General features: G+C 70.0%; 205 protein-coding genes, 6 tRNA genes, 1 rRNA gene, 1 other RNA gene, 2 pseudogenes and 1 riboswitch (1 of these 216 cut by a window edge). Of the genes and pseudogenes, 128 read left to right on the forward strand and 87 right to left on the reverse strand.

Features of this window, described 5'->3' with window-relative positions; translation table 11 throughout:
- The 4 genes from rrf to ACGFY5_RS00020 form a co-directional block, all read left to right on the forward strand.
- Window positions 1-90: ribosomal RNA gene (rrf, locus tag ACGFY5_RS00005) — 5S ribosomal RNA — on the forward strand; the annotation flags it as partial.
- A gap of 137 nt (window positions 91-227) precedes the next feature.
- Window positions 228-689: a hypothetical protein gene (locus ACGFY5_RS00010; RefSeq protein WP_392715592.1), complete on the forward strand. Its 462-nt coding sequence runs from the start codon at window positions 228-230 to the stop codon at window positions 687-689.
- A gap of 21 nt (window positions 690-710) precedes the next feature.
- Window positions 711-1,646 (forward strand): prephenate dehydratase, encoded by a 936-nt coding sequence (gene pheA / locus ACGFY5_RS00015; protein ID WP_392715594.1) that lies wholly within the window; start codon window positions 711-713, stop codon window positions 1,644-1,646.
- A 200-nt stretch (window positions 1,647-1,846) separates the two neighbouring features.
- Window positions 1,847-2,605, forward strand: a complete 759-nt coding sequence (locus ACGFY5_RS00020; RefSeq protein WP_392715596.1) for a hypothetical protein — start codon at window positions 1,847-1,849, stop codon at window positions 2,603-2,605.
- Window positions 2,606-2,715: 110 nt separating this feature from the next.
- Here the strand turns inward: ACGFY5_RS00020 and ACGFY5_RS00025 are convergent, their stop codons facing one another.
- The 4 genes from ACGFY5_RS00025 to ACGFY5_RS00040 form a co-directional block, all read right to left on the reverse strand.
- The gene (locus ACGFY5_RS00025) at window positions 2,716-3,447 is read right to left on the reverse strand and encodes an AIM24 family protein (protein WP_392715598.1); all 732 of its coding nucleotides are present in this window, start codon (window positions 3,445-3,447) and stop codon (window positions 2,716-2,718) included.
- 78 nt (window positions 3,448-3,525) lie between these two features.
- Window positions 3,526-3,861, reverse strand: coding sequence for a metallopeptidase family protein (locus ACGFY5_RS00030; RefSeq protein ID WP_392718566.1), 336 nt, complete (start codon window positions 3,859-3,861; stop codon window positions 3,526-3,528).
- 18 nt (window positions 3,862-3,879) lie between these two features.
- Window positions 3,880-4,566 (reverse strand): DNA alkylation repair protein, encoded by a 687-nt coding sequence (locus ACGFY5_RS00035; RefSeq protein WP_392718568.1) that lies wholly within the window; start codon window positions 4,564-4,566, stop codon window positions 3,880-3,882.
- On the reverse strand, window positions 4,560-5,939 hold the full coding sequence (locus tag ACGFY5_RS00040) for a GuaB1 family IMP dehydrogenase-related protein (RefSeq protein ID WP_392718570.1): 1,380 nt from the start codon (window positions 5,937-5,939) through the stop codon (window positions 4,560-4,562). The genes ACGFY5_RS00035 and ACGFY5_RS00040 overlap by 7 nt, the downstream gene beginning before the upstream one ends.
- A 177-nt stretch (window positions 5,940-6,116) precedes the next feature.
- Here ACGFY5_RS00040 and ACGFY5_RS00045 point away from each other — a divergent pair, with 177 nt between their 5' ends.
- Genes ACGFY5_RS00045 through ACGFY5_RS00060 form a run of 4 tightly spaced genes read left to right on the forward strand, consistent with a single transcriptional unit; the run spans window position 6,117 to window position 9,551 of the window.
- Complete coding sequence (locus tag ACGFY5_RS00045; protein WP_392715600.1) at window positions 6,117-6,641, forward strand: GNAT family N-acetyltransferase; 525 nt, start codon at window positions 6,117-6,119, stop codon at window positions 6,639-6,641.
- Window positions 6,638-7,912 carry a serine--tRNA ligase gene (gene serS, locus ACGFY5_RS00050; protein ID WP_392715602.1) on the forward strand — a complete coding sequence of 425 codons (1,275 nt, stop codon included), beginning with the start codon at window positions 6,638-6,640 and terminating at the stop codon, window positions 7,910-7,912. Before ACGFY5_RS00045 ends, serS begins: the two co-directional genes overlap by 4 nt.
- Window positions 7,909-8,721, forward strand: a complete 813-nt coding sequence (locus ACGFY5_RS00055; RefSeq protein ID WP_392715604.1) for an HAD family hydrolase — start codon at window positions 7,909-7,911, stop codon at window positions 8,719-8,721. Before serS ends, ACGFY5_RS00055 begins: the two co-directional genes overlap by 4 nt.
- 32 nt (window positions 8,722-8,753) lie before the next feature.
- On the forward strand, window positions 8,754-9,551 hold the full coding sequence (locus ACGFY5_RS00060) for an HAD hydrolase family protein (RefSeq protein ID WP_392715606.1): 798 nt from the start codon (window positions 8,754-8,756) through the stop codon (window positions 9,549-9,551).
- 4 nt (window positions 9,552-9,555) lie between these two features.
- On the opposite strand, the gene ACGFY5_RS00065 is transcribed toward ACGFY5_RS00060, so the two are convergent.
- From ACGFY5_RS00065 to ACGFY5_RS00075, 3 genes are all read right to left on the reverse strand, one after another.
- A complete protein-coding gene (locus ACGFY5_RS00065) occupies window positions 9,556-10,491 on the reverse strand; it encodes an AEC family transporter (RefSeq protein WP_392715608.1) in 936 nt (311 codons plus the stop codon).
- A 2-nt stretch (window positions 10,492-10,493) separates the two neighbouring features.
- Window positions 10,494-13,502 (reverse strand): protein kinase, encoded by a 3,009-nt coding sequence (locus ACGFY5_RS00070; protein WP_392715610.1) that lies wholly within the window; start codon window positions 13,500-13,502, stop codon window positions 10,494-10,496.
- A gap of 100 nt (window positions 13,503-13,602) precedes the next feature.
- Window positions 13,603-14,082: a PPOX class F420-dependent oxidoreductase gene (locus ACGFY5_RS00075; protein ID WP_392715612.1), complete on the reverse strand. Its 480-nt coding sequence runs from the start codon at window positions 14,080-14,082 to the stop codon at window positions 13,603-13,605.
- A gap of 77 nt (window positions 14,083-14,159) precedes the next feature.
- Between ACGFY5_RS00075 and ACGFY5_RS00080 the strand changes: the two genes are divergently transcribed.
- Window positions 14,160-14,972: an HAD family hydrolase gene (locus ACGFY5_RS00080; protein ID WP_392715614.1), complete on the forward strand. Its 813-nt coding sequence runs from the start codon at window positions 14,160-14,162 to the stop codon at window positions 14,970-14,972.
- Between the two features lies 1 nt (window position 14,973).
- On the opposite strand, the gene ACGFY5_RS00085 is transcribed toward ACGFY5_RS00080, so the two are convergent.
- The gene (locus ACGFY5_RS00085; protein ID WP_392715616.1) at window positions 14,974-15,537 is read right to left on the reverse strand and encodes a bacterial proteasome activator family protein; all 564 of its coding nucleotides are present in this window, start codon (window positions 15,535-15,537) and stop codon (window positions 14,974-14,976) included.
- Window positions 15,538-15,622: 85 nt separating this feature from the next.
- On the opposite strand from ACGFY5_RS00085, the gene ACGFY5_RS00090 reads away from it, so the two are divergent.
- The gene (locus ACGFY5_RS00090) at window positions 15,623-16,522 is read left to right on the forward strand and encodes a GNAT family N-acetyltransferase (protein WP_392715618.1); all 900 of its coding nucleotides are present in this window, start codon (window positions 15,623-15,625) and stop codon (window positions 16,520-16,522) included.
- A 52-nt stretch (window positions 16,523-16,574) separates the two neighbouring features.
- Here ACGFY5_RS00090 and ACGFY5_RS00095 read toward each other — a convergent pair whose 3' ends face one another.
- On the reverse strand, window positions 16,575-17,549 hold the full coding sequence (locus tag ACGFY5_RS00095; RefSeq protein WP_392715620.1) for an NAD(P)H-quinone oxidoreductase: 975 nt from the start codon (window positions 17,547-17,549) through the stop codon (window positions 16,575-16,577).
- Between the two features lie 722 nt (window positions 17,550-18,271).
- Between ACGFY5_RS00095 and ACGFY5_RS00100 the strand changes: the two genes are divergently transcribed.
- The gene (locus ACGFY5_RS00100; RefSeq protein WP_392715622.1) at window positions 18,272-20,002 is read left to right on the forward strand and encodes a DEAD/DEAH box helicase; all 1,731 of its coding nucleotides are present in this window, start codon (window positions 18,272-18,274) and stop codon (window positions 20,000-20,002) included.
- Window positions 20,003-20,124: 122 nt separating this feature from the next.
- Window positions 20,125-21,267: a hypothetical protein gene (locus ACGFY5_RS00105; protein WP_392715624.1), complete on the forward strand. Its 1,143-nt coding sequence runs from the start codon at window positions 20,125-20,127 to the stop codon at window positions 21,265-21,267.
- Window position 21,268: 1 nt separating this feature from the next.
- On the opposite strand, the gene ACGFY5_RS00110 is transcribed toward ACGFY5_RS00105, so the two are convergent.
- Window positions 21,269-22,066, reverse strand: coding sequence for a TIGR03943 family putative permease subunit (locus tag ACGFY5_RS00110; RefSeq protein ID WP_392715626.1), 798 nt, complete (start codon window positions 22,064-22,066; stop codon window positions 21,269-21,271).
- Window positions 22,066-23,079 carry a permease gene (locus tag ACGFY5_RS00115; RefSeq protein ID WP_392715629.1) on the reverse strand — a complete coding sequence of 338 codons (1,014 nt, stop codon included), beginning with the start codon at window positions 23,077-23,079 and terminating at the stop codon, window positions 22,066-22,068. The genes ACGFY5_RS00110 and ACGFY5_RS00115 overlap by 1 nt, the downstream gene beginning before the upstream one ends.
- Before the next feature lie 75 nt (window positions 23,080-23,154).
- On the opposite strand from ACGFY5_RS00115, the gene ACGFY5_RS00120 reads away from it, so the two are divergent.
- A complete protein-coding gene (locus ACGFY5_RS00120) occupies window positions 23,155-23,673 on the forward strand; it encodes a VOC family protein (RefSeq protein WP_392715631.1) in 519 nt (172 codons plus the stop codon).
- Here ACGFY5_RS00120 and ACGFY5_RS00125 read toward each other — a convergent pair.
- The gene (locus ACGFY5_RS00125; RefSeq protein ID WP_392715633.1) at window positions 23,605-25,866 is read right to left on the reverse strand and encodes a putative bifunctional diguanylate cyclase/phosphodiesterase; all 2,262 of its coding nucleotides are present in this window, start codon (window positions 25,864-25,866) and stop codon (window positions 23,605-23,607) included. The genes ACGFY5_RS00120 and ACGFY5_RS00125 overlap by 69 nt on opposite strands.
- 215 nt (window positions 25,867-26,081) lie before the next feature.
- On the opposite strand from ACGFY5_RS00125, the gene ACGFY5_RS00130 reads away from it, so the two are divergent.
- Window positions 26,082-26,699 carry a hypothetical protein gene (locus tag ACGFY5_RS00130; RefSeq protein ID WP_392715635.1) on the forward strand — a complete coding sequence of 206 codons (618 nt, stop codon included), beginning with the start codon at window positions 26,082-26,084 and terminating at the stop codon, window positions 26,697-26,699.
- Here ACGFY5_RS00130 and ACGFY5_RS00135 read toward each other — a convergent pair whose 3' ends face one another.
- Complete coding sequence (locus tag ACGFY5_RS00135; protein ID WP_392715637.1) at window positions 26,700-27,536, reverse strand: SGNH/GDSL hydrolase family protein; 837 nt, start codon at window positions 27,534-27,536, stop codon at window positions 26,700-26,702.
- Window positions 27,537-27,598: 62 nt separating this feature from the next.
- Window positions 27,599-30,466, reverse strand: a complete 2,868-nt coding sequence (locus tag ACGFY5_RS00140; RefSeq protein WP_392718572.1) for an FAD-binding and (Fe-S)-binding domain-containing protein — start codon at window positions 30,464-30,466, stop codon at window positions 27,599-27,601.
- Window positions 30,467-30,608: 142 nt separating this feature from the next.
- Between ACGFY5_RS00140 and ACGFY5_RS00145 the strand changes: the two genes are divergently transcribed.
- Window positions 30,609-32,276 carry a protein kinase gene (locus tag ACGFY5_RS00145; RefSeq protein ID WP_392718574.1) on the forward strand — a complete coding sequence of 556 codons (1,668 nt, stop codon included), beginning with the start codon at window positions 30,609-30,611 and terminating at the stop codon, window positions 32,274-32,276.
- 134 nt (window positions 32,277-32,410) lie between these two features.
- Window positions 32,411-34,390 (forward strand): protein kinase, encoded by a 1,980-nt coding sequence (locus tag ACGFY5_RS00150; RefSeq protein WP_392715639.1) that lies wholly within the window; start codon window positions 32,411-32,413, stop codon window positions 34,388-34,390.
- Here ACGFY5_RS00150 and ACGFY5_RS00155 read toward each other — a convergent pair.
- Together ACGFY5_RS00155 and ACGFY5_RS00160 are read right to left on the reverse strand one after the other, a co-directional pair.
- Window positions 34,387-35,403, reverse strand: a complete 1,017-nt coding sequence (locus ACGFY5_RS00155) for an alpha/beta fold hydrolase (protein WP_392715641.1) — start codon at window positions 35,401-35,403, stop codon at window positions 34,387-34,389. The genes ACGFY5_RS00150 and ACGFY5_RS00155 overlap by 4 nt on opposite strands.
- Before the next feature lie 96 nt (window positions 35,404-35,499).
- Window positions 35,500-35,676 carry a hypothetical protein gene (locus tag ACGFY5_RS00160; RefSeq protein ID WP_392715643.1) on the reverse strand — a complete coding sequence of 59 codons (177 nt, stop codon included), beginning with the start codon at window positions 35,674-35,676 and terminating at the stop codon, window positions 35,500-35,502.
- 244 nt (window positions 35,677-35,920) lie between these two features.
- Here ACGFY5_RS00160 and ACGFY5_RS00165 point away from each other — a divergent pair.
- The 7 genes from ACGFY5_RS00165 (at window position 35,921) to ACGFY5_RS00195 (ending at window position 42,321) form a co-directional block, all read left to right on the forward strand.
- Window positions 35,921-36,009 (forward strand) — tRNA-Ser (locus tag ACGFY5_RS00165).
- Between the two features lie 17 nt (window positions 36,010-36,026).
- On the forward strand, window positions 36,027-36,353 hold the full coding sequence (locus ACGFY5_RS00170; RefSeq protein WP_392715645.1) for a hypothetical protein: 327 nt from the start codon (window positions 36,027-36,029) through the stop codon (window positions 36,351-36,353).
- A 35-nt stretch (window positions 36,354-36,388) separates the two neighbouring features.
- Entirely contained in the window at window positions 36,389-37,021 is a 633-nt protein-coding gene (locus ACGFY5_RS00175; protein ID WP_392715647.1) for an MBL fold metallo-hydrolase, read from the forward strand.
- Window positions 37,021-38,061: a Gfo/Idh/MocA family oxidoreductase gene (locus ACGFY5_RS00180; RefSeq protein WP_392715649.1), complete on the forward strand. Its 1,041-nt coding sequence runs from the start codon at window positions 37,021-37,023 to the stop codon at window positions 38,059-38,061. The genes ACGFY5_RS00175 and ACGFY5_RS00180 overlap by 1 nt, the downstream gene beginning before the upstream one ends.
- Before the next feature lie 236 nt (window positions 38,062-38,297).
- Complete coding sequence (locus ACGFY5_RS00185) at window positions 38,298-39,473, forward strand: acyl-CoA dehydrogenase family protein (RefSeq protein ID WP_392715651.1); 1,176 nt, start codon at window positions 38,298-38,300, stop codon at window positions 39,471-39,473.
- Window positions 39,474-39,524: 51 nt separating this feature from the next.
- Window positions 39,525-41,441: a putative bifunctional diguanylate cyclase/phosphodiesterase gene (locus ACGFY5_RS00190; protein ID WP_392715653.1), complete on the forward strand. Its 1,917-nt coding sequence runs from the start codon at window positions 39,525-39,527 to the stop codon at window positions 41,439-41,441.
- A 91-nt stretch (window positions 41,442-41,532) separates the two neighbouring features.
- The gene (locus ACGFY5_RS00195; protein WP_392715655.1) at window positions 41,533-42,321 is read left to right on the forward strand and encodes a MerR family transcriptional regulator; all 789 of its coding nucleotides are present in this window, start codon (window positions 41,533-41,535) and stop codon (window positions 42,319-42,321) included.
- Window positions 42,322-42,479: 158 nt separating this feature from the next.
- On the opposite strand, the gene ACGFY5_RS00200 is transcribed toward ACGFY5_RS00195, so the two are convergent.
- On the reverse strand, window positions 42,480-43,733 hold the full coding sequence (locus ACGFY5_RS00200) for an ATP-binding protein (protein WP_392715657.1): 1,254 nt from the start codon (window positions 43,731-43,733) through the stop codon (window positions 42,480-42,482).
- Between the two features lie 72 nt (window positions 43,734-43,805).
- Complete coding sequence (locus ACGFY5_RS00205; protein ID WP_392715659.1) at window positions 43,806-44,375, reverse strand: hypothetical protein; 570 nt, start codon at window positions 44,373-44,375, stop codon at window positions 43,806-43,808.
- Window positions 44,376-44,500: 125 nt separating this feature from the next.
- On the opposite strand from ACGFY5_RS00205, the gene ACGFY5_RS00210 reads away from it, so the two are divergent.
- From ACGFY5_RS00210 to ACGFY5_RS00220, 3 genes are all read left to right on the forward strand, one after another.
- Window positions 44,501-45,037, forward strand: coding sequence for a YbhB/YbcL family Raf kinase inhibitor-like protein (locus ACGFY5_RS00210; RefSeq protein WP_392715661.1), 537 nt, complete (start codon window positions 44,501-44,503; stop codon window positions 45,035-45,037).
- A 248-nt stretch (window positions 45,038-45,285) separates the two neighbouring features.
- A complete protein-coding gene (locus ACGFY5_RS00215; RefSeq protein WP_392715663.1) occupies window positions 45,286-46,068 on the forward strand; it encodes a DeoR/GlpR family DNA-binding transcription regulator in 783 nt (260 codons plus the stop codon).
- 50 nt (window positions 46,069-46,118) lie between these two features.
- Complete coding sequence (locus ACGFY5_RS00220) at window positions 46,119-49,118, forward strand: S8 family serine peptidase (protein WP_392715665.1); 3,000 nt, start codon at window positions 46,119-46,121, stop codon at window positions 49,116-49,118.
- Here ACGFY5_RS00220 and ACGFY5_RS00225 read toward each other — a convergent pair.
- Both ACGFY5_RS00225 and ACGFY5_RS00230 read right to left on the reverse strand, forming a co-directional pair.
- A complete protein-coding gene (locus tag ACGFY5_RS00225; RefSeq protein WP_392715667.1) occupies window positions 49,093-50,736 on the reverse strand; it encodes a GTPase in 1,644 nt (547 codons plus the stop codon). The genes ACGFY5_RS00220 and ACGFY5_RS00225 overlap by 26 nt on opposite strands.
- A complete protein-coding gene (locus ACGFY5_RS00230; RefSeq protein ID WP_392715669.1) occupies window positions 50,733-52,445 on the reverse strand; it encodes an ABC transporter in 1,713 nt (570 codons plus the stop codon). The genes ACGFY5_RS00225 and ACGFY5_RS00230 overlap by 4 nt, the downstream gene beginning before the upstream one ends.
- Before the next feature lie 65 nt (window positions 52,446-52,510).
- A riboswitch (TPP riboswitch) is annotated at window positions 52,511-52,625 on the forward strand.
- A 46-nt stretch (window positions 52,626-52,671) separates the two neighbouring features.
- Between ACGFY5_RS00230 and ACGFY5_RS00235 the strand changes: the two genes are divergently transcribed.
- From ACGFY5_RS00235 to ACGFY5_RS00250, 4 genes are read left to right on the forward strand one after another with little or no spacing between them, the layout of a single operon-like run.
- A complete protein-coding gene (locus ACGFY5_RS00235; RefSeq protein ID WP_392715671.1) occupies window positions 52,672-53,730 on the forward strand; it encodes a thiamine ABC transporter substrate binding subunit in 1,059 nt (352 codons plus the stop codon).
- On the forward strand, window positions 53,706-55,334 hold the full coding sequence (locus ACGFY5_RS00240; protein ID WP_392715673.1) for an ABC transporter permease: 1,629 nt from the start codon (window positions 53,706-53,708) through the stop codon (window positions 55,332-55,334). Before ACGFY5_RS00235 ends, ACGFY5_RS00240 begins: the two co-directional genes overlap by 25 nt.
- Window positions 55,331-56,332: an ABC transporter ATP-binding protein gene (locus tag ACGFY5_RS00245; RefSeq protein WP_392715675.1), complete on the forward strand. Its 1,002-nt coding sequence runs from the start codon at window positions 55,331-55,333 to the stop codon at window positions 56,330-56,332. The genes ACGFY5_RS00240 and ACGFY5_RS00245 overlap by 4 nt, the downstream gene beginning before the upstream one ends.
- A gap of 56 nt (window positions 56,333-56,388) precedes the next feature.
- Window positions 56,389-56,751, forward strand: coding sequence for a hypothetical protein (locus ACGFY5_RS00250; RefSeq protein WP_392715677.1), 363 nt, complete (start codon window positions 56,389-56,391; stop codon window positions 56,749-56,751).
- Window positions 56,752-56,808: 57 nt separating this feature from the next.
- On the opposite strand, the gene ACGFY5_RS00255 is transcribed toward ACGFY5_RS00250, so the two are convergent.
- Together ACGFY5_RS00255 and ACGFY5_RS00260 are read right to left on the reverse strand one after the other, a co-directional pair.
- The gene (locus ACGFY5_RS00255) at window positions 56,809-58,554 is read right to left on the reverse strand and encodes an enoyl-CoA hydratase-related protein (RefSeq protein WP_392715679.1); all 1,746 of its coding nucleotides are present in this window, start codon (window positions 58,552-58,554) and stop codon (window positions 56,809-56,811) included.
- An 89-nt stretch (window positions 58,555-58,643) separates the two neighbouring features.
- A complete protein-coding gene (locus tag ACGFY5_RS00260) occupies window positions 58,644-58,901 on the reverse strand; it encodes a UBP-type zinc finger domain-containing protein (protein WP_344652168.1) in 258 nt (85 codons plus the stop codon).
- Window positions 58,902-58,947: 46 nt separating this feature from the next.
- Here ACGFY5_RS00260 and ACGFY5_RS00265 point away from each other — a divergent pair, with 46 nt between their 5' ends.
- Window positions 58,948-60,675, forward strand: a complete 1,728-nt coding sequence (locus ACGFY5_RS00265) for a Na+/H+ antiporter (protein WP_392715681.1) — start codon at window positions 58,948-58,950, stop codon at window positions 60,673-60,675.
- Between the two features lie 107 nt (window positions 60,676-60,782).
- Here the strand turns inward: ACGFY5_RS00265 and ACGFY5_RS00270 are convergent, their stop codons facing one another.
- Window positions 60,783-61,784: an EcsC family protein gene (locus ACGFY5_RS00270; RefSeq protein ID WP_392715684.1), complete on the reverse strand. Its 1,002-nt coding sequence runs from the start codon at window positions 61,782-61,784 to the stop codon at window positions 60,783-60,785.
- A gap of 133 nt (window positions 61,785-61,917) precedes the next feature.
- Between ACGFY5_RS00270 and ACGFY5_RS00275 the strand changes: the two genes are divergently transcribed.
- Window positions 61,918-62,008 (forward strand) — tRNA-Ser (locus ACGFY5_RS00275).
- Here the strand turns inward: ACGFY5_RS00275 and ACGFY5_RS00280 are convergent.
- Complete coding sequence (locus ACGFY5_RS00280; RefSeq protein WP_392715686.1) at window positions 61,999-63,249, reverse strand: MFS transporter; 1,251 nt, start codon at window positions 63,247-63,249, stop codon at window positions 61,999-62,001. The two genes, ACGFY5_RS00275 and ACGFY5_RS00280, sit on opposite strands and share 10 nt — an antisense overlap.
- Before the next feature lie 39 nt (window positions 63,250-63,288).
- Here ACGFY5_RS00280 and ACGFY5_RS00285 point away from each other — a divergent pair, with 39 nt between their 5' ends.
- Window positions 63,289-63,894, forward strand: a complete 606-nt coding sequence (locus tag ACGFY5_RS00285) for a CGNR zinc finger domain-containing protein (protein WP_392715688.1) — start codon at window positions 63,289-63,291, stop codon at window positions 63,892-63,894.
- Between the two features lie 7 nt (window positions 63,895-63,901).
- Here ACGFY5_RS00285 and ACGFY5_RS00290 read toward each other — a convergent pair whose 3' ends face one another.
- On the reverse strand, window positions 63,902-64,534 hold the full coding sequence (locus tag ACGFY5_RS00290) for a LysE family translocator (protein ID WP_392715690.1): 633 nt from the start codon (window positions 64,532-64,534) through the stop codon (window positions 63,902-63,904).
- Between the two features lie 105 nt (window positions 64,535-64,639).
- On the opposite strand from ACGFY5_RS00290, the gene ACGFY5_RS00295 reads away from it, so the two are divergent.
- A tRNA-Arg gene (locus ACGFY5_RS00295) sits at window positions 64,640-64,712 on the forward strand.
- Here ACGFY5_RS00295 and ACGFY5_RS00300 read toward each other — a convergent pair.
- Window positions 64,678-65,346 (reverse strand): TetR/AcrR family transcriptional regulator, encoded by a 669-nt coding sequence (locus ACGFY5_RS00300; RefSeq protein ID WP_392715692.1) that lies wholly within the window; start codon window positions 65,344-65,346, stop codon window positions 64,678-64,680. The genes ACGFY5_RS00295 and ACGFY5_RS00300 overlap by 35 nt on opposite strands.
- A 66-nt stretch (window positions 65,347-65,412) precedes the next feature.
- Here ACGFY5_RS00300 and ACGFY5_RS00305 point away from each other — a divergent pair, with 66 nt between their 5' ends.
- A complete protein-coding gene (locus ACGFY5_RS00305) occupies window positions 65,413-66,834 on the forward strand; it encodes an MDR family MFS transporter (protein ID WP_392715694.1) in 1,422 nt (473 codons plus the stop codon).
- Here ACGFY5_RS00305 and ACGFY5_RS00310 read toward each other — a convergent pair.
- The 6 genes from ACGFY5_RS00310 to ACGFY5_RS00335 form a co-directional block, all read right to left on the reverse strand.
- A complete protein-coding gene (locus tag ACGFY5_RS00310; protein ID WP_392715698.1) occupies window positions 66,729-67,550 on the reverse strand; it encodes a sigma-70 family RNA polymerase sigma factor in 822 nt (273 codons plus the stop codon). The genes ACGFY5_RS00305 and ACGFY5_RS00310 overlap by 106 nt on opposite strands.
- Window positions 67,537-68,304 carry an alpha/beta hydrolase fold domain-containing protein gene (locus ACGFY5_RS00315; protein WP_392715700.1) on the reverse strand — a complete coding sequence of 256 codons (768 nt, stop codon included), beginning with the start codon at window positions 68,302-68,304 and terminating at the stop codon, window positions 67,537-67,539. The genes ACGFY5_RS00310 and ACGFY5_RS00315 overlap by 14 nt, the downstream gene beginning before the upstream one ends.
- A 24-nt stretch (window positions 68,305-68,328) precedes the next feature.
- A complete protein-coding gene (locus ACGFY5_RS00320; RefSeq protein ID WP_392715702.1) occupies window positions 68,329-68,523 on the reverse strand; it encodes a hypothetical protein in 195 nt (64 codons plus the stop codon).
- An 87-nt stretch (window positions 68,524-68,610) separates the two neighbouring features.
- A complete protein-coding gene (mug, locus tag ACGFY5_RS00325; protein WP_392718576.1) occupies window positions 68,611-69,138 on the reverse strand; it encodes a G/U mismatch-specific DNA glycosylase in 528 nt (175 codons plus the stop codon).
- A 223-nt stretch (window positions 69,139-69,361) separates the two neighbouring features.
- The gene (locus tag ACGFY5_RS00330) at window positions 69,362-70,219 is read right to left on the reverse strand and encodes an NAD(P)-dependent oxidoreductase (RefSeq protein WP_392715704.1); all 858 of its coding nucleotides are present in this window, start codon (window positions 70,217-70,219) and stop codon (window positions 69,362-69,364) included.
- Between the two features lie 10 nt (window positions 70,220-70,229).
- Window positions 70,230-71,465, reverse strand: coding sequence for a hypothetical protein (locus ACGFY5_RS00335; protein ID WP_392715706.1), 1,236 nt, complete (start codon window positions 71,463-71,465; stop codon window positions 70,230-70,232).
- Window positions 71,466-71,701: 236 nt separating this feature from the next.
- Here ACGFY5_RS00335 and hrpA point away from each other — a divergent pair, with 236 nt between their 5' ends.
- The 3 genes from hrpA to trxA are packed head-to-tail and all read left to right on the forward strand — an operon-like array spanning window position 71,702 to window position 76,758.
- Window positions 71,702-75,967 carry an ATP-dependent RNA helicase HrpA gene (gene hrpA, locus ACGFY5_RS00340; protein ID WP_392715709.1) on the forward strand — a complete coding sequence of 1,422 codons (4,266 nt, stop codon included), beginning with the start codon at window positions 71,702-71,704 and terminating at the stop codon, window positions 75,965-75,967.
- A 54-nt stretch (window positions 75,968-76,021) separates the two neighbouring features.
- Window positions 76,022-76,417 carry a MerR family transcriptional regulator gene (locus ACGFY5_RS00345; protein ID WP_392715711.1) on the forward strand — a complete coding sequence of 132 codons (396 nt, stop codon included), beginning with the start codon at window positions 76,022-76,024 and terminating at the stop codon, window positions 76,415-76,417.
- 26 nt (window positions 76,418-76,443) lie between these two features.
- The gene (gene trxA, locus ACGFY5_RS00350; RefSeq protein WP_392715713.1) at window positions 76,444-76,758 is read left to right on the forward strand and encodes a thioredoxin; all 315 of its coding nucleotides are present in this window, start codon (window positions 76,444-76,446) and stop codon (window positions 76,756-76,758) included.
- A gap of 45 nt (window positions 76,759-76,803) precedes the next feature.
- Here the strand turns inward: trxA and ACGFY5_RS00355 are convergent, their stop codons facing one another.
- From ACGFY5_RS00355 to ACGFY5_RS00365, 3 genes and pseudogenes are all read right to left on the reverse strand, one after another.
- A complete protein-coding gene (locus ACGFY5_RS00355) occupies window positions 76,804-76,998 on the reverse strand; it encodes a DUF397 domain-containing protein (RefSeq protein ID WP_392715715.1) in 195 nt (64 codons plus the stop codon).
- 89 nt (window positions 76,999-77,087) lie between these two features.
- Complete coding sequence (locus ACGFY5_RS00360; protein WP_392718578.1) at window positions 77,088-77,729, reverse strand: DUF5753 domain-containing protein; 642 nt, start codon at window positions 77,727-77,729, stop codon at window positions 77,088-77,090.
- A 12-nt stretch (window positions 77,730-77,741) separates the two neighbouring features.
- Window positions 77,742-78,032: pseudogene (locus ACGFY5_RS00365) on the reverse strand (helix-turn-helix domain-containing protein); the annotation flags it as partial.
- 522 nt (window positions 78,033-78,554) lie between these two features.
- On the opposite strand from ACGFY5_RS00365, the gene ACGFY5_RS00370 reads away from it, so the two are divergent.
- From ACGFY5_RS00370 to ACGFY5_RS00380, 3 genes are all read left to right on the forward strand, one after another.
- Window positions 78,555-79,262: a hypothetical protein gene (locus ACGFY5_RS00370; protein ID WP_392715717.1), complete on the forward strand. Its 708-nt coding sequence runs from the start codon at window positions 78,555-78,557 to the stop codon at window positions 79,260-79,262.
- An 854-nt stretch (window positions 79,263-80,116) separates the two neighbouring features.
- Window positions 80,117-80,761 (forward strand): bifunctional DNA primase/polymerase, encoded by a 645-nt coding sequence (locus ACGFY5_RS00375; RefSeq protein ID WP_392715719.1) that lies wholly within the window; start codon window positions 80,117-80,119, stop codon window positions 80,759-80,761.
- Window positions 80,758-81,936: a globin domain-containing protein gene (locus tag ACGFY5_RS00380; RefSeq protein WP_392715721.1), complete on the forward strand. Its 1,179-nt coding sequence runs from the start codon at window positions 80,758-80,760 to the stop codon at window positions 81,934-81,936. The genes ACGFY5_RS00375 and ACGFY5_RS00380 overlap by 4 nt, the downstream gene beginning before the upstream one ends.
- 51 nt (window positions 81,937-81,987) lie before the next feature.
- Here the strand turns inward: ACGFY5_RS00380 and ACGFY5_RS00385 are convergent, their stop codons facing one another.
- Window positions 81,988-83,457: a multicopper oxidase family protein gene (locus ACGFY5_RS00385; RefSeq protein ID WP_392718580.1), complete on the reverse strand. Its 1,470-nt coding sequence runs from the start codon at window positions 83,455-83,457 to the stop codon at window positions 81,988-81,990.
- A 23-nt stretch (window positions 83,458-83,480) separates the two neighbouring features.
- A complete protein-coding gene (locus ACGFY5_RS00390; RefSeq protein ID WP_392715723.1) occupies window positions 83,481-83,864 on the reverse strand; it encodes a hypothetical protein in 384 nt (127 codons plus the stop codon).
- Between the two features lie 125 nt (window positions 83,865-83,989).
- Between ACGFY5_RS00390 and ACGFY5_RS00395 the strand changes: the two genes are divergently transcribed.
- Together ACGFY5_RS00395 and ACGFY5_RS00400 are read left to right on the forward strand one after the other, a co-directional pair.
- Window positions 83,990-84,277, forward strand: a complete 288-nt coding sequence (locus ACGFY5_RS00395) for a PadR family transcriptional regulator (RefSeq protein ID WP_392718581.1) — start codon at window positions 83,990-83,992, stop codon at window positions 84,275-84,277.
- A complete protein-coding gene (locus ACGFY5_RS00400; protein WP_392715725.1) occupies window positions 84,274-84,939 on the forward strand; it encodes a permease prefix domain 1-containing protein in 666 nt (221 codons plus the stop codon). Before ACGFY5_RS00395 ends, ACGFY5_RS00400 begins: the two co-directional genes overlap by 4 nt.
- Here the strand turns inward: ACGFY5_RS00400 and ACGFY5_RS00405 are convergent.
- On the reverse strand, window positions 84,905-85,402 hold the full coding sequence (locus ACGFY5_RS00405) for an adenylyltransferase/cytidyltransferase family protein (RefSeq protein WP_392715727.1): 498 nt from the start codon (window positions 85,400-85,402) through the stop codon (window positions 84,905-84,907). The genes ACGFY5_RS00400 and ACGFY5_RS00405 overlap by 35 nt on opposite strands.
- A gap of 242 nt (window positions 85,403-85,644) precedes the next feature.
- A complete protein-coding gene (locus ACGFY5_RS00410; RefSeq protein WP_392715729.1) occupies window positions 85,645-86,070 on the reverse strand; it encodes an STAS domain-containing protein in 426 nt (141 codons plus the stop codon).
- Between the two features lie 70 nt (window positions 86,071-86,140).
- On the opposite strand from ACGFY5_RS00410, the gene ACGFY5_RS00415 reads away from it, so the two are divergent.
- Window positions 86,141-87,490 (forward strand): PP2C family protein-serine/threonine phosphatase, encoded by a 1,350-nt coding sequence (locus tag ACGFY5_RS00415; RefSeq protein ID WP_392715731.1) that lies wholly within the window; start codon window positions 86,141-86,143, stop codon window positions 87,488-87,490.
- Window positions 87,491-87,558: 68 nt separating this feature from the next.
- Complete coding sequence (locus ACGFY5_RS00420; RefSeq protein WP_392715733.1) at window positions 87,559-88,569, forward strand: B12-binding domain-containing protein; 1,011 nt, start codon at window positions 87,559-87,561, stop codon at window positions 88,567-88,569.
- A 267-nt stretch (window positions 88,570-88,836) separates the two neighbouring features.
- On the opposite strand, the gene ACGFY5_RS00425 is transcribed toward ACGFY5_RS00420, so the two are convergent.
- Window positions 88,837-89,403 carry a GNAT family N-acetyltransferase gene (locus ACGFY5_RS00425; RefSeq protein WP_392715735.1) on the reverse strand — a complete coding sequence of 189 codons (567 nt, stop codon included), beginning with the start codon at window positions 89,401-89,403 and terminating at the stop codon, window positions 88,837-88,839.
- Window positions 89,404-89,545: 142 nt separating this feature from the next.
- On the reverse strand, window positions 89,546-90,862 hold the full coding sequence (locus ACGFY5_RS00430; RefSeq protein ID WP_392715737.1) for a helix-turn-helix domain-containing protein: 1,317 nt from the start codon (window positions 90,860-90,862) through the stop codon (window positions 89,546-89,548).
- Between the two features lie 671 nt (window positions 90,863-91,533).
- Here ACGFY5_RS00430 and ACGFY5_RS00435 point away from each other — a divergent pair.
- From ACGFY5_RS00435 to ACGFY5_RS00445, 3 genes are all read left to right on the forward strand, one after another.
- The gene (locus tag ACGFY5_RS00435; protein ID WP_392715739.1) at window positions 91,534-91,953 is read left to right on the forward strand and encodes a hypothetical protein; all 420 of its coding nucleotides are present in this window, start codon (window positions 91,534-91,536) and stop codon (window positions 91,951-91,953) included.
- A gap of 160 nt (window positions 91,954-92,113) precedes the next feature.
- Window positions 92,114-93,115 (forward strand): S-methyl-5-thioribose-1-phosphate isomerase, encoded by a 1,002-nt coding sequence (gene mtnA / locus ACGFY5_RS00440; RefSeq protein WP_392718583.1) that lies wholly within the window; start codon window positions 92,114-92,116, stop codon window positions 93,113-93,115.
- On the forward strand, window positions 93,112-94,089 hold the full coding sequence (locus ACGFY5_RS00445; RefSeq protein WP_392715741.1) for a thiamine pyrophosphate-dependent enzyme: 978 nt from the start codon (window positions 93,112-93,114) through the stop codon (window positions 94,087-94,089). The genes mtnA and ACGFY5_RS00445 overlap by 4 nt, the downstream gene beginning before the upstream one ends.
- Before the next feature lie 55 nt (window positions 94,090-94,144).
- Here ACGFY5_RS00445 and ACGFY5_RS00450 read toward each other — a convergent pair whose 3' ends face one another.
- Entirely contained in the window at window positions 94,145-95,134 is a 990-nt protein-coding gene (locus tag ACGFY5_RS00450; protein WP_392715743.1) for a prephenate dehydrogenase, read from the reverse strand.
- A gap of 245 nt (window positions 95,135-95,379) precedes the next feature.
- On the opposite strand from ACGFY5_RS00450, the gene ACGFY5_RS00455 reads away from it, so the two are divergent.
- Window positions 95,380-96,567: a hypothetical protein gene (locus tag ACGFY5_RS00455; protein ID WP_392715745.1), complete on the forward strand. Its 1,188-nt coding sequence runs from the start codon at window positions 95,380-95,382 to the stop codon at window positions 96,565-96,567.
- Here the strand turns inward: ACGFY5_RS00455 and ACGFY5_RS00460 are convergent.
- On the reverse strand, window positions 96,487-97,041 hold the full coding sequence (locus ACGFY5_RS00460; protein WP_392715747.1) for a hypothetical protein: 555 nt from the start codon (window positions 97,039-97,041) through the stop codon (window positions 96,487-96,489). The two genes, ACGFY5_RS00455 and ACGFY5_RS00460, sit on opposite strands and share 81 nt — an antisense overlap.
- Before the next feature lie 62 nt (window positions 97,042-97,103).
- Here ACGFY5_RS00460 and ACGFY5_RS00465 point away from each other — a divergent pair, with 62 nt between their 5' ends.
- Window positions 97,104-97,502 (forward strand): hypothetical protein, encoded by a 399-nt coding sequence (locus ACGFY5_RS00465; RefSeq protein WP_392715749.1) that lies wholly within the window; start codon window positions 97,104-97,106, stop codon window positions 97,500-97,502.
- Window positions 97,503-97,556: 54 nt separating this feature from the next.
- Here ACGFY5_RS00465 and gndA read toward each other — a convergent pair whose 3' ends face one another.
- The gene (gene gndA, locus ACGFY5_RS00470) at window positions 97,557-98,996 is read right to left on the reverse strand and encodes an NADP-dependent phosphogluconate dehydrogenase (protein WP_392715751.1); all 1,440 of its coding nucleotides are present in this window, start codon (window positions 98,994-98,996) and stop codon (window positions 97,557-97,559) included.
- A gap of 167 nt (window positions 98,997-99,163) precedes the next feature.
- Here gndA and ACGFY5_RS00475 point away from each other — a divergent pair, with 167 nt between their 5' ends.
- The 4 genes from ACGFY5_RS00475 to ACGFY5_RS00490 all read left to right on the forward strand — a co-directional run bounded on the left by ACGFY5_RS00475 (window position 99,164) and on the right by ACGFY5_RS00490 (window position 100,525).
- Complete coding sequence (locus tag ACGFY5_RS00475) at window positions 99,164-99,346, forward strand: hypothetical protein (protein WP_392715753.1); 183 nt, start codon at window positions 99,164-99,166, stop codon at window positions 99,344-99,346.
- 74 nt (window positions 99,347-99,420) lie between these two features.
- Window positions 99,421-99,906, forward strand: coding sequence for a tRNA adenosine deaminase-associated protein (locus tag ACGFY5_RS00480; protein WP_392715755.1), 486 nt, complete (start codon window positions 99,421-99,423; stop codon window positions 99,904-99,906).
- Window positions 99,907-99,950: 44 nt separating this feature from the next.
- A complete protein-coding gene (locus ACGFY5_RS00485) occupies window positions 99,951-100,382 on the forward strand; it encodes a nucleoside deaminase (protein WP_392715757.1) in 432 nt (143 codons plus the stop codon).
- A 53-nt stretch (window positions 100,383-100,435) separates the two neighbouring features.
- Window positions 100,436-100,525 (forward strand) — tRNA-Ser (locus tag ACGFY5_RS00490).
- On the opposite strand, the gene ACGFY5_RS00495 is transcribed toward ACGFY5_RS00490, so the two are convergent.
- Complete coding sequence (locus ACGFY5_RS00495; protein ID WP_392715759.1) at window positions 100,504-101,415, reverse strand: carbohydrate kinase family protein; 912 nt, start codon at window positions 101,413-101,415, stop codon at window positions 100,504-100,506. The genes ACGFY5_RS00490 and ACGFY5_RS00495 overlap by 22 nt on opposite strands.
- Window positions 101,416-101,594: 179 nt before the next feature.
- On the opposite strand from ACGFY5_RS00495, the gene ACGFY5_RS00500 reads away from it, so the two are divergent.
- The 3 genes from ACGFY5_RS00500 to ACGFY5_RS00510 all read left to right on the forward strand — a co-directional run bounded on the left by ACGFY5_RS00500 (window position 101,595) and on the right by ACGFY5_RS00510 (window position 104,591).
- Window positions 101,595-102,401, forward strand: a complete 807-nt coding sequence (locus tag ACGFY5_RS00500) for a GntR family transcriptional regulator (RefSeq protein ID WP_392715761.1) — start codon at window positions 101,595-101,597, stop codon at window positions 102,399-102,401.
- Between the two features lie 138 nt (window positions 102,402-102,539).
- Window positions 102,540-104,153, forward strand: coding sequence for an alpha/beta hydrolase (locus tag ACGFY5_RS00505; RefSeq protein ID WP_392715763.1), 1,614 nt, complete (start codon window positions 102,540-102,542; stop codon window positions 104,151-104,153).
- A 66-nt stretch (window positions 104,154-104,219) separates the two neighbouring features.
- Window positions 104,220-104,591: a VOC family protein gene (locus tag ACGFY5_RS00510; RefSeq protein ID WP_392715765.1), complete on the forward strand. Its 372-nt coding sequence runs from the start codon at window positions 104,220-104,222 to the stop codon at window positions 104,589-104,591.
- Between the two features lie 43 nt (window positions 104,592-104,634).
- Here ACGFY5_RS00510 and ACGFY5_RS00515 read toward each other — a convergent pair whose 3' ends face one another.
- Entirely contained in the window at window positions 104,635-105,711 is a 1,077-nt protein-coding gene (locus tag ACGFY5_RS00515; protein WP_392715767.1) for a hypothetical protein, read from the reverse strand.
- 129 nt (window positions 105,712-105,840) lie between these two features.
- Between ACGFY5_RS00515 and ACGFY5_RS00520 the strand changes: the two genes are divergently transcribed.
- The 4 genes from ACGFY5_RS00520 (at window position 105,841) to ACGFY5_RS00535 (ending at window position 109,008) form a co-directional block, all read left to right on the forward strand.
- The gene (locus tag ACGFY5_RS00520; protein ID WP_392715769.1) at window positions 105,841-106,887 is read left to right on the forward strand and encodes an ABC transporter substrate-binding protein; all 1,047 of its coding nucleotides are present in this window, start codon (window positions 105,841-105,843) and stop codon (window positions 106,885-106,887) included.
- On the forward strand, window positions 106,884-107,621 hold the full coding sequence (locus ACGFY5_RS00525) for an ABC transporter ATP-binding protein (RefSeq protein ID WP_392715771.1): 738 nt from the start codon (window positions 106,884-106,886) through the stop codon (window positions 107,619-107,621). The genes ACGFY5_RS00520 and ACGFY5_RS00525 overlap by 4 nt, the downstream gene beginning before the upstream one ends.
- Window positions 107,611-108,468, forward strand: a complete 858-nt coding sequence (locus ACGFY5_RS00530; protein ID WP_392715773.1) for an ABC transporter permease — start codon at window positions 107,611-107,613, stop codon at window positions 108,466-108,468. Before ACGFY5_RS00525 ends, ACGFY5_RS00530 begins: the two co-directional genes overlap by 11 nt.
- 84 nt (window positions 108,469-108,552) lie before the next feature.
- The gene (locus ACGFY5_RS00535; protein WP_035847628.1) at window positions 108,553-109,008 is read left to right on the forward strand and encodes an Rrf2 family transcriptional regulator; all 456 of its coding nucleotides are present in this window, start codon (window positions 108,553-108,555) and stop codon (window positions 109,006-109,008) included.
- On the opposite strand, the gene ACGFY5_RS00540 is transcribed toward ACGFY5_RS00535, so the two are convergent.
- Together ACGFY5_RS00540 and ACGFY5_RS00545 are read right to left on the reverse strand one after the other, a co-directional pair.
- Window positions 109,005-109,169 carry a hypothetical protein gene (locus tag ACGFY5_RS00540; protein WP_392715775.1) on the reverse strand — a complete coding sequence of 55 codons (165 nt, stop codon included), beginning with the start codon at window positions 109,167-109,169 and terminating at the stop codon, window positions 109,005-109,007. The genes ACGFY5_RS00535 and ACGFY5_RS00540 overlap by 4 nt on opposite strands.
- 320 nt (window positions 109,170-109,489) lie before the next feature.
- Window positions 109,490-109,577, reverse strand: a tRNA-Ser gene (locus tag ACGFY5_RS00545).
- A gap of 192 nt (window positions 109,578-109,769) precedes the next feature.
- Here ACGFY5_RS00545 and ACGFY5_RS00550 point away from each other — a divergent pair.
- The 11 genes from ACGFY5_RS00550 to ACGFY5_RS00600 all read left to right on the forward strand — a co-directional run bounded on the left by ACGFY5_RS00550 (window position 109,770) and on the right by ACGFY5_RS00600 (window position 120,922).
- Window positions 109,770-110,831, forward strand: coding sequence for a chitinase (locus tag ACGFY5_RS00550; protein WP_392715777.1), 1,062 nt, complete (start codon window positions 109,770-109,772; stop codon window positions 110,829-110,831).
- Window positions 110,832-110,873: 42 nt separating this feature from the next.
- An RNA gene (ffs, locus tag ACGFY5_RS00555) (signal recognition particle sRNA small type) lies at window positions 110,874-110,970 on the forward strand.
- Window positions 110,971-110,999: 29 nt separating this feature from the next.
- Entirely contained in the window at window positions 111,000-113,390 is a 2,391-nt protein-coding gene (locus ACGFY5_RS00560) for a DNA polymerase III subunit gamma and tau (protein WP_392715779.1), read from the forward strand.
- Window positions 113,391-113,458: 68 nt separating this feature from the next.
- On the forward strand, window positions 113,459-113,791 hold the full coding sequence (locus ACGFY5_RS00565) for a YbaB/EbfC family nucleoid-associated protein (protein WP_392715781.1): 333 nt from the start codon (window positions 113,459-113,461) through the stop codon (window positions 113,789-113,791).
- 9 nt (window positions 113,792-113,800) lie between these two features.
- Window positions 113,801-114,400, forward strand: a complete 600-nt coding sequence (gene recR / locus ACGFY5_RS00570; protein ID WP_392715783.1) for a recombination mediator RecR — start codon at window positions 113,801-113,803, stop codon at window positions 114,398-114,400.
- A 100-nt stretch (window positions 114,401-114,500) separates the two neighbouring features.
- Window positions 114,501-115,058, forward strand: coding sequence for a Uma2 family endonuclease (locus ACGFY5_RS00575; RefSeq protein ID WP_392715785.1), 558 nt, complete (start codon window positions 114,501-114,503; stop codon window positions 115,056-115,058).
- Window positions 115,059-115,147: 89 nt separating this feature from the next.
- Window positions 115,148-116,824, forward strand: coding sequence for an ABC transporter substrate-binding protein (locus ACGFY5_RS00580; RefSeq protein WP_392715787.1), 1,677 nt, complete (start codon window positions 115,148-115,150; stop codon window positions 116,822-116,824).
- Window positions 116,825-116,897: 73 nt separating this feature from the next.
- Window positions 116,898-117,902 carry an ABC transporter permease gene (locus ACGFY5_RS00585; RefSeq protein ID WP_392715789.1) on the forward strand — a complete coding sequence of 335 codons (1,005 nt, stop codon included), beginning with the start codon at window positions 116,898-116,900 and terminating at the stop codon, window positions 117,900-117,902.
- Complete coding sequence (locus ACGFY5_RS00590) at window positions 117,899-118,816, forward strand: ABC transporter permease (protein ID WP_392715791.1); 918 nt, start codon at window positions 117,899-117,901, stop codon at window positions 118,814-118,816. Before ACGFY5_RS00585 ends, ACGFY5_RS00590 begins: the two co-directional genes overlap by 4 nt.
- Window positions 118,817-118,820: 4 nt before the next feature.
- Window positions 118,821-119,822: an ABC transporter ATP-binding protein gene (locus tag ACGFY5_RS00595; protein ID WP_392715793.1), complete on the forward strand. Its 1,002-nt coding sequence runs from the start codon at window positions 118,821-118,823 to the stop codon at window positions 119,820-119,822.
- Window positions 119,819-120,922: an ABC transporter ATP-binding protein gene (locus ACGFY5_RS00600; protein ID WP_392715795.1), complete on the forward strand. Its 1,104-nt coding sequence runs from the start codon at window positions 119,819-119,821 to the stop codon at window positions 120,920-120,922. The genes ACGFY5_RS00595 and ACGFY5_RS00600 overlap by 4 nt, the downstream gene beginning before the upstream one ends.
- A gap of 50 nt (window positions 120,923-120,972) precedes the next feature.
- Here ACGFY5_RS00600 and ACGFY5_RS00605 read toward each other — a convergent pair whose 3' ends face one another.
- Genes ACGFY5_RS00605 through ACGFY5_RS00625 form a run of 5 tightly spaced genes read right to left on the reverse strand, consistent with a single transcriptional unit; the run spans window position 120,973 to window position 124,828 of the window.
- On the reverse strand, window positions 120,973-121,833 hold the full coding sequence (locus tag ACGFY5_RS00605; protein ID WP_392715797.1) for an ABC transporter ATP-binding protein: 861 nt from the start codon (window positions 121,831-121,833) through the stop codon (window positions 120,973-120,975).
- Window positions 121,834-121,849: 16 nt separating this feature from the next.
- Entirely contained in the window at window positions 121,850-122,668 is an 819-nt protein-coding gene (locus tag ACGFY5_RS00610; RefSeq protein WP_392715799.1) for an ABC transporter permease, read from the reverse strand.
- On the reverse strand, window positions 122,665-123,360 hold the full coding sequence (locus ACGFY5_RS00615; RefSeq protein ID WP_392715801.1) for a hypothetical protein: 696 nt from the start codon (window positions 123,358-123,360) through the stop codon (window positions 122,665-122,667). The genes ACGFY5_RS00610 and ACGFY5_RS00615 overlap by 4 nt, the downstream gene beginning before the upstream one ends.
- Complete coding sequence (locus ACGFY5_RS00620) at window positions 123,357-124,292, reverse strand: zf-HC2 domain-containing protein (RefSeq protein WP_392715803.1); 936 nt, start codon at window positions 124,290-124,292, stop codon at window positions 123,357-123,359. Before ACGFY5_RS00620 ends, ACGFY5_RS00615 begins: the two co-directional genes overlap by 4 nt.
- Complete coding sequence (locus ACGFY5_RS00625; protein WP_392715805.1) at window positions 124,289-124,828, reverse strand: RNA polymerase sigma factor; 540 nt, start codon at window positions 124,826-124,828, stop codon at window positions 124,289-124,291. Before ACGFY5_RS00625 ends, ACGFY5_RS00620 begins: the two co-directional genes overlap by 4 nt.
- A 107-nt stretch (window positions 124,829-124,935) precedes the next feature.
- Between ACGFY5_RS00625 and ACGFY5_RS00630 the strand changes: the two genes are divergently transcribed.
- The 3 genes from ACGFY5_RS00630 to ACGFY5_RS00640 are packed head-to-tail and all read left to right on the forward strand — an operon-like array spanning window position 124,936 to window position 127,992.
- Window positions 124,936-126,873, forward strand: coding sequence for an acyl-CoA dehydrogenase (locus ACGFY5_RS00630; RefSeq protein WP_392715807.1), 1,938 nt, complete (start codon window positions 124,936-124,938; stop codon window positions 126,871-126,873).
- 13 nt (window positions 126,874-126,886) lie between these two features.
- Window positions 126,887-127,516 carry a class II aldolase/adducin family protein gene (locus tag ACGFY5_RS00635; RefSeq protein ID WP_392715809.1) on the forward strand — a complete coding sequence of 210 codons (630 nt, stop codon included), beginning with the start codon at window positions 126,887-126,889 and terminating at the stop codon, window positions 127,514-127,516.
- Complete coding sequence (locus tag ACGFY5_RS00640) at window positions 127,513-127,992, forward strand: GNAT family N-acetyltransferase (protein WP_392715811.1); 480 nt, start codon at window positions 127,513-127,515, stop codon at window positions 127,990-127,992. Before ACGFY5_RS00635 ends, ACGFY5_RS00640 begins: the two co-directional genes overlap by 4 nt.
- Here ACGFY5_RS00640 and leuA read toward each other — a convergent pair.
- From leuA to ACGFY5_RS00665, 5 genes are all read right to left on the reverse strand, one after another.
- Window positions 127,989-129,692 carry a 2-isopropylmalate synthase gene (gene leuA / locus ACGFY5_RS00645; RefSeq protein WP_392715813.1) on the reverse strand — a complete coding sequence of 568 codons (1,704 nt, stop codon included), beginning with the start codon at window positions 129,690-129,692 and terminating at the stop codon, window positions 127,989-127,991. The two genes, ACGFY5_RS00640 and leuA, sit on opposite strands and share 4 nt — an antisense overlap.
- A 185-nt stretch (window positions 129,693-129,877) precedes the next feature.
- Window positions 129,878-130,495: an ATP/GTP-binding protein gene (locus ACGFY5_RS00650; protein WP_035847694.1), complete on the reverse strand. Its 618-nt coding sequence runs from the start codon at window positions 130,493-130,495 to the stop codon at window positions 129,878-129,880.
- On the reverse strand, window positions 130,476-130,835 hold the full coding sequence (locus tag ACGFY5_RS00655; protein ID WP_035847696.1) for a DUF742 domain-containing protein: 360 nt from the start codon (window positions 130,833-130,835) through the stop codon (window positions 130,476-130,478). Before ACGFY5_RS00655 ends, ACGFY5_RS00650 begins: the two co-directional genes overlap by 20 nt.
- A gap of 23 nt (window positions 130,836-130,858) precedes the next feature.
- A complete protein-coding gene (locus ACGFY5_RS00660) occupies window positions 130,859-131,281 on the reverse strand; it encodes a roadblock/LC7 domain-containing protein (protein ID WP_035847699.1) in 423 nt (140 codons plus the stop codon).
- The gene (locus ACGFY5_RS00665; RefSeq protein ID WP_392715816.1) at window positions 131,278-135,201 is read right to left on the reverse strand and encodes a nitrate- and nitrite sensing domain-containing protein; all 3,924 of its coding nucleotides are present in this window, start codon (window positions 135,199-135,201) and stop codon (window positions 131,278-131,280) included. The genes ACGFY5_RS00660 and ACGFY5_RS00665 overlap by 4 nt, the downstream gene beginning before the upstream one ends.
- 554 nt (window positions 135,202-135,755) lie before the next feature.
- Between ACGFY5_RS00665 and ACGFY5_RS00670 the strand changes: the two genes are divergently transcribed.
- Together ACGFY5_RS00670 and ACGFY5_RS00675 are read left to right on the forward strand one after the other, a co-directional pair.
- Window positions 135,756-137,021, forward strand: coding sequence for an aspartate kinase (locus tag ACGFY5_RS00670; protein WP_392715818.1), 1,266 nt, complete (start codon window positions 135,756-135,758; stop codon window positions 137,019-137,021).
- Window positions 137,018-138,079, forward strand: a complete 1,062-nt coding sequence (locus ACGFY5_RS00675) for an aspartate-semialdehyde dehydrogenase (protein ID WP_392715820.1) — start codon at window positions 137,018-137,020, stop codon at window positions 138,077-138,079. The genes ACGFY5_RS00670 and ACGFY5_RS00675 overlap by 4 nt, the downstream gene beginning before the upstream one ends.
- Here the strand turns inward: ACGFY5_RS00675 and ACGFY5_RS00680 are convergent.
- Together ACGFY5_RS00680 and ACGFY5_RS00685 are read right to left on the reverse strand one after the other, a co-directional pair.
- Complete coding sequence (locus ACGFY5_RS00680; RefSeq protein ID WP_392715822.1) at window positions 138,076-139,227, reverse strand: DUF6114 domain-containing protein; 1,152 nt, start codon at window positions 139,225-139,227, stop codon at window positions 138,076-138,078. The genes ACGFY5_RS00675 and ACGFY5_RS00680 overlap by 4 nt on opposite strands.
- Complete coding sequence (locus tag ACGFY5_RS00685; protein ID WP_392715824.1) at window positions 139,218-139,808, reverse strand: DUF6230 family protein; 591 nt, start codon at window positions 139,806-139,808, stop codon at window positions 139,218-139,220. The genes ACGFY5_RS00680 and ACGFY5_RS00685 overlap by 10 nt, the downstream gene beginning before the upstream one ends.
- A gap of 136 nt (window positions 139,809-139,944) precedes the next feature.
- Here ACGFY5_RS00685 and ACGFY5_RS00690 point away from each other — a divergent pair, with 136 nt between their 5' ends.
- Together ACGFY5_RS00690 and ACGFY5_RS00695 are read left to right on the forward strand one after the other, a co-directional pair.
- The gene (locus ACGFY5_RS00690) at window positions 139,945-140,472 is read left to right on the forward strand and encodes a cysteine hydrolase family protein (protein WP_392715826.1); all 528 of its coding nucleotides are present in this window, start codon (window positions 139,945-139,947) and stop codon (window positions 140,470-140,472) included.
- Between the two features lie 145 nt (window positions 140,473-140,617).
- On the forward strand, window positions 140,618-140,794 hold the full coding sequence (locus ACGFY5_RS00695) for a hypothetical protein (protein WP_392715828.1): 177 nt from the start codon (window positions 140,618-140,620) through the stop codon (window positions 140,792-140,794).
- A gap of 57 nt (window positions 140,795-140,851) precedes the next feature.
- On the opposite strand, the gene ACGFY5_RS00700 is transcribed toward ACGFY5_RS00695, so the two are convergent.
- Window positions 140,852-141,346: a hypothetical protein gene (locus ACGFY5_RS00700; RefSeq protein ID WP_392715830.1), complete on the reverse strand. Its 495-nt coding sequence runs from the start codon at window positions 141,344-141,346 to the stop codon at window positions 140,852-140,854.
- A gap of 655 nt (window positions 141,347-142,001) precedes the next feature.
- Between ACGFY5_RS00700 and ACGFY5_RS00705 the strand changes: the two genes are divergently transcribed.
- On the forward strand, window positions 142,002-143,114 hold the full coding sequence (locus ACGFY5_RS00705) for a helix-turn-helix transcriptional regulator (protein ID WP_392715832.1): 1,113 nt from the start codon (window positions 142,002-142,004) through the stop codon (window positions 143,112-143,114).
- Window positions 143,111-144,409: a hypothetical protein gene (locus ACGFY5_RS00710; RefSeq protein ID WP_392715834.1), complete on the forward strand. Its 1,299-nt coding sequence runs from the start codon at window positions 143,111-143,113 to the stop codon at window positions 144,407-144,409. The genes ACGFY5_RS00705 and ACGFY5_RS00710 overlap by 4 nt, the downstream gene beginning before the upstream one ends.
- Here ACGFY5_RS00710 and ACGFY5_RS00715 read toward each other — a convergent pair.
- Window positions 144,406-144,765, reverse strand: coding sequence for a nuclear transport factor 2 family protein (locus tag ACGFY5_RS00715; protein ID WP_392715836.1), 360 nt, complete (start codon window positions 144,763-144,765; stop codon window positions 144,406-144,408). The two genes, ACGFY5_RS00710 and ACGFY5_RS00715, sit on opposite strands and share 4 nt — an antisense overlap.
- Before the next feature lie 163 nt (window positions 144,766-144,928).
- On the opposite strand from ACGFY5_RS00715, the gene ACGFY5_RS00720 reads away from it, so the two are divergent.
- Both ACGFY5_RS00720 and ACGFY5_RS00725 read left to right on the forward strand, forming a co-directional pair.
- Window positions 144,929-146,176: a S1 family peptidase gene (locus ACGFY5_RS00720; protein WP_392715837.1), complete on the forward strand. Its 1,248-nt coding sequence runs from the start codon at window positions 144,929-144,931 to the stop codon at window positions 146,174-146,176.
- Between the two features lie 11 nt (window positions 146,177-146,187).
- Window positions 146,188-146,964, forward strand: coding sequence for a helix-turn-helix domain-containing protein (locus ACGFY5_RS00725; RefSeq protein WP_392715838.1), 777 nt, complete (start codon window positions 146,188-146,190; stop codon window positions 146,962-146,964).
- On the opposite strand, the gene ACGFY5_RS00730 is transcribed toward ACGFY5_RS00725, so the two are convergent.
- From ACGFY5_RS00730 to ACGFY5_RS00740, 3 genes are read right to left on the reverse strand one after another with little or no spacing between them, the layout of a single operon-like run.
- A complete protein-coding gene (locus ACGFY5_RS00730; protein ID WP_392715840.1) occupies window positions 146,936-148,141 on the reverse strand; it encodes a CynX/NimT family MFS transporter in 1,206 nt (401 codons plus the stop codon). The two genes, ACGFY5_RS00725 and ACGFY5_RS00730, sit on opposite strands and share 29 nt — an antisense overlap.
- 15 nt (window positions 148,142-148,156) lie before the next feature.
- Window positions 148,157-148,462 (reverse strand): AzlD domain-containing protein, encoded by a 306-nt coding sequence (locus ACGFY5_RS00735; RefSeq protein WP_392715842.1) that lies wholly within the window; start codon window positions 148,460-148,462, stop codon window positions 148,157-148,159.
- On the reverse strand, window positions 148,456-149,166 hold the full coding sequence (locus ACGFY5_RS00740; protein ID WP_392715844.1) for an AzlC family ABC transporter permease: 711 nt from the start codon (window positions 149,164-149,166) through the stop codon (window positions 148,456-148,458). Before ACGFY5_RS00740 ends, ACGFY5_RS00735 begins: the two co-directional genes overlap by 7 nt.
- A gap of 68 nt (window positions 149,167-149,234) precedes the next feature.
- Here ACGFY5_RS00740 and ACGFY5_RS00745 point away from each other — a divergent pair, with 68 nt between their 5' ends.
- Window positions 149,235-149,801 carry a helix-turn-helix domain-containing protein gene (locus tag ACGFY5_RS00745; RefSeq protein WP_392715846.1) on the forward strand — a complete coding sequence of 189 codons (567 nt, stop codon included), beginning with the start codon at window positions 149,235-149,237 and terminating at the stop codon, window positions 149,799-149,801.
- Complete coding sequence (locus ACGFY5_RS00750; protein WP_392715848.1) at window positions 149,798-150,538, forward strand: sulfite exporter TauE/SafE family protein; 741 nt, start codon at window positions 149,798-149,800, stop codon at window positions 150,536-150,538. Before ACGFY5_RS00745 ends, ACGFY5_RS00750 begins: the two co-directional genes overlap by 4 nt.
- Here ACGFY5_RS00750 and ACGFY5_RS00755 read toward each other — a convergent pair.
- A complete protein-coding gene (locus ACGFY5_RS00755; protein WP_392715849.1) occupies window positions 150,529-151,248 on the reverse strand; it encodes a hypothetical protein in 720 nt (239 codons plus the stop codon). The two genes, ACGFY5_RS00750 and ACGFY5_RS00755, sit on opposite strands and share 10 nt — an antisense overlap.
- Window positions 151,249-151,345: 97 nt before the next feature.
- Here ACGFY5_RS00755 and ACGFY5_RS00760 point away from each other — a divergent pair, with 97 nt between their 5' ends.
- Complete coding sequence (locus tag ACGFY5_RS00760; RefSeq protein ID WP_392715850.1) at window positions 151,346-152,392, forward strand: hypothetical protein; 1,047 nt, start codon at window positions 151,346-151,348, stop codon at window positions 152,390-152,392.
- A 49-nt stretch (window positions 152,393-152,441) separates the two neighbouring features.
- On the opposite strand, the gene ACGFY5_RS00765 is transcribed toward ACGFY5_RS00760, so the two are convergent.
- Window positions 152,442-152,573 carry a hypothetical protein gene (locus ACGFY5_RS00765; protein WP_392715852.1) on the reverse strand — a complete coding sequence of 44 codons (132 nt, stop codon included), beginning with the start codon at window positions 152,571-152,573 and terminating at the stop codon, window positions 152,442-152,444.
- Window positions 152,574-152,582: 9 nt separating this feature from the next.
- Window positions 152,583-153,149, reverse strand: coding sequence for a TetR/AcrR family transcriptional regulator (locus ACGFY5_RS00770; RefSeq protein ID WP_392715854.1), 567 nt, complete (start codon window positions 153,147-153,149; stop codon window positions 152,583-152,585).
- Window positions 153,150-153,167: 18 nt separating this feature from the next.
- Between ACGFY5_RS00770 and ACGFY5_RS00775 the strand changes: the two genes are divergently transcribed.
- From ACGFY5_RS00775 to ACGFY5_RS00785, 3 genes are read left to right on the forward strand one after another with little or no spacing between them, the layout of a single operon-like run.
- Window positions 153,168-154,718, forward strand: a complete 1,551-nt coding sequence (locus ACGFY5_RS00775; protein WP_392715856.1) for an AMP-binding protein — start codon at window positions 153,168-153,170, stop codon at window positions 154,716-154,718.
- Window positions 154,715-157,750 (forward strand): carboxyl transferase domain-containing protein, encoded by a 3,036-nt coding sequence (locus tag ACGFY5_RS00780; RefSeq protein WP_392715858.1) that lies wholly within the window; start codon window positions 154,715-154,717, stop codon window positions 157,748-157,750. Before ACGFY5_RS00775 ends, ACGFY5_RS00780 begins: the two co-directional genes overlap by 4 nt.
- 47 nt (window positions 157,751-157,797) lie before the next feature.
- A complete protein-coding gene (locus tag ACGFY5_RS00785) occupies window positions 157,798-158,808 on the forward strand; it encodes a hypothetical protein (protein WP_392715860.1) in 1,011 nt (336 codons plus the stop codon).
- A gap of 67 nt (window positions 158,809-158,875) precedes the next feature.
- Here ACGFY5_RS00785 and ACGFY5_RS00790 read toward each other — a convergent pair.
- Both ACGFY5_RS00790 and ACGFY5_RS00795 read right to left on the reverse strand, forming a co-directional pair.
- A tRNA-Pro gene (locus tag ACGFY5_RS00790) sits at window positions 158,876-158,952 on the reverse strand.
- 17 nt (window positions 158,953-158,969) lie between these two features.
- Window positions 158,970-159,905 carry a metallophosphoesterase gene (locus tag ACGFY5_RS00795; protein ID WP_392715862.1) on the reverse strand — a complete coding sequence of 312 codons (936 nt, stop codon included), beginning with the start codon at window positions 159,903-159,905 and terminating at the stop codon, window positions 158,970-158,972.
- 65 nt (window positions 159,906-159,970) lie between these two features.
- Here ACGFY5_RS00795 and ACGFY5_RS00800 point away from each other — a divergent pair, with 65 nt between their 5' ends.
- Window positions 159,971-160,438, forward strand: a complete 468-nt coding sequence (locus tag ACGFY5_RS00800; RefSeq protein ID WP_392715864.1) for a GatB/YqeY domain-containing protein — start codon at window positions 159,971-159,973, stop codon at window positions 160,436-160,438.
- 39 nt (window positions 160,439-160,477) lie between these two features.
- On the opposite strand, the gene ACGFY5_RS00805 is transcribed toward ACGFY5_RS00800, so the two are convergent.
- The gene (locus ACGFY5_RS00805; protein ID WP_392715865.1) at window positions 160,478-162,889 is read right to left on the reverse strand and encodes a penicillin-binding protein; all 2,412 of its coding nucleotides are present in this window, start codon (window positions 162,887-162,889) and stop codon (window positions 160,478-160,480) included.
- A gap of 287 nt (window positions 162,890-163,176) precedes the next feature.
- On the opposite strand from ACGFY5_RS00805, the gene ACGFY5_RS00810 reads away from it, so the two are divergent.
- The gene (locus ACGFY5_RS00810; protein ID WP_392715867.1) at window positions 163,177-163,467 is read left to right on the forward strand and encodes a WhiB family transcriptional regulator; all 291 of its coding nucleotides are present in this window, start codon (window positions 163,177-163,179) and stop codon (window positions 163,465-163,467) included.
- Here the strand turns inward: ACGFY5_RS00810 and ACGFY5_RS00815 are convergent.
- Both ACGFY5_RS00815 and ACGFY5_RS00820 read right to left on the reverse strand, forming a co-directional pair.
- On the reverse strand, window positions 163,450-164,562 hold the full coding sequence (locus tag ACGFY5_RS00815; RefSeq protein WP_392715869.1) for an ArsA family ATPase: 1,113 nt from the start codon (window positions 164,560-164,562) through the stop codon (window positions 163,450-163,452). The two genes, ACGFY5_RS00810 and ACGFY5_RS00815, sit on opposite strands and share 18 nt — an antisense overlap.
- Entirely contained in the window at window positions 164,559-165,530 is a 972-nt protein-coding gene (locus ACGFY5_RS00820; protein ID WP_392715871.1) for an ArsA-related P-loop ATPase, read from the reverse strand. Before ACGFY5_RS00820 ends, ACGFY5_RS00815 begins: the two co-directional genes overlap by 4 nt.
- Window positions 165,531-165,607: 77 nt before the next feature.
- Here ACGFY5_RS00820 and ACGFY5_RS00825 point away from each other — a divergent pair, with 77 nt between their 5' ends.
- Both ACGFY5_RS00825 and ACGFY5_RS00830 read left to right on the forward strand, forming a co-directional pair.
- Window positions 165,608-165,760 carry a hypothetical protein gene (locus ACGFY5_RS00825; RefSeq protein ID WP_392715873.1) on the forward strand — a complete coding sequence of 51 codons (153 nt, stop codon included), beginning with the start codon at window positions 165,608-165,610 and terminating at the stop codon, window positions 165,758-165,760.
- Window positions 165,757-166,215, forward strand: coding sequence for a RidA family protein (locus tag ACGFY5_RS00830; protein WP_392715875.1), 459 nt, complete (start codon window positions 165,757-165,759; stop codon window positions 166,213-166,215). The genes ACGFY5_RS00825 and ACGFY5_RS00830 overlap by 4 nt, the downstream gene beginning before the upstream one ends.
- A gap of 1 nt (window position 166,216) precedes the next feature.
- Here the strand turns inward: ACGFY5_RS00830 and ACGFY5_RS00835 are convergent, their stop codons facing one another.
- Window positions 166,217-167,026 (reverse strand): MerR family transcriptional regulator, encoded by an 810-nt coding sequence (locus ACGFY5_RS00835; protein ID WP_392715877.1) that lies wholly within the window; start codon window positions 167,024-167,026, stop codon window positions 166,217-166,219.
- Between the two features lie 54 nt (window positions 167,027-167,080).
- Between ACGFY5_RS00835 and ACGFY5_RS00840 the strand changes: the two genes are divergently transcribed.
- Genes ACGFY5_RS00840 through ACGFY5_RS00855 form a run of 4 tightly spaced genes read left to right on the forward strand, consistent with a single transcriptional unit; the run spans window position 167,081 to window position 174,074 of the window.
- Entirely contained in the window at window positions 167,081-167,938 is an 858-nt protein-coding gene (locus tag ACGFY5_RS00840; protein WP_392715879.1) for an NUDIX hydrolase, read from the forward strand.
- Window positions 167,935-168,690: an MBL fold metallo-hydrolase gene (locus tag ACGFY5_RS00845; RefSeq protein WP_392715881.1), complete on the forward strand. Its 756-nt coding sequence runs from the start codon at window positions 167,935-167,937 to the stop codon at window positions 168,688-168,690. The genes ACGFY5_RS00840 and ACGFY5_RS00845 overlap by 4 nt, the downstream gene beginning before the upstream one ends.
- Window positions 168,687-172,190 (forward strand): AAA family ATPase, encoded by a 3,504-nt coding sequence (locus tag ACGFY5_RS00850; RefSeq protein ID WP_392715883.1) that lies wholly within the window; start codon window positions 168,687-168,689, stop codon window positions 172,188-172,190. Before ACGFY5_RS00845 ends, ACGFY5_RS00850 begins: the two co-directional genes overlap by 4 nt.
- A gap of 24 nt (window positions 172,191-172,214) precedes the next feature.
- On the forward strand, window positions 172,215-174,074 hold the full coding sequence (locus tag ACGFY5_RS00855; RefSeq protein WP_392715885.1) for a protein kinase: 1,860 nt from the start codon (window positions 172,215-172,217) through the stop codon (window positions 174,072-174,074).
- A gap of 124 nt (window positions 174,075-174,198) precedes the next feature.
- On the opposite strand, the gene ACGFY5_RS00860 is transcribed toward ACGFY5_RS00855, so the two are convergent.
- On the reverse strand, window positions 174,199-174,873 hold the full coding sequence (locus ACGFY5_RS00860) for a Crp/Fnr family transcriptional regulator (protein WP_035847775.1): 675 nt from the start codon (window positions 174,871-174,873) through the stop codon (window positions 174,199-174,201).
- 262 nt (window positions 174,874-175,135) lie between these two features.
- Between ACGFY5_RS00860 and ACGFY5_RS00865 the strand changes: the two genes are divergently transcribed.
- The 8 genes from ACGFY5_RS00865 to ACGFY5_RS00900 all read left to right on the forward strand — a co-directional run bounded on the left by ACGFY5_RS00865 (window position 175,136) and on the right by ACGFY5_RS00900 (window position 181,086).
- Window positions 175,136-176,074 (forward strand): serine/threonine-protein kinase, encoded by a 939-nt coding sequence (locus ACGFY5_RS00865; protein ID WP_392715887.1) that lies wholly within the window; start codon window positions 175,136-175,138, stop codon window positions 176,072-176,074.
- Window positions 176,075-176,135: 61 nt separating this feature from the next.
- Window positions 176,136-176,816, forward strand: a complete 681-nt coding sequence (nth, locus tag ACGFY5_RS00870; RefSeq protein WP_392718585.1) for an endonuclease III — start codon at window positions 176,136-176,138, stop codon at window positions 176,814-176,816.
- Window positions 176,813-177,394: a TlpA family protein disulfide reductase gene (locus ACGFY5_RS00875; protein ID WP_392715889.1), complete on the forward strand. Its 582-nt coding sequence runs from the start codon at window positions 176,813-176,815 to the stop codon at window positions 177,392-177,394. The genes nth and ACGFY5_RS00875 overlap by 4 nt, the downstream gene beginning before the upstream one ends.
- A gap of 123 nt (window positions 177,395-177,517) precedes the next feature.
- Window positions 177,518-178,231: an NUDIX hydrolase gene (locus tag ACGFY5_RS00880; protein ID WP_392718587.1), complete on the forward strand. Its 714-nt coding sequence runs from the start codon at window positions 177,518-177,520 to the stop codon at window positions 178,229-178,231.
- Window positions 178,232-178,283: 52 nt separating this feature from the next.
- Window positions 178,284-178,700: a cupredoxin domain-containing protein gene (locus tag ACGFY5_RS00885; protein WP_392715890.1), complete on the forward strand. Its 417-nt coding sequence runs from the start codon at window positions 178,284-178,286 to the stop codon at window positions 178,698-178,700.
- Window positions 178,701-178,755: 55 nt separating this feature from the next.
- Window positions 178,756-179,937: a MarP family serine protease gene (locus tag ACGFY5_RS00890; protein ID WP_392715891.1), complete on the forward strand. Its 1,182-nt coding sequence runs from the start codon at window positions 178,756-178,758 to the stop codon at window positions 179,935-179,937.
- Window positions 179,930-180,679 (forward strand): SseB family protein, encoded by a 750-nt coding sequence (locus ACGFY5_RS00895; RefSeq protein ID WP_392715892.1) that lies wholly within the window; start codon window positions 179,930-179,932, stop codon window positions 180,677-180,679. The genes ACGFY5_RS00890 and ACGFY5_RS00895 overlap by 8 nt, the downstream gene beginning before the upstream one ends.
- Window positions 180,676-181,086, forward strand: a complete 411-nt coding sequence (locus ACGFY5_RS00900) for a hypothetical protein (RefSeq protein ID WP_392715893.1) — start codon at window positions 180,676-180,678, stop codon at window positions 181,084-181,086. Before ACGFY5_RS00895 ends, ACGFY5_RS00900 begins: the two co-directional genes overlap by 4 nt.
- On the opposite strand, the gene ACGFY5_RS00905 is transcribed toward ACGFY5_RS00900, so the two are convergent.
- From ACGFY5_RS00905 to eccCa, 5 genes are all read right to left on the reverse strand, one after another.
- Window positions 181,037-181,720 (reverse strand): hypothetical protein, encoded by a 684-nt coding sequence (locus ACGFY5_RS00905; protein ID WP_392715895.1) that lies wholly within the window; start codon window positions 181,718-181,720, stop codon window positions 181,037-181,039. The genes ACGFY5_RS00900 and ACGFY5_RS00905 overlap by 50 nt on opposite strands.
- Entirely contained in the window at window positions 181,717-183,372 is a 1,656-nt protein-coding gene (locus ACGFY5_RS00910) for a type VII secretion protein EccE (protein ID WP_392715896.1), read from the reverse strand. The genes ACGFY5_RS00905 and ACGFY5_RS00910 overlap by 4 nt, the downstream gene beginning before the upstream one ends.
- Before the next feature lie 37 nt (window positions 183,373-183,409).
- Window positions 183,410-185,113: a hypothetical protein gene (locus ACGFY5_RS00915; protein ID WP_392715897.1), complete on the reverse strand. Its 1,704-nt coding sequence runs from the start codon at window positions 185,111-185,113 to the stop codon at window positions 183,410-183,412.
- Between the two features lie 12 nt (window positions 185,114-185,125).
- The gene (locus ACGFY5_RS00920) at window positions 185,126-185,707 is read right to left on the reverse strand and encodes a hypothetical protein (protein ID WP_392715899.1); all 582 of its coding nucleotides are present in this window, start codon (window positions 185,705-185,707) and stop codon (window positions 185,126-185,128) included.
- A 76-nt stretch (window positions 185,708-185,783) separates the two neighbouring features.
- Complete coding sequence (gene eccCa, locus ACGFY5_RS00925) at window positions 185,784-189,731, reverse strand: type VII secretion protein EccCa (RefSeq protein ID WP_392715901.1); 3,948 nt, start codon at window positions 189,729-189,731, stop codon at window positions 185,784-185,786.
- 98 nt (window positions 189,732-189,829) lie between these two features.
- Here eccCa and eccD point away from each other — a divergent pair, with 98 nt between their 5' ends.
- Complete coding sequence (eccD, locus tag ACGFY5_RS00930; protein ID WP_392715903.1) at window positions 189,830-191,194, forward strand: type VII secretion integral membrane protein EccD; 1,365 nt, start codon at window positions 189,830-189,832, stop codon at window positions 191,192-191,194.
- Here the strand turns inward: eccD and ACGFY5_RS00935 are convergent.
- Entirely contained in the window at window positions 191,126-192,016 is an 891-nt protein-coding gene (locus ACGFY5_RS00935; protein ID WP_392715905.1) for an SUKH-3 domain-containing protein, read from the reverse strand. The genes eccD and ACGFY5_RS00935 overlap by 69 nt on opposite strands.
- 82 nt (window positions 192,017-192,098) lie before the next feature.
- Here ACGFY5_RS00935 and ACGFY5_RS00940 point away from each other — a divergent pair.
- The 9 genes and pseudogenes from ACGFY5_RS00940 to ACGFY5_RS00980 form a co-directional block, all read left to right on the forward strand.
- Window positions 192,099-192,284, forward strand: a pseudogene (locus ACGFY5_RS00940) (type VII secretion protein EccB); the annotation flags it as partial.
- 155 nt (window positions 192,285-192,439) lie between these two features.
- Window positions 192,440-192,763 (forward strand): WXG100 family type VII secretion target, encoded by a 324-nt coding sequence (locus ACGFY5_RS00945; RefSeq protein WP_392715907.1) that lies wholly within the window; start codon window positions 192,440-192,442, stop codon window positions 192,761-192,763.
- Between the two features lie 13 nt (window positions 192,764-192,776).
- Window positions 192,777-193,082, forward strand: coding sequence for a WXG100 family type VII secretion target (locus ACGFY5_RS00950; protein ID WP_392715909.1), 306 nt, complete (start codon window positions 192,777-192,779; stop codon window positions 193,080-193,082).
- A gap of 33 nt (window positions 193,083-193,115) precedes the next feature.
- Window positions 193,116-193,607: a YbaB/EbfC family nucleoid-associated protein gene (locus ACGFY5_RS00955; RefSeq protein WP_392715911.1), complete on the forward strand. Its 492-nt coding sequence runs from the start codon at window positions 193,116-193,118 to the stop codon at window positions 193,605-193,607.
- A complete protein-coding gene (locus ACGFY5_RS00960) occupies window positions 193,604-193,975 on the forward strand; it encodes a hypothetical protein (RefSeq protein WP_392715913.1) in 372 nt (123 codons plus the stop codon). Before ACGFY5_RS00955 ends, ACGFY5_RS00960 begins: the two co-directional genes overlap by 4 nt.
- A 48-nt stretch (window positions 193,976-194,023) precedes the next feature.
- Window positions 194,024-203,743, forward strand: coding sequence for a toxin glutamine deamidase domain-containing protein (locus ACGFY5_RS00965; protein WP_392715915.1), 9,720 nt, complete (start codon window positions 194,024-194,026; stop codon window positions 203,741-203,743).
- Between the two features lie 69 nt (window positions 203,744-203,812).
- Window positions 203,813-206,110: a toxin glutamine deamidase domain-containing protein gene (locus tag ACGFY5_RS00970; RefSeq protein ID WP_392715917.1), complete on the forward strand. Its 2,298-nt coding sequence runs from the start codon at window positions 203,813-203,815 to the stop codon at window positions 206,108-206,110.
- A complete protein-coding gene (locus ACGFY5_RS00975; RefSeq protein ID WP_392715919.1) occupies window positions 206,107-206,781 on the forward strand; it encodes a YwqJ-related putative deaminase in 675 nt (224 codons plus the stop codon). The genes ACGFY5_RS00970 and ACGFY5_RS00975 overlap by 4 nt, the downstream gene beginning before the upstream one ends.
- Window positions 206,778-207,260 (forward strand): SUKH-3 domain-containing protein, encoded by a 483-nt coding sequence (locus ACGFY5_RS00980; protein WP_392715921.1) that lies wholly within the window; start codon window positions 206,778-206,780, stop codon window positions 207,258-207,260. Before ACGFY5_RS00975 ends, ACGFY5_RS00980 begins: the two co-directional genes overlap by 4 nt.
- Here ACGFY5_RS00980 and ACGFY5_RS00985 read toward each other — a convergent pair.
- Window positions 207,238-208,845 carry a right-handed parallel beta-helix repeat-containing protein gene (locus tag ACGFY5_RS00985; protein ID WP_392715923.1) on the reverse strand — a complete coding sequence of 536 codons (1,608 nt, stop codon included), beginning with the start codon at window positions 208,843-208,845 and terminating at the stop codon, window positions 207,238-207,240. The genes ACGFY5_RS00980 and ACGFY5_RS00985 overlap by 23 nt on opposite strands.
- Window positions 208,846-208,905: 60 nt before the next feature.
- Between ACGFY5_RS00985 and ACGFY5_RS00990 the strand changes: the two genes are divergently transcribed.
- The 4 genes from ACGFY5_RS00990 to ACGFY5_RS01005 all read left to right on the forward strand — a co-directional run bounded on the left by ACGFY5_RS00990 (window position 208,906) and on the right by ACGFY5_RS01005 (window position 211,139).
- Window positions 208,906-209,304, forward strand: coding sequence for a YwqJ-related putative deaminase (locus ACGFY5_RS00990; protein WP_392715925.1), 399 nt, complete (start codon window positions 208,906-208,908; stop codon window positions 209,302-209,304).
- Window positions 209,301-209,783: an SUKH-3 domain-containing protein gene (locus ACGFY5_RS00995; protein ID WP_392715927.1), complete on the forward strand. Its 483-nt coding sequence runs from the start codon at window positions 209,301-209,303 to the stop codon at window positions 209,781-209,783. The genes ACGFY5_RS00990 and ACGFY5_RS00995 overlap by 4 nt, the downstream gene beginning before the upstream one ends.
- Window positions 209,780-210,517 carry a histidine phosphatase family protein gene (locus ACGFY5_RS01000; RefSeq protein ID WP_392715929.1) on the forward strand — a complete coding sequence of 246 codons (738 nt, stop codon included), beginning with the start codon at window positions 209,780-209,782 and terminating at the stop codon, window positions 210,515-210,517. Before ACGFY5_RS00995 ends, ACGFY5_RS01000 begins: the two co-directional genes overlap by 4 nt.
- 61 nt (window positions 210,518-210,578) lie before the next feature.
- Window positions 210,579-211,139 (forward strand): hypothetical protein, encoded by a 561-nt coding sequence (locus ACGFY5_RS01005; RefSeq protein WP_392715931.1) that lies wholly within the window; start codon window positions 210,579-210,581, stop codon window positions 211,137-211,139.
- Between the two features lie 11 nt (window positions 211,140-211,150).
- On the opposite strand, the gene mycP is transcribed toward ACGFY5_RS01005, so the two are convergent.
- Window positions 211,151-212,371 carry a type VII secretion-associated serine protease mycosin gene (mycP, locus tag ACGFY5_RS01010; protein WP_392715933.1) on the reverse strand — a complete coding sequence of 407 codons (1,221 nt, stop codon included), beginning with the start codon at window positions 212,369-212,371 and terminating at the stop codon, window positions 211,151-211,153.
- A gap of 347 nt (window positions 212,372-212,718) precedes the next feature.
- Here mycP and idi point away from each other — a divergent pair, with 347 nt between their 5' ends.
- Window positions 212,719-213,288 (forward strand): isopentenyl-diphosphate Delta-isomerase, encoded by a 570-nt coding sequence (gene idi / locus ACGFY5_RS01015; protein WP_392715935.1) that lies wholly within the window; start codon window positions 212,719-212,721, stop codon window positions 213,286-213,288.
- On the opposite strand, the gene ACGFY5_RS01020 is transcribed toward idi, so the two are convergent.
- Complete coding sequence (locus ACGFY5_RS01020; RefSeq protein ID WP_392715937.1) at window positions 213,251-214,174, reverse strand: alpha/beta fold hydrolase; 924 nt, start codon at window positions 214,172-214,174, stop codon at window positions 213,251-213,253. The two genes, idi and ACGFY5_RS01020, sit on opposite strands and share 38 nt — an antisense overlap.
- 121 nt (window positions 214,175-214,295) lie before the next feature.
- Between ACGFY5_RS01020 and ACGFY5_RS01025 the strand changes: the two genes are divergently transcribed.
- Window positions 214,296-215,282 (forward strand): hypothetical protein, encoded by a 987-nt coding sequence (locus tag ACGFY5_RS01025; RefSeq protein ID WP_392715939.1) that lies wholly within the window; start codon window positions 214,296-214,298, stop codon window positions 215,280-215,282.
- Window positions 215,283-215,318: 36 nt separating this feature from the next.
- On the opposite strand, the gene acs is transcribed toward ACGFY5_RS01025, so the two are convergent.
- A complete protein-coding gene (gene acs, locus ACGFY5_RS01030) occupies window positions 215,319-217,283 on the reverse strand; it encodes an acetate--CoA ligase (protein ID WP_392715941.1) in 1,965 nt (654 codons plus the stop codon).
- Between the two features lie 139 nt (window positions 217,284-217,422).
- Between acs and ACGFY5_RS01035 the strand changes: the two genes are divergently transcribed.
- Window positions 217,423-218,157, forward strand: coding sequence for an oxidoreductase (locus tag ACGFY5_RS01035; RefSeq protein ID WP_392715943.1), 735 nt, complete (start codon window positions 217,423-217,425; stop codon window positions 218,155-218,157).
- Here ACGFY5_RS01035 and ACGFY5_RS01040 read toward each other — a convergent pair.
- Window positions 218,154-218,969 carry a hypothetical protein gene (locus ACGFY5_RS01040; RefSeq protein ID WP_392715945.1) on the reverse strand — a complete coding sequence of 272 codons (816 nt, stop codon included), beginning with the start codon at window positions 218,967-218,969 and terminating at the stop codon, window positions 218,154-218,156. The genes ACGFY5_RS01035 and ACGFY5_RS01040 overlap by 4 nt on opposite strands.
- Before the next feature lie 313 nt (window positions 218,970-219,282).
- A complete protein-coding gene (locus tag ACGFY5_RS01045; protein ID WP_392715947.1) occupies window positions 219,283-220,212 on the reverse strand; it encodes an HAD family hydrolase in 930 nt (309 codons plus the stop codon).
- A 587-nt stretch (window positions 220,213-220,799) separates the two neighbouring features.
- Between ACGFY5_RS01045 and ssd the strand changes: the two genes are divergently transcribed.
- The 6 genes from ssd to ACGFY5_RS01075 form a co-directional block, all read left to right on the forward strand.
- Window positions 220,800-221,876 (forward strand): septum site-determining protein Ssd, encoded by a 1,077-nt coding sequence (ssd, locus tag ACGFY5_RS01050; RefSeq protein WP_392718589.1) that lies wholly within the window; start codon window positions 220,800-220,802, stop codon window positions 221,874-221,876.
- Window positions 221,873-223,033 carry a TadA family conjugal transfer-associated ATPase gene (locus tag ACGFY5_RS01055; RefSeq protein ID WP_392715949.1) on the forward strand — a complete coding sequence of 387 codons (1,161 nt, stop codon included), beginning with the start codon at window positions 221,873-221,875 and terminating at the stop codon, window positions 223,031-223,033. Before ssd ends, ACGFY5_RS01055 begins: the two co-directional genes overlap by 4 nt.
- On the forward strand, window positions 223,030-223,911 hold the full coding sequence (locus ACGFY5_RS01060; protein ID WP_392715951.1) for a hypothetical protein: 882 nt from the start codon (window positions 223,030-223,032) through the stop codon (window positions 223,909-223,911). The genes ACGFY5_RS01055 and ACGFY5_RS01060 overlap by 4 nt, the downstream gene beginning before the upstream one ends.
- A complete protein-coding gene (locus ACGFY5_RS01065) occupies window positions 223,908-224,783 on the forward strand; it encodes a type II secretion system F family protein (protein WP_392715954.1) in 876 nt (291 codons plus the stop codon). The genes ACGFY5_RS01060 and ACGFY5_RS01065 overlap by 4 nt, the downstream gene beginning before the upstream one ends.
- 74 nt (window positions 224,784-224,857) lie before the next feature.
- On the forward strand, window positions 224,858-225,061 hold the full coding sequence (locus ACGFY5_RS01070; RefSeq protein WP_392715956.1) for a DUF4244 domain-containing protein: 204 nt from the start codon (window positions 224,858-224,860) through the stop codon (window positions 225,059-225,061).
- A gap of 11 nt (window positions 225,062-225,072) precedes the next feature.
- Window positions 225,073-225,391 carry the 5' portion of a TadE family type IV pilus minor pilin gene (locus ACGFY5_RS01075; RefSeq protein WP_392715958.1) on the forward strand. The gene runs 2 nt beyond the window's last position, so 319 of the gene's 321 nt are visible here — the first part of the coding sequence; the start codon lies at window positions 225,073-225,075; its stop codon straddles the right edge of the window (only 1 of its three bases is visible, at window position 225,391).

The raw sequence follows: 225,391 nt of genomic DNA on the forward strand, positions 1-225,391 counted from the left end.
CCCGGTCCCATTCCGAACCCGGAAGCTAAGCTCCTCAGCGCCGATGGTACTGCACTGGTGATGGTGTGGGAGAGTAGGACGCCGCCGGACTTTTCGTACAAGAGGGCCGCTGCCATTAGGCAGCGGCCCTCTTGCTTTGTGTCACTATTGCTTACGCATCCTGTAATGGCGTCTACTCTGGTGGTAGGCGATAGGTGCTGGCAATTGCGGGAGGAGGCCAGGCTCACATGGCCCACATCGACATGTCCGTGGCCGCCGGCGAGGTCACCTCTGATGTCGTCCCTACGTTACGACTCGTCGATGCCACCAGACTCTTGGAAAATTGGCTGCACACCGTCAGCGAAGCTGAAGAGCCCTGCCTGCTCCTCGACCGGGACGGCGTGGTGCTCGCAGCATCGTCCAGCTGCCACGGCGCCCTCGGGTTGGCGTCGCATCAGGGGGCTCTGGTCGGTAAGGGTCTTCTCGAAGACGTGGTCGAGCTCATCGACTTCAGTGCCTCCCGTGTCCGGCTCCGCCCGGACGAGGTGGAGCGCATTCCACCGTTGTTCGCTCTCTCCACCGGCGCTCTCGCCCGCGGCCTTCTGCGCGTGCGCTCCGGTAACAGCACCTGGACGCTCGATGCGATTTCGACGCCGATTCGGGTCGGTGGCGCCGTACTCGGCTCGCTGACGTTTTTTCATCGCGTCTGACGTCGCGGATAGGCTTCGGGCATGTCTGCTGTGCTCAACCGATATGCCTATCTGGGGCCGGCCGGTACCTTCACTGAGCAGGCGCTGCGCACGGTCCCCGAGACGGCTGGCGCCGAGCTGCTCCCGATGGTGACCGTTCCGGAGGCCCTGCAGTCCGTCCGGGACGGTTCCGCGGATGCGGCGTTGGTTCCGCTGGAGAACTCCGTGGAGGGGGCGGTCCCTCCCACGCTCGACGGACTGGCCGGTGGCGATCGGCTGATGATCAGGCGGGAAGTACTGCTGCCGGTCACGTTCAACCTCTACGCGTCCGCCGGCGCTGACCTCGCCACACTGAAGACCGTCGCGTCGCACCCCCACGGCCTCGCGCAGTGCCAGGGATGGCTACGGCGTCACGTACCGCAGGCGGAGTTGGTGACTGCCCCCTCCACGTCCGATGCGGCTGAAGGTGTCGTCCGTGGTGACTGGGACGCCGCGGTGTGTGCTCCAGTCGCCGGGCAGCGCAACCAGCTGGCGGAGTTGGCGGTGAACGTCGGCGACAACGCCGCGGCCGTCACCCGCTTCGTCCTCGTGACGCGTCCCTCGCAGCCGCCGACGCCCACCGGTGCCGACGTCACCTCGCTGGTGGCGTTCATCGCGCACGACCGCACCGGGGCGCTCCTGGAGGTGCTCACGGAGTTCGCAGTCCGCGGTATCAACCTCACCCGGATCGAGTCGCGTCCGACCAAGGAGCGCATCGGGCGGTACTGCTTCTTCCTCGACTGCGACGGGCACATCGAAGACGCCCGGGTCGGCGAGGCGCTGATGGGCCTGCGACGCGTCTGCGCGGACGTTCGATTCCTCGGCTCGTACCCGCGAGCCGGCGCCGATCACGAGGGCGACGGCCGGGCCGAACCCTCGGACGACGACTTCACGGATGCTGCAGCGTGGCTGGAGCGGGTTCGCTCAGGCGGCGCCTGACGACGTTTCCGCGCCTTCAACTGCGGAAAGAAATGAAACATGCCCGGCCGGGCGGGGCTGAGTCGCCCGGCCGGGCACACCAAAGGTGACAAACTAGGCTACGGCTCCCCTCGTACCCCAGCGTTTCCCTCTCTGGTGTGGTTAGGCTAACCTAACGGCATGACAAGGTCCAGAGGGTGTTTCGATGTGAGGGCTGAGCGATGACGCTTCCTCCGTCGATCGCGCCCCGGCGCGCAGCCGACCTGCTGGCCGACCCAGGTGCTCTCCGTACGTGGATCACCCGCTACGGCGAGTACCACGGCAGCACCCGATTCCCGGTCGCCTCCGCTCTCGCGTTCAAGGCCTACACCTGGGCGCTGATCGAGGTAGCGGTCGGCCGTTGGGTCACCGAGCGGCGCGTGGTTGACGTTTCGTCGGCGTGCGTCAGCATGCGCACGGAGCTGGCGGACGAGCCGCGCCTAGAGTTCCGCTCGCTGCACTACACGGTGCTGTCGGACGATCCCATGGCCGGACAGTCCGGCGTAGCGGTCGTGGCGACCGAGCAGGAGCTGCTCGAGGTGCTGCGGTGCACGCTGGTCGAGAACCACCTGGCGCCTGCGGTCGAAGCGTTCCGCGCATTGCGCGGTGGAGGCCCGCGGCCCCTGTGGGGCACCGTGGCCCAGTCGATCGGGTATCCGGCGGCCACCGCGGACCCGACGTTCCTCCCCGACCGCGCTGCGACTGTTCACCGGCTGCTGTCGATCCTCCCGGAGGGGGCCGCCCAGCTCGTCGAGATCGCCGAGCTCGACGAGGGCCAGGGGTGGCGTCCGCTGCTACTGCGCCGTACCTGCTGTTACGCGTACACGCTGCCGGCCTACGGCCAGCCGTGTCTCACCTGCTGCCTGCTCGACGACGCCGGCCGCGACGCGGTCGCCGCCGAGGACCAGGTCTCCTGGCGCCGCTGCGACAGCTGCGGCTGACCGACCAGCTCGCCGGCCCCGTGCTGGGGGCCGGCGAGCCAGTGCTAGCCCTTATCGGGCAGACGGCCTGCCCGATGAGGCGCGCGGCGGGCCCGGCGACGGACGCTTGGCTAGCTGAAGAGGCTGCCGAGGCCGCCCTGCTGTTGCTGCTGACCGCCACCGCCGGCGCCCAGGCCGGCCGGCTGCTCGGACGGCTGGACGACGACAAAGCCCTGGCCGGCGAAGCTCATCGTGAACGCCTCACCGGTGGTGCGGCCGATCAGCGTGCCGAGGCCGAGCTGGTCGGCGCGGTGGTAGCCGGTCTGCAGCCCCGCGGACCAGCACACCGCCGCCTGCGGGTCGGCGTAGGTCGGCTGGTCGACCCGGAGGACGACCGGCGTGCCCTTGCACGTCACAGCGATCCGGCCCTGGCCGGAGAAGACCGTGTTGAACGCGCCCTGCGCCGAAAACATGCCAGCGCCCTGGACCATCTTGATGTCCCATTGCAGGGTGGGCTCGAATGCGAGCACGTTCGCGCCGTTGATCGTCAGACCGTCGTGCGGGCCCTCGAGGTCGATGAGGTAGATGTCCGACGCGTTGTCCGCGAGGAAGACATCACCCTGGCCGACGGCCTTCATCAGCGGCACACCTTCACCGGTGAGCTTCTGCTTCAGGAACTTGCCAAGGCCCCCCGAGCCCTGGGCCTGGAACTGGACGTTTCCCTGGTAGGCGACCATCGAGCCGACCCGGGCGAAGATCTCGCCGCGGAGCTCCACTTTCAGAAGCTTGGAATTCTGGAGGCGCAGACCCGGCTGCGCCGACTCCTGCTCCATGTTCGAGGCGGCGAACAGTTCAGAGCGCATGAGTTTTCCCTCCGCATGACAGTGACATCAGGGTAGGACCCGCAGGCCAGCGAGGTGCGCCGACCAGTCGGCAATTGGTCAGCCCCAGCCCAATTCGTGCAGCCGCTCATCCGGAATGCCGAAATGGTGCGCAATTTCGTGGACGACAGTGATTGCCACCTCGTCGACGACGTCCTGCTCGGTGGAACAGATAGCGAGCGTGGGGTTACGGAAAATTGTGATCCGGTCCGGGAGGACGCCGGAGTAGTCCCAGCCCCGGTCCGTGAGGGCGTGCCCCTCGTAGAGCCCGAGCAGCCCGCGCTCCGGCGCATCGTCCTCGACCAGCACGACCACGTTGCTCATCCGCCGGAGCAGTTCCTCCGGGACCGCGTCCAGCGCGTCCCCGACGAGTTCCTCGAAACGCTCGCGGCTCATCTCGACCACGTCGTCAGCCTAGAGATTTTTCAGGGCTTCGCGCTTGGACAGGGGCGACAGCTCGCTCTCGTGGGCGCCGATGTACGCCCGCACCCAGTCCGGGTCGGTCCAGGCGTACTGCCGGAGCGCCCAGCCGATCGCCTTGCGCAGGAAGAACTCCGGATCGGCGGTGTTCGGCTCGATGACGTCCGCGAGCAGAGCGAGGTCTGTGTCTTGTTTGAAGCTCAGCTGGCAGATGATCGAGGTGCGACGCAGCCATTTGTCGGGGTCGGTGCTCCAGGCGCGGATCAGCGGCGTGGCGCCCCGGCGGTCGGCGAGCAGGATCGGGCCGACGCGGCGGCTGGCGATCTCGTCGACGAAGTCCCACCAGGCGCCGTCGACGACGAGCTCGCGGTAGAGGTCCAGCGTCCCGATGTCCTGGAACTGGCGGTAGGCGCGATACCCAGTGAGGTCGATCGCGGCGTAGCGCTCCTCGCGGTACGAGGCGTCGTGCCAGAGCGTCCGCACGGCTCGTCCCCAGGACTCCCGGTCGGGCAGGACGTGCTCGGCGAAGATCGGCTTCACGGCCTTCGCGCGTACCGGCTTCGGGACACCGAGGTACGGCATCGTCGACTTCATGTAGGCCTGCATGCCGGGCGCCCGGTCCGGGTCGGCGGCCTCGGCCAGCGCCGCCCGGACCGCGCCCACGAGCACGTCGCTCACCAGCTGGTGCGGAGCGGGCGGCCCTCGTCGTAGCCGGCGGCCGACTGAATGCCGACGACGGCCTTCTCGTGCAGCTCCTCGAGGGAGTTCGCGCCCGCGTAGGTGCACGCCGAACGGAGCCCGGCGACGATCTGATCGATGACGTCCTCGACGCCTGGACGCTCCCGGTCGATGTACATCTTCCCGGAGCTGATGCCTTCCTCGAACAGGGCCTTGCGGGCCCGGTCGAACGCCGACTCGGTGCGGGTGCGGTGCCGCACGGCCCGCGAGGACGCCATGCCGAACGACACCTTGTAGAGGCGTCCGTCGCCGTCCTGCTGCAGGTCGGCGGCGCTCTCGTAGGTTCCGGCGAGCCAGGAGCCGACCATCACGTTGGCGGCACCGGCGGCCAGCGCGAGCGCGATGTCACGCGGGTGGCGCACACCGCCGTCGGCCCAGACGTGCTTGCCGTACTTCTTCGCTTCAGCGGAGCACTCGAGGACGGCGCTGAACTGCGGGCGGCCCACGCCGGTCATCATCCGGGTGGTGCACATCGCGCCGGGGCCGACGCCGACCTTGATGATGTCCGCGCCGGCGTCGACGAGGTCGCGGACGCCTTCACGCGTGACGACGTTGCCGGCCACGACCGGTACGTACGGGTCGACGGAGCGGACCGCGCGGATCGCGTCGAGCATGCGTTCCTGGTGGCCGTGTGCGGTGTCGACGACGAGGACGTCGGTCCCGGCGTCGAGCATCGCTTTCGCCTTGCCGGCGACGTCGCCGTTGATGCCGATCGCGGTGCCGATCCGCAGCTTGCCGTTCGCGTCGAGCGCCGGGGTGTAGAGAGTGCTGCGCAGGGCGCCAGTGCGCGTGATGACGCCGACCATGGCGCCGTCGGCGTCGACCACCGGCGCGATCCTGCGGCGGGAGTCGTGCAGCGTCCCGTACGCCTTGTCCATCGGGGTGCCCTCGGTGATCGTCAGCAGCTCGGTGCTCATCACCTCTTCGACCTGGGTGAAGCGGTCGACGCTCTCGCAGTCGGCCGGAGTCACCACACCCACCGGCCGGTCGCCGTCGAGCACGACCGCAGCCCCGTGCGCACGTTTGTGGATGAGCGCCAACGCGTCCCCGACCGTGTCGTGCCGCGTGAGCGTCACGGGGGTCTCGTACACGACGTGCCGCTGCTTGACCCACTCGATCACGCTCGCGACGACGTCGAGCGGGATGTCCTGCGGGATGATCGTCAACCCCCCGCGTCGCGCGGTGGTCTCGGCCATCCGGCGTCCGGCGATCGCTGTCATGTTGGCGACGACCAGCGGAATCGTCGTTCCGACGCCGTCGACCGTCGCGAGGTCGACGTCGAGGCGGGACTTGACGTCGGAGCGCGCAGGCACCATGAAGACGTCGTTGTAGGTCAGGTCAGCTGTCGGCGTGGTCGGCCCGCCGGAGGCCTGAAGAAACTGCACGTTATTCCATGTTACGCGGGCCGCTCCGGCAGTACCTGTGATCCAACGCACGGGGTCGGGTCACCCTTCTGGAACGATCCCGAAATGCTTCGCACGGACGATGGCCGCATGACGCTTCACGTGGTCGAGGAGACGGTTCTCTGGCGACCGGCGGACGCCGCCGACCTCGACGCGATCGCGGCGATGCACGATCGCTGCTCGGACGAGACGCGTTTCCGCCGGTACAACTCCGGTCTGACGCGGCTGCCGCACCGCCTGCTGGAGCGGTTGGTCGATCCTCGGCTGGGTGTCTCGCTGGTCGCCGAGGTGGACGGCGCGATCGTCGCGATGGGCAACCTCATGTGGTGCGGTGCCGACGACACGACGCCCGCCGAGCTCGGCCTGCTCGTCGAGGACGCCTGGCAGTCGCGCGGGCTCGGTACCGCGGTGACCCGCCGCCTGCTCGCCGCGGCGCTCGACGCGGAGTGCGACAGCATCCACGCGCTCGTGCGCCCCGACAACGTCCCGATGCTGCGCCTGCTGGGCGGTCTCGACCTGCCGTTGCGTCGGGAGTGGGACGACGGCACCCTCACCGTGACCGTCGATCTGGCGGCAAAAATGGAGGAGGGCGTCGCTAGTAGTCTGGGGCGGTGATCGATCTTCGCTTCCTGAGGGAAAATCCGGACGCCGTTCGAGCCAGCCAGCGTGCTCGCGGAGAGTCCGAGTCCCTGGTGGACGAGCTGCTCGCCGCCGACGAACGGCGCCGGGCCGCCGTGGCCAAAGCCGACGCGCTGCGCGGTGAGCAGAAGGCGGTCTCGAACAAGGTCAAGGCTGCGGCGAAGCACGAGCGCCCGGCCCTGGTCGCCGCCGCGAAGGAGCTCGCAGCCACCGTCAAGGCGGCCGAGGCAGACCAGGCCGAAGCCGACGCCGCCATGCGCACGGCCCACCTCGCAGTGCCGAACGTCGTCGAGGAGGGCGCGCCGGCCGGCGGCGAGGACGACTACGTCGTCATCCGCGAAGTCGGCGCGATTCCCCAGCTCGAGAACCCGCTGGACCACCTCGCGATCGGCGAGAAGCTCGGCGCGATCGACATGGAGCGCGGCAGCAAGGTCGGCGGCTCGCGCTTCTTCTTCCTCACCGGCGTCGGTGCGCTGCTCGAGCTCGCGCTGCTCAACATGGCCGTCGCGCAGGCCGTCGAATACGGCTTCACGCCGATGATCACCCCGACGCTGGTCAAGCCCGAGATCATGGGCGGCACCGGCTTCCTCGGCGCGCACGCCGACGAGATCTACCGCCTGGAGGCCGACGACCTGTACCTGGTCGGCACCAGCGAGGTCGCGCTGGCCGGGTACCACTCGGACGAGATCATCGACCTGTCGAACGGAGCGAAGCGCTACGCGGGCTGGTCGACCTGCTACCGGCGGGAAGCCGGCTCGTACGGGAAGGACACCCGCGGGATCATCCGCGTCCACCAGTTCGACAAGGTCGAGATGTTCTCGTACACCACGCTCGACCAGGCGCACGACGAACATCTGCGCCTGCTCGCGTGGGAGGAGGAGATGTTGGCCAAGGTGGAGATCCCCTACCGGGTGATCGACGTCGCCGCCGGTGACCTCGGCTCCTCGGCCGCGCGGAAGTTCGACTGCGAGGCCTGGCTGCCCAGCCAGAATCGATACCTGGAGCTCACGTCCACGTCGAACTGCACCGACTTCCAGTCGCGTCGGCTCAACATCCGCCACCGCGGCGCCAACGGGAAGCCGGAGCCGGTCGCGACGCTCAACGGCACACTGGCCACGACCCGGTGGATCGTCTCGATCCTGGAGAACCACCAGCAGGCCGACGGTTCGGTGAAGGTGCCCGCGGCGTTGCGTCCCTATCTCGGAGGCCAGCAGAGTCTGGGTGGCCGGGACGTGCTCGCCCCGTGAAGCAACTCGATCCCGGCTGGCGTCCCAAACTCGTCGCGCTCGACCTCGACGGCACGGTCGTGAACTACGGCCCCGCCGGTACCCAGCCGAGCCTCGCGGTGGCCGCCGCGGTCGGTCGGGTGATCGACGCCGGAGTCCCGGTCGTCGTCGCGACCGGTCGCGCGGTCCGCGATGCGGTCGAGACGGCGGTGGCGCTCGGCATCCACGGCGTCGAGCTCGTCTGCACCAACGGCGCGGTGGTCTACGACGCCGAGGTCGACGAGATCACCCACCGGGTCACCGTCGACGTGGCGCCGGCCGCGGCGGCGCTGGCCGCCCGTATCCCCGACGCGGTGTTCGCCGCCGAGCGCGACCCGGATGGCTTCCTCACGACCGACGGCTTCCACCGGGAGTTCACGCTCGGCCGCCAGGAGGTCGTCGACCTGGCGACGCTGGTGTCCGAGCCGGTGGTCCGGCTCGTCTGCGTGCGGCCCGGGTGGGACGTCGCGCAGATGGCGGTCATCGCGCAGGAGGTGCTCGACCCGGCGCAGTACAGCTGGGACCTGGGCTTCAGCGCGTGGCTCGACGTCCAGGCGGCGGGCGTCTCGAAGGCCACCGGCACCGCGATGGTCTGCGCCGACCTCGGCGTCGACGCGGCCGACGTGCTGGCGATCGGCGACGGCACCAACGACATCGAGCTGTTCAAGTGGGCCGGCTGGGCGGTAGCGATGGGCCAGGCCAGGTCCGTCGTCCAGGACGCGGCCGACGAGGTCACCGACCCGGTCGAGCTGGACGGCTGCGCGACCGCACTCAGTCGGTGGTTTCCCTAAGCGCTGACCTACGAACGGCCGATAGGGCATCAGTGCTTCCTGCTCTGGTCGCGACCGACCTGGACGGCACCCTGATCCGCTCCGACGGGACGGTGTCCGAGTACACCCACGGCGTGCTGCGCCGGGTACGTGACGCCGGCGTCGAAGTCGTCGGGGTGACCGGCCGCGGCCCACGTCTGCGGACGTTGTCCGCCGCGGCCGTCGACGTGTCCCGGTACCTGGTGTGCGCGCAGGGCGGCTTCGTGCTCGACCTGGAGACCGGCGGGGTGCTCAAGGCGACGCGGATCGCCGGCGCGGTCGCCGCGCAGGCGGTCGCGATGATCGAGGAACGGGTCGGTCCGGTGCTGGTCACCGTCGAGGCCGGTGAGGCCGATCACGCACCGCTGCACGGCGATCCGTCGTTCGAGTGGCCGTTCCCCGACCCGTGGGAAGCCGCGGACCGGGAGACCATGTTCGCCGGCGAGCTGCTGAAGGTCTTCGTCGCCAAGCCCGGGGTGGACGTCGACGAGTTCTTCGCGGTCGCGCGTGACGTCGTGCCGGCCACTGTCGGCGAGGTCACCTACGCCGGGCTGGGCTTCCTGGAGATCTGCCCGACGGGCGTGACCAAGGCGGCCGGGCTCGCTGTCGTGTGCGACACGCTCAGCGTGGTCGCGTCGGACGTGCTCGCGTTCGGTGACATGCCCAACGACGTCCCGATGCTGGGCTGGGCGGGGCGTGGCGTCGCCGTGGCGAATGCGCACCCGGAGCTCAAGGCGGTGGCCGACGAGGTGACGGGCTCCAACGACGACGACGGGGTCGCGCACTACCTCGAGGACCTACTGCCCGGCTGAGCCACTACTGCCCGGCGAGCCTCAGCCAGATCGGTGTCGTGACCACCGACAACGTGGTCGAGACGACGATCGCCGAGGCCACCGGCCCCTGCATCGTGCCGAACTTCTCCGCCATCAGGTACACGTTCGCCCCGGTCGCGATCGACGCCATCAGCACCACCGCGAGCGTCTCGATCGTCGAGAGCCCCAACGCGAGCGCGAGCAGCCAGACCGCCAGCGGATGCAGGACCAGCTTGATCGCGGTGATCCCAATGCTGATCTTCCAGCCCTCCCGGAGCCCGTAGCGCTGCAGGCCGATCCCGAGGACGACGAGTGCGAGCGGCGTCGCCGACTGGCCGAGCGAGTGGATCGGATCGGCCACCACGCTCGGGACGCGCAGACCGACCAGGCGCAGGCAGGTGCCGAGGACGATCGCCAGCACGAGGGGCGTCACGGTGACCGTCACCGCGGTGCGGAGCAGGCTTTTCGCGGTGAGCGCGCCGCCGCGTGCCTGCTCGATCGAGGCCGTGGCGAGCGTCCACAGGACGGCAGCGTTGAAGATCAAGACCATGGCGACGACGGGGAGCGCGGCCGGGCCCAGGAACGCCTGTGCCAGCGGGATCCCGAGCAGCACGTTGTTGGAGAAGATCCCGCCCACCGCGAACAGCGATCCGTCGACCCCGTCCAGGCCGGTGGCGAACCGGGCGACCAGACGCGAGACCGCGAAGATCACGAAGCAGCCGCCGAAGTACGCGCCGACCACTTTCCAGCTGGGCGTCGACCGCGACGGCGTGCTGGTGATCGAGAACAGCAGGGCCGGCAGCGAGACGTTGAACACGAACGTGCTCAACGCACTACCGGCCTCGCGGGCCCACGGGGCGAACGTCGCCAGGACGTACCCCAGAACGATCAGCGAGAAGATCGGCAGCGACTGAGCGATCTGGGTCCCGAGCGACGACACCTCTAGAAGTTAGACATCACGTCGCCCAGAACCGACTCGATGCGACGAGGGTCATTCGACTCGTAGTAGCGGCCGCCGGTGGTCTTGGCGATCTGGTTCAGCACGCTCTTGCCGTTGGCTGAGAGCTCGTCGCCGAACGCCACGGGGTAGACGCGCACTGTCGGCTTCGTCTTCAGGTGCGCCAGGAGCGCCTGAGGGCTGATGCTGCCCGGGTCCTGGTTGTCGCCGTCGGTGAGCAGGACGACCGCGTTGATGCCGTCGGAGTCGCTCTGCGCGCGCACCAGATCGACGGCGTCGCGCGCGGTGTCGTACAGGCCGGTGTCCTTCTTCGGCGTCAGGCTGGCCAGGGCGCGTTTCAGCGCCCCGTCGTTCTTCGTGCTGAGCGGGACGAGCTGGCGGTGATCGACCGACCCGGCCAGCTGGGTGGAGAACTCCCAGAGTCCGACCCGGTCGTTGGTGCCGAAGTAGTCGAGCGAGGCCTCGGCTGCCTGCGTGGCCAGCTGCAGGCGGGTGGACTTCGTACCGGCGACCGTCTTCTTCATCGAGCCCGACGTGTCGAGCACCATGAGCACGTTCGCCGGCCGGTTCAGGTTGCGCCAGGCGTCCAGGAGCGTCGCCACCGCGGCGGGCTGGGGCGAGGGAAACGTCGTCGCGGGGTGCTCGGAGATGAAACCGCCGGACTTCGCGACGACGTCGGGGTCGATCTTGTCGTTGCTGTCGCGGAACCCGGCCGCGCGGAACGTCGCCTGCTGGTCGTCCTCCTGCAGGAACGCCAGGAAGTCGTCGGCGGCCGTCCGCTTCGCCGGGGTCACCCACGGGGCGTCGATCACGCTGTCGACCGTGACGTACGGGTGGTCGGAGACGAGCGTGCCGTCGCGGGGCTGCATCGCGACGAGCTTCTGCGCTGGTGCCGGCAGGTGGCTGCTGCCCGCGCTCATCGGTTCGCCCTGGTTGTAGGCCCAGACGGTCTGCTCTTCGACGGCGAGAGCGGACACCGGCGAGGCGCCGGACTGTTCCTCCTGCTGGCGGAGGGTGTCCAGGAATGTCAGCGTCGTGTCGCCGTAGCGGTCGGTGGAGCGTTCGAGTGTCCGCAGGAACAGCCGGACGCTGCTGCGCTTCAGGTCTTCCTCGACGTCACCCGTGCGGCCGGGGGCGGCGAGGTAGGCGGCCAGCGTCGCGTGCAGTCCGGACGTGGAGACGAGGGGGTTGGTTCGGGCGAACAGGAACGGGGTGTTGGACTTGCTCACTTCTGCCCACTCGGCGTCGCTGCCGGCGTAGCGGGCTATTTCCTGCCAGCTGGGTGACTTCGCCGGCCAGCCCATTGCGCGCGCGGTGGCCTCCGGCGCCGCGATCACCAGGGGCGAGCGGGCCAGGCTCGGTGCCTTTGTCTGTGCGCCGATCGCGCCGGCCTTCTGGCCCAGTAGGCCGACCCAGACGCTCGACGCGGGGGTCCAGACGTCGGGGCGGGTGCCGTAGTCGGCCACCGGCCAGTGCTTGGCCAGCGCCTGCACGGCCTCGCCGGACTTCGCGATGACGATGTGGACGTGGACGCACTTGCCGTCGACGTCGCCCGGGTGGGCGTTGTAGCGCTCGGCGAGCGTGGAGACGACGCCTGCCTTTTCCGGGGAGGACGCCACGACGAGTGGGAGCTCGCCGCTGCAGCCGGTGACGGCGTGGAACAGGCCGCGGCCGGCGACGGCGCCGCCGGCGAGGAGGACGAGCACGACTCCGGCGGCCACCGGGAGGATCCAGCGGCGGCGTTTGCGGGGGTTGTTCTGCGGTGGGATCGGGACTGGGGGATTCGTCGGTGGGACGGCGCCGGTCGCGGTGCCGCCCCGGCTGTACGGGCCCCGGATCGGGACCGGGCTCCCCGGCGCCGACGGGACCCGGGCGGCCGGCCCGGTCCGCTGCCCCGAGGCAGGCGGCGCCGGCGGCACTCCCCGCCAGGTAGGCCCACCCGAGACCGGGTGCCCAGAGATCGGCGGGCCGGAGGCGGGCGCGCCGGAGACCGGGCGACCGGAGCTGGGCGCGCCCGAGACCGGGTGGCCGGTCAGGGGGGGGCCGGAGATGGGGGGCCAGGGGGCTGGGGCGTCGGTGGTGGGGTCGAAGGACGGGGGGCCGGAGATGGGGGTGATCGTGGTGGGCGGGGCGGACCCGGTGGCGGCGGACGCCATGGCGTCGGCCAGGACCCGCGCCAGCTCACCGGCAGTGGGCCGGTGCGGCGGATCCGGGTCGAGGCACCGGTCGACGGTCGCCGACAGCGAGTGCGGAAGCGACGGCAGGTCGTAGGCCAGCGACCGGTACCGCCCGGACTGGATCGCGGTGATCAGCGCGCCGAGCGTCTCGTACTCGAACGGACGACGTCCGGACAGGCTCTCGTACAGCATCACGCCGAACGACCAGATGTCCGCGGCCGGACCGGCCGCCTGCCCCTCCAGGCACTCCGGAGCCGTGTACGCGAGCGTGCCGACGATGTCGCCGGGCTTCGTCAGCCCGGTCGACTCCGTCGACTTGGCGATGCCGAAGTCGGCGAGCTTCGCCTCCCCGTCGGCGGTGAGCAGCACGTTCGCCGGCTTGATGTCGCGGTGCGTCACACCGACCGCGTGCGCGGCGGCGAGCGCCCGCGCGACCCCCGCCAGCGCGCCGGCCACCCGCTCCGGCGGCGGCAGCGGCCCGCGCAGCGCGTCCTTCCAGCTGCCACCGGTGAGCAGCTCCATCACCAGGAACGGCGTCCCGGGAGCAGCGTCGACCGTGTCGCGCTCGCTCACTCTGCCGACGTCGTAGACCGCGACGATGTTCGCGTGGTTCAGCCGGGCGGTGGTACGCGCCTCGCGCTGGAAACGCTCCGGGGTGGTGAGGGTGTCGCCGGCGTCGATCAGGACCTTGACCGCGACCGGCCGGTCGAGGTGGACGTCGTGAGCCGACCACACGGCACCGGTCGCACCGCGCCCTAAGACCTCACGGAGGACATATCGGTCCCCGAGGCGAGGTCCGGCGTCCTGCGATCTCACCCGACCCCTCCTCCCGCTTCTTGGCGACAGGATAGGACCCCGAGGGGAGCCCCCCGCCGACGTATGAGCGGGGGCTCTGTCGGACTTCGGTCAAAAGGCGCTAACTCGCCCCACCGAATTGCTCGGCGAGCCGGGGCGGGAACCCACCGGTGGCGATCGGGCCCCACCGCTCGATCGTGATGCGCAGCAGACTCTTGCCCTGCCGTTCCATCGCGGTGCGGTAGCCGTCCCAGTCGGGGTGTTCCCCGGAGATGCACCGGTAGTACTCCACCAGCGGCTCCAGCGCCTCCGGCAGGTCCAGCACCTCGATCGAGCCGTCCACCTGCACGTACGGCCCGTCCCAGTCCGACGACATCACGCAGATGCTCGCGCGGGTGTCACGCCGTGCGTTGAACGCCTTGGCGCGGTCGGGGTACGTGGAGACGACGATCCGGCCTTCGGTATCCACTCCACACGTGACGGGGGAGAGTTGCGGTCGCCCATCCTTGCGGGTCGTGGCGAGCAGCCCATGGTGACGAGGCCTCAAGAACTCCAGCAACGCGTCCCGGTCAACCGCGTCAGCGGTCGCGTAGTTAGGCACGCGGTCAGCCTAACCAGCAATTCGTCGGCCAAACCGGATCACGACCCCCTACTTCGTGTAACGCTTGGAGCGTGTTCGTGCCCAAGTTGGTCGCTACCGATCTCGACGGAACCCTGCTCAGATCGGATCTGACGGTTTCGGACCGGACGCTGACGACGTTCAGCCGCTTAGAGCGGGCCGGCATCACGCTCGTGTTCGTGACGGGCCGGCCGTGGCGCTGGATGGACCCGGTGCTGGCACAGACCGGCAGGCGCGGGCGGGTGGTCTGCGCCAACGGTGCGGTGGTGCTCGACGGAGCGTCCGGCGAGGTGCTGCGGAACTGGACGATCCCGACCGAGACGCTCCGCACGGTGACGACGTCGGTGCGCGAGTCGTTCCCGGACGCGATCTTCGCGGTGGAGCGTGGCCCGCGGATGCTGCACGAAGCCGACTACCCCGTGCGGCACGACCTCGGACGCACCGACGAGGACCTGGTCAGCTACGAGGAGTTGATCGCGGAGCCGGCCGAGAAGCTACTGATTCGCGCGCCGAGCGTGGAGGCCGCCGAACTCTGGACGCGGTGCACGCGCGTGTTCGACGGCACGGTCACCGCGACGCACTCGGGTTTCCGCGGCCTGATCGAGGTGTCCGCCACCGGTGTGACGAAAGCCACCGGCCTGGCGTGGGTGGCGCAGCACTACGGCGTCGACCCGGACGGTGTGCTGGCCTTCGGTGACATGCCGAACGACATCCCGATGCTGAGCTGGGCCGCGCGAGGCGTCGTCGTCGCCGGCGCGCACCCGGAGGCGGCCGCGGTGGCCCACACCGTCACCACCGGCAACGACGCCGACGGGGTAGCCACCTACATCGACGCCCTGCTGGACGAAGCCGAGGCGGCCACCCCGCGATAGGTCAGAGGTACTGGCCCGTGCCGTGGGCGCCGGGCGAGCCCTCGCCAGGCACGATGCCGCCGAGCCCGGGCGGCAGCGCGGGGCGTCCGCGCATCTGCTCGAGCTGCATCCGGGCAGCCATCTGCTGGGCCACCAGCGCGGCCTGGATGCCGTGGAACAGGCCCTCCAGCCAGCCGACCAGCTGGGCCTGCGCGATCCGCAGCTCGGGCTCGGAGGGGGTCGCGTCGTCGGTGAACGGCAGCGACAACCGCTCCAGCTCGTCGCGGAGCTCCGGGGCGATCCCGTCCTCGAGCTCGGTGATCGACCGGGCGTGGATCTCCTTGAGGCGGGCCCGGCTCGCCTCGTCGAGAGGAGCCGCCCGCACCTCCTCGAGCAGCTGCTTGATCATGCTGCCGATGCGCATGACCTTGCCGGGCTGCTCGATCAGGCGTGACGGATCGTTGTCGCTGCCTTCATTGCCGAGTTCGATCGGCATCGCGCCGACCGGCGAACCGTCCGGACCCATCACCATGACGGTTTGACCGGGAAGGTCGGGTTGCTCGTTGGGGGACTGGGTGTCGGTCATACGACCATCCTCCCGCAATCAGGTTGTGCGCGCCGGTGCCGGTGGCAGGGTGCAGGGTATGCCCGCTCAACGAACATCCGAACTCATGGTTCGGGCCGCGACTCTCGCCGACGCCCCCGCTGTCCGCCTTTTGATCAACGAGGTGGACCTCGTCGACACCGGTGACGCCGGGTATTCCGTCGAGGAGGTCGAGGGTGACCTGCGGCGCACCGCGGACCTGGCGCGCGACTCGTGGCTAGCGTTCGACGGTGACCGGTTGGTGGCTTATGCGGTGCTCTGGCCCGCGTCGACCGGCGTCCGCTTCGACGTCGATCACTACGTGCTGCGCGACGCCGTGCCGGCGGGCATCCACCTGCTCGACCTGCTCACCGCCCGGGCGGCCGAACTCCCGGGCGGAGCCGATCTCCACTTGGCGCTGACGCCCGACTCCGTGCTCGCCGTGCACGCGCTGCCCGCCCGCGGCTGGCGCAACGTCCGCCGCCACCACGTGCTCACCCGGGTCGTGTCGGTCGGGGCCGACCTCCCGCCCGTGCTTCCCGACGACGTCCGGATCCGGGTGGCGGTGTCGCCGGCCGACCAGGAGGTCGCGTACCGGCTCGTCCAGGAGACGTTCGACGGGCACTTCGGCTTCGAGCCGACCGGATACGACGAGTGGCGCAAGCGCATGGACGCCGACCACCGCGACTGGTCGCTGACCTGGATCGCGTCCCGGAACGGGGTCGACACCGGCGTGCTGGTGGGGCACAACGACCGGGAGGCGACCGGCTGGGTGCAGAACCTGGGCACGGTGGCCGCGGCGCGCGGCTCCGGCATCGCAACCTTGCTGCTGCGTACCGCGTTCGCCGAGTTCGCGCAGCGCGGACGCCGAGCCGTCGGCCTGGGCGTCGACACCGAGAACGTCAACAACGCGCTGCGCTTCTACACCGGCCTCGGCTTCGATCTGCAGTTCGCGGCCGACACCTGGCGACTGGTGGTCGCCGCCTGACGGCCCGAGCGGTCCCGTTCGGGCCGGCCAGGGAGCGCCGGCGTGGGACCGCTCAGCGGACCAGCAGGACCTTGCCGGTCGCGGAACCCTCCTCGAGCGCCCGGTGGGCCTCGGCGGCGTCCTGGAGCGCGATCGCGCGGTCGACGATCGGCCGGACCTTGCCGAAGCCGAGCAGCGGCCAGACGTGGTCCCGGACGTCCGCGACGATCTCGGCCTTCTCCTCGGCCGGCCGGGCGCGCAGCGAGGTGGCGATGACCGACGCGCGCTTGGCCATCAGCGCGCCCAGGTTCAGCTCGGCCTTCACCCCGCCCTGCATGCCGATGACGACGAGACGCCCGTTGGTCGCCAGCGCGTCGACGTTGCGCGGAAGGTACTTCGCGCCCATGTTGTCGAGGATCACATCCACGCCGCGCCCGTCGGTGGCCTCCTTGACCACCTCGACGAAATCTTCCGCGCGGTAGTCGATCGCCCGCTCGGCGCCGAGGGCCAGGCAGATGTTGTGCTTCGCGGCGCTGGCCGTCGTGAAGACCCGGGCGCCGTAGGCGGACGCGAGCTGGATCGCGGCCGTGCCGATGCCGCCCGCGCCACCGTGCACCAGGAACGAGTCGCCGGGTGCGAGGCGCCCGACCGCGAAGACGTTCGACCAGACCGTGCAGTAGACCTCGGGCAGGCTCGCGGCCTCGGCCAGCGTCACGCCCTCCGGGACCGGGAGCACCTGCCCCGCCGGCACCGCGACCTGCTCGGCGTACCCGCCGCCGGCCAGCAGCGCACAGACCTCGTCGCCGACGTTCCAGCCGTCGACGCCTGCGCCGACGGCGGCGATCCGGCCGGAGCACTCCAGGCCCGGGTACTGCGACGCACCGGGCGGCGGGTTGTAATTGCCCTGGCGTTGCAGCAGGTCAGCGCGGTTCACAGCGGATGCGACCACGTCGATCAGGACTTCGCCCTCGCCTGGTTCGAGGTCGGGGACCTCGGTCCAGCGCAGTACTTCGGGTCCGCCCGGCTCCGTGATCGTGATCGCATGCATGGCGTCAGCCTAGAGACAAAGGGCGGGGCCCCGCGCGGTCGCGCGAGGCCCCGGTTGTTGTAGGGGAAAAACGGTCACAAGCGATTACTGCTGACGGATCACCCTCCGAAAAAGGTTCCAGCCGGCCATCCGTACGGTTGCTACCGGACGGCCGCGGTGGAGCATCTGGTTGTGCGTGTTGGCCAGGGCCTGTACCTCGCGACGGTTCGTTCGCGTGACGCCGGGCCGTGCGCACTCTGGGCAGTGCAGCCGGTACATCGCGGTTCCTCTCATGCGACGGCCCGCCGAGACGAGCTGGCTGTTCCCCGGTGCTGTGCCGGGACCACCTGTTCCCATGGCTCAGACGGTAGGCACCTCTCACCACTCAGACCAGCCGACCCGCTGTGAGAAACATGTGGCCTATCGGTGGTTGTGGTGAGGCCTTGAGGCTCCGTCCGGATCCGGTGCCGAACTCGGGAACACCAGGACCAGGTACTCTGGTTACAGTCCAAGCCTCCTCGGAGCCCCAGAGCAGCTGATGGGTCCCGAGAACTTGGTAGATGTCCTATCGAGGTTTCGTCGTAAACCCGTGTCCCGGCGGTTCCAGCGTCCGGTGGTCAGTGGGTTCGACGTACCGATGAGTCCATCGGAGACCCCCGTTACCCCGACCGGGGTGGATGACCCCTGGCTGCTGTGTCGTCCATCCGGAAAGCCGTTCTGTGCCTTCGCTTGCTGTTTCTGAAATGCCCGACTTCGCGTCCGAGGACGCGATCCTTGAAAAGCTCGAAGCTGACGTCGCCGAGGCTCCTGCCGACGAGACGCCTGCCGCCGTACGGTTCGCTGAGCTCGGACTGCCGTCCGCGGTCGTGACCGCGCTCGAGCGGCAGGGCATGACCGACGCGTTCCCGATCCAGTCCGCCACGATCCCCGAGGTCCTGGCGGGTCGTGACGTCCTCGGCCGTGGCTCCACCGGCTCCGGCAAGACGCTGGCGTTCGGCCTTCCGCTGATCGCCAAGCTCGCCGGCGCCCGGGTCCGCCCCGGTCGTCCGCTCGGCCTGGTGCTCGTCCCCACCCGTGAGCTCGCGCTCCAGGTCACCGACGCGCTGGCCCCGCTGGGCCGCACCGTCGGTGTGCGGGTGCGCCCGATCGTGGGTGGTGCGGCGATGTCGCGTCAGCTCGAAGACCTGCGCCGTGGCGTGCACGTGCTCGTGGCGACCCCTGGCCGCCTGGAGGACCACATCCGGCGCGGTAGCGCGGTGCTCGACGACGTCGAGATCACCGCGATCGACGAGGCCGACCAGATGGCCGACATGGGCTTCCTGCCCGTCGTCCGCGGTCTGCTCGACCAGGTCCGGCCGGACGGGCAGCGCCTGCTGTTCTCCGCGACGCTGGACAACGACGTCGACACGATCGTCCGGGAGTACCTGAACGACCCGGTGACGCACTCGCTGGCGCCGTCCACGGCGTCGGTCGACACCATGGAGCACCACATGCTCCACGTGGTCCACGCCGACAAGGTGCGGGTGGCCGCCGAGCTGGTGAAGTCCACCGGCAGGACGATCATGTTCGTCAAGACCCAGGCCGGTGCCGACCGGCTCGCCGAGCAGCTCACCGAGCGTGGGATCTTCGCCGAGCCGCTGCACGGCGGCCGGACGCAGGGTCAGCGCAACCGGGTGCTGACGAACTTCAAGAACGGGCGTTCGCCGGTTCTGGTCGCCACGGACGTCGCCGCGCGTGGCGTCCACGTCGACGGGGTTGGGCTGGTCGTGCACTACGACCCGCCGACCGACCCGAAGTCGTACCTGCACCGGGCCGGGCGTACCGCTCGTGCCGGAGCGTCCGGTGTCGTCGCGACGCTGGTCGCGCCGTACAGCCGGCGGTCCGCGCACCGGCTGGCGAAGCTCGCCGGCATCAACCCGACGCGGTCGACGATCGCGCCGGAGGCGCCGCTGCCGAGCGTCCTGACCGACGCCCTGCCGCCGGCTCCGCCGCCGCCCACCGCCGAGGAGCTCGCGGCTGCCGAGTCGCGTCGTCGGCGTGACCGGGAGTTCGACCGGGACCGCGAGCGCGGCCGCGGAGGTTTTCGTAAGGGTCCGCGCAGCGGCTCCGGCGAGCGGCGCGAGGGTGGTTACCGGGGCGGCCCGCGCCGCTCGGACGGCCCCCGCTGGTCCGACCGCCCGGAGCGCGGCGAGCGCACCGACCGCGGCGACCGGCCGCAGCGCAGCGACCGCTACAGCGCCGACCGCCCCAACGGCGGCGACCGCGGCGGCTACGACCGCCCTAACGGCGGCGACCGGGGCGGCTACGACCGTTCCAACGGCGGCGACCGGGGCGGCTACGACCGTGGGCCTTCGCAGCGGTCCGGTGAGTACCGGGGCGAGCGTGGCGGTTCGGAGAACTACCGGGCGGGGCGTCCGCGCTGGACGCCCGAGCAGCGCTCGGCTCGTCACCGCGACGACCGCAATTCCCGCTAGAACGCGGGTCCGCGGCTAGCGCGGGCCTCGCACCTGCAACAACATTCACCGGCCGGATGCTCTCCCCGAGCATCCGGCCGGTCGTGTTGGGAGGCCGGTACGCGCTCCGGCAACAATGCGGCATGGCTTCTCAGCGCCGACTGGTGCGCACGGACCGGATGCTCGACCGGATCATCGCCGGTTCGCTCGCGCTCGGAGCGGTCGGCGGCCTCTTCGCCGCCTATCATTTCCTCGCCGAGATCGTGCAGCACCACGAGGCCTTGCGCGAGGGCCGGGACTCGGTCGAGAACCTCGATCCCGGCACCGCGCTGCCGACCGTCTACGTGCTCGGCGGGTTCGCCCTCGGGTTCGCGGTGCTGCTCGGCGTCGTCGCGGTGTTGATCCTGCGCGCGTCCCGGTTCGGCCTCCCGGCGCTGCGCGGTGGCGTCACCGTGCTGCTCCCGGCGGTGCTGCTGACGTACCTGGCGGCGTACATCCGCTACCAGCAATACCGCGACGCAATGCCGCCGGGCACCCAGGACGGGCGCTACCGGGTTGCGATCGTCGGTGAGGTCATCGGGGGAGGCGTCGGCGTCTTCGGGGTCCTGCTGGCGGTTCTGCTGCCGCTGGGCGCCGTCCTGGTGCGGTGGTTCCGGCCGGGAGCGGCGACCGACCCGGTACCAGCGCCCGGTTCGACCGCCGCTGCGCTCAACGTGGCCCGGATCCTGACGCTGGCGGGCACTGCCGTCGCGCTGCTCGTCCCGGTGGCGTGGGCGCGGCCACTCGGACGTCAGGCGGAGTTGCCGCCGGAGTGGTCGGTCATCGCGACGCTCAGCGGCTTCCTGGCGGTGCTCGCGCTCGTCGCCGCCGGGCTGTGCCTCCTGGCGCGGCCGGGACGCTTCCTGTTCCGCTGGTTGGCGCTGATCGGCACCGCGCTCGTGGCCGCGATCGAATGGACGGGAATCGTCTGGCAGACGTTCTACGCCGACGTCGCGTTCGGCACCGAACGGGTCGAGGGGGTCGCCGTCGCCTGGACGGCCGCGATCGTCTCCGGTCTGGTCAGCAGCGGCCTGCTGACGGCGGCCGTCGTCACGCTCGTGATCCCCCGCCCGCCGGAGGAGAACGTCGAGAGCGTCACCGTCACCCGCCGCAGCGAGGGCCCGCCGCCGAAGCGGGTCGGCGAGGCCACGCCCGAGCCGGCCTGGCAGGCCTTCCCGGAGAAGAAGCCCGAGAAGACGGCCGCGCCGCGGAAGGCTGCGCCGAAACGAAAGAAGAAGAAACGCTGAGCTACTCGTAGGGCTGGGGCGGCGCCGGCATCCCGTTGACGGTCGCCGCCTTGAGCAGCGGAACGGCCTTGAACGGGTCCTTGGCCGTGCTGCGTACCCACGTGCCGGTGACCTTCACCCACTCGTCCCGGACGGCCTGCCCCGGCGCGTCGACGATCTCCACCTGGTAGGGCCGGGCGTCCGCGGCGCAGCAGTTGACCTTCATCCGGGTGAGGTACCAGGTGCCGCCGGTGTGCGGGGTCACGAATCCGGTCAGCTCGACCGTGTGGCCGGTCAGCGTGCGCCCGTCGTCCCAGACGGCCCGCTGGGCGTAGTCGTGCACCTCGAGCGGCACCGGATTGGCGCTGGTCAGCGCCGAGTACTCCACGGACTTCGGCGGTTTGGGCACGGTGGCCGCGCCCCGCTCGGCCGCGAACGACCCGAGTGCGGGCGGCGGAACGAGCACGAGCACGAAGACCGGCACGATCCACAGCCAACCCACCCCGTGGCTGTCGCCGACGTGGTCGTGAGCGTGCTCCTCGACGTCCTGATCGACGTCGACATCGGCGGTTTCGGCCCCTGGGCCGTGCGTACGGACGCGAGCGTCGGCAGCACGTTCGCGGGAGCGCTCCAGCGAAGCCCGGCCGCGCCAGTCGCGCAGGAACCCCAGCACGCCGAACGCGATCAGCACCACACCGGTCGCCACCAGCGGGTACTTCAGCAGCTTCTGAACGTAGTTCAGGTACTCGCCGGAGATGACGAGCTTGAGCAGCACCGCCCCGAGCAGGATGAAAACGACCGCCTGCACCTCGCGCCTCATCAGACCACTCCGATCAGCAAGCCGGTGGCCACCGCGGCGCCCACGGCGACGACGAACGTGAGCGGGGCGAAGCGGGTCGCGAACGCCCGGCCGAACGTGCCGGTCTGCAGCGCGATCAACTTCAGGTCGACGACCGGCCCCACGACCATGAACGCGAGCTGCGCGGACACCGGGAAGCCGGTGAGGCTGGCCGCAACGAACGCGTCGGCCTCCGAGCAGATCGAGAGCACGACGGCGAGCGCCGCGAGGACCAGGATCGACAGGACCGGGATCCCGGCGACCGTGCTGATCCAGTCGGGCGGAATGACGACGTTCATCGTCGCCGCTGCGGCCGCACCGATCACCAGGAAGCCACCGGCCTCGAAGAAGTCGTGCGCCACCGCGAGGCGGAACCGTTCGAACGGCGGCGTGGAGTCGTCGGCAGCGGGCAGCCGGCGCGCGGCGAGCCGGGTCAGCCACTCCGGCCGGCCGAAGCGGGCCCAGATCCAGCCGACGATCACCGCGGTGCCCAGCGACGCGACGAAGCGACCGACCACCATGTCCGGCCGGCCGGGGAACGCGACAGCGGTGGACACCAGCACGATCGGGTTGATCGCCGGAGCCGAGAGCAGGAACGCGAGGGCGGCCGCCGGTACCACTCCGCGCTCCATCAGACGGCCGGCCACCGGTACGGACGCGCACTCGCAGCCGGGCAGCAGCGCACCGGCCGCGCCGGCCACCGGCACCGCGAAGACCGCCCGCCGCGGCAGGATCGTCGAGAAGAACCGGGCCGGGACGAACGCGGTGATCGCGCCGGAGAGCACGACGCCGAGCATCAGGAACGGCAGCGCCTGGACGACGATCGCGCAGAACACCGTGGTCCAGGTGGCGACGCCACCCTGGCCACCGATCAGCAGCGCGAGCACCTGCCGGCCGATCAGCACCGCCACGATCGCGGCGATCAGCAGCCCGATCGTGCCGCTGTGCGAATCCGGGGCGTCGGTCTTGGCCCGGGTCGAGATGGACGACGACATGAGCCGAAGCTATCCGAGCCCGGCGACAGTTTGCGATTCGTTGAGCGCTAAACAAAACAAGCGTATTGTCGGGGCATGCCGATCCAGCGTCTGAACCACGCCGTGCTCTACGTGCGCGACGTAGCCCGGAGCGTGGCGTTCTACCGCAAGGCGCTCGGGTTCGACGTCATCGAGGGCGGTGACGCGTTCCCCGGAGCGGCGTTCCTGCGGGCCGGTGGCTCGACGAACGACCACGACCTCGGTCTGTTCCAGATCGGCGCCCAGGCGGGTCCGTCGGGGGCCGGGCGCGCCACGGTGGGGCTGTACCACCTGGCCTGGGAGGTCGACACGCTCGCGGAGCTCCGGCGCATCGAGGCCACGCTGACCGAGATGGGCGCTCTGGTGGGGGCCAGCGACCACTCGACGACGAAGGCGCTCTACGCCAAGGACCCGGACGGCATCGAGTTCGAGGTGTCCTGGCTGGTGCCCGCCGCCCTGCTCACCGACGAGATCCGCGCCAAGCGCAACGAGATCAGCCGGCTGGACCTAGCCGCCGAGGTGGAGCGCTTCGGCGCCGACACCCGCGGTGGCGTGGGGGTCTCCGTCCCGGCTTGAGAGCCAGGGCAGCACCGCTGGCTCGTCGAGGGGGCGAGCCAGCGCGAATCCCTGGCCGTACGTGCACCCGATCCGTCGCAACTCGGTGAGCTGCGTCTCCCGCTCGATGCCTTCGGCGACGGTGCACAGGCTCAACGCGGTGCCCAGCCCGACGATCGACCGCGCGAACGCCAGGCCTTCCGGTGACGTGTCGACGTCGACCACGAACGACCTGTCGATCTTCACCGCGTTGACCGGCAGCTGGCGCAGGTAACGCAGCGACGAGAACCCGGTGCCGAAGTCGTCGACGGCGACCGAGACGCCCAGTTCGCGCAGCTCGAAGAGTGCGTCGACCGCGACGTCGTGGTCGCGGACGAGTTCGTTCTCGGTCACCTCGACCGTCAGCCGGGACGGGTCGTAACCGATCGCAGCCGCCATCCCGGCGATCTCGGCGGCGGCTCCCGGCAGCCGCAGATGGGACACCGCGAGGTTGACGGTCATGCCGAGCTCCCGCGCGCCCGGCCAGGCCGCGTCCCAGCGCTGCGCGGCACGCATCGCCTCACCGACCACCCAGCGTCCGATCGACGCGATCAGCCCGGTCTCCTCCGCGAGCGGGATGAACAGATCCGGCCCGAGCAGGCCCCGCGTCGGGTGGTTCCAGCGCGCCAGCGCCTCGAAGCGCACCGCCCGCAGCGTCGCGAGCTCGACGATCGGCTGGTAGACGAGGAACAGCTCGCCCTGTTCGACGGCCCGGCGCAGGTCGGCCTCCAGGTCGAGCCGCTCCATCAGCACCGCGTGCATCTCCGGGTGGAACACCTCGATGCACCCGCGTCCCCGGTGCTTCGCCCGATACATGGCGACGTCGGCGTCGCGGAGAACCTCGTCGGCGCTGGGCGGGGCGTCCGCGGCCCCGGCCACCGTCACGCCGATGCTCGCTCCCACCGAGCACTCGCGGCCGGCCGCCACGTACGGCGGTTCGACAGCGGCCAGCACCCGCTCGGCGACGGCGGTCACCTCGGACACGTCGGCCACGATCCGGTCGACGAGCACCACGAACTCGTCACCGCCGTACCGGGCGACGGTGTTGCCGGGACCGACGGCCTCGCGCAGGCGATCCGCGGTCTCGATCAGCAACTGGTCGCCGGCGTCGTGGCCGAGGCTGTCGTTCACCAGCTTGAACCGGTCGAGATCGACGAAGAGCAGGCCGCACGGTCCGCGGCCGAGCGCATGGCCGAGGCGGATCTTGAGCAGCGTCCGGTTGGGCAGGCCGGTCAGCGCGTCGTGGTGGGCCTGGTGCAGCGCCTGGACGCCTCTGGCGTCGGTGAGCGCCATGCTGACGTGGTCGGCGAAGCCCTGCAGCGTCTCGGAGTCGCGCTCGTCGTAGCGACGCTCCGGGTCGAACGAGGCGACCAGCAGGCACCCCACCCGGACGCCGTCCTCGCTGACCGGCGCGACCATGGCCGCCTGCACCGTCGTGCTGATCGCCACCTCGTCGGTGTAGTCGTCGATGCCCTGGCGGTTGACCATCAGGATCTCGCCGGTCCGGAGGACGTGCTGGAAACCCCGGTCGGTGACCGGCAGCCGCCCGGCCTTCACGGCGAACCAGTCCGGCATGCCGCTCTGCGAGGCCAGCATCATCCAGTCGGGATCGTCGGTGTCGAGCAGGCGGAGCGAGACCATGTCCCGCTCGAACAGCGCGTGGATGCCGGTGGTGATCGCGTCCAGGATCTCCTGCAGCGGCGACCGCATCGTGATGGCCCGCTGCACCCTGGCGAACTCCTCGAGCAGCCGTTGACGCTGCTGCATGGAGGCGAGCGTCTCGATCTGACGCAGCTGCAGGCCGAGGATCCGGCCCATGCCACGCAGCAGGCTGAGTTCCTCGGCGCCGAACGGCGCTCCGCTCCGGGCGACGAGCAGGTGGCCGGTCATGTCGGCGCCGAGCCCGACCGAGGCGCCCACGCAGGCCCCGAGCCCGGGGACGTCGATCGTGGGTCGACGCTGGGCCGCGGCGAGCACCAGCGTCGCGGACGGCGCTGCCCCGCGCGGGAACCCGACCTGGGCCTCCAGCCGGTCGCCGAGCACGACGGCGCCGACCTCGGCCTCCATCAGCTCCGCGGCCCACTCCGCAGCGACGAGGGCAGCCGCGGCGACGTCCGGCCGGGACGAGACGACGGCGAGGTACTCCGGCAGTTGCTGCGCGGCCCAGGCGTCCACGTCAGCTCAGCGCCATCCGCTTAGCCGCCACCCGACCTCCACCGAAATAGTCCTACTTCGGTCTCTATCGGCACCGGAGCGCAGTGATAAAGGCCCAGTGCCGAGTCGTCCGAGTGGCAGGCAGGGCGAAAGTGAGAGGATTGGGGGAAGGCCGGTTGTCGTCGTCCCCGGCGAGCTCCCGACCGGCTGGAACCTCAACGTCAGTGGAGGCGGGGATGGACGTGCTGGAAAAGGCGCGGGCTCGCCGTACGGCCGCCAGGGCTGCGGCCGAGCGAGCTGCCTTGGACTGGCAGGATGCCGTCGTCGAAAGCATTGATCAACTGGTGGATCAACTACGGCTGGCCGGTTCCGACCGGTTCGTGTGCTTCGAGGCCGCGGTACGTCCCGCGCTCGACGGCGAAGCCTGGGAAGAGCGCGAAGACCTCGTGAAGGCGGCGTTCGCATCCGATGCGGGTGTGCAGCGGTACACGCCGTCGGACGACGAGCGGTGGGCCATCGCTGTGGATCTGTGGGACGACCTCCGGTCGGCCCTGTCCCGGATCCACGGCACGGACGTGCCGGCCAGCCTGGTCGTCGACCTGGATTCGCGGGTCGCGGTGGGTTACGAGCCGCTGCACTGCCCCGACGTCGGCATCGAACCGGAGTTGATCCTGCACCTGGTGCGGGCCGATTCCGACGAGCCGTTCGCGTCGCTGCTGCTCGAACTGCCCGATCCGGATTCGGCGATCGACCGGGTGAACGACCTCCTCGACCGTTACGGCCTGGAGCCCCCGACCCGGCCGGAACACGAGCCCGGCGAATGCGACCTCGGCATGGGCGAGGACGACGACTAGTCAGCCAGGTCCGGCCGCTTCGCGGTGCTGGCGGCTCAGTACCGGAGGGGCGGCCGGACTGTGATGGTCGGCCAATAGGGCGAGATCGGGCCGCTTCGCGGTGATCGTGTCACCGGAGGAGCGGCCGGTCAGGCGGCGTCCTATCCAGGGCGCCAGGTGCGCGCGGGCCCACTGCAGGTCGGCCCGGCGCGCCGTGACCCAGCGGGCGGGCGTCGCCATCGGCAGCGACTCCATCCACTCCGCGTCGCACTCCACGTCGAGGGCGCTGAGCACGTGGTGCGCCACTCGACGGTGCCCGGCCGGGTTGAGATGCAGCCGGTCGATGCTCCACATCCGCCGGTCGCGGAACCCGTCGTCGGCGTTGAGATCGGCGAGGTGCGTGTCGTACTCCTTGGCCACCCGCCGCACGAGTTCGGTGCAGAGCGCGATCCGCGGCCCGAGGTACCGGCTGGCCGCCGGATAGTTGACCGTCACGTCCGGCGGAGTGAACAGCACCACTTCGGCGCCGCTGGAAACCAGGCGGTCGACGGCCCCTTCGAACACCTCGGCCATGCGCTCCGGGTCGAACCGGCGGCGCAGTGCGTCGTTGCCGCCGGCCGAGAACGTGACGAGGCACGGCTTCATCGCGGCGGCCAGGGGCACCTGCGCGTCGACGACTGCGGGCAGTAGCCGTCCGCGCACGGCGAGGTTGGCGTACCGGAAGTTGTCGGCCTCGGACGCCAGGCAACCGGCCACGAGGTCGGCCCAGCCGCGGTAGGTGCCGTCGCCGTAGGGGTCGTCCATGCCTTCGGTGAAGCTGTCACCGATCGCCACGTAGCTGGACCAAGGCCCGGGCACGATTACAACCTCCGCGATAGCCGACAATCGGCCTCGACTATGCCACCGCCCGCAACGAGGTGTCAGTCGGGTATCCGCAGACGACCTGCCAGTACCTCCGCGAGGTGATGAGCGTCTCGTTCGGTGCTCTGCCGGATCTGGGTGCGGCAGCTGAAGCCGTCGGCGAGCACGATCGTCTCCTCGCTCGCGGCCCGTACCGCGGGCAGCAGCACACGTTCTCCGGCCGCCTGGGCCATCTCGTAGTGTCCGGCCTCGAACCCGAAGTTGCCGGCCACGCCGCAGCAGCCGGAGTCGAGCACGGTCAGGTCCACTCCGGCCTGTGCGGCCAGCGCGCGGTCGGCCGTGTCGCCGAGCACCGCGTGCTGGTGGCAGTGGATCTGGGTGATCGCCGGCCGGTCGGTCTGCGGGGGTTCCCACTCCGGTGCGTCCCGTTCCAGCACGCCGGCCAGCGTGATCGACAGCTTCGCGAGCTTCTTCGCGCGCGGGTCGTCAGGAAGCAGTGCAGGAAGGTCGTGTTTGAAGTTGGCCAGGCAACTCGGTTCCAGGCCGACGATCGGGATGTCGGCGTCCAGGTGCGGCTCGAGCGCGTCGAGCGTCCGTTTTGCTACCGCACGGGCGACGTCGAGCTGACCGGTGGAGATCCACGTGAGACCGCAGCAGAGCTCGCCGTTCGGGACGCGGACGGTGAACCCGGCCGCGTTGAGCACCTCGACTGCTGCTTCGCCGATCTGCGGGTCGAAGTACTGGGTGAACGTGTCGGGCCAGAGAAGCACCGTCTTGGTGTGCTTTGCGGCTTTCGCTTTGCGACGGCGGAGGCGTTGCTTCAGCGTGCCGCCGGTCGCGAACTTCGGCACCTTGCGCTCCTGGGCGATGCCGGCGACCTTCTTCATGAGCTTCGCGGCCGGTTCGTACGCGGTGACCGCGTTCGCGATTCTGGGCGCCAGTGCCGCACCGCGGAGCGCGACCGGCAGCCAGCCCATCGCGTAGTGCACCATCGGCCTTATCCGGCCCCGGTACCGCTGGTACAGGAACTCCGACTTGTACGTGGCCATGTCGACGTTGACCGGGCAGTCGGAGAGACAGCCCTTGCAGGAGAAGCAGCCGTCGAGCGCCTCGGCGACCTCGTCGGACTGCCAGCCGTCGGTGATCACCTCACCGCGCAGCATCTCCAGCAGCAGCCGGGAGCGGCCGCGCGTGGAGTGTTTCTCGTCGCCGGTGGCCTGGTAGCTCGGGCACATCACACCGCCGGGGGTGTGGTCGTTCCGGCACTTCCCGACGCCCACGCAGCGGCGGACCGCGCGGTCGAACTCACCGTTGTCGTCGGCGTAGGCGAAGCCGTTCACCGGCAGCACCTTCGGTGTGTAGGCGATGCGGATCATCTCGTTGACCGCGGGCGGGTCGACGATCACGCCCGGGTTGAGGGCCGCTTCCGGGTCGAACGCGCGCTTGAACGCGCCCATCAGCGCGACGGCTTCCGGGCTGTAGACGTCGGCCAGCAGCGCCGAGCGGGCGATGCCGTCGCCGTGCTCGCCGGACGGGGATCCGCCGTGCTTGAGGATGAGCTGGGCGGCCCGGTGGAGGAAACCCTGGTACTTGTCGCGGCCGGGGGTCGACACCAGGTCGAAGTCGAGCCGGACGTGGACGCAGCCCTCGCCGAAGTGGCCGTAGGTGACGCCCTGGTAGCCGAACTCGTCGGTGAGCTCGCCGAAGTCGCGCAGGTAGTCGGCCAGCCGCGCGGGCGGCACCGCGGAGTCCTCCCAGCCGGGCCAGGCCTCGGAGCCGTCGGCCATGCGGGTGGCCAGGCCGGCGCCTTCTTCGCGGATGCGCCAGAACGAACGCATCTCGGCGGTGTCGGTGACCACGCGGGCCGCGCCCGGCACGCTCTTCGCCAGCTTCTCGGCGGCGGCCGCCGCCTCGGCCGGCGTCTCGCCGCCGACCTCGACCAGCAGCCACGCGTGCCCGGTGGGCAGCGGTGCCGGCTTGCGGCCACGCATGAGCAGCGCGTCGACCAGCGCCTGGTCGATGCCCTCCACGGTGAGCGGCTTGTGCGGGATGATCTCCGGCGCGGCCGCCGCGGCGGCGACCGAATCGGGGTAGCCGAGGACGACGAGCGCACGTTTCGCCGGGGCCTGGTTGAGGTGCAGCGTCGCGCCCAGGACGACCGCGCACGTGCCCTCGGTGCCGACCAGCGCGCGCGCCAGGTGACCGCCCTGCTCGGGCAGCAGGCGGTGCAGCGGGTAGCCGGAGATCTGGCGGCTGAACCGGCCGAACGTGGTGCGGATGAGCGCCAGGTTGTTGTCCACGAGGTTCTTCAGGTCGGCGTAGAGGCGGCCTTCCCGCGTGGGATTTTGAGCTAGCCGCTCCCATTCGTCACGCTTCGTGGCGCCGAGGTCAAGGCGCGTCCCGTCGGCCAGGACGACGTCCAGCGCGTCGGTGTTGTCCGACGTCGTGCCCCAGGCGATCGAGTGCGAGCCGCACGCGTCGTTGCCGAGCATGCCGCCGATCGTGCAGCGGCTGTGCGTCGACGGGTCGGGGCCGAAGTCGAGCCCGTCAGGGGCGATCCGACGACGCAGGACGTCGAGCACGAGTCCGGGTTCGACGACCGCCGTGCGGTTCGCGATGTCGACGTCGAGGATCCGGTTGAGGTACCGGGACGTGTCGAGCACGATCCCCGGGCCGATCGCGTTGCCGGCGATCGTCGTCCCGCCGCCGCGCATCGTGACCGGGACGCCGTCCTCGCGGCAGATCGCCAGCGTCGTCAATACGTCGTCGATCGTCCTGGGTTTGACGACGCCCGCGGGCACCCGCCGGTGGTTGGAAGCGTCGGCGGAGTACAGCGCACGGGCGCCCGCGTCGAATGCCACGTCGCCGGCGAGTTCGGTGCGCAACCGTCGCTCGAGCCGAGCAGCATCAACACCCTCGAAGATCATGGTCACGACCTCATCGTGCCAGCCCTGATTGGGCCGCTGCGTTGGGCTACGTCCGGTATCACCGCTACGGTGACGGGTGGTGCCTGAGGTGACCGAGCCGACGCGAGCACCGGGTGATGATCGCGATGATCGCCCGGTGCGGATGATCGGTGGCCGCTACCGGATCGAGGACGTCGTCGGTACCGGCGCGATGGGCACGGTCTGGCGCGGTTACGACACCCGTTTACATCGTCCGGTCGCGGTGAAAGAGGTCAACCTCTCCCTCACCGCGACCGAGGACGAGCGGTCCGTGCTGATCCAGCGGGCGATGGCCGAGGCCAGGCACGCTGCTCGCGTGACGCACCCGAACATCGTCGCGGTGCACGACGTCGTCGCCGAGCGTGGGATGCCGTGCCTGGTGATGCGGCTGGTCGAGGGCCGGTCGCTGGGGGAGACCGTGCGGTCGACCGGGCCGCTCAGCCCGGTGCAGGTCGCGCAGATCGGCATCGCACTCGTCGACGCGTTGGCCGCTGCGCACCGGGGCGGGGTCGTCCACCGGGACGTCAAACCCTCGAACGTGCTGCTCACCGACGACGGTGAGGTGTTGCTCACCGATTTCTCGATCGCGACCGACGCGATGCGGGGCACGCTCTCGGCCGGCAGCGGGGCGCTCGGTTCGCCCGGTTACATCGCGCCCGAGCGGCTGAACGGTCAACCCACTGGCCTCGAGGCCGACCTGTTCGGGCTCGGCGCGACGCTGTTCTGCGCGGTGGAGGGATTCGGGCCGTTCGATCGGCACGATCCGCTGGCGGCGCTGCTCGCGACCGCGACCACGCCGCATCCGACGCCGAAGCGGGCCGGTGCGTTGGCGCCGCTGCTCGACGCGCTGCTGGAGAAGGAAGCGGCCGCGCGGCCGGGGCTGGCGCAGGTGCGGGCGGCGCTCAGCGCGGTGGCGCGGGGTGAAGCTGCGCCGACCCTGGGTGGGTCGATTTCCCAGGACGATGCTCCGACGATGGTGACACCGACGGTGGCCGGGGTTACGGCGGCGGCCGCCACGGCGGCGGGGGCCACGGTGGCCGGCAGCCCGGCGGCCGGGTCGGTGGCGGCCGGTTCCGCGTCTGCCGACGCGGCGGTGGCGGCTCGATCGACGTCGGCCGAAGCGGGAAACGGAACCCCGCGCCCCGGGAAACCGATGCACGCGGCGCCGCACAGCGGACGCCGTCTCCGAGTGCTGATCGGTGCGATCGCGGCAGCGGTCTGTGCGGCGGTCGTCGTGACAGCGGTGGTGCTGACCAGCGGGGGAGACGACCCGAAGGACAGCCCGATCACGGCGGACCAGTCGTTGGCCGCTCCGCCGCCGGAAGCATTGGCCTCCGGGTCGGTCTCGCCGTCGGCATCGGCCTCCACGTCCGCCTCGCCGTCGACCTCCGCCTCCGCTTCGGCGACGCCCAGCGCTTCGGCGTCGGAATCACCGACGGAGAGCGAGTCCCCCGATCCGGTCGGGCAGGTGACTTCGGCGGAAATGTCCATCTCCCCGAAGAACTACTTCGGGTCGTGTGCGAACCCCGTGAACTTCACTGTCAACCTGTCGGTCACCGTGAACGACGGGCCCACCAATATTCGGTACACGATCTCGCAGGCGCCGGGGGACAGCGAGATCGCGGGAGGCGGGGGCACGGCGGCCGACGCGGACACTCCGGCCGAGTTCAGCGACCAGGTGGCGCTCGACTTCTCGCAGGGCAGCCGCACGTATGCGGTGCAGGTGACGGTGGACTCGCCGACCCGGTTCTCACCGGTTCCGGCGCAGATCAGCGTCCTCTGCGTCGGTTGAGCGATCCCGGTCGTCAGCAGTTCTTCAGGTCCGTGAACTAGGGTCTGCGTGCGGCGTGTCCGGTATCCGATCCGAGCGTCGGTTCGATGTGCACAGTGCGGCTACCGTCGTGCCGGACGACAGATGGCGGAGGAATGTCTGAGCAGAGGACAGTCGACGGCCGATACCGCCTGGACAAGGCTGTCGGGTCCGGCGGCATGGGCGTGGTCTGGCGTGCCTTCGATCTGCGTCTCGGTCGCGTCGTCGCGGTCAAGGAAGTCCGGTTCCCGTCGGCGATGTCGGACGAGGAACGCGATGCGCTGACCAAGCGCGCGATGCTCGAAGCCCAGAGCGCCGGACGGCTCGACCACCCCAACATCGTCCCGGTGCACGACGTCATCCTCGAGGGCGAGCAGCCGTTCATCATCATGCGGTTCGTCGAAGGTCGGTCGCTCGACCAGACGGTGTCCGCCGACGGGCCGTTGCCCGACCGGGTCGTCGCCCGCATCGGTGTCCAGATGCTCGACGCGCTGGGGGCTGCGCACGCGGCGGACGTCATCCACCGTGACGTGAAGCCCCACAACGTGCTGATCCAGACCGACGGCACCGCCCAGCTGACCGACTTCTCGATCGCGTCGGTGTTCGGCACCGAGACGCTGACGAAGACCGGCGCGCTGCTGGGGTCGCCGGGGTACATCGCGCCCGAGCGGCTGATGACCGGCGCCACGACGCCGGGCGGCGACCTGTTCGCGCTCGGTGCGACGCTGTTCTTCGCCGCCGAGGGAATCGGGCCTTTCGTCGCAAAAGAGACGATCGTCGGGTTGTTCGCGAGCGCGACGCAGCCGCATCCGCGGCCGAAGTCCGCCGGGCCGCGCCTCACGCAGGTGATCGACGGGTTACTGGAGAAGAACCCAGAGGAGCGGCTGGACCGGTCGCAGGCCCGGGCGTTGCTGACGAGCATCGCGGATGCGCCCGAGGAGTCGGAGACGCGGTCGGGGGAGTTCGTTCCGCCGCCGCCAGGGCGGGTCGACACCGATGACCGGTCGGGTCGTGCGGCGGTGCCGGGATTGCCGCAGGGGGATCTGCCGTCCGACAACAGCACCGCGGTGTTCGCGGTGCGGGAGCAGTTACGGCCGCTGTCGTGGCAGGCCGGGCAACAGCAGAGTGCGCCGGTCTCGGGTGGCCGGGTGTACGGCCGGCCTGTCTCCGGAGCGCCCGCGCCGGTCTCCGGGGTGCCGTCGTCCGGCGGAGCGGTTCATGGGCGGCCGGTTTCCGGGGCGCCGGTATTCGGGGTTCCGGTCACCGGGGCGCGGGAACTGGGCTGGGGGCCCGGGGCTAATTCCGGTGCTAATTCCGGTGCTGGTTCCGGGGCGACTTCGGGGCACGGGAACTCGGGGCACGGGAACTCGGAGTATGGGGGGCCGCCGACGTTCCGGCCGCCGAACGCGCCGACCTCACCCCCGGCGGGCCAGCGCTGGAAGCGCATCCTCGCCGTCGTCACGATCATCGTCCTCGGCCTGGGCGCCGGCATCATCGCCAACGTCGTCGCGACCCAGGACCGCAAGGAAAAAGCCAACACCGTCGGCGCCACGATCGACGACGGCCCGACGAGCGGTGGCGACACCACACCCACCACCCCGCCGAGCCCCGGTGCCGAGACCACCGAGGGCAAGGGCGCGGAGCCGGTGCCGAGCGGGACGCGCCCGCAGCCCTCGCCCAGTACGACCAGCCCGTCGGACCCCGGTGAAACGACATCGGAGCCGCCCCCGGCGGGGAAGGTGGTCAGCGTAGGGCTGGTCGTCCAGGCGCCGCCGGCCCAGGTCGACTGCACCGCTCCGCTCACCATCTCGATGACGGTGAGCATCGAGGCGAGTGGCCCGGCCACCATCGACTGGGCCGTGTCGCGCGGCGCCTGGACGAGCGGAGACACGTTCACAGCGGCCGAGAAGAACCTGACGTTCTCGGCCTCGCGCAAAGAGACCATCGCGAAGCCGACCGCCGGGACGTACTCCTACACGATGTCGTCCCAGACCCCGAACGTGAAGACCGCCGGTCCGGAGACCATCGAGATCACCTGCGCACCGGCCGATCCCGGTGGCCCGGGCAGCACGACGCCGGTTCCGGCGGCGCGCTAGGCGACAGTGGTCAGGTGGGCGTCGACGAGCGCCCGGATCTCGCGCTCAAGCACGTCCGGAGCCTCGATCGGCGTCATGTGCCCGACGCCGTCGACCTCGACCAACCGCGCCTGCGGGAGGTCCTCGGCAAGGCGCCGCCCGAGCTTGGGCGGGGTCAGGAGGTCCAGTTCGCCGGTGACGACCGTGGCCGGTACGTCCAGGTGCGGGACGGCGGTGCGCAGGTCGAGGTTGCCGAGCGTCGCGCCGAAGCCGCCGCGGACGGTGCGGGGCGTCTCGAGGATCACGTGGGCACAGAATGCGACCTGTTCCGTCGGCGCGTGCGGTGGGAGCGCGAGGTAGCGGATCAGCGGCATCGTCGCGGCGGTCGGGCGGCTGCCGAGCGGCAGGGTCGCCGAGATCAGCGCCCGGCCGAGCGGCGCGGTGAGCCGGCGTAACCCGTCCGGGCCCGGCTGCAGCAGCGAGCTGGTGACCAGATCGGTGACACCGGTGTTCGCCAGCACCGCGGCGGCCACCTTCTCGCGCAGCACCGCCCGGTGCTTCGCTGCCATCGCGACCAGGCTCATCGCGCCCATGCTGTGCCCGACGACGACGGCCTTCGTGCCGTCCGGCACCGCAGCGCGCAGCACCGCCGCGAGGTCGTCGGCCAGCGCGTCGGTGGTGAACTGGCCCTTGCCGGGGACGTCGCTGCCGCCGTGGCCACGCAGGTTGTACGCGACGACGTGCAGATCGCGGGAGAGCGCCCGGATCTGATTGGTGTAGAAGCCGATCGCCAGGGTCCAGCCGTGGGCGAGGACGACGGTCGGTGCGTCCGGCGGGCCGTATTCGGCGACGTGGATCGCCGTGCCGTCGGCCGAGCGGACGGTGCGTTCGATGCGCGGCGGCACCGGGGCCATGACGTCCAGCCGCGGATCGGCGAGCGCGCCCGCGTCCGCTTTTGCCTGGCGTCGGACGTAGAAAGCGGCACCTGCAGCTGCGGCCGCACCAAGGAGGATCGCCGTTCGCTTCGCTCGCATGGCGCGCATCCTACTCGTCAGTAAGTTTGCGCCGGGCCAAAACAGCAACTGGCCCCACCGGCATCGCCGGTGGGGCCAGTCCCTCCAGGGAAGGTCTCAGGCCGCCTGGGTGCGCGCCACCCAGCTGTAGACCGAGAAGAGCTCGATCGGCGTGGGGGCGTCGCCACTGGATGGTTCGACATAGAGGTAGTCGCCGGCGACGCGATATGTCACGTCATCGAAGGAAGCATCCGACCCATCGGAGTAGTAAACGGTGAGCTTCGAAGGGGACATCGTCGAACACCTCGCTCCCAGTACGGTGGCGATCTCTGCCGGTAACTGCGCCGGTGCTAGATCAATCACCGTTTACGGACGATCTTCAAACACGAATCTTCATCTCATCTCACGTTCGGGCGACCGTATCGGTTCAGATGTCCAGTGTGGAGCCCGCGCGGGGCGCGGGGGCAAGTTGGTGGAGCTGCCGTCAGCCCGGCGCCGGCTCATGAAAGACTTGCCGCTGGCCGCCGCGCGCGGCCGAGGAGGGCTCGCCTAGTGGCCGATGGCGGCAGTCTTGAAAACTGCTATGGGGCGGAAGTCTCATCGTGGGTTCGAATCCCACGCCCTCCGCGCTGGACAATGGGCGCATGGACGCGAGTGATCCGCACATTCACGTGACGGTCGACCTCGGCACCGAGACCGAGACGCGCAACCTGCTGTCGTCGACGTTCGGCTTGGTTGCCGACCGGCCGAGTGTGGTCAAGGCCGGATGCGGTCGGCGGGTGCCGTTCGCGATGACCGCGCAGCAACCCGAGCACGTCACCTGTCTTCCGTGTCGGGACTACGCGGCCGCGCGCCACCAACGGGTAGCCGAGCAGCTGCTGGAGTCGCGCACCCTCACGCTCGACCCGGGCGACCTCCGGCGGGCTGCCGACCACCACCGGGATCTCGCGCGCCGATACGCGTCCGACTAGTCGCGTCGATGTCCGGGTCGGGTACGACTAGACGCATGCGCTTCCAGAAATTCGGTCATGCGTGCGTGCTGGTAGAGGACGCGGACGCCCGGGTGCTCATCGACCCGGGCGCTTTCGCCCAGGGCTGGGAGGACCTCCGCGACCTCACCGCCGTGCTCGTCACCCATCAACACTTCGACCACCTCGACCTGGATCGGCTGCCCGCCCTGCTGGAGGCCAACCCGGATGCCGTCGTCCACACCGATCAGGGCAGCGCGGGTGTTCTCGCCGAGCAGGGCGTCCGGGCCGAGGGTGTCGCGGCCGGTGCCACGTTCACGCTGAACGGCCTGACGGTCGAGGCGATCGGCGTCGACCATGCTGTGATCCACCCCGACATCCCGGTGATCCCCAACGTCGGCTACCTGCTCGGTGGTCGTTTCTTCCACCCGGGCGACGCTCTCACCGTCCCCAAGCAGCCGGTGGAGATCCTCGGCGCTCCGACCGCCGCTCCCTGGCTGAAGCTCTGGGAGGCGATCGAGTACGTGCGGGCGGTCGCTCCCCGGGTCGCGATCCCGATCCACGAGAAGGTGGCCGCGTTCCCGCAGATGTACTACCAGAACATGACGAACCTGGCCCCCGAGCGCACCGCCGTCGAGATCATCGACGACGGCGAGGTACGGGAGTACTGATGGCCGACCCGCTGCGGGTTGCCCTGGTCGGTTACGGCACCGCCGGTGCCTACTTCCATGCGCCGCTGATCACGGCGGTCGACGGTCTCGTCCTGAGCGCCGTCGTGACGTCCCGCCGTGATCAGGTGCTGCGTGAGCATCCCAACGCCCGGGTGCTCGCCGACGCGAGCGAGGTGTGGTCGGGGCGCGACCTCTACGACCTGGTGGTCGTGGCCACCCCGAACAGCACGCACGCGCCGCTCGCGAAGGCAGCGATCGACGCGCGGCTGCCGGTCGTCGTCGACAAGCCGTTGGCGGGAACAGCAGCCGAGGCGAGGGAACTGGTCGATCGGGCCGCGAAGGCCCGGGTGCCGTTGACGGTCTACCAGAACCGTCGCTGGGACGGTGACTTCCGGACGATGCGCCGGCTGTTGACGTCCGGCGCGGTCGGGCACCCGCTCCGCCTGGAGAGCCGGTTCGACCGGTGGCGGCCGACCGTCGCCACCGACGCGTGGAAGGAGCGCGCCGCCAACGACGGCGGCATCCTGCTGGACCTCGGTGCGCACCTGGTCGACCAGGCGCTGGTCCTGTTCGGTCCGGTCCGGTCCGTCTACGCCGAGATCGACGTCCGGCGGCCCGGCGCGGCGGTGGAGGACGACGTGTTCCTGGCGTTGACCCACGCCTCGGGGGTGCACAGCCACCTCTGGGCGTCGGCGCTGGCCGGACAGCTCGCGCCGCGGTTCCGGCTGCTCGGCGACGCCGGCTCCTACGTGACCTGGGGCATGGATCCCCAGGAAGCGGCGCTGCGGTCGGGCCGGAAGCCCGGGTCGCCGAACTTCGGCGAACGGCCTGCTGACGAGTGGGGCAAGGCCGGCGCGGGGGACGCCGTGCGCCCGTACCGGACGCTGACCGGGGAGTGGACGCGCTTCTACGAAGGGGTGGTCACGGCCGTGACCACGGGGGCGCCGATGCCCGTCGACCCGCGCGACGCGGTGCGTGTCCTGACGGTCCTCGACGCCGCCCGGCGGAGCGCAGCCACGCGCGGAGTTGTGGACATCTGAGTTATCCACACAATCCACAGGCTGTGGACAACTTCATCCCCAGCTGTGGACAAGTCCTGTGCACAGCTGTGGACGGACGCCTGTGGATGCGTCCGTGACCATCCCTCAGTGGCAGGCTGGCGGGCTGGATGACACGTGGACACCGGTGCGCGTTGTTGTGGACACCACTCGTTAACCGGACGCCGTAATCCCCACACCGAGCACAAGTCCGTGCACAGCTGCGGTAGGGATGAGGGATGACGACGCCGCCGTTCGACCCGGCCGATCCGATCGGGATCGACGACCTCCTGACCGACGACGAGAAGGCGATCCGCGACGCGGTGCGCACCCGCTGCGAAGCGGTGATCGCACCGAACATCGCCGAGTGGTTCGAATCGGGGCGGCTCCCGGTGAGCGAGATCGCCAAGGAGTTCGGTGAGCTGGGCGTCCTCGGCATGCACCTGACCGGGTACGGCTGCGCCGGCCTGTCCGCCGTCGACTACGGCCTGGCCTGTCTGGAGCTCGAAGCGGCCGACTCCGGCCTGCGGTCGCTGGTGTCCGTGCAGGGCTCGCTCGCGATGTACGCGATCTGGCGCTTCGGCAGCGAGGAGCAGAAGGAGCGCTGGCTGCCGTCGATGGCGTCCGGCGACGCGATCGGCTGCTTCGGCCTCACGGAGCCCGACCACGGCTCCGACCCTGCCGGAATGCGGACGCGGGCTCGTCGCGACGGCACCGACTGGGTGCTCGACGGCCGCAAGATGTGGATCACGAACGGCTCGGTGTCCGACGTCGCAGTCGTCTGGGCCGGCACCGAGGACGGCATCCGCGGGTTCGTCGTCCCCACCAACACGCCTGGCTTCGAAGCGCCGGAGATCACCCGCAAGCTCTCGCTGCGCGCGTCCGTGACCAGCGAACTCGTGCTGAACGACGTCCGGGTGCCCGCCGACGCCGCGCTGGACGTCCGCGGTCTGAAGGGCCCGCTCTCGTGTCTGAACGAGGCCCGCTACGGCATCGTGTGGGGCTCGATGGGCGCCGGACGTTCGGCGTTCGAGACCGCGCTCGCCTATGCGACGGCGCGGGAGCAGTTCGGCAAGCCGATCGCGGCGTTCCAACTGACCCAGCAGAAGCTGGCGGACATGGCCGTCGAGCTCGCGAAGGGCCAGCTGCTCGCGCTGCACCTCGGCCGCCGCAAGGACGCCGGCTCGCTGCGTCCCGAGCAGGTGAGCGTCGGCAAGCTCAACAACGTCCGGGAGGCACTCGAGATCTGCCGGACCGCGCGCACGATCCTCGGCGCGAACGGCATCTCGCTGGAATATCCGGTCATTCGCCACGCGGCGAACCTGGAGTCGGTGCTCACGTACGAAGGCACCGTGGAGATGCACACGCTGGTGCTCGGACAGGCTCTGACCGGCCATTCTGCTTTCCGCGGCTAGCCCAGCGGGGCTAACACTCACACAGCCGCACCGTTCGCCGATGTCAGAAGTGTGTTGACGTGGTTCGGCCGTAGCTTCTGGCAGAAGCTTCCACGAGGACGCCCACCGGGTGATCCGAGCTGGTCGTCGCGGCACCGGGTGATCGTCCTGGTGCTGCTGGGCCACGTCTTCGTACTGCCGTTCTACGGGCTTTACCAGGGGCTCCACTTCTCCCGGTGCCTGCTCATGGTGGCGCCGCTGGCGATGCTCGTAGCGGTGGCGTGCGCTGACCAGCTGTCGCAGCGGGTGCGTGCGTCTGCGGCGACGCTCGGCATCGTCGCGTCATCGGCCGTCACCGTGTCGTTCTCCGATGGCGAGATCGAGGCGCATTTCCACTTCTTCGTGATGCTGTTCTTCATCACGCTCTACCAGGACTGGCTGACGTTCCTGCTGGCCATCGGGTTCGTGGCGTTCGAACACGCGATCGTCGGGGTGCTCGCGCCGGGAGACGTGTACGGCCACTCGCCCGCCGAGCACGCGCCGGTGAAGTACGCGCTGATCCACGCGGGCTACGTCACGGCCGCTGCGGTCGGCGCCATCCTCAACTGGCGGCTCACCGACCGCGCCGACGCGGCCACCCGTGAGGTCACCGAGCAACTGGAGTACGACAACAGCCACGACCTACTGACCGGAGCGCTCAACCGGCGCGAGTTCGAGACCCGGATCAGCGAGGTGCTCACCCGGATCGAGGAGCCGGACGCGACCGTCATGTGCGTCCTCGACCTGGACCGCTTCAAGATCGTCAACGACACGTGCGGGCACCCGGCGGGTGACCGCCTGCTGGTCGAGGTCTGCTGGGTGCTCAGCGAGGTGCTCGCGCCGGACGACACGCTGGCGCGGCTCGGCGGCGACGAGTTCGGCATGCTGATCCGCCGCGCGAGTGTCGAGGAAGCGGTCGGGATGGCCAAGGCCGCCTGCACCGCGCTGGCCGAGTACCGCTTCAAGACCGACGACCGGACGTTCTCGGCGAGCGCCAGCATCGGCGTCCTGCCGCTGTTCGGGCAGGTGCAGTACGTCGAGGAAGCGATGCAGCTGACCGACGCCGCCCTCTACACCGCGAAAGAGGCCGGCCGCGGTCGGGTGCACGTCCACCACCAGGGCGACGCCGAACTCAACCGTCGTCAGAGCGACTCGATCTGGGCCGGGGCGCTGCTGGACGCGCTGCACGAGGACCGGCTCGAGCTCGTCTACCAGCCGATCGTGCCGACCATCCCGGACGAGGAAGAGACGGGCCGGATCGGGGAGATCCTCGTCCGGCTCTGCGAGGCCGACGGATCGCTCATCTCGCCGGGGCTCTTCTTCCCGGCCGCGGAGCGCTACGACCTGCTGCCGGCGCTCGACCGGTCGGTCGTCGCGAAGGCGATGAAGACGCTCGCCGCGCACTACCTGCCCGGCAGGCCGACGAACGGGGACCTCTACACGATCAACCTCGCCGGGCCCTCGATCGGCGACGAGAAGTTCCGGACGTTCGTGCAGGCCCAACTTGCCGAACATCAACTCTCGCCGAACCTGATCTGCTTCGAGATCACCGAGACCGTCGCGATCACGAACCTCGAGGCGGCACGGCGGTTCATCACCGAGATGCGCGCCACCGGGATCCGATTCGCGCTCGACGACTTCGGCAGCGGACTCTCGTCGTTCGCGTATCTGAAAAACCTGCCGGTCGACTTCCTGAAGATCGACGGCAACTTCGTCAAGACGATCACCCACGACACGATCGACCGGACGATGGTCGCTGCGGTGAATCAAATCGGCCACGAGATGGGGCTGCGGACCGTGGCCGAGTTCGTCGAGGACGACGCCATTCTCGCGGTGCTGCGCGAAATCGGCGTGGATTACGGGCAGGGGTACGGCCTGGGCCGCCCGGGCCCCCTGAAGAGCTGGCTGGCCGAGCGTCGTCCGGCCGATGCCCCCGCTGTGGTGGCGTGAGTACCTCGGAATCGTTACAACAACTGAAGGTGGAATACTCCTCTGCACGCAACATCGCAGACGGGCGCTGGACGAAAGGGGTGTTCCGGGCATGGCCAGCCGAACGGAGAACGAGCAGGCAGGCGAGTACCGGATCAACGACCTCGCGCGCGAATCCGGTATCCCCGTTCGCAATATCCGCTTGTACCAGGAACGTCGGATTCTTCCGCCGCCGATACGGCGGGGCCGCGTCGGTTGGTACAGCGAGGCGCACCTCGCGCGGCTCCGGCTGATCGCCAGGCTGCTCGACCGCGGCTACTCCCTGGCACACATCGGTGAGCTGATCTCCGCGTGGGAGCGGGGCCGCGACTTGGCCGACGTACTCGGGCTGGAGGCGGCGCTCACCAGCCCCTGGAGCGAAGAGCCGCAGACCGTGATCTCGGCCGGCGACCTGCAGCGCATGTTCGGCAAGCAGGAGGAGCGCGGAACGCTCGACCGGGCGATCTCGTCGGGCATGCTGCGCCCGGACGGCACCCGGTTCCGGGTGGCCAGCCCGCAGCTGCTGGACATCGCCGTGCAGCTCGTCCAGGCAGGCTATCCGCTGTCGGTGGTGCTGAAGCTCGCCGAGGACAGCATGCACGACATCGAGCGGGTGGCCGAACGGTACGTGTCGCTGGTCAAGGCCACGATCACGCCGAGCCTCTCACCGGGTGACACGCACGGAACCGACGAGCCGGCCGAGATCGACGACCCGGCCGCCGCGGCGGCGCTGGTGCAGAGCCTGCGCCCGCTCGCGCGCAAGAGCGTCGACGCGATGCTCGCGATGGCGATGGAGAACGCGGTCAACCAGGTACTGGGTGACGCGGTGAGCTCGCTCGCCAAAGAGTCCCGGGAGCCTTAACGCCGACCCTGTCGCTCGGGTACGAGCGACAGAGCCGGCCACCTTGGGAAGAGGGCGCGATCCTGCCTACCGGGTAGCGACAGGATCGCGCCACCACGAGAGTGGCTCACGGAATGCCCTCGGCCGATACATCGAGGCATGGCCCCCATTCAGCGGATTCAGAAGACCCGGGCCGAACGGTGCGGTGCGGAGGTCAGTGCGCTGCCCTCGTGCGGATCGGGCAGCGTGAACCACGCGACGGTGCCTCCGGACGGGCTGGCGTCCAAACCGATCTGACCACCGTGGGCGGTGATGATCCGGCGCGCGGTGGCCAGGCCGATGCCGGCACCCTCGGCGCTCGAGTCGTGCGGGTCGTGCACGCGGGTCAACGGGCTGAACGCCTCCTCGCGGCGGTCGCGGGGCACGCCGATGCCGTTGTCGACGACCTCGATCCGCCAGGCGTGGTCCTGCCGTGCGCTGTGCACGGCGATCAGCGGCGACCGCTCCGGATGTCGGTACTTGGCCGCGTTCGAGATCAGGTTCTGCAGGACGGCCCGGATCTGTGTCGCATCCACCCGCACGGTCGGCAACATTCCGACGTCGAGTCGGGCGCCGACGGCGGACAGCGCCGGTGCGAGGTCGTGCCGTACCTCTTCCACGAGGTTGCGCAGCGCGACCGGCTCCCGGCGCAGTTCCCCGCCGAGCTTCGCGAAGCCGAGCAGATCGGTGATCAGGTCGCTCATCCGATGCGTCGAGGACAGCGCCCTGGCGACGTACTCCGAGGACGGGGTGTCGTGCGGGACGTTGTACTGCAGCTCCTCCAGGAACCCGTTGATCGCGGTCAGCGGGTTGCGTAGGTCGTGGCTGACCTGGCCGGCGAACGCGTGCAGCGCTTCGTTGGAGCGGGTCAGCTCGGCGCGCACCTCGGCGAGCTCGGCGACGGCGTCCACGAGCTTCGTCGTCCGGCGCCGTAGCTCGAGCGCGTCGTCGACCTGGCGGGCTAGTAGACCGAGCCCGCGGATCCGCCGGTCGTCGAGGGTGCGCGCCTCCTCGTCGAAGACGCAGAGCGTGCCGAGCACGTGGCCCTGCGAGTTGCGCAGGTGGGTGGCCGCGTAGAAGCGGAAGTTGGCCCGCTCGCCGGTGACGAACGGACTGTCGGCGAAGCGTGGGTCGACGCGGGTGTCGTTGACGATGATCTGGCCGGGCTCGTCGAGGATCTTGTTGCACATCGAGTCGACGCGGTCGCAGACTCCCGGATCGCGTCCGTACCCGGCGACCGAGTGCTGGATGGTCTCGCCCATGAGGTTGACCAGGGCGGTGGGCGTACCGGAGATGTCGGCGGCCAGTTCGGCGAGGGCCGTCAGGTCGGGGGCGGGGGGATGACCGACCACGTCGTACGGCGCGATCAGCGCATCGCGGTCGATTCGGCTCACCAACCTACCGCCCCTCGATGCAAAAATGCCCCTAACCGCCACTATAGGTGGTTAGGGGCATTTCGCACTTCTTTACCGAGGAGCGGCTCCGTTGACCCGCTGGAGCTTCGCCAGGCGGTTCTCCAGGTTGAGGATCACGGCCGGACGCGCGGCGTGCGCGCGCTCGTAGGCCAGCAGCGTCAGGATGTCCTGGTCGGAGAGCGACCGGGTGCGCTGGCGGATCGCCGCGATCGTCAGCCCGTCCCAGTTCTGCACCGGCAGGTCGCCGGGCGCGGACGTGATCTTCGCCGAGTCCGGGTTCACCTCGGCCAGCAGCGCTGCCGCCTCGGCATGCGCGGCGGCGGGCGTCGGTGCGCCGGCCGGTGACGGCACGGTGGCCACGTGGGTCGGCTTCGGCGGCGTCGCCGGGGTCGGGGTTGCCGGTTGTGTCGGCGGGCGGCGTCCGGGCAGGAAAGACCACAGCGTCTCTGCGGCGGCCGGACTGATCTTGGCCAGGGTGTGGACGGCCGGGCGGCCGGCGCTGCTCACCAGTCGGAAGACCGGTCCGGCAGTACGCCCGACCACCCATCCGGCAAAGCGGAACGACTGGGTGAGCAACTTCTCCGCCGGGTCCGCCACACGGCGGACGACGTCGGTCAGCACGGGATCTCCTCCGAAATGTCGGCGGGAACGCCAGGTGGCATTACCCGCGCCTGATGGGGGCAAACTCCATGGTGACGCCATGCCGTGGCAGGGTTTCCCCCGGATCGATCGACGAGGAGGAAATCATGTCGCTTGACCGACCCCAGGCGCCGGACCCCTACGAGCTGCTCCCGCAGGTTCCGTCGTTCACGGTGACGAGTTCCGACGTCACGGCCGACGCCCAGCTCGGCCTGGCCCAGGTCGCCAAGGACGCCGGTGGTCAGGACGTCTCGCCGCAGCTGTCCTGGTCGGGCTTTCCCGCCGGGACGAAGAGCTTCGTCGTGACGGCGTTCGACCCGGATGCTCCGACGCCGTCGGGCTTCTGGCACTGGCTCGCGGTGAACCTGCCGGTGTCGACGACCGAGTTGCCGACCGGTGCTGGTGCCGGCGACGACAGCCTGCCCGGTGGTGCGTTCCACGTCCGTAACGACTACGGGACCCGCGAATACGGTGGTGCCGCACCGCCCCCCGGAGATCAGGTGCACCGGTACTACTTCGTCGTCCACGCGGTCGACGTCGAGGCGTTGGACGTCACGCCGGACGTCACGCCGGCGGTCGTGTCGTTCAATTTGGCGTTCCACACCCTGGCGCGCGCGTTGATCGTCCCGACGTACCAGCACTGAGTTCTGTCGGGGGCCGGGCGCATCGCGTCCGGCCCCCTCAATGTGTTTGCATTCGGATGGGCTTAGGATCGTCCAGAGAGGACTGTTCTGACACGAACGGCCCTCCGCGCCGATCACGGTGCGACTCCTGGGTGCAGCCGGAGCCCCGGGCCATACCATGATCGGCTCCTGGGTGTGACGCATGTGCAATATTGAGGTTCGGTGCGTCCACTCTGGTTGTTTCCCGACGTCTTCCCCGACGAGGAGCAATGGTCCCTGAACAGCGCCGCCAGCAGATCGTGACCGCACTGGGAACGCGGGGCATGGTGCGGGCGGACGACCTGGCCAATCAACTCGGCGTTTCGTTAGAAACCATCCGGCGTGATTTGAACGAGTTGGAACGCCGGGGTGAGCTCACCCGGGTTTACGGTGGCGCCACCCGGGCGCCGAAACGGTCGGAGAGTTGGGACCGCCGGGCCGGCTCCCACGTTCCGGCGAAACGAGCGATCGCCCGCTACGCCGTTCGCCTGCTGCAGCCGCAGCGGACGGTCTTCTTCGACGCGGGCACGACGATCTACGAGGCCGCCAAGGCGCTTCCCGGCGACTGGGTGGGCTCGATCCTGACCGGGAACGGTCACGTCGAACAGCACCTGTCCGACCACCCCGGTGTCCGGGTGCAGTTGCTACCCGGCGACATGCGGGACGAGGAACTGTCGGTCTCCGGGCCGGCGGCCGAGCGGGTCTTCGACAAGAAGTCCGTGGACGTCGCGTTCGTCGGTGCGGACGGGATCCACCCGCAGGCCGGGTTGACCGGTTGCCACGAGGGTGAGGCGGCGGTTCGGCGGCTCGCGATCTCGAAGAGCTTCGAACGGTACGTGCTGGCCGACTCGTCGAAGCTCGGGCGCGTTTCGCAGTTCCGGGTCACCGACCTGGCGTCGATCACCGCGGTGATCACCGACTCGGACGTGACGAAGGACGTGCTCGACGCCCTGGTCGCCCGGGGGCTGCGGGTGCACGTGGCGCCGCCGGTCTCGGTCGAACAGCTGGCCTGAGGTGTATTGACCCATTTGGGTATGCTTATGCATATCTAGGTGGGGGTGACGTGACAGGCCGGCATCGATCCGCGGGAACCGCGACTCGGGCCGGTGTGCGGCGTCCGGTCGGGGTCGCCTCGGCCGGTCTGGCGCTCGGTCTGGTGATCCCTTCCGGCGCGCTCGCGGTCCCGTCGGCTACGCCCGACGCGCCCGCGGTTCTGCACCTCGTCCAGCTCGTCGACGCGCCGATCGCCGCCTATCCCGGCGGGCGGTCGGTGCCGGACGGCGACGTGCTCGCGGGCACGCGTCCGCGGCGTGGGCAGCGGCTCGGGCTCGACTCCTCGGCGGTGCGCCGGTACCTCGCCTACCTCGATCTGCAGCGGCGGGCGGTGCTGCGGCAGTTGCCCGGGGTCCGGGCGGTGTACGCGTACCGGTGGACGTTCAACGGCTTTGCGGCCGAGTTGACGCCGGATCAGGTCGCCGCCGCGCGGCGGCTGCCGGGGGTTCGGGCTGTCACCCGGGACGCGGTGCACACGGTGGACGGCGTGGAGCCGGCCGGGACCTCCGAGTTCTTGGGCCTGCCGGGGCCGACCGGGGCGTGGGAGCGGCTCGGTGGTCCCGCGCGGGCGGGGGCCGGGACCGTGATCGGGGTCGTGGACTCCGGGATCTGGGCTGCGCATCCGAGTTTCGGGGGGAGGCGGGCTGCGGCTCCTCGGTACCGGGGTACGTGTGATGCCGGGCGGATCGTGAAGGACTTCCAGTGCCGGGGGGCGCTGGTGGGGGCGCGCTGGTACCTCAAGGGGGTCGCCGCGGACGCGGCTGAGCCGCGGTCGCCCGCCGACTACGACGGCCACGGCACCCACGCCGCCGCCGTCGCGGCCGGCGCCGCCGACGTCTCCGCCACCGTCAGTCCGGCGGGCGCCGCCGGAGCGGCCCGGTCCGGAGCGGCCCGGTCCGGAGCGGCCCGGTCCGGAGCGGCGGAGGCCGGCCCGGCGGAGGCCGGGAAAGCGCCGCCCGGTGCAGCTCGGCCCGGGTCGGCGCAGGCCCGGGAGGCTCTCGGAGCCGTCTCCGGGGTTGCGCCTGCTGCTCGGGTGGCTGCCTACAAGGCGTGCTGGCGGGTGGAGGGCCGGGCTTCGTGTGCGGAGTCGGACACCGTCGCCGCGATCGATCAGGCGGTCGCCGACGGCGTCGATGTGCTGAACGTTGCGATCGAAGGCGCGTCCGGCGGGTCACCGGCCGACGACCCGCTCGCGTCGGCGCTGTACCGGGCCGCCCAGGCCGGCGTGTTCGTCGCCGCGTCCGCAGGCAACGACGGACCCGCTCCCCGCACCGCGCACGGCAAGCCCTGGTTGACGAGCGTCGCAGCCGGTACGCACGACCGGAGCCCCGCCGCTGTCGTCCGGCTCGGCGACGGAACGCGACTGAGTGGCGCGGGGCTCGGCGCCGGGGTTCCGGCTCGACCGTTGGTAGACGGCGCCGAGTGCCGGGCTCTCGACCCCGAGAAGGTGCGCGGCCGGATCGTGCTCTGCCTCCGCGGCGGCAACGGCCGGACCGAGAAGAGCGCCGAGGTCCAGCGCGCGGGTGGCGTCGGCATGGTCCTCGCGAACGACGACGCCGACGAGCTCACCGCGGACCGGCACGCGATTCCCACAGTGAACGTCGACCAGCAGGCGTACCCGAAGCTGCGCCGCTACCTGGCCGGGGCGCGCCCCAGCGCCGCACTGGAGCCCGCCCACATGCGCCGGACCGGCGAAACCCGCCCCGAGGTAGCGGAGTTCTCCTCCCGCGGCCCGGACGGCGACGCACTCGCCCCCGACCTCATGGCCCCCGGCGAAGACGTCGTCGCCGCGGTCTCCCCGGCCCGCGACGGCGCGACGTTCGGCCTGCGCTCCGGCACCTCGGTGGCCACCGCCCAGGTCGCCGGCGCCGCCGCTCTGCTGCGCGGACTGCACCCGCGCTGGTCCCCGGCCGCCGTGAAGTCGGCGCTACTCACCAGCGCGACCGGCGGCGACGACCAGATCAGCACGTCCGGCGGCGAGACCGCAGGTCCGGCCGAGTACGGCGCCGGAGCGCTGTCGGTCCGGCGCGCGCTCACCCCCGGCCTGGTCTTCGACTCCTCGGCCGCGGCGACCGCGCCGTACAGCGCGCAGAACACCCCGTCGATCGTTCTCGGTTCGCTGGCCGGCGTCCGGGCCGTGCGCCGAACCGTGACGAACGTCGGCACCACCACCGCCCGGTACACCGCCCGGGTCGACGAACCTCCCGGCGTGGACGTCGCCGTCTCTCCGACGGAGCTCACGCTCGACCCCGGCGAGACGGCCTCGTTCACGGTGACCGTGCACCGCGTCTCCGCCCCCTACGACCAGCTCGCCGCGGGCTCCATCACGTGGTCCGACGGCACGCACACCGTCCGGGTGCCGGTTGCCGTGACGCCGGTCGTCGTCGCCGCTCCGCAGGCGGTCGAGCTCGGCAGCTCGCTCACCGTCGTCCCGGGCTTCACCGGACGGTTGAGCGCGCGTATCGCCGGCCCGGTACCAGCGATCGGGCACACCACGCGGCTGCGCGTCACCGGGAAGCGGACCCGGTTCACGTCCGCCGCGCCGAAGGCTTCGGACCGGGTCGCGCGCTTCACGGTCACGGTGCCGCGCGACACGACGCTGGCGCGGTTCGCGACCGACGCGCTCGACTATCCGGTCGGCACCGACGTTGACGTCTTCGTCTACCGCGACGGCAAGCGCGTCGGCCGGAGCGGTGGCCCGGCCGCCGACGAGCGGATTGATGTGTCGACACCGCAAGCCGGTCGGTACGACGTGTACGTCCAACTGGTCGGCGCTCCGGGCACCGGGCCGCTGCCCGTTCGCCTGGACTCCTACGTGATCGCCGAGGGTGAGCCGTCCGCCGAGCGGTCGGTGAACGCGGGGACACCGTTGCGCCTGTCGGGCCTGCCGACCGAGGGTCCCGGACGCTGGCTCGGGCAGATCCGCTGGTCCGACGGCGGAACCGGCGAGGCGACGACGCTGGTGAGCGCCGTCGACCGCCTCTTCAGCGACGACCCCGCAGCTGACTGATCGCCGCACACAGCTCGGTGCGTGCGGCCAACTCCGCGCTCACCGGCTCGAGCACCGCCTCCGTGGCCACCTGCTCCACCCGCGCACGGATCCTCCGGCGCGCCTTGGATGCCTGCCGCCGCGCCCCGAGCGCGCCCAGGCGCGCACTCAGGAACCCGAGTACCAACCCGACCAGCACGCCGCTCAGCAGCATTCCCGTCGGCACGGGGATCCGCCACTCCCATACGTCGACGTCCGGGAGCGGCGGTTCGGGCAGCCGGAACCAGTCGAGCACGAACAGGCCGAGGAGCCAGACCGCACCGAGCACGGCCATCAGCGCGAGCACGTTCTGCAGTATCCGGACCGCGCTCCACCAGCGCGGACGTCGAGCGAGGCCGAGGTCGGCGCCGGCCACCGCGCGGTCGAGCAGGTCGGGAAGCTGTTCGCGATGGCCGGTGGCCGCCCGGGTGAGGACGGTCGGCCAGGGCTGGGGGAGCCCGGCCGTGGTCCGGTCGACGAGGTTGCGCAGTGCGGTGTCGACGCGGGCCCGCTGCACCGCGGAGGGGCCCGGGAGCGCGGTGCGGACCAGTTCGTCCTCGGCCTGGCTGGGGGACAGGCGCGCGCCGGGAAGTCCGAGGCGGGTCGCCGCGCTCGGCCGGATCCGGGCCAGCCAGCGTGTCATCGGCCAGCCGGTCGCGGCCCGGGTGCGACTGCGATGCGTGCGCGCGATAGCCAGCGCCACCGCGTCGGCCCCGGAGGCCTCGGTCAGTGCGCCGACCACGCTCGCCCGATCGGACCGCTCGACCTCGGGTGTCTTCGCGGGGCCGCAGTTGGGCCCCAGCTCGTCCGCGAGTGCCCGCAGGTCCGCGTTCAGGCGACGCACCGACGCCTCGTGCGCGGCCACCGCCTCGTTCAGGCGGCCCCGCAGCGCCGGGAGTCCCTCGGACGTCCGTGCGGAGACCGGCAGCACCGGAACGCCCCCGAGTCCCTCGCGCTCGAGCAGGCCACGCAGATCGGTGACGACGTCCGCGCGGCGCGGGGTGGGCACCCGGTCGATCTGGTTGAACGCGACGACGGTGACGTCGGCGTGCGTCTTCAGCGGCCGCAGGTAGTTGTCGTGCAGCGCGGAGTCGGCGTACTTCTGCGGGTCGACGACCCAGATCAGCAGGTCGACGAGCTCGACGAGCCGGTCCACCTCGAGCCGGTGGTCCACCTTCACCGAGTCGACGTCCGGCAGATCGAGCAGAACCAAACCGGACAGCTCGTCCGCACCTTCCTCACCCAGGTGGTGCCGACGCTTCACACCCAGCCAGTCCAGCAGCGACTCCGCGCCGTCCGGGTTCCACACCGCGGCCTGGGCCGTCGAGGTGACCGGCCGGCGCATGCCGGTGGTGGCCAGTTCGGTGCCGACGAGCGCGTTGAACAGCGAGGACTTGCCGCTTCCCGTGGTGCCCGCGAGCGCGACGACGGTGTGCTCCGCGCCGAGGCGCAACCGTTCGGCGGCCTTCCCGGAGAGCGTCCGCGCGGTCGCCAAGGCCGTCGGGTCCAGTCGGTCGGTGCCGAGCTCCACGACCTTGTCGAGCGCCTGCAGGCGTCGGCTCAGGCCCGACTCGTCGCTGGTCCGTGCGAGGAGAGTCATCGCACCAGCCCCGGCTGCCGCAGGTAGGAACGCAGTGCCGACTCGAACTCGGTCAGCGCGGCGCGCAGCGCGGTCACCTGCTCGGCCGTCGGCGCTTTGGCGTCCACCAACGTCTCGAACCGGTGGAGTTCGTCCTCCATCAGCGACTCGACAGTGGTGAACAGGTCGTCGCGGGCGCGGTCCGCGAGCGTCCGTACGGCGGCGTCGCCGAAGATCGCTTCCAGCACCTTCTGACTGACCGCGGACGTCCCACCCGCGACCACGACTTCGAGCCCGGACAGGCCGGCGGTCTGCGCGAACACCGCGAGCATCAGCACCAGACCAGCGCCGTTGACGCCGAACGAGGTGAGCCGTGCCACGCTGCGCCGGTGCCCGCCTTCCTCGCGGACGAGCTCCAGCACCCGTCCCTGCCAGGCCCGGATGTCCTCCTCGAGGCGCGGTCCGAACGCCGCCGACGAGCGGTGCAGGTCGTCGCGCACCAGGGCCCGCCCGGCCGGTCGGGAGCGCCACAGCTCGGTGGTCTGCTCCGCGGCCTGGTCGGCCGCGGCCCGCACCAGTGCGTGCAGGTTGCCCTCGACGGCGTGCCCCACCGCCTCCGCAGCCGGTGCCCGTCCGGTGAAGAACGACGTGATCCGGTCACGCAGTTGACCGATCCGCGCTTCGAGGTTCCGCGTGAACTGGCCGGTTCCGACGAATTCCTGCCAGCGGGCCAGTACCTCACCGCGCAGCACCGTGCCGCTGCGGACACCGTCGTCCACCGTAGTGACCGCTGTGCGGTACCGCTCGAGCGCTTCGCCGCGCAGCGAGGCGGCAGCGCTCAGCTGGTCGTCGAGGTGGCCGGCCAGGCCGGTGACACGGTCGTGCAGGCTGGTGAGCGCCCCGGTGAGCGTGGTGCGGATCACCGCGTCACGCGCGTCGGCGTCCGCGGCCAAGCTGTCGAGCCAGGTGCGCAGCGGTGCGATCTGCGCGTCCGGGATCCGCTCGTCGGTGAGGTCGACCTCCGGGATCGCGAACAGCGCGGCCTCGCCCAGGTGCTCCTCGACGAGCATCGAGCGAAGGTGGTCACTGATCTCGCCGACGCCCTCCGGTGGGATGCGGTTGAGCACGACCGCGAGTGCGGTGGTGCGCTGGGCCGCGGTGTGGAGCAGGTCCCAGGGCACGGCGTCGGCGTACCGGGCCGCCGTCGTGACGAAGATCCACAGGTCCGCGGCGGCCAGCAGCTGCCCCGCGAGGTCGCGGTTCTCCGCGACCACCGAGTCGATGTCCGGCGGGTCGAGCAAGGCGAGCCCACGAGGCACGACGTCGTGAGCTACCAGCCGGAGACTGTGGGTTTCGTCGGAGGAAGGTCCTGTCGTTCGGGAGAGGCCGGGCAGGATGCGGTCGGTCTCGAACCAGCCGACGTCGTCCGGGTGGCACACCAGCACGGGGGAACGGGTCGTCGGGCGGAGCCAGCCCGCCTTCGTCACCTCCGCTCCGACGAGCGTGTTGACCAGCGTCGACTTCCCGGCACCGGTGGACCCTCCGATCGCCACCAGCATCGGAGCATCAAGTTGTCGCAACCTCGGCAGCAGGTAGTCGTCGACCTGGCCGACGAGCTCCGACTGCGAGCGGCGCGCGCTCTCTGCGTCGGAAGTCGCCAGATCGAGGCGCACCGTAGCCACCGAAGCGCGCAGCGCGTCGAGCGCTTCGGCGAGCCGCGGACCGTCCATGCCCGAGGTAGTGACCGCTCTGCGGTCGACTCAACCACTCAGGGCTACCCTGGTAATCGCGGACGCCACGTCCGTCGGGGAGCTCGGGCAGCCGGGCTGAGAGGGTGACCAGCGCGTCGCCGACCCGTCGAACCTGCTCTGGGTAATGCCAGCGGAGGGAGAACCGGCGGATCGCCGGATTACGCCCGAAGGCTCATTCCCGGTGCTCGACTCCGGAGGTAACCGGATGCGCGCCCCACGTTTACTGGCCGCTGCTTTGTTGCTCGCCGCGGCTGCGGCCTGCTCCTCGTCGGATTCAGGCAGTGAAAGTGCCGATTCCACGACGGTCACGCTTGTCACGCACGAGTCGTTCGCGGTCAGCGACGCGGTTCTGGCCTCGTTCCAGAAGCAGAGCGGCCTGACGGTGAAGATACTGCGCAGCGGTGACGCCGGCGCGGTCGTCAACAAAGCCGTGCTCAGCAAGGGCAATCCGCAGGGCGACGTGCTGTTCGGCGTCGACAACACGTTCCTGTCGCGGGCCGTTGGCGCGGGAGTGTTCGCGCCGTACGAGCCGACCGGCGTCGGCAACGTGCCCACCGCACTGCAGCAGGGCACGGACGGCAAAGCCACCGCCGTCGACTACGGCGACGTCTGCGTCAACTACGACAAGGCCTGGTTCACGAAGAAGGGCATCACGCCGCCGGCGTCGTACGCCGACCTGATCAAGCCCCAGTACAAGAACCTGCTGGTCGTGGAGAACCCGGCGACGTCCTCGCCCGGCCTCGCGTTCGTCCTCGGCAGCATCGCGGTCGAGGGTGACGGCGGCTGGAAGCCCTACTGGGAGAAGCTGAAGGCCAACGGCGCTCTGGTCGTCGACGGCTGGGAGGAGGCCTACCAGCAGCGCTTCACGGTCGGCTCGCAGGGCAAGGGCGACCGGCCGCTGGTCGTCTCGTACGCGTCCAGCCCGCCGGCCGAGGTCGTCTACGCGGAGAAGAAGCCGAAGGACGCACCGTCCGGTGTGGTCACCGACACGTGCTTCCGGCAGGTCGAGTACGCGGGCCTGCTCGACGGCGCCGCGAACCCGACCGGTGGCAAGAAGCTGCTCGACTTCCTGCTCTCGCCCGCGTTCCAGAACGATGTGCCGCTGCAGATGTTCGTGTGGCCGTCGGTCACCGGCACTGCGCTGCCCGCCGAGTTCACCAAGTACGCGGCGCTCCCGACGAAGCCGCTGACGCTCCCCGCCGACCAGATCACGAAGAACCGTGAGGCGTGGATCGACGAGTGGACGCAGACGGTGCTCCGCTGAAGCTTTACCGGTGGGCGCTGGCCGGGCTGCCGCTGGCGTTCCTGGCGATCTTCTTCGTCTACCCGGTCGGGACGCTGATCGGTCTCGGCCTGGGCCTGGGAGATCCGATCCCCGGAGTGCCCGCCGGGACCGGCCTCGGGGACGTCCGCGGGGTGCTGTGGTTCACGGTCTGGCAGGCGGTGGTGTCCACGGTCCTGACCGTGGCCGTCGCCCTGCCGGGCGCGGCGATGCTGGCGCGGTTCGTGCTGCCTGGCCGCGCGTTGATCCGCGCGCTGGTGACGGTTCCGTTCGTGCTGCCGACAGTGGTGGTGGGGGCTGCGTTCCTCGCGCTGATCGGTCCCGACGGCCTGCTCGGCGTCGAGCTGGACCGGACGGTGTGGGCGATCCTCGCCGCGCACGTGTTCTTCAACTACGCGGTCGTGGTGCGGATCGTCGGCAGCGTGTGGTCGCAGCTGGACCGCCGTTCGGTCGAGGCCGCGCGGGTGCTGGGTGCCTCGCGCGTTTCGGCGTTCTGCCGGGTGACGCTGCCGGCTCTCCGGCCGGCGATCGCGGCCGCCTCGTCGGTGGTGTTCCTGTTCACGTTCACGTCGTTCGGCATCGTGCAGATCCTCGGCGGTCCGTCGTACGCGACGCTGGAGGTGGAGATCTACCGGCGGACCGTGTACCTGCTGGACCTGTCCGGTGCCGCGGTGCTGTCGATGGTGCAGTTCGTCGCCGTGGCGGTGCTGCTGGCGGTGGACGCCGTGCTGACCGGGCGGCAGCGGGCAGCGCGGTTGGGTACGCCGTCGCCGCGCCGGCCCCGGGGCTTCGGCGAGTGGGCGTTCGTCGGCGCCAACCTCGTCGTCCTCGTGGGGTTGCTGTCGACTCCGCTGGCGGTTCTGGTCGAGCGGTCGTTCGCGACCTCCGACGGGTACGGGCTCGCGTACTGGCGGGCGTTGTTCTCCGCTGACGCGTCGAGCGTGCTGCCCTCACCGGCGTGGGAAACCGTCGGGACGTCGTTGCGGTACGCGGTGATAGCGACTCTTCTGGCCGTCCTGATCGGTGTCTGTGCCGCGGTCGTGTTGGTTCGCCCCGGTCGGCTGCGTGGTGCGTTCGGCCTGCTGTTGATGTTGCCACTGGGCACGTCGGCGGTGACCGTCGGCTTCGGCTTCCTGGTCGCGCTGGACGAGCCGCCGCTGGACCTGCGCGACTCGGCGCTCCTGGTGCCGTGTGCGCAGGCGCTGGTGGCCGTGCCGTTCGTTGTACGTGCGGTGTTGCCGGTGCTGCGGGCGATCGACAACCGGCTCCGCGAGGCCGCGTCGGTGCTCGGTGCGTCGCCGGCGCGGGTGTGGTGGCGGGTGGATCTGCCCCTGGTGTGGCGGTCGCTGGCGGCGGCGGCCGGATTCGCGTTCGCGATCTCGCTCGGGGAGTTCGGGGCGACGGTGTTCATCGCCCGCGCCGACAACCCGACGGTGCCGGTCGCGATCGCGCAGTTGCTGGGGCGGCCGGGTGAGGTCAACGCTGGTCAGGCGATGGCTCTGGCCACGGTTTTGATGGTGTTGTGCGCGGTCAGCCTGATCGTCCTTGATCGGCTTCGGCCGGCGGGTGCCGGAGGAGAGTTGTGAGTCTGTCGGTCGCCGGGGTGTGTGTCCGTTTCGGGGCATTCAATGCTCTGTTCGACGTCGATCTGGACGTTGCCGAGCACGAGGTCGTCGCGGTGCTCGGGCCCAGTGGAAGCGGTAAGTCGACGCTGCTGCGTGTCGTCGCGGGGCTGCAGGAGCCTTCTGCCGGGCGGGTGGTACTGGACGGCGTCGACGTGACCCGCGTGCCGCCGCACAGGCGTGGCGTCGGGTTGATGTTCCAGGACCACGCCCTGTTCCCGAACCGGGACGTGGCGGGGAACGTGCGGTTCGGGAACCCACGGGCGGACGTGGCCGGGCTGTTGGAGCTGGTGGGGTTGCCCGACGTGGGACCCCGTGCGGTGGCCACGCTCTCGGGCGGCGAGCAACAGCGGGTCGCGCTGGCCCGAGCGCTCGCCCCGTCCCCGAAACTGCTGATGCTCGACGAGCCGCTGGGCCAGCTCGACCGGGAACTGCGCGAGCGGCTCGTGGTGGATCTCCGTCGGCTGTTCGTCCGGCTCGGCACCACGGTCCTGGCGGTCACGCACGATCAGCGCGAGGCGTTCGCGCTGGCCGATCGCGTCGTCGTGATGGCCGGCGGACAGATCGCCCAGGCCGGCACACCCCGCGAGGTCTGGGAGCACCCCGCGTCCGAGTTCGTCGCGCGCTTCCTCGGCTTCACGAACGTGGCGCAGGCGACGGTGACCTCCGGGATCGCGACGACCCCCTGGGGTCCGGCACCCGTCCCGGCTCCCGACGGCACGCACGCGATCCTCGTCCGGCCCGCCGGGGTTCTGCTCTCCACTGCTCCGGGCGACGTCACGGGCGTGGTCGACGTCGCCACGTTCGCAGGTGAGCGGGTGGAGGTGCTGGTGAACATCGACGGCGCGCCACCGCTCGAGGCGCACTGTTCGCCCGCGAACGCGCCAACTGTCGGCGAGATGGTGGCAGTCCGTCTCGACCCCGCGCAGATCGTCGTTCTTCCGCGCAATTCGTCCGAGTGACGGGTGCGCGTCAGTTCCGGCGACATAATTCGGCATCGTTTGTAGTGTCCGGGGTCATGGGACCATTTGCTGAACAGCACGTGAACGACACCGAGGACGATTTGCCATCTGATCACGAAAGCGGCCCGAGCACCGCTGACCTGCTGGAATCCGGTGAGCCGGCGGAGGCCACGATCGTGGCGAGCGGTTCGCTCGGTATGCGGAGCCCGTACGGTGCCAGCCTTTACGAGTTCGTTCTCAACGTCATCCGTCCCGACGCCGAGGCGTACGAGGTGCGGATCGGCAACCCGGTTCCGCCGGCCGCGGTGCCGCTGACGTTCCCCGGCGCGCAGGTCGCGATCCGGGTCCTTCCGGCCGACCCCAGCGCCGTCGCGATCGACTGGGAAGCCACCCTCGCCGCCGTTCAGCGGCCCGCATGAGCGAGCTCTCCTAGGTTCCATCCGCGTGAGCCGGGCGCCTCGGCCGCCCGGCTACGGTCAGTCGCGGACGAAGCCGGGGGCGCGATGCAGCGCCAGGCGCGCGGGGGTTCGCGCCGGGGGTTGTTTTCGGACGAAGGCCCGGCGCGCGGCGTCGAAACCCTGCCGGTCGTCGAACATGTCCTGGGCCATTTCGCCCAGCTCGCGCGCCTCGTAGGCGTCCAGCGGCCGAACGCCGAGGTCCCGCTCGAGCACGTCGATCTTGCGGCGCAGCGTGTGCTCACGCAGGCTCCGGTCGCGGTAGCGTCCCGCCACCTCGTGCAGCCAGCAGCCGAACTCGGCGAGGTCCCGCGGCCCGATCTCGTCGACCAGCCCGAGTGTTTTGGCCTGAGCCACACCGACCGGCAGCTTCTCGGAGAGCAGCCGCTTCGCCGCGTCCGGGCCCACCCGCCGGGGCAGCGTGTACGTGTGCAGCTCGGAGCCGGTGAGGCCCATCTCGTAGAACGGGTTCAACACGACCCCGTCGCGCGCGACGACCAGGTCCGCACCGAGTGGCAGCATCACCCCGCCCGCGCCGGCGCTCCCGCTGAACGCGGCGATCGTCACCTGACCGCGGCAGTTCACCAGCTCCCGGCAGACGTCGTTGATCGCGGTGATGTTCGCCCAGGCCTCGGCGGCCGGATTCGACGCCGCCTCGATGCGGTTCAGGTGGATGCCGTTGCAGAACGGGCCACTGCCGCCACGCAGCACGATCGCCGTGGTGTCCTGCCGGGCCGCGTGACGCAACGCGTGCAGTGCCTGATTGCACGCCTCGGTGGAGAGCGCGCCGTTGTAGCAGTCCAGCACCACGTAACCGATGTCGTCGCGACGAACGTAGTGGACCCGCCCCGGCCCGGCGTCGTTGGTGGGTTTCGACGTGGTCGGGACGTGTCCGTCGAGAACGACTGCGGCGGGCAACTTCACCGCGCGTTCAGCGTCGCCCATTGCTTTCAGATGGCCGAGCCAGACGCTGCCGGTGCCGGCAGAAACGAGGACGGCACCGTCGCGGGACGCGACGACCGTACCGGGAGGGTCCGACGACGGCGGACCGCTGTACGCGTCGAAGGCCCAGACGGGCACTCCGGCGATCTCGGTGCGGACGCCGGGCGCGCCGTCGGCGGCGCGGATCCTCCGAATGATGGTCTCGGCGGGCTGGCTCCAGGAGAACGCGCGGTCGGCCTGGCGCATCGTCGGGCGGACGACGGTCTTGGCGAGCTCTTCCGGGGGAGTGGGGCGGTGGTCGGGGGTGGCGAGCTTGGTGAGGAGTTCGTCGATGCAGCCCATCGCGGCGTCGGCCACGGGGCCGTTGTAGAGCGCCGACTTGGTGGGCGGATCCTTCGGCACGGGGAACGTGCGGGTGGCCCAGACCGGGCCCGCGTCCATCTCCTCGACGGCCTGGAGAGCGGTGACGCCCCACTCGGTCTTACCCTCGGTGATCGCCCAGTCGAGGCTGGACGGACCCCGATCACCCACCGGGCCCGGGTGGATGATCACCGTCGTCCATTTCTGCCAGACTTCGGTGGGCACGCGTTCCTTGAGGAACGGGCAGAGGATCAGGTGCGGATCGGCGCGTCGGGCCGCATCGGCGATCGACTCCGCGTCACGGGCGAATTCGACGGCGACGCTGTGCCCGCGGTCCCGGAGCTCGCACCAGACCCGCTGCGTCAACCCGTTGAACGAGGAGACGAGCAGGAGGATCCGTAACGATGTCTCAGGCGGCTCTGAGCTGTTCTTTCTTCTACGCAAAGTAAGCAGAAGACTACGCATGCGGGAGAGTGTGCCCTGTTGTCCCGTCCGCTGGGGGGCGCTGCTCTGACCTGCGGCAACGCCCCCTTTTCGTCAGCTAACGGCGTTGATCAGGGTGCCAGGACCTCGTCGACGAAGCACCATTTCCAACTCTCGCCCGGCTCGGCGGACTGAACCACGGGGTGCTTCTCGTCGTGGAAGTGGCCGCTCGCGTGCTTGCCGGGAGACGAGTCACAACAGCCGACATGCCCACATTCCTGGCAAGTGCGCAGGTGGACCCAGCGCCCTCCCGTCTTCAGGCACTCCTCGCAACCGTTCGCCCTGGGAGCGGTCTCTTTCGATTCGGCGATATGTGTGCAGATTGCCAACGTGCCTCCTTGATCGTTTCTCCATTGTCCCCGGTGGGAGTGCACGATGGTGGGCGTGCATTTCGAGACCACAGACCTCATGGCAGTTTTCGGCCTGATCATCGGAGCTGCCACGGTCGCGGGGGCGGCGCGGAAGCTCCGGATCTCGCCTCCGATTCTGCTCGTACTCGTGGGCCTGGCGGTGTCGTACCTACCGGGTGTTCCCGACTACACGCTGAACCCCGAGATCATCCTCGCGCTGTTCCTGCCGCCGTTGCTGTACTCGGCCGCGTGGCGGAGTTCGTCGCGGGGATTCCGGTTGAACAAGCGGCCGATCCTGCTGATGTCGGTCGGTTACACGCTGTTCAGCACCGTCGTGGTCGCACTCGTCGCGTACTGGCTCATCCCGTCGATGCCGCTCGCGGCGGCCTTCGCGCTGGGGGCGATCGTCGCGCCGCCGGACGCGGTCGCGGCGACCGCGGTGGGGCGCGAACTCGGCATGCAGCGGCGGTACCTGCAGGTGCTGCAGGGCGAGAGCCTGGTGAACGACGCCACCGCGCTGACCGCTTACCGGGCTGCCGTGGCCGCAGCGGCGGGCGGAATCACGCTGCTCGAGGGCGGTGGGATCTTCGTGGCCGCGGCCGGCGGCGGTGTCGTGCTCGGCGGGCTGTTCGGGTTCCTGCTCCGAGAGCTGCGGCGACGGGTTTCGTCCGCGGTGCTGGAGAACACCCTGAATCTGGTCGTGCCGTTCGCCGTGTACCTCGCGGCGGAGAGCGTCCACGCGTCGGGCGTGCTGGCCGTCGTCATCACGGGTCTGTACCTCGGCAACACCGCGACGGACACGTCGCCGCAGGCCCGGCTGCAGGCGGAGTCGAGCTGGGAGGTCATCGACTTCGTTCTGGAGTCGATCGTGTTCGCGCTGATCGGTCTGCAGCTGCCGGCGGTGATCGCCGAGCTCGAGGGGCAGAACGTGGCGTCGGTGGTGTGGTGGTCGGTGGCCGTGCTGGTGGTGACGATCGCCGGGCGCTTCGTCTGGGTGTTCTCGACGTCGTACCTGATCCGGGCGTTGTCGCCTGCCGTGCGGGCACGGACGCCCTCGCCGTACTGGCCGACACCGACGGTTTCGTCGTGGGCGGGGATGCGGGGAGTGGTGTCGCTGGCGGCGGCGTTCGCGCTGGCTCACGACTTTCCGGCACGGGGGCTGATCCTGTGGCTGACGTTCGTGGTCGTGTTCGGCACGCTGGTCATCCAGGGCCTGACGCTGCCCGGTTTGATCCGGCGGCTCGGGGTCGGTGGCACCGACGACATGAGCGACCGGCTCGCGGAGGCGAACGCCCAGCACCAGGCCGCGCGGGCGGCGACGGATCGGTTGGACACGTTGGTGTCGTCGGCGCCGCATCCGCCGTCCGACCAGGTCGTGGGACTGCTCCGCCACTACTCGGAGTACCGGGCGAACAGCGCGTGGGAACGACTCGGCGGTGGGCTCTCGCACGGCGGGAAGGAGACGCCAGGGGCGGCGTTCCGGCGCCTGCGTCAGGAGATGCTGCAGGCGCAGCGGGAGACATTCATGCGCCTGCGGAACGTCGGCGAACTCGACGACGAAGTGATGCGGGACATGGTGCGGGAGCTCGATCTCGAGGAGACGATGCTGGATCGGCACGGGGAGGATCCGGAGCCGAACCGGCCGAAGCCGTCGTCGCCCGCGGGGACGTCGCCCGGGAGTGGGGCAGGGGCTGACCCGACGGCTTCGCCGGCTGCGGCGGCTGATGGGACCGGGTCGGACCAGAAATCCTGAGCGGGTTCTCGGGCCTACGACGGGTTCTCGGGCCTACGACGGGTTCTCGGGCCTACCTGGGCCGGACGTAGGGCCGGGAAGTCGTCGTAGGCCCGAGAACTTGTCGGTCACTCCGGGGCGGGTGGTAGTGCGAGTGGGGGGCGGCGGGTCGAGTAGTAGTTGACGGCGTCCTGGGCGAGCTTCTTCGTCGCGGACGAGTTCGCGATCGCGCCCAGTGGGACACCGGCGAACGGCACGAACTTCATCGCCATCTTCTTCACCGCGGCGAGCCCGGCCATCCGGGCGAGCTGCCACGCCAGCTCGGTGTAGGCCCGGCCGGCGCCGGAGCCGAAGTTCCGCACGCGGCCCGGAAGGTGCTGGGCCAGCGCGGAAGGCTCCTGCTGCCGCCGGGCGACGTCGATCGCGGTGCGGGCGGTGTCGAGTTTGGTCTGCAGCCCGCGGATGACCAGAAGTTCGGCCGCGCGGTCGGGGTGGGTCGGGTCGTACCCGAGCGCTGCGGCGATGTGCAGCACCATTCGCGCCTGGTTCCAGGCGAGCACACCCACGTCGACGACCGCGCCGACGGCACCCGCAGCCCCCGCCGCCGCACCGGAGTAGCGACTGAGCCGCACGAACCGGGTGCGGATCACCGGCACCCAGACGTGGTCCTGCACGTACGGATGCGCGGCCCGGGTGCGGGCCATCCAGAGTGCGGCCTCGGGGCCGAACTTCTCGACGGCCGCGAGCACGAGGTGTTCGGGAGCGTGCGAGGGGTCGTTCTTCATGCGCGCCAGCAGGTTGGGCGGCAGCGCGCTCGGCGTCTCGTCGGCTCCGGCCGCAGCCTCCGCCGCCTCGACCCCGACCTCCGCCGGCACGCCACCCCCCGCGGGCGCGGGCGGCGTGGGGCTCGCCATCAGGACGGTTTCGGCCTCGGCACCTGCTCCCCAGGACGGGGCACTGGGAGCAGCCTCCTGGTCCGCCGGTGGCGCAGCAGGGCGCACCTGCGTCGGTACGTCCGCCTGCGACGCGGCCGGGGCCTGTGGAGGCGCCGGTGGGGTGCGGTCGTTTGCGGGCAGCGCACGGGTGGTGTCGGGGGAAGCGGGCTCAGGGCGGCGCGGGGTGTCGTCCATAGCACTTACGAGCGTACGTACCCAGGTCGAGCCACCGCCCACGCTTCACGCCGCGCGCACCCCACGTACTGCTTTGCCCCGCGTGATCCCGTCCCTGTATTCTCTGACCTCGGTGGCCTGCCACGGCCGCCGGGGAGGCTTCGCCTAGTCCGGTCTATGGCGCCGCACTGCTAATGCGGTTTGGGGGTTATTCCCCATCGAGGGTTCAAATCCCTCAGCCTCCGCTCCCACCAGCTCGTGTGCTCACCTGGGCATGCGAGCTGTTTTGCGTCTCGGGGGCGCCCACCCGAATCTCGGCGGCGTCCACCCGAACGGTGGCGCGGCGGGCCGAGGAGAGGGTCGGCTCCGCGAGGAGCAACGCCAGTGCTCCCAGCGTCAGGAGCGTGCCGGCCAGAGCGGTGCTCCGCACGCCGACCACCGGCAACAGCACCCCACCCAGCAACGCCCCGACGGTGATCCCCACGTTGAACGCAGTCGACGTACCGGCCGACGCCAGCACGGATGATCCCGGCGCCACCTGCAATACCCGGACCGCGAGCGCCGAGGCCCAGCCCGCGAGCGCCAGCCCGCCCAACGCCACCGCGACGACGGCCACGCTCGTGGCGTCGCCCGAGAAGTAGTGCAACGCGAGGGCGACCGCCTGCAGAGCCACCATCACCACCATCGTGGCCCAGACGCCGCGGTCGACGACCAGGCCCACGATCGCGACGCCGATCACGCCGGCGATGCCGCGGACGAACAGCAGCGGACCGATGGCGTCCGGGGAGAAGCCGTTGATGTCGGTCAGGTATTCGGTGATGTACGTGAACGCGACGAACGAACCGGTGACGACCAGGGCGGTGGCGCCCATGACCGCGCAGAACCGGCCGGTGTCGGGCGCGGTGCCCCGCTCCGCCGAGGACGCCCCGGCGGGCACGACCGGCAGCAGCACCGCCACGGAGGCGAGCAGCACCGAACCGGCGACGCTCATCGCGAGGAACGCGGCCTGCCACCCTGCCTGCTGCCCCAGCCACGTGCCGATCGGCACCCCGAGCACCGCGGCGAGCGAGCTTCCGCCGGACAGCGCCGACACCACCCGTCCGCGCAGTCGCTCGGAGAACAGCGCGGCCGCCGCCGGCGTCACGATCGACCAGAACAACGCCTGGCTCAGCGCGGTGAACAGCCGGGCCACCAACAGCACCCAGTACGTGCCGGCCAGCGCGGACACCAGCGTCGTCCCGACGAGCACGGCCAGCAGCGCGACGAGAAGCCACTTCTGGGGCCATCGCCGGGTCAGCGCCGCGAGCGGCACGGACGACGCGACCACCACGAACCCGTACGCGGTCACCAGCATTCCCACCGCAGACGGCGACACGTCGAGGTCACGCGAGATCAGTGGAAGCAGCCCGATGGGCATGGATTCCACCGTGACGTACACGAACGTCGAGAAGGACAGTGCGATCAGTGCGCCGAATGCCTTCGTCATGTTTCCGGTGTAACACGTTTCAGTGGTAGCGTAAACACTATGATCCGGATCGTTGGTGGGCATGTTGCGCTCGACCTGGTCAACACTGTCGAGCCGCGGGTGCCCGGCGCCACCGAGTTTCGCGAGCACCTGCGGACGCCGGAGGACCTGCTCGCCTGGGGTCTGCGCGTCGGTCTGCTCGACGGTGGGGAGGTGGAGACGGTCCGCGCGGCCTGGGTCGCCTCGCCGGCCACCAGCTCACAGGCACTACATGCTTCACACGACATACGCGAAGCGACGTACGACGTCTTACTGGCTGTGCTCGGGGTTCATGCCGACGCGTCGCCGCAGCTCGACGAGCTCGGAGTGCGGTGGGCCGCGGCGACGGCGCGGTCGGGGCTGACCCTCGAGCCCGGGAGGGTGCGGCTCCAGGTGGGAACGAACCCGGCCACCCTCGTCCAGGACCGGCTCGTCACCGCGGCGGTCGACCTGCTGCGCACGGCCGACCCGAAACGGCTGCGGACGTGTCCGCTGGAAGACGGGGGGTGCGGCTGGCTGTTCCTCGACCGCAGCAAGAACGGATCGCGCCGCTGGTGCGCGATGGAGGATTGCGGTGTCCAGGCGAAGTCCCGGCGCCTGACCGCACGTCGTCGTGCTACCGCCTAAAGCTGTTTTACTCCTTGGCTCCGGTGAGGGCGAGCGTCGCGCCGAGGCCGATCATCATGACGCCGCCGGCCGCGCCGAGCCGCGAGATGCGGTCCTTCGAGCGGGCGAACCACTGCCGGGCAGTCGCCGCGGCCACCGCCCACAGGGTGTCGTTGACGCAGCCGATCACGACCACCATCAGGCCGAGGACCGCGATCTGCAGCGGCACGCTCCCGGCCGAGTGATCGGTGAACTGGGGGAGCACCGCGGCGAAGAGCACTATCGACTTCGGGTTCGTCACCCCGACCAGAAACCCCTGCCGGATCAGCCGACCGGTCGGCTGCGGGGTGAGCGGTTCGGTGGTGGTGACGTCGTTGCGGTGGCGGATCGCCTGGACGCCGAGGTAGATCAGGTAGCCCGCGCCGGCGAGCTTGAGCAGCTGGAAGAGCACCACCGACTCGGCGACGACAGCGCCGACGCCGAGCGACACCGCGGCGATCTGCGGCAGCATCCCCAACGTGTTTCCGAGCACACTCATCAGGCCACCGCGGCGCCCCAGTGACAGCGAGCGCCCGATGACGAAAAGGACGCTGGGACCGGGGATGAGGATGATGATCAGCGCGGTGACGGCGAAGGCGGCCAGGTGCGACATCGGGACCATCCGGCCACGGTAGGCCAGAAGAGCGGTTCCCCTCTAGGGCGTCGACGGCGGGGGGCTGTCGGCAGCACTCCGGAGCCTGCGCTATGCTTTCGACCCGTACGGCCCGCGCTCGTAGCTCAACGGATAGAGCACTTGACTACGGATCAAGAGGTTGGGGGTTCGAGTCCCTCCGAGCGCGCGTCAGGTTGAGACAGGTCAGCGGGGTTACCTCCACCGGTAACCCCGCTGTTCTCGTTACTGGGCCGTACCAACGGCAAAAACACTTCGTCGACGATCGACGCGATGACGTCGTCCGGCACGGGCTTGTACGTCATCAGCAGTTCGTGACGGAACAGGTCGAACGCCACGTCGGTGACGCGCGGGGTGAGCTTCGCCGGGTCGGCCTCGCCCCGCTCGACCGCTTCGTCGAGGACGGCGCCCATCACGGTGCTGCGGTCGCCCATCACCGTCGCACGCAGGTCGGCGATGCTCGAACCGGTCTCCGCGAAGTACGTGCCGAGGCGCGCGGCGATGACGACAGCGAGGGTCGCCCGCCGACGGTTGGCCTCCTGCAGGATCGTGATCACGTCGCTGCGCAGTGAGCCGGTGTGGGGCGGCTCGCTCATCGCGGGCGCGGCGCTCCGCTCCACGGCCGCCCGGACCAGCTCCGGCTTGGACGCCCAGCGTCGGTACACCACCGCGCGGCTGGTCTGCGCGCGCTCCGCGACCGACTCGATGGTGAAGCCGTCGTAGCCCTTTTCGACCAACTCGTCCCAGGCGGCCGAGAGCAGTGCTGCCTCCAGGGCGGCTCCACGTCGTCGGTTAAGAGTCATTGTGTTTCCTATTCGCCGGGCGTACGGTGCTTCTCAAGATACAGAGTGTCTCTTAAGGCGGATGTGATGACTGACGACCGAGCGCTGTGGCGAACTGTCTGGACGGTCCTGGTCGGGGCCCTCGCGGTGGTGTTCGACACCACGATCGTGGCCGTCGCACTGAACAGCTTTGCCGTCGACCTGCATGCTCCGGTGGCGACGATCCAGTGGGTCAGCACGGGATACCTGCTGGCGCTGGGCGTCACGATTCCGATCGCCGGCTGGGCGCAGCGCAGACTGGGCGCCAAACGACTGTGGTTGCTCGCGCTCTCGATCTTCCTGCTCGGGTCGGTGCTCTGCAGCCTCGCCTGGAACGCGCCGAGCCTGATCGGCTTCCGGGTGGTGCAGGGCATCGGTGGCGGGATCATGCTGCCGCTGATGTCGACGATCGTCATGCAGGCCGCCGGGGGGCGGGGGATCGGCCGGGTCATGTCGGTCGTCAGCCTCCCCACGGTGCTCGGCCCCATCCTCGGGCCGGTCGTCGGCGGAGTGATCCTTCAGCATCTGCACTGGTCGTGGCTCTTCTGGGTGAACGTGCCGTTCTGCGTCGCCGGGCTCGTGCTGGCGTGGATCGTGCTGCCCGCGGACAAGCCCACTGACAAAGCGCGGCTCGACGTCGTCGGGCTCGCGCTGCTCGCGCCGGGGCTCGTCGGTCTCCTCTGGGGACTGAGCAATGCCAGCAAGCCCGGTGCGTTCGGTCGCGTCGACGTGCTCGCGCCGCTGATCGTCGGCGTCGTGCTGCTCGTCGCTTTCACGCTCAAAGGACGGGAACTGGTCAACGTACGGCTGCTGCGGCACTGGCCGTTGGCGTCGTCGTCGCTCCTGCTGTTCCTGTCCGGCATCGCGGTCTACGGGGCGATGCTGCTGCTGCCGCTGTACTTCCAGCAGCTCCGGGAAGCCACGGCGCTCGAAGCCGGCCTACTGCTCATACCCCAGGGTGTCGGTACGTTCGTCAGCCGTTCGGTGGCGGGGCGGCTGTCGGACACGATGGGGGCGCGGTGGCTCACCGTCGGTGGCTTCGTGATCCTCACGGCCGGGACGCTGCCCTTCGCGTTCGCCGACGCGCACACCAGTGAAATCTGGCTCATGGCCGCGCTGTTGGTCCGCGGGATCGGACTGGGCACGGTGACGCTCCCGCTGATGGCGCTCGCGTTCCGCGGGCTCGACCGGGCCGACGTGCCGGACGCGAGCATCATCAGCCGGATCGCCACACAGGTGGGTGGGGCGTTCGGTGCCGCGGTGCTCACGGTGCTGCTCGAGAGCGTCGGGTTCGCCGACGCGTTCTGGTGGTCGGTCGGGTTCGCCGCAGTGGGTGGAGTGCTGTCGTTGCTGCTACCGGGGTCTCAGAACCTGGAGACCAGCGAGGGTTCGAAGAACACCGAGATCCCGGCGATGCCGTCGACCCGGCAATCCAGCACGACGACGCCGGCCGGCTCGCCGAACCAGTGAACACGGGCGGCCGGCTGGCCGTTCGCGACGATCGGTTCCATCCGCCAGTCGCCCGGCTCGCCCACCGCGTCGGTGAGTACCGGGAGGCACTCGGCGACCCCGTCGAACCGGCCGCCGGGCCGGAGTTCCAGCACCAGATCCCGGCGCAACACCGCGGTGAGCTCGGCGACGTCCGACGAGACGAACGCGGTCATGTAGACGTCCAGCTGCCGCCGGGCTTCCGCACTGCGCGGTTCGACGACGTCGTCGGCGGCCAGTTCGGAGCGCGCGAGCCGGGCACGAGCGCGCTGCAACGAACTCTTCACCGCGCCCGTGGTCAGACCGAGCATCTCCGCGACGTCGTCCGCGGGGAACGCGAGCACGTCACGCAGCAGCAGGACGGCCCGCTGGCTCGGCGTCAGCGTCTGCAGGCCGGCGATGAGCGCGAGCCGCACGTCGTCGGCGGAGGGCTGGATCCAGCTCCGAGCCGGGAGGTCGTCGGACGGCACCTCCCGGCGGCCCCGCGCGGACAGCGCGGTCAGCGCGGTGTTCGTCGCGATGCGATACAGCCAGGTCCGCGGCGACGCGCGGTGCTCGAAAGCGTCCCAGCCGCGCCAGGCACGCAGGTACGTTTCCTGGACGGCGTCCTCGGCCTCGTCCCAGGAGCCCAGCATCCGGTAGCAGTGCGCGGTGAGCTCCCGCCGGAAAGCGTCGGTGGCGGCCTCAAAGTCGGTCACGAAGCCACTGTCCCGCTCGGGCGATCGCTTCGTCGGCGATCGGGGACCGGCCCGCGGCCATCTGGAACGTGTGGAGCTGGCCGGGGAACTCGTCGAGCTCGACGGCCGGCGACGAACGCGCCAGCAGCCGAGCGTCGTCGAGCAGTGCTTCGTCGCCGCCGACCTGTACGTAGGTGGGCGGGAGCCCGCTGACGTCGAGCGGCTCGGGAGGAGCGCCGGACAGGTAGGCGGACGCCAGGCCGCGGCACAGTTCGCGGGTGAAGAACGGGTCGGTCGGGGTGTCGTAGCTCGCGCCGGTGATCGCGAGGTCGACCCAGGGGGAGAACAGCACCATCGCGGCCGGGGCGGGCCCGCGCTGGGCCACGCCGAGCGCCAGCGTGGCGCCGCAGGAGTCGCCCACCAGCGCGACCCGGCGTCCCGCCAGCCGCGAGTACACCGCACTCACCTGGTCGAGCTGCGCCGGATACACGTGCGACGGCACCAGCCCGTACTCCACCACCACCGTGGAGATACCGGCCGCCAGCGCGAGGTGGCCGAACATCCGGCGGTGGGTGGCGATCGAGCCGCTGACGAAGCCACCGCCGTGAATGGCGAGCAGCACCCGGTCGTCGTCGGCGCCCGCCGGGTGGAGCCACAGCTCCTCGCGGAGCCCGACGGGTTCGGTGGACAACGACTCCCACGGCCGACTCGTGTCGCCGGCCGCGCGTTCCTGCCAGAGCAGTCTGTTCAGATCGGTCACACCGAGTTGGACCACGGCGCGACCCGGAAAGAATCGGGTCTAGGCCATCAAACGATCGATGAGCCGGGCCGGCTCGTACACGCGGCGACCCTGCTTGTCGCGCGCACCGGTGCGCCGGTACGGCGTCTCGCCGGACGCTGTCTGGATGGGCAACGTCTCCGGGGCCTCGTCCACCGGCAGGTCCACGACCCGCTCCCGGACGGGGCCTCCCCGGAGCACGACAGAAATCGGCATCTCCGAAAAACCCTCCACGAACCAAGGGGACGAGATGAACGTACAGGTCAGTGAACGGTCGTAACGGAAGCGGGTCCCAACACGGGACTAACGTTCGGCGGCGTCCTTGAGCTTTCCGAACTCGGCAGCCAGAGCGTGCAGGTCGTAGTGCGCGTTCAGACCGCTGGGGTTCGGGAGCACCCAGACCCTGGTCGGTGCGAACAGCGGGTCGTCCGCCTGGGGGCCGATGCGGGCGTCCTTGCGCCCGAACGCGGCTCGATACGCGGTGACACCGACGACCGCCAGCCACCGGGGACGCCAGGTCTGCACGGTGCGGACGAGCCGCTCGCCGCCGGCCAGCAACTCCGCCGGCGACAGTTCGTCCGCCCGTGCCGTCGCGCGGTTGACGAGGTTCGTCACGCCGAAGCCCAGCGCCAGCATCGCGTCGGCCTCGGACGGATCCAGCTGCCGGGGTGTGAACCCGGAGCGGTGCAGCGCCGGCCAGAACCGGTTGCCCGGGCGTGCGAAGTGGTGCCCGCTCCAGCCCGACCAGAGGCTCGGGTTGATGCCACAGAACAGCACCTGCAGATCAGGACCGACCGTGTCCGGGATCGGCTGTCCGTACGCGGCCTGCAGGTCCGCTTTGGTCGGCCTTCGCGGCCGCCCGTTCGCGGCCGCGACCCCGTCCGGCCGGGCGGTGGTCTCCGGCCGCGCGTTGCCTTCCGTTCGAGCCACGCCTTCCGGTCGAGCAATGCCTTCTGGACGCGTGCCCGCAGCCGGACGTGCGGCAGGTCGCCGCCCGTCACTGCGGCCGCCGGGGCGGGCCGGGCTCACCGGGCGCCCGTTGTGCTCGGCACGCTCACTTGTCGCGGTAGTTCAGATAGGCCGCCGCCATGTCGAGGTCCCCGTTGCCGGCCTCGACCCCGGCCGCGAACTGGCCCGCGATCGCGCGCGCGACCGGCAACTCCAAGCCGCCCTCGGACGCCGCTTCGACGATCAGCCGGGTGTCCTTCGCCGCGCCCTCCATCGAGAACGACGGATCGAAGTTTCCGGCGAGCATCGCACCGCCCTTGAGGTGGATGTACGGCATGTCCGTGCCGCCGCCCTCGACCGCGCGGAAGAACAGCGACGGGTCGAGCCCCAGGCTCCCCGCCAGCGACAGCACCTCGGCGGTGCCGGCGGTCGCGGTCGCCACCCACAGGTTCGCGACCAGCTTGAGCCGCGACCCCTGCCCGGCGGCGCCGACCCACAGTGTCCGGGAGCCGATCGCGTCGAACACCGGCGCGCAGCGTTCGTGCACGTCGTCCGGGCCGGATGCCAGCACGACGAGCGTGCCGTCCTCGGCCGGTTTGCGGGTGCCGAGCACCGGTGCGTCCACGTAGACCAGCCCCAGCGATTCGGCAACCGTGGCCAGCTGCGACGCCCCGTCCACACCGACCGTCGCGGACTGGATCCAGATCGTCCCTGGCGCGGGGGAAGCCGCGGTGATCGCCGACGTCACCGACTCCACGTCGAACTGCATCGTGACGACGACGTCCGCGCCGTCAGCGGCGGCCGACGCGGTGTCGGTCACCACCGCACCGACCTCGGCGAGCGGCTCCGCTTTCGACCGGGTGCGGTTCCAGACGCGCAGCGGCAGCCCTGCGGCAGCGATGTTCTTCGCCATTCCGGCACCCATCACTCCGGTGCCGAGCAACGCGACAGTGGTTTGTCCCATGCCCCCGAGGCTATGCCGCGAGCAACGCGAACGCGCCCGCGGCGCTGGCACGTAGGACGGCGCGGGTGGCGTCGACGTCCAGGGGACGGTCGGGGTCGGACACCATCAGCGACACCGCGAACGTGCGGCCGTCCTGCGTCCGCGCCAGGAAATTCTCGGTGACGACGCCCGGCTCGACGCCGCCCTTGCTCCAGCCGACCGGCCAGCGACCGGCGTCCAGCGCCAGCGACGCCGTGCCCTGCTGACCCAGCACCGCGCCGAGCACCGGCTGCTCGTCCGCCTGCGCGAGCAGACCCGCGAACGCCCGGACGACGTCGGCCGGCGACGCGAACCACTCGACCGAGTCGGTGAAACGCGGCTCGTCCGGCCACTCCGTCGGCCGGGGCAGGTGCGCGACGACGTCACGCAGGTACTCCAGGCGGGCCCGGGGACCGTCGGTGGCGAGGTACTCCTCGCTCACCCGGGGGTGCATCTTCAGCTGCGACGCCTCACGGGTGGTGAGGAACGGCAGATTCGCGCCGATCTGGGCGTGCTGGAAGCGCACCTGCTGCGCCTCCACCGCGCCACGGCCGAGTCGCCCGACGAGGTGGTCGATCGCCGACGCGTCGCCGGAGAAGATCGCGTCGTCGGCGTACCGGCGCAGCGAGAGCATCGCGCCGTCGGGCAGCGCGCCGATCGGGGAGCGCAGATCGCTCTTCCAGACGTCGCGCACCGCCAGCGGCTCGTCCCAGCGCATGCGTTCCTGCCCGACCGCGTGGGCCAGCGCACCGATGACGTAGAGCACGGCCGCCGCGCCGATCGGGCGGGCGACCCCCGGCTCGACGCCGTGCACCGGGAGCACCTGGCCGGACCGGTCGATCTCGGCGGCCAGCAGCGAGGCGCGCGGGGCCAGCCCGGCGATCTGGTCGGAGAGCTGGGCCCAGGACCCGGGCACCGGAGTGAAGCGCAGCGAGCGGATGCGGCCGGCGGCGTCGGTGCGCAGGATCACGTGGTGGCGGTCGCCGACGGCGTCACGGACCACGGCGAACGCGCGGCGCTCCGCCTCGCGCGGTTGGGCACGGAACGATTCGACGTGCAGACCGGCTGGAAGGCCGAGCGTCGGCAGCGAGGTGTGGGCGCGGAGTTCGGACTCCGGGATCGGCAGGCGGAGGGAGACCTCGCACAGCCACTGGAGCTGGCGGCCGACGGGAGTGGACGGCAGCAGCGGCGAGGGACGGTACGTCGCAGCCTGGCTACGACTGTTCACGATCGGCAACGGACGCCCTCCTCTCTCCGACCTTGCAACCTCGCGGCGCACCGATTTACTCCACGATCTCCCGTCTCGTTCGTCGCGGCATCGGGGGTCACCCTGAGATCCGCCTCTTGGTAGAGAAACGCACCCGAAGGGTCCAGCGGTTCCAGAGTCCCGTACGCGACTTAGAGAGGCCTGTGAAGAAACGCAGTCGGCGGTATGGCCAACCCCCGCCTACGCTGGACGGTGCAATGAACAACGCCACTGTCGAATCGATCGACGTCGCTGACCTCCGGTCCCGCCTTTCCGAGCTGATGCTCCGCGACGAGCATCGGCTCCGTCGCCAACTCGACCGAGCGTCCTCCGGCCGCCCGCGCGCCGCCGACGGCCGGCAAGGTGGCAATGCGCGTGCTGCCGACGGCCGCCGCCAGGCCGATGACCACGACCCGTTGGTGCGGGTCGCGGCCGAGATCGCGACTGCGGAAGCGAAGATTGCGGCGCGCAAGGACAGCGTCCCCGAGATCGTCTATCCGGCTGAGCTTCCCGTCAGTCAGAAGCGGGACGACATCGCTGCGGCGATCCGGGATCACCAGGTCGTCATCGTGGCCGGCGAGACCGGCTCCGGGAAGACCACCCAGCTGCCGAAGATCTGCCTCGAGCTGGGCCGTGGCATCAAGGGCCTGATCGGCCACACGCAGCCGAGAAGGCTCGCGGCCCGCACCGTCGCCGAGCGCATCGCCGAGGAGCTCGACACCGAGCTCGGCGACGCCGTCGGCTACACGGTCCGCTTCACCGACCAGGTCAGCGACCGGTCGCTGGTCAAGCTGATGACCGACGGCATCCTGCTCGCCGAGATCCAGCGCGACCGCGAGCTACGCCGCTACGACACGATCATCATCGACGAGGCCCACGAGCGAAGCCTCAACATCGACTTCCTGCTCGGCTACCTCAAGCAGCTCCTGCCCCGGCGCCCGGACCTGAAGCTGATCATCACGTCGGCGACGATCGACCCCGAGCGGTTCGCCGCGCACTTCGAAAACGCACCGATCGTCGAGGTCTCCGGCCGGACCTACCCGGTCGAGGTCCGCTACCGCCCGGTCATCGACCCGGACGACGAGAACGCCGACAAAGACCGCGACGTCACCCAGGCGATCCTCGACGCGGTCCACGAGCTCTCCGGCGAAGGCCCCGGCGACATCCTGGTGTTCCTCTCCGGCGAACGCGAGATCCGCGACACCGCGGACGCGCTCACCAAGGAGAACCTGCGCAACACCGAGATCGCCCCGCTCTACGCCCGGCTGGCCGCCGCCGAGCAGCACCGCGTGTTCCAGCCGCACTCCGGCCGCCGCATCGTGCTCGCCACGAACGTCGCCGAGACGTCGCTGACCGTCCCCGGCATCAAGTACGTGATCGACCCCGGCACGGCCCGCATCTCCCGCTACAGCCTCCGCACGAAGGTGCAGCGCCTGCCGATCGAGCCGGTGTCCCAGGCCAGTGCCAACCAACGCAAGGGCCGGTGCGGCCGCCTGAGCGACGGCATCTGCGTCCGCCTGTACACCGAGGACGACTTCGACTCCCGGCCCGAGTTCACCGACCCGGAGATCCTCCGCACGAACCTCGCGTCGGTCATCCTGCAGATGGCGAATCTCGGGCTCGGCGAGATCGCCGCGTTCCCGTTCGTCGATCCGCCTGACAAGCGCAACATCACCGACGGGATCCAGCTCCTGTCGGAGCTCGGTGCCCTGCACGCCCCGAAAAACAACTCGAACGGTGTGCAGCTGACCGCCGTCGGCAAGCAGCTCGCACAGATCCCGATCGACGTCCGGCTGGCGCGGATGGTGATCGAAGCTGACAAGAACGGCGTCGTGCCGGAGGTGCTGGTCATCGCTGCCGCGCTGTCGATCCAGGACCCGCGCGAGCGCCCCACCGAGCACCAGCAGGCCGCCGACGAGAAGCACAAACGGTTCGCCGACCAGCACTCGGACTTCTCGTCGTACCTGCTGCTCTGGAACTACCTGCGGGAGCAGCAGCGGGAACTGTCCGGCAGCGCGTTCCGGCGGATGTGCAAGGCGGAGTTCCTGCACTACCTGCGCGTTCGTGAGTGGCAGGACCTGCACGGACAGCTGCGTCAGATCATCCGCGGGCTCGGCATCACCGTCGACCGCCAGGCCGATCCGGGCGGCGACGGCCAGAAAGTCGTGAGCTCGCTGCTGGCCGGCCTGCTTTCGCACATCGGTATGCGCGACGACCGCACGACGACGAAGGACCAGCCCAAGGGCCGCCGCCCGCTGACCGAGTACTACGGCGCGCGCGGCGCGAAGTTCGCGATCTTCCCCGGATCGACGCTGGCCAAGCGGCCGCCGCGCTGGGTCGTCGCCGCGGAACTCGTCGAGACGTCGCGCCTGTGGGGTCGGATCACCGGGCGGATCGAGCCCGAGTGGGTCGAGCCGCTCGCCGGTCATTTGGCTGTTCGTACCTACAGCGAACCGCACTGGGACGCCGAACGCGGTGCGGTGCTGGCCACCGAGAAGGTCACGCTGTACGGCATTCCGCTGATCGCCGGGCGGACGGTCACGTACTCCAAGATCGATCCGGAGCTCTCCCGGGACCTGTTCATCCAGCACGCGCTGGTGGAGGGGGAGTGGCGCAGCCACCACAAGTTCTTCGGACGTAACCGGAACCTGCTGAAGTCCGCCGCCGAGCTGGAGAACCGGGCCCGGCGTCGTGACCTCGTCGTCGACGACCAGACGCTGTTCGACTTCTACGACGAGCGGATCCCGGCCGAGGTCGTGTCCGCGCGGCACTTCGACAGTTGGTGGAAGAAGGAGTCGCGGGAAAAGCCGGAGCTGCTCGACTTCTCGGCGTCGATGCTGGTCAACCAGGCTGCCGGTGAGCTCGACATCGCGACGGCGTACCCCGACTTCTGGGATGCGGACGGCGCGCGGCTCCGGTTGACCTATCAGTTCGAACCGGGCACCGCGGCCGACGGCGTCACCGTCCACATACCGCTGGCGGTGCTCAACCAGATCACGCCGGACCAGTTCGGCTGGCAGGTGCCCGGGCTGCGTCACGACCTGGTCACCGCGATGATCCGGTCGTTGCCGAAGGAGATCCGGCGCAACTTCGTGCCGGCGCCGGACGTCGCCCGGGCGGCGCTGGCGGGTGTCTCACCGGCCGACGGGCCGTTGCCGGTGGCACTCGCCGCCGAGTTGCGTCGGCTGACCGGTATTTCACTGCCGATCGACGCCTGGCAGGACGACCGGATCCCGGACCACCTCTCGATGACGTTCCGCGTCGAGGACGAGCGCGGGCGCCGGGCCGCCGAGGGCAAGGATTTGGTCACCCTCCAGCGCCAACTGGCCCCCCAGATCCGCGAAGCAATCACTGCCGCACTCACGGCGCCGGAGGAGCCCAGGCGTTCCCGTCGCGGGCGCCGCGGGCGCGGCGCGGGTGAAGCGGGCGCCATCGGGTCGGGCGCCGCGGGCGTGGCCGCGGGCGAGGGGGTGCCCGGCGGCGCGGGGTCGGGCGGCGCGGGGTCGGGCGGTGCGGGGTCGGGCGGCGCGGGGCGCGACGCCGCCGGGACGGGCGGTGCGTCCGGGGTGCCCGGCCGCCCCGGTTCCGGGCCGGAGCCTGATGAGACTCTCGCGATCGAGCAGAGCGGGTTGAAGGCGTGGACGTTCGAGGCGTTGCCGGAGGTGGTGGAGCGGCGGCGGGGCGGGTTCCTCGTGAAGGCGTACCCGGCGCTGGTCGACGAGGGTGACAGCGTGGCCGTGCGGCTGCTGGGCAGCCCGGCCGAACAGCAGCGGGCGATGGTGACCGGCACCCGTCGGCTGGTGCTGCTCACCGTGCCGTCGCCGAACAAGGCAGTGGTGTCGTCGCTGTCGAACAGTGCGAAGCTCGCGCTCGGACGCAACCCGCACGGCAGCGTCGCAGCGCTGCTGTCGGACTGCGTCGCGGCCGCGGCGGACGAGCTGATCGCGACCGCGGGCGGCCCGGTCCGCGACCCGGCGGGCTTCGCGACGCTGCGGGACGCGGTACGTGCCTCGCTCGTGCCGACGACACTCGACGTCCTGAAGACCGTCGAGAAGGTGTTGGCGGCGGCACACGCGGTCGAGGCGCTGCTGCCCTCGGTACCCGCGGTCGCGCGGACCGACGTGCAGACGCAGCTGAACGCGCTGGTCTACCCGGGATTCGTCGCGGCGACCGGCCGGCGTCGGATGGTCAACGTGCTGCGGTACGTGCAGGCGATACAGCGGCGGCTGGAGAACGTGCGCCGCGACCCGGCCCGCGACAAGGGCTGGCAGGACCGCATCACCGCCGTCACCGAGGTCTACCAGGACTGGCTCCGCCGGCTGCCGCCGGAACGCCGCGACGACGACGCCGTGCGCGAGATCCGCTGGATGATCGAGGAGCTGCGGGTGAGCCTGTTCGCGCAGTCGCTCGGCACCGCGTACGCGATCTCCGAGCAGCGGATCTACAAGGCGATGGACGCGGCCGGCGGCGGAGTGGTCGCATGAGGCTTGCCTTGACGTCCGCGTGAAGCTTTAGCGTCGGTATCCGAGGAGGTCGCGATGCGGATCGGTGAGCTGGCCGAGCGGGTGGGCACCAGCACGCGCGCGCTGCGGCACTACGAGTCGCTCGGGCTGTTGGCCGCGCGCCGTACGTCGAACGGCTATCGCGAGTACGGCGAGGAGGACGTCCGGGTCGTGCGCGAGATCCGGACGCTGGTCGGAATCGGGTTCGCGCTCGAGGAGACCCGTCCGTTCGTGGAGTGCCTGCGTGCCGGGTACGCCACCGGGGACTCGTGCCCCGCGTCGGTGGCCGTCTACCAGCGGAAGATCGCCGAGATCGACGACTGCGTGGCGAGCCTCGCGGCGGTGCGGGAACGTCTGTCGTCGGCGGTGTCGGGCGGTTCGCTCGCGGATGCACCGGAGCCGCTCTGCGCGTTCACGCCGCTCGCGCGGTGACCTCCTCCATACCGAGGGAGGCTGTTGTGGAAGCAGTTACCGACTCGACCTGGACCACGGAGGTCCTGGCGTCGGAGATACCGGTGCTCGTCGACTTCTGGGCGGACTGGTGCGGTCCGTGCCATCGCCTTCGCCCGACGCTGGAGGCGCTCGCGGAGGAGTGGGCCGGGCGGGTGCGGGTGGTGTCGCTCGACATCGACGCGAACCCGAACGTCGCCCGCGACTACGGGATCCTCAGCGCGCCGACGCTGACGCTGTTCCGGGACGGGGAGCCGGTCCGGACCGTCGTGGGTGCGCAGCCGAAGTCGCGGCTGGTGGCGCAGCTGGAGCCTGCGCTCTGAGGAGCGGAGCCGCCGGTCCCGGCGGCTCCGTTTCGTCGTACCGAACTACGGTCGGTCGAATTCACCGAGCTTGATGCCGTGCAGGAACGCGGCCCAGCGGCCAACCGGGTAGGTGAGAACAGCACCCTCCGGGTTCTTCGAGTCACGGACGCCGATGAGGCTCGGAGTCTCGGCGACCTCTACGCAGTGCATGCTGGCACTACGAGTGGACTTATGCCACGAATCGGGTTTAAAAGTCACAGCCGTCCACCTTTATTGGTGAGATGAGTGATGGGTGTGGCCCCCGTGGGTAGGGGCGGACAGCTCGGAGCCGCGTTTGTGGGCGCTCGTCAGTGGCGCTCTGGTGTGCGGATCTGGTCGCGCACCGCGGCAAGGAATTCCAAAGACTTGTTCGGCGAGAGTGCGATCGACCTGAGCTGGTCGAAGATGCGGCGGTAGCGCTTCAAGTCCGTCGAGCCCTCGAGGTAAAAGTCCCCCTGATGGCCCTCGACGAAAACGATGCCCGACGCTGCGCTGTCCTCGACCTCCACGATGCCGAAGTTGCCCGGTAGCGCTGGATGAGCACCGGCTTCGTAGTCGATCACCTGCAAAGTCACGTGCGATCGTTCGGCAATGGCGAGGGCGGCATCCAGTTGTCGGAGCTGGACCTCGCGTCCACCGATCAGGCGGCGGGTGGCTGCCTCGTCGATGATGAACGACAGGTAGGGCGGATCAGGGCGATCGACGACCTGTTGGCGAGCCATCCGCAGCTTCACCTGTTCGTCGATCTCCTGCACGGTCTTCTTCTCGCCCATCCCGAGCAGAACGGCCCGCGCGTAGTCGGGCGTCTGGATCAGGCCGGGGAACGCGAACGGCTGGTAGTCGGAGATAGCGGTCGCTGCCGATTCCAGGCCGATCAACGTCCGGTAGGTGGCGTCGATGTCGTAGCCCTGCCACCACGCACGCTCTTTGCTGGCCCGCGCGAGCGACATGAGTTGCTCCTGCTCGGCGGGCGAGACGGCGTAGAGGCGGCAGAGATCACGGACATCACGGAGGACCGCGCCGCGTCGACCGGTTTCGATCCGACTGATTTTCGTCGGGGAGCACAGTAACTCCCTGGCGACCTCCTCGATCGTCTTGCCCGACTCGTGACGGAGGGCCCGCAGGCGCGCGGCGAGCTCGCGCCGACGCAGTGTCGGAGCGTGTTCGCCTACCACTGCTGTTCGGCCCTTCGAGCCACGGAGAGATACCGCTTCGGAGACACGGAGCGTCGCCGCCGAAATGGCACTTGCCACGGCCAGGCGGGGACGTTACCAAACGACCGAGCACATTGGTCACACCGGCCGCAAGACCCACTCGTGTGTCGGAAACGAGAGCGTTCCAAGTGGGATGGGATTCCCATTCCAGCAGGTAAGAGGGGTCTTTCTGGAAATTTCTCGCTTGTGAGGCGGGAGGGGCTGGAGTGGTTCGGGAGGGCCGCGCCGAGTTCGGATTCTGTCAGCTCGACGACTGCCAATGGCACTTGCCCTCACGCTCCCGAGCGTGCCAGGATTTCACTGAACGTCATGACAGGGTAGCCAACGAGCAACCGGTACCGCTGGCCCGGGCGTCGGGAGGGGACGGGCCCTTTCGTATCGCGAGCTTATTGGGTGCGTAAGTTTCGCTCGAAGCGAGCTGTCTTCGCCGCTCGCCGTTGTCCAGTGGGAACCCACCAGGTCACGACAACACCCCCGCGCTCACCGGCACGGTCTTCTGTCGCCGGACGGGTCCCGGCTTGGTGCTCTGCACAACCGGAAACCGCGGCATGGAGGATGCCAATGAACACGGGGCCACAAAGCCGGCATCAGGGTGGGGCGGACGAGGGCGAGGCCGCGATCAAGCCCCCGACGTTCGTGCCGGCTGACTTATCCGACCTGACGCCACTTCCCCACCAGGGCAACAGAGCGCCGGCGCCGCCGACGGTCGCCCGACCGCTGCCGACGACCGTCCTATGGCGGTGGCGATACGAGACCGCAGTCCTCGGTGGCGCGCCGCTGCTCTGGTGGGCAGGCGTCCGCTCCATCGGCGGGTTGGCGGGGCTGAGCATCGTCACCGGTCTGCTGGCGTTCGTGGCGCTGATCCCGCCGCTGCGTCGGTGGCTCACCGCTGTGCTCTGGACCGTCGTCACACCCCATCGGGTGCGGGTCGCCTGCGCCGAGGCTGGTGTCGTCTCGCCGAGCGGCAAGTTACCTGGCGTGCTGTGCACGGTGCGCAAGCCCTACGGGGAGCGCGTCTACCTGTGGTGTCCGCCCGGCCTGGGCCCGGCGGACGTCGCTGCGGCACGTTCGGTCATCGCCGCCGCGTGCTGGGCGAACGACGCCGTGTTCTACCAGACCAGTGGGCAGTATCCGCAGTTCGTCGCGGTGGACGTCATCCGCTTGTCGGACGCGGTCGTCGAGCCGGAGCCGATGGAGTTACCCGCGGTGTGGGAGCGGTTCGCCCGCCACGACGGTCGGTTCGAGGGGTTCGCTCCGCGCACCCGCTGACACTTCGATCGACGAGAGGGCCCATCCCGGCGCGTTCCCGGGATGGGCCCTCTCCGTGTCGGACCTTGATAGCTGATAGCGTGCGTGCAATTCTCTTCCTCGCTGGAAATTGATTGAATGCGGCCGGGACAATTGTCCCGGGGAGCCGGGAATTGTTCCCGAACGGGATGGCCGAATTCCCGATGTGCCGGGCTTTCTTCCCGGCCGTTTTCCGCAATTTCCTGAGCTGCGCAATTGGGCGCGAATCGCTTTCTCCGGGTTACGGAAAGGCAACGATCCGAGCGGCTTCGCCAAAAGCGACGATCCGGCACTTCCCGGGTCGTTCCACTCGATGCCGGGTGCGCGCGAGTGACTGCTGAGAGCCCGCGCTGACCAGCGAAGTTCGAGCTCGAGAAGGCTTGCGTGTGGACGGTGTGACGACTGTCGTCGATCGCCTCAGATTCCGTTAAGGGACGCCCCAACGAAGGTGCATTCGAGTGCCTCTGGGTCACACCAGTAACAGCAGTCACTAAGCATCTATTAACGGTGAAATGAGTCGCCGCTACGAGGTGAATTGGTGCGGCGGTGCCATGATCGTTTTATTCGCCGAGACCGATTCTTGCCGGGTGAGTCGTCGACTCCCGGAACGGTCGCAAGCGAATGACGACGCGAAGTCCGGAGGCGAACCGGGCGCGCTGTGAGGGTAGGAAGGACAGGGGTGCTGGCATGGCACGGAAGATTCTGACCGACGAGGGCGGCCGCAGAACGTTAGGGATCGTGCGGGTCGCGTCCACCGTGCCACCGGCATCAGTGCGACGCCGCGGGATCGAGGCACCGGACTGGGCGGTCACGTGGACGCGGGCGGGGGTGGCCCGATGAGCGCCCGGCTCGAACGCGCGGTGCTGGCGGCCGCGGCCCACGAGTACCTGCGCGCCGGCTGGCCGGTCGCGCCGGGGGCCTGGTGGTCCCCGCAGTTGCAGCGCTACCGCTGCGGGCGGCCCCGCTGCCGGACGTCGAGTCCGCACGCCGTCGACCCCGGCATCGGGCCGTCCGGTGACCGGTGCCGGGCGACCGTCGCCGAGTGCGTCGTCACCAGCCCGACCGAGGTCGACCGCTGGTGGACCGGCCACCCGTACGCGCTGCTGATGCCCACCAGCACGGGGCCCGGTGTCGTGGACGGCACCGAGGACGTCGTGAACGTCATCGACGAGCGGCTCCGGGCCGAGGGGTACCTCGCGCCGATCTCCAGCTCGAAGGTCGGCCAGGCGCAGCTGTTCTGTCAGCAGCTCCGGCCCGGCCAGGAGCTGTGGCTGACGGCGGCGGGCGCTGGTGTGCTGCTCCACGGCGAAGACTCGTGGGTGACGCTGCCGCCCTCGACGGTGCGGACGGGACAGGTGCGATGGCTCCGGTCCCCGCAGGAATGTGGGTGGAGGCTGCCACCGGCGGCCGTGGTCTGCGCCGCACTCCGCGTCGCGTTGACCTTTCGACCCCGGCCTGTGATCCACGGACGGCTGGGATGACCGCGCGGCTGCCCCACGAAGACCACCGGCCGGACTCCACGACGATGTCGATGATCCGGGAGTCCCGGACGGCGATCGCGGCGCGGCCGGTGGATCTGGCGGCAGCGGTGTACCGGCATCTGCCGTCGTTCGCTCCGCGGACGAAGGAGCTGCTCGCGGCGGACATCCGGTTGCACGGTGACCGGATCGTGCGGGACCTGCTGCGAGCAGCGGAGGTGTTGGATTCGCTCGCCGCGCTCGAGGACGATCTGCGCCGGTTGGGCGCGGAGCACGCGGCGCACCACGGGGTGCGGACGGAGCTCGCGGAGCACCTTCCGTACCTGGGGCAGGCGTTGGTGCGGGCGGTGCGGGAGCTGTTCCCGAACTCGGAGGGTGGGCCGCTCGGGTCGGCGTGGCTCGAGGTTTTCGAGTGGCTCGCCGACGAGATGATGCGGGGGGCGGAGGCTGCGGGGCCGGCGGTGCCGGAGACGTCTCCGGCGTACTGGCGGTCGTACGTGGAACCCCACCCACCGGAGCCGCCGCCCCTGGCCGTGCCGGCCCCGGCCGTGCCGGCCCCGCCCTCTGAACCGGTGGCCACCGCTGATCCGGCGCAGGACGCGACGGTCATGTTCGACCGGGGCGAACTCTTCGAGCGGCTGGCCCGAATCGAGGAGCTTCCGCGGTCGGTCTCGCCCGCTGCGCCGGTCGTACGGCCCGCGCCGCCCGCAGCCCGGCCGGTCTCGCTCGCGGCCCGGCCGGTCTCGCCGGCGGCGCCGGTTCCGCGGGCCGAGCCGCCGGTGGCGCGGCCGGTCCCGCCCGCGGCGCCCGCGGCGCCCGCGGCGGCGCGGGGTGGGCCGGGGCGGCGGGGACGGAACCCGTGGAGTTGGGCGTCGCGGTCGCGGGCGCGGAGCGTCGAGCCCGAGCCGCCGGCGGAACCGTGGCCGCCGCCGCCACAGATCGACCCGGCGATGTACGACTCACCGCCGGTCTCCACCACCGCAACAGCGGGCCCCACGGCCGTCGGGGAGTCGGCCGTGATCCCGCCCGCGGACCCGGAGCCGGCCCCCACGCCCGGCGGGGCACTCAAGGGCGTCGGCACCGGCTGGCCCCGCACCACGGCCACCCGACCGGTTCGGCCCGCGCAGGACGCGGAGCTGAACCCCTTGGACCTGGGCGACGCCCCCGCCCAGGAATAGAGGCGGGGGCGCCCCGGAATGACGCACCGGGGCGCCCCCGCCTCCCGCGGGTCACGTCGTCTCGAAAGTGGACATCATCGTCATGTCCTCGTGCTCGAGGTTGTGGCAGTGCAGCAGGAACCGTCCGCGGTAGTCGGTGAACCGCACCGCGACCTCCACGGTCTCCGCCGGCCGGAGGTCGACGGTGTCCTTCCACCCCGCGTCGAGGTCACCGGGCGGGCGGCCGTTGCGGGAGAGCACCTGGAACGGCGACAGGTGGATGTGCACCGGGTGGTGCAGGTCGGTGGAGAGCGTCCAGATCTCGACGTCACCCAGGCGTGGCGTGGCGTCGACGCGGGACGGATCGAACGGCTTCCCGTTGACCACCCAGCCCTTGCGCTGGCCACCGAGGCCGTCGGGGACGGTGCCGCGGCTGAACGCGAACTGACGTTCCACCGTGCCGCGGCGGAGCGGCTCGACGTCCGCGAGCTGGGTCGGGATCACCGAGTCGTCCCGCGCTTTCCGGGCGACGCGGAAGCGCATGACCTGGCCGGTGCCGGCGCTGCCGAGCGCGTTGCGCATCGTGATCACCTGGCCCGGCCGGTACGCGCTGAAGTCGACGATCACGTCGAAGCGTTCGGCCTGGGCGATGGTGACCGCGGTGTGCTCGATCGGTGCGGCGAGCAGGCCGGCGTCCGAGCCGATCTGGACGAACGTCGCGCCCTGGTCCAGCGTCAGCTGGTAGCGGCGGGCGTTCGAGGCGTTGAGGATGCGGAACCGGTAGCGGGCGGCGTCGACCTCGAGTTCGGGCCAGGGTGCGCCGTTGACGAGGACGACGTCCCCCAGGACCCCCTCGACGAAGTCGTCGTGGGCCATGGCGGGGTACTTGAGCGCGCCGTCGGCGTCGAAGGCCCGGTCGGCGATCATCAGCGGGATCTCCCGGTCGCCGCCGGGGAGCGAGAGCGCGTCCTCGACGTCGTCCCGAATCAGGTGGAAGCCGGCCAGGCCGCGGTAGACCTGCGGACCGGTGAAGTCCATCCGGTGGTCGTGGTACCAGAGGGTCGCGGCCGGTTGCGTGATCGGATAGACGTAGTCGCGGCGGCCCCGGGTGACGTGGCCGGGGTGGTGGTCGTGGTGGTGCGCGGCGTTGTTCTGCGGGAGCACCAGGTCGGTGGGCCAGCCGTCGTGTTCCGCCGGGGTATGGCCACCGTGGAGGTGGACGACAGTGGGCACGTCCGTCTGGTTGGAGTGCCGCACGACCGTTCGGCGTCCGGTGCGGGATTCGACGGTCGGGCCGGGGAAGACGCCGTCGTACCCGAGGATCCGCGTCCGGACGCCCGGCAGCATCTCGACGTCGGCCTGGCGCTGCACGATCTCGTACCAGTCCGTCGTCGCGTCCCGGCGGACCGGGCGTTTGACCGGCGGGATCGGGAGGGGAACCCGGAACGGCTCCGGGAGCGGCCGGTCGCTGCGGAGCGCCTCGCCCGTCGACCCCTCCGACGCGCATCCACTCAGCGCGACCGCGCCGGCGGCCGCTCCCATCAGCCCCAGGAAGTGTCGCCGCCTCACGACCGGGCCCGCCGTCGCACGGCGGCCCGGGGGAGCCAGACCCAGATCGTGAGCCAGACCGTCAGCACGACGATCGTCACGCCGAGCGGGATGTGGACCGCGAGCACCCGGGCGTACCCCATGCCGATCTGGAAGCCCTCGGCGAGCCACAGCACCGCGTACGCCAGCAGCGGCCAACCGGCGCCGCCGGCGATCCAGAACGCGAGCGCCGCTGCTCCGACGACCATTCCGGACGCCGGCAGGATCGATCCGTTGAGGCTGTGGACGCCGATCGCGTCGTAGGACCCGTCCAGGTACAGGCCGGCGAAGACCGGCTGAGCCAGCACGCAGAGCGCGTGCACGGTGAGGCTCAGCCGGAACAGCCAGAGCGTCGTCTTCATGCAACGACGCTATGAGTAGGCAGCCTACCTATGGATCCGGTAAGGCCCGGAACTTTCCTCAGGGTTGCCCCGGATAAGTAGGATGTCTACCTGTGAAGGACAGTGTGCGGGGCCATCTCGACGCCATGTTGCTGGCTGTTCTCGAGCCCGGGCCGCTGCACGGCTACGCGGTGATCGAGGCGCTCCGGCAACGTTCCGGCGGACGGTTCGACCTGCCCACCGGCACCGTGTACCCGGCGCTGCGCGCACTCGAGCGCGCCGGTTACCTGTCGGGCAGTTGGAGCACCGTCGGTGGCCGTAAGCGGCGCACCTACCAGCTGACCGGGTCAGGCCGGCACGCGCTGTCCGCCGAACGCACCGACTGGCGCGACTTCAGCCGGGCGTTGAGCGCGACTCTGGCGGGGGAAGCATGACTGGCCTGGTGGACGATCTGCGAGCCCGCCTGCACGGCCCCTCCGGCGTCCGGAAAGAGCTGTTGAGGGAAGTGGAGGACGGTCTGCGGGACGCGGCCGAGGCCTACGAGGAGGCCGGCGTACCGGCGGCCGAAGCGGCCAGGAGGGCCGCGGACGAGTTCGGCGACCCGGCTGAACTCGCGCCGCTCTACCAGGCGGAACTCGACGCCTGCCAGGGACGGCGGTCGGCGCTGCTGATCGCGCTGGCCTATCCGACGCTCACGCTGACCTGGGACGCGCTGTGGCGGTTCGCCGGCGTGGGCGAGGGTGTCGCGTCCGACGAATCCGTCACGGTGGCCGGTCTGCTCGACCTGAGCAGTTACGGAGCAGCGATCGCCGCAGCGATCCTGATTCCGCTGTTCGGCCGCGCTTCGGCCAGCTGGATCCGTCGGCTGGCCCTCGGCGTCGGCGGGCTGGGCTGGCTGTCGCTCCTGCTCACCGTGGGGACGTCGATCTGGCTGGCGCAGGCCAACGACGCCTCGGGCGCCCGGGCGATGGGAACGAGCGTGCCGGCGATGCTCGTCGTGGCACTGACCGTGGCGTCCACGATCGCGGTGGCGATCTCGGCGACGGTGACGCTGGTGCGGGTCAGCCGATCGAGGGCACTGCTCGCTGTCCGTTGAGCACCGCGCTCGTCGACCGCTCCGGCACCAGCGGCACCTCGATCGCGGCCGCGTCGAGCAGACGGGCCGACCGGTGCTTCTCCAGTGCGAACGGATCACCCTGGGTGAACGCGAGTACGGCCGGGTCCAGCGGACGCAGCAGCTCGACGTAGGCCTCGGGGTCCTTCACGTCGGGCTCACCCTGGACGAGGAACACACCGTCGACAGTGCGAAGCGCGGCGAGCAGCTCGGCCCGCTCGACGCCGGTGTTGACCGGGCGGCCCGGCCCTTTCCACGCGGAGACCCGGTTGTCGGCCTCGACGCCGACCAGCAGCTGGTCGCCCGTCGCGCGGGCAGCCTGGAGAAAGCGCAGGTGGCCGACGTGGAGCACGTCGAACGCCCCGGTGACGACCACTGGGCGACCGGAGCCGACCGGGTGCGCGTACCAGCTCAGGTGGAGCCCCGCTCGCGGCGAGTCGGGCATCCGGTCCCATCCTTTCCTACGAAGCTGCGGTCGCTCTAATTCTGGTGCGTCACCGCCGCCGTCGGGGCCGCTCCGGGTCGCTGTGATCCGAAACATTGCTGGTTACGGTATGTAACGCTGCCGACCTCGTCGAACCATAACGTCAGGTACATGGTCGAGTACGGAGAAGAACGGCTCGCTCAGGTCGCTGCCGAGCGTCACCCGGAGGCCTACGCGGCGGAACTACCTGACTTCTGGGACGCTCAGACCTGGCTCTGGGGCGCCGCGAGCGAATCGGCACGGTCGAGCAGACCGTCGATGCCCGTCGTCGCCAGCACCGACTGAGCCGCACGGGACGGCGCCGCGATCGCGAACCCTCCCGGCGACGTGCCGACCGTCCGCCACAGCGTGACCAGCGCACCGATGCCGGACGAATCCACGAACGTGACCTGCGACAGATCGACGACGATCCGCCGCGCACCCCTGGAGAACTCGCGCTGAGCGGCCCGGACGAGAGACGGGGAGGTCTCCATGTCGAGGTCGCCCTGTGGACGCAACCAGGCCGTACCGTCGTCGACCGAGACGTCCAACCGCCAGACCGCGTCCTCGACCACTCCGCCCTCCAACACCTCGCCGCCACCAGAATTGTTCCACCGCTGCGGGAACCCAACCGTCAAGAGGTCGGTCAACCGACATCTGGTCGGTACAGTCGAGGGAGCCCGCCTACGCAGGGTTCCAACCTGAAATGCGGTTTTGCCGATGTTCGAGCAGCCAGTGCGATACATAGCCCAGCCTCCGCTGGGCGAGCTGGACGACTCCACCTTGCTAGCTACGGCGCGTGAGCGCGCCGCATATCTTGCCGACGCGAGCAAGCAGCTCGCCGGCTCCCTCAACCCCGACCGGACGCTCCGCCGTGCCCTGCACGTGACGGTCCCGGCCGTGGCCGACTGGGCCCAAGTCATGATGCCGACCCGCACCGGCGTGCGTTACACCGCCGTGCGCGCGGACGAACCCGACCGCTTCGTGACCGAGGAGGGTGCGCGTCCGCAGGCCGGCGAACTCTCCGGCCACGGACGAATTCTCACGACCGGCCGGTACGAGCTGATGCACGTGCTGGCCGACGGGTACGTGCCCGAGATCGTCGCCGCGACGGTGCCCGAGGGTGAACTGCGCAACGGTCTGCTCGGGCTCCGCCCCGCCGACCTGCTGGTGCTGCCGCTCACCGCCCGGGGCACGACGTTCGGCACGCTCACGCTGGCCCGCCGGGCCGGCCGCGGGTTCGAGCCCGAGGACGTCGCGACCGCTGTCGAAATCACCGGCCGCATCGCCATCGCGTTGGACACCGCAGGGGTCTACGCCGAGCAGGCCCGCGTGGCCGAGGTGCTGGCGGCCAGCCTCCGCGCCCCGGAGCTGCCCGAAACGCCTGATCTCGCGATCGGGGCGCGCATGCGTGCCGCGATGCACACCGCCGAGATCGGTGGCGACTTCTTCGACGTCTTCGGTGAGCCGGGCGACTGGTCCGTGTTGCTGGGTGACGTCGCGGGCAAGGGTGCCGAGGCCGCGATCCTCACCGGCCAGGCGCGCCACACGGTGCGCGGTGCCGCGTTCTTCGACCGTCGGCCCGCCGAACTGCTGCGGGTGCTGAACGCCGCGTTGTTCGCCGGTGCGGACCGGGCTCAGCCGGCCAGTCGGTTCCTCACCGCGATCAGCGCCCGGGTCACCACCGCACCGGACGGGAGCATCTCGGTGCTGCTCGCCTCGGCCGGGCACCCGCGGCCGCTCGTCGTCCGCAAGTCGGGCGTCGTGGAAGAGGTGCCGATCAAGGGGCTGCTCTGCGGCGCGCTGCCGACGGCGCGATACACGGAGGTCCGCCAGGAGTTGGCTCCGGGCGACATGATGCTGCTGTTCACCGACGGTGTGCCGGACGCGATCGGCTCCGAGGGACGCTTCGGGCTCGGACGCCTCTCGCAGCTCGCCGCCGGGTACGCCGGTAGTGGGCCGCACGCGCTCGCCGAGGCGGTGGACATCGCGGTCGCGGAGTACGGCGGCGCCGGCCTGGCCCCCACCGACGACGTCGCCGTGCTGGCGTTCGGAGGAGTGCGGCTTTGAACTCTTTTCAACCTCGACGAGCCCCGAGGGCGAGCGGACCCCCGCAGAAGTCGGTCGAAAAGAATTCAATGACGGTGGTCAGCGGCGAGGCGAGGGAGAACTACACCAAGGCTCTCGACGCGGCCGACCGCCGGCTGGCGGTCGAGCTGGTCAGCGACCTGCTCAACGACGGGGTCGACCCGCTGGACCTGCTGCTCGACCTGGTCACGCCGGCCCAGCAGATCGTCGGCGAACGCTGGCAGAGCGGCGAGTACACCGTCGCTCAGGAGCACGCCGCCACCGCGGTCAGCGAGGCCGTGGTGGGCACTGTCGGCGCCTGGATCCCGGAGCCCGAGCAGCCGCTCGGGTACGCGGTGGTGGCCTGCGCGGAGCGGGAGTGGCACGCGCTCGCCGCTCGCATCGTGGCCGAGTCGCTGCGTCATCTGGGCTGGCGCACCACCTACCTCGGTGCCTCGACTCCGGCCCATCACCTGGCCGGATACCTGCACCGCCTCGACCCGGACGTCGTCGCGGTGAGCTGTTCGATGCCCGCCGCGATGCCGGCGGCCCGGCGGATCATCGAGGCCGCCTCCGAGGCCGGTATACCGACGCTGGCCGGTGGCCGCGCGTTCGGCGTCGGGCCGTCGCGGGCGCTCGCGCTCGGCGCCAGTGGCTGGGCGGCGTCACCGCGCGAGGCCGCGGTCGTGCTGGCGGACCTCCGCCCGGTCGTCGAGCCGGTTCCCGCGCTCGCCCACGCCGGCGCGGACGAGCAGGCCGAACTGCTGCTGCGCAACCGCGAACTGGCCGCTCGGGTCCTCAAGGACTGGATGGCCGCGCTCGAGGAGGTCGGCGCCGACTGTCTGGTCGGTCTGGACGCGGAGGCCGACTACGCCGTCGACCACGCCCTGCACGCGTTGGCGGCCGCACTACTCACCGACGACGTCACGGTGCTGATCGAAGGCCGCGAATGGCTGACGACGCTCATGGCGGCGCGGGGGTGTCACCAGGACGCCGTGCCGAGGCTCTGGGACGTGCTGTCCCGAGTGGCGGGTAGTCAGCTGCCGGTCGCGTCGAAGCTCCTGCGCCAGGCCGCCGCTTAGCGAGCGCGGGCCGTGCCGCGGCCCGAGGTCTGTTCGGCCGGGCGCGGACGGGCGCAGTAGAGGGCGTGGGCCCGGTGCCGCTCCTGTCGACCAGAGCGCTGCACCGCGAGGATGTGCTCCGTGGGTGCAGGGCGCGACTCCGGACGCTCGGGTCGGGGCCCTGGGATCCGGGAACAATGGGAGCGCGGGGTCAACACGCTCTGGTCAACGAGAGCCGGCTCGTCAAGTGACGGTCAGTTGGGAATTGCGTCCTGATTTATGGGATTTTCACCCAGCAGCGACGTGACTCAGCGGAAGATCGACGACCAGAGCGTCGTACACCGGCGCGTCCGGGAACGGCTGCAGGTGCCCGAACAGCTGCCAGCCCCAGGACAGGTAGGCGGTACGCGCCGGGGTGTTCCCCGGGTCGACGAGAAGCGTCGCGCGGTGCTCCGGACGATCAGCGAGCAGTGCGTCGTGGAGCGTCCTGGCGATCCCCCGACGTCGCCAGTCCCGCGTCACCATGATCTCGTTCAGAGCGAAGGTTCGTCTGCCGTCCTCTTCGGTCTGCTCGGCGGGTACCGCCTCGCGCAGGCCATTCCACCACTGCGTCCGCGGTGGGAGCGGACCGCCGTAGGCATAGCCGATCAGCGCGCCGTCGATCCGGCCGGCCACCAGCTCGAAGCCGGTGCGACCGGAGTGGCCCGCGAACCGCTCGGCGAACCTTTCCACCGAGTAGAACGGATCGCTCAGCTGGTCGGCGTAGATCTGGGCGTACAGCGCGAACAGGTCGTCCTGGATCGCCTGAGCACCCGCGGTGTCATAGGCCTGAAGATCAAGTCCGTTCGGGGTCATCGTCGGCCTCTCTGCTGGCCGGACGGTGAACCCCCGTCCGGACGAGCGGACGTGGAGTTACCACTTATCGTGGGAAATCCATTGCCCTCCGTGGTGGAACCGGAGGAGGTTCGACATCGGCCGCCGTCACCGGCGGCCGACGTCACGCGACGACCGTCGAATCGAATCTCGCCATGAAGCTGCGAGCAGCGGTGGATGTGCTGACCTGAGCCAGCTGACGGCGGAACGCCCGGAGCTCGTTGAGGGTGCGGGTACTGGTCACTTCGTTCACGACCATGCCCAGCGCCTCCTCACCGATCTCGATGGCGCGCGTCACGTCCCTCCGAGCGAGCGTAGCGAAGGCGAGGCGAACGGTATACAGAGACTTGTTGCGGACCATGCCCTCGCGCTGCTTCCCGCGGGCCAGTTCGAGGAACGACGCGGCCTTGTTGGCCCGGCCGGTGTCGAGCTCGCACATGCCCTCGTTGCCGGCCAACTCGACCTCGTCGAAGAACGCGATCCAGACCGGCTTCTCCTCGTCGGCGCTGCGCCGCTGGAAAGCATCGTGAGCCCGCATCATCGCTTTTCGGGCGGCCGGGCCGTCGTTGAGCTTCGCCCAGGCCCTGGCCTCGCGCATCGCGAGCAGTGAGTCCATCGTCGGCGTCGAGATCTTCTCGGCGACCCGCTGCGCCGCCTGGGCCATGTGCAGGCCTTCGCGCGGCCGGTCGAGCGCAACCGCCTGCATGCTCATGTTGGCGAGCGCGTGCACTTCGAGGTTCGCGTCGTTCGCCATCCGGGCGGCGGCCAGCGCTTCGGTGTAGCAGTAGCGGGCCTGGTCCTGACGGCCGGCGTCGAACGCGAGCCAGCCGGCGCAGATGCCGAGCTCGCCGGTGGCGACCTGGAGGCGCTGACCGACCGTCTCGCTGTACTGGCCGCGGTTCAGGAGCTTGTTCGCACGGCGGAGCTGGGCGGCGGCTTGGTCACAGAGAGTGTCGCCGCCATAGCGGTAGTCGAGGTTGTACAGATGTTTCGGAGCATCTTCCAACTGCGCGGCGTGCGCTTCGCCGACGCGGCCGAAGTCGTCACTCGCGAGGGCTTCTTCGTCTTCGTCACCCGCGAGCGAGAAACCCACCAGCGCGGCCGCGCCGGTCAGTCCTTTCAGCACACTTCTACGTCGCATGTTGTCTCCTACTTCATGCCCTGCATGAGTAGGGACGGTAGTTGGCAATTCGGGCGCCGTTGATCCGTCGAGGTATGGAGCGCCGATGGGGTCTACCAGGTGAGGCGGAATTCGCAGGCCCTGGACGAATCGCAACACGGTGTCGAGTCGTATTTCGCAGAGACCGCGTTCGATACGCGAGATGTGGGCCTGCGAAAAGCCGACGAGTTCGGCGACCATGTGTTGGCGGCGGATCGGCGTGCGTGCGCGATAGAGCTGCGAGACCTTACCCAGGTCGTGATCGGCGAGCGCCGAACGCATCTCCGGCTCGGCCCAGAAATCGAGCGGGAGCACGGGAGCGAGTAGTTCTACGGTGTGCGCACTCCGCTGGCACGGGTCACACAGTGTGTTGGTGTTGTCACGGCGAAGTCGCCCCCCACAGTGGGCGCACACCCGGGGAGCGGGGTTGTGCTCGGACGACTCACGGGCCATCGACGTGCTCCTGCCCTGCGCAGTGGACACTTCTCAAACACCCGGATGAGGCTGATGATAGCGGCGCCGAAACTGTGCGCAAGGCCACAATGGTAGGGCTAGCCCCCTGATACTTCGGAGTGTGATCGCAGGTCGGAGCCCTATCGGACGGTTCCCGGAGTAGCCGGCTCCGCCTGTCGGGCCATCTTCTCGGACCCTTGGGCTGATCGGCGGTAGCCCTCTGGTACCGCTGTGGCTCCTGCTGGCTCTTCGTTCCCGATGGTTCGCTGTCACATCTTCAGAGTTGACGAATACCGGGCCGGTTTGCTCATACCCCCGGGTATCAACATCAGTCCGTGACGGTTTGTGTACTCGTCGTTGAACGTTCACTCTCGGATTGCAACTTGCAACGCACTGGAGGGGTGGACCTGATGTCGAAGGCGGGCGCGACCGATGTCTAGGCCAAGTGCGGGCGGCCGCGTTTCGGGCCCCAGATCGCTCCGGAGTCGGAGGATCCTCTCGTGTGGACGCGAAACAAGTCTGACGCCCGAGCTTGCATCCAGTGGATTGCCACCGGTGGGCGCGCCGCCGCGAACGTCGGCTGGGCCCTCGCGTCTTCGGTGCGCGCCGCAGTTCCGGTGCGCCCGGTGAGTCGGGGCCACCACACGAACGTCTGGGTAACACTGCGAGACATCCGCGAACGAATTCGCACGGCTGACGACGTCGCGCTCCTGGCGCACGCGCCACTGGACCTCTACGACCTGCTGCGAGCGGTGGAGGCCGTACTGGCCCTGCACGACGGCGGCCAGGTCCCCGGCGACCCCGGCGGTCGCTTCTACTGCACCGGCTGCCCGGAGACACCGAGCGGACGCGTGCCGTGGCCCTGCACTACCCGGACGGTGCTCGAGCGGGCACTGACCGGAAGCGAAGAACGGGTCTGAGCAAGACCCCTCGAACGTCGCCCGGATCGTCCACACGCGCCCCCGGACGGTCCTGGCGACCGGCGGAGCCGGTCGGGCGGCGTGGACATGGCAGGCTCGGTGTGTGAGCAGCACCGAACCGCTTCGATCCACGCCGCCGACCGGCGACGTTCCTCCTGAGTTGTCCCTCGACCAGCGCACCGTCGACTGGGTCGAGGGTGCCGTCGAACTCATCGACCAGACCGCGCTGCCCGACGTCGAGCGTCTGCTCCGCCTGGAGACGGTCGAGGGCGTCGTCGACGCGATCCAGCGCCTCGCGGTGCGTGGAGCGCCGGCGATCGGCGTCGCCGGTGGGCTCGGTGTGGCCCTCGCCGTGCGGACGCTGCCCGAGCCGACCGACGCCATCCGGGCACTGCGCAACGCCCGGCCGACAGCGGTGAACCTCGCCCGGGCGGTCGACCGCGTCGCGGCGGTCGTGCCGGACGGGCCCGACGCGGTGCTCGCCGAAGCGCTCGCGATCCGCGACGAGGAGATCGCGAGCAGCGACTCGATGGCGCTGTACGGCATCGACGCGGTGGGGGAGCTGTGCGGCCCACAGCCGACGATGCTGACCCACTGCAACACCGGTGGCCTGGCGACGGTGACCGGTGGCACCGCGCTGGGGGTGGTGTTCGCGCTGCACCGGGCCGGGTTGCTGGGTGGGGTGGTGGCCAGTGAGACGCGTCCGCTGCTGCAGGGGGCGCGGCTCACGACGTGGGAGCTCGCCCGCGCCGGGGTTCCGTTCAGACTCGCGGTAGATGGCGCCGGGGCTTACCTGATGGCGCGGGGAGAGGTCGACGCGGTGATCATCGGCGCCGACCGGATCTGCGCCAACGGTGACGTCGTCAACAAGATCGGGTCGTACGCGCACGCGCTCGGGGCGGCCCGGGCCGGGATCCCGTTCATCGTCGTCGCGCCGGAGTCCACGGTGGACGTCGCGACGGCGTCCGGGGCCGATGTCGAGATCGAGGACCGCGGGGGAGCCGAAGTGTCCGGGTTCGGGGTGGCCGCTGCCAACCCCGCGTTCGACATCACGCCCTTCGACCTGGTCACCGCGGTGGTCACCGATCGCCGGGTGGTACGGTTCGCCGCCGGCCAGACCTGGGACGACGTACCGCTCGGACCTTTGCGGAGCTTCTCGTGATCCAGCTTTTGACCCCGGACGGTGTACGCCGGGACGACGACCGATTCCCGCTCGACGTCACGCACGACGAGTTGCGGAGCATGTACCGGGAGATGGTGGTCACCCGGCGGGTGGACGCCGAGGCCACCGCGCTGCAGCGTCAGGGTGAGCTCGGGCTCTGGGCGCCGAGCCTGGGCCAGGAGGCGGCGCAGGTCGCGTCCGTCCGGGCCTTCGCGGCGTCCGACATGCTGTTTCCGTCGTACCGGGAGCACGGCGTGGCGCTGGCCCGCGGTGTGCAGCCGGCCGAGCTGCTCTCGCTGTTCCGCGGGGCGTCGCACGGTGGGTGGAACATCGCCGAGCGTCGGCTGAACACCTACACGATCGTGCTGGCCGCGCAGTTGCTGCACGCGGTCGGGTACGCGATGGGCGTCCAGCGGGACGACGCTTCCGAGGTCGTCGGGGTGTACTTCGGTGACGGTTCCACCAGCCAGGGCGACGCCAACGAGGCTTTCAACTGGGCGTCGGCGACGGATGCGCCGGTGGTGTTCTGCCTGCAGAACAACCAGTACGCGATCTCCGCGCCGGTCGCGACGCAGTCGCCGATGCCGCTCTACCGCCGGGCCGAGGGGTTCGGGTTCCCTGGCGTCCGGGTCGACGGCAACGACGTCCTGGCGGTGCTGGCGGTCACGCGGTGGGCGGTGGACCGGGCGCGGGCCGGCGAGGGCCCGAGTCTGATCGAGTCGTTCACGTATCGCATGGGGCCGCACACCACGTCCGACGATCCGCGTCGGTACCGGGAGGCCGGTGAGCTCGAACACTGGCGTGCACTCGACCCGATCGAGCGCCTCCGTCGCCATCTGGACGCGGAACAGCTCGCTGACGCGTCGTTCTATGCCGACGTCGAGGCGGACGCCGGCGCGGTCGCGGCAGCTGTGCGGGGAGCCTGCCTCGGACTCGAGCCCACGGGACCGTTCCCGGTGTTCGCCGAGGCGTGAGGCCGCGGCGGGCCGAGGGATGAACGCTTTGGAGGGTCATGGGCCCCCGAACGGTTCAGGGCTCAGGGGCCCTGACCGGTTCAGGGCTTGAGGCCTCCGCGGAGGTGGGGCCCAGGGCGGTCAGGCGGCCGCCGGAGCGGCCCAGGGCGAGTAGGGCGTCGCGGGTCAGGGGGAGTTCGGCTTTTACCCCGTGCGGTGGCCACTGGGCCCTGATCGCCCGGGGCTCCTCCAGCCACTCGGTCAGCGCGCCGATCGGGTCGGCGCCGGTGAGCAGCTCCCTGGCCGCCGTCAGCCGCACGAGCAGCGCGTCCAGTTCGGCCGTCAGGGCCGCCGCGTTGCCGCCGCACATGGCCGCGGTGAGCGCGGCCCGGGTCGCCGCGACCCGGGTGGCGTCGCGGAACGACCCGGCGCCCAACCCCAGCGCGGCCGCGCCGACCGGTTCCGCGGCCGCGCCCTCGGTCAGCGCCGCCGCGACGAGGTGCGGCAGGTGACTGATCCGGGCGACCGCCGCGTCGTGCTCGATCGACGTCAGCGGCGCCACCTGTCCGCCCACCGCGAGTGCCCAGCGCGCCACGTCCAGCCAGTCGGGAAGCGCGGTCTCGTCGTCCAGGCACAGCGCCCAGGCGCAGCCGACGAGTAGCTCGGCGTCGGCGACGGCGAATCCGGACTCCTCCTTGCCGGCCATCGGGTGCCCACCGACCCAGCGGGCACCCGGCAGTTCCGCGGCCACGAGCGCCCGAACCGGCTCCTTCACCGATGTGACGTCCGTGAGCAGACCCCGGTAACCGGCGTCGCGCAGAGCGCCCAGAACCACCGGCACGGCGGGCAACGGCACCGCCAGCACCACGAGATCCGCCCCGTCGACAGCTGACGCGAGATCCGGCGCGACAACGGGCCGGCCTAGCCGTTCCGCCGCCTTCCCACGCGTCCCCGGGTCCGCGTCGTACCCGACCGTCACCGCCGTGACCTGCGCGCCTACCGACCGCAGCAGCAACGAGCCACCGATCAGCCCCAGGCCGAGCACGGCCACCCTTTCGATTCCCACACCGGACAGCAAATCACGACACGTCCTCTCCATTGGCCACGCCAACTTGCGGTGATCCGTCGTAATCAGCGAGGGTCAAGGCCGGAAAAGCCGGGAGGAATGGGATGAAGCGAACAAAGGGCCGTCGGAACGGGCGGCCGACAGCACCCCCGCCTCCACCTCCCGAGCCGACGACGCCGGCCGCCGGGGAACCTGAACGGCTGTTGTGGGGCGTCGACGCCGACGCGGTCGGAACCCTCTGCAGCATGCGGCTGGAGATCTCCTCGACGCTGCTCCGGCGCTCAGCGGACCGTTTCACCGGGCACGACGCGGTCGCCGACACCGCCCTCGTCCACCGCCTGACCTCGATCACGCCGGAGGTGGGCCTCGAGCTCCCGACGGACCGGATCGAGAACCCCGACGAGCTGGTGGCCCACGCCGCGGACGCAGAGGTGCGGATCGGCGCGGTGCTCCCCGACGTCTCCGCCCGATCGGGACGTCCCTTCCCGCTCTGCCATCCCGATCCCGACCTGTCCGCACGCGCCCTTCAGGCGCTGCACCGGGCCGCGCAGGTGGCGCTGGACGTCCGCGCGCGGCGCCTGGTGCTCCGGCTGCACGACACCGCGCCCTACCCCGGTCAAACCGAGGCGCGGCGTCGCCTCCACCAGCTCGCGGACGTCCTCACCGGCCTGCGCCGCCAGCTCCCGGCCGAGCTCGCCGTCGTCGTCGACTACGCGCAGGCCGACCCGCACCCGGTGCGCCGCGCCCGGCCCGACTGGCACACCGCCCTGACGCTCGCCACGGCCGCCGGGCCCGGCACCAAGGTTCTGCTCGACCCGGCTCCGCTCCTCGACGAGGACCCCGAGCTGAGCATCACGACGCTGCGCGCCGGTGATCGCCTCGCGGGTGTCCTGATGGGACGCCTGGTGGCCATCGACCGGCCGTTCGCGCTGTTCCTCGCGATGATCGACGCCGCCGAGGGCGGTGTGCTGGTGCGCGGTCGGCGCTGCCCGGTGCCGTTCGTCGTCTCGCTGCCGCCGGGCCAGGCGCCCGGTATCGAGGCCGCCCTCCGCGCGGTCGGTGCGGTGCAGGAAGCCGCCGCCAAGGCCATGCTGCTGGACCGGTCCGCCTGGCGGGCGGCCCAGGCGTCGGGCGACGCCGAGGCCGCGACCGACGTCCTGCTCACCGCCTACGAAACCGACGCCACACCGCTGCTCACCGCGGTCCGGGCAGCGCTCGGCGTACCGGCGGACGCGATCGCGTCGTACCGCGAGCTGTGCCGGGACACCCACCGGGCGGTCGAGCGGCAGCGGTCGCTGCTGCGTGCCGCGCTACGCCAGGGAGATCTCGAGGCCGAGGCACGGACCGCGGGGTCAGTCGGTCGCGTCGGGCCCGGGCCGGGGGCCGGGCGGGTCGTCGCCGCCGGGCGCTGGGCGCTCCGAGGCGTCAGCTGAGCCCTCCTCGGGCAGCGCCGCGAGTTTCGCGAGAACGTCGCCCGTAGTGGCGGCGCCCTCGATGACCTCCTCGTCCGGCGGCACCAGGACCTTCGTGGGGTTCGTGGTCTCCGATGCCGTGACGGCCACCTGAACGACGTCTTGATCGACGTCGACCGACGCATTGTTGGTGAGCTCGACCACGACGTTGCCGCTGATCTGCACCTGCAGTACCGACGGGGCGAGAGCCTCGCCGGCGACCGCGGGAAGGTCGGTGCCCGGAGCCGACGGCGGAGCAGCGTTCAGCAAGGCCCGGATGAACTCGTCGACCTCGCTACCGGCCAGCCGGAAGGTCGCGCGGCACTCGCCTTGACGCCAGATGCTCAGCACGACGGTCGCCGCGCCGCGGTGACCACTGACGCGGAGCGATCTTCCTTCGCCGCGGGGGTCGAGAAACACGTCACCCCGGTGCGGCAGCGGTAATACCTCGCCCATGCCTACAGAATGCCTAACGTGTCCACTCTTGACCAGACTGTGACCGTCGTAGGCTCGGTGTCATGACGAGCGCGCAGCAATCCTGGGATGCCGCGGGCGCCTGGGATCCGGCACCGCAACGGCAGCCGCCCGGGTACGTACCGCAGGCCGCGCCGCCCCCCGTACCCCGCCGTCCGCGGTTCCGGGAGAGCGGCGCGGTGCGGTGGTGGGGCGTGCTGATCGGGGTGTGTGTCTCGCTGGTGTATTTCGTGCTCGTCGGGCTGGTCTCGTGGAGCACGACCTCGCTCATCGGCTTGTTCCTGGCCGCCGTGCTGCTGGCCGGGTCGGCGAGCGCGGTGCTGCTCACCCGTGGGGACCGCGGCATGGGTGTGGGGGTCGCCGCGGTGACCGGCGCCGCGCTGAGCGTCACGATGCTGATCCTGGCCTGGGAAACCTTCAACCTGGATCAGGTGTTCATCTAGGCCTTTCGTTCCGACCCGGAGCCCGCCGAGGGCTCGCCCTCGGCGGGCCGTGCACTAGGACTCGACTTCGTGCTTGTCGGAGCCCCAGAGGGTGTGGAACGAGCCGTCGGTGTCGACGCGGCGGTACGTGTGGGCACCGAAGTTGTCGCGCAGGCCCTGGATGAGCGCTGCCGGGAGACGCCGGCGACGCAGCCCGTCGAAGTAGGCCAGCGACGAGGAGAACGCCGGCGTCGGAACGCCCGCCTTCGCCGAGTCGGAGACCACCCGACGCCAGCTGTCGACGCCGTCCGAAACGGCCTTGACGAAGTACGGCGAGGCCAGCAGCGTCGGCAGCTCCTTGTTCTCGTCGAACGCCTCCCGGATGCGGTCCAGGAAGCGCGCCCGGATGATGCAACCGCCCCGCCAGATCGACGCGATCGCACCGCGGTCGACGTCCCAGCCGTACTCGTCGCTACCGGCCTTGATCTGGTCGAAGCCCTGCGCGTACGCGACCACCTTCGACGCGTACAGCGCCTTCCGGACGTCCTCGATGAAGCCCTCGCGGTCGTCCGCGGCCCACGCGAGTTCGTTGGTGGTCGGAAACACCTCGCGAGCGGCTTCCCGCTGCTCGGCGTGGCCCGACAGCGACCGCGCGAACGTCGCTTCCGCGATGCCCGTGATCGGCACACCGAGGTCGAGCGCGCTCTGCACGGTCCAGCGGCCGGTGCCCTTCTGCTCGGCCTGGTCGAGGACGACGTCCACGAACGGCCGACCGGTGCGCCCGTCGACGTGGGCGAGCACGTCGGCGGTGATCTCGATCAGGAACGACTCGAGGCTGCCCTTGTTCCACTCGCGGAAGATGTCGGCGATCTGGCCGGGCGTGGCGTCCAGGCCGGAACGCAGCAGGTCGTAGGCCTCCGCGATCAGCTGCATGTCGGCGTACTCGATGCCGTTGTGCACCATCTTGACGAAGTGCCCGGCGCCGTCCGGCCCGACGTGGATGCAACAGGGCACCCCGTCGACGTTGGCCGCGATCGACTCGAAGATCGGGCCGAGCTTCTCGTACGAGTGCTCCGAGCCGCCGGGCATGATGCTCGGGCCCTTGAGCGCGCCTTCCTCGCCACCGGAGACGCCGGTGCCGGAGAAGTGCAGACCGTGCGCCTTCAGCGCCTCCTCGCGACGGCGGGTGTCGGCGAAGTGGGCGTTGCCGCAGTCGACGACGATGTCGCCTTCCTCCAGCAGCGGGATCAGTTCGTCGATCACGTCGTCGGTCGCCTGGCCGGCCTTGACCATGACGATGACCGCACGCGGTCGCTTCAGCGAGGAGACGAAGTCCGCCATCGACTCGCTCGCCACGAACGTGCCCTCGTAGCCGTGGTCGTTGACCAGGGCGTGCGTCTTCTCGGGGGATCGGTTGTGGATGGCGACCGTGTGGCCGTGTCGGGCGAGGTTGCGGGCGAGGTTTCGGCCCATCACCGCCAGGCCCGTAACGCCGATGTCTGCGGTTGCTGTCATGTGGTCACCTCGTGCGTTTGTCTTTCACCGGTCGGAGGGCTCGGTGTGGACTACGTACACGGTCTACCTCGCGTTCAGGGCGTCCGCGAGGGGTGGGGCCAGGATTCGCGTCGGACGTAACGGGACGATGTACCCGCGGATGTTGCATGAAGGCCAGAATTTTGGGCATGGTCTGGGCTATGAGCGGCGGCCAGGACATCGAGCGACTCGACCCCGAGCGGCGACGTCGACGCATCCAGCTACTCGCCGAACTCGCGGAGGCGCGGGCACTCCGCAACCGCGTGGCCCCGCGGAGGGCGCGCCACGAGCGACAGCGCGACTTCATCACCAATCGTCGTCGAATGGCGTGAGAATCGCCACCTGACCGGTTCTTACGTGCCGGGATGGGCTGGCGTCCGCAGACGCCGGGACCGATGCTGTGGATGTGTCGTATTTTGCTGCCGCCCTGGTCCGTCCACGCCAGGGGTGGATCGCCACCGAGTTGGATCTGGACGAAATCGAAGACACGGACGATGCCGCTGACCTGTTGCGCGAGGTCGAGCCGGATGCTGAGCTCGCCCTGATGTTCGTCGAAGCCGACGACGAGTACCTGGTCGTGTTCAGGTTGGACAACGGGGACGAGATGCGGATCTTCGCGTCCGACGCCTCGTTCGCCGACGAGTCGCGGGTCGGCGCCGTGCTGCTCGAGGAGCTCGACGAGATCGATGTGTCCTCGGACGATGATTCGGACGAACCTGAGCTGATCGGTCAGCCCGCCGGTGAGGCGGATTTGCTTGCCGACCTCGGGGTGTCCGCCCGTGATTTGCTGGCGCTGTGCGCGCACGAGGGGATGCTGCCGTCGGACGTGATGCTGGAGATCTCGCGGAAGATCGGCAGCGCGGACGCGCTGACGCAGTTGCGGGGCGAGTGACCGCGCCGGGTCCGCCGCCGGCGCGGGCCGGGGACGTGGCTGCCATGCGGAAGGTGCTGGGGGTCGCGGAAGGCGCGTTGGTCACCGGGGACGTGCCGGTGGGTGCGTTGGTGCTCGACGCGTCGGGAGCGGAGCTCTCACGGGCGTGCAACGAGCGTGAGGGGTCGGGTGACCCCACCGCCCACGCGGAGGTGCTGGCGCTGCGGCGTGCCGCCGAGGCGCTCGGCACCTGGCGGCTGTCCGGCTGCACGCTCGTCGTGACGCTGGAGCCGTGCACGATGTGCGCGGGGGCTCTGGTGCTGGCACGGGTCGACCGCGTGGTCTTCGGTGCCTGGGACCCCAAGGCCGGTGCGGCGGGCTCGCTCTGGGACGTCGTCCGCGACCGCCGCCTCAACCACCGCCCGGAGGTGCTGGGCGGGGTGCTCGAGGAGCCGTGCGCCGCCTTGCTCGACTCGTTCTTCGCCACCCACCGCTGAGCGCACGGGTATGCGATTCGGACCGTCGGGCCGGATCCGGTATCGTCTTCGGCGGTGGCGTGTCCGAGCGGCCGAAGGAGCACGCCTCGAAAGCGTGTGAGGGGGCAACTCCTCCGTGGGTTCAAATCCCACCGCCACCGCCAGGTTTTCCCGGGTCGGTTCCGTGAGGAACCGGCCCGTTCTCGTTCAGCGGATGCCCGCGGAGTTTTCGGCGAGCGAGGGCGAGGCCCTCGGCGGCGGCGTTCGACGGGTGGTCGGACGCCAGGGCTGACAGGTAGCCGGCGGCGAAGGTGTCTCCGGCGCCGGTCGGGTTGGTGATCTGCTCCGGGGCGAGGGGCTCGTGGGGCGTGAAGCGGGCGGTGCCGTTGTGGATTTCGGTGGCGCCCTCGCGGCTCTTCACTACCGTCGTTCTCGGGCCGGGGCCCAGGGCTTCGAACTCGGTGGGGTTGAGGAAGAGGTAGTCGGCCTGGCTGACCAGGTCGAGGACCGCCGGGGAGGGGGAGGTTGCCCATTCGTGGCCCGGGTCGAGGCTGATGAGGGCGCCTCGCGCTCGCACGGCACGTATCACGGGCGCCATTCTGACTGGCGTCAAAGCGTCCAGGAATGACGTGACGTGCACTATTCGTGCGGACGCCAGGTAATCCACGGCGCGATCGATGTAGTCCGCCATTGCCTCGTTCGCGCCGGGATGGATCAACAGGGTCCGGTCCGGACCCTCGACGACGGATACGCACGTGCCGGTCATTCCATCGGCGCGGAAGACGAAGCGGTGATCGACGCCCAGCGCGGCCAGGCGTGACACGTGTGCGGCGTTCGCACCGACCACCCCGACGTACCCGAGACCCAACCCGGTCGCGGTCAACGTCGAAATGGTGTTGAAGGCCGAACCGCCGAGGACCGGCGGCACCTCGACGAAGGGCTGCACGACGGACGCTGAAACGCGGCCCGAAGTGCCGCGTGCCACCGGCAACCCGACCGACGAACCGCGCACCACGTGGTCGAGATTGAGCGCTCCCACCCCGATCACGTCCACATACCCAACCTAGGTGGCACGTTTCGGGGAGAACGGCGAACCCGGGCGCCGAAAGGATTCGATCAGTCCGCGGCGCTGCCAGTCCTCGATGTCAACGGGGGAGGGCTGACGGCGCCGCGGACGTATGACGTCTTGCTTGCCGGGGTATATGTCCCATAGATGCCGGTAAGGGGGCGCCGATGGCCGAGCAGGTGTTCGCGCCGAAATCTCAGTACCGTCAGATCGCCGATCTTCTCCGTGAGCGCATCGACGCCGGCTTCTACGAGCCCGACGACCCCCTTCCCAGCGAGCCCGAACTAGCCGCTGAGCTGGGCGTTTCCCGCGTCACGATCAACAAGGCGATCAGCCTGCTGCGCATCTCCGGCCTCGTCCGCGTCCGCCGCGGCGCCGGCACGTACGTCCGCACCACACCGCGCATCACCCGCGACGCCCGCTACCGCTACGCGCACCCGCGCGCCGCCGAACTCGAGGGCCGGGCGCTCGGCCTGTCACCCCGGGCCGAGTGCACCGAGGTCAGCAAGGTCGAGGCGACGACCGAGGTCGCGGCCGCGCTCGGCATCGACGAGGGTGACCCGGTCGTCGTCCGCCACCGTCGGCTGTTCGCCGACGACGAGCCGACCCGGCTCGCCGATGCCTACCTTCCCTGGGACATCGCCGAGGACGCCGGGCTGCTCGAACCCGAGGGCACCGAACTGCTCGAGTCCGACGCCGGGAGCGGCGCCGTCTACGCCCGCCTCGCCGAGCGGGGGCACGGCCCGGCGCGGTTCGACGAGGACGTCACGGTGCGCGTCGCGTCGGACGCGGAGGCTCGCGCGCTGGACCTCGAGGACGGCCAACCGGTCATCCACATCACGCACGTCGCGCGTGACGCGGACGACCGTGCCGTCGAAGTCGCGTTGCACGTCATGCCGGCACATCTGTGGCGACTGCATTACGACTGGTCCGCGTTGGTCGACGACGAATACGACATCGAAAACGAGGACTGATCCCGGGTATGCGAAACCGCGCAGAATAAACCTGGTAAACGGTCATCCGGGCGTTTATTGAATTACTGGCTGTGAAGCTGCTGTGGCTCCGCCAGGATCAGTGCGGTCAGCAGGACCCCGCTGAGCACGGAGGCATTTATGGGACGACGCTCAGCACTGGCTGTCGCCGGGATCGCCTTAGCCGGGCTGATCTCGCCGGCGCTGGTGTCACCGGCCGTCGCAGCGCCACAAGCAGCACCCGCCGCATCCGCCGCGCCCGCGCCCATCACCTGGACCAAGTGCGGAACCGAGACCTACCCGACTCTCCAGTGCGGCAAGATCTCCGTCCCGCTCGATTACGCCAACCCGAGCGGTCAGAAAATCACTCTCGCGGTCTCCCGCGTTCCGCACACCGCGGCCACGTCGCAGGGTGCGTTGTTGGTCAACCCCGGCGGCCCCGGCGGCTCCGGCCTCACGCTCGCCGGCTTCGTCGCCAAGAGCCTCGACCCGGCCGTCGCCGCGCAGTACGACGTCATCGGCTTCGACCCGCGCGGGGTCGGCAAGAGCGAGCCGGCGCTCAACTGCAAGCCGGGGTACTTCAAGCCCGTGCGGCCCGACTCGGTGCCGACGACGCCGGCCATCATGGAGGCCAACCTCAAGCGGGCGAAGAGCTTCGCCGCGGCCTGCGGGGCCAAGTACGGCAGCCTGCTGAAGTACATCAACACGATCAGCGCCGTCAAGGACATGGACCAGATCCGCCTCGGCCTCGGCGCGAAGACGATCAACTACTTCGGGTACTCGTACGGCACGTACCTCGGTGCGGTCTACGCGAAGCTGTTCCCGAAGAACGTCCGCCGGATGGTGCTGGACAGTGTCGTCGATCCCGATGGGGTCTGGTACGAGGACAACATCGCCCAGGACTACGCGTTCAACGCCCGGCACGAGGCGTTCGCGGTGTGGGTGGCCAAGCACGACGCGAACTACCACCTCGGTACGTCGGAGGACGTCGTGCTGGAGAAGTGGTACGCGGCGCGGGCGGCGTTGAAGACCAAGCCCGCGGGCGGGGTCGTCGGGCCGGCGGAGTTCGAGGACACCTTCGGGCCCGGGGCCTATTACAACGGCTACTGGCCGTTCCTGGCCGACGCGTTCGCGGCGTACGTCAACAACAAGGACGAGGCGGCGCTGGTCGACGTCTACGAGGCGTTCGGCGCGATCGATGCGAGCGGCGAGAACGGCTACAGCATCTACACCGCCGTGCAGTGCCGTGACGCGAAGTGGCCCAGGGACTGGTCGACGTGGGTTCGCGACACGTGGCGCGTGCACAAGGAGGCGCCGTTCTTCGCGTGGAACAACGCCTGGTACAACGCTCCGTGCGCGTTCTGGCCGACCAAGAGCCTGCAACCGATCGACGTCTCGAACTCCAAGGTCGACTCGGTGCTGATCTTCCAGGCGACCGAGGATGCGGCGACGCCGTACCCGGGTGCGGAGGTCGTGCGGCACAAGATCAAGAACTCGCGGTTGGTCGTCGAGGTCGAGGGTGGCAACCACGGCGTCACGCTGGGCGGTAACGCCTGCCTGGACAAGTACCTGGCCGATTACCTGGCGACCGGTGCGCGACCGGACGGCCCGGGGATCGTCGACGCGACGTGCGCCGCCGTTCCCGAGCCCGAGCCGCCGGCGGCCACGACGCAGGCCGGCTCCACGGCCAAGGCTGCGTCCAGGGCCGGGCGCGGAACGCTGCACGAGTATGTTTCCGCCCGACCAGTAGAATAGAAGGCTCACTTTCCGGGCATTCTGGGCACGGGCGACAATGTAGTCGCCCGTGCTCAGGGGGTCCGCATGATCTCTCACATCAACTGCGTCGTCCTGTACGTCCGGAACCAGCAGCGGTCGCTCGAGTTCTACGTCGACACGCTGGCTTGGGAACTCCGCACGGACGCGCTGATGTCCGACGGCACGCGCTGGATCGACGTCGCGCCGCCGCGCGCACGAACCCGGATCGCGCTGATCGCTCCGCCGGGCGGGTACGTCTTCCCGGACGTCGCTGCCGCACCCTGCACGTTGACGACCGAGGACGCCCTGGCGACGTTCCACGACCTCAAGGGGCGCGGGGTCGAGGTCACCGAGCCGGTGGTCGAAACCTGGGCGACCTACCTGACCGTCACCGACCCGGACGGCTACGTCTACGTGGTCGGCGAAAACCACGATTGAGGCGTAGCCGTCTCAACCGTGAATCACGCTGTGCTTTCCACAGCTAGCGGGCGCGTTTGTCCGGTAGGCGTAGGACGTGGTCGCGGATGTCGCCGCCGACCCCGGTCGACAGTGTCTTGCCGGCTGCGTGAAGCTCGCGCACCGCGGCTCTGATCTGTGCGGTGTCGGCGGTGCCGAACAGCCCGTCGAGGACTTCGCGCGGCCGGTCGGAGATGCGGAATTCGCCGACCCGGCGCCGAGTGGCCAGCAGGTTCTGCTTGAGGCTCTCCACCACGGCCCGCTCCTCGTGGTGCTCCGCGCCCACCGCCAGCCGTTCGGCGCTCTGCAGCCCTTCGACGACCAGCTGGTCCCCCTTCCCGGCTAGCCCAGACGGGGACTTGGCAGCCCCGGCCTGACGTAACGTGCGGCGCCACCCGCGGCGGGCGCGCGCCACGGCGTCGGCGAAAGCCCATGCACCGTGCGGTTGCCGAGTGATCAGGATCAGCCAGAAGACCGGCTCGTCGTTCGGGTTGACCCGGACGGCGGCCGGCCAAGCGCGCCCGGGGAGCGCCGCCTCGAGGCGGCGCAGGTAACCGCGGACCACCGCACCGGAGCCCCCGGAGTGGAATTCCCGGCGCCACTCCGGCCCGACCGCGCGGTCGAGTTTGTCCAGCGCGGTCTGCGAATTGTGGTTGCCAACCAGTTTCGCGGCTGCACGTTTGATCGCGTCGGCACGGACGAACGCGATGACGTCGCTGCTCGGCCAGCGTCCGGCGCGCGGGCCGGAGAGCAGCGCGGCCAGGTCCTCGAGCGGCAGGGTCGCCGACGTGACATCGAGGATCAGGAGCAGTGCGGCCTGCTCGGCCTCGGTGAGGAGTTCGGGGAGGGCGGCGACGACGGTGCCGCGCCGGGCGTCGAGATCCGCGGCGAGCAACGGCTTCAACGCGGCGGGACTCTCGTCGTAATGAATGAGCTTGGCATCCGGAAGGTCTCCGACGGAGAACGCGCCGGCCGGTGCGGTGACCACTACAGGGGGCGCCGTGATGCGACCTTTTGTAGCGGTACGTAACCAAGACGAGAGATACGTGCCGAAGAACTGCTGCAGCAACAACGCCGTCGACTGCCGCGAGGCCACGAGCACGCCACTACTTTCCCATGGTTCCCGGGAGTTGTGCCGCTCGACTCAGCGGTATTGACGATGGGACATCGAGGCTGCAATCTCTACCGAGCGACTAGGTCTTGTCTGGCCGCCATACTCTGGGGAGATGCCGTGATTACGCGCCGCCAACTGCTGGCAGGCTCCGCTTCGCTCGGTCTGCTGGGTGCGCTCGCGGCGTGCGGCGGTGACGACTCCGAGGACAGCGGAACCGACGGCGTCGCCAGCACGCTCCGCCTGGGCCACTTCCCGAACCTCACCCACGCGACCGCGCTGGTCGGGATCAACGACGGCCTCTTCACCAAGGCGCTGGGCAGCCAGACCAAATTGGAGACCAAGCAGTTCAATGCCGGTCCCGCCGCGATCGAGCAGATCTTCGCCGAGGGCCTCGACGCGACCTACATCGGTCCCAACCCGACGGTCAACGCGTTCGTGAAGAGCAAGGGCGAGATCATCCGGGTCATCGCCGGGTCCGCGTCCGGTGGCGTCGCGTTCGTCGTCAAAAAGGGAATCACGGAAGCCGACCTCAAGGGCAAGAAGATCGGCACGCCCCAGCTCGGCAACACCCAGGACGTCGCACTGCGCTACTGGCTCAAGGACAAGGGCCTCACCGCGACGAAGGACGGCGGCGGCGACGTCAAGATCCAGCCGCAGGAGAACGCGCAGATCCTGGAGAAGTTCACCGCCGGTCAGCTCGACGGCGCGTGGGTGCCGGAGCCGTGGGTGAGCCGCCTGGTCGACGCCGGTGGCGTGGTGCTGATCGACGAGCGCGACCTGTGGCCGGACAAGCGATTCGTCATCACGAACCTGATCGTCCGCACCGAGTACCTCGAGAAGTACCCGAAGACGGTCAAGGCGCTCCTGCAGGGCCACGTCGACGCGAACGACTCAATCAAGAGCAACGCTGCCGGTGCGCAGCAGGCGGTGTCGGAGCAGATCGGCAAGTTGACCGGCAAGCCGCTCAAGCTCGACCTCATCACCAAGGCGTGGCCGACGCTGGAGTTCCTCAACGACCCGATCGCGTCCTCGCTGCTCACGGGTGCCAAGCACGCCGAGGAGATCGGTCTGCTGGACAAAGCCGACCTGAACGGCCTGTACGACCTGAAGCTGCTCAACGAGGTGCTGGCCACGAAGGGCGAGACCGCGGTGAAACAGCCGTGACGGCCGCCGTCGACCTCCGTAACGTCTCCAAGCGGTACCCGGGCGGAACTGTCGCTTTGTCCGGCGTCGACCTCGCAGTGCGGCCGGGTGAGTTCGTCTGCCTCGTCGGAGCGTCGGGCTGTGGCAAGTCCACGCTCTTGAATCTGGTCGCCGGGCTCGACTCGGTGACCGACGGTTCGATCGAGGTCGACGGTGGGCGCGCCGCGTTCATGTTCCAGGAGCCGGCGCTGTTCCCGTGGCTCAAGGTGGGGCAGAACGTCGAGGTGCCGCTCAAGCTGCGGGGTGTGGGGCGGGCTTCGCGGCGAGCCCGGGCCATGGAGTTGCTGGAGACCGTGCGGCTCGCCGACGTCGTCGACAAGCGTCCGCACGAGCTCTCCGGCGGTATGCGTCAGCGCGTGGCGTTGGCGCGCACCCTGGCGCACGACGCCGGGGTGCTGCTGATGGACGAGCCGTTCGCGGCACTGGACGCGATGACACGCGACGCGCTGCACGACGAGCTCGAGCGGGTGTGGTTGGAACGCAACCTCACGGTTCTGTTCGTCACGCACAACGTCAGTGAGGCCGTACGGCTCGGCGACCGGATCGTCCTGCTGGCCAGTCGGCCGGGCCGGGTGATCGAGGAGTTCGAGGTCGAAGCGCCGCGGCCACGGCGACTGGACGATCCGGACGTCTCCGCGCTGGCCGGCCGGGTGACCGAGCGGTTGAAGGAAGAGGTGCGGCGCCATGTCGGCTGACGTCTCCGTTGCCGACGAACTCGCGGGGCTCGACGCGCTGGAATCCGTGCCTTCGCGTGGCGGTCGCGGCCGACGGGTGTGGGCGAGCACCTGGCCGAAGCTCCTGGCGATCGTCATCGGGATCGCCGCGTGGCAGATCGTCGTCGAGACCGGCTGGCGGCCGCGCAGCATCCTGGCGCCGCCGACCGAGGTGTTCCCCGAGCTGTGGGACATGCTCACGACCGGCACCTTCTGGGGCCAGGTGGCCACCACGATGCAGCGGGCGATCCTCGGCTTCGCCGTGGCGGTCGCGATCGGGCTGGTCATCGGTTTCGCGGTGGCCCGGTTCGCGGTGCTGCGCGCCGCGTTCGGGTCGCTGATCACCGGTCTGCAGACGATGCCCTCGATCGCCTGGTTCCCGCTGGCGATCGTGCTGTTCCAGGGCGGCGACTCGGCGATCTTCTTCGTGATCGTGCTGGGCGCCGCGCCGTCGGTGGCCAACGGCGTCCTGGCCGGCGTCGACTACGTGCCGCCGCTGCTCGTGCGGGCGGGCCGCAACATGGGCGCTTCCGGATTCAGCCTGTACCGCACGGTGATCGGCCCGGCGTCGTTCCCCGCGATCCTGGCCGGACTCAAACAGGGATGGGCGTTCTCCTGGCGGAGCCTGATGGCCGGTGAGCTCATCGTCCCGATCGGCGAGGCCGGCGGTCTCGGCACGCTGCTCACCGTGACGCGTGAGCTGTCGGAATATGCGCAGATGCTCGGCGTCATGATCGTCATCCTGATCATCGGCATCATCGCCGACGGTGTGTTCGGATGGGCGAACAACGCGCTCCGACGCCGGTGGGGACTCGACGTCGACCACTGATCATTCCGGAGTGTTCCGGGTAATCCCATACATTCGGTCGGGGGTGAGTGGGACGCAGGTCGCGCGACCCGGCATGATGGGTAGGTGCAGATATCGGCTCGGGCGGAGTACGCGGTGCGCGCGATGTTGGCGCTGGCCGCGAACGATCCCACGACGTCAACTGCCCAGGCTCTCGCGGACGAACAGGGGCTCCCGCGGAAGTTCCTCGAGGCAATCCTCTCCGACCTGCGTCGGGGCGGACTGGTGCGCAGCCAACGCGGCGCAGAAGGCGGGTACCGGCTCGCGCGTCCAGCCGACTCCATCGCCATCGGTGAAGTTCTACGCGTGGTCGACGGGCCCTTGGCCGGCGTCCGCGGTGAGCGGCCGGAGGCCGCGGTCTACGCGGGCGCGGCGCAGAACCTGCAGACCGTCTGGGTGGCGGTCCGGGCTGCGGTCCGGAACGTCCTCGACGAGGTGACGCTGGCTGACGTGCTGTCGGGGAACTTCCCGTCGCACGTGAGCGAGATGGTGGCTGCGCCGGGGGCGTGGGCTCCGCGCTAGGCGCCTGGGTGGCTCGCACCGGCGAGGGCGTAAGCGGATGCGGTCTCACTCACGTACGGACGCGGGCGCTCGACCGAGCCGTGCTCCTGCCACTCGATTCGGGCGGCCAGCTCCAGGTAGCGGTCCACGTCGTGTGCGCTGTCGATCGAGTTGCCGTACATGGTGACCTCCGCTGGTCGTCGTCTGCGTCACACTTAACGGCGGCGAAAGTGCGCTGACGGGTACGAGCGGGTTGCGGGCCGGTAGCAGCGCTTTTTCTGTCGGGAAGCGAACACTTCCTGCGTGCGCGACGCGAACGACGCCCGGGCGCGGAAATCGGATCCTTGGTTCGGCCGACGGGCCGGGACTCCACCCGGACCGGCGGTGCGTCAGGGGTGGCGCAGGGTCCGGCCTTGATGCCCGGGGCCGGACCCGGCCAAAACGACGAAGGCCCGGCACCCATCCGTGGGTCCGGGCCTACGTTTTGCCTGGTCAGCCAGGCTGGCGGAGGATACGAGATTCGAACTCGTGAGGGGTTGCCCCCAACACGCTTTCCAAGCGTGCGCCCTAGGCCTCTAGGCGAATCCTCCGTCGGACAGGTTACCGGACGCGGGAGCCCGCATTGCACGCCGGTATCCGGCCGCACAGCTCGCTCTTGCCTCGGCGCGCCACGATCGCTGTCGACAAGCCCCTGGGTCTCCGTCCGTGCTCGCGCGATGACACGATGACGCCAGAGGGCCGGGGCAGCCCGGGCACACCGCCCGGCATTGGCAGGAGGACTCGTGGCGAGGGGCCAGCGCAGGCGGAACGAAACGGGCCGATGGGTACTGATCGGGGTAGCGGTCGTGGTGGTCATCGCGGTGGCCGCCGCGGTCCTCGTGCTCCGCAAGGGTGACGACGACAAGGCCGACACCGCGACCACGAAGACGGAGCTGAGTACCGTCTACGCGCCCTACGTCTACGTGACGCTGGCCGACCGCCCCACGCTCACCGAGATCGCCCAGAAGACCGGTGCGAACGGCCTGCACCTCGGGTTCGCCATCACCAAGGACGACAACTGCGAACTCAACTGGGACGGCACGACCGCGCTCGACACCTACAAGGACGAGATCACCGCGGCTGTCGACAAGGGCATCGAGGTGATCGCGTCCACCGGTGGCGCGAGCGGCGGTGACATCGCGCAGGCGTGCGGGGACGCCGACAGCACCCAGGAACAGCTGCAGAAGCTGGTCGACCTCGGCGTCACGTACCTCGACTTCGACGTCGAGGGTGACGAGCGGGTGGCCGACACCGAAGCCAACGAGGCCCGCGCCAAGGCGATCGTCGCGCTGCAGCAGAAGAACCCCGACCTGAAGGTGTCGTTCACGCTCGCCGCCGCGTCGCCCACCGACGCGAAGACGGCCGCGGGTGCCGCCAACACCGCCCCGTGGGTGGCCGCCGTCGACGCCGGCGTGGCGATCGACCGCATCAACCTGATGACGATGAACTTCGGCGGCGACGTCGCACCCCAGGACATGGCCGCGGCGGCGACCGCTGCCGCCACCGGTCTGCACACGCAGATCGAGACCATCCAGGGCGTCGAGTCCGCCGACGCCTGGGGCATGGTCGGCATCACGCCGATGATCGGTGTCAACGACATCAACACCGAGAAGTTCTCGCTCGACAACGCGAAGACCGTCACCGAGTTCGCGACGAAGAACGGCGTCGGGATGCTGAGCTTCTGGTCGGCGGGGCGCGACGCCCAGTGCGGGGCCGACGTCACGAAGCAGCCGGTCGCGAACTGCAGTGGCGTCGATCAGGACGAGTACGCGTTCGCGTCGATCTTCAAGGGCGTCCTCGAGTGAGGGGCCGTCCCGAGTAGCTGACCCGGTATGGGTAGACTCGAATCCAGCCCCTCGTGTGGCGCGTAACCTGTGAACCTCCCCAGGGCCTGACGGCAGCAAGGATAAGCAGGCTCTGGCGGGTGCACGGGGGGTCCTTCATTTGTCGTATGCGCGTGGGAGGCTTGCGGGGTGGCCAACCGCGCTCTCTACCGCAAGTACCGGCCTCGCACGTTTGCCGAGGTCATCGGTCAGGAACACGTCACCGCACCGCTCATCCAGGCGCTGAAGAACGGCAAGCTCAACCACGCCTACCTCTTCTCCGGCCCCCGCGGTTGCGGAAAGACGTCCAGTGCCCGGATTCTCGCCCGGTCCCTGAACTGCGTGAACGGCCCCACGCCCGAGCCCTGCGGGGTGTGCGACTCCTGCCTCGCGCTGGCCCCCGACGGTCCCGGCTCGCTCGACGTCGTCGAGATCGACGCCGCCAGCCACGGTGGTGTGGATGATGCCCGCGACCTGCGGGAACGTGCGTTCTTCGCGCCGGTCAACAGCAGGTTCAAGGTGTACGTGATCGACGAGGCGCACATGGTCTCGTCGCAGGGCTTCAACGCGCTGCTCAAGCTCGTCGAGGAGCCACCCGATTTCGTCAAGTTCGTGTTCGCGACGACCGAGCCCGACAAGGTGCTGCAGACCATCCGGTCGCGTACCCACCACTACCCGTTCCGGCTGATTCCGCCGAGCACGATGGTCGGGCTGCTCGACCGGATCTGTACCGACGAGAGCGTGCAGATCGAGAAGAACGTGCTGCCGCTCGTCGTCCGGGCCGGGGGTGGGTCCGCGCGTGACTCGCTCTCGATCCTCGACCAGTTGCTGGCCGGTGCCGGCAACGACGGCGTGACCTACCAGCACGCGGTCGCGCTGCTCGGCGTCACCGACTCGGGGTTGCTCGACGAGGCCACCAGCGCGCTCGCCGCCGACGACGGCGCTGCGCTGTACGGCGTCGTCGACCGGGTCGTCGAGGCGGGGCACGATCCGCGTCGGTTCGCCTCCGACCTGCTCGAGCGCCTCCGTGACCTGGTGATCCTGGCCACCGTGCCCGATGCCGCCTCGAAAGGCCTGGTCGACGCACCGGCCGACGAACTCGAGCGGATGACGCTGATCGCCAACCAGCTCGGGGTGGCCACCGCGTCCCGGATGGCCGACGTCGTGCACAACGGTCTTGTCGAGATGCGCGGCACCACGTCGCCGCGGTTGCTGCTCGAGCTCGTCTGCGCGCGGATGATCCTGCCGGCCGCCGACGAGAGCCATGCAGCGTTGCTGCAGCGGCTCGAGCGTCTGGAGCGGCGTCTCGCCATTGGTGGCGAGGGTGCGTTGCCGGTCATGCCGCCCGCGGTGGTTCTCACACCCATATCGACGACGTCGAGCGAGCCGTCGCCGGTGGCGGAACCGCCGCGTCCCACTCCGCCCCCGGTGACGCCGCCCCGGCCCGCACCGGAGGAGCGCTCGGCCCCCACAGCGGTGGTACCCACCCAGACCCCGGCCCCCATCTCCCGCCCGGCCCCGGCCCCCTCCAACGCCGGCCCCGGCCCCGGCCCCGGCCATGGGGCTCCGGCGGGGAGCACCAGCCATGCGGCTCCGGCGGGGAGCACCAGCCATGCGGCTCCGGCGGGGAGCCCTGGCCATGCTGCCTCGGCTGCGAGCCCGGCCGGCTCCGGCCATGCTGCGCCGGCGGCGGGATCCGGCCAGGGGGCGTCGGGCGCGGCGTCGGGTGCGCCTGGGGGTGGAGCTGCGGTGCGGGGGCCGGCTCCCCGGCCCGGGGTGGGTGGGCCGGCGGTCGCGGCTGCTGCCGCGGCGGTCGCCGGTGGGATGGATGCGGCGCAGGTGCGGCAGGTGTGGCCGCAGATCGTCGACCAGACCAAGCAGCACAGTCGCATGGTGTGGGCGCTCGTGCAGAACGCGACACCGCGTGAGGTGCGGGGCGACGAGCTCGTCGTCGCGGTGAAGCACCAGGGCGAGGTGCGGCGGCTCTCGGACGACAAGTGCACGTCGGTGCTGCAGAAGGTGCTGCTCGACGTGCTGGGTGTCCGGTGGCGGATCAAGGCCGAGGTCGACGGCGGTGGCTCCGGGGGCGGTGGCGCGGGCCGCCGTGGTCCCGCTCCGCCGCCCGGCCCGGCGATGCCCACGATGCCGTCGATGCCCACCGCTTCCTCGGCCCCCGCGGCGTCCGGCGGCAGCGACTGGCCGACGATCGCTCCGGTAGGTGGCCAACCAGCCGCCCCCGCTCCCGCTGCGCCCGAACCACCGAAGCCGGTGGCGAGCGCCCCGACCCCGACCCCGGTCAGTGCCGCACCCGTCAGCCCGGCCCCGCGCCAGGCCTCGGCCCCCAGCCCGGTGCCGGTCATGGTCGAGGACGACGACGTACCGCTCCCGCCGGAGCCGACCGACCCGATGTACGACGGCTTCGACCCCGGCGACGAACCCCTCGACGACGAGGACGAAGCCGGCACCGCAAAGGCCGTCGACTCCGAGAAGGACGCCATCGCCTTGCTCGAACAACACCTGGGCGCGCGTCAGATCGACTGAGATGTGGGGCCGCTGGCCCTAGCAAGTAGGCTGGGAGACGTAGTCCGTCGCCGAAGAGGGAGTCCGTCGTGCAACCCGGTGGTCAGCTCGACATGCAGGCGATTCTCGCCCAGGCGCAGCAGATGCAGGCGCACATCATGGAAGCCCAGGCGCAGCTGGCCGAGGCCGAGTTCACCGGTGTCGCCGGTGGCGGCCTCGTCACCGCCACTGTCACGGGCACCGGTGAGCTGACCGGGCTGGCCATCCAGCCCGCCGCGGTCGACCCGGACGACACCGAGACCCTCGCCGACCTGGTGGTCGCGGCGGTCCGGGCCGCCAACGCCGAGGCGCAGAAGGCCGCCGCCGAATCGATGGGGCCGCTGGCAGGCGGGTTGCCCGGCCTGCCCGGCCTGGGGATGTAGAGGCACCCGTTGTACGAAGGGGCCGTTCAGGACCTCATCGACGAGCTGGGCCGGCTGCCCGGCGTCGGCCCGAAGAGCGCCCAGCGGATCGCGTTCCACATCCTCAACGCCGACCCGGTCGACGTGAAGCGGCTCGCCGAAGTGCTCGGTCGGGTCAAAGTGGAAGTCCGGTTCTGCCGGATCTGCTTCAACATCGCCGAGTCCGACGAGTGTCGGGTGTGCCGTGACGCACGCCGCGGCGACGACGTGATCTGTGTCGTCGAGGAGCCGAAGGACGTCGTCGCGATCGAGCGCACCCGCGAGTTCCGGGGCAAGTACCACGTGCTCGGTGGCGCGATCAATCCGCTCGAAGGCGTCGGGCCCGACCAGCTGCGGATCCGTGAGCTGATGGTGCGGTTGCAGACCGGGATGATCAAAGAGCTCATCCTGGCGACCGACCCGAACACGGAGGGGGAGGCCACGGCAACCTATCTCGCGCTGCTCGTGAAGCCGATGGGTCTCCGGGTCACCCGCCTCGCCAGCGGCCTACCGGTCGGCGGCGACCTCGAATACGCCGACGAGGTCACCCTCGGCCGCGCCTTCTCCGGCCGCCGGACCCTCGATATCTGACCAACATGCCAACGAGTATCGGGGTATACGCCGACGGCTCGGACCGCCCACACTGGATTCGGTACCTCTAACGGGTCACGACCGAAGAGAGGTGGGAGGAATGGGTGTTGCCGTGGAGTTGCGTTCGCAGCCGATTAGCGAAGAGGAGTACTTCGCCCGCCCGTACACGGGTCAGCGTGAAGAGCTCATCGATGGGGCTCTCCTGGTGAGCCCCGCGCCAGGAGTGCCGCATCAGCGTCTGTCGTCGCGGCTGTGGAACTTTCTCGATCAGCGCGTTCCCGAGGACCTGGAGGTTCAAAAGGCGATCAACGTCCGGCTCGCCTCCGGGCGCGTGATCATTCCCGACGTCGTCGTGCACTCCAGCGTCGGCACGGAAGGGGTCTTCGTGCCGGCCGAGGAAGTCGTGATGATCGTCGAGATCGTCTCGCCGTCGACGAAGCAGGTCGATCGACTCCTGAAGCCTGGCCTGGCGGCTCAGGCGGGGATTCAGTTCTACGTGCTCGTCGAGCCGGACGGGCCCACCGTGACCGTGCACGAGCTCGATAACGGGTCGTATCGACAGGTGGTGACCGCGAGCGGGGAGAAGACACTCACGGTGACCGAGCCGTTCCCGGTGGAATTCCGACCTGCGGAGTTGTTGGCGGCCCGCCGCAGTTAAGCCCCGCGTTGCCAATACGTGACATTACGAGGCAGGCACAACCATCCTCGATCAACCTTTTCGACGGTAGCGTCCCCGCACGTCAAAGGATGTTGAGGGAGGGTTACGTGTACCGAGTCCGACGGGCACTCGCCGCCGCTGTGAGCGTGGGCTTAGCGGTCTCGCTGGCGGCGTGTGCGGACAGCGAGCGAGGTGACGGCGGGGACGGCAAGAGCGATGCCACCCTGACCATCGCCGGAACCGGGAAGCCGAAGAACTTCGACCCGATCTTCAACGACGACGGTGAGAGCTTCCGGCCGGCCCGCCAGATCTACGACACGCTGATCCAGAACAAGGCGGGCACCGCCGAGCTGGAGCCGGCGCTGGCGACGAAGTGGGACGTGAGCCCGGACGGCAAGGCCATCACGTTCACCCTCCGTGAGGGTGTGAAGTTCCAGGACGGCACGGACTTCAACGCCGAGGCCGTCTGCTTCAACCTGGACCGCTGGTTCAACATGAAGGGCGCTGCCGCCCAGAGCCAGATGATCTACTACGGCGACGTTTTCGGCGGTTTCGCCAAGAACGAGACCGACGCCGGTGGCGACCCGTACTACAAGAGCTGCCAGGCGACGAACCCGACGACCGCCGTGATGAACTTGAACAAGTTCCGTGGCGCGCTGCCGGCGGCGCTGACGCTGACCGCGTTCTCGATCTCCAGCCCCACCGCGCTCAAGAAGTACGACGCGGACAAGGTCACGCAGTCCGGCGACAGCTTCACGTACGCGCCGTACGCCACCGAGCACCCGGTCGGCACCGGCCCGTTCAAGTTCGAGTCGTACGACGCCTCGAACGGCACCACGACGCTGGTCCGCAACGAGGACTACTGGGGCGAGAAGGCGAAGACGGCCAAGCTCGTCATCCGCACGATCGAGCAGGAGTCCGCGCGTAAGCAGGAGCTCGAGTCCGGTGCCGTCGACATCATCGACTTCCCGGCCGCGCAGGACTGGAAGGCGCTCGAGGGCAAGGGCATGAAGGTCGAGGTCCGCCCGGCGTTCAACGTCCTGTACCTCGGGATGAACGAGAAGAACCCGAAGCTGAAGGACCTCCGGGTCCGGCAGGCCATCGCCTACGCGGTCAACCGCGAGCAGCTGGTGAAGACCAAGCTGCCCGAGGGTGCCGAGGTGGCCAAGGAGTTCATGCCGAAGACGCTCACCGGGTACGCCGACGACGTCACCGAGTACAAGTACGACCCGGCCAAGGCCAAGCAGCTGCTCGCCGCCGCCGGTGCGTCGAACCTGTCGCTGAAGTTCTACTACCCGACCGAGGTCACCCGGCCCTACATGCCGGACCCCAAGGCGATCTACACCTCGATCGCCGCGGACCTGACCGCGGTGGGCATCAAGGTCGAGCCGGTGGCCCGCCCGTGGAACGGCGGCTACAAGGACGACATCCAGCAGGCCGGTAAGCACGACCTGCACCTGCTCGGCTGGACCGGCGACTTCAACGACGCGTACAACTTCGTCGGCACGTTCTTCGGCCGGGAGAAGCCGGAGTTCGGCTTCACCGACAAGACCGCGTTCGCCGCAATCGCGGCTGCGGACGGCGAGCCGGACGCCACCAAGCGCGAGGACGCCTACAAGCAGGTCAACCGTGACCTGCTCGGCAAGTGGCTGCCGGCGCTGCCGCTCTCGCACTCGCCGCCGGCGATCGCGACCGCGGGCAACATCGACGGCCTCGTGGCCAGCCCGTTGACCGACGAGCGGTTCTACACGGTCTCGAAGAGCTGAGTTCCATCGTCCCCCGGGTCGGGCACGGGCTGATTCGGCCCGCCCCGGGGGACGCTCCCGTTTAAGGACCTAAATGCTTCGGTACGTCGTACGCCGGTTGGTCGGCGTGATCCCGACGCTGTTCGTGCTGTCGTTCCTGCTCTACCTCTGGCTGCGTTCGCTGCCGGGTGGACCGGCGACAGCACTTCTCGGCGACAAGGCCACCCCGGAGAAGATCGCTTCTCTCAACCACACGCTGGGGCTGGACCAACCCCTCTGGGTGCAATACGGCAAGTTCATCGGTCGCGTGTTCACCGGTGACTTCGGGTCGTCGCTGGCCAGTTCGCGCCCGGTGGGCGCCGAGCTCGCCGACGCCCTGCCGGCCACGATCGAGCTGAGCTTCGCCGCGCTGCTGTTCGCGATCGTGCTCGGCATCCCGCTGGGGTACCTGTCGGCGAAGCTGCGCGGCGGCTTCTTCGACAACGCGACGGTCATCGCGACGCTGATCGGCGTCGCCGTGCCGGTGTTCTTCCTCGGCTACATGCTCAAGTCGTGGTTCGCGGTGGACCTGGGATGGCTGCCGCCGTCCGGGCGGGTCACCGCCGGCCTCGATCAGACGAGAATCACCGGCTTCCTCATCCTCGACGGGATCATGACCCGCGAGTGGGACGTCGTCTGGGACGCGCTCAAGCACCTCATTCTTCCGGCGATCACGCTGGGCACGATTCCGCTGGCGGTCATCGTCCGGATCACCCGCGCATCCGTGCTCGACGTCCTGAACGAGGACTACGTGCGCACCGCCGAGGCCAAGGGTCTGCGGTCGCGCACGATCCGCAACCGGCACGTGCTGCGCAACGGCCTGCTGCCGGTATCGACGACGATCGGTCTGCAGGCGGGCTTGTTGCTCGCGGGCGCCGTGCTCACCGAGAAGGTGTTCGTCTGGGGCGGGATCGGGTCGCTGCTCGCCGAGGGCATCGAGAAACGTGACTATCCGCGGTTGCAGGCGCTGATCCTCGTCGCCGCGTTGACGTACGTGCTGGTCAACCTCCTGGTTGACCTCTCCTACGCCCTCATTGACCCGCGGGTGCGTGTGCGATGACGAGCCTCCTCACCCGCAAGAAGGACCGCATCGACGACCTCGCGGAGCACGGCGAGAGCCTCAGCCGCGACGCGTTCCGGCGGCTCTCCCGCAACCCGGTGGCGATCCTCGGCGCGGTGATCGTGCTGCTGTTCGTGCTGGTCGCGATCTTCGCCCCGCTGTTGGCGCCGAAGGACCCGTACGTCCGCTACCTGATCGACGAGGTGCGGCAGAACTCGCCGCTGCCGGCGCGGCCGGGCTTCCCGCTCGGCGCCGACCAGAACGGCCGCGACGTGCTGAGCCGCCTCGTCGTCGGCGCGCGTCAGTCGCTGATCGTCGGCGTGGTGGCGACGCTGGCCGGGCTGATCATCGGCATGCTGCTCGGCGGTGTCGCCGGTGCGGTCGGCGGCTGGATCGACACGGTGCTGATGCGCTTCGTCGACATCCTGCTGTCGGTGCCGAGCCTGCTGCTCGCGATCTCGATCGCCGCGGTGTTCAAGAGCGCGAACCAGTGGACGGTCATCGCCGCGGTCTCGATCGTCTCGGTGCCGATCTTCGCGCGATTGTTGCGCGGCGCGATGCTCGCGCAACGACATGCCGACCACGTGCTGGCCGCCAGAGCGCTGGGTGTCCCGGAGCGGTCGATCGTGCTGCGGCACATGCTGCCCAACTCGCTGTCCGCGGTGATCGTGCAGGCCACGTTGACGCTGGCCACCTCGATCATCGACGCCGCCGCGCTGTCGTTCCTCGGTCTCGGCGACGCCGACCCGAACCGCGCCGAGTGGGGCGCGATGCTCGGCGACGCGCAGACCTACTTCGACATCCAACCGTCGCTGGCGATCTGGCCGGCGCTCTGCATCATCGTGGTAGCGCTCGGTTTCACCCTGTTCGGTGAGTCGCTCCGCGAAGCTCTCGACCCCAAGAACCGGCGGTAACTCCATGGCTCTCCTCGAGGTCAAGGACCTGACCGTCACCTTCGGACGCCGTGGCGAGAAGCCGGTGCGTGCCGTCGACGGTGTCAGTTTCAGCGTCGAGCCGGGACAGACCGTCGGTCTGGTCGGTGAGTCCGGCTGCGGCAAGTCGGTGACGTCGCTGGCGATCATGGGCCTGCTGCCCAAGCGCGGTGTGCAGGTCGGTGGATCGGCCCAGTTCGAAGACGTCGACCTGTTGAAGTTGCCGACCAACCAGATGCGTGACCGGCGCGGCCGGGACATCGGCATGGTCTTCCAGGACCCGCTGAGCTCGCTCAACCCGGTGATCCCGATCGGCAAGCAGGTCACCGAGGTGCTCGAGCGGCACCGCAACATGCACCGGGGCGAGGCGAAAGCCGAGGCCACCGACCTGCTCACCGCGGTCGGCATCCCCGACCCGCAGCGGCGGCTCAAGGACTACCCGCACCACCTCTCCGGCGGTATGCGACAGCGTGCGTTGATCGCGATCGCGCTCGCCTGCCGTCCGCGTCTGCTCATCGCAGACGAACCGACCACCGCGTTGGACGTCACGGTGCAGGCCCAGATCCTGGCCCTGCTCGAGCGCCTGGTCGACGAGGTGGGCAGCGCGCTGATCCTCATCACGCACGACCTGGGAGTGGTCGCGGGGCTTTGCGACACGGTCAACGTGCTGTACGCGGGCAAGGTCGTCGAGAACACCGACCGGTACCGGCTGTTCGCGCAGCCCCGGCACCCGTACACCTCCGGGCTGCTCGGGTCGGTGCCGCGGCTGGACGCACCGCGGGGGCAGGCGCTCACCCCGATCCGCGGTTCGGTGGCGGACGCGCTGCCGTGGGCCGAGGGATGCGCGTTCGCTCCGCGCTGCGACAACCGGGTCGAGCAGTGTGTGTCGTCGACTCCGCAGTTGGAGCCGGACGCCGAGAGCCGCCGGTTGTTGCGGTGCTTCAACCCGGTCGAGAAGCCGGCCGTCGTCGAGGAGGTAACTCAGTGAGCGTCCTTCTGGACGTCAAAGATCTGCAGGTGCACTTCCCGATCAAGCGCGGCGTCTTCTTCGACCGCACGGTCGGGCACGTGCACGCCGTCGACGGCGTCTCGCTGTCGATCGAGCGCGGTGAGACCTACGGCCTGGTCGGCGAGTCCGGCTGCGGCAAGACGACGTTCGGCCGAGGCCTGCTCCGGCTGGTCGAGCCCACCGGCGGTTCCGCGCTGTTCGAGGGCGAAGACCTCCGCGAGCTCAAGGGCGAAGCGCTGCGCAAGGCGCGGCGTCGCATGCAGATGGTCTTCCAGGACCCGCTGTCCAGCCTCGACCCGCGGCAGAACGTCGAGTCGACGCTGTCGGAGGGGCTCAAGGCGCACGGGCTGTGGGACAAGGACGGCCACCGGACGCTGAAGGAGATCCTGGACGCGGTGGGGCTTCCGGCCACCGCGCTCCGGCGGTATCCGCACGAGTTCTCCGGTGGTCAGCGTCAGCGGATCGGTATCGCGCGTGCGTTGGTGCTCAAGCCCGACCTGATCGTCGCTGACGAGCCGGTCTCGGCGTTGGACGTCTCGGTGCAGGCTCAGGTGCTCAACCTGCTGGAGGACCTCCAGGAGCGGTACGGGCTCACCTACCTGCTGATCGCGCACGACCTCGCCGTGGTGCGGCACACGTCCGACCGGGTCGGCGTGATGTACCTCGGCGGTCTGGTCGAGGAGGCGACGAGCACGGATCTGTACGAGGAGCCGCTGCACCCGTACACCCGGACGCTGCTCTCCGCCGTTCCGGTGCCCGACCCGGTGGTGGAGGACAGCCGGCAGCAGATCCTGCTCGCCGGTGACCTGCCCTCACCGGCGAATCCGCCGACCGGGTGCCGGTTCCACACCCGGTGCCCGTGGCGGCAGGAGACGCGCTGCGACACCGAGCGCCCGGAGATGCGGGAGCTCGGCCCGGGGCACCGGGTGGCGTGCCACTGGGCGGAGGACATCCGCGACGGCACGATCCAGCCCCACGAGGTGCGCCCCGAGCTCGTCGAGGCCGACGAAGCGCTGGGCGCGGCATCGGTCCAGACCGTGACCGCAGAAATCGCCGGAACGCTCCCACCCGGCCATTGACGCCTCGACCGCGCGCCGGTGGTTTCCCAAACCACCGGCGCGCGGCCGTGTCAGCGGGTGGTGACGGCTAGGTAGCCGTCCTCGAGGCCCGGCTCCAGGGAGCGGGCGGCCGGATCGGGCGCGGTCGAAGCCACTACTCGGTAGCGCATGCCGTTTTCGTGCGGCAGCGCGGAGACGACGGTGCCCTCGGTCGGCGGCGGACCGTCGGTGACCAGCGACCAGACCTGTCCCTCGGCGCGGCGAACGAGCTCGTCGGCAGTGCCGCGAAAGATCAGCCGACCCCTCGCCAGCACCGCGACCTCCCGACAGGTCTGCGCGATGTCGTCGACGATGTGGGTGCTCAGCAGAACGGTCCGCCGCCCGGCGAACTGCGAGAGCAGCGTCCGGAACCGGATCCGCTCCTCCGGGTCGAGCCCGGCTGTCGGCTCGTCCACGATCAGCAGTTGCGGGTCGGAGAGCAACGCCTGGGCGATGCCGACGCGCTGGCGCATGCCGCCGGAGAATCCGCGCAGCCGACGATCCGCTGCCGACGTCAGCGCGACCACCTCGAGCAACTCTCCGATGCGCCGACGCCGCACCGTGCGGTCGTCCATGCCTTTCAGCAACGCCACGTAGTCCAGGAACTGGCGGGCCGTCAGGTCGGGGTAGACACCCAGGTCCTGCGGCAGGTAGCCGAGCTCGCGCTGCACGGCGGTGCGCCCGGAGCTCGTCGCGAGGTCGTGCCCGCCGACGGTGACCGAACCGGACGTCGGCCGTGCGACGCCGGCGAGGATCCGCATCAGCGTGGTCTTTCCGGCGCCGTTGGCGCCGAGCAGACCGAACATGCCGGTGGGGACGGTCAGGTCGAGACCGTCGAGCGCGGCCACACCACCGCGATAGGTCTTCGTCAGGCCGGAGATCTCGATCCGCATGGGAGTTCCTCTCGTCTCAACGGGCTCGGCGGACGCGCAGCGCGTGGCCGCCGCTGAGTACGGCGACCGACAGCACGAGCAGCACGCCGATGGACAGCCAGGCGATCGCCGGCGTGGGGTCGGGCCGGAGGAAGTTCAACGTCGCGCCGGACACCGGGCCCGCCAGGGTGTCCTCGCCGTCGATGCCGTGGAAGTCCAGCAGCGCGGTCAGTGCGTAGCCACCGAGCGGATGGACGAGGGTGCCCGCGAGCGTCGGCATCACGTCCGGTGGTACGACGTTTCCCCAGAGCCAGTAGCCGACGAACAGCACGCGGAACAGGGGTGCCGAGACGACGAGTGGCACTGCCAGCGCGAATGCGGCCACGAACAGCAGGCCCGGCACGAACACCACACCGAACGCGACCAGCGCCCACCCGATCGCGCCGGGCCCGCCGCTGTCCACCGCGTAGGCGGTCGCGAAGCCGAGATACGCGACGAGGATCGGGACGGCCGTCGCCGCACCCGCTCCGAGGAACTTGCCGATGAGCCGGGCGCGTGGCTCGGCCGGGGTGGCGTCCAGGACCGACGCCACGCGCAGCCGTTCGTCGCGGACGAGTCGGTCGGCGAGCAGACAGCCGAACCCGATCGCGAGCAGCGCGTGGAGCTGGACCGCGAGGCCGACGACCGCGGTGCGCGCCTCCGGCGGCCGCTCGGCCGGGTCGAACAGGTCACGCAGCAGGGAGCCACCGATCAGCACGAACAGGACGAGCGTCAGAGCCGGCACGATCCACACCGACCGCTTCCGGATCTGCATGCGGAACTCGTAGCGCAGGCTCGCTGCGAAGGCGCTGATCATTCGTCTTCTCCGGAGATGAGGCGTTCCGATCGGCCCAGCACGACGAACGCGAGCGCGATCAATGCGGCCGCGGCGCCGAGCAGCGTCAGCCGGTTCGCGGTCCAGTCGTCCGGTGCGGCGCCCCGGGTCGTCGCGAACAGGTACAGGAGCCGGCCCGGCAGGTGCTCCTGCGCGGCGCCGGCGAAGAACTGCTGGATCGCCCAGAGGGTGGTCACCAGTGCACCGGCGGCTCCCGGGCTGCGGAACACCGCGCCGGCGGCGAACCCCAGAGCGCTCAGGCCGAGCGTCGGGGCCACCCAGGTGAGCTGACCCACCACTGCCCCGTGGTTGGCCGGCCAGCGGTGCCACCAGCCGGTCGCGATCAGCACCACCGCCATCGGCACCGCGAACGCCGCGGTCCAGCCCAGCGTCACGCCCATCCGACGCAGCAACGTGACGCGGTACGCCGTCGACGACGTCACCTGCAGTTCGACGGCGGGATCCCGGCCGACGAGCGAGGCGCAGGCGACGCCGGCGGCGAGCGGAAGCGCCATCTCCAGCGTGCCGAGCAGGATGCGGGCCGTCGTCGTGTCACTCGGCATCGGGTTCGCCACCGCGGCGGCGACACCGACGGCGACGGCGATCGGCGGACCGAGGAGCGCGGCCCAGCCGGCCCGGCGCACCTCGTACTGCCAGAGGGTCAGTGGTTTCACAGGAGGTGGGTAGCGCGGCGGCCGCTGTTCGGTTCATCGCGGGACGTGCCGACGCGTCCGCTCAGGAGCACGGCGGCGGCCGCGATCGTGGCGCTGGCCGTCAGGACGGGCGCGTTCGTCGACCAGACCGCCAGGATCGAACGGGCCGCCCACCCGTCGTCGGCGAGCACGCTGGTGGAGAGCACCCGCACGGCCCAGAGCCCGCCGGCGACGCCGAGCGCGACGTCCGGTCCGAAGCGGACGGCGACGAGCAGGCTCAGCGCGGACAGCAGCGTCATGGGGCCGAGCCAGGCACCGACGAGCGTGTTCAGGTCGGCGGCGGCGGACGCGTCGGCGGCGGCCAGTACGGCCGAGGCCCCCGTCGCGAGGACCAGGTCGTAGCCGAAGACGAGCGTGAGGCGGACGAGGAGCAGGAGCCGGTCGGACGTGGGTGCGGCGGCGACCAGCTCGGCAGCGGGGTCGCGGGCGGAGCGGTACGTGCCGCTGATGCCCGCGGCGGCGACGATCGGGGCGATCAGCGCGAGCACCAGGTCGGCCAGCCCACCGGCGCCGGTGGCCGCGGCGCCGCCCAGGTCGTGCTGGAACAGGACGACGGCGACGCCGAGCGCCATGACCAGCGCGGAGGCGATCGGCACGGCGAGCCGGATCAGCCGACCTTCGGCCACCATCAGCGCGGCGAGGTGCCGCAGCCGTCGCCTCGGCTGTCGGTTCGGCGCCAGCCCCGTGGGTTCCTCGACCGCACTCCTGGCCAGCACCGCCCGCACCATCCGCCCCACCTCCGGCGCCGCGCTGTCAGGTGTGGAGGCTGCTATCGCGTGCCAGGACGCGAGGTCGGAGCGGCAGTCGGCGCACGTGGAGAGGTGCGCGTCGACCCGTGCGCGCTCGGACGGAGGCAGGGAGCCGGCGGCGTAGGCGGGGAGTTGGTCCTTCATTCGGGCACCTCCTGGGCGGCGAGCGCCGCGGCGACGGCGGCCCGGGCGTGGAACAGCCGGCTCTTCACCGTGCCGACGGGGATCGCGAGCACCTCGGCGACGTCGGCGAGCGGGAGACCGGCCACGAACACCAGCGCGATCACGTCGCGGTGGTGCGCGGGCAGCCGGTCGACAGCCGCGGCCACCGGCGTCCCGCCGGCCGCCGCGATCGCGAGTTCCTCCGGCCCCGCGCTCCCGTCGGGCCGATCGATCGTCTCCGCGGGCGGAGGGCCGGAGCGTAACCGGAGCCGGTTGTGCGCCTGTCGGCGAGCGATCCCGAACAGCCAGGTCGTCACCTGTGCGCGGCCTTCGAACGCGCCCGCGGACCGCCAGACCGCGAGCATCGTGTCCTGCAGGATCTCCTCGGCGACCATCCGGTCACCGGCGAGGCGGAGGAGGTACCCGTAGAGCGCACGGGAATGCCGCTCGTAGAGCAGGGACAGCGCTGTCGCGTCCCCGGTCGCGATCGACCGGAGCAGCTCGGTGTCGCTCGCCACCCGCTCACCTCCTTCGGAGGGTTGGTAGCAGCCACGAGCGCGATTGGTTCACGGAACGACGGATGGGTACTGGCGAGTAACATACGAAGTGAGACGAGGAGGCCAGGATGAGCGATCTGGCAGAGCTGCGGCGGGTGTTCGACGGGCGGTGGGCCGAGGTTCGGGAAGAGGCCCGCAAGGCGCTGCGGCGACCGGAGTTCGGGCTCGCCGGAGACCTCGGCCGGGACGCGCACCGGCAGCGCGTATGGGAGCTGCTCGAGCAGCTCGCCACCGTCGGCCACTCCCGGCTCGGCTTCCCGACGCGCTACGGCGGTCTGGGCGACACCGGAGGATCCGTTGCGAGCTTCGAGATGCTCGGCTACGGCGACCTGAGCCTGATGGTGAAGTCCGGTGTCCAGTGGGGGCTGTTCGGCGGCGCGATCCAGGCGCTGGGCACCGAGCGGCACCACGCGACGTACCTGCCGCCGATCATGAGCCTCGAGCTGCCCGGGTGCTTCGCGATGACCGAGACCGGCCACGGCTCGGACGTCCAGCACCTGCGCACTACGGCCACGTACGACCCGGAGACCCGGGAGTTCGTGGTCGAGACGCCCCACGAGGCAGCGCGCAAGGACTACATCGGCGGCGCCGCCCGGGACGCCCGGCTGGCGGTGGTGTTCGCGCAGCTGGTCACCACGGAATCGCACGGGGTCCATGCGTTTCTGGTCCCGATCCGGGACGAACAGGGTCACCCCTGTCCGGGCGTCCGCATCGGCGACTGCGGCGGCAAAGCCGGTCTGGACGGCGTCGACAACGGGCGGCTCTGGTTCGACCAGGTCCGGATCCCGCGGGAGAACCTGCTCAACCGCTACGGCGACGTCGCCGAGGACGGCACCTACTCCAGCCCGATCGACAACGCCGGTCGCCGGTTCTTCACGATGCTCGGCACGCTGGTCCGGGGCCGCATCAGCGTCGCCGGGGGCGCCGGCAGCGCCACGCAGACCGCACTGTCGATCGCGATCCGGTACGGCGAATCGCGTCGGCAGTTCACGGCACCCGGTCGCGACCGCGAAGTCGTACTGCTCGACTACCTCGCGCACCAGCGTGCGCTGCTGCCCGCGCTGGCGAAGACGTACGCACTTCGGTTCGCGCAGGAAGACCTCGTTCGTACCCTGCACGAGCTCCAGCCCGCCGATGGCCTCGCGGACGGTGATACGCCGAATGGCGTCGCGCAAAGGCAGTTGGAAGCCCGCGCAGCGGGTCTGAAGGCGGTTGCGACCTGGCACGCGTCGGCGACCATCCAGGCGTGCCGGGAGGCGTGCGGGGGTGCCGGTTACCTCACCGAGAACCGGTTGCCGCAGCTGCGCGCCGACACCGACGTGTTCACCACGTTCGAGGGCGACAACCGGGTGCTGTTGCAGCTGGTCGCGAAGGGTCTGCTGACCGGGTACCGCGATCAGCTCGGCGACCTGGACGCGCTGGGCATGGTGCGGTTCCTGGCCGATCAGGTGTGGGAGGCGGTGACCGAACGGACGTCGGCGCTGCGTCGCTTCGGTGAGCCGGATCTGCGGGACCGCGAGTGGCACCTGGCGCTGTTCGAGGACCGCGAGAAGCACGTCCTGGAGGGTCTGGCCAAGCGGCTGCGCAAGGCCGGCGAGCCGGGCGCGGACGCGTTCGCGGTGTTCAACGACGCGCAGGACCACGTGTTGCGGCTGGCGCGGGTGCACGTGGAGCGGGTGCTGCTGGAGGCGTTCACGGCTGCGCTCGACGGCGTGACCGGGGAGCTGCGTGCCCTGCTCGAGCGGGTCTGCGCGCTGTACGCGCTGTCCACGATCGAGGCGGACCTGGCCTGGTTCCTCGGCCACGGCCGGATCACCCCGAGCCGGGCGAAGCGGGTCACGAGCGTGGTCAACGAGCTCTGCCAGGAATTGCGGCCGGACGCGCTGTTCCTGGTCGACGGCTTCGGCATTCCGGAGGACTGGCTGGACGCCCCCATCGCACAGGGTGCGGAGGAGCAGCGGCAGGACGTCATGTACTCCCACGACGGGTCGGTGGCCGTGAGGTGAGAAGATCCCGACCGTGACGGAGCGGGACGCGATCGCCGAAGTGTGCAAACGGATGGTCGCCGACCGTCTGGTCGTCGGTACGGCAGGGAACGTGTCGTCCCGGAGTGGGGAACTCGTCGCGGTGACGCCGACCGGTGTGCCGTACCCGACGATGTGCCCCGACGACGTCGGTCTGTTCGCGCTGGACGGCACGGCGGTGGACGCCCGGCTGAAGCCGACCAGCGAGCTGCCGCTGCACCTCGCGGTCTACGCGGCGCGCCCGGACGTGGGCGCGGTCGTGCACACGCACTCCACCGCGGCGACGGCGCTGTCGTGCCTGGTGCCGCAGATCCCGGCCGTGCACTACTACCTGGGGCTGTTCGGCGGGTCGCCGCGAGTCGCGCCCTACGTCGAGTACGGCACCGACGGACTGGCCGCCGGTGCGGTCTCCGCGCTGGAGGACCGCACCGCGTGCCTGCTGGGCAACCACGGCGCGGTGGCGGTCGGGAAGTCGCTGGCCGAGGCGTACGAGCGGGCGCTGTACCTGGAATGGGTTTGCGAGGTCGCGCTGCGGGTGCTCTCCTCGGGGATGATCCCTCGGCTCTTGGACGGAGTGGAATTGGACGACGCGACCGCGCGCCTGGCTACCTACGGGCAGCGATGACGTACATCCGGACGTACCTCGAGATGACGTCGGCGGCCGAGCTGATCCCCGGTCGCCCCGCCGAGGGTGTGGCGCTGCTGCCGATCGGGCCCGAGCTGATCCGGGAGCTGGAGACGCGGGTCGGCGAGCCGCACGGCTGGGGCGCGGGACGGCGCACGGACGAGGAGTGGGCGGCGCAGTTCGCGAAGCCGTACCTGCACGACTGGGCGATCACGCACCACGACGAGCCGGTGGGGATCGTCGAACTCGCGGACCGGGCCCCCGAGGTGGAGATCACGACGTTCGGACTCGTGCCCGAGGCCGTGGGCCGGGGAATCGGCAGTTATGCGCTGACACTCGCGGTGCGGCAGGCCTGGGACCTGCTGCCGACGGTGAGCCGGGTGTGGCTGCACACGTCGACGCAGGACCACCCGAACGCGCTGCCCAATTACCAGGCGCGCGGGTTCAAGGCCTACCGCACCGAGGAGCAGCCCTAGGAGCGGTACGCGCGGTTGACGGCGCTGACGACCGCCTTCAGCGACGACGTCACGATGTTCGTGTCGACGCCGACGCCCCACTTCACCTGGTCCTCGCCGACCGCGCACTCGATGTACGCGGCGGCCTTGGCGCCGGAGTCGGCCGACATCGTGTGCTCGGTGTAGTCCAGCAGCCGCACCGGGATACCGGCGCCGTCCAGCGCGGTGACGAACGCGTTGATCGGGCCGTTGCCCGACGCCTCGACCGTCTTCTCCTCGCCGTCCAGCACGATGTCGAAGGACACCTGGTCACCGACATTGTGGTAACCGCGCAGCGCCAGCCGGCCCCATGGGTTGTCGGGGTTGGGCAGGTACTCGTCGCGGAACACCGACCACATCGCCTCGGGGCTGACCTCGCCGCCCTCGTTGTCCGTGATCTTCTGGACGACCTGCGAGAACTCGATCTGCAGCCGGCGCGGCAGGTCGAACTGGTGCTCGGTCTTCATGACGTACGCGACGCCGCCCTTGCCGGACTGCGAGTTCACCCGGATGACGGCCTCGTAGGTGCGGCCGATGTCCTTGGGGTCGATCGGCAGGTACGGAACCGCCCAGCGGAAGTCGTCGACATCGACGCCGGCGGCTTTGGCGTCCCGCTCCATCCAGTCGAAGCCCTTCTTGATCGCGTCCTGGTGCGATCCGGAGAAGGCCGTGTAGACCAGGTCGCCACCCCACGGGTGCCGCTCGTGCACCGGCAGTTGGTTGCAGTACTCGACGGTGCGGCGTACCTCGTCGATGTCGCTGAAGTCGATCATCGGGTCGATGCCCTGGCTGAACAGGTTCATGCCCAGCGTCACCAGGTCGACGTTGCCGGTGCGCTCGCCGTTGCCGAACAGGCAGCCCTCGACGCGGTCGGCGCCAGCCATCACACCCAGCTCGGCGGCGGCCACGGCGGTGCCGCGGTCGTTGTGCGGGTGCAGCGACAGGATGATGTTCTCGCGGTGCGCCAGGTGCCGGTTCATCCACTCGATCGAGTCGGCGTAGACGTTCGGCGTGGCCATCTCGACGGTGGCCGGCAGGTTCAGGATCACCGGCCGGTCGTCGGACGGCTCCCAGATGTCGCTGACCGCGTTGCAGACCTCGGCGGCGTACTCCAGCTCGGTTCCGGTGTAGGACTCGGGCGAGTACTCGAAGCGGATGTACGTGTCGCCCATCGACTCGGCCAGCTTCTGGCACAGCCGGGCGCCGTTGGTGGCGATCGCGGTGATGCCGTCGCGGTCCAGGCCGAAGACGACCCGCCGCTGCAGCGTCGACGTCGAGTTGTACAGGTGGACGATGGCCTGCTTGGCGCCGCGGACCGAGTCGAACGTGCGATGGATCAGCTCGTCGCGGGACTGCGTGAGGACCTGGATCGTGACGTCGTCCGGGATCAGGTCTTCCTCGATGATCTGCCGGATGAAGTCGTAGTCGGTCTGGCTGGCCGCCGGGAACCCGACCTCGATCTCCTTGTAGCCCATCTTGACGAGCAGCTCGAACATCTTGCGCTTGCGAGCCGGGCTCATCGGGTCGATCAGGGCCTGGTTGCCGTCACGCAGGTCGACCGCGCACCACAGGGGGGCTTCGGTGGTCTGCTGGGCAGGCCAGGTGCGGTCGGCCAGATCGATCGGGGTGAACGGCGTGTAGCGGTGGATCGGCATGCCACTGGGCCGCTGAGGATTGCGCATTGCTGGGTGCTCCTGGGGTCTTGGCGAGTGCAAGCCGGCAAGCACGCCAAGCGCCGCGACGAGGAAGCCGGCTCGTTAACTGGCCTCGCCGCGGCAAAGAAGGAGCAGTCCCACCATCCGCACGTCTTTCACCGTAGCAGCACGGGAGGCCGCGGCAAATTGCCGCGGCCTCCCGTGAAGGTGGTTCAGCTGCCGACGCCGGCCGGGGCCGCGCCACGCAGTCGTAAAACGTACTCGACGAGCGAGATGAGCAGCGCCTTGGTCGACTCGCGGCCACGGGCGTCACAGTTGATGATCGGCACTTCCTGGCCGATCGTCAGCGCGTCCCGGACGTCCTGCGTCGTGTACGGCTGAATGCCGTCGAAGCAGTTCAGACCGACGACGTACGGCAGCCCGCGCTGCTCGAAGAAGTCGACGGCCGCGAAGCAGTCAGCCAGTCGACGGGTGTCCACCAACACGACCGCACCGATCGCGCCACGCACGAGCTCGTCCCACATGAACCAGAACCGTGTCTGTCCGGGGGTACCGAACAGGTACAGGATCAAGTCCTCGTCGAGCGTGATTCGGCCGAAGTCCATCGCCACGGTGGTGGTGGACTTCCCCGGAATCTTCGAGGCGTCATCGACGTCGATCGCGGCGGCAGTCATCACCGCCTCCGTCGTGAGCGGACGGATCTCCGAAACCGACCCGACGAGCGTGGTCTTGCCCACGCCGAACCCGCCCGCGATGACGATCTTTGCCGAGGTGGCGCGGCTCGCCGTCACCCGCGGCGGGCGGCCGGGGCTAGAGCTTCCGAAGTCCACTGAGCACCCTTTCCAGCAGATACGTTCCGAGCTGGTCGTCGAGCCTGCCGGGCTCGTGCACGTCCAGCATTCCGGCCTCGGCCATGTCGCCGACGATTACTCGGGCAACCCCGAGAGGTGTGCCAAGATACGCCGCGATCTCCGCCAGCGACTGCACTTGCTGGCAGAGCTCGACGATCCTCTGCCACTCGTGCCGGGCAGATCCGGCCTCGCGGTCACCACGTGCGGTGGCCGTGACCAGTGCCTCCATCGCGATGTCGACCCGGGATCTCGTCCGACCCCCGGTCATCGCGTACGGGCGCACCAGCGGCCCGCTTTGATCGACGTACTCGGTACTCATCGCGCGACGTCTCCTGTCGTCCCTCAGCGCGGAAGGCTGGCGTGGAGCTCAGAGCGGAGAGCAGGTGTCAGCACCTGACCCACCCGCTCCACGAGCAGTGCCATCTCGTACCCGACCTGACCGATGTCACACGCACGCGATGCGAGCACGGCCAGCGAAGACCCGTCGCTGATGGACATGACCAACAGGAAGCCGGTGTCCATCTCGACGACGGTCTGACTGACACTGCCACCCTCGAAGCACAGGGCGGCACCGTGGGTGAGGCTCACCAGGCCCGAGGCGATCGCGGCCAGCTGGTCGGCCCGGTCCCGAGGCAGTCCGTCGGAGACTGCCAGCAGCAGTCCGTCCGCGGACACGGCCACGGCATGGGCGATGCCGGGGACGCGGTTGGCGAAGTTCGCCACCAACCAGTTGAGGTTCTGGGCATCGTGGCTCAGCGAGCTCACATCTCCTCCTGCGTTTCAGGTGAGCCGGCAAGGGTCGTACCGGTCGGTGACGGGCGCCCGGCTTGCCGCCCCTGCTCGAGACCGCTGCGGTAGCTGGACAGAACGCCCCGCACCGCCTCGGGCGACCGGTGGGAAGTCGGACGAGAGGCTTTCTTCGCCGCCGTCTCCACTCGGCCTGGCACGAAGTGTGCCATTGGAACACGCTTCGGTAGACCCGTCTTGGTGGTACTGCTCGGAGCCGCTTCGGCGACGGCCTGCGCGGCCCGCCATCCGGCGTCCGCCGGGGACTCCCATGCGGCCGTCGCGGGCTGGCGTGCACCAGCACCGACGCTGACCGGCTCTTCCTGGCGCTCCACGTCACTGGGGGTGGCGGGTTCGTCCGCGGTGCTCCCGTTCGGGCGCGGGCGGCGGAAGGCCGCTGTCGCGCTCTGCGGGAAGGGCGTCTCGCCGCCGACCGCCGGGGAAACCGGGGCTTCGGGTAGACGGGTGGTCTCCTTCGCGTCCGGCTCTTCCGGCGCGGACGTCTTGGCCGCACCCGGAGCTTCCGGCACCCGCGGCGGCGACCACGACGAGCCGTTGTTGTTGCTGCTGCTGCCGTTACGCGGCGCCGCGGTGGTGCGCGACCGGAACCACTCCGACTCGATCGCGTCGAAGATCGGCAGCGGCATCTCGATCGTCGGGTCGCTGTTCGGCGGGTCCGACGGGCCGGCGCGGAAGATCTTCTGTGCGCCGGTCGTGTTCGAAGGGGTCTTCGGTGCGTCGCGCCGGAGCGCGGCCATCGCGTCCGCAGCGGAACTGCCGCCGCGACTGGGTGCGGTGGGCGCCTCGGGCTCGGCTGCCTTCGCGGCCGGAGCCTGCGCGGGAGGCGCGGCCGGGCTCGTCGGGGCCAGCGGCCCGGTCGGAGCGATCGGCCGGCTCTGCTGCTGCGGGACCTGCGCCTCGCGGCTCGCGAACGGGTCGCGGACCGGGAGCGGGCTCGGGCCGGTGGGCTGCGCTGCGGGTCCACCCTGCGGGGTGCCGAGGCCGCCGGTCGGTGTAGCGGTGGGGCGGCTCGGGAGCGGCTGGGTGGTGAGCGGCTGGGTGGTGAGCGGCTGGGTGGTGAGCGGCTGGGTGGGGCGGCTCGGCAGTGGTGCGGCGGCCGGGCGGGGCGGCTGCGCGTTCGCGGCCGGCTCGTCGGCGGGCTGCTGACGCTGGATCCCGCCGGTGCTCCAGGTGAGGTCGGGCTCGCGCGCCTCGGAAGGCGTCGGCTCCGGCCGGAGGTCACCGAGGATGCTGTGCGTTCCCGTGGCCGCGGCGGCTGCCGGGTCACGGATGATCGGCACCGGTCGGGTGGGCTCCGACCAGCTGGGGTCGGGCGTCTCCTCGGCCGCTCCCGGCGCCGTGAACGGCGGCTGGGCCGGCGTCGGCGTGGTGGGGGCGAACGGGAAGGCCTGGGCCCCGCTGTCGTCCCGCTCGTCGCGACGGGGGAGCGGTTCCGGGTTCACCGGGCCGAACAGGTCCCGCGCGGTCGGCTGGTTCTGCGTCGACGGGCCGTACGCGTCACGCTGGGCGTCGCGCTCGTCGGCGTCCTGACGGACCCCGCCGAACGGCGGCGCGCTGCGCTGCGCCCACGGGTCGGAACCGTTGTTCTGCTCGGCAGGGGCGAAAGGCTGCTGCTCCGGCTGGCCGAACTGCGGCTGGCCCGGCATCGGCTGGCCGAACTGCGGCTGGCCCGGCTGTCCCGGCAGCGGCTGGCCGAACTGCGCCGGACCCGGCTGGCCGAACTGCGGCTGGTTGCCACCGAACGGCGGCTGGCCGGACGGCGGGGTACCGAAGTTCCCGGTGGGGGCGTAGGGAGCGGTCGCGGCCGGGAGGGCGGGCTGCTCGCCGGTGCGGTCGACCCGCTCCGACGTGACCCGCTCGACCGGACGGTCGCTCTGCTCGTCACCCTCGGCGGGCGGCAGCGGCGCCGGGACGATCGGCTGGTCGCCGTGGAGGACACCGGCCGGGAGCGTGACGATCGCAAGGACACCGCCGCCGGAGGCGTCGCGCAGCATGACCTTGACCCCGTGGCGGGAGGCCAGCCGGCCGACCACGAAGAGGCCCATCATGCGGGAGACCGCGATGTCGAAGACCGGTGGCTTGGCCAGGCGCTCGTTGAACTCCGCGAGCTGCTCGCGGCTCATGCCGATGCCCTGGTCCTCGATCTCGATGATCACGTGGTCACCGACCCGGCGGGAGTCGACGACGACGTCCGTGCGCGGGGAGGAGAACGACGTGGCGTTCTCCAGGATCTCGGCGACGAGGTGCACGAGGTCGTTCACGGCCGCGGCCGATATCTCCACCGTGTCGTCGATCGAGCCCAGCTTGACCCGGGTGTACTGCTCCACCTCGGCGGTGGCGGCACGGAGGACGTCGACCAGCGGGGCGGGGCGGGTCCACCGGCGACCGGCGTCGGCACCGGCGAGGACGAGGAGGTTCTCGTCGTTACGCCGCATTCGGGTGGCGAGGTGGTCGAGCTTGAACAGCTCCGACAGGCGGTCGGGGTCGCGCTCGCCCTGCTCCAGACCGTCGATCAGGCGGATCAGGCGGTCGACCAGGAGCTGCGAACGGCGCGAGAGGTTGACGAACATCGTCGAAACGCTCTGCCGCAGCTGCGCCTGCTCGGATGCGACCCGGACGGCCTCGAGGTGGACCGCGTTGAACGCCTGGGCCACCTGGCCGATCTCGTCGCCGGAGCGGATGTCGAGCGTGCGGGCCCTGGTCTCGGCGCTGGCCTGAGCGGCCGTCTGCTGGTCGGCGTCCTGCAGCTTGCGGACGACCTCCGGCAGCGACTGGTAGGCGACCTCGAGTGCGGAGGACCGCAGCCGGACCAGCGGGCGAACCATCGAACGGGCGACGGCCAGCGAGACCAGGAGCGCGATGACCAGGGCGGCGAGCGCGACCGTGATGACGATGATCGTCTTGCGGATCGCGTCGTCGCGGAAGTCGGCTGCGGCCTGCACGGCGTCGGCGTTGAGCTTCTGCTCGACGTTACGGAGCACCGAGTCGACCTGGGTGCTGTCGGCGACCCACTGCGTCTGGGTGGTGTTGATCGCGCTGCCGAACGTGGTGTTGCGGACGCGGGCGGCGGCCGACCGGTACGGGCCTTCCTGGCTGACCGTGTCGTTACGCACACCGCGCTGTGCCGTGGTGGCGGTCTCGCCGAACTCCGTGTTGAACACTTCCTGCTCGGTGGCTGCCCGAGTGACGTTCTTGTAGGTCTCGTTCGTGAACTTCTTGTCCTGGTCGACCAGGACGTCCAGGACGATGACCTGCTCCTTGCCGACGGCCTCCTTGTAACGGGAGAACACCGAGACGGCGTCGAGCTGGTCGGAGAGCGCGCGGTCGTCGGCGGCACCGGCGAGCCGGTCACCGATCTTGAGCAGGTCGCCGATCAGCGTGTCGTACTTACCGGCTGCGACGTCGACCGTCACACCGCCGTCGCGCGCCTGCTTGAGCAGGTTGTTGCGCTGGTTGACCAGCGTCGTCGACCCACGGGTGACGCTCTGCAGCTGGCTCTGGATCGGTGCCTTCGTATCGGCGTCGAGACGACCGGCCTCGGCCAGGAACTGGCGCAGCGTGGCGTCGGTCGTGGTGCCGGCCTCGATGAAGCGACGCAGCGGCGGGTGCGTCTTCTCGTCGCCGGGGTTCGCGACGTAGTACGCCGCCGCGGACCGCTCCAGCTGGAGATCGTTCACGAGCGTCGAGGCCTGGCTGCCGAGGCGCGCGAGCTGCTGCACCTGCTGTGCCGATTGGGCCTCGTCCGTCACGATGTACGTGAGAATGCCGGCGAAAAGGAACATCGCCATCAACGGGACCAGGGTGATCAGAACAACCTTGACCCGGATGGGGGCATTACCGAGGAAGCGCTGGCTACGGGTCAGCGGCCGGTTGTTCACCGGCTGCTCATGCCCCGAGTTACTCCGGTCCTCGGAGGGCGTTCCGGCGTTCGGGGCCCGCCTGACCGGCCCCTCTGAGGTTGCGGCCGGACGTAAGCCCTTGAGGGACGTGGGCACGACTCCTCCGTCTACTGTCGCTACTGGCGAAACGCGCCCCCGCGGCCGGTGAGCCATTCTCACCCACCGGCGGTGTTCGCTGTGGCATTGCACCACGATCCAGACGAGGTGGAAAGCGCGACGGTTGGTAGTGGGGCCAGATGTCCCGCAATGACCTGATACCGGACGAGAATCTCGTCTACCCGGCGTTGCGGAATCCTCCGAACGTGGGAGGTGGCGCGCATGTGGTCACACCAGTAACAGTGATTCGTCGCATTCCGTGATGACTTGACGGAAGGCAACCTGACGATGGCGTGACGTGACGAGTCTCCCACGAGTGGTCAATCGGATACCACCCGGGGGTGCCGTGGCCAGGAAAAGGGGCTGCGAGCGCCGGTACCCTAAGCACTGGACTCTGCCTGGTGGGGCGTCTCACCGGGCCGTACGGAAGGAGCGACGTGGGACTCGTCGTACAGAAGTACGGCGGCTCCTCGGTCGCCGACGCCGAGCGGATCAAGCGGGTGGCGGAACGCATCGTCGCCACCCGCAAAGCCGGCAGCGACGTCGTCGTCGTGGTTTCCGCGATGGGCGACACCACTGACGAGTTGCTCGACCTGGCCGGCCAGGTCGCCCCGGTTCCCCCGGGACGCGAGCTCGACATGCTGCTGACCGCGGGCGAGCGCATCTCGATGGCGCTGCTCGCGATGGCGATCCACTCGCTCGGGTACGAGGCCCGCTCGTTCACCGGTTCGCAGGCCGGTGTGCTCACCACAGCGCGGCACGGCGCCGCGCGCATCATCGACGTGACGCCCGGACGGATCCAGGGCGCGGTCGACGAAGGCGCGATCGCCATCGTCGCCGGGTTCCAGGGCGTCGCCCAGGACACCAAAGACATCACGACGCTGGGCCGGGGTGGTTCCGACACCACGGCGGTGGCGCTCGCCGCGGCGCTCAAAGCAGACGTCTGCGAGATCTACACGGACGTGGACGGCGTCTACACCGCGGATCCGCGGATCGTGAAGAACGCCAAGAAGCTCGAGACGGTCGTGTACGAGGAGATGCTGGAGCTCGCCGCGTGCGGTGCGAAAATCCTGCATCTCCGGTCGGTGGAGTACGCCAGGCGCTACGACATCCCGATCCATGTCCGTTCGTCGTATTCGAACAAGCCCGGCACGATCGTGGCCGGGTCGATGGAGGACCCTTCCGTGGAGCAGGCGATCATCTCCGGCGTCGCGCACGACCGGAGCGAAGCGAAGATCACCGTCGTGGGCGTGCCCGACCAGCCCGGGATTGCCGCATCGATCCTGCGCACTGTCGCCGATGCCGAGATCAACATCGACATGGTGGTGCAGAACATCTCGGCCGCCGCGACCGCGCGCACCGACATCTCGTTCACGCTGCCGAAGTCCGACGGCCCGGCCGCGATGGCCGCACTGCAGAAGGTGCAGCCGACGATCGGCTTCGACCGGCTGATCTTCGACGAGCACATCGGCAAGGTGTCGGTCGTCGGCGCCGGCATGCGTTCGCACCCGGGCGTCATCGCGTCGTTCTGCGAGGCGCTGGCCAAGGTCGGCGTCAACATCGAAATCATTTCGACGTCGGAGATCCGCATCTCCGCGGTCTGCCGTGACACCGACCTGGACGCCGCGGTGCGCGCCGTGCACGAGGCGTTCGAGCTCGGCACCGACGAGGAAGCCACTGTCTACGCGGGGAGCGGACGATGAAGCCGACTTTGGCCGTTGTCGGCGCCACCGGGGCGGTCGGCACCGTGATGCTGTCGATCCTGTCCGAGCGCGCCGACGTCTGGGGCGAGATCCGGCTGGTGGCCTCGAAGCGGTCGGCCGGCAAGCGTCTCGTCGTCCGTGGTGAAGAGGTAGAGGTACGCCTGCTCGAGCCGTCGGTGTTCGACGGCGTCGACGTCGCGATGTTCGACGTGCCCGACGAGGTGTCGGCGAAGTGGGCGCCGATCGCCGCTTCGCGCGGTGCGGTCGCCGTGGACAACTCCGGCGCGTTCCGGATGGACCCCGACGTGCCGCTCGTCGTTCCCGAGGTAAATGGTGCGGCCGCCGCGAACCGCCCGAAGGGCATCATCGCCAATCCGAACTGCACGACGCTGACCATGATGGACGCTCTCGGTGCGCTGCACGCGAAGTGGCAGCTGACCGAGTTGGTCGTCGCGTCGTACCAGGCGGCTTCCGGCGCGGGCCAGCCCGGTGTCGACCGGCTCTACGACGAGCTCGGTGTGGTCGGTGGCCGGCGTGACCTCGGTGTTCGCGCGGGTGACGTCCGGGCGGCGCTGTCGGAGAAGCTGGGTGACCAGGAGTCGCCGTTCCCGGCGCCGCTGGCGCTCAACGTCGTTCCGTGGGCCGGGTCGCTCAAGGACGGTGGCTGGAGCAGCGAGGAACTGAAGGTCCGCAACGAGTCCCGCAAAATCCTGGGGATCGCTGACCTGCGGGTCTCGGCGACGTGCGTCCGCGTGCCGGTCGTGACCACGCACTCGCTGGCGGTGCACGCCACGTTCGCGTCGCCGGTGACCGTCGCGGAGGCGCACGAGGCGCTGGACTCGGCGCCGAACGTGGTCGTCGTCGACGACCCGGCGAACGGCGAGTTCCCGACGCCGGCCGACACCGTGGGCGCGGACCCGACGTTCATCGGTCGGATCCGGCAGGCGCTGGACTTCCCCAACACGCTCGACCTGTTCATCACCGGCGACAACCTCCGCAAGGGCGCCGCGCTGAACACCGCGCAGATCGCCGAACTGATCGCGGCCGAGCTCAGCTAGTCGGCTTCGACGGTGAGCGCCGACTTCACGGAGTCGGCGCTCACCAGTGCGACGTGGGACGTCACGTCGGTGAAGAACAGACTCGGGATCGCCACCGGCGGCAGCAGCGGTGGCGGGTTCGCGGTGAACGTCAGCGGTACGAGGCCGAACGCCTTGCCGCTGAGGTCCTTGGCGTAGAGCTCGACGTTGCCGCTGATCGTGGCGGTGTCGCTGACGACGGTGGGCGGAACTTCGAGGTCCATGCCGAGGATCGTCAGCTTCGTGGCAGTGAACTTCAGAACCGTTCCGGTGTCGAGTCGCACCGTGCCGCGGTAGGTGAGGTTCTCGAGCGTGAGACGGTCGGCTTTCAGGACGCTCGGTTCGATGCCGACGGCGGGGAGGTCGGCGGTGACGGGTTCGCCGGGGGTACCGGCCCCGGCGCAGGCCTGGAGGATCTTCGCCGCGAGGGCGGCTGCGTCGGGTCCGTCGCCGGTGGGGTAGTCCTCGGGGGCGCAGGCGGCTTTCGGGATCTCCGGTGTGGGCAGGCTCGGTATCGGTAGATCCGGTATCGGCAGGGCCGGCGCCGTGGCGGTAGGGCTTGGCGTCGGTTCCTGGCTGGGGGTGGGATCCGGGCACACGATCGGGATCAGGCACGGCAGGTCGGCCGGTACGCCGCTCCGGGGCTGGGCCACTGCGGGTTTTCCGGTCGCCGTGACGGCGACCGCGACGGCGAGCGTCGGCACCATCCACGCCAGCACCGACAGGAGTCGGTGGCGATGCAGATCCTTGGTCGGGGGCTCGACGTCGTCAGCGGGGCTCGCCGGAGCGTTCTTCGTGGGGGACCAGGCGAAGATCATTCCGCCGCCGACGAGCCCGATCAGCGTGCCGATCAGGAACCCGCCAAAGTTCGAGACGAGCAGCGCGACCAGCGCGAGCAGCACGACCACCGGCCCGGAGATCGTCCGCAGCAGCGGTTGGGCGAGCGTGGCGGCGGCCAGCACGACCAGTACCGCCGAAACGACGATGGTCCCCAGCACGGTGACGCCCTGCAGGACGACCAACCCCATCGGCGCCGCGGTGGCCGCGTAGAGCTCGACCGCGAAGACCAGCGTGAGGGCGCAGCCCCAGAATGGCCGGCCGTGCCGCCACTCCCGGTATCTCAGTAGCATTCTTTTTTACCGAAGCTGACGTCGATCTTCAGGCCGGTGAGCTTGAACGTGCCGGCGGCCACTGCCCAGGCACGCAGCTTCGGCTCGTCGATGGTGGCCGAGTCCAGCTGCAGCGCCCCGATCCCGGCCGGGCCGCTGACCGGGCCCTTCGTCTGCTTCGACGCGTCGACGCCGATCTGGACGTTCGTGAACTCGGCGTCGCCGCTGAGCTGATCGATGTCGGCGACCATGTTCGAGGCGTCGACCGGCGTCCCGCTGCCGCCGGCGGTCAGGCGGATCGTCATGTCACCGGCCGGTAGCGGCACCACTGACGACAGGCACAGGTTCTCGAGCGTCGCCTTCTTGAACCCCGCGGTGCCGACCGGGTGCTTCGTCCCGTCCAGGCCGGTGTCGACGTCGCCGTAGAGCACCATCCCGTCGGCGGTGAGCTTGTCGGCGGAGATCTTGTAGTTCTGGCCGGAGACCGCGAACGAGGCAGCAAGCGCGCCTTCGCCGGTCAGGGCGACGATGATGCCGGCGCCGATCGCCGCCGGCGCCACCAGTAGCGCGAATCGCTTCCAGCGGACGCCACTCTCGGCCATGTTCTCTCCATTGTTCGATGGCAAGGTCGTCACCGTAGAACACGGTCGCCGCACCAGGCCAGCGAGGGAAAGTTATTCGCACTCAGATGAGAAAGTCGTGACGCATAGTTGCGCCGACCGGGGTTAGTACCGTTTCGTGCCAAAGACCGCTTTGATCGTGATCGACATGATCACCCCGTACGACCACCCGGACGCCGACATGCTGCTCTCGTCGGCGGAGAAGGCCGTGCCGGCGATCGGGAGACTGATCGAGCGGGCGGACGTGCCGGTCATCTACGTCAACGACAACTTCGGGTCGTGGACGTCGAACCGTGACTCGATCTATCAGTCCGCGATCAACGGCAAAGCGGCACACCTCGTCGAGCCGCTCCGCCCGGCCGACGAGACGATGTTCATCATGAAGGCGCGGCACTCGATCTTCTTCCAGACGCCGCTGGAGTACCTCCTGGGACAGCTCGACGTCACCCGGCTCGTGATGACCGGGCAGGTCACCGAGCAGTGCGTGCTCTACTCCGCGCTCGACGCGCACATCCGGCACCACGAGGTCGTCATTCCGAAGGACGCGGTGGCCTGTATCCATCCGCACCTGGCCGAGGCGGCGCTGGAGATGATGGAGCTCAACATGGGGGCGAAGATCTGCACGGCCGACGACGTCGAGCTTTAATTCGGTGGCGTTCGGTTCGATGCCTGGCTAACGTCTGCTCCGTGATCAGCTGACAAGCACCCGTGACGAGTTTTCGCCGTCCACTGTGCTCAGCTGACCGTTCCCACAGTTCTGGCTGGGCACCCCCTTGTCCGGAGGTTGCCTCATGCGTGCACTTTCTTCCGATGCGTCCGTCGACGCCCCGCTGAGCCGGGCCGAGCGGCGGGCCGCTGCCCGGGGCCGGAAGAGCCCCGTCGACTCGCCGCGGGCCGTGGTGGTGCCCGGCCGCGGCAAGAACGTCGTCCACGACCGCAGCCGCTACGCCATTCGGCGTCGCGGCTGAGCCTCGCACCGAAGCGCCGGCCGTCCTGCCCCCTCCTGCAGGACGGCCGGCGCCGTCTCAGGTGGATCGAACGAGCACCGAGACGAGAACGGCCAGCGTGAGCGCCGTCCACATGAGGCCACGAATCGCACCGGCGAGTGCGTTGAGCGCTGTCGCGGCCAGCCGCGCCGCAGCGACGACGATCACGGCGGCGGCCGCGACGGCTCCCGCAACCGCGACTCCGGCCGTGCCGGCGGGGACGGTCGCACCGGCGACGGTTCCGGCCGTGCCGGCCGTCGCTCCCGCGATGTGACCGGCTCCGCTCTCGAGCGGGAGGGCCGCGTCGGGCGGGGAGCAGCCGGACAGCACGACCAGCACGATGACCGTCGCGAAGAGAACCGCGAAGACGCGGGACCCGCGTTTCGGCCCAGCGACCGCGACGATGAGGATCGCGAACACGATCAGGAGCCAGCCGGCGACCTCGTGGGCGACCGCCACCGCGCTCGCGGCGACGATCTCTGCGGCCTTCGGAATCCGTAGCCGGGCGTCGGTGAACGTGCTTACCTTGAGCATGGTGGGTCACCCCCATGAAGGCACTGCGGTGCCGGCGGTGACCCCGCCAGCAGGGAACACGGACACCCCTGGCCTTCGCGCCAACGGACAGCCGGGGGTGTTCGCCATGAGTACGCCGCGCCGTTGCGACGACCGACCGAATCGGCGACCTCGACGCGAAGTCGGGTCAGCGTAGGTGTGGGCAGCCCACTGAAACCACAAGCCGGGTGGGCGCTGGCAATTGCCAAATCCGGAGCGCTTCTGCTGGCTTCAGCCAGCGCACTCGGGTTGATGGTCACGCCCATCAAGAGGGCGGAGCGTCTTCGTCAGCGGCGGCGCTGCCGCATCGAACCGGGCTATGTCGTGCTACGCGTACGAATTCGGCCGGCACGTGCGCCTCAACTTTGTCGGGAGTCCCACGGCTGACCTCCTTCGCTCGTCGGGTTGCCGTTACTAACGAGTAGAGCATTCAGCTGTACGGCTGACAATAGGTGCAGCTATTGTACCCACAAAAATTTTGCTGAAGAGACGCCTTTGCTGGTGCGGGTGGTACTGATGGTGACTTCGTGGCGATTATTTCGACCCCACCGGTCATTTGTTTTGCGTTCTCCACTACGGTCAGAGGCAGTAGGGCTCGAGGCATCAACCCGTCCTTCAGTGAAAGAAGCTGAAGTCCATGTCGATCCGTCTGGCGCGGAAGCTGCGCGAGCTCCGGCAAACCGGGCTCGGCAGGCGGCTCACCCAGGAGCAACTCGGCCAGTTGCTCGGGGGTTCGGAGCCACTCAGCGCACCGCTGATCTCCTCGTGGGAGCGCGAGCGGGATCCGGTCGTACCCCCGGAGGAGCGCCTGCGGGCCTATGCGCACGTCTTCGCGACCAAGCGATCGTTGACGGCGGGCATGCTCGCTGAGGACGACCTCGTCGAGGCGGAGAAGGAACGCCTCTACGAGCTCGAGAGCGAACTGATGGGGTTGCGTCAGGACGCGATCAGCGAGCCGAAGGCGGACGCCACCCGTTCCGTCGGTGCCGGGTCGATGATCGAAGAACCGCCGATCGGCCGTGCGGTCGGTTACGGCACGTGGCACTTCGCGGACCAGCGGCCGGTCGTCATCGTGGCGAGTGAGCTGCCCGCTGCGCAGCGGCCGGAGTACGCGGATCCGTCCAGCCCCGACTACGTCGAGATGTACCAGTACGCGGACCTCGACGCGATGGTGGAGGCCTACGGCCACATCCGGGCTGCCAATCCGCAGAACACCAGGGTCCGGTTCCGATCGGCGCGAACACTCACCCGGGACGACTTCGCGAGCCATCTCGTCCTGCTCGGTGGGGTCGACTGGAATCCGGTCACCCGTGACATTCTCGTTCGGCTGGACCTGCCGGTACGGCAGGTGTCGGCCGAAGATCGGGCCCAGGACGCGTACTTCGAAGCGACCGACGGTGACCGAAAGCGTCAGTTCCGGCCGACCGTGATCGAACGCTCCGGCGAAACCGAGCTGATCGAGGACGTCGCACTTTTTTATCGCGGATCGAGTCCGCTCAACCGTCGACGCACCGTGACGATCTGCAATGCCATGTACGGGCGAGGCACGCTCGGCGCCGTCCGGGCGCTCACGGATGCCTGGTTCCGCGATCGGAACGAGGCGTACCTCGCCGAGCGCTTCGGCGATGTCGACGAGTTCCTGCTCCTCGTCCGCGTTCCGGTGTTCGCCGGGAACACAGTGACGCCGGACTGGACGCTCGAGGAAAACCGGTTGTTCGAGTGGCCGGCTCAGCCGAGTGTCACGCCGTGACCGGTTGGATCCCTCGCCACCACCACGGGTCGCACCGAGAGCTGCTGAGACCGGTCCACGTCCCAGCGCCGAGCGCCGCGCACGTCGATCTGATCGCGGTCCCGACCAGCCGGCCGGTCTCGTACCTCGCCCAGGCGGTTCGGCTGGCCGAGCGCCTCGACTCCACGCTGCTGGTGCTGGCCAGCGGCGAATGCTCGGCGTCCAAGGTCGAGCGGCACTACGGACACCGGCTGGACGACCGGCTGATCGTCATCGACGTCCCGGGCGGCTATGCGTGGTACGAACCGATGTTCCGCTTCGAGGCCGACCAGATCGCCTCCGGCGCCACCCAGCGTCTCAGCGACGTCAGCGTCAAGCGCAATCTCGCGCTGGTGCTGGCGCGCTCACTCGGCGTCCGGACGTTGTTCTTCCTGGACGACGACGTCATCGTGCCGGACTGGATCGACGTCTGTCGGGTGGCCACCGTCGTGAAGAGAGACCACTGGGCAGCCGGGCTGTTCATCGACGGCTACCCGGACAACTCGGTGGTCTGTCACGCCAGCCGGGAGAGCGGCGGTCGGCAGGACACGTTTCTCGGTGGCGGGGCGCTGATGGTCGACGTCCAGCGGGCCGGCGGCTTCTTCCCGAATGTCTACAACGAGGACTGGTTCTTCCTGCTGGACGGTGCGGCCGAGAGAGCTGTCGCAACGGCGGGGACGGCGATCCAGCGCCCGTACGATCCGTTCAGCACGCCGATCCGCGCTCGGCGGGAGGAGTTCGGCGACGTCCTGGCCGAGGGTTTGTTCTGGCTGCTCGACCTCGGGGGCAACATCGAGGACGCCGGTACCGATTTCTGGACGAAGGCGATCGCCCGGCGCCGCGATTTCATCCGCGAGGTGCGCGCAAAGGTGCGCGGGATGGCGAACGCGCACTCGCTGCGATGGCGTATCGAGGCGTCCCTCGACGCCGCCGAGGACGCCCACCGGATGTTCACACCCGCCGTGTGTGCGTGGTACGTCCGGACCTGGCTGCAGGACCGGGAGGACTGGAACAAGCGGCTGGCCTCATTGCCGGTAGGCGGTCGGCTGACGGACCTGCTCGAGGAACTGCATCTCACCGCGGGTGGAACAGCGGATCCGAGCATGTGTTCGGTTCCCGCGCCGACCGTCGTCATGCCGCCGCCTCTTCCCGAGCCGTTCGTCGACGAGCACGGCGAACCGTTGTGGGGCCTGCACAGTCCAGCGACGGTGGCCGCGGCCGGGCGGCGAGCGAGCGTGCCCAGTGTGGACAGCTCGCTCACCGCGCGAGTCCGCTAGGCGGGGACCTTGTCGAGGAAGCCGTAGACGCGGCTGAGGCGGCCGTCGGCCAGCACGACCACGTCGAAGCCAACCACCAGCGCCTCGCCGTCGGCGGGGCCGAGTTCCCACTGGAACCGCGCCTGCTCGTGATGCGCATCCACCCCGGCGGTGAGCCGGAAGACCAGTCCCGGGAATTGTGCCTGCACCGCACCGATCGTCGCGTCGATCGCGTCGCGGCCCTCGGCCACCGCCAACGGATCGATGTACAGAGCGTCGTCGGCCCACACCGCATCGATCTCGGCACGCCTCCGCGCCGGGTCCGTTTCGTTCCAAGTTTCGAGGTATCGAGTGACGAGCTGTTCGATGTCGCTCACGTGGAGTACTCCCTGCTGATGGGGGATCCGGCCCCGAAATACTCACCCGCGCGTCGTCTCCGCGTCGATTACCTGCGAGGTAAGGCCTGAACCATTCACGATGGTGAACCGTGTTGGTCGCGTTGATACCGAGGCCTACGGAAGCCGATACCGAGGAGGCCGCATGCCTACTCCCCGTCACCGTCGTTCCCCCAGTGCCCGCCGACGGAACGTGACGATCTCGTCCGTCGTGGCCGGTGCCGTGGCCGCCGCGTTAGCCGCGTTCATGGCTACGGCGCCCACCGCTGGGGCGTCCGACAAGACTGGGACTGACGCGGCCCGGCCGGCGGTCGCGTCGGCGGGTACCGGTCCGGCGGCGTACACCGCGGAGGTCAGAAAACTGGCGATCGCCGCCCTCGCGACGCAACTCGGCATCTCCGAGGAGCAGGCCGCCGCACGGCTCGACCAACTGGACAGCCGCACGAAGACCGCAGTGTCGCTCCAGAGCGCGCTGGGTGACAGCAGCGCGGGCACCTGGATCAGCAAGACGACCGGTGAGCTGATGGTCGGCGTCACCGATCAGAAGGCCGCCGACGCCGTGCAGGCCGCCGGCGCCACGCCGAAGCTGGTCAGCCGCGGCATGAACGATCTTCAGCAGGTCAAGACCCAGTTGGACGCGATCGGCCGCATCCCCGGCACGTCGTGGGCCGTCGACCCGTCGAGCAACGCGGTGACGGTGCAGGTCTCCCAGGAGGCTGCGGCCGATCCTCGGGCCGACGCGTGGCTGGACAAGCTCGAAGGCTACGGCGACGCGGTGAACGTGCAGCGCACCGCGGCGAGCTTCACCACCCAGGCGTTCTTCGGTGGCCAGGCGATCCTCAGCGAGGACGGCGCCGGACGGTGCTCCTCGGCGTTCAACGCGACCACCGGTCAGGACGCGTTCATCATCACCGCCGGGCACTGCACCGACGCCATCGACACCTGGACCGACGGACAGCAGGTCATCGGCGAGTCCGCGCTGACGCAGTTCCCCGGCAACGACTACGGCGTGATCCGCGTCGACGACGCCCAGGCGCTCGACCCGCAGCCCGCCGTGATCAACCAGGACCAGGCGCAGCCGATCAGCGGTACGACCCAGGTCCCGGTCGGTTCGGCCGTCTGCAAGACCGGTTCGACGACGGGCACCACGTGCGGCGTCGTGCAGGCCTTCGACACCACTGTCGTGTACCCCGAAGGCGCCGTGCAAGGGCTGATCCAGACCGACGTCTGCAGCCAGCCCGGTGACAGCGGCGGCGCGCTCTTCGCCGGCGACCAGGGCCAGGGCATCGTCTCCGGTGGCTCGCTCGGCGACTGCGACATCCCCGGCTTCGTCTCGTTCTTCCAGCCGATCAACGAGGTGCTGGAAGACACCGGGCTGCAGCTCATCCAGTAGCTTCAGAAAGTATGACCCGCCAGCCCGCAGTAGGAGAGTTGCTGCGCGGCTGGCGGGAGCGGCGTCGGCTCACTCAGCTGAGCCTTTCGCTGCAGGCCGACGTCTCCGCCCGGCACCTGAGCTTCATCGAGACCGGCCGTTCGCGCCCCACCAGCGAGATGATCCTTCGGCTCTGCGAGGAGCTGGACGTTCCGTTGCGCGAGCGCAACGCGCTCCTGCTCGCCGGTGGGTACGCACCCGCTTTCCCGGACCACGGTCTCGACGATCCTTCGCTGGACGCCGTGCGCAGCGCGTTGCGGCAGGTCCTGGAAGGACATGCACCGAACCCGGCCATCGTGATCGACCAGCACTGGAACCTGGTCGACGCGAACAGTGGTCTGCAGGTGTTCGCCGAGTCGGTCAGCGCCGATCTGCTGGAGCCGCCGATCAACGTGCTCCGGCTGAGCCTGCATCCGAACGGAATGGCGCCGCACATCGTCAACCTCGGCGAATGGCGGGCGCACCTGCTCACCCGGCTGGAGCGACAGGTCACGCAGACCGGTGACCGGGCAGCGGCAGCGCTGCACGCCGAGCTCGCCGCGTACCCCGGCGGTCTCGACAGCGAGGCGACGCCCCAGCCGCACGACGTCGTCGTACCGCTGCGGTACCGGCACGCAGACCAGGAACTGTCGTTCTTGAGCATGACCGCGGTGTTCGGCACGCCGCTCGACGTCACGGTCGCGGAGCTCGCGATCGAGTCGTTCTACCCGGCTGACGCCGCTACCGCGAAGTTTCTGCGGTCTCTTTGACCTCGGGGCCCACGAACCGGCGGGCACCGGCCAGCAGGCCGAACACGATCTGCGGAACCATCAGCGCGATCAGCAGCCCCACCGGCACCGACCAGGAGTCGGTGACGTCGTGCACCGCGCCGACGAGCAGCGGTCCCATCGCGGCCAGCAGATAGCCTACGGTCTGCGCCTGCGCGGAGAGCCGGGCAGTGGCCGCGGTGGTACGGGTACGCAGCGAGAACAGCAGCAGACCGAGGCCGAACGAGCCGCCCTGGCCGATGCCGAGGAGCACCACCCACAGGTACGGCGCTCCGCTCGGCGCGACCATCACGCCGGCCAGGCCCGCGATCGTCGCGATCGTGCAGGCGAGCGTGTGCAGACGCTGGTCGGCCGCCCGGGACGCGAACGGGGGCAGCACGAGCGAGACCGGGATCTGCACGAACGCGGAGATCGAGAGCAGGAGTCCGGCGGTGGCCGGGTCGTAGCCCTCGTCGCGGTAGATCGACGGAAGCCAGGACAGGACGCTGTAGAAGGACAGCGACTGCAGGCCGAAGTAGAGCGTGATGTACCAGGCGAGGCGGTCGCGGAGGAGGGATCCGCTCGCCCCGGGCGGTGGTGCGATCGTGGGGTTCCGCCGGGCCGGGACCCAGACCAGGAGCGTCCAGACGATGAACGCGACGGCGGCCGGGATCGCCCAGAACGCGAGTCCGCCGCGCCAGCCCTGATCGGTTGCGTCACTGAGGGGAACCGTGGCGCCGGCGGCGACCGCGGCAGCTCCGGACAGCGACATCGTGTAGACGCCGGTCATCGTGCCGGTGTGGCCGGCGAAGTCGCGCTTGATCACGGCGGGGATCAACACGTTCGCGATCGCGATCGCACCGGCCACGACGATCGAACCGAGGAACAGCGCCACCCGGCCGTCGGTGACGCGCAGCACCAGCCCGACCGCGATCACGGCCACGACCATCGCGATCACGCGCTCGCTGCCCCAGCGCCGGGAGAGCACCGGAGCGAACGCCGCGATCGCGCCGAGGCAGATCACCGGCAGGGACGTCAGCAGCGACGCCCCGGTGCCGGAGAGACCGAGGTCCACGCGGATGTCGGAAAGCACGGGGCCGACGCTGGCCAACGCCGGTCGGAGGTTCGCCGCGACCAGGGCGATGGCCGCGCCGAGGACGAGCGTTCTCTTCCTACCCACGTGGTTCTCCTGAGATCAAGGGACGCCGAGCAGACGCAGGATCGCAGCCGTTGCGGCGGCCGCGATCACGACCACCACGAACGGTGCCTTGCGCCAGGCCAGAACACCACCCACGAGGACGCCGGCCGGGCGCGCGATCCCGGCGAATTCGCCGCCCTCGAGCGTCGCCGTGGTTGCGACCAACGCGACCAGCAGCACCACGGTGAGCCGTCCCATCAGCGATTCGATCCGCGGCGAGAGCGTCAACCGCTCCCGGAGCAGCGGACCGGCGAGGCGGAATCCGAGAGTTCCCACGCTCAGGACGACGATAGCGATCACCATGCCGGGGTCCTCTTCCATCGGCCGATCACCTCGACGATCATCACCCCGCTCAGCGCCAGCAGCACGGGCGCTCCGGCCGGGAGCAGCGGCGTGGTCGCCAGCGCGACGACGAGGCCGATCAGCGCGGCCCAGCGTGTCTTCGGATCGTTCAGCGACGGCAGCACCAGTGCGAGCAGCACCGCCGGGAACGCGGCATCCAGCCCGAGCGCGCCGGTGTCGCTGATCGCGGAGCCGGCCAGCCCGCCGAGGACCACGGACACGTTCCAGCACACGAACAACGCGGTTCCGGTCGCCCAGTACACGGCCCGCCGACGCCGCGGATCGTCCTCAGCCAGGGTGAACGCCACGGTCTCGTCCGTCATCAGGTGTGAGCCGACCAGCCGCCGGAGCCAACCGGCGCGGCCCACGGCGTCGCCTACGACTGCGTCGCCAACTGCAAAACCGAACGGGAGATGCCGGGCGTTGACCAGCAGAGCGGCCGCGACAGCGGCCAGCGGGCTGCCGCCAGCGGCGATCAGCCCGATGAACAGGAACTGCGCCGCGCCGGCGAAGACGACGACGGACAGGACCATCGGAACCCACAGCGGGAAGCCGGTACTGACCGCGATCGCCCCGAACGAGAGCCCGACCAACGCATCGGCGAGGCAGACGAGGGCGACGCTCCGGACCAGCGCCGGGCCGAGTGTTCGGTAAATCGAACGCATAGCAAGATACGATGAACGGTGGATCCACGTTCGTCAAGGCGAACGAATAGACCGATGGAGCGAACCCAGTGACCGACAACCCGCGGCGGGGAGCCCCGCTGGACGTCATCGCGGCCTCACTACGGCGCGAGCGGGCGCGCGCTCGGCTGTCGCTAAGCGAGGTCGCGAAACAGGCGGGGATCGCGAAATCAACGCTCTCGCAGCTCGAGTCCGGCAGCGGAAACCCCAGCGTGGAGACATTGTGGGCGCTGAGCGTCGCGCTCGACGTGCCGTTCTCCCGGCTGGTCGAGCCGGCCATTCCGAAGGTGCAGGTCATCCGCGCCGGGGAGGGCCCGACGATCTACTCCGAACACGCGGAGTACGTCGCCACCCTGCTGGCCGCGTGCCCACCGAACGCTCGGCGGGACATCTACCTGATCTCCGCAGAACCCGGGCGGCCGCGTGCATCGGATCCCCATTTGCCGGGAACGGTGGAGCACGTGGTGATCTGTACCGGACGGGCGCTGGTGGGGTTGAGTGACGACCCCGTCGAGGTGGTGCCCGGCGACTACGTGAAGTACCCGGGTGACGTCGCCCATGTCTTCGAAGCGGTGGAGGCGGGGACGCGCGCGGTGCTGCTGTCCGAGAACGTATGACGTTCCTGCTGCTCGTCGTCGCCGGTGTCGGGGCCGGCCTCACCGGCACCATCGCCGGGCTGGCGTCGCTGGCCAGCTATCCGGCGCTGCTGGCCGTCGGTCTGCCGCCGCTCGCGGCGAACGTGACTAACTCGGTGGCGTTGCTGGCCAACACGGTGGGGGCAGTGTCCGGATCCCGTCCGGAGCTGAAGGGGCACTGGAAGCGGGCGCTGGAACTCGCCGGTGTGAGTCTGCTGGGCGGCGCTCTGGGTGGCGTTCTGCTGCTGTGGACCCCCTCGGACGCGTTCGAGAAGATCGTGCCGTTCCTGATCGGCGGGGCGTCGATCGCGATTCTGATCCGGCGGCCGGGCGAGGTGCAGGCGCTCGAAAGCCGGCCGGCCTGGCCCACCCTGGTCTCGATTTTCCTGATCGGCATCTACGGCGGGTACTTCGGCGCGGCCGCGGGCGTCCTGATGCTCGCGGTGCTGCTGGCGATCGGAACCGGGACGCTGGCCAGGGCCGGGGCCTACCGCAACGTGGTGCTCGGCGCGGCGAACGGCGTCGCGGCGATCGGGTTCGCGCTGTTCGGACCCGTCGTGTGGTCGGCGGCGCTGCCACTGGCGATCGGCTGTTTCGTCGGCGCCCGGATCGGTCCGATCGTGGTGCGCCACGCGCCGTCCGACGCCCTTCGCGTGGTGATCGCGCTCGCCGGCCTCGGCCTGGCGGCGTGGCTCGCGTACGACGCGTTCTACCTGTAGAACGCCTCGTCGGCTTCCTGCGCCCTGGGCTTTGCGACGTCGATCGGCTTGCCGTGTCTGCTCAGCGTGGCTTCCATGCGCAGCGTGGGGCTGTCGGTCGGAGTCAGTTCCAGCGTGATCGCGGTGACCCAACCCCGGGCGTCGACGGTGGCCGTGAACGGCGACACCCGCAGACCGATCGACCAGAGGCTCGGAGCGCCGAGCGGCAGGAACGGCTCCTTGAAGTCCTCGGTGTCGGGCTGGAACCGACCGTCGTAGGTGTTCGGCCCCGTCTTGTGCGCGTCGGTGATCGCGTCGGCGAACTGCAGGAGCCCGGTGGCGTCGGCGATCGCGAAGTGGAGCTCGCTGTCCTTCTTGAGACGTTTCAAGTCGACGTGGACCCAGCCGCTGCCCTTGTCGCGCTGGTAGTAGTCGGTGCCGACGACGATCCGCTCGAGCGCTTTCGTCGACGACTCGTACAGCAGCTTCGTGACGTCGAACGCGCCGGTGCCGGTGAGGTGCTCGTTCTTCGGCAGGTCGGCGTCGATCGCGAAGTGGTGCGGGGCGCGCTGGGTGCGGCGTAACGCGGCGACGAGGTCGGCCTCGTCCTGCGTGGGGGACGGGCTGGGCTTGGTATTGGGTGCGGGCTCGGGGTCTGTCTGCGAATAACTACAGGCGGTGACGACAAAGAGCGTGGCGACCAGGACTGCGTGCGCGAACCTCGTCATCATGCGTGCCCGCCTTTGACTGACCACTGTGGCCGGTGAGACGGAGGATAGCCGGACCGGACACCGGGTACCGAATCCGTACAGTAGAAGAGTGTCCCGGATGAGCGCGGTGGCATTGACGATGGTCCTCGTCGCTGTGTCCGCGTGCACTCCGTCCTCGTCGCCACGGCTCGAGTGGAAGCCGATCGGGCTCGCGGGGGCATATCCGAGGACGTTCGCCGTGGACGGTGAGCGGGTGTTGGTCGCCGGTGAGCGCGGCCGGTACGCGCCGGCGGCCTGGACCGTGTCGGGACGCTCGGCGACACCAGTCACGCTGCGTCCCCGCTCGTCCTACGGCCCGACCGCCGACCTCGTGACGGCGACGCTCTCGGGGGATTCGGTGAGCTTCGTCGGACAACGCGCCGGGGGTGCCCATGGCATACCGCGCTGGACGATCTGGTCGGGCACGGTGTCGGGTGGGGTCGACGATCTGCCGCAGACGTTCGAGACGTTCGGCGGGCCGGACAGTCTGGGGCTGGTCGCGCTGCAGACCGTGGGCGGGCGTCCGCTGCTGTTGGGGAACTGGGCCTCCGAGACACCGGAGCCCGCGTTCTGGCGTTCCACCGGCTCGAAGTGGGTGCGTTCGGCGACTGGCCTGCGGAGCACCGGGTTCCTGGCCAGCGGGCTGGGTGTGCTCGGTGGTCGGCCGGTGGTGCTGGGGCATTCCGTGTCGGGGGGTTCGCTGCGGCCGACGGTGTGGCTCGGATCGGCGGACCTGACGACGTGGCGGGCCGTTCGGCTGGGCTCCGAGCCGGTGGCGCACGCGCTCGATCTGTCGTGCGCGGGAGCCGTTTGCCTGGTCGCGGTGCGGGTGCCGGGGGAGGGGATCTCGGTGTGGGAGGTGGACGGCGCGGCGCGTCGGCTGGGTGCTGTGAAGGGCGGGCGGGACGCGACCTGGGCGCAGGTGGCGGTGGGCGCGGACGGCACCCGTGCCGTCGCGTACGGGTCGTCGACGTCATCGGCGGTCGCGACCTGGGACGGCGACTGGAGCTACGCGGTGCCGCCGGGCGACGAGGTGCGGGACCTGGCGGCCATCCCCGGCCACCTACTGGCGATATCGGGCAACGGCGACGCGGAAGACTCCCCCCGCCAACTCCTGACGGCCTGACGAGCGTTGCACGCTTCGGGGGCCTATGGCTCCCCAACCCGTGCACGCCTCAGCGGGTCGCGCGGAACCAGCGGCGGCGTGGGCGGCGGGCGACCCGCACCAGCCCGACGGCCAGCCACCCCACCGACCCCACGATCAGCAGCAGCCAGCAGATGCCCGTGATCAGCTCCCCTGTGCTCACGAAACAGACCTACCCTTCGGCGATCCCCGCCAACCGCAGGTAACACGTGACCAGCTGATCGGCGAGCACCGGCAACTCGCCCGGCGAATCAACAGCCCGCTCGGCGCTTCGCGCCGTCAACCCCGTCACCGCCCGCGCGAGATCCGCCGGCGGGATGGCCGGGGATGCCCGCCCAGCCGCCACCAACCGCTCCAGGAAACGAGCGTTCCGCCGCTCCACCCGCGCGAACATGTCGTCCCGTAGCGAACGCATCGCCGGATCGGCGAGCGCCTGGTGCGCGATCACCGTCAGCACGCCGTAGTGCCGCGTGTAGGCCGCCAGGAAAGCGTCGAGCGCCTCCCGCACGGTGCGGGCCGGTGACGAAGTGTCCACCCGCTCCTGCAGCAGCAGGAACTCGTCGCGGACACGGTCGGCCAGCGCGCGGAACACGTCGTCCTTCGACGGAAAGTAGGCATAGACGGTCGGCCGGGTCACACCGGCCGCGTCGGCCAGCGCTGCGATCGTCGTCCTGGCGTATCCCAGCCGGCAGAACACGTCCTCTGCGGAATCCAGCAAACCGTCCCGGCGACTTGACACGAATGTAAAGTAGCGCAGGTGGGCTTACCGGAGGTATCCGAGCGGACGCTGCGCGCGGCCTACGATCGCGCGCTCGCCGAGATTCCTGACGAGGTCGTCCAGATCGGGCGCGACAGCCGGTACACGGTTGCGGAGAGTCACGAGCGATCGCTGAGGTTCGCGGCCGGTCTGACGTCCCTGGGCCTGAAGCGCCAGAACCCGGTCGCACTCCTCACCGACAACTCGCTCGACGCCGTCCACGCCTGGACCGGCGCCTCCCTCGGCAACTTCGTCGAGGTGCCGATCAACTCGGCCTACAAGGGTGGCTTCCTCACCCACGTGCTGAACGATTCCGGCGCCGAGGTCCTGGTCGTCGAGGACGGCTACGTCGACCGCATCGAACGAATCGCGGACGACCTCACCGCACTGCGCACGCTCGTCGTCCGCGGTGAGAAGCCCACCGGGTCTCGTTTCGAGGTCCGCGAATTCGACGAGCTACTCAGCCACGAACCGGCGTCACCACAGAAACAAAGTGCCGACGACCTGATGGCCTACATGTACACCTCCGGCACCACGGGACTGTCCAAAGGCGTCCTGATCTCGCACGCCCACGCCTACACGTACGCGTCCCGCGAGGACCAGGCGCGGCCGGTGCAGAACGACCGCATCCTCGTCACGCTGCCGCTCTTCCACCTCGCCGGCCAGTGGTACGGCGTCTACCAGGCGCTCATCCACCGTGCGGTCTGCGTCCTCGAACCGTCGTTCTCGGTCAGCCGGTTCTGGCCGACGGTCCGCGAGCACGGCATCACGGTCACCGTGATGCTCGGCGCGATGGCCGAGCTGCTCCAGCAGGCCGAACGCCGCCCGGACGATGCCGACAACCCGCTCGAACTCGCGATCATGGCGCCGTTGGCCAGCGACATCGACAGCTTCCGCGCGCGGTTCGACGTCGATCTGGCTGCTGTTTACGGCATGAGCGAAATCGGCGCGGTACTCAACGGACCGCCGGAAACCCTCGTCGGCGGCGAGTGTGGCTTTCCGAGGGACGAGTACGAGCTCAAGTTGGTCGACGGCGAGCTCCTCGTGCGCCCCAGAGATCCGCTGCTGGTCATGCGCGGCTACCACAACCTGCCTGAAAAGACCGCGGAGACGCTCGTCGACGGCTGGGTGCACACCGGCGACGCGTTCCGTACCGACGCCGACGGGCGCTACTACTTCTCCGACCGGATGAAGGACTCCCTGCGCCGCCGCGGCGAAAACATCTCGAGCTTCGAGGTCGAGCGGGTGATCAACGAGCACCCGGACGTCTACGAGAGCGCCGTCGTCGCGGTGCCGTCCGAGCTCACCGAGGACGAGATCAAGGCCGTCGTCGTCCCCCGTGAGGGCCGCACGATCGACCCCGCCGAGCTCACCCGCTTCCTCGTCGACCGGATGCCGTACTTCATGGTTCCCCGCTATGTCGCCTTCGCCGACGAACTGCCCAAGACGCCGACGCAGAAGGTGCACAAACACCAGCTCCGGGACGCCGGGCTCGGCGACGTCTGGGACCGGGAAGCCGCCGGAATCGTGCTCCGCCGGAGCGACCGGTGAAGCTGCTGGTCGCCAACCGGGCCGAGATCGCGGTCCGCATCTGCGCGACGGCCGCCGCGCTCGGCGTCGAAACGGTTGCTGTTCACCCCGATGACGACGCGAGGTCGGCGCACGTCAGGAGCGCCGACGAGGCAGTTCGCCTGCCGAAGGCAGGTGCCGCGGCCTACCTCGACGTGGCAGCGATGGTGGACGCGGCCGTGCGCACCGGCTGCGATGCGCTGCACCCGGGCTACGGATTCCTGTCCGAGAGTCCGGCGCTGGCCCGCGCCTGCGCTGCTGCCGGGATCACGTTCGTCGGCCCGTCACCGGAGTCGCTGGAGCTGTTCGGCGACAAAGTCGCCGCGCGGGAACGCGCCCGAGCGCTCGGCATCCCGGTGCTGGCAGGCACCTCCGACCTCGACGCGGCTCCCGACTTTCTCGCCGAGCACGGCGCCGTGATGGTGAAGGCCCTGTCGGGCGGCGGTGGCCGAGGTATGCGTCCGGTGACCCGTCCGGAAGATCTCGACGAGGCGCTGCGCCGGTGCGCGTCCGAGGCACGCGCGTCGTTCGGCGACGGCGCCCTTTACGTCGAACAGCTCTTGATCGACGCCAGGCACATCGAGGTGCAGGTCGTCGGCGACGGCACGGCCACGGTGGTGCTGGGTGACCGGGATTGTTCGGCGCAGCGGCGGCGGCAGAAGCTCGTCGAGGTCGCCCCGGCGCCGGCGCTGACGGATTCCGTGCGGTCGTCATTGCACGAGGCCGCGCGGACGCTCGTCACCGACTACTCCGGGCTGGCGACAGTGGAATTCCTGGTCACCGGAGACCGGATCGCGTTCCTCGAAGTGAACCCGCGGATCCAGGTCGAACACACGGTCACCGAGGAGGTGACCGGCCTGGACCTGGTGGAGCTCTCGCTGCGGGTCGCGCAGGGCGGAACGGTCCCCGATGCGGTGTCCAGCCGCGGGTTCGCGGTGCAGGCCCGCGTCAACACCGAGTCGGTCGGGACGCTCACCCGCTTCCAGCCGCCGACCGGGCGGGGCGTCCGCGTCGACACGCACGGTTACGTCGGCTGGGAGGTCGGTCCGCGCTACGACTCGCTGCTGGCCAAGGTCATCGGCACCGGTCCGACGCTGGAGGCGGCCGTCGCGCGGGTGTCCCGCGCTCTCGCCGAGTTCGATCTCGACGGAGTGCCGGTCAACATCGCGCAGCTGCAGACCGTGCTCGCGCACACCGACGGCACGCTTCGCACGACCTTCGTCGACGAGCAGGTGCCCGATCCGGAGCCTCCATCAGTGGCCGGTGCGGTCGTCAGCCCGCTGCTCGGCGTGGTCGTCGCGGTGTCGGTCGGCGAAGGTGACCTGGTCGCCGCCGACGCGGAGCTCGTCGTCCTCGAGGCGATGAAGATGGAGCACGTCGTGCGCAGCGGGCGCGCCGGCCGTGTCGACACCGTGGCGGTCAAGGTGGGCGACACGGTTCCGCTCGGCGCGCCGCTCGTGTTCCTCACGGAGTCCGCCGAGGCGTCCGCGGTCCCGTCCGCGGCAGAGACCGCTGATCCCGCCCGGATCCGCCCGGATCTGGCCGAGGTCCTCGAACGGCAAGAACTGGGCCACGACGACGCCCGGCAAGCCGCGACCGAGCGCAGGCACACCGCCGGGCGGCGCACAGCCCGGGAGAACCTCGCGGACCTGCTGGATCCGGGCAGCTTCGTGGAGTACGGCGCACTGACGATCGCCGCGCAGCGCCGCCGTCGCGATCTGGCCGAGCTCCTCGTCCGCACTCCGGCCGACGGGCTGATCACCGGCACCGGGACCGTCGACGGGCAGCCGATCGCCGTGATGACCTACGACTACACGGTGCTCGCGGGCACCCAGGGCATCCACAACCACCGGAAGACCGATCGGCTGTTCTCGCTCGTCGCGCGGGAACGTCTACCGCTGGTGATCTTCGCCGAGGGCGGGGGCGGACGTCCCGGCGACACCGACACGTCCGCGGTCGCCCAGCTGGACGTGGAGACGTTCCGGTTGCTCGCTGCGCTGCGGGGGACGGTTCCCACGCTCGCCGTCGTTGCCGGCTACTGCTTCGCCGGCAACGCCGCACTGGCCGGCAGCTGCGACACGATCATCGCGACCGAGGGCAGCAGCCTCGGCATGGGTGGTCCGGCGATGATCGAGGGCGGTGGTCTGGGCGTCGTCGCTCCGGGTGACGTCGGCCCGATGGACGTCCAATGGGCGAACGGTGTCGTTGACTGCCTGGTGTCCGACGAGGCGGCAGCGGTCGCGCACGCGCGTCGGTGGCTCTCGTACTTTTTTGGGTCTCCCGACGTCACTGTTGGTGACCAGCGGGTGCTGCGGAGTCTTGTACCGGAGAACCGGCTGCGTGCGTATCCGGTCCGCCCGGTTCTGGACGCGCTGTTCGACACCGGAAGCGTGCTCGAGCTGCGTGGCGGGTTCGGCGCCGGTGTCGTCACCGCGCTGGCGCGTATCGAGGGACGCGCAGTCGGCGTGCTGGCCAACAACCCCGAGCACCTCGGGGGTGCGATCGACGGCGACGCATCCGACAAGGCGGCAGCGTTCCTGGAGCTTTGCGAAGCCCATCGGCTGCCGGTCGTGTCGCTCTGTGACACACCGGGCTTCATGGTCGGCCCCGACGCCGAGCGCACCGCCACCGTGCGTCGTTTCAGCGCGATGTTCGTGGCCGGGGCGCGGCTGACGGTGCCGCTGGTGACAGTGGTGCTCCGGAAGTGTTACGGGCTCGGCGCGATGGCGATGGCGGGCGGTTCGCTGCACGCGCCCGTGCTGACCGTCTCCTGGCCGACCGGCGAGTTCGGCGGCATGGGTCTGGAGGGAGCGGTCCGGCTGGGGTACCGAGCCGAACTGGACGCCATTTCCGACCCCGCGGCGCGGAAGGAACGGTACGAGGCGCTCGTGGCCGAGTACTACGAGCGCGGGAAAGCGCTGAACGTCGCCACGGTGTTCGAGGTCGACGATGTCATCGATCCGGCGGACACGCGGCGGGTCGTGAGCGGAGCGTTGACGCACTCGTTCCGATAATGGCCGTGACCGGATCGTTGGCCCCATAGTTTCACTAGCCTGAGGCTGTGCCCGTAGCAGTGCAGTGCGTGCCGTTGTCTCAACTGCCCGGCGCCCGGGCGACGTCGATGAGCTGGACGCATGTCTCCGGGCGGGAAGACCGGATCGTCCGGGACCTGATGGACGTGCCGGCCGAGTACCGCTCCCGGTATGCCGTCGGTGAATCCAAAGGTCGGGCGATCACCGTTCCGCTTCCGGACGCCGAGGCGGAGAAATGGTTAGCGGCCGCGCAGGAGCTCATCGAGTCCGTGCAGGCGATCGCGCAGGTGGCCGACGGCTCGAACGAGAAACTCAGAGCTCCGTGGCGGCCCGCCTGGCGTCGGACGTGGTGGCTTTTCCGCTTTCGGGTTCTCGGCCGTCGTAAGGTGCTGCGCGCCGAGTACGAAGCTCTGTGGGACGGGCTGCACGTCGAACTGCTCGATGCCTTTCGACGCTACGCCGAGCGGACGGTGGGCCTCGAGGCGCACGTGGCGGCAGCGATCGAACGGCGGGACCGGCACGCATTGTTCGATCGGATCAAGAAACGACTCGAGGAGCGGATCGCGTTCCTGCGCCGCTCCGAGGCGTTGGGGCGGGCACTGGAACCGGGTGCGCCGGTGTGGTCGTGTTCTGTGCGGTCGTCACGCCAGGGCCGGTACTTCGAGATTTGGCTCCCGAGCCTGGAGGCGTACTCGCGCGACGCTTTGCTCGCGAACGTGACGGCAGTCGCCGTTCAGGACGCTCTGGATGCGGAGCGCTCCGAGAATCCCGACACGATCGTGTACTGGTGCCTCGAGACGATGACCGCGATGCGGGAGCGGCACGACGACGATCGTCACGGGGAGGAGCTGACCTGGGAAGAGCTGACGGGTCGACGGATCACGAAGCATCCGCGCGGTCCGAGGCCGTCGAGTCCGTCGAGACCGTCGTACGGAGGCCCGTCGAGCACGTACGGAGCCGACTTCGGCGGTGGGTTCTCCGGGGACGCCGGAGGCGGCTTCGGCGGTGGGTTCTCTGGGGGCGGTTTCGGCGGCATCTGACGCCTGACTCGCTCGTGGAAACGGAGAAGCCGGACCTCTGGAAAGAGATCCGGCTTGCCGTTGTGGCTGGTCGGGGTGGCGGGATTCGAACCCACGGCCTCTTCGTCCCGAACGAAGCGCGCTACCAAGCTGCGCCACACCCCGGCGGCACGGAGCAAATACTAGCTGACTCCTGCGGCCTCCCGCGCACGGGTATCGCGTGCGCCGTGCTCGGGGCGCGGAACCAGGGTGAGCAGGCTCACCTCCGGCGGGCACGCGAACCGGATCGGCGCGTACGGGGACGTGCCCATACCAGCGGAAACGTGGATCCAGGTGTCGCCGTTCCAGCGGTGGGCGCCGCGAGCGAGATCACGTTCGATGCCGCAGTTGGTGACCAGCGCCCCGTAGCCCGGGACGCGCAGCTGGCCGCCGTGGGTGTGCCCGGAGAGCACCAGGTCGTAGCCGTCACCGGCGAACTGGTCGAGCACCCGGGGCTCGGGCGCGTGCACCATTCCGAGGTGCAGGTCGGCGCCGGGATCCAGCGAACCGGCGATCGCCGGGTAGTCGTCGAGCTTCAGGTGTGGGTCGTCGACGCCGCCGAGCTCGATCAGCCGGCCGCCGGCCACGACGGTGGCCTTTGCGTTGGTGAGGTCGGCCCAGCCGGCCTCGTTCAGCGCGTCGCGCAGGTCCGTCCACGGCAGGGACGGCCCGTGCACGCGCTTGTGGTTGCGCACGAAGTACTTGAACGGGTTCTTCGGAACCGGGCCGTAGTAGTCGTTCGAGCCGAACACGAACGCCCCGGGACGCCGCAGCAGCGGCCCGAGGGCGTCCAGGACGGCCGGCACGGCGTCGGCCGAGGACAGGTTGTCGCCGGTGAGCGCGACGAAGTCGGGGTCGAGCGCGTCGAGGCTGCGGACCCACGTCTGCTTGCTGTGCTGACCCGTGAGCATGTGCAGGTCGGAGATGTGCAGGATGCGGAACGGCTCGGCGTCCTGGGCGAGCACCGGCACGTCGAACCGGCGCAGCGTCCAGTTCAAGCGCTCGTAGGTCGACGCGTACAGCAGCGTCGCCGCACCCGCGCCGACGACACCCAGGGACAGACGGGTACCCCACCTCATGATCCGCAGCGTACCGTCCGGAAATCTCTCCGGCGCGACCCTGCACCGGGAGTAGCGTCGTCGCCATGAGCACTCCTGCGGGCGGCCTGAAGAACCGCCTCACGACCGATCTCACGACCGCGATGAAGGCGAAGGACGAAATCGTCACTTCGACCATCCGGATGGCGCTCACCGCGATCCGCAACGAGGAGGTGGCCGGGAAGGCCGCTCGTGAGCTCTCTGAGGACGAAGTGCTCCGGGTGCTTACCCGGGAAGCCAAGAAGCGTGTGGAGGCCGCTGAGGCCTTTGCGTCGGGCGGACGGGGCGATCGTGCGGACCGCGAGCGGGCCGAGGGCGAGGTACTCAACCGCTACCTGCCGGCGCAGCTGAGCGACGAGGAGCTCGCCGCTGTCGTCGCCGGGGCGCTCGCCGAGGCCGGCGTCAGCGACGTCAAGCAGATGGGCAAGGCCATGAAGGCGGTTCAGACCGCCGTAGCGGGCCGCGCGCAAGGCGGCCGGGTGGCCGCCGAGGTGAAGCGCCAGCTTTCTGTCTGACCAACGCGAACGGGGCCCCGGCCGGGGCCCCGTTCCCTCTTAGTTGTCCTGGCACATCGGCAGATCAGGGTTGGCCGCGCAGATCTGCTCGCGAATCCCGTCGCCGGGGTCGTCGCCGTCCTCCGGCTTCTCGGGCTCCGGTGCCTGCCCGTTGCTCACCACGACCGTGACGACGCTGCCCTTCGTGCTGCTCGAGCCGCCGCCCGGGTCCGTGCGGGCCACGCGGCCCTCGCCCTGGTCGGAGTTCTCCCGAGTGGGGGAGAGCCGCACCTCGAAGCCCGCCGACTTGAGCTTGCTCGTCGCGGCGTCGACCGAGTCACCGGTGGTGAACGGCACTGTCACCCGGACGCCGAACGCCAGCTTGTTCGTCGGCGCGACGAAGTTCTTCACCGGCAGCTTCTGCAGCGCGGTGTTGAGCGCCTGGCGCGTGGCGTCGATCGGGATCTGGGTGCTCGGCACTTCGTCGCTGTACTTGTCGGGGTTCGCGAGGAAGCCCGCTGCCGCGAGGTTCGGCGTGAAGCCGACGAACCAGGCCGCGTTGTTGTCGTCGGTGGTACCGGTCTTGCCGGCCACCGGCCGGTCGATCGTCCGGCTGACGCTCGCCGCGGTGCGGCCGCCGCCCGCGTGCGTGCAGTTGAGGCCGACCATCGAGTTGTCGCCGACCGGGCACCGGGCCATGTCGGCGGCCGCGTCGGCCACCTGCTGCGGAATCGTCTGCTTGCAGGTCGGGTTGGCCAGCTCGGTCAGCTGCTTGCCATCCTGGTCGGTGATCGACTTGAGCGGCAGTGGGGCGCAGTACTTGCCTCGCGCGGCGATCGTCGCGTAGGCGGTGGCCATGTCCAGCGGCGACACCTGGGCGGTGCCGAGGGTGAACGAGCCCCAGGCCGTCGGGTCGGTCTGCGCCGCCTTCTTGTTGTCGATGTCGACAGTGGCCCGGAATTCGACGCCGGCCTTCTCGGCGGCGTCGACCGCCGCCTTGACCGACACCTGTTCCTCCAACGGGATGAAGTAGGTGTTGGCCGATTCGCCGAACGCACTCGACATCGTCTGGAGGCCCTGCATCGATTTCGACGCGTTCTTCGGGCAGTACTTGTTGCCGCCGGTCTTGCAGGCTCCGGTGTACTGCGAGACGTACCGGTCCTGGGCGAAGATCGAGTGGCTCAGCGGGATGTTCTTCTCCAGCGCGGCGACCGCTGTGAACATCTTGAACGTCGATCCCGCCTGGTACCCGGGGGAGACCTGCGAACCGGACAGCAGCGGGTTCGTCGTGTACGGGTAGGTCTTGCCGCCCGGGTTCTTCTTGATGCCGAACTTGCGGTTGATCGCCATCGCCTTCACCCGGCCGGTGCCGGGCTCGACCATGACGATGCCGGTCGCGAACCGGCTACCGGCGTCCAGCCGCTGGTCGATCTCCTTCTGCGCCCCGTTCTGCATGCGGACGTCGAGCGAGGAGATGATCCGGTAGCCGCCCTTGTTGAGGTTTTCCTCGCGCTCGGTGCGGGTCTTGCCGAACGCCGGGTTCGACTTCCACCAGTCGAGGAACCAGCCGCAGAAGAAGCCGAAGTTGGTGTTGCCGTTCTCGCACCGCCCCGACGATGCCTTCGGCTTGAGACCCAGCGGGGCCTTCTTCGCCGCATCCGCCTCGGCCTGGGTGATGTACTTCATCTTCACCATCTGGTTGAGGACGTACTCACGGCGGTCGAGCGCCGGCTTGGTGCCGTTTTCCTTGGCGACCGGGTTGTACTGGGTCGGGTTCTGCGCCATTCCGGCGATCATCGCGGCCTCGGGCAGCGTCAGCTGCGACGGTGGCTTGCTGAAGTACGCCTGGGAGGCGGCGTAGATGCCGTAGCCCTGGTTACCGAAGAAGTTGATGTTCAGGTAGTTCTCCAGGATCTGGTCCTTGGAGAGTTCCTTCTCCAGCGCGATCGCGTAGCGGATCTCGCGCAGCTTGCGACCTGCCGTGTCCTCGGTGGCCAGCTTCTTCTCGAGGTCGTTCTTCGCGCCGTACTTCAGGATCCAGCGCACGTACTGCTGGGTCAGCGTCGAAGCGCCCTGGGTGGTCTCACCGTTGCTCTGGTTTTTCACGAACGCGCGGACGATGCCTCGGGCGTCCACGCCTTGGTGCTCGTAGAAGCGGTTGTCCTCGGCCGCCACGACCGCCTGCCGGATGACCGGCGCCATGTCGGCCAGCTTGACGTTGCGCCGGTTCTCGTCGAAGAACCGCGCGATCTCCGTCTTGCCGTCGCTGGCGAGCAGCGTCGAGATTTGCGGAACCGGTGGGATCTTGAGTTCAGCCGGAAGGTCGCTGAAAGAATCAGAGGCCGACTTAGCGGTTAAACCGGACACACCGACCGCGGGAAAGGCCGCGGCGGCGATCACTACGCCGGCGAGGATTCCGCAGAGCACCAGTGAGACGACGTTGGCGACCGTGCGGTCCTGAGGCGACTTCACGGCGCCCAGAGTACGCAGCGATCACCAGAATCCTCGGCGGCGTGGTTACTCGTGAGTTGGTGTGACGGGAAGCACCACGCCTGAGCTGGACAATATCCACCTTTCGGTGGATGGCCACTGTCTATAGGTGCTGACCAAAGATCACCCGTATGGCCGCTGCCAACGGCCACTGTCGCTTTCTTACGGTCCTGGGGCAGGCATGCCGGACCGACGCGGCGTCGCCCATACCGAAATTCGCGTGCCTGACGAGCCTTGCCGGGACGGCGTGACGCTGAAGGGGGCCGGAGATGACGATGATCGCTGACTGGGCTGGACGTGCGGCCTGTCGCACCAGCGATCCGGACTCGCTCTTCGTCCAAGGTGCGGCTCAAAACCGCGCCAAGACGGTCTGCATGGGCTGTCCGGTTCGCACTGAGTGCCTGGCCGACGCGTTGGACAACCGCGTCGAGTTCGGCGTTTGGGGCGGAATGACCGAGCGCGAGCGGCGTGCACTCTTACGTCGTCGCCCTGACGTGACTTCCTGGTGGAAGTTGTTGGAGGCCGCGCGCAAGGCGCACGAGCTACAGCCCACGGGTTAGCGCAGCGCCCACCCGGCGCAGGCCGTCGAGGTCGTGGACGTCCTCGGCCTCGGCGGGAACCTCGACGATCGGGACGTCCGGGTGCGCGGTGGTGAAACCCGCCGCGATCCGCCGCTCCCGCTCCACGAGACGAGACAGCCCGGCGTGCATCCGCAGTACTTCGGCGGTGACCGAGGAGCCGAGTTTCTCCGCGGCGGCCAGTGCCTCGGTCGCCGAGAGGTGCGGTACCTCGGTCGCGTGCACACGGTTGAGCACGAGACCGGCCAGCGGCATCCCTTCACCGGTGAGCCGGTCGGCGAAGTACGACGCTTCGCGGACGGCGTCCGGCTCCGGGGCGGCAACGACGACGAACGCGGTGCCTGGCGTCTTCAGCAGGTCGTAGGTGCGCTGCGCGCGCTCCCGGAAGCCGCCGAACATCGAGTCCAGCGCGGACACGAACGTCGAGACGTCGTCCAGTAGCTGAGTGCCGAGAACCTTCGTGATGACGCGGCTGAACAGTGAGAACGTCCCGGACATCACCTTCAGCACGCCGCGGCCACCGGTCTTGGCCGGTGCCAGCAGGAGCTTGAGCAGGCGCCCGTCCAGGAACCGGGCCAGGTTCTGGGGAGCGTCGAGGAAGTCCAGCGCCGAGCGGCTCGGCGGCGTGTCGACGATGATGAGGTCCCACTCGTCGGCGGCGCGGAGCTGGCTCAGCTTCTCCATCGCCATGTACTCCTGCGTGCCGGAGAACGACGACGACATCGCCTGGTAGAACGGGTTCGCGAAGATCTCCTCGGCCCGATCGGGGTCGGTGTGCGCGAGCACGACCTCGTCGAACGTCCGTTTCATGTCGAGCATCATGGCGTGGAGTTCGCCGCCGTTGTCCCCGGCGCTCTTCACGCGCCGCGGCACGTTGTCGAGCTCCGAGAGCCCCATCGACTGCGCCAGGCGTCGCGCCGGGTCGATCGTCAGCACGACCGTGCGCCGGCCGGACTCCGCGGCCCGGAGCCCCAGCGCGGCAGCGGTAGTGGTCTTTCCCACACCGCCCGAGCCGCAGCAGACGATGATGCGGGTCGCAGGATCGGTCAGCAGTGTCTCGACGTCAAAAACGGTCACGGTGCGCGCACCCCCGCTTTCCGCAGTACGTCCGCCAGCTCGTACAGCCCGTCCGTGTCCATTCCCTCGGGTACGAACGGCAGATCCACCACCGGACGACCCAGTTCGGTCAGTTCGCCCCGCAGACGCTGTTCCAGGCTCACCCGGCGCACGTGGTCGGAGACCTCGTCGGCGAGCCCCTTCACGGTGGCGCGGTCGGTGGGCAGACCGGCCGTCGCCAGGCCGCGCTTGAGCTCCGCCTGGGTGACCTTCGCGTCGACCAGCGAGGTGCCCCGCACCGCGTTCACGAGCACCGCTCCGATCGGCAGCCCGATGCCGCCGAGCTCGGTGACCGCGTCGGCGGTCTCCTGCACCGGCATCTCCTCGAGCAGCGTCACCACGTGCACGGCGGTCATCGGCGAGCGGAGGACCGCCATCACACCGTCGGACTGGGTCTTGATCGGCCCGACCTTCGCCAGCCCGGCGACCTCGGCGTTGACGTTGAGGAAGCGGCCCACCCGTCCGGTCGGCGGAGCGTCCATCACCACGGCGTCGTAGACGCGCCGACCGCGGTCGGCGCGGGTGACGGCTTCCTTGACCTTCCCGGTCAGCAGGACGTCACGCATGCCCGGTGCGATCGTCGTCGCGAAGTCGATCGCTCCGAGCTTCTTGAGCACCCGGCCGGCGCGGCCGAGCTTGTAGAACATCTCCAGGTAGTCCAGGAGAGCTTCTTCGGCGTCGACGGCCAGCGCGCGCACCTCGCCGCCCTCCGGAGCGACCGCGACCGGCCGTTCGGAGTAGGGGAGCGGGTCCAGCCCGAACATCGGTGCGATGCCCTGCCGGCCCTCCACCTCGACGAGCAAAGTCCGACGCCCACCGGTGGCGAGCGCCAAGGCGAGCGCCGCGGCCACCGTCGTCTTCCCGGTGCCGCCCTTTCCGGTGACTATGTGCAGCCGCGCCTGGGGGAACGCGATCGAGTCCTCGGGCACCTTACGAGCGTAACCACGGATCCGACCAAGTTGCCCGTCGACGCCGGTCAGGACAGCGCCCCCAGTAGGGTGCGGCCATGACGAAGTGGGAGTACGTAACGGTCCCGCTGCTCGTGCACGCCACGAAGCAGATCCTGGACAACTGGGGTGAAGACGGCTGGGAGCTGGTCAGTGTCATCCCCGGTCCGAACCCCGAGCAGCTGGTCGCATATCTGAAGCGCCCGAAGTGAGCAAGATCGCGGAAAAGCTCGCCGAGCTCGGCCTGGCACTGCCGGCGGTGCCGGCTCCGGTGGCCGCCTACGTCCCGGCCGTGCGTACCGGTTCGTACGTCTACACGTCCGGTCAGCTGCCGATCGTCGAGGGCAAGCTGGACGTCACCGGGTTGCTCGGCGCCGAGGTCTCCGCGGAGACCGGCTACGAGCTGGCCCGTATCGCCGGGTTGAACGCGCTCGCCGCGGTGGGCTCCGTCGTCGATCTGGACGACGTCGTGCGCATCGTGAAAGCGGTGGGGTACGTCGCGTCCGCGCCGGGCTTCACCGGCCAGCCGGGGGTCGTCAACGGCGCCAGCGAGCTGTTCGGCGCGGTCTTCGGCGACGCGGGCAAGCACGCGCGCAGTGCGGTCGGCGTCGCGGTGCTGCCGTTGAACGCGCCGGTCGAGGTGGAGTTGATCGTCGAAGTCCGCTGAGTCACGGGGCGTCGGACGGGATACCGACGACGCCCCGGACGACGCGGCTGAGCTGCACCTCGAACGTGGCGGTGACCAGCGCCGTCGCCACCGACGACATACCGGCGTAGTTCTCGATCTGCCCGTTCTCGGACGGCCGCTGGGCAAAGATCCGGTTGAACGAGTCCAGGATCTCCCGCGAAAGGTCGAACGCCGCCCGGGCGACCTGCAGCTGCAGGCGGGTGATCTCGGTGGAGGGCATGCCCATCTCGCGTGCCCGCCGGCCCACCGCCACCAGCACCGGGTGGGTGCCGTGCCAGTGCCCGTCGGAATCGCGGGTGACCAGCCCGTACGATTCCAGCGCCTCCCAGGCGCCCGGCTGCGCGTGCAGGTCGGCGACGCCCTCGGGCTCCACCTGCAGGTCGGGATCGGCGTTGTCGGTCAACGTAGGGAAGCGCATCGCGAGGCCCTCGGCGTGCCAGGCGAGCGCGAGCTCCGGTGCGTTGTGCCCCGTCTGCAGCAGGGCGCGGATCGCGGCCAGCGAGAAACCGGCCTTCTGTAACCGCTGGATCAGCGCCAGCCGATCGATGTGCGAGTGGTCGTAGACGCTGCGCCGACCGACTCGGCGGGGCGGGTGCAGCAACCGTCGCGACTGGTGGGCTCGCACCAACCGGATCGTGACACCGCACTGTTCGGCGAGTTGCTCGACGCTCAGTTCGTCGGGCAGTGTCCGATTTTGGGCGGGCAGCTCGGAGATTGGGGTGGTGTCAGACTCTCTGTAATCTCCGCGGTGGCGCCCCGTCACAGCTGGCACCGTACTCCAAGAGGGCACCCCGGATCGCCGACAGCAGGTCGACGACAGACCTGAACAACCTACGATGCGTTCATGGTTTCCGGAGTGCGCGACGCTGCCACCACCGTCCTTCTCCGGGACGCCCCCGGTGGCCTCGAGGCCTATCTGATGGTCCGATCGACACAGCTGTCCGCTTTCGCCGGGTTGACGGTCTTTCCCGGGGGCTCGGTCGACCCCGGCGACCACGTCGCTGACGGCCTCTGGCGCGGCCCCGACCCCGCGGAGTGGTCGCTGTCGGCGGACCCCGGCCTGTCCCGTGCGCTGGTCACCGCCGCGGTGCGGGAGACGTTCGAGGAGATCGGCGTCCTGCTGGCCGAGGGTCCAAACTCCGACGGCACTGCCTTCCCGACCGCGGAGGAACTCGAGAGCGACCGGGCCGCCCTGGAGGAGCACCGGGTCACGCTGCCCGAGCTGCTCACCGCCCGTGGGCTGGTGATCCGTACCGACCTGGTCCGGCCGTGGACGCACTGGATCACTCCCGAGGCGGAGAAGCGCCGCTTCGACACGAGGTTCTTCGTCGCCGGCCTCCCGGCCGGACAGGAGGCGCAGCAGCCGTCCGCCGAGGCCACCCGCGGACTCTGGCTGTCCCCCGCCGAGGCGCTGGCCACTGTCGAGCGCGGCGAGCTCGGAATGCTTCCGCCGACCGCGTCGACGCTGTTGGGTCTCACCGAGTACGAAACGGTGGCGGACGTGTTCGCCGCGGCCGAGCAGCGCACGATCAGGCCGATCCGGCCCGTCTACCACGGCGACGCGGAGGGTCCACGGCTCACGTTGCCGCCCGAGTCCCGTGAGCTGCTGCCCGCGGGCGTCACCCCGGAGTTCATCGCGGGCCTGATGTCCGGGATCGCCCGCCACGGCCGCCCGCCCGCTACCGAAAAGGGGTCCGCGTGACGCTGCCCGAGTGGGCTCCGAACTGGGCGACGCTGGTCCGCGCCGACAACCCCTCGCCGATGACGCTGGACGGCACCAACACGTGGGTGCTGCGGGCGCCCGGCGCGACCGGTTGCGTCGTCGTCGACCCGGGGCCGTTGCTGGAGCCACACCTGGAGAAAGTGGCCGGCTACGGCCCGGTGGTGGCAACTCTTCTCACGCATGGCCATCCTGACCACGCCGAGGGGGCCGCGCGCTTCGCCGAGATGACCGGGTCGGACGTGCTCGCGCTGGATCCGAAGCACGGTCAGCCGCTCGTTCCGGACGGCGAGCCGCTGGAAATCGCTGGCCTGAGCCTTCGAACATTCGGTACGCCAGGGCACACCGCGGACTCGGTGTCGTTCATTATCGACGACGAAGCGGTGCTCACCGGCGACACCATCCTCGGCCGGGGCACGACCATCGTCGCCTGGCCGGACGGCATCCTTGCCGACTACCTCACGAGCCTCGAGCGCCTGCGCGGGCTGGGCAACATCCCGGTGCTGCCCGGTCACGGCCCCGTCCTGCCCGACGCCGAGGCGGTGGCCGCCTTCTACCTGCAGCACCGCGCCCAGCGGCTGGCTCAGGTCGAGGCCGCGGTGGCGGCCGGGGCGTCCACACCCCTGGAGGTCGTCGAGACCGTCTACGCCGACGTCGACCGCTCCGTCTGGCCCGCGGCCGAGCTCTCGGTGCGTGCCCAGCTCGACTACCTGCGGGCGACTGGCCGACCATGACCTGTCCGGTCTGCGGGACGGTCCAGGTGCCCGGCGCGCGGTACTGCCATCACTGCGGTACCCGCTTGCCGGACGTCGAGCCGACCGGGTTCGCGACCGAACGTCGCGTCGTCACCGTGCTGTTCGGTGACCTCACGGACTTCACGGCGTGGTCGGAGGACCTCGACCCGGAACGGGTCGGGCGGCTGACCGACCGCGTGCTGGCGGCCTGCGCGCAGGCCGTCACCGCCTTCGGCGGTCACGTCGACAAACTGACCGGCGACGGCATCATGGCGGTTTTCGGGGCTCCTGTTGCTCACGAGGACGATCCGGAGCGCGCCGTCCGCTCGGCACTGGCCATGCAGCGCGCGGTCAAGCGCGTCATCGAGGACGAGCTGGGCGGTGGACGCCGGCTGGGCCTGCGGGTCGGGGTGAATACCGGTGAGGTCGTCGCCGGGGTGCAGGCCGCCCTCTCGTACACGGTCATCGGCGACACCGTGAACACCGCCGCGCGGCTCTCCGACGCCGCCGGCATGGGCGCCGTCTACGCCGGTGCGCGAACGCAGCGCGCGACCCGGGACCGGGCCGCGTGGCGTCGGCTGCCGCCGTTGCGGCTGAAGGGCAAACGTGCCCCGGTCGAGGCCTACGAGCTGCTCGGACTGCGTGACGCCCCCGGCATCCGGCCCGGCCTCGGTGACGAGGCGCCGTTCGTCGGACGTGAGGTCGAGAGCGGACGCCTGCTCGGGCGCTTCGCGGAGGTCGCCGAGGAGGGCGAGCCGCGGGTCGTCGTCGTGACCGCCGAGGCCGGAGCGGGCAAGACCCGGCTGTCGGCCGAGGTCGCGCGCATGGTCGGCGACTCGTTCGGCGCCCGTGCGCTCTCCACGCGCTGCCCGGCGTTCGGCGAGACCGGCCGGCTGGCACCCCTGGCCGACCTGGTGCGGCAGGCCTGTGGCGTCGAGCCGGACGAACCCGACGAGCGGATCGCCGAACGCATCCGCCGCGTCGCCACCGACCTGCCCGACCCCGGGCTCGGTCCGGGCGGCGTCGAGGTGCTCTTCGACCTGGTCGACGTCGAATCCGAGGTGGACGCGCTGGGTGGCGTCCCGGGGATCTCGACAGCGGCCGGACGGCGGGCCAGGGTGCCCGAGGTGCTGGCTGCACTGCTGACCGGGCTGGCCGCCGCCGAGCCCGTGCTCGTCGTCGTGGACGACGTCCACAACGCGTCGCCGGAGACGCTGGACGCGCTCGGAGGCCTCGTCGACCGGCTGGACGGCGCGGTGCTCGTGCTGTTGCTCGGGCGTCCCGAGTTGGTGCGTACGCACGGCCTGCTGACCCGGCTCCCGGCGGCGGAACCGCTGCCGTTGCCGCCGCTGACCGGTGCCGCGGTCTCCCGGCTGCTCCGGTCGTACCTGGGCGGCCCGCTGGACCGGGCCGACGAGACGCGGCTGCTCGCGACCGCTCAGGGCAACCCCTTCTACCTGGCGGAGTTGGTCTCGCTCCTGGTCGAGCAGGGCAGGCTGACCGGGGGCGCGAACGGGTGGCGGCTCGCGCCGGGTGGATTCCGCGGGCGGCTCCTCTCGTCCGACCTGGCCGCAGTGCTCACCGCCCGCATCGACACCCTGCCGACCTACCCGCGGGCGGTGCTGCGCGACGCCGCGGTCGTCGGCGACCGGGTGCCCGCTGGAGCGCTGGAGGAGCTGCAGGGCAGCCGCCGCGCCCCGGTCACCGTCACGACCGACCTCGACCGGGCGCTGGGCGACCTGATCAGCCGACGCATGCTCCGGCGCACCGCCAGCGGCGGCTACGGCTTCGTGACGACGCTGATGCGCGAGGCGGCCTACAGCGGCATCGGCCACGCGGACCTGGCCGCCCGGCACGCCCGCATCGCGCGCTGGGCCGATTCCGGCTCTATCCGTGGGCTCTCCGACGTGGAGCGTGACGAGTTCGTCGCGCGGCACGCCGAGCGGGCGCTGCGACTCGCCGACCAGATGTCACTGCCGCCGCAGCACGAGGCGCGCAGCGTCGCCGGCATCGGCGTCGCGGCCCTGCACCGGCTGGCGGAGCGCACGATCGCGGTCGGGGAGCCCGCGCGAGCCCTACGTCTGCTGGACCGGGCGCTCGCGCTGCCGCCCTCGCCGGGCGCGGTCGGATCCGACGATCTCCAGCTCCTCCGTGCTCGCGCGCTGCTGGCCAGCGGCCGTACCGACGAGGCCCGCTCGCTGGCTTCGACGGTGGCCGGGGGAGAAGGTCCGGTGGCCGTGGCCGCGCTGCTCGTGAAAGGCGAGGCGCTTCGTGCGGGCGGGGAGACGCGCGCGGCCGTCGCGGCGTGGAGCCTGGCACTGCGCAAGTCACGGTCGGCGAACCTGCCGCACTGCGAGAGCGAGGCACTGCGTCGGCTCGGGATGCTCGACTACCTGGGCGGGCGTCTGCCGCTCGCCGAGCGTCGGTTCACCGCCGCCTACCGGGTCGCGTCGGCGTGCGACGACGGGCCGGGAACGGCCTGGGCGCTGCAGCACCTGGCGTGGTCGGCGACGACCCGCGGTGACTTCAGCCGGGCCGACCGGGTGCTCGAGGAGGCGCGGGCGGTGTTCGCCCAGCTGGACGACCCGGCCGGGCGTTCCTGGGTCCGCGGCACGACCGCGTTCGTCCGCCTGCTGGAGGGACGCCTGCACGAAGCGCGTCGGCTGGCGGAGAAGTTCGTTCCCTACGCCGAACGGGTCGCCGACGGCTGGGCGGTGGCCGCGCTGCGGATCGTCGACGCGTTCGCCGCGGCCGAGCTCGGCGATCTGACCCACGCCACGCAGCAGGCCGACCTCGCGCACGCCGCGTTCCTCACCGGACGCGACCCGTGGGGTGCCAGCCTCGCGCTGACCGTCCGGGGCGTGATCGCGCGCGGGATGGACCGGCTCGACGACGCAGTGGAACTGTTGAGCGAGGCGCTGGAGATGGGCGCGCAGGTCGGACACCCGCTCACCGCGGGGATCGCGCTGACCGTCCGCGGCTACTGCCACCTGGCGGCCGGCGAACTGGCCGCCGCGGAAGCCGACGCCGCTCGGACGCTGGAGCTCATCGCGCCGCTGGAGGTCGACCCGTCCACCCGCGTCGGTCCCCTCGTGCTGCAGGCCCAGGCCCGGCGGTTGTCCGGCGACCGGGACGGGGCGCTGCAGCTGCTCGGCGAGGTCGTGAACGACGCCAGCGGGCCGTCGCTGCTGTTCCCGCGTCGGCAGGCGCTGGCGCACTACGCCGGGGTGCTGCTCGAGGCGGGCAAGGCCGAGGAGTCGCTGGAGTGGGCGCGACGGGCGTCACGGGTGCCCGCGGAGGACATCCGCAGCCGGATCGTCTCGCGCCGGGTGCTGGCGGTCTCGCTGGCGGCGACCGGCGCGCTACCCGAGGCGCTCGCCGCCGCCGACGAGGCGGTCGCGCTGGCCTACGGCACCGAGCAGGCGTCGGAACGCGCGGCCAGCGACACCGTCCGTGACCGCGTCGCACTGGCTTCCGCACTCGAACGACCGTCGGGTTAGTGACTCCAGTGCTTAAGAGCACCTATGGCGAGACAGCTCACGACCCATCACTCGCGGGAACTCGGTACGGTCGTCCACGTGCGAAGTGAGGCGTCCGGAACCCAGCCGGCATCCCCGGTGGCCGGTCTGTCCGATCTGACCGTTCTCGCCCGCGGTGGTTACTCGACCGTCTACCGCGCGAGGCAGGACTCGATCGGACGCGAAGTCGCGCTCAAAATTGATACCCGCGCGCTGCAGTCCGAGCGCGACCGGCGGCGGTTCGTCCGCGAGGCCGAGGCGGCCGGCCGGATGTCCGGGCACCCGAACGTCGTCAACATCTACGACGCGGGTGTCACCGAGGACAACCATCCGTACCTGGTCATGGAGCTCTGCACGGGCGGGTCCTACGCGACGCGCCTGCGGCAGCACGGGCCGCTCTCGCCGCGCGAGGTCCGCGACGTCGGCGTGAAGATCGCTGACGCGCTGCAGGCCGCGCACGACAACGGCATCCTGCACCGGGACGTGAAGCCCGGGAACATCCTGATCAACCGGTACGGCGTGCCGGGCCTGGCGGACTTCGGACTGGCCGCGCTGCCCGATCCGAACCGTGAGCTGTCGGTGACGATCGAGGCGCTGACGCCGGCGTACGCGCCGCCGGAAGTGTTCCGGATGGAACCGCCGACGCCGCTCGGCGACCAGTACGCGCTCGGTGCGTCGCTGTACGCGCTGCTGCAGGGGCGTCCGCCACGGTGGCCGGAGACCGGGACACCGAGCCTCGCCACGATGGTGATGATGCTCGACGAGCCGGTTCCGGACATTCCAGGTGTTCCGGCGAACCTGTCGGCGGTGCTGCGGCAGGCGATGGCGCCGTACGCCGAGGACCGGTACCCGACGGCGGCGGAGCTGCGTGACGCGCTGGCGTCGCTCGACCTCGATTCCGACACCGGGTCGCGGCACGGTGTGCCGCCGGTGGCGCCGTCCTCGGGTGTGCCGTCCTCGGGTGTGCCGTCCTCCGCGCCGCCGGCCGGTACCAGCTACGGAACCCCGTCTTCCGGCGCGGGTACCTACAACCGGATTCCGACGCCGCACAGTGGCCAGCCGTCCGGGCCGTACACCGGTGGGCAGCAGAACCCCACCGCCGGCTTCTCGAGCAGCCCGTTCAGCCCGGTGCAGCAGGTCTCGGGCGGGGCCGGCGGGCAATCCGCCGGTGGCCCGCCCTACGGGCCTCCACCCGGCTTCCACGCGCCCCCGCCGCCGCGCGAGGGCCTTTCGCCGCAGACGAAGCGGTTGATGGTGATGATCATCGCGCTCGCGGCCGCGTTGCTGGTCTGCGGCGTCGTCAGCTCGATCGTGGTCGCGGTCCTCGGGGATTCGGAGTCGAGCTCGGAGTACCGCGACCCGGCGCCGGAGGTCTCGACGCCGGACACCCAGCCGGCGGATGCGACACCGGCTCCGTCGCCGACGCGCAGCGGCGAACTGCCGGGCTTCCCGCTGGACGGGCTGCCGTCCTCCTCCGCGTACCCCGGCACGTTCGAGAGCGCGTGCGACGTGGCCGTGCTGGCCGCGAACGGCGCCTCGGTGAAGGCGTCGTGCCCGACGAGCCCCGAGTGCTGGCGCGATCAGTCCGACGGCAGCATCCGTTCCCGTGGCTGCACGAACAACCACACGTGGGAGACCTACGTGATCGGGACGCTCTCGTCGAGCGCCACCGATGCGAAGTCGCTCCAGGCGGATCCGAACGTGCAGTTCCTGTGCTCGCCGACCGTGCTGCAGACGGTTCTCACCGCGACCGGCCAGGAGACCGGTGGGTGGCGCACGACCGTCTCGGCGTACGGCGCGACGAAGTTCCGCTGCCTGGCCGGCAAAGGCACCGACGAGTTGAAGCAGCCTTACTTCGTCACGTAGTGCACGGCCCGCCCAGAACGACGCTGCCGAGCGGGCGCAACGACTTGAGTATCACCACATACGCGGCGTCGTCGCGCCCGATCGGCAGCGTCGCCCTGGGCGGGCTCCAGGTCAGAGCAAGTACTTAGCGGGCGCGGCGGCTGAGGCGTTCGGGGTCGAGGAGTACGACGCTCTTGCCCTCGAGGCGGAGCCAGCCGCGGGACGTGAAGTCGGCCAGGGCCTTGTTCACGGTCTCACGGGACGCGCCGACGAGCTGCGCGATCTCCTCCTGCGTCAGGTCGTGGGTGAGGCGCAGCGCGCTTCCCTCCCGCGTCCCGAACCGCTTCGCCAGCTGCAGCAGGTTCTTCGCGACGCGCCCAGGCACGTCGGTGAAGATCAGGTCGGCGAGCGCGTCGTTCGTGCGCCGCAGACGCCGGGCGAGCACCCGGAGCAGCTGCTCGGCGATCTCGGGCCGGTTGGTGATCCACGGCCGGAGCGACTGCTGCCGCATCCGGGCGACCTTGGCGTCGGTGACCGCGACCGCGCTCGCCGTCCGCGGGCCAGGGTCGAACAACGACAGCTCACCGAACAGGTCCGACGGACCCATCACGGCGATCATGTTTTCGCGACCGTCGGCAGCGCGACGACCGACCTTGATTTTCCCGGACATCACGATATAAAGCGAGTCACCGAGCTCTCCTTCGGAGAAGATCGTGTGCCCCTTCGGGATGTCGAGGTACTCCAGGTGGGCCGCAAGAGCCTCAGCTGACTCCGGCTCGACCCCCTGAAACAGCCCTGACCGGGCAAGTACCTCGTCCATGACCCCACCTCCAGCAGCGGCCGATTGGCCTTGAGTCTATGGGGCAGGTGGGACGGGACAGGCAATGACCCGCTCCCGACTCCCCAAGACGCCTATTCGGGTTCCGAATACGGCGGCCTTGATCGTTTCGGTTTCCGCACCTTAGGGCATCGGAAAAAGATGGACGGATAGTTCGAAAAGGTTGTGCTGTCCGGTGCCCGACTCGGCCGGGACGTCGCTGGCCTTAGGCTTTGGTCCGGCAGTCGAACGACGGGGAGGCCGGGTGGAGATCGCTTTCCCGGTGCCGGGTTACACGATGTTGTCGGTGCTGGGTAGCGGCGGTTTTTCCACCGTTTACCGTGCGCTGCAGGAGTCGATCGGCCGCGAGGTCGCCGTCAAGATCGACCACCGCGTACTGCTCGACGAAACCGATCGCGCCCGGTTCCGCGCCGAGGTGCGCGCGGCAGGGCAGGTTTCCGGTCACCCGAACGTGATCGACATCCACGACGCCGGCATCACTGCCGACGGGCGTGCCTATCTGGTCATGGAACTCTGCCCGGCCGGCTCGCTCGCCGACTACCTTCGTCAGCACGGTCCGCTGCCGCCCGACCGGGTGCTGGACATCGGCGTCGCGATCGCGGACGCGCTGGCGGCCGCGCACCGGTACGGGGTGGTGCACCGCGACGTGAAGCCCGCCAACGTGCTCTACGACCGCTACGGCCATCCCGAGCTCGCGGATTTCGGTCTGGCCGCGCGGTACGACCCGACGACCGAGTCGACGGCGACGCTGGAAGTGCTCACGCCCGCCTACGCGGCGCCGGAGATGTTCTGGTCGCGGCGCCCGACGCCCGCCGTCGACGTGTACGGGCTCTCCGCGACGCTCTACGCCCTGCTGTCCGGCCGTCCGCCGCGGTGGCCGCTGGCCGAGGCCAACCTGACCGACGCCGAGATCGCGGCGCTGCACTCCGCTCCGGTCCCCGGCATCGAGGGTGTGCCGGAGCCGGTGATCGCGGTGCTGCGTGCCGGGATGGCCCGGGATCCGGAGAAGCGCCTGCCCACTGCCGGTGCGCTCCGCGACGCGCTGCGCGCAGCCAGGGCCACCGTCGACCGGTCGAACGACCGCATCTCCGACCCGGGCGCTCCGGGGGCCGACCACGATCTGGCCGACCAGCCCACCGCCCGCCTCCCGCGGCTGCGTCCTTCTGTCAGAGGGGAGCCGTAGTCTCTCTGGCGTGACAGTCGCTTTGGAAAGCCCGCTCGCATTGAAGCGCAGGGCTCGCCGGATGCACCGGATCCTCACCGAGACCCATCCCGACGCGCACTGCGAACTCGACTTCACGACGCCGCTCGAGCTGGCGGTCGCCACGATCCTGTCCGCACAGACCACCGACGTGCGGGTCAACCTCACCACTCCGACGCTGTTCGCGAAGTACCGCACGGCGGAGGACTACGCCGGTGCCGACCGCACCGAGATGGAGACGATCCTCAAGCCCACCGGCTTCTTCCGGGCCAAGACCAACTCGCTGATCGGGCTCGGTCAGGCGCTGGTCGAGCGGTTCGACGGTGAGCTGCCGCGCACGCTGGAGGAGCTGGTCACGCTTCCGGGCATCGGGCGCAAGACGGCGAACGTCGTCCTCGGGAACGCGTTCGGCGTCCCGGGCATCACCGTCGACACGCACTTCGGGCGTCTGGTGCGCCGGTTCGGCTGGACCGCCGAGGAAGACCCGGTCAAGGTCGAGCACATCATCGGCGACCTGTTCCCGCGCAAGGACTGGACGATGCTCAGCCACCGGCTGATCTTCCACGGGCGGCGGGTCTGCCACGCACGGAAGCCCGCCTGCGGTGCGTGCACGCTGTCGGCGCTGTGCCCGTCGTACGGCACCGGCCCCACCGAGCTGCCGGTGGCGGTGAAGCTGCTCAAGGGCCCGCGGGTCGACGAGCTCGCCGCGATGGTGGGGGCGTGAGGCGGTTACTGGCGGCTGCGCTGGTACTGCTGCTGGCGGGGTGCTCCGGTGGCGGGGCCTCCACGCCTACCCCGGCGCCGACGTCGAACGCATTCACGAACAGCAAGTTCGCCGCCTGTCCGGCGGCGACCGGTGAGGTGCCCGCGAACAGCCCGCTGCGGAGCGTCAAGCCGTTGCTGTGCATGAATAAGACCGCGGACATGGTGACGATCGGCGCGCCGACGGGGCGTCCGATGGTGCTCAACCTGTGGGGCTCGTGGTGCCCGCCGTGTGGTGAGGAGATGCCGTCGTTCGTCCGGCTGGCCGCCGCGGCGGGGGACGAGCTCACGGTGGTCGGCGTGAACACGTCCGACGAGGCGTCCCGGGCGGTCGCCGCGGCCGACGAACTCGATGTCCGGTTCGCGAACGTTTTCGATCGGGCCGAGGAGGTGCGCCGCGCGCTCGGCGTCAACGCGCTACCTGCCACCGCGTTCGTCTCGGCCACCGGCGAAGTCGTCCACGTTTACCGCGGTACGCCGCTCACCGATGCCGCCTTGACGGGTCTGGTCAGGCAATACCTCGGGGTGACGGTGGAATGACCGGGGCGTCCGCGAGGTTGCTCCGCTCATGCGAAACCGTCGGCGACTGTGCGATGACGCGCTGCAGGAGCACTCTGGTGTGGTGACGACGCGAGAGGCGGTACCGGAGTGAGCGTCCCGGCCATCGGCCCGGACACTCCCGGGCATCTTGAACCCGGCGCCGAGGCGCTCCCGTCGTGGTTGCACCGACTGGTGGATGCGCTGCCGCGCGTTCGCAGCGAGCAGATCTCCCGGTTCGTCCCGCGCCCCGACGGCAGTGGCCGACCGTCCGCCGTGCTGATCCTCTTCGGCGAGGGGGCGGCCGGGCCCGACGTCCTCCTGCTGCAGCGTGCCGCAACGATGCGCAAACACGCGGGGCAGCCGGCGTTCCCCGGTGGCGCCACCGATCCGGGCGACGACGGTCCGGTCGGCACCGCGCTGCGCGAGGCCAACGAGGAGGTCGGGCTCGACCCGGCGTCGGTCCGGGTGATCGGCGAGCTGCCGCCCGTCCTGATCCCGGTCTCGGGTTTTGTCGTCACCGGGGTGCTCGGGTGGTGGGAGCGGCCGCACCCGGTCGGTCCGGCCGACCCGGCCGAGGTCGCCAGCGTGGCCCGGGTGCCGATCGCCGACCTCGTCAGCCCCGACAACCGCTTTCGGGTGAGCCACCCCAGCGGTGTGATCGGGCCCGGCTTCGACGTCTGCGACATGTTCGTGTGGGGCTTCACCGCCGGTCTGATCTCGTTCGTTCTCGACCTCGGTGGTTGGGCGAAACCATGGAACCGCAATTCCATGCGCGACCTGCCGGCCGAAGATCTCGCGCTGGCGATGCGGACACGTCCGCCGGATGCCGTGCGGTGACCTAGTAGGGGCCAGCTACGGTGGCGATGTGTATTTGAGTCGTCGTCATGGGGTGTTGACCCCGCTGGCGGCCGTCGGCGTGCCGGTGATCTCCGCTGCGCTTTCCGTGCTCGTCGTGGGGGCGTGCTCGAACGGCGGACCCGGCGGTGACGCGAACGAGGTCCCGACGACGATGGCGACCGCGACGGCCGGCGCAGACGGCGTGCAGACGGTCACGGTTACCGGCGACGATCAACTCCGTTACGAACCGTCAGTGATCAAGGCCAAACCAGGCAAGTTGCGAATAACCCTCCGGACAATTGGTGGAACGCCCCACGATCTGGAGGTCCGTCCCGCCAAGATCAACACGGGCTTGGTTTCGAAAGATCAGGAACGCTCGGTCGAGGTCACGCTCAGTCGCGGACGCTATGACTTCGTCTGCACGTTTCACCTCACGTCGAACATGGTCGGTGTGATCGACGTGAGTTGAGTTGACCCCTGCGACTGCGACAGCCCGCGACGCACCTGTACCGGAAGGACCTCGAGTGGACGGAAGCCTCCTCGACCTCGCTTTGCTCGTCGGAATCGTGGGCTTCGCCGTGAGCGGCTACCGCCAGGGGTTCGTCGTCGGGGCACTGTCGTTCGTCGGTTTCTTCGGGGGAGCGCTGTTCGGCGTCCAGTTAGCCCCGGTCATCGCGAACCAGTTCGAGAGCCAGACCAGCAAGGTGGCGACCGCACTCGCGGTTGCCTTCGGCTGTGCGCTGATCGGACAGGTACTCGCGGTCGCGATCGGTAGCCGGGTGCGCGCGGGCATGCGCTCGTCCAGCCTGCGCGTGCTCGACGGCTTCGGCGGATCGATCGTCTCGGTCATCGCGTTGCTCCTGGTCGCCTGGATGGTGGCGACGCCGCTGGCGTCGTCGTCCTCGACGTGGTTGGCCGGGCAGGTGCGCCGGTCGGTCATCATTCCCGCGGTGGACGACGCGGTCCCGAACACGGTGCGCTCGCTCTACGACCGTTTCGGCGACGTCGTCGAGCAGGGCGATTTCCCGCAGGTGCTCGGCCCGCTCACGCCGACCGAGGTGCGTCCGGTCCCTGCGCCCGACAGCGCGCTGGCGCGGTCCGAGGTCGTGCGCGCGGCCGAGCAGTCGGTCGTCAAGGTCATCGGCCAGGCGCCGTCGTGCGACCGGCGGCTCGAGGGCACCGGCTTCGTCTACGAGAACAACCGGATCATGACCAACGCGCACGTGGTCGCCGGCACCGAAGAGGTGCAAGTGGAGTCCCTCGGCGAGAAGTTCCCGGCGAGGGTCGTGTTCTACGACCCGAACGTCGACGTCGCCGTACTGGAGGTCGAGGGTCTCGACGCGCCGAAGCTCGCGTTCAACCAGCGCGCGTCCAGCGGTGACGACGCGATCGTCGTTGGCTATCCGGAGGACGGTCCGTACACCGCGACGGCGGCGCGTATCCGGGACGAGCGGACGATCAAGGGCCCGAACATCTACCAGTCCGGGCAGGTGACGCGGGAGGTCCTGATGCTGCGCTCGGAGGTCCGCAGCGGTAACTCCGGTGGCCCGCTGCTCGCCAAGGACGGCAGCGTCTACGGCGTGGTGTTCGCCGCCGCCGTCGACGACAAGGAGACCGGCTTCGCGCTCAGCGTCGACCAGGTGTCCGACGCCGCGGTCCAGGGCGCGCGCGCCACCGAGGAGGTCAGTACCCAGGGCTGTGACTGAGGAGCTGAACGACGCGCTGGCGGCACTTCGGGACGCCGATCTCGTGGTGCCGGTGCCGCCTGTCGACCCGCTCACGTGGGCGACCGTGAGCGTGTCCGGGCGGACGTGGCTGCCTGCCTTCACGTCTGCCTCCCTGGTCCCGGAGCCGACGCGGCCGATCGCGTTCCGGCAGCTCGCGGCGTTCTGGCCGGATCCGCGGTGGGGGCTCGCCGTCGATCCAGGGCTTCCGACGCAGTTGCTGCTGGAGGCGGCGACGGTCGTCCGGCTGGCGCGCGAGCCGGTCGGTTCCGGTCTGCTCCAGAAAGTCGTCTCGTTCGAGCAGGTCACCGCGTACCTCGCGGGCGAGGAACTCGACCTCAGCGGGTTCGCTCACCAGGCCGACGACGCGGACCTGCCGGAGACGCCGGGCGCTCTGCTGGACGCACTGGGGCTTCCGGCGGCCGACGGTGGGGTCTACCTGCTGCGGTGGTTCTCGGTGTACCCGGAGCTCTACCGGATTCCGTACGGCGGGACTGACGAGGCCGGCGCGCACGAGATGGCCGGTTGGGTCGTCGAGCCACCGCCGTTCCGCGGCACGGGATTCGTGCCCGGTCCGGCTCTGGTGATCCGGGAGTACAAGGTGGACGGGCTGCTGCCGCCGCACGGGAGCGAGATCTACCACCTCCCGGAGGATGGGCCGGAGCGGCGGATCGCGGTCTTCGACGCCGACCAGCGGCGGTGGTTGATGGTGCGGCGCGTATGAACTATCGGGCCGAGTGGCGCGGGCAGGTCTACGAAGCGTTCCCGGCGCCGCCTTCCTCGGAGATCAGGCTGTACTCGGACTCGGCTGCGGACGGGTTCGAGCGCGTGCACGAGGAACGGTGGCGGCGGATCGTGCCGCTGGCCGAGGTGACGCGATTGACGTACGTGCGGGTGGTGGCGTCGTGGCGCGGGGAGCCGTTCCTGGTGCGCGCTTTCGACGGCGGTCAGGCGTCGGTGGAGTACCTGGGCGGTAGTGCGGTGGTGGCCGCGCGACTGGGGTGCGAGCGGGTGGAGCGGGGCGTCTATCGGGCCCGGGTGAGCGCCGGCGAGTTGAGTGACGTCCACGAGGACGTGGTGGTCATCGAGCTCGGCGGGCCGGACCCAGGTAGTGGTGCTCGGTGGGAGTGACAGCGACGCGTCCCCAGCGGACGCCGGAACGGCTCGCGACCGTGAGGGCGTCGGCGGGCAGGGGCTGATCGATCCTTCGCGGAGGCGGGAGCACGTCGGCCTCGGCCGGAGTCAGCGGCTGCAGGAGCAGGAGATCCGCGTGCTCGATGAGCCCGGCTTCCCGGTGGGTGAGCACCTCGCGGATCGTCAGGACGGTGGTCCAGCGGTTGGTGGGCAGCTCCGGCGGGCGCCCGTACGGTGGTGCGTCGTCGACGTAGAGCACCGGTCGGGTTCGGGTGGCGGTCTCGGGGGTGGAGTCGACCGGCCGCACCGGGATCCCCTGGGACGCGAGGAACGTCCACGTGCCAGGACGGCCGGTGCTGACGACGACGTGCGCGCCGGCGGCGACCGCGCGGAAGGCGATGAGCTGCGCGCAGTTCGGGGCGCCGACGAACACCGCTCGGGTCGGGGTGGGGCGGAACAGCCGGACGCCGAGCGGCGCTCCGTTCGGTTCGACGCCGAGGACGACGCCGTCGCCGCCGATCCGGAGGGAGAGGGCGGGGTCGTCGTTCAGGACCAGATTGGACGGTACGTGGCCGGGAGCGGCGTCGCTGATCGGCCGAGGCTCGGCCAGTGGGGGTCGGCGGCGGATCATCGCAGGAACGCTCCGAGTGGGAGAGTGGATGCCACGCCGTGGACGTGTTCGCCGTTCAGCCGGCGGAGCCGGAGGCCACGTGTCGCGGCGGCTGCAATCACGGTGGCTGCGGCCCGATCGGCCTCGTGACGGTTGGGGGCGACGAGCCGGACCGATGCCTCGACCTCGACGCGGCGGTCGGCCCGGCGGATGCCCAGCGACAGCACGGTGGTCACGCCCGCGACGTCGGGCAGGTGGTCGAACGTGGACAGGTCGGCGAGGTCGGGCCAGGCGACGACCGTCATCGTGACCTCGGCGCAGGTCGGAGTGCGCCAGTGCGCCCACTCCTCGGCGATCGCGTCCCGGTCGTATCCGGGGAGGGGCGGGGCCGAACCGAGTTCGTCGAGGGTTTCGGCGAGTTCGTTCGGGTCGAGGACGTGCCCGGTGAAGCCCGCCTTGCCGAGCCGACGCTGGGTGCGGCGGATCGCGCTCGTGAGGGCGGCGCGCAGTTCGTCGACGTCGGGGCCTGGGTGGTCGGTGGTGCGTACGGCCTGGAGTGCTATCCAGCCGTGGCGGCGGGCAGGAAGGGGCGTGACTCGGAGTGCGCGGTACGACTGGTCGATCGGGGAGTCGGTGGCCGCCGCGGGGACCGTCTCGACGATGGTCTGCGCGGTGATCGGAGGCTCGCCCGCTTCGGCCATCGGGAGCAGGGCGAGCAGCGACGGGAGCTGCGCGGGGGTGTCGGCGTCGGGCTCGATCTCGAGGACGGCCGTGAGGCCGGCCTCGTGGGCGATGACGCCCGCTGTGCGGATCGGGCCGTCGGTGAGGTCGATCTGGCCGATGCGGGCGCCGGGGGAGACCGCGGTGAGCACTGTCGGTTCCCGGGACGGGTCGCCGCCGCGCCAGGTTCGGCGTCGGAGGGAGTAGCGGGTCGCTAGGCCGATCCACTCGTAGGCCCAGCGGTCGTGGAATCTCACGGTCGTGAGGGCGAGGACGATCACGGCGATCAGGCCCGCCGCGGCGGAGACGGCTGGTGGGCGGCCGATCGTGGCGACGAGCGCGGCGGCGACCGCCTGCCAGCAGGCGATCTGGGCGAGGTGAACGGGGCCGATCCGGGCGGGGGATCGGCGGGGTTCGGGGCGGAGGGTGGGTCCGGTCGTGTTTGTGGCGGCTGCGACGGCGGTGGCGGTTGTTGTTCGGGGGGCGGGAGCTGCGGCTCGGGCGGTGGCGATTGCTCGGCCGGTGGGGAGGGATCGGCCGGTCGCGGTCGGCCGGGTGGCCGCTTGGCCGGTGGCGGCGGCCTGGCCGGTGGCGGCCGGTCGGGCGGTGGTGGCCGGTCGGGCGGTGAGGGCGGCTGTCGGTTGTGGCCGTGGAACGGTGGTGGGGCGCGCGACCGGGGCGTGCGTCGGGAGGGCGACGGGGGCGTGCCTTGCCGCGATGGGCGGTGCTTGCCCGGACGGAACCGGCGGTGCCGTCCGGGGGACCTGGGGCTGTGGCCTCGGCGGTTGGGGTGCGGCTGCTCGAGTACCGCCGGCCGGGTGCGCTGGGGGTGGGGGTGTCGTCCAGGTGGGGGGCACTGTGCCTAGGCGCCTGGTGGCGGGGAGTTCGGTGGGGGTGGGGGCGGCGTGGCGGCCGGTGGCGGCAGGGGGTGGCGGGTTCGGGTCGGCGGTCATGGCCACTCCTCACGCTGCCGAGCGGGTCGACGGCCGGTCACGATCGGCCCAGGGCTGGGCCGGCTGGTTGGGCGGTGGGGGCGGTGGGGCGCTCGATGACGGGTGGTGCGGACTCTGCGGGAGCAAACGACTCCTCGGGTGCGGTGACCGGGTCGGGGCCGGTGCGGCGAGCGTCCACTGCTGGGCGGGTGTCGGGCGGCTGGATGCCGTGGGGGGCGGCGCGACCGGTGAGTTCGGGGGTGGAGGTCGGTGGGGGGACGGGTGCGGCGAAGGGCGTCGAGCGGCGGCGCCCGCCGAGCGAGGGCGGGGCTGGGGGGTGTGGTGCGAAATCGGGGGCATCCGTTACTGGCACCGGAGCGGATGGTGTGGCTCGACGGAACTCGGGCGGCACGCTGCCTGGCGTCGGCATCGGGTTTTGCGGCTCGCCGACTCGGCCGGGCAGACGCGTCGGGGCCGCCTTGGGCGGTACTACCGTGCCCGAGCGGCTCTGCGGGGTCGCGCGACCGCCGAGGCGCGGCCCGGCAGCCGGCGGAACGGTGGGGCGCCCGTTCGTTCCCCGCGTGTTCCGCGCGGCGTTGGGGCCCCCTGGTTTCCCGCTGGTCCGGCCGGGAAGTGCGGGTGCCGCTGGCTTCGCTGCGCCGCGCCTCCCCTGGCCGGGGCCCGGCGGCACGGCCGGACGAGCCGTCCGCGCGGCCGTACGCCCGGGAAGCGCCGGCAGCCCCGGCTGCGTCGGCGCAGCTGGCAGCCCGGACCGGGCCGTCACAGGGCGCGCGACGGACGGGGCGCCCGGCGCGGCAGGAAACCCGGCGGGCAGCGCCGGCGCACCGGGCGCCCGCACTCCGGAGAGTGAAGGCGCGCCAGGCGGCCGCACACCGGGACGACCCGGAAGCGCGGGCGGCAACCCCGGCGCGCCCACCGGAGGCACCCCAACCGTCGGCGGCGCGACGACGGGGATCGCCGGCGCGGGCGGCTGAACCGGCGGTAGACCGGGCGCCCCGCCGAACGTCGGCCGGACCGACTTGAACGTCGTCGGCCCCTTGAACTTGCCCGGCAGGCTGATCCCGGTCGTCGCCGCCGACGAGAAATGGTCGGCGAGCTTCTTGACCAGCGGAAGTGCCAGCGCGGTGTACTTGGCGTCGATCTCGTCCTGCGGCACCGAGTCACGCGCCCACCGGTACAGGTACCCACCGTCGGTGATCGAGTTGTTCTTGCTCAGGAACCCGATGAAGTCGTTCATGTCCTGCGCCGAGAGCTCCCCGGCGTCCTTGTTCCGCTTGGCTTTCTCCTTCGCCGACTCCGTCAACCAGTCGCGGTAGATGCGCTCCACTTTCGGCTGCGTCGTGCGGACGTCGTCGGCGAGCCGCCCGATCGTGGCGGCGTTCGTCGACGCGGCTTCGACCCACTGGTCGAGCGAGTACAGCGATCCGCCGACCCGCTCCAGGAACGCCCGGGACGCCTTTCCCGTCCACTGCGGAGCAAGGCGTCCACCAGCGCCGCTCAGGCCGTCCTTGGCGGTACTGAGCTGGGTGGAGAGCTTCCGCCAGCTCTTCGCGAGGTCAGCGATCTTGGTGGCGTCCAGGCCCTGGATCATCGGCCAGAGCACGCGGATGTGCGCGACCTTGTCGGTGTCGGTGAAGTCGGTGGCGCGCTGCAGATGAGTGCGGCCTTCCGGCACGTAGGTGTCGTGCTCGGCGACCCGGATGCTGCCCGGCTCCCAGGTGTAGCCGTAGTAGTCCCCCATGTCCCCTCCGGATCAGAGTTGGAAGGGTCGGTTCTTGTATTCGTCGGAGCCGGCGTCCGGCACGTCCGGGCCGCCTCCCGGAAGCGTCGGGCGCTCGCCGCGCTCCGGGGTGCCGGCGTGGTACCCGGCCGGGTCCGACGGGTCCTTCTTCTTCTCGGCCGGCGCTTCGTCGCCGTCCTTCGCCTGCGGGTCGCCGGGCCGGGTCTCTCCGAGTTGGGGCACGAACGCGTCGGCGACCTGCTCGATCGTGGCGCTGCTCAGGGCGTCGCCATCGCTGTACTGGGTGGCAATTCCCTCGGCGGCGAACCCGAGCGAGACCAGACCGAGGACGACGTCCCCGGCGAGCCGTCCGGCCGCCTGGGCGTAGTCGGCCATCAGGTTGCCGAAGTGGACGGCCTCGCCCAGCGGCGCCACCGGATGGGTGCCGCTGCCCTCACCACGGCCCATGAAGCCCACCACGTGCTGGGACATCTCGATCGCGAAGTTGTTTCCGAGGCCGGTCACCAGGTCGGTCTGCCCGGTGGACTTCACGTCGGCGCCGAACTTGCGTAGCGCCGGCAAGCTGGCGCGGACGGTTTCATCGCGGTCGGCCATAACGCTCCCCACTCCTGCTGTCGCTGAGCGTGCGGATTTACCACGGTTGACTCAGGTCGCAGGTTCACGAACGGTGTCAGCCGGACGGTGGGAGCCATCCGAGCTGGATCAGGCGGGTGCCCTCTTTCCGGGTGACCAGCCAGCCACGACCGGGCGGCAGCGCCTGCGGGCGCACGTTGCCGAGCAGGACACCTTCGTCGCGGTCCCCGGACATCACCAACCCGGGCGAGCCGAGTTCGCGCAACCGCAGGAGGAGCGAGTCGTAGAGCGCCCGACCGGCCCCACCGCTGCGCCGGGCGACGACGAGGTGCAGGCCGATGTCGCGGGCCTGCGCGAGCAGATCGAACAGCGGGACGAGTGGGTTGGTGGACCCGGACGACACGAGGTCGTAGTCGTCGATCAGGAAGTACAGGTCAGGGCCACGCCACCAGCTGCGATCGCGGAGCTGCTCGGGGGTGACGTCGGGCCCGGGGAGCCGGTTGCGCATCACGGTCGCGACCTCGTCGACGATCTCCTCGGTGACCGGCGCGGAGGACCCGTACCCGATCAGGTGACCGGCCGAGACCTCGTTGAGCAGCGTCCGGCGGTAGTCGACGACGATCAGCCGGGCTTCGTCGGGCGGGTGCGTATCAGTGATCCTCCGGGCGAGTTGCCGCAGGAACGCGGTCTTGCCGGATTCCGAGTCGCCGAACAGCAGGAAGTGGGAGTCGACGGTGAGATCCACGGAAACCGGTCCGAGGTCGGCTTCCGCGATGCCGATCACTGTTCCCGGACCGGTCAGTGTCGCGTACGGCACTTCGGCCGGGAGCAGGCGGACGGGAGGAGCCGTCGGACCGGTCCAGGCGTTCGCCACGTCCTGGACGAGTTTCGCCACGCCGTCGCTCAGGTCGGCGGTCTCCGACCGGCTGTCCGCGCGGGGCAGTGCCCCGAGGAAGTGGAACTTGTCAGCCGTGATGCCTCGCCCCGGTGTGCTGTCGGGGACGTTCAGCGCGGTGCGTCGATCCAGATAGGAGTCCGACGGCTCGCCGAGGCGGAGCTCCAGACGGGTGCCGAGCACGTCACGCAGCGCCGGTCGCACGTCCATCCACCTCGAGGCGCTGATCACCACGTGGATGCCGTAGGAGAGGCCGCGGTTGGCCAGGTCGGTGACCTGAGCTTCCAGCTCCTCGAAGTCGTTGCGCAGCGTCAGCCAGTTGTCGACCACGAGGAAGACGTCGCCGAACGGATCGTCGCTGAAATCGCCCTGCCGGCGTCGCCGCCGGTACGTGCCCATGCCGTCGATGCCCTCGCGGGCGAACCGCCGCTCCCGGTCGAGGAGGAGTGTCCGCAGCTCGGCGACCGTCCGGCGGACCTGGCCCTGCTCCAGGCGGCTCGCGACGCCACCGACGTGCGGGAGGTCGCGCAGCGCGGCGAGGGCGCCGCCGCCGAAATCGAGGCAGTAGAACTGGGCCTCGCTCGGCGTCTGGCACAGCGCGAGCGAGGCGACGATCGAGCGCAGCAGCGTGCTCTTGCCGCTCTGCGGGCCACCGACCACCACGGCGTGCCCCTGGCTGCCGGAGAAGTCGAGCGTCAGCAGGTCACGGCGTTGTTCGAGCGGACGGTCGACGAGGCCGACCACCGCGCGGAGTGCCCCGCGGCGGGTCGGGTCGGTGACCGTCAGACCCCGGCCGGGTTCGACCGCCAAGGGGGGCAGGAGCTGATCGAGCGTCGCGGGCTCGTCGAGCGGCGGCAGCCACACCCGGTGCGCCGGAACGCCGCGGCCCTGCAGCCGCTCGACCAGGATGTCGAGGAGGCTCTCCCCGACTCCTTCGTCCGGGTCTGGAGCCTTTTCTTCGTTGTGGTCCGCTCCGCGGAGAGGCTGATAGGCCGTGGAGAACGGGCGCACCGGGGCGCTCTCGACACTCGCGCCCTGGGCACGGCGGCCGCCCTCGCGGTAGACCCCGGACACGTACGCGCCGCGGAACCGCGTCATGTCCTCGGTGCCGAACTTCAGGTATCCGTGCCCGGGCGCGCGCGGCAGTTCGTACGCGTCGGGGACACCGAGGACCACGCGGCTCTCCATCGAGGAGAACGTCCGCAGGCCGATGCGGTACGAGAGGTGCCCGTCGAGCCCGCGCAGCCGGCCTTCCTCGAGACGCTGCGACGCGAGCAGCAGGTGGACGCCGAGCGAGCGGCCCAACCGGCCGATCTGCACGAACATGTCGATGAAGTCGGGCTTGGCGCTGAGCAGCTCGCTGAACTCGTCGCAGATGATCAGCAGGCTCGGCAGCGGATCGAGCGGCGCACCGGCAGCCCTGGCCTTCTCGTAGTCACGCACCGACTCGTACTTGCCGGCGGCGCGCAGCACCTCCTGGCGACGGCGGATCTCGCCGTTGATCGCATCGGTCATCCGGTCGACCAGCGGCAACTCGTCTTCCAGGTTCGTGATCACCGCGCTGGTGTGCGGCAGACGGTCGAGCTTGGTGAACGTCGCGCCGCCCTTGAAGTCGACCAGCACGAAGTTCAGCAGTTCCGACGAGTGGGTGGTGGCCAGGGCGAGCACGAGCGTGCGCAGCAACTCGCTCTTGCCCGAGCCGGTGGCGCCGATCAGCAGGCCGTGCGGGCCCATGCCGTCCTGCGCCGACTCCTTCAGGTCGAGCTCGACCACCGCTCCGTTCTGCCCGACGCCGATCGGGACGCGGAGCCGCTCGCGACTCGGCCGGGGGCGCCAGGCCGTGGCCGGATCGAACTGCCGGGGCTCGCCCAGACCGAGGAGTTCCGCCAGCTCCATCTCCGCGGTGAGCGGGCGTTCGCCGCGGGCGACGGCGGAGAGCCGCAGCGGCGCGAGTTGCCTGGCCAGCGCCTCGGCCTGCGCAGTGCCGAGCTGGTCGGCGGTGCCGATGTCGGCGTCCCCGTCCATCGTGGTGCTGCGCAGGCGGCCCGCGCGATCGACGTCGAGCACGAGCGCGGTGGCATCGAGAAGCCGGGGCGGCGGGGCGGCGAGGTCGATCAGCGTCACGCCCTCGATGCCGTTGTCGGTGGCGAGGTGATCGGACCCGGCCGGATCGGCGCCGTCGAGAAGGACGACGAGGTGCGGGGCCACCTCGTGGCCGGCGCCGGTCGGGTTGAAGCGGGGGCGCCCGGAGAGCAGATCGTCGAGCATCGCCTCGGCCGCCACGACGGTCGGGGCGACCAGCCGCACGGGGCCGAGCGCATCGGTGCGCTCCGGGTGTTGCGCGTGCGGCAACCACTTGACCCACTCCCAGCGGGCGAGCCGGTCAGGTGCCGCACAGATGACCACGCGTACGTCGTCCGGAGCATGGAAAGCAGTGACCTGGGCCAGTAACGCACGGGAGAGCCCGTGCACACGCTCGGCGTCGCCACGCAGGTAGATCCGGGCGAAGCCGTTCAAGGCGAGCGCCACCGGCATGTCGGGAACCACGGCGTACGTGGTGACGAACCGGCGGAGGGCCTGGGCGCAGAGCGGCTCGAGATCGTCGGAGGCGGTGATCGCCGGGGGAACCATCGGGGTGGCCAGATCTTGCGGCCCGAGGCCGATGCGGACCACCGCGAAGTCGTCGTCGCCGGGGCGGCGTTCCCAGAGGCGGTAGCTCGCGGCGGTGGTCCACAGCGTGGCCGGCTCGGGATGGCGGTAGAACATCGCTTCGCGCTGGGTGCGCACCGCCGTGCGGGTACGGCGACGTAACTGGGCCAGGTGCCGCATGTATTCGCGCCGCTGGGAGGCCATCTGCTGCTTGCTCGGCTGCCCGGAGTACGACCCGAGCTGGGTGCTGAGCATGCCGATCGCGGACAGACCGAACAGGCCGCCGGTGACCCAGCGCAGCGTGCTGCCGGCGCCGCCGGTGCCGGCGAACATCAGCGCCATCGCTGCGGAGCCGGCGAGCATCGGCAGCATCATCATGGCCTGGCCCCAGGCTCGGCCGGTGGGGGGCGGGATTGCCGGGGGTGCGTCCAGAATCAGCTCGCCTTCCGGGAAGGCGGGGGCTGGGCGACGCGGTGCCCGCTTGATGATGACCGTGCCCACCGATCCTCCCTCCGCGTGATTCTGGTGTCACCTATCGTAAAGAAGAGCGGTGACAGCCGTCTCGTTCGTGAACATGGTTGTGGACAAAGGAGCGTCCGGTGTCGACGACCAGCGCAGATGGGCTCGCTCGGATCACGCTCGTCGCGCCGCGGCGTCGCGTCGACCTCGCTTTGCCGGAAGCTCCGCCGCTCGCGGAGCTGTTGCCGACCGTCCTGCGGCACGCCGGCGAAGGGTTGGCCGACGACGGGCAGGCGCACGGTGGCTGGTCGCTGCGGCGGTCCGACGGCGAGCCGCTCGACCCGGAGAAGCCGTTGGGTTCGCAGGGGGTTCGCGACGGCGAAGTGCTGCACCTCGTGCCGCAGCGCACCGAATGGCCCGAACTGGACTACGACGACCTCGCCGACGCCGTGGCGACCGGTGCGCGTCGGCAAGGGCGCGCGTGGTCCCCGGCGGCGACCCGAGTCACCGGCCTGGGGTTTGCCGCCTCGCTGTTCGTGCTGGGGCTGGTGGCTGTGCTCTCCGCCGGTCCGGCTTCCACCGTGGGAGCTGTGCTGCTGGTGATGGCCGTGGCGTTCGTCGGCATCGGTGGGCTGCTGTCGCGGGTGCTGTCGGACTCGGTCGCGGGGGCGGTGGTGTCGCTCGTCGGAATGCCGTACGGGTTCGTCGGCGGAGCGGTGCTCGCGGCTGGGTCCACGCGGATGGGATGGCTCACCGCCGAACAGGTGCTGTTCGGGTCGGTGTGCCTGCTGGTCGTGGCGGCGCTGGGCTATCTGGCGGTGGGCGACGTCGGGTTCGTCTTCGTCGGTGGTTTCGTGGCCGGGCTGTTCGGTGTGCTGGGTGGGGGGCTGCCGGGAGTTTCTTCGCGCGGTGCGGCGGCCGTGGTCGTGGGGGTGGCGCTGCTCGTCGTTCCGATGTTGCCGCTGGTGGCGATGCGGTTGGGGCGGGTGCCGCTGCCGACGTTGCCGCGGTCGGCTGACGAGCTGATGGCGGACGTGTCGCCGGGGCCCTCGCGCAAGGCGGTGTATGCCGCGGTGGCGCGGGCCGATGACGTGCTGACCGGATCGCTGCTCGGGGTGTCGGTGGTGATCGGTGTCGGGTTCCTGGTGCTGACGCGGACCCGTGACGTGACGGCAGCGGTGTTCGTCGTCGTGGTCGCGTTGGCGCTGGTGCTGCGGGCGCGGTTGCTGGCGACGGTTCGGCAGCGGGTGCCGTTGCTGGTGGCGGGGGTGGTGGGGGCGGCGTGCGTGACGCTGTTCGTGCTCGATGCGTCGGTTGGGCCGTTGGTTTTCGTGGGGGTTGGGGGAGTGGCGTTGGCGGCCGGTGTCGTTTACAGCCGGCGGCCGCCGTCGCCGTATCTCGGTAGGTTGGCCGAGTTGCTCGACGTGGCCTTGGTCTTAGCCGTCGTGCCCCTGATCTGCGGCGTCCTCGGCCTCTTCGGCTACGTCCAATCCCTCAGCACCTAGGGGCCCCCGAGTACTACCGGGATCAATAGCCCGCCCAGCCGAGTCCTCGTAGACGACATCTCCACTTCTCGCCACCCACGGAAGGGTCCGATCCTGCCCGTAGATCGCCCTGACGACTGCCCAGTTGAAGTTATGGGCGACCAGGTAATGGCTGTGACCGGGACCGCCTCCATAGAAAACCCGACCGTCAGCGGACATGATTATTTCGACCTCGAAGGGGGAGACGACGCTGCCAATCGGAGTCACAGGTTGGTCGAGCGTCTCCCCCAACCCGCCGACCAGATCTATGTCGGGGTCGACGGCGGCAGGTTGCAGCTGCCACGTAGTCCAGTTGGGTCGATCGATAGTGAGACCGCCGAACTCGCGAAGTACGGCTTCAGCAACGTCCACCAAGCCAAGAATCGGAGGATCGTCGACCGTGAGGGCATGGAGGCGCTCGGCGTAGCGATCGAGGTCTGCGTCTGGAAGCGTTCGACCGGGATACCAGCCGGCCTTCCGCAACAACCCCTCAACATCCGCCGGAAACCGCCCAGCCTCCGCTGGCCGACTCCGCGCGATGATCTCCTCGACCGGCAACGGCGGCCAACTGCTAACCGCGCCACTATCCCGATCAACAACCACCCGAGCATCCCCGACCCGCTCAGGCAAAACCCCGGGCGCCACATCGGGCACCCCCCGCCACCCAACCCACCCCTGATCGAACTCCCGGAGTTCGACGGAATCCCCCGGCACCCCGAGCCACCGAGACGCCAACTCCACAGCTTCCTCACGGCTGACGATGGCTACTCCCTCCCTCGCGCGATCACCGCGCCCAGTCTCCACCCCGGCCGATCCCCGCGATTGCCCGTTGTCCGAGAACCCCACTCCTTATGGTGACTCCACCGCTACCAACAGGAGGGGGACGATGGCCTCCAAGAAAGACCAGCTGCAGTCGTACCAGTTCCTCGTCCAGCGCTTCGTATCAGCGCTGGTCATGCGCGAAACCGACCCCGCGCAGATGCCGTTCCGCCGCCTCGCCGGAGCCGCCTTCGCCAGCGTGATGGTGGCCGTCCTCGCCCTCGCCGCAGTCGGAATCTACGGCCTCCTCCGCCAGTAGTGATCCACGGAAAGTTATCTCTCCTGCCGGATCCGTGAACCGATTTCCACACCTCTCCGTGTAGCTGCGGAGGTCGCGGTGGATAGCCGCTTCCTCCGGCGATCGGTCACTACCGTCGCCGCGAGCGATCCGACGGGGTGAGGAGCAACATGCGCGCGAACACCGCCACGATGGTGAAGTCCGAGAAAGACGTCGACGACGTCGCGGACCGGCTCACGTTCACACTGACCACTCTGATGAACGAGCTGACGCCCCTGCAGTCGGCGTGGCTGGGCCAGGGCGGCGCGTCCTTCCAGCAGGTCCGTGACCGATTCGACCAGGACATGGGTCGCCTGAACCGGTCGCTGCGCTCGCTTGCCGAGGCGGTGGGCACCTCCGGTCGCAACTACAACGTGAGCGACCAGGAGATGAAGTCCGAAATGGATGCCGCCGGCGCCACGGCCGGGTCCATCACCGCTGCGTTGCAGCTCTGAGCGGGGAGACGTCATGCCGTACCAATCCGACGAGATCGCGGTCAACTTCGCCTCGCTCATGAAGGCGTCCGAAGACATCCAGAGTGCGATCAACAAACTGAGTGCCGAGCTGGACGGCCTGGAGCGGGGCGTCCAACCGCTGGTTGCGACGTGGGACGGACCGGCGAAAGCCGCGTACCTGGTGCGGAAGCGGCAGTGGGACAGCGCGTCTGCCGACCTCACTCAGCTCCTCACGAGCATCAAGGGTGCCGTGGTGCGCTCGGCGGAAATCATGTCGGCGCAGGAAGCGAAGAACACGAGCCTCTTCAATCCGCAGTGAGCTCCGCGTCCGCTACACAGCGGATCGGATTGAGTGCTCCGGGTGAGCAAAATGAGCGAACTGGGCCCGAAACAACCATTCGGCTGCTTTCCTGATAGGGCGGGGCCGCGCAAAGAAGGGCATCACGTCGTGGACGCACGTGGTTTGCAAGCGCGGGCCGACGAGCTGATGGAAGAGTTCCATCGCCTGCGCTCCGGTGTCACCGAGCTGCAGCAGCAGCTCCAGGCGATCCGAGTGGTCGTCCAGTCCGACGACCGTCTGGTCACGGCGACGGTCGGCCCGCGCGGCCAGCTCATCACCCTCGAGCTCGATCCGCGGGTCTATCGCGATCCCAACTCCCGGAAGCTCGCGTCGACGATCACCGAGACCATTCAGCAGGGTGCTCGTCAGGTCGCCGACCGCACCCTGGAGCTGTGTCGTCCTCACCTGCCGCAGCAGGACGTTCGTGCCCAACTCGACGGTGACCTCGACTCGTTCTTCACCCGCCTCGACAACGAGGTGATGGGTGGAGACGCCTTCCGATGACCGACGGCAGCACCTTCCTGCAGCCGAAGCAAGCGGCACGGGCCGCCCTGCAGCTGACGACCATTGCCGAGGACCTGAAATCGAAGCTCGACACCTCGGTGGCTCGCATCAGGGCGATCCAGGCCAAAGGCACGCAGGTCTGGGGTGACGACGAACCCGGCACCGAGTTCGTCAAGAACTACGACAAGGGCGGCGACGGAGCTGCCAGCGGGACGCTCGACGCGGCGACGCGCTATGCCGACGTGTTCGTCGACGTCGGACCGATCGTCACACGCGCGATCAACGGCACCGTCGACGTCGACCAAGCAGTAGGCGAAGCGATCACCAAGCTGACGGGCCAGCCTGGAGAGCCTTCACCCGACCTCTGACGAAACCGGCGCATTGGGGGGCGCAATGACCGGAATCGAGCAGTAGCCATGGCCGTCTGGAAGCCGGACTTCGGCGAATACGACTACGTGTGGGACTTCATCTGCGGTGTGACCGCGGGGAATCCCTGGCCCGAGGGCAACGAAGACGACCTGTGGGTCCTGGCCCAGGAGTGGGCTGCGGTCGCTCAGGCACTCGGCGACGCCATGCAGGACGCCGGTCCGGTGGTCAACGACCTGATCACGGCGTGGGGCGGCGACTCCGGCTACGCGTTCCTGGGGCTCTGGGAGGTGCTCGGTCAGTCCTCCGAGTCCGGCCTGGGCGCGGTGGCCGACATGGCGGGCGCGCTCTCGGACATGAGCGACCATGCCGCGTTGGAGCTGCAATACAACAAGCTGACGACGCTGATCACCGTGATCATCACGATCATCAGCGTGTTCACCGCGCTGATCGGGGCGTTCTTCACCGGCGGCGGGTCGGCCGCAGCGATCCAGCCGATCATGATGGGCGGTCGGGTAGCCGTTCAGCAGTCGTTCCGGCAGCTCGTTCGCAGCATCGCGCGCAAGGTCGTCGAGAAGGAACTCCGCAAAGAGCTGTTGAAAAAGGCCGTCACGCGCGAGGGTCTGCGCAGGCTCGGCAAGGAAGCGCTCGAGGAGCTCGTCGAGGAGGTGCTCGAGGAGGTCGTCCTCGTCGACGGCCTGAGCCAGGCCATCCAGATGGCGGGCGGTCACCGAACCAGCTGGGACGGTTCGAAGACAGCAGCCGCTGCCATCGGAGCGACCGCCGGCGTTCCGATCGGGATGGGCGTCGCCCCGGCCGTGCGGTGGGCGAAGAACCGCGCCGGGCGGTTGGTGACCGATCGGCTCTCCGATGCCACGATCAACCGCATCAACCGCGGCATCGACCGCGCGAACTCGCCGTCGACGAGGCTCGGTGGCCTAGGCAAGCAATTCGCGGGGACGCCCGGTCAGGCGGTGTCCATCGGGCTCGTCAACGCGGTCACGTCGCCGACGTCGAGCTGGATCGCGAACGGGACCGTCTACGGCAACTGGGACTACCCGACCGACTCGATCATGAGCTCGGCACTGGCCGGCGCGAGCCGCGCGAACACCATCTCTCCGGCGCAGCTGGCAGCCGCCGCCCTGACCGGCGGCCCGACCGCCTTCCGCGAAACCCTCCTCGGCTCCCATCCCGCGGCCTTGGACCTGAACGTCCCCACCACCTACCAGCCCGCCCCTGCCCTCCCCGGCTTCCCGGACGCCAGCCAGGCCACCGCCTCCGACGCGCCCTCGAACACCGCCCAGACCCCCTCCGCCCCCTCCACAAGCCCCGCGCCCAGTACGGCCCCCAGCCCAGTCACAGCCGCGAGCCCGGACCCGGGCGTGCCGTTCACACCCATTACTGCAGCGCTTACACCTGACTCGGTGTCTCCCCTGGCCTCGGCACCTCCCACCCAAGACCCCACGACACCGCCGCTGCCCGCACCTCGCGATAGCGCCATGGCGCAGCCATCGTCAATCTGGGCCCCTGACGGCACTGCACCTCCGGCCTCAAATGCTCCGGCTGAATTCACGCCGCGAATCCCAGACGCCTCACCGCTAGCAACGTCTGTAATCCCGAACAGCGGCGCTCCGATGCCATCCGCGTCTACTCTCGCCGTCGATAGCCGCCCAGCGGCACCCTCGCCCGCCGGCTCCCGCGCCATTAACCCAGGTGGGCCGCCCCCTTCCCGCCCCGTTGAAAGTGGGTCACCGACCTGGCCCTCGGCGGCCCAAACACCGACTGCGGCGCCCGCCACCCAAACCCGAAGCAAGATAGCCGCGGCAGGGCCGATTCCAGCTAATACGAGCCGACCGAGTGCCGTAGCCGGAGCAGTCGCTGAGGCAGGATCGCTGGGCACCGCTCCGCCGGAAGTGGGCTCCGCACTTATGAAAGACATGGCGCCGACTTCACCAGCAGGCGGCGAACGGAAAGAGCAGTACCAACGTGGAGAGAAGCCTAATCCCCGCCCGACTTCTACTGGTGCTACGGCGCGAGGTACTTTCAGCTATCGTTCGGACGATCAGGTCTTGGATCCTTCTGATAACTGGGACGACCGCACAACCGCAATTGCTCGCGAGCTGGCTGCGACCGTACAAAATGAAATTATCGATCAGGGCTGGGGTCCCAGTCTCCGAGACGAACGAGCTCCATCCATAGCGGGAGCTCTGGTCACCTCGGACGGGGTCGTCCGGTCTCACACTAGCTACAAGCCCTCCCAGGGGACTCGACCGCCGAGTAGGCACCCTGATGTTCAGAAGGTCCTCGATCGAATAGAGAAGGCTGCCGACGAAGCCAGCCAGCGTGACGCTGAGAAGCGAGCTGAGACCGGCGAATTGCCGGCGGATCAGGCTGCTCCGCAGAAGGCACCCTGGCATGGCTTATGCGCGGAAGTGGCTCTTCTCTCGGACTTCCTCTTTGAGTTCGATGCCACCTACCAGGGTCCGGAATCTGGCCGTCGCGATGCGGCGATGGAGGCTCTGGCAGGCGCAAGAATCGTCTCGATACAAATCTGGGGCGATTCAAGCAGAGGTAGGGGCACGGGTGCGGTACGGCCACCTTGTATAACGTGTAAAGCCGTCTTGCCGGAGTTCGGCGTCACTGCGATTTCGAATAGCGAAGTCGGTAAACCATCGCCAGACTTCCGCGAGCGAGCTCTTAGGTTCTCCGATGAAGAATCACCCGACGCCCCGAGCGCGCCGGGAGGGGGACGGCCGATTGGGGAGGCCGGTGGGTTGGATAAGCCGGATCCCGTGGATCAGCGGGCGCTGGAGGATTCGGTGCCTCGGGACGGCAGTGGGCGGCCGGTTCGGTATCCGCATCCGTTGGGGCGGTGGCTGGGGCTGGTCAATGATGGGGGACCCGCCGCTACGGCGTTCCGGGCCAACAACTGCCTCGATACGGCGCTTAGTCTGGTCGGCACGTGGCTCGGTAACCCGCAGGTGTCGGCGCCGCGGAAGGCGGAGTATGCGGACGACGGGTCGCCTTCGACTGCTGGTGAGACCGACGGACGGCAGCGGGCCGAAGAGACACTCGGCGCCACGTTCGACTATCAGGGCGCATCGGCCGATGCTGCTTTTCCGGCGCTGACCGAACAGCTGCTCTCGGCCGGCCATGGCGCTTCGGCGGTCTTGATTACCAGCGTTGCTCCGAGCCACGGTGGTGGGTCGCACGCCTGGAACGCGGTCAACCACAACGGAACCATTCACTGGATCGACGCCCAGATCGGCGCCGCGTCGACTCGGCCGCTGTTCGAGTATGCAGTGGACGGGGTCTGGTCGATCGTTCTGGACCCGAGTGGTCAACCGGTCCGGGGCGGTGACTCTCCCACGGTGGTACGCGGAATGGCGTCGATCGAAGAAGGGAAGTTGGGAAGTGGGTCACCGGCGGCACAGTCGGTGGCACTGACTTCGTTCGCGCCTGATGGGCGCGCGGACCACCTGCCTGACCTCGAACCGGGGGAATTGCTCGCGGCGGCTGCGCAGGTGCGGCCGGAGGATTTCAAGAGCAGGTTGGTCGACGGTATTGAGGTCGGCGAGGTCGTGACCGTGCGGTTGCGGGACGGTCGGTCGATGCGGTTCGAGGCCGCGGTCGGGGCCGATATGCAGGAGGTGGCGGCGACTGCGGTCGGGCGGAACCGCAATGTCCTGACGGTGAATGCGCGGGTGGCACCGGAGCAGTTGGCGCGGGTGTGGGTCCATGAAATCGCGGCGGCGTTGCAGGAAAGGGCGCCGCGCGGATTGTTCCGGAGGGCGCTGGCGCGGGTGGTGGGGCGGCGCGCTGGGGTGGATGCGCTGGTCGAGGCGCGGTTGAGTGAGCGTCGGTATCTTGTCCGGTCGCTGGAGGAATCGTTCAGCGTCGAGGTGCGTCGGGAACTCGACGAGTTGGATCGATATCTCGCGGAGGCTGGGGTACGGCGTTTGTCGCCGCGGCCGATGTCGCCGTTGGATCCTCGGGGTGGGGTCGATAGCGGGGCCCTTGCGGCTGCGATTTCTTCGCGCTTCTCGATGGCCTCGTATGACGGGCTCGGGGTGCGGGTCGGAGGGGTCGACGCCCGGGCGGATCGCATCGTTGTGCGGCTCGATGTGGTGGATACGGCTGGGCGGCGCGTCGGTGTCGTGCGTTTTTCGGTGAATCGGGATGCATCCGGGACGTTGTTTGCGCGGGTGGAGCGGTTCCAGAATGCGCCGATGCTCATGCCGGATCTGGAGCGGTGGTTCGTTGAGTCAGGGGTGTCGCGGGTCGAGGTGCGTGCGGCGGGTGTCGAGAGCTATTCGTGGGCGCGGAGTGGATTTGAGTGGGGGTCGCCGGCGGCTGCCGATTTGGTGTTCGCGCGGTTGGAGTCCGAGCGCGATCGGGTGGAGTCGCAGGCGGTTGTGGTGCGGGGGTGGCTCGCGGGTGAACTAGTCCCGCAGGGGGACCTGGAAGCTGTTGCTTCGGATTATCCGCGGGTTGCGCCGGAGGCGGTGCTCACGGATTTGGAGCGGCAGCTCGCTGATGCGGACGAGATTTTGTTGCGGGCGGGGTCTTCGGAGTTCGGGTCGGTTGGTTATCCGAGTCCGAATGAGGTGGCGTTGGCGGGGAGGTCGGGGGCTGGGGGAAGTTGGGTTGGGCGGCGGGCGTTGGTTGGGGTGGAGTGGGAGGGGGTTCGCTGGCTCGTAGCCGCGCGCGGGCCGGGCTCACCCGCTGGCGTCAAGCCCTCGGCGGCGGGTTCGATGTCGCCGCGGCAGATGATGAGCTCGGGGACGCCCCGTCCGGTTGGGGTGCGTGCAGGGTCATTGAGTGATCTCGGGTTCGCTGATCTGGACGCTGTGCCCGAGGAGAACCGACGCTCTGTTCAGCAGTCGGAACCGCATATACGGATGGTTGATCCAACCGAGATTAAGTTCACGCAGCGGTCGATCGGCAAGCGAACGCGAGACGGCATGGACATCGACAAGCTTGCCGAGCGGATTGTTGACTGGCATGGCGGTCCGCTCCATGGCGTGCAATGGGGGGACGGGTCGCTGGCGAGCCTCGATAATCGTCGGCTCACGGCGGCACGACGTGCCGGTGTCGATCTGATTCCGTTTGTGGCGCACCGACCCGACGAATTGCTGTCTGACTGGCCGGAGGACTGGCCATTGGAAAGGCGGGAGTTCGCGGCGGCGTCGGTAGAAATTCGAGAGCTGGCTGACGGTACGTGGGTAGTAGGTGGCGACGACGGGAAGGTGGTTTACGGGGTCGGCGCTGTACCGTCCGCTTTCGGCGAGGTTGCATTGTTCCGGGCGGCCATGGGGCGCGACTTGTTGCCTGGTCATCTCTTTGGGTCGTCGAAGTTGCCGGTCACCGTTGGTCATCCCCGTCGTTCAGCGAAGCGGGTTCTTCCCCCGGACGTTCTGGAGGCGCTTGCCAGCGAGACCGATGCTGTGAAAGCGGCCGCGTCAGCCATTGAGACTGATCTGCGGCACATCAGCAGCGAGGTGCTTGGCACCTCGGAGGCTGGTGGCACGGAATCACTTCGGGTTCGCGTTCAGGACATCGACGCGCTGGCCGCCGACTATTCTGACGAATATCGTTACTTCAAGACGCCGGCCGTATTCGTGTCGGCCAGCAGTAGGGTCGTCGATGTCTCGCTCCGCGTTCCGGACGAACTGCTATATCGAGACGGCGTGGCCGCTATCGCTGATGGCTTGCGGACGAAGGGGTACGAAACTCTTCGCGCGGTTGACACATGGCAAGCAGGGAATGTCCATCGACGCCTAATCATCGCTTGGCGGGCTCCGCACAACGGTCGGCTGTTCGAACTGAACATCTCTGGGAAGCGCTCTGCCGGAGACGTCCGAACACTGTCTGAACTGGACCGAATCCTTAAAGAACCCAAGGAAGCGCCTGAACGGAAGGTTCATGCCATTCTTCGGCTTCTGTCGCACCACAAAGGTGCCGGCGATTCCTATGAGGCGTTGGGACTGATCGACCCACCAGAAAGTCTCGCGCCGGTGTGGTCGGTCGAGGACGACAGCTTCGCTCGCTGGGTCTCGAAGCATCCTGTGCCATTTGACGGCTACCGTGAGTGGCTGACAGGGCAGAACCTCGAACTCGCGGATGTGGTGACCGAGTTTGGCCTCAATGAGTACGACTTTCCGATTCGAGCGGCTGCGGCAGAGGAGCTGAACCCTGATGACGCTGGCTTACTACACGCTTTACGAGAGCATCTCCGCCAGCACGGAACCGGTAGGGATGGCGGTCCTGGAAACGACGAGTTCCGACGCCCTTCTGTGGGATCACAGCCAGAAGGCGTGGAGTTACGACCCAGAGGCGGCTCACCGGATCCTCTTCAGCCCACGGAATTACGACCGGTTCAGGTCGGTGAGTCGGGCGGAAGCGGAGGGGATAACTCCGGGAATTACCGGCGGGGAGCCGTTGCCGGACGAGGACACGATTCGGTGGCTCTTCCGGTGGAAGGGGGAACCGCCGGGTCTGGATCCGCTGTAGCGCCTCCGGCCGACCCCGCTGGCGGTCCGCCTGGTTACAGCTCCGCAGGGCCGTTTGCCCGCGAGGATCCGGCGCCGCCGTTGTCGAGCACCCGGCAGTACGGCGAGGCGAACCTGCGTCCGTTGGAGAACGAGAGCTACCTGGACGACGTCAAGGATGCACTCGTCACGCCGGACGGATACGCAGTCGGCGCCGATCCGAGCCGGTTCCTGTTCGGCACGTTGATCAACGATGGCGGAATCGGCCAACCGGAACGCGACAACAACTGTTTGGACTGCTCGCTCGCCGCGTTGTCGTCGTTCTACGGCCGACCCGAGGTGGCGGTACCTCGGTGGGCGGACGGTCAGTGGGACGGCGAGCGCGACGGTCTCGATCGTGCGATGCGGTGGCTCGGTACCGACACGTGGATGCGCAACGACCTGCCGACGATCGCTGAGGAGTTCCAAGCGTTACACGACCATGTCGCTGAGCTGGGTCCCGGATCAGCAGCTTTGGTCGTCAACGGCTGGCAGGACGAGATCGACGAAGAGGGCCGGCCGGTCGAGGGTGCGACGCACGCGACAGTGGTGGTCTATCCATTGGATGCCGACGGACCGGTGTGGTGGGACCCGCAAGAAGGCTTGACTGCAGCCGGACCACCCGACTGGCTGGTGGCAGGCACTGTCGAGCTGGCGTACATCACGGTCGAGATGGACGGAAGGGTCAACGGTGGCGAACAGTTTGGAGACGCGGGAGGCGGTACAGAGCTACCTGGATCGCGTCGTCGGGCCCGGCCTGAAATGGAGCATGCACCGGTTCCCGCACGGATGGGCGCTGCGGTCGGTCCCGGTGACGCCGGAGCAGATCGAGCGCGCGCGACAGCCGGGGAAGTCGACCTGGATTCTCGAGGAGAGCACCGGACGGATCACAGCGCACGGGCCCTATCCGCCGCAGGTGATCATTCAGCGGTATCTGACGGCGATCACGGAGGGTCGGGATCCCGGGGGAGCGCAGATCTACCCGAAGCCGCCCCCGCCGGATCCGACAGCGAACGCGGAGCGACTGGCGCCGACGCCGTCGGACGGGTCGGAGGAACTTTACTACTTCGCGAGGGCGCTCTCGGAATCGATCGTCATCGTCATCGTGCTCCGGAGCGGACCGGGCGGCCACCGGTCGATCCGTTGGGATTCCGACGCGAAGGGCTGGAGGTGCAGCGACGTCGGGTACCTCTCTCAGGAACGGTACGTAGCCCAGTTCCGGCCGATCGACCGGGCGGAGGCGGATCGACTGCAGCAGGCGAGGAACGGCACGGCGTTGCCGACGGCGGACGAGTTGTACCGGCTGTGCCGGGAGAACCAGGACGGGTGAATCCCGACGGGCCGGCGGGGCCGTTTGCTGGGGAGGCTTACCCGCTCGCCCTGACCCGCGGATTCGGAAAGCAGCGGCTGCGGCGGCTCGAGAACGAGGCGTACCAATCCGCGGTGGACAAGGTGTTGAACTCGGCGATCGGCGAGGATCCGCGCTTCCATCCTTACGGCGCGCTGATCAACGACGGTGGCCCGGCGCGACCCGGGCGGGACAACAATTGCCTCGACTGCTCGCTGGCGGCGATCTCCTCGTTCTACGGTCGACCAGCGGTCTCGATGGCGCGCTGGCCGGACGGATCGAAGCTCGGCGAGTTGCGCGGCATCGTGCGGGCAATGCAGTGGCTGAATGCCGGCACGTGGCTGCACCACGATCACCTGCCGACGATGGCCGAGCAGTTCTGGGCTCTGCACGACCACGTCGCCGAGCTGGGGCCAGGATCGGCGGCGCTGGTCGTCAACATTTGGCAGGACGCGGACGAGAACGGTCTGCTGTTCGACGACGAGAACCAGCCCCTGCACGGCGAGTCGCACGCGACGGTCGTGGTCTATCCGCTGGGTGCGGACGGTCCGGTCTGGTGGGACCCGCAGCAAGGCACCACGTCCGACGGGCCGCCCGAAGATCTGGCGGCGGACACGATCGAGCTGTCCTACATCACGGTCGAGCTGGATGGGAGGGTCAACGGTGACGGAACCGTTGGATACGAGGGAAGCAGCACAGGCGTACCTGGATCGCGTCTTCCGTCCCGGCTTGAGATGGAACATGTACCGGTTCCCGCACGGGTGGGCGCTGCGGTCGGTTCCGTTGACGGCGGAGGAAGCCGAACAGTCGCGGCAACCAGGGAAGACGACGTTGGTGCTCGAGGAGAGCACGGGCCGAATCACATCGCACGGGCCCTTTCCGCCACGGGTCATCATCAAGCGGTACCTGGCCGCGATGGAGGAGGGTCGGGATCCCGGGGGAGCGCAGATCTATCCGGAGCCGCCTCCGCCGGATCCACGGCAGAACGCGGAGCGCCTGGCGCCCACGCCGTCGGACGGGTCGACGGCGGTGCACTACTACCTGGATCACTACCAGGGCTTCGAGCGGCCGGCGTCGGGCGTGACGGTGCTGATCAGCGGCGCGAAAGGCCACCGCTCCGTGACGCCGATCCTCCCCGACTGGAAGTGGGTGATCGACTCGGTGAACTACCTGGCCCAGGACCGGTTCCTGTCGATTCTCCGGGAGGTCCCCAGGGACGAGGCGGCGCAACACCTGCTGGACCGCATCGGGGTGCAGCTTCCGCCCGAGACGACGTTCCTGAGTTTGTACGACCGGTGACCGGAGCCGCGGCGGCTCACGGGCTCACGAAACCGGCCGAAATCGCGGCCGTCGCCTCGGCCTACGACATCGCCACCCGCTGGACCGCCCCCTACCTGGTCGCGTCCGTCGACCGGCTGCTGCGGCGCCTCAACCCGCAGGCAACCGGCGACGTCCGGTTCCTGTTCGTCACCGCCGATGACACCGTGCCGTGGATCGTCGGGCGCCTCGCTCCGGATTTCGCCCGCCGCCACGCGCTGTGGGTGCAGTGGCCGCCCACGCCGGCCGGTTGGCGGCACCTGCGCGCGCAGCACCCCGCCACGCTCGTCACCGACGACCCTGCCACGCTGCCCGCGGCCCGTCCGCTCCTGTCGCCCTCGGCGCCGGGGAGTCGGCTGGTCGGTCGGTTGCACGGACCTGTGCCGGACCCGAGTGCGGTGACGGCCGCACAGCGGATGGCCGCGCGGGCCGCGGTCGCGGACGTGGTGCGCATGGCGATGCGCGCCGGGCCGGAAACGGGACGGACCGCGGTGTACGCCGCGGCCAACGACCTCGACCGTCGGACCGCCGAACCGGACCGTCTCGCGGACCCGCTCCTGGCAGCTTGGTTGTGAGACGTCACAAAAGATTCCACGCGTCACGATGACCGGACGGCGCGCGCGTCACACGCGTACCGTGTGCACGTGGAAACCTCCGCCGTCGACGGTCCCGTGACCGAACAGGGCACCGACCCCGACGTCGAGCGTCTCGGTGCGCCGGAGGAGGACCCGGGCGCGACCCGGTGGTCGGCGGGTCCGGCGATGTCGGCGAGCACGTCCGAGCCCTCCTTACCCGACGGTCCTGCGTCGCCCACCGGGATGCCGCACGCGTTGTTGCTCGTCCGTGGCGAACGGGACGGGCGGGGGCAGCGGTCGCGGTGGACGCGGTCGGACTTCCGCTTGGCCGCGGATCCGGACGTGGAAGCCGGTCCGCCGGCGTTGCAGAACACGCCCGCGTTGCAGGACACGAACGCGCGGATGGTGGCTGATCGCCGTCGTCGGTTCGTCGACGAGCCCACGCAGCCGTATCGGATGCCTGATCCGGCCGATTTCGAGCCCGGGCCCACGCCGCCGGAGCTGCTCACGCCGCCGGAGTTCGTGAGCGCTCCCGCCCGGGAGGCTGCGCCTCCCGCACAGCCAGCGCCGTCGAACGACTCGTCCAGGATCCCGCTCGCCCTGGCGTTTTCCGTCGATGCCGACGATATGCAGCGTGCCGACGAGACGCCGGCGGTCGTTCCCGCACCGCGGACGGCCGAGCGAGCGCCGTCTTCGGCAGCGATTCCGGCTGCCGATCCGACCACGATGCTCCCGATCCTCTCGGGTCAGCTCCCGCCCCTCCCGAAACCGACACCCCCACAGGAGCCCACCGCCCCGCCCGCGCCAGCACCGGTCCCTGCGCCTCGGACACCGCTCGCGTCCGAGGTCGCTTCGGCCGCCGCAACTTCGGTGGCGGGCACGGCGGGTGGCTCGCAGCGGCCGCTGTTGGATCTGCTCCGACCGGACCCCGACCTCGCGCTCGACGTCGCCATTGATCCGGTCGAACAGAACCCGTTCGGCGGGCAACGGGACTACCGGCAGGCGGTCGCAGACCGCTTGCCGCGGGCGATCCGGCTGCTGATGCCGCCACCGGTCCCACCGCCGGACAGCCTGACGCGCACGCAGGCGATCGAGTCCGGACGCCGCCGGTCCGACGTGGAGCTCCAGGTGCAGGCGCACCGCGCCGGCCGGGACGCGATCGCGGCCGAGACGCGGGCCGCGGACCTGAGCCGACAGGCCGCCTTCACCCGCGACCAGGCGTACGAAGCCCGCGCCACCTGGCAGTGGACCGCGCACCGCCGCTCGACGCTCGCCGAGGAACTGCAGCAGATCACCACCGAGGCGAACACGGTCGCCGGCGAGCAGCAGAAGCTCTCGGCCCAGGCGCAGGGCGCCATGCGTGACGTTGCCGCCTGGGATGCGTGGATCGCCCAGCTGCGGGAAGAGGCCGCCAACGGTCGGGACGCCGAAACCGCGACCGCCCGCGCAGACCAGGGACAGACCCAGGCCGACCAGCTCCGCGACTGGCTCGACCGCGCCGAGCAGCGGTTCCGCCAACTCGGTGCGCATCTCAAGACGTTGGCCGGTGAGCGCGACAAGCGCGTCGCCGAGTCAGGCGAGATGTCCACCCGGCAACAGGAACTCGTCGAGCGGTATCAGCGGCTCGGTAGCGACGCCCAGCGGCTGGACCGGGAAGCCGCCGGGTGCACGGCCGAGGCGATCGGTGCGCGGCTGGACTGCCGGGAGCAGCTGATCGACCTGGTCGGGCTGCGGCCGGAGCTCTGCCGCTGGGTCAACGGCGCCGCGGTGGCGCAGGTGCGCGACTACGAGATCCCGCCCGGCCACCGACGCCCGCTGCAAGCCGAGCACCTGGCACTCGAACAGGCACTGCCGGGCGGCAAGGCCCCCGAGCCGACGCCCGGCTGGCTGACCCGGCTGAACGGCGTCGGCCTGCGCGCCGACCAGAGCCGGGCGCAGAACTGCGTCGACGCGACGCTCGCGTTCTACGACACCTACGTGCTCGGACGTCCCCGCGTCGCGGTGCCGCGGATCGTGGACGCGCACCGCAGCGGAACGACACGGCTACCCCTGCGCGGTGAACAGGCCGGGCGCGAACGGCTGGAACGGACGCTGAACGGGCGTTTGGAAGCCCTCGTCGAGCAGGGCGACCGGACGGAGCAGGTCCGGAAGGCCTTCGACACGATCGCCGACCGGCTGAAGAGCAAGGGGCACGGCGCATTCGCCGTACTGGTCACCGGCTGGCAGGACGGCAACGCGCGCACGTCGGCCGCCGTGAACCACCAGGACGAGGTGCGCTGGGTCGATCCCCAGCTCGGCACGGTGTCCGACCAGCCCGTTCCGGCGGAGTGGGTCCGGTCGCTCGAAGTGCTGCTGGTGGACCCGTGATCACGTCCCACGAAGCGCGCCGGATCGCCGCGCGCTGGGTGGCCGAGAGCAGCCCTGACCTCTCTCCGCAGTTGTACGAGTTCGACGCGGGGTTCGTCGTCTGGGGGTCGGCGGACGAGCCGCAGCTCGGCGCCGGGCGTGGCGTCATCGACCGGGAGACCGGCGAGCTGTCGGTGTGGCCGGCGCTGCCGGTCGAGGTCGTCGCTCAGCAGTATCGCGCGACCCACCACGAGCCCCAGCTCAGCCAGATCCGCCGCGACCTCAACCGGGTCGGTACCCCGGCCACGATCACCTACCTGATGCTCGACGGGCCTCCGGTGACGGCGCGCAGCCTCAAGGGCGACACACCTCCGCAGCACCACCCGCTCGTGCGGGACGCACTCCAGCGGCTCCCGCTGGAGTTCCGGGAGCGCGGCCGGGAACGTTGCTCGGAGATCATCGCGCTGTCGACGGCGCTCTTCGCCGAGGACGCCCGGCGTCCACGGCCGACCACCTTGGACGAAGCCCGCAAACGAGTGTTCCGCGGCGCCGAACTGGTGACCTACCGGGTCCGCGAGCCAGCTGATCCGCAGGACGCGGTTCCGGGTGCCCCATGCATGTCGTGTCTCGCGATGCTCGCCTACTTCGGGTTCGACGTCGCGCCGCCGGAGGATTTTTGGAGCGAGGATTGAGCCGGTTCCCGACCGAGGTCGAGGTCGTGCTGCGCGCCAGCGGCTGGGACGAAGGCCGGCAGGTGCCGGAGTCGAGCGCGGAGGCGATCCGGATCGTCTGCGCCCAACCGGGTGCCGACGGTTCCCGGCACGTAGCGTTTCCCGCCGCGGAGGCTGCTCTCGCCGAGTTCGGCGGGCTCTACGTGCGCCAGGACGAGCCCGGCGTCGAACTACGTCGCCGCCCGTTCGCGCTCGACCCGACGATGGCGGCCGCGACTGCGGCCACGCTCGCGGACCTCGGCCGCCTGCTCGGCGTCCAGGTGTTCCCGCTGGGTGTGGAGGGGGACGGCGACGCGGTGCTCGCGATCGACGAGCAGGGGCGCGTGTTCGCTGTCGACCACGCCGGCGAGTGGTTCCTCGGGCCCACCGTGGACGCCGCGCTGACGACGCTGATCGTCGGCACCGAGCCGCCCCGCGTCACAGACGACGGCACGTGGTGAGCACGTCCTCCGCGGTCAGCGTGCGCAACTCCTCGATCACCGGCATCCGGCCCAGCCCGCGCAGCCGCTGCGACTGGGCTTTCCGCATGCCCTCGAACAGCTTCCGCGCCTCGCGCGCGTTGCCGAAGTTCTGGCCGCGTTCCACCGACTCGAAGTGTGTCGTCAGCACCGGGGACGCGTCCGCGGTCAGTTCGTAGTCGCCGGAAGCCACCATGCGCTGCACGATCAGCGTCAGTTCGTCGGGCGTGTAGTTGTCGAACTCGATCGTCTTCACGAACCGCGACGCCAGACCCGGGTTGGCGTCCAGGAAGTCCTGCATCTCGCCGGTGTAGCCGGCCGCGATGACCGCGATCTCGTCCCGGTGGTCCTCCATCAGCTTGACCAGCGTGTCGATGGCTTCCCGGCCGAAGTCACCGCCCGCCGACCCGGATCGCGACAGCGTGTACGCCTCGTCGACGAACAGCACGCCGCCCTTCGCCGACTCGAACACTGCCGACGTCTTCTCGGCGGTGTGGCCGATGTACTGGCCGACCAGGTCGCGCCGGGACACCTCCTTGAACGGTCCGCCGGGCAGCACTCCGAGCGCGGCCAGGATCTGGCCGTACAGCCGCGCCACCGTCGTCTTTCCGGTTCCGGGCGCACCGGCGAAGATCAGGTGGTGGCTCATCGCGCCCACCGCGAGCCCGGCGCTGCGACGCCACTCGTTGACCTGGATCTCGTCGATCAGGGCGCGGACCTCGGCCTTGACGCCTCCGAGGCCGACCATCTCGTCGAGTTCGGCCAGCAGCGTGTCGACGCCGCCGGTGGAAGCCGGAGCCGCCAACGCCGACACGGTCGTCGTCGCACCGTCGGCGATCGAGATCGTGCCGTCGACTTCGCAACCCTCGATCGACCCGGCGCAGCCCCGGTCGACGGTGATGCCGGCACCCCGAACGGTGCAGCGTCGCAGCACCGGCGCGCTGCCCTGCGTCACGGCGACGCCGGTCCCGCGGGTCTCCGAGACCGAGCACCCCTCGAGCGTCGGCCGCCCGGATTCGTAGACGTACACACCGCGGTACCCGCAGCGGACGATCGTGCAGTCGCGCAGCACCGGATCCGCGCCCAGGCGCACCACCACGCCGTCGTCGGCGATGTCCTCGAACGTGGTGGCGGTGATCGTGCCGCCGGCGTCCTCGATCAACAGCCCCTGCTGCGCGCCGGAGACCGTGCAGTCGTTCATCGTCAGCTCGACCCGGTCCGACGCACGGACTCCCGGGCCGAAGCCGGCCGAGATGCGGCACCTGTCGAGACGTAACCGTCCGCCGGACGCGAGCACGCCCGGCGCGTCCTCGGCGCGCAGCATCAGCCCGGTCAGCGTCACCGAGCCGCCGCGCACCGCCACGAGCGGTGCGTACCGGTCCCGTGGGATGAGCACGGTTCCCTCGTCCGCATCGACGGTTACGTCCAGATCGGTCAGGACGAGGTTCTCGCAATATTCACCAGCCTCCACTGTCACCACAGTGCCTGGCCGTGCGGCGGCGAGCGCCTCCCCCAAAGACGGGAAGGCGCCGGGTCGGGAAGCGGAAACCTGCAGCGTGAGCGACATCGTCCTTCGACGATAACTCCGCTCGGCGGTGGTGAAGAACCGAACGGTAGGGTCCACCGCATGCCCGCGTCCGCTGCACCACGTCCGCTTCCGATGACGGCGGGTGCTCTCATCGTCGGTGGGATGGTGCACTCGCACACCTCGATCCGCGGGGATGTCGCGCCGAACCTGCACCCGATCGTGGCGCGGATTCTCGACGAGCTCCCCACCGCGCAGCGCGAGCGCTACGCCGGTTGGTGCGCGGAGGTCGCGTTGATCTCCGACCGTCTGCACGACGCCGACAAGGAAGCCGGGCGTCCGGTCACCCTCGACGAAGCGAAAGCGGCCCTGGACGGCGGCCAGATCCACATCTCACGCATCCGCGAGGACGGCGATCCCACCCATGGCCGGTTCCAGCCGCCCTGCCGGTCGTGCACGGTGCTGCTCAGCGAGTTCGGCGTCACGACGGTGAGCGCATGACGAGGTTCCCGGAGCAGGTCGAGACCGTGCTGCGCGCGTCCGGGTGGACTCCCGGCCGCAAGGACGTCCAGCGGGCCCGCCACTGGGGCCTGACGCTCAGCGCCTGGGCGTCGCCGGCCGGCCACCAGCACACGTTCTCCGCCAAGGCGTCCGAGGCGCTGGCCGAGTTCGGCAGCCTGACCGTGCACCAGGACGGCCCCGGCGTCGACGTCGCCCGCGCCACGTTCACGCTCGACCCCGAACTGGCCCTGCACACCTGGCTGACGCTGCGCGGGCTCGGAGCGGCGCTGAACGTCGGACTGTTCCCGCTCGGCCTCGAGGACGACGGTGTCTCCACGCTCGCGATCGACACCACCGGCCGGGTGTTCGCGCTCGACCACACCGCGGAGTGGCTGCTCGGCCGCACGATCGACGAGGCGCTCGTCACGTTGATCCTCGGCCGTCAGCCCGCACGCGTTCGGGCGGACGGCTCGGTATGAGCGTCTCCGGCTTCCCCGCGCCCGGCGTCGACGTCGCCGAACTGACCGTGGTCCGGCACGGTCAGAGCCTGTCCAACGAGTTGCTGATCGCCGCGAACCAGGCCGGCATCGCCGAGGTCGACGGGCTGCCCGCCCGCGACGCCGACGTCCCGCTGTCCGCCCGCGGCGAGCGGGAAGCGGCAGCGGTCGGGCGCTGGGCCGCTTCGCTGGACAACCCACCCGACCTGGTCATCGCGTCGCCGTACCTGCGCGCCCGGCACACCGCGCAGGCCGCTGTCGACGCGCTCGCCGCCGTCGGCCGCGCGCCCGAGTTCCGTCTGGACGACCGGGTCCGCGACCGCGAGATCGGCATCCTCACGCTGCTCACCGAAGCTCGGCTGCGTGTGGCCTACCCCGAGGAGGTGGCCCGTCGCGAAGCCACCGGATTCCTCTACTACCGCCCGCCCGGCGGTGAGGCGCACACCGACATGGCGATCCGGCTCCGCAGCTTCCTCACCGACCTGGGCGAGGCCGCCGCGGGTCGGCGCGTGCTCGTCGTCGCCCACGACTCGGTCGTCGTCATGCTGCGGTACGTGATCGAAGGGCTGCTCGAGGCCGACGTGGCGGAAATCGCCGCCTCCGGCGGCATCAAGAACGCGTCGGTGACGCGCTGGGAACGGCGCGGCTGGGCACTCCGGCTAACGCTCTTCAACGACGTCGCGCACCTGTCACTGGAGCATTCACAAGACGCTTGAGGGAACTGTTCTCGCAGGTCGGCGGGGTCGCGCGAACCTCGCATTTAGGTACGCTGCCGGTATGGCATTACCGGTAGCACGAACCCGGGACGAAGCTCATCTCTACATGGATATGCGGCCTTGTTCCGCTTGTGGGAAGAGCGACGTCCAATGGGACAGTGCCCTGACGTCCGACGAAGGCGCTCCGGCACGGCGTTACAGCGGGTCCTGTCCGGGATGCGGGGCGCCGCGGGAGTTCGTCTTCCGGCTTCCCGAGCGGCCGCTGCTGCCGGGCCCGGGTGACGTCGTCCTGTTCGGCGCCGACGAGCCGTCGGAGCTGCTGGACGCCGGCGAGTGGCTCTACGTCGCCGACGTGTGTGCACAAGCCGCCGCGGGCGGCCCGGGACGCGAGCCGGGGCCGGTGCTGAGCGCGGAAGCACGCGAGTCGCTGATCGTCGCGGTCGCGGCGATGGACGAGGTACTCAAGTTCATCCCACCGGAGAAGGACGAGGTGCCGCGCGCCGGCTTCTGGTCCGAGCGCGGCCGCACGCTACGGCAGACCGAACCGGGGCGCTTCCGGCGTCGGCGGCTGCAGACGATCCGGAACACCTACCGCGACGCGCTGGCCCGGGCCGCGAGCTGAGCGCCCGCCCTCTACCAGGGGGGTGGGCGGTGATCGTCGGGCGGAATGTCCCAGCCTTTCCGGTGGGGCCGCGGTTGCTGGTGCACGACTGCGAACCCGACGGCTGCCAGCGCCAGCAACATCACCGCGGCGATCGCACCGCCGAACAGCAGCGCCCGGTTCCGGAGACCGTCGATCCGGCTCGCCAGTGCTGGTTCGGCCGGCGGGGACGTCGACGTCGTCGCCGGTCCTGGTGCTTTCACCGCCGACTGGTCGGACGTTGGAACGCTCGGCGCGGGTCCAGCTGACGGCGCGCTGCCGCCCCGGTTGGTCGCATGGCTGGTCAGCAGGGGATTCCTGCTGACCACGGGCACCTCCTCCGAGACAGCGCCCAGCGGGTCGACGACGCCGAACCCGTACTGCCCGTCGCGTCCCACCGGACCCTTGTCGTCGGCCGTACCGATCAGCCGGTTGACGACGTTCGCCGCGGACATGCCCGGGTAGCGCGACCGGATCAGGGCGGCGGTGGCGCTGACCATCGGCGCGCCGAAGCTGGTGCCCTGGACCTTCCAGTACCCGTGGTCGAGGCCGGCCGCGGTCAGCTCCGTGGCGGGGGCGGACAACACGGTCTCGGGGCCCTGGAGCGAGCCGGTCCAGAACGCTCCGGTGCGCAGCAGCCCGGAGACCGCGACGACGCCCGGCTCGCGCGCCGGGTGCCAGACCTTCGCGCCGCGGTCGTTGGAGAGGTTGCCGTCGCACGCCACCACGACGACGTTCTTGCTGAACGCGTAGGCGACCGCGTCGGTCAGCACCTTGGCGGTGTCGGCGCTGCCCAGCGACAGGTTGATCACGTCGGCGCCGCGGTCGACCGCCCAGCGCACGGCCTTGGCGATCGTCGCCGCGGAGTCGTACTCGTTGCGCGGATCGAGCACCCGGATCGGCAGGATCTTCGCCCGGTGCGCGATCCCGACGACGCCGTTCGCGTCGTTCAGGCCGGCGATGAACGCCGCGACCGCGGTGCCGTGCCCGACGACGTCCGTGCGGCCGTCGGTGGAGCCGTCGACGAAGTCGGTACCGGGCAGGACCTGGCCGATGAGGTCGGGATGGGTGGCGTCGACGCCGGAGTCGACGACCGCGACCGTCACACCGTTGCCGGTGGAGTACTGCCAGGCGGCCCGGGCGTCGAGGAAAGAGAGCTGCCACTGTTGGTCGCGGACCGTGTCGGCGGCAGCGGGAGCGGCCGGCGCGAACACGCTGACGAGCGCAGCGGTGGCGAGCAGCGATGCGAAGGCACGCCGAAGCGAGGGCCGTGGCCCTGGCTGCCGGTTGTGCACCAAGCGTGTCTCCGCAGTTCACTGTCGTGCCGTCGATTGACACGGTACGGCGAAACAACACCCCGTGCCCCGTCGGTCTCGAGAGGCGCACTCATCTCTCGGCAGGCAGACTGGAACTCGGAATGCGTCCAGCGCCGTGGATGGAAGAGGCTTTCGTGGTGTTCGCCTACACAGAAAGGGCCGAATCGGGCATGCCCGAGGTGCTGGCCTGTGAGGAACCGCACAGTACCAACGGGCGGCCCGCAGGCCGAATTTCACCCGATCCGGTGGCCGACGACGAGCTGATCGTCCTGCTCAGCGACGACGGACGGGCCATCGGCACCGCACCCAAGCTGGCGAGTCACCATCGTGAAACCCCGTTGCACGCCGCGTTCTCGAGCTACGTCTTCGACCGGTCCGGACGCTTCCTGCTGACCCGGCGGGCGCTGTCGAAGAAGACGTGGCCCGGCGTCTGGACCAACTCGTGCTGCGGTCACCCCGCGCCGGAGGAGGACGCGGTCTCCGCGGTGCGGCGTCGGCTGCACCACGAGCTCGGCCTCTCGGTCACGATCGACGAGATCGTGCCGCTGCTGCCCGACTTCCGCTACCGCGCCGAGCTGGACGGCATCGTCGAGAACGAGATCTGCCCGGTCTTCGGCGTCCGCGTCGACGCCGAGCCGGTGCCGAACCCGGACGAGGTCGAGGAGTACCGCTGGGTCGACTGGCCGGAGGTGCTCGCCGGTCGGGCAGGGGTCGCGCTCTCGCCGTGGTCGCTCCTCCAGCTCGTCGAGCTGGAGGACCACCCCACGGTGACCGCGCTCAGGACGCCTTCGCCCAGCGCAGAAGCTCCTCGTTGACCGCGTCGGGTTGCTCCGCCTGCGGGAAGTGGCCGACACCGTCGAGCACCTGCCACTCGTAGCCGCCGGTCACGTACCGGCAGGAACCCTCCGCGGTGCGGGGGAGCAGGTAGGTGTCGTCGGCGCCGTGCAGCTGCAGCGTCGGCGCCGTGACGTCGGCCTGCATCAGCTTGGCGTAGCGCCACCCGGCCGGCCGGGTCAGCGAGCGGAGCGACCACCGGTAGTACTCCATCGCGCAGAACGCGGCCTGCGGGATCTGGATCGCGGTGCGGCACGCCCGCGTGTACTCCGCGTAGTCGTCGGTTTCCGTCCAGCGCGACCCGGCCCACTTCTCGAACAGGTTCCCGACGTAGGTGGCGTCGTCCGCAGTGACGCGGTGCTCGTAGCGGGGGGTCTGGAACGCGAACAGCGTCCGGCTCGCGGCGAGCTGCCCGCGCGGGTCTGCCGCGATCGCGGCACGGAGCCGGAGCGGGTGCGGCGAGCCGATCACGACCATCCGCCGCACCTGGCGCGGGTGGAACGTGGCGGTGGCCCAGGCGAGTGCACCGCCCCAGTCGTGGCCCACGAGCATCGCGTCGCGTTCGCCGAGCGCGCGGATCAACCCGCTGACGTCACTGGCGAGCGTGAACCCGTCGTAGCCGCGCGGCGGTTTGTCGCTGGCGCCGTAGCCGCGCAGGTCGACGGCCGCCACGCGGTAACCGGCCTCGGCCAGCGGTTCGATCTGGTGTCTCCACGTCCACCAGTACTCGGGGAAGCCGTGCAGGAGCAGGATCAGCGGCCCCGTTCCGGCTTCCGCCACATGAAATCTGCTGCCGTTTGCGTGTACGAAGCGATGGCTCCACGGTCCGTCATGGAGAACGACCACGTCGTCCGGCGGGTTGGCCATAGCGGCCAGCGTAGAGCGCCCGGCCCGGGGCGCGGATCTTCCCATCGTCCGCGTGCATGTTTCCCGGGCTAACCGAGCTGACAGCCTCTACCCTTCGGAGCCGGGGAGAGGAAGGTTTTCCGTGATCGACGTGTACGCGCCAGCTGAGGTCCCCCGGTGCCCCGACTGGACGATGTCGTGGGACGCCGACCCGCCGGGGAGGGCCGCGTTCGCCGTTGACGACGGTGAGCAGACGTTGCTGTTGGCCGCCGACGGGCGACGAATTCGCATGGTCGGGGCAGAGCGCCTGGACGATCCGGGCCAGCTGTCACCGGATGGAACAAGACTCGCACTGGTCGTCGACCGACCGGTGCCCACGATTTCCGTGCTCGACCTGCGCGACGGAAGCCGACGGGGGTTCCCGGCTACCGTGCGTGGCGCCGAAGTGCTGTCCTGGCTACCGAGTGGGCGGCGGCTGCTCTACGGCAACGACGAAGGCATGTACCTGCTCGACCTGGAGACCGGTCGCAGCGATGCCTACGACCTCTCCGGCGAGGAGCCGCGTGAGGTCGCGGTCGCGCCCGAGGGCGCCCGGATCGCTGTCGACGTCGGGGCGTACGTGCGCATCGCGCCGCTGGCCGGTGGGCCGCCGGTTCGGGTTCCGCTGCCCGAGGACGCGGCGCTCGGCGCGCACGGATGGTCACCCGACGGGCGGCTGCTCGCCGTCGGCCGGGAGATCACGCCGTCCCGCGAGCAACGGGGCGGTTTCGACCTGGTGATCACCGCGCTCGACACCGAGCGGGGGTTCCGGCCGGCCGCGCAGATCAGCGTCGTCGGGGTCGTCGCCGGTGCGTTCGTCGGGTGGCGCTCGATGAACTCGATCCTGCTGCTCGAGCGTCGGTTCGAGGAGCCGTTCCGGCTCGTCGTCCGCGGGCTCGACGGTTCGGAGATCGAGACGCTGGCGCACCTGCACGGCTCGGTGTGGGAGGTCCGTGCGGCGGCCGGCCTGCTCGAGGTGGTCCGTACCAACGCCGACGGTGAGCCCGTCGACCTGGGCGTTCCGCCGCGGTGGCAGCGGATGACCGGGTCTCTGCGCAAGGGCTTCCGCAAGGATCGTTCAGCCCGCTGAGCGGGGCCCCGGCGCGAGCCGGGGCCCCGTCCGGGGTCAGTCTTCCTTGCCGCCGGTGAGGCCCTGGCTGATCAGGTTCATCACGGTCGGGTCCGCGAGCGTGGTGACGTCGCCCAGGGAGCGGTTCTCGGCGACGTCACGCAGCAGGCGCCGCATGATCTTGCCGGACCGGGTCTTGGGCAGCTCGGGAACCACCAGGATCTGACGCGGCTTCGCGATCGGGCCGATCTCGCGGGCCACGTGCTGACGCAACTCGGCCGCCGTGTCGGTGCCCTCCTTGGCCTCGCCGCGCAGGATCACGAACGCGACGATGCCCTGGCCGGTGGTCGGGTCGGTGGCGCCCACCACTGCGGCCTCGGCCACGGACGGGTGGCTGACCAGCGCCGACTCCACCTCGGTGGTGGAGATGCGGTGGCCGGACACGTTCATGACGTCGTCGACGCGGCCGAGCAGCCAGAGGTCGCCGTCGTCGTCCTTCTTCGCCCCGTCACCGGCGAAGTAGTAGCCCTGATCGGCGTAGCGCGACCAGTACGTGTCCTTGAAGCGTTCGTCGTCGCCCCAGATGCCGCGCAGCATCGACGGCCACGGCTCGGTGAGCACCAGGTATCCGCCGCCGCCGTCGGGCACCGGCTTCCCGCTTTCGTCGACGACGTCCGCGGAGATGCCGGGGAGGGCTCGCTGGGCGGACCCGGGCTTGGTCGCGGTGACGCCGGGGAGTGGGGAGACCATGATCGCGCCGGTCTCGGTCTGCCACCAGGTGTCCACGATCGGGGCGTTGTCGCCGCCGATGTGGTGGCGGTACCAGATCCAGGCTTCGGGGTTGATCGGCTCGCCCACGGAGCCGAGCAGGCGCAGGCTCGAGAGGTCGAACTTCGCCGGGATGTCGGCGCCCCACTTCATGAACGTGCGGATCGTGGTGGGCGCGGTGTACAGGATCGTCACCTTGTACTTCTGGATGATCTCCCAGAAGCGGCCCTGGTGCGGGGTGTCCGGAGTGCCCTCGTACATCACCTGCGTGACGCCGTTGGAGAGCGGCCCGTAGACGATGTAGCTGTGGCCGGTGACCCAGCCGATGTCGGCGGCGCACCAGTAGATGTCGGTTTCGGGCTTGAGGTCGAAGACCGCGTGGTGGGTGTAACTCGCCTGGGTGAGGTAGCCACCGCTGGTGTGCAGGATGCCCTTGGGCTTCGCCGTCGTACCCGAGGTGTAGAGAATGAACAGGGGGTTCTCGGCGTCGAAGGTCGTGTGCTCGTGGGTGTCGGGCTGGCGGTCGACGACGTCGTGCCACCAGACGTCGCGCCCCTCGGTCCACGGCACGTCTTCCTCGGTGCGCCTGACGACGAGCACCTTCTCGACGGCGGTGCCGGCGATCGCCTCGTCGGCGGCCGGCTTGAGCGCGGACGGCTTACCGCGCCGGTAACCGCCATCGGCGGTGATGACGATCTTCGCCTGGGCGTCGTCGATCCGGTTGCGGAGGCTGTCGGCGGAGAAACCACCGAAGACGACGCTGTGCGCCGCGCCCAGCCGGGCGCAGGCGAGCATCGCGATCGCGGCCTCCGGGATCATCGGCAGATAGATCATGACGCGGTCGCCGGCGCGGACTCCGAGTTCGGTGAGCGCGTTGGCGGCCTTGGAGACCTCTTTTTGGAGATCGCTGTACGTGATCGTGCGGGTGTCGCCCGGTTCGCCTTCCCAGTGGATCGCGACCCGGTCGCCGTTGCCGGCTTCCACGTGCCGGTCGACGCAGTTGTAGGCGACGTTCAGCTTCCCGCCGACGAACCACTTCGCGAACGGCGCGTTCCACTCGAGGGCGGTGTGCCAGGGCTCGGACCAGTCGAGCCGCTTTGCTGCGTCCTCCCAGAAACCGATGCGGTCGTTCTGGGCCTTCTCGTACGCGTCGGCCTTGACGTTGGCCTGCTCGGCGAAGTCGGCCGACGGCGGGAACGTGCGCTCCTCGCGGAGCAGATTCGAGAGGGTGGCCTCTGTGGGTTCATCGGTCATGTGCGGGACCTCCTCGGTGAGCCGTCGCCAGACTCAAACGTAGTGCCGCGAACGTTGCGGCACAGTATGTGGGCAGGGGTTCCGGCGTTGAGCGGTGTTCTGTCGGCGGTCGATGGCACGCTGTCGTACGGTTCTAACCGTGCCGGATCCCCTCGCGCCGTTGCTCGACCTGCCGGATGTGGCCGATGCGGCCGCCGAGGCCCGCAAGCAGATCGACCAGCTCTTCGGTCACCAGATCCTGCGTCGGAGCTCCGGGCCGGTGAGCGTCGAAGCCGCGCTCCGCGGTGCCCACGCCTCGGCCGCGCTCGAGGGCGCGCGTTACGACCTGGAATCGATCCGCGCCGGTGCGGTCACCGACCCGGTCGTCCAAGGCTCGCTGCGCGTCGCCGGGGCGCTCGGCTCGTTGGTCGACACCTGGAACAAGGCGCCGCTGCAGGTCCTTGCGCGCCTGCACGTTCTCGCGGCGCGTGACGTCCTGCCCGCCGAGGCGCTCGGCCGTCCCCGTACCGATCCGGAGGTCGCGGCACGATTGTCCGCGTTGAGCGATCTGTTGACGAGAGCAACCGAGGCGCCAGCGGTCGTTTTGGCCGCGGTGGTGCACGGTGAGTTGATGGCGCTGGCGCCGTTCGACGGCCCCGGTGGGTTGGTGGCCCGGGCGGCGGCCCGCTTGACCCTGATCGCCAAGGGGCTCGACCCGAAGGCGGTCTCGGTGCCCGAAGCCGGACATCTGGCGCGGGAACCGGAGTACATCGGTGCCACCAACGCGTACGCGACCGGTACCGCGGACGGCGTCCGATCCTGGTTGAAGCACTACTGCGCGGCGGTCGCACTCGGGGCGGACGAGGGTTTCGCGATCTGCGAGGCGATGAGTTAGGGCTTGCGGCGGGCGATCCAAACGGTTCCGGCGAGCTGGGTCAGCGCGGCGAGCAGCATCAGGTAGCCGCCGATGCTCAGCGACAGCGTCGAGTCGACCATCACGCCGGCTTCGGTGAGCTGAGGGCTGTCGTCGCCGAACAGGACGGTCTTCGCCGACACCGCGAACGAGAACAGGATCAGGACGCTCAGCACGGAGAGCTGCACTTGTGCCTGCTCGAACAGTGGATGGTGGCCGCGGCCGCGCACCCTGAGTACACCGAGCACGGCGACCGATACCGCTGCGAGTATCGCCACCCAGCTCAGCGGCGCCAGAAACGTGTTGGGCGCCCACGCCGTCCAGGACGTCGCCAGGTCCTGCCGATTTTCGACGGCCACGAACCGTTCGTCGGTGTAGGAGACGAACGGCAGCGCCGAGAACATGAGGAGCAGGGCACCGCCCAGGATCGTGAGGACGTCGCCGAGCGTCACCGTGGGACCGCTGCGGCGTCCCGGGCGCGCGGTGCCGCGCGCGGTCGGAGGGCGGGTCGGGATCGCCTCGGTGACGTGTTCCGGCGGGGGTTCCGCCGTCGGGTGGTTGGGCAGAAACGCCGGTGCACCGCCGTAGATCGGCGGCGGGGCCGCGCTGGTGTCGTACGTCGGCGGGTGCGGAGCGGGGACGTCGTCGACGTCCGGCGGGGGCCAGGAGGGGCCGTCGGACTGGAAGGCGGGGCCGTGCCAGGTGGCGTGGCCTAAGTTCTGGCCGGGATTTCGGCCGCGGTTCTGGGCGGTCGGCGGCGGGCCGGAGCCGCGGAGCCGGTCGCGCGAATCCATCGTGGTGCTCCCCTCGACGCTGGGCCGCAGCCTAGTGGTTGGGGAAACATGGAACGGCGCCTCCCGTAGGAGGCGCCGTCACGCACAGGAGTTCCGGGCTACCAAGCGTGCACCTGTATCGACGAGCGCGGATCCCGTCGAACCCGCCTCGACGCGCCTCGCGCGGCTGGTCGCGCGTGGGTACCCGGAGCTGTGCACGAGCTTCGTCCGTCGGATGTGCCGTTCGGGCGGAGCCCGTGACCTCTTTCTACGCCCGTTCCGCTGCCCACGGAAGGGGGCTCGAGCAGTACGTTCATACTCCGGTTTGTCGGGATTACGCGTTCGCTAACTTCGCTGACCCGTTCCGTCCACGGTGACGTCCGTACCAGACCATGCCGGCCAGCGCGGCCGCGCCGACGCCGAAGCCGACCGCGGCGGTTGCCAGGACGGGCGTCGACGGCCGAACGAAACGGGTGGGCAGCGTGACCGGGCGGCGGAACACCAGCACCGGCCAGTCGTGCTCGACCGCCGCCTTGCGCAGACCGCGGTCGGGGTTGACGGCAAAAGGGTGGCCGACGGTCTCCAGCATCGGTACGTCGCTGATGGAGTCGGAGTAGGCGTAGCAGTCGGCGAGGTCGTACCCCTCGCTCGCGGCGAGCTCACGAATCGCTGCCGCTTTCGCCGGGCCGGCCGCGTAATACTCGATCTCGCCGGTGTAATGGCCGTCGGCGACTGCCATCCGCGTGGCGACCACTCGGTCGACGCCGAGCAGCGCCCCGATCGGTGCGACGACCTCTTCGCCGGACGTGCTCACGATCACGACGTCCCGACCGGCCGTGCGGTGCTCACCGATCAGTGCGGCCGCTTCGGCGTAAATCGTCGGCTCGATCAGTTCGTGCAGCGTTTCCGCGACGATCTGGCGGACCTGACTGACGTTCCACCCGGTGATCATCGCGGTCACCGAGTCGCGGATGCGCGCCATCTGCGCCTCGTCGGCACCGGCGCGCTGGAACAGCAGCTGCGCGTAGGCGCTTCGCAGCATCGCCCGGCGAGTGATCAATCCGCCCTGGTAGAACGGCTTGCCGAAGGCGAGCGCACTGGACTTGGCGATCACTGTCTTGTCGAGGTCGAAGAAGGCGGCGCTACGCGTGCGGGCCGGTGTGACTGTGCTGGGGGCGCCGGGGGCCACGGGATCCGCGTCGCCGTCCACTGTCGGCAGTTGCTCGGCCGGCCGCTCGTCGCCTGCGTTGGCGCTCACGCTCATGGGTCGGAGTGTAGGACCCTGCCGGCGTCGGAGCGTGTTTCCGGCAGGTGTGGGCGGGTACGTAGACAACCGCGTCGGTCTAAGAAAATACTTACGGATCTTCTTTCTGCACCCACTCGGTTGCAGACGAGCGGTCAGTTGCTAGACAATGTATTGGGTTCTGGGCCGAGTGTGCGGAGGGGGATTACACTTACAGTCTCGGCTGCCCCAAAATTTTCTTGACGGCCCGGTTGACCGCACCCCCCCCGCGGTCATCTGGGCGGGTTCGGCTCGGCCCCCCCGGAGCCGGACCCCGGACGGTCACCGCCCACCCCCCCGGCGGTGACCGTCCCCTTTTTTGTCGGACCGATTCTGAAACGGTTCGGAGTCGCTCTCGGGTGCGACATTTCTCGATAGTTCTCACTTCTGTATCCGGTCGGTAAATATCCACTCTTCGGAATGCGCGCGATAGCACGGGATGTGCGCGCCCAACACGTTGTCCACGGGCTGCGGGGTGGCGTCGGCTGCCTGTGGAGAACCGCTTCGGCGGCGCTGGGATCCGCGACGGTGATCGGGTCGATATCGCGACCCACCCGCCGGAGGAAGACATGCCGCCGCCCGAGGCGCGCCCTCTCGTCTGCGTTCGAGACCCGGAACTGAGCGACGTCCTGCTGCGCCTCGCTGCCGCAGCGGGTGCCGACGTCGAGGTCCCGGTCGACCCGGTCGGCGCCCGTCCGTTGTGGATCGATGCGCCGCTCGTCGTCGTCGGTACGGATGTCGTCGCCGAATACGTCTCGGCGCGCCTGCCCTACCGGCCCGCCGTCGTTCTGGCCGCTGACGAACGGCGGATCCGTCCCGACGATCCGGCCATCTGGCGGATCGCGTCCGATCTGGGAGCGGAACACGTCGTATTTCTTCCCACGGCGGAGGCGTGGCTCGTCGACCGCCTCACCGAAGCGGTCAGCGGGCCGCGCTGCGCCGGCCGGGTGGTCGCGGTCGTCGGCGGGCGCGGCGGTGCGGGTGCGAGCGTTCTGTCGGCGGCCCTGGCCGTCACCGCGGCGCGGAGCGGATCACGGACGATGCTGGTGGACGCCGACCCGCTGGGCGGCGGCCTGGATTTGCTGCTCGGCCGCGAGGGTGCCGGTGGCCTGCGGTGGCCGGATCTCGTCGGTACGGCCGGCCGGGTGAGTCCGCCCGCGTTGCACGACGCGTTGCCTCGCGTCGGTGAGCTCAGCGTGCTGTCGTGGGACCGCGGCGACATCCTCGCGGTGCCGCCCGAGGCGGCGGACGCTGCACTGGACGCGGGGCGTCGCTGTTCCGATCTGCTCGTGGTCGACCTGCCGCGTCGCCCCGACGACGCGGCAGTGCGCGTGTTGCAAGCCGCCGACGTGACGCTGCTGGTCGTGCCGGCCGAGGTGCGTGCCTGTGCGGCGGCGTCGCGGGTAGTCCGGGCGGTGCGTCCGCACTGCGCCCAGCTCTCGTGCGTCGTCCGAGGCCCGGCTCCGGCGGGGCTGCGGTCGGCCGATCTCGCAACCGCGCTGGAGTTGCCGTTGGCGGGTGTGCTCCGGGCCGAGCCTCGCCTGGCCGGTGCGCTCGAGCGCGGCGACATACCGGCGGGATCCGGGCGGGGGCCGTTGGCGAGCTTCTGCCGGAGCTTCCTCGCGAATCTCGAGGCGACCAAATGAGCGATACCGACGCGCTCGCCGAGCGCGTACGCAGCCGGCTGATCACGCTCGGCCATCCTCCGACGCCGGCCGCCGTGGCTACCGCGGTGCGGGCGGAGTACGGCTCGCCGATCGGGGACCGCACGCTGTTCACGCTCACCGCGCGGCTGCACGCCGAACTCGTGGGAGCCGGTCCGCTGACCGCGCTGCTGGCCGAGCCGAACGTTACCGACGTCCTGGTGAACGGTCCGCAGGAGGTCTGGGTCGACCGCGGTGCCGGTCTCCAGCGGGTGCAGTGCGATCTGGGCGACGACACGGCCGTGCGTCGGCTGGCGCAGCGGCTCGCTGCGGCGTGCGGGCGCCGGTTGGACGACGCCTCGCCGTTCTGTGACGCGAAGCTGCCCGACGGGACCCGGATCCATGCCGCTCTTCCGCCGGTGGCGGCCAGCACCGTTCACCTGTCGCTGCGGACGTTCCGGCCGCAGGGCTTCACGGTGGACGACCTGGTAGCGGCGGGGACGCTTACGCCGGAATCGGCGGCGATCGCGCGGGCGGTGCTGGCCGCGCGGCTCGCGTTCCTGGTCAGCGGTGGGACGGGGAGTGGCAAGACGACGCTCTTGTCAGCGCTGCTCGGTGAGGTGCGCGGTGACGAGCGGCTGGTGATCGTCGAGGACGCGGCGGAGTTGCGGCCGGTGCACCCGCACGTCGTCTCGTTGGAGGCTCGTCCGGCCAACGCTGAGGGAGCGGGGGAGATCCCGGTGCGCACGCTCGTTCGAGAGGCGCTCCGGATGCGTCCGGACCGGATCGTTCTCGGCGAGTGCCGCGGGGCGGAAATCGTCGAGTTGCTCGCCGCGCTCAACACCGGGCACGACGGGGGTGCCGGGACGCTTCATGCGAACACCCCCGACGCGGTGCCTACGCGGATCGAGGCACTGGGGCTTCTCGGCGGTCTGAGCCGGGACGCGGTGCACGCGCAGCTGGCAGATGCGGTGCACGTGGTGTTTCACGTCGTCCGGCGGGCGCGGCCCGTGTTGCGGGTGGTCACCGAGATCGGTGTGTTCCGGGTTGGACCCGATGGCCGGGTGCGCGTACTGCCGGCGTGGCGGCACGACGGCGGGGAGGTGCCGGGGCAAGCCGCTCTGCGGGTTCTGCTCGGTGTGGTGGGGGGCCGGCGGTGACCGGGGTGGTGTCGGTTGTCGCGGCTTCGGTCTTGGTGGTGGCTGCCGGGGTGTTGGCGGTGCCCGGTGGGGTGCGTGGGCGGCTGCGGGTGGTGGCGCGGCCTGCTGCGGTGTCCGACGGGTTGCCGGTGGCGCGGTTGTTGGGTGCGGGCCGTCGGCCCGTGGTGTCGACACGGTGGCGGGTGCGTCTCGTGGCGCCGGTGATCGTGGTCGTCGCGGTGTTGGTCGTGATGGTCGCGGGGCCGGTCGTCGCCGGTGCGCTGCTGGCCTACGGCCTCGCTGGCCGGCAGGCGTGGCGTCGGCGTGCGGAGGCCCGGGCCGACGACGCGGTGCGGGCGCTCGGGGCGGTGGCGCTCGCCGGGCTGGCGGACGATCTCCGCGCCGGCCGGACGCCGTCCGCTGCTTTGCACGCGGCGATCGTCGCGGTGGAGGACGGGCCGGTCACCGCGCCGGTCGCGACCGCGCTGGCCGCCGCACGGATCGCGGTGGTGCGGCATCCGTCCGGTGACGTGCCCGTATTGCTGCGGGCGATCCCGGGTCCGCTCGAGCCCGCGTTCCGTCGGCTCGCCGCCGCGTGGACGCTCACCGACTGCGGCATTCCGTTGGCCGACGTCGTCGGACAACTGGACGTCGAACTGCGGCGGCTCCGGCGGTTGAGCGAGCGGGCGGCGGTGCACACCGCCTCCGCGCGTACGACCGCTCGGTTGGTCGCCGGGCTGCCCGTGCTCGGGCTCGGTATCGGGCAACTGCTCGGCGCCGCGCCGGTAGCGGTGCTCACCCGGACGCCGGTCGGTGCCGCGTGCGCCGCCGCGGCGGTGACGCTGCACCTGATCGGGTTCACGCTGGCGCGTCGCCTGAGCCGCGTGGTGCCGACGTGAGCGGCCTCCCGCTGGCCGTCGGCATACTGCTCCTCGCGGCCACCCTGATCGCTCTCCGCCCCACCGCCCGCCGACGCCTGACCCGCCTGGCCTCGGCCCCGGCACCAGGCTTCTGGAGCGCCCTGAGCCGCCGCCGGACCCCGCCGAGCAACTCCCCGTCCCATGCTTCCGGCCCCGCCATGGGTCGGGCCGGACGCGATGGAGGCGGGCTCCTGGCAGGCGGTCGTGACGGGAGCGACGGGAGTGGGTCGGGCCTGTCGCGGGCTGGTGGGGGTGGTCGGTGGATGGGGTGGGGGCTGCCTGGGTTGGTGGGGATGGCTGTGGCGGTGGTGGTTGGGGGGTGGTGGGGGCTGGGGGCGGGTGTGGTCGCCGGGGTGGCAGTGCAGCGGGTCGTGCGGCGGTTGCCGTCGCCGGCGGTCGGACGGGAGCGCGAGGCCGCGGCTGCCGAGTTGCCGTACGCGGTGGATCTGCTCGCCGCAGTGCTGAAGTCGGGCGCGCCGCTCGACCGTGCGGTGGCCCTGGTCGGTGCAGCGATCGGTGGCCCGCTGGGGGAACGGTTGGCGCTCGTCGGCCGGTCGCTGCGCCTCGGGGTGGCAGGGGAAGCCGGGTGGCGTGCGCTGGACGACGTCCCCGGCGCCGACGGGTTCGTCCCTGCGGCGGTACGCGCGGCCGACAGCGGTGCCGCGTTGGCCGCCGCCTGTGGTCGGTGCGCTGCTGACCTTCGCGAGGGCCGCGAGGCGCGAGCGGAGGCGGCAGCGCACCGGGCGTCCGTGTGGGTGGTGCTGCCGCTCGGATTCTGCTTTTTACCGGCGTTCGTCCTGGTCGGCGTGGTGCCGATCGTGCTCGGAGTACTCGATGACCTGCTCACGTGAGCATGGTGGCCGGGGTGCGACGGACGCCGACGAAGGGTTGCCGGGAACGGCCCGGCCGACGAGAGGAGATGCCGATGGGGCAGGGATCGACCGCACGCGGGGTTCGGGGCGCGATCCGGCGGCTCCGGCTGGTGGGGGAGGCCGGGATGAGCACGGCCGAGTACGCCGTGGGGACCATCGCCGCGGTGGCGTTCGCCGGCGTTCTGCTCAAAGTGGTGACGTCGCCGGCGGTGCAGACGGCGTTGAGCGCGATCCTCACGAAGGCGCTGAAGGGGTAGCGCGCGGATCGGTGACCGCGGAGTTGGCGGCGGTGCTGCCGGTGGTGGTGCTGTTGTTGACTGCTGGGCTCACCGTTCTGGCCGCTACCACCGCTCATCTCCGGTGCGTCGACGCTGCGCGGGAGGCCGCCCGCGCAGCGTCGCGCGGTGATCCGGGTGCGGTGGAGATCGGTCGGCGGGTCGCCCCCTCGGGCGCGACCGTTCTGGTGTCGCGCGAGGACGGCCTCGTTCGGGTCACCGTCTCCGCGCCGCTGCCGTCGATCGGCCGCGCCTGGCCCGGCCGGGTCGCCGCTACCGCCGTAGCCGAACCCGAGCCCGGCCCCCCACCGT

Origin of the sequence: Cryptosporangium sp. NPDC048952 (assembly GCF_043197895.1) — a bacterium.
Classification (GTDB): Bacteria; Actinomycetota; Actinomycetes; order Mycobacteriales; family Cryptosporangiaceae; genus Cryptosporangium.

Excerpts from the sequence above, each read along its gene's own strand:
- ACGFY5_RS00010 (WP_392715592.1), top strand. The coding sequence starts at position 228 with ATGGCCCACATCGACATGTCCGTGGCCGCCGGCGAGGTCACCTCTGAT.
- pheA (WP_392715594.1), top strand. The coding sequence starts at position 711 with ATGTCTGCTGTGCTCAACCGATATGCCTATCTGGGGCCGGCCGGTACC.
- ACGFY5_RS00020 (WP_392715596.1), top strand. The coding sequence starts at position 1,847 with ATGACGCTTCCTCCGTCGATCGCGCCCCGGCGCGCAGCCGACCTGCTG.
- ACGFY5_RS00025 (WP_392715598.1), bottom strand. The coding sequence starts at position 3,447 with ATGCGCTCTGAACTGTTCGCCGCCTCGAACATGGAGCAGGAGTCGGCG.
- ACGFY5_RS00030 (WP_392718566.1), bottom strand. The coding sequence starts at position 3,861 with ATGAGCCGCGAGCGTTTCGAGGAACTCGTCGGGGACGCGCTGGACGCG.
- ACGFY5_RS00040 (WP_392718570.1), bottom strand. The coding sequence starts at position 5,939 with ATGGTGCCTGCGCGCTCCGACGTCAAGTCCCGCCTCGACGTCGACCTC.
- ACGFY5_RS00045 (WP_392715600.1), top strand. The coding sequence starts at position 6,117 with ATGACGCTTCACGTGGTCGAGGAGACGGTTCTCTGGCGACCGGCGGAC.
- ACGFY5_RS00085 (WP_392715616.1), bottom strand. The coding sequence starts at position 15,537 with ATGACCGACACCCAGTCCCCCAACGAGCAACCCGACCTTCCCGGTCAA.
- ACGFY5_RS00090 (WP_392715618.1), top strand. The coding sequence starts at position 15,623 with ATGGTTCGGGCCGCGACTCTCGCCGACGCCCCCGCTGTCCGCCTTTTG.
- ACGFY5_RS00095 (WP_392715620.1), bottom strand. The coding sequence starts at position 17,549 with ATGCATGCGATCACGATCACGGAGCCGGGCGGACCCGAAGTACTGCGC.
- ACGFY5_RS00100 (WP_392715622.1), top strand. The coding sequence starts at position 18,272 with ATGCCCGACTTCGCGTCCGAGGACGCGATCCTTGAAAAGCTCGAAGCT.
- ACGFY5_RS00105 (WP_392715624.1), top strand. The coding sequence starts at position 20,125 with ATGGCTTCTCAGCGCCGACTGGTGCGCACGGACCGGATGCTCGACCGG.
- ACGFY5_RS00110 (WP_392715626.1), bottom strand. The coding sequence starts at position 22,066 with ATGAGGCGCGAGGTGCAGGCGGTCGTTTTCATCCTGCTCGGGGCGGTG.
- ACGFY5_RS00115 (WP_392715629.1), bottom strand. The coding sequence starts at position 23,079 with ATGTCGTCGTCCATCTCGACCCGGGCCAAGACCGACGCCCCGGATTCG.
- ACGFY5_RS00120 (WP_392715631.1), top strand. The coding sequence starts at position 23,155 with ATGCCGATCCAGCGTCTGAACCACGCCGTGCTCTACGTGCGCGACGTA.
- ACGFY5_RS00130 (WP_392715635.1), top strand. The coding sequence starts at position 26,082 with ATGGACGTGCTGGAAAAGGCGCGGGCTCGCCGTACGGCCGCCAGGGCT.
- ACGFY5_RS00140 (WP_392718572.1), bottom strand. The coding sequence starts at position 30,466 with ATGATCTTCGAGGGTGTTGATGCTGCTCGGCTCGAGCGACGGTTGCGC.
- ACGFY5_RS00145 (WP_392718574.1), top strand. The coding sequence starts at position 30,609 with ATGATCGGTGGCCGCTACCGGATCGAGGACGTCGTCGGTACCGGCGCG.
- ACGFY5_RS00150 (WP_392715639.1), top strand. The coding sequence starts at position 32,411 with ATGTCTGAGCAGAGGACAGTCGACGGCCGATACCGCCTGGACAAGGCT.
- ACGFY5_RS00155 (WP_392715641.1), bottom strand. The coding sequence starts at position 35,403 with ATGCGAGCGAAGCGAACGGCGATCCTCCTTGGTGCGGCCGCAGCTGCA.
- ACGFY5_RS00160 (WP_392715643.1), bottom strand. The coding sequence starts at position 35,676 with ATGTCCCCTTCGAAGCTCACCGTTTACTACTCCGATGGGTCGGATGCT.
- ACGFY5_RS00170 (WP_392715645.1), top strand. The coding sequence starts at position 36,027 with ATGGACGCGAGTGATCCGCACATTCACGTGACGGTCGACCTCGGCACC.
- ACGFY5_RS00175 (WP_392715647.1), top strand. The coding sequence starts at position 36,389 with ATGCGCTTCCAGAAATTCGGTCATGCGTGCGTGCTGGTAGAGGACGCG.
- ACGFY5_RS00180 (WP_392715649.1), top strand. The coding sequence starts at position 37,021 with ATGGCCGACCCGCTGCGGGTTGCCCTGGTCGGTTACGGCACCGCCGGT.
- ACGFY5_RS00185 (WP_392715651.1), top strand. The coding sequence starts at position 38,298 with ATGACGACGCCGCCGTTCGACCCGGCCGATCCGATCGGGATCGACGAC.
- ACGFY5_RS00195 (WP_392715655.1), top strand. The coding sequence starts at position 41,533 with ATGGCCAGCCGAACGGAGAACGAGCAGGCAGGCGAGTACCGGATCAAC.
- ACGFY5_RS00210 (WP_392715661.1), top strand. The coding sequence starts at position 44,501 with ATGTCGCTTGACCGACCCCAGGCGCCGGACCCCTACGAGCTGCTCCCG.
- ACGFY5_RS00215 (WP_392715663.1), top strand. The coding sequence starts at position 45,286 with ATGGTCCCTGAACAGCGCCGCCAGCAGATCGTGACCGCACTGGGAACG.
- ACGFY5_RS00225 (WP_392715667.1), bottom strand. The coding sequence starts at position 50,736 with ATGACTCTCCTCGCACGGACCAGCGACGAGTCGGGCCTGAGCCGACGC.
- ACGFY5_RS00230 (WP_392715669.1), bottom strand. The coding sequence starts at position 52,445 with ATGGACGGTCCGCGGCTCGCCGAAGCGCTCGACGCGCTGCGCGCTTCG.
- ACGFY5_RS00235 (WP_392715671.1), top strand. The coding sequence starts at position 52,672 with ATGCGCGCCCCACGTTTACTGGCCGCTGCTTTGTTGCTCGCCGCGGCT.
- ACGFY5_RS00250 (WP_392715677.1), top strand. The coding sequence starts at position 56,389 with ATGGGACCATTTGCTGAACAGCACGTGAACGACACCGAGGACGATTTG.
- ACGFY5_RS00255 (WP_392715679.1), bottom strand. The coding sequence starts at position 58,554 with ATGCGTAGTCTTCTGCTTACTTTGCGTAGAAGAAAGAACAGCTCAGAG.
- ACGFY5_RS00265 (WP_392715681.1), top strand. The coding sequence starts at position 58,948 with ATGGTGGGCGTGCATTTCGAGACCACAGACCTCATGGCAGTTTTCGGC.
- ACGFY5_RS00270 (WP_392715684.1), bottom strand. The coding sequence starts at position 61,784 with ATGGACGACACCCCGCGCCGCCCTGAGCCCGCTTCCCCCGACACCACC.
- ACGFY5_RS00280 (WP_392715686.1), bottom strand. The coding sequence starts at position 63,249 with ATGACGAAGGCATTCGGCGCACTGATCGCACTGTCCTTCTCGACGTTC.
- ACGFY5_RS00285 (WP_392715688.1), top strand. The coding sequence starts at position 63,289 with ATGATCCGGATCGTTGGTGGGCATGTTGCGCTCGACCTGGTCAACACT.
- ACGFY5_RS00290 (WP_392715690.1), bottom strand. The coding sequence starts at position 64,534 with ATGGTCCCGATGTCGCACCTGGCCGCCTTCGCCGTCACCGCGCTGATC.
- ACGFY5_RS00300 (WP_392715692.1), bottom strand. The coding sequence starts at position 65,346 with ATGACTCTTAACCGACGACGTGGAGCCGCCCTGGAGGCAGCACTGCTC.
- ACGFY5_RS00305 (WP_392715694.1), top strand. The coding sequence starts at position 65,413 with ATGACTGACGACCGAGCGCTGTGGCGAACTGTCTGGACGGTCCTGGTC.
- ACGFY5_RS00320 (WP_392715702.1), bottom strand. The coding sequence starts at position 68,523 with ATGCCGATTTCTGTCGTGCTCCGGGGAGGCCCCGTCCGGGAGCGGGTC.
- ACGFY5_RS00330 (WP_392715704.1), bottom strand. The coding sequence starts at position 70,219 with ATGGGACAAACCACTGTCGCGTTGCTCGGCACCGGAGTGATGGGTGCC.
- hrpA (WP_392715709.1), top strand. The coding sequence starts at position 71,702 with ATGAACAACGCCACTGTCGAATCGATCGACGTCGCTGACCTCCGGTCC.
- ACGFY5_RS00345 (WP_392715711.1), top strand. The coding sequence starts at position 76,022 with ATGCGGATCGGTGAGCTGGCCGAGCGGGTGGGCACCAGCACGCGCGCG.
- ACGFY5_RS00360 (WP_392718578.1), bottom strand. The coding sequence starts at position 77,729 with ATGTCGCTCGCGCGGGCCAGCAAAGAGCGTGCGTGGTGGCAGGGCTAC.
- ACGFY5_RS00370 (WP_392715717.1), top strand. The coding sequence starts at position 78,555 with ATGAACACGGGGCCACAAAGCCGGCATCAGGGTGGGGCGGACGAGGGC.
- ACGFY5_RS00375 (WP_392715719.1), top strand. The coding sequence starts at position 80,117 with ATGAGCGCCCGGCTCGAACGCGCGGTGCTGGCGGCCGCGGCCCACGAG.
- ACGFY5_RS00380 (WP_392715721.1), top strand. The coding sequence starts at position 80,758 with ATGACCGCGCGGCTGCCCCACGAAGACCACCGGCCGGACTCCACGACG.
- ACGFY5_RS00385 (WP_392718580.1), bottom strand. The coding sequence starts at position 83,457 with ATGGGAGCGGCCGCCGGCGCGGTCGCGCTGAGTGGATGCGCGTCGGAG.
- ACGFY5_RS00390 (WP_392715723.1), bottom strand. The coding sequence starts at position 83,864 with ATGAAGACGACGCTCTGGCTGTTCCGGCTGAGCCTCACCGTGCACGCG.
- ACGFY5_RS00395 (WP_392718581.1), top strand. The coding sequence starts at position 83,990 with ATGTTGCTGGCTGTTCTCGAGCCCGGGCCGCTGCACGGCTACGCGGTG.
- ACGFY5_RS00400 (WP_392715725.1), top strand. The coding sequence starts at position 84,274 with ATGACTGGCCTGGTGGACGATCTGCGAGCCCGCCTGCACGGCCCCTCC.
- ACGFY5_RS00405 (WP_392715727.1), bottom strand. The coding sequence starts at position 85,402 with ATGCCCGACTCGCCGCGAGCGGGGCTCCACCTGAGCTGGTACGCGCAC.
- ACGFY5_RS00415 (WP_392715731.1), top strand. The coding sequence starts at position 86,141 with ATGTTCGAGCAGCCAGTGCGATACATAGCCCAGCCTCCGCTGGGCGAG.
- ACGFY5_RS00420 (WP_392715733.1), top strand. The coding sequence starts at position 87,559 with ATGACGGTGGTCAGCGGCGAGGCGAGGGAGAACTACACCAAGGCTCTC.
- ACGFY5_RS00425 (WP_392715735.1), bottom strand. The coding sequence starts at position 89,403 with ATGACCCCGAACGGACTTGATCTTCAGGCCTATGACACCGCGGGTGCT.
- ACGFY5_RS00430 (WP_392715737.1), bottom strand. The coding sequence starts at position 90,862 with ATGCGTTCGGCGCTCGCCGATCACGACCTGGGTAAGGTCTCGCAGCTC.
- ACGFY5_RS00455 (WP_392715745.1), top strand. The coding sequence starts at position 95,380 with ATGCGGCTGGAGATCTCCTCGACGCTGCTCCGGCGCTCAGCGGACCGT.
- ACGFY5_RS00460 (WP_392715747.1), bottom strand. The coding sequence starts at position 97,041 with ATGGGCGAGGTATTACCGCTGCCGCACCGGGGTGACGTGTTTCTCGAC.
- ACGFY5_RS00465 (WP_392715749.1), top strand. The coding sequence starts at position 97,104 with ATGACGAGCGCGCAGCAATCCTGGGATGCCGCGGGCGCCTGGGATCCG.
- gndA (WP_392715751.1), bottom strand. The coding sequence starts at position 98,996 with ATGACAGCAACCGCAGACATCGGCGTTACGGGCCTGGCGGTGATGGGC.
- ACGFY5_RS00475 (WP_392715753.1), top strand. The coding sequence starts at position 99,164 with ATGGTCTGGGCTATGAGCGGCGGCCAGGACATCGAGCGACTCGACCCC.
- ACGFY5_RS00485 (WP_392715757.1), top strand. The coding sequence starts at position 99,951 with ATGCGGAAGGTGCTGGGGGTCGCGGAAGGCGCGTTGGTCACCGGGGAC.
- ACGFY5_RS00500 (WP_392715761.1), top strand. The coding sequence starts at position 101,595 with ATGGCCGAGCAGGTGTTCGCGCCGAAATCTCAGTACCGTCAGATCGCC.
- ACGFY5_RS00505 (WP_392715763.1), top strand. The coding sequence starts at position 102,540 with ATGGGACGACGCTCAGCACTGGCTGTCGCCGGGATCGCCTTAGCCGGG.
- ACGFY5_RS00510 (WP_392715765.1), top strand. The coding sequence starts at position 104,220 with ATGATCTCTCACATCAACTGCGTCGTCCTGTACGTCCGGAACCAGCAG.
- ACGFY5_RS00530 (WP_392715773.1), top strand. The coding sequence starts at position 107,611 with ATGTCGGCTGACGTCTCCGTTGCCGACGAACTCGCGGGGCTCGACGCG.
- ACGFY5_RS00540 (WP_392715775.1), bottom strand. The coding sequence starts at position 109,169 with ATGTACGGCAACTCGATCGACAGCGCACACGACGTGGACCGCTACCTG.
- ACGFY5_RS00575 (WP_392715785.1), top strand. The coding sequence starts at position 114,501 with ATGGGTGTTGCCGTGGAGTTGCGTTCGCAGCCGATTAGCGAAGAGGAG.
- ACGFY5_RS00580 (WP_392715787.1), top strand. The coding sequence starts at position 115,148 with ATGTTGAGGGAGGGTTACGTGTACCGAGTCCGACGGGCACTCGCCGCC.
- ACGFY5_RS00585 (WP_392715789.1), top strand. The coding sequence starts at position 116,898 with ATGCTTCGGTACGTCGTACGCCGGTTGGTCGGCGTGATCCCGACGCTG.
- ACGFY5_RS00590 (WP_392715791.1), top strand. The coding sequence starts at position 117,899 with ATGACGAGCCTCCTCACCCGCAAGAAGGACCGCATCGACGACCTCGCG.
- ACGFY5_RS00595 (WP_392715793.1), top strand. The coding sequence starts at position 118,821 with ATGGCTCTCCTCGAGGTCAAGGACCTGACCGTCACCTTCGGACGCCGT.
- ACGFY5_RS00605 (WP_392715797.1), bottom strand. The coding sequence starts at position 121,833 with ATGCGGATCGAGATCTCCGGCCTGACGAAGACCTATCGCGGTGGTGTG.
- ACGFY5_RS00610 (WP_392715799.1), bottom strand. The coding sequence starts at position 122,668 with ATGATCAGCGCCTTCGCAGCGAGCCTGCGCTACGAGTTCCGCATGCAG.
- ACGFY5_RS00620 (WP_392715803.1), bottom strand. The coding sequence starts at position 124,292 with ATGAAGGACCAACTCCCCGCCTACGCCGCCGGCTCCCTGCCTCCGTCC.
- ACGFY5_RS00630 (WP_392715807.1), top strand. The coding sequence starts at position 124,936 with ATGAGCGATCTGGCAGAGCTGCGGCGGGTGTTCGACGGGCGGTGGGCC.
- ACGFY5_RS00640 (WP_392715811.1), top strand. The coding sequence starts at position 127,513 with ATGACGTACATCCGGACGTACCTCGAGATGACGTCGGCGGCCGAGCTG.
- leuA (WP_392715813.1), bottom strand. The coding sequence starts at position 129,692 with ATGCGCAATCCTCAGCGGCCCAGTGGCATGCCGATCCACCGCTACACG.
- ACGFY5_RS00655 (WP_035847696.1), bottom strand. The coding sequence starts at position 130,835 with ATGAGTACCGAGTACGTCGATCAAAGCGGGCCGCTGGTGCGCCCGTAC.
- ACGFY5_RS00675 (WP_392715820.1), top strand. The coding sequence starts at position 137,018 with ATGAAGCCGACTTTGGCCGTTGTCGGCGCCACCGGGGCGGTCGGCACC.
- ACGFY5_RS00680 (WP_392715822.1), bottom strand. The coding sequence starts at position 139,227 with ATGCTACTGAGATACCGGGAGTGGCGGCACGGCCGGCCATTCTGGGGC.
- ACGFY5_RS00685 (WP_392715824.1), bottom strand. The coding sequence starts at position 139,808 with ATGGCCGAGAGTGGCGTCCGCTGGAAGCGATTCGCGCTACTGGTGGCG.
- ACGFY5_RS00695 (WP_392715828.1), top strand. The coding sequence starts at position 140,618 with ATGCGTGCACTTTCTTCCGATGCGTCCGTCGACGCCCCGCTGAGCCGG.
- ACGFY5_RS00700 (WP_392715830.1), bottom strand. The coding sequence starts at position 141,346 with ATGCTCAAGGTAAGCACGTTCACCGACGCCCGGCTACGGATTCCGAAG.
- ACGFY5_RS00705 (WP_392715832.1), top strand. The coding sequence starts at position 142,002 with ATGTCGATCCGTCTGGCGCGGAAGCTGCGCGAGCTCCGGCAAACCGGG.
- ACGFY5_RS00720 (WP_392715837.1), top strand. The coding sequence starts at position 144,929 with ATGCCTACTCCCCGTCACCGTCGTTCCCCCAGTGCCCGCCGACGGAAC.
- ACGFY5_RS00725 (WP_392715838.1), top strand. The coding sequence starts at position 146,188 with ATGACCCGCCAGCCCGCAGTAGGAGAGTTGCTGCGCGGCTGGCGGGAG.
- ACGFY5_RS00735 (WP_392715842.1), bottom strand. The coding sequence starts at position 148,462 with ATGGTGATCGCTATCGTCGTCCTGAGCGTGGGAACTCTCGGATTCCGC.
- ACGFY5_RS00740 (WP_392715844.1), bottom strand. The coding sequence starts at position 149,166 with ATGCGTTCGATTTACCGAACACTCGGCCCGGCGCTGGTCCGGAGCGTC.
- ACGFY5_RS00750 (WP_392715848.1), top strand. The coding sequence starts at position 149,798 with ATGACGTTCCTGCTGCTCGTCGTCGCCGGTGTCGGGGCCGGCCTCACC.
- ACGFY5_RS00755 (WP_392715849.1), bottom strand. The coding sequence starts at position 151,248 with ATGATGACGAGGTTCGCGCACGCAGTCCTGGTCGCCACGCTCTTTGTC.
- ACGFY5_RS00760 (WP_392715850.1), top strand. The coding sequence starts at position 151,346 with ATGAGCGCGGTGGCATTGACGATGGTCCTCGTCGCTGTGTCCGCGTGC.
- ACGFY5_RS00795 (WP_392715862.1), bottom strand. The coding sequence starts at position 159,905 with ATGAGGTGGGGTACCCGTCTGTCCCTGGGTGTCGTCGGCGCGGGTGCG.
- ACGFY5_RS00800 (WP_392715864.1), top strand. The coding sequence starts at position 159,971 with ATGAGCACTCCTGCGGGCGGCCTGAAGAACCGCCTCACGACCGATCTC.
- ACGFY5_RS00810 (WP_392715867.1), top strand. The coding sequence starts at position 163,177 with ATGACGATGATCGCTGACTGGGCTGGACGTGCGGCCTGTCGCACCAGC.
- ACGFY5_RS00825 (WP_392715873.1), top strand. The coding sequence starts at position 165,608 with ATGACGAAGTGGGAGTACGTAACGGTCCCGCTGCTCGTGCACGCCACG.
- ACGFY5_RS00840 (WP_392715879.1), top strand. The coding sequence starts at position 167,081 with ATGGTTTCCGGAGTGCGCGACGCTGCCACCACCGTCCTTCTCCGGGAC.
- ACGFY5_RS00850 (WP_392715883.1), top strand. The coding sequence starts at position 168,687 with ATGACCTGTCCGGTCTGCGGGACGGTCCAGGTGCCCGGCGCGCGGTAC.
- ACGFY5_RS00855 (WP_392715885.1), top strand. The coding sequence starts at position 172,215 with ATGGCGAGACAGCTCACGACCCATCACTCGCGGGAACTCGGTACGGTC.
- ACGFY5_RS00860 (WP_035847775.1), bottom strand. The coding sequence starts at position 174,873 with ATGGACGAGGTACTTGCCCGGTCAGGGCTGTTTCAGGGGGTCGAGCCG.
- nth (WP_392718585.1), top strand. The coding sequence starts at position 176,136 with ATGCACCGGATCCTCACCGAGACCCATCCCGACGCGCACTGCGAACTC.
- ACGFY5_RS00900 (WP_392715893.1), top strand. The coding sequence starts at position 180,676 with ATGAACTATCGGGCCGAGTGGCGCGGGCAGGTCTACGAAGCGTTCCCG.
- ACGFY5_RS00905 (WP_392715895.1), bottom strand. The coding sequence starts at position 181,720 with ATGATCCGCCGCCGACCCCCACTGGCCGAGCCTCGGCCGATCAGCGAC.
- ACGFY5_RS00910 (WP_392715896.1), bottom strand. The coding sequence starts at position 183,372 with ATGACCGCCGACCCGAACCCGCCACCCCCTGCCGCCACCGGCCGCCAC.
- ACGFY5_RS00915 (WP_392715897.1), bottom strand. The coding sequence starts at position 185,113 with ATGGGGGACTACTACGGCTACACCTGGGAGCCGGGCAGCATCCGGGTC.
- ACGFY5_RS00920 (WP_392715899.1), bottom strand. The coding sequence starts at position 185,707 with ATGGCCGACCGCGATGAAACCGTCCGCGCCAGCTTGCCGGCGCTACGC.
- ACGFY5_RS00945 (WP_392715907.1), top strand. The coding sequence starts at position 192,440 with ATGCGCGCGAACACCGCCACGATGGTGAAGTCCGAGAAAGACGTCGAC.
- ACGFY5_RS00950 (WP_392715909.1), top strand. The coding sequence starts at position 192,777 with ATGCCGTACCAATCCGACGAGATCGCGGTCAACTTCGCCTCGCTCATG.
- ACGFY5_RS00960 (WP_392715913.1), top strand. The coding sequence starts at position 193,604 with ATGACCGACGGCAGCACCTTCCTGCAGCCGAAGCAAGCGGCACGGGCC.
- ACGFY5_RS00965 (WP_392715915.1), top strand. The coding sequence starts at position 194,024 with ATGGCCGTCTGGAAGCCGGACTTCGGCGAATACGACTACGTGTGGGAC.
- ACGFY5_RS00985 (WP_392715923.1), bottom strand. The coding sequence starts at position 208,845 with ATGTCGCTCACGCTGCAGGTTTCCGCTTCCCGACCCGGCGCCTTCCCG.
- ACGFY5_RS00990 (WP_392715925.1), top strand. The coding sequence starts at position 208,906 with ATGCCCGCGTCCGCTGCACCACGTCCGCTTCCGATGACGGCGGGTGCT.
- ACGFY5_RS00995 (WP_392715927.1), top strand. The coding sequence starts at position 209,301 with ATGACGAGGTTCCCGGAGCAGGTCGAGACCGTGCTGCGCGCGTCCGGG.
- ACGFY5_RS01000 (WP_392715929.1), top strand. The coding sequence starts at position 209,780 with ATGAGCGTCTCCGGCTTCCCCGCGCCCGGCGTCGACGTCGCCGAACTG.
- ACGFY5_RS01005 (WP_392715931.1), top strand. The coding sequence starts at position 210,579 with ATGGCATTACCGGTAGCACGAACCCGGGACGAAGCTCATCTCTACATG.
- ACGFY5_RS01020 (WP_392715937.1), bottom strand. The coding sequence starts at position 214,174 with ATGGCCAACCCGCCGGACGACGTGGTCGTTCTCCATGACGGACCGTGG.
- acs (WP_392715941.1), bottom strand. The coding sequence starts at position 217,283 with ATGACCGATGAACCCACAGAGGCCACCCTCTCGAATCTGCTCCGCGAG.
- ACGFY5_RS01040 (WP_392715945.1), bottom strand. The coding sequence starts at position 218,969 with ATGGATTCGCGCGACCGGCTCCGCGGCTCCGGCCCGCCGCCGACCGCC.
- ACGFY5_RS01045 (WP_392715947.1), bottom strand. The coding sequence starts at position 220,212 with ATGAGCGTGAGCGCCAACGCAGGCGACGAGCGGCCGGCCGAGCAACTG.
- ssd (WP_392718589.1), top strand. The coding sequence starts at position 220,800 with ATGCCGCCGCCCGAGGCGCGCCCTCTCGTCTGCGTTCGAGACCCGGAA.
- ACGFY5_RS01055 (WP_392715949.1), top strand. The coding sequence starts at position 221,873 with ATGAGCGATACCGACGCGCTCGCCGAGCGCGTACGCAGCCGGCTGATC.
- ACGFY5_RS01070 (WP_392715956.1), top strand. The coding sequence starts at position 224,858 with ATGGGGCAGGGATCGACCGCACGCGGGGTTCGGGGCGCGATCCGGCGG.